The 225,011-nt window shown below is 59.9% G+C and carries 230 protein-coding genes, 2 tRNA genes, 1 pseudogene and 1 riboswitch (1 of these 234 cut by a window edge); of the genes and pseudogenes, 112 read left to right on the forward strand and 121 right to left on the reverse strand.

Annotated elements, in window-relative coordinates:
- From BLO49_RS02675 to coxB, 6 genes are all read right to left on the reverse strand, one after another.
- Positions 1–829, reverse strand: the 5' portion of a protein-coding gene (locus tag BLO49_RS02675) for a cytochrome c oxidase subunit 3 (protein WP_090643850.1). The gene continues 68 nt to the left of window position 1, outside the view; the window shows 829 of its 897 coding nt (coding positions 1–829); it begins with the start codon at positions 827–829; its stop codon lies beyond the left edge, outside the window.
- Positions 830–1,045: 216 nt separating this feature from the next.
- Positions 1,046–1,606, reverse strand: a complete 561-nt coding sequence (locus tag BLO49_RS02680; protein WP_090643853.1) for a cytochrome c oxidase assembly protein — start codon at positions 1,604–1,606, stop codon at positions 1,046–1,048.
- A 2-nt stretch (positions 1,607–1,608) separates the two neighbouring features.
- Positions 1,609–1,827 (reverse strand): hypothetical protein, encoded by a 219-nt coding sequence (locus BLO49_RS02685; protein WP_090643855.1) that lies wholly within the window; start codon positions 1,825–1,827, stop codon positions 1,609–1,611.
- Positions 1,824–2,801 (reverse strand): heme o synthase, encoded by a 978-nt coding sequence (locus BLO49_RS02690; protein ID WP_090646016.1) that lies wholly within the window; start codon positions 2,799–2,801, stop codon positions 1,824–1,826. The genes BLO49_RS02685 and BLO49_RS02690 overlap by 4 nt, the downstream gene beginning before the upstream one ends.
- Positions 2,802–3,050: 249 nt before the next feature.
- Positions 3,051–4,766 (reverse strand): cytochrome c oxidase subunit I, encoded by a 1,716-nt coding sequence (gene ctaD, locus BLO49_RS02695; RefSeq protein ID WP_090643858.1) that lies wholly within the window; start codon positions 4,764–4,766, stop codon positions 3,051–3,053.
- A 24-nt stretch (positions 4,767–4,790) separates the two neighbouring features.
- Complete coding sequence (gene coxB, locus BLO49_RS02700) at positions 4,791–5,738, reverse strand: cytochrome c oxidase subunit II (RefSeq protein ID WP_090646018.1); 948 nt, start codon at positions 5,736–5,738, stop codon at positions 4,791–4,793.
- A 457-nt stretch (positions 5,739–6,195) separates the two neighbouring features.
- Here coxB and tldD point away from each other — a divergent pair, with 457 nt between their 5' ends.
- Positions 6,196–7,638, forward strand: a complete 1,443-nt coding sequence (tldD, locus tag BLO49_RS02705; RefSeq protein WP_090643860.1) for a metalloprotease TldD — start codon at positions 6,196–6,198, stop codon at positions 7,636–7,638.
- 279 nt (positions 7,639–7,917) lie between these two features.
- Positions 7,918–9,948, forward strand: coding sequence for a TonB-dependent receptor (locus BLO49_RS02710; RefSeq protein WP_090643862.1), 2,031 nt, complete (start codon positions 7,918–7,920; stop codon positions 9,946–9,948).
- 128 nt (positions 9,949–10,076) lie between these two features.
- Here BLO49_RS02710 and BLO49_RS02715 read toward each other — a convergent pair whose 3' ends face one another.
- The 4 genes from BLO49_RS02715 to BLO49_RS02730 all read right to left on the reverse strand — a co-directional run bounded on the left by BLO49_RS02715 (position 10,077) and on the right by BLO49_RS02730 (position 15,250).
- Positions 10,077–11,963 (reverse strand): peptide MFS transporter, encoded by a 1,887-nt coding sequence (locus tag BLO49_RS02715; protein ID WP_090643865.1) that lies wholly within the window; start codon positions 11,961–11,963, stop codon positions 10,077–10,079.
- A gap of 147 nt (positions 11,964–12,110) precedes the next feature.
- The gene (locus tag BLO49_RS02720) at positions 12,111–13,445 is read right to left on the reverse strand and encodes a glutamate--cysteine ligase (protein WP_090643867.1); all 1,335 of its coding nucleotides are present in this window, start codon (positions 13,443–13,445) and stop codon (positions 12,111–12,113) included.
- Between the two features lie 113 nt (positions 13,446–13,558).
- Positions 13,559–14,305, reverse strand: coding sequence for a 16S rRNA (uracil(1498)-N(3))-methyltransferase (locus BLO49_RS02725; RefSeq protein ID WP_090643870.1), 747 nt, complete (start codon positions 14,303–14,305; stop codon positions 13,559–13,561).
- A 24-nt stretch (positions 14,306–14,329) separates the two neighbouring features.
- A complete protein-coding gene (locus BLO49_RS02730; protein WP_090646020.1) occupies positions 14,330–15,250 on the reverse strand; it encodes an alpha/beta hydrolase in 921 nt (306 codons plus the stop codon).
- Between the two features lie 159 nt (positions 15,251–15,409).
- On the opposite strand from BLO49_RS02730, the gene BLO49_RS02735 reads away from it, so the two are divergent.
- Positions 15,410–16,375 carry a calcium/sodium antiporter gene (locus BLO49_RS02735; RefSeq protein WP_090643872.1) on the forward strand — a complete coding sequence of 322 codons (966 nt, stop codon included), beginning with the start codon at positions 15,410–15,412 and terminating at the stop codon, positions 16,373–16,375.
- A gap of 89 nt (positions 16,376–16,464) precedes the next feature.
- Here the strand turns inward: BLO49_RS02735 and BLO49_RS02740 are convergent, their stop codons facing one another.
- The 5 genes from BLO49_RS02740 to BLO49_RS02760 form a co-directional block, all read right to left on the reverse strand.
- The gene (locus BLO49_RS02740) at positions 16,465–18,411 is read right to left on the reverse strand and encodes a M61 family metallopeptidase (RefSeq protein ID WP_090643876.1); all 1,947 of its coding nucleotides are present in this window, start codon (positions 18,409–18,411) and stop codon (positions 16,465–16,467) included.
- A 106-nt stretch (positions 18,412–18,517) separates the two neighbouring features.
- Positions 18,518–19,408, reverse strand: a complete 891-nt coding sequence (locus tag BLO49_RS02745; RefSeq protein ID WP_090643878.1) for a pirin family protein — start codon at positions 19,406–19,408, stop codon at positions 18,518–18,520.
- A complete protein-coding gene (locus tag BLO49_RS02750; protein ID WP_090643881.1) occupies positions 19,405–20,502 on the reverse strand; it encodes a glycosyltransferase family 4 protein in 1,098 nt (365 codons plus the stop codon). Before BLO49_RS02750 ends, BLO49_RS02745 begins: the two co-directional genes overlap by 4 nt.
- Positions 20,499–21,152: a hypothetical protein gene (locus tag BLO49_RS02755; protein ID WP_139159606.1), complete on the reverse strand. Its 654-nt coding sequence runs from the start codon at positions 21,150–21,152 to the stop codon at positions 20,499–20,501. The genes BLO49_RS02750 and BLO49_RS02755 overlap by 4 nt, the downstream gene beginning before the upstream one ends.
- Positions 21,153–21,307: 155 nt before the next feature.
- The gene (locus BLO49_RS02760; protein WP_090643886.1) at positions 21,308–22,687 is read right to left on the reverse strand and encodes a cation:proton antiporter; all 1,380 of its coding nucleotides are present in this window, start codon (positions 22,685–22,687) and stop codon (positions 21,308–21,310) included.
- Between the two features lie 269 nt (positions 22,688–22,956).
- On the opposite strand from BLO49_RS02760, the gene BLO49_RS02765 reads away from it, so the two are divergent.
- The 4 genes from BLO49_RS02765 (at position 22,957) to BLO49_RS02775 (ending at position 25,705) form a co-directional block, all read left to right on the forward strand.
- The gene (locus tag BLO49_RS02765; protein ID WP_090643888.1) at positions 22,957–23,211 is read left to right on the forward strand and encodes a type II toxin-antitoxin system Phd/YefM family antitoxin; all 255 of its coding nucleotides are present in this window, start codon (positions 22,957–22,959) and stop codon (positions 23,209–23,211) included.
- 3 nt (positions 23,212–23,214) lie between these two features.
- Positions 23,215–23,721, forward strand: coding sequence for a type II toxin-antitoxin system VapC family toxin (locus tag BLO49_RS02770; protein WP_090643890.1), 507 nt, complete (start codon positions 23,215–23,217; stop codon positions 23,719–23,721).
- Complete coding sequence (locus tag BLO49_RS18115; RefSeq protein WP_181444850.1) at positions 23,694–23,888, forward strand: hypothetical protein; 195 nt, start codon at positions 23,694–23,696, stop codon at positions 23,886–23,888. Before BLO49_RS02770 ends, BLO49_RS18115 begins: the two co-directional genes overlap by 28 nt.
- A 248-nt stretch (positions 23,889–24,136) precedes the next feature.
- Complete coding sequence (locus BLO49_RS02775; RefSeq protein WP_090643893.1) at positions 24,137–25,705, forward strand: inorganic phosphate transporter; 1,569 nt, start codon at positions 24,137–24,139, stop codon at positions 25,703–25,705.
- Positions 25,706–25,960: 255 nt separating this feature from the next.
- Here BLO49_RS02775 and BLO49_RS02780 read toward each other — a convergent pair whose 3' ends face one another.
- From BLO49_RS02780 to cyoA, 7 genes are all read right to left on the reverse strand, one after another.
- Entirely contained in the window at positions 25,961–27,334 is a 1,374-nt protein-coding gene (locus BLO49_RS02780) for an efflux transporter outer membrane subunit (RefSeq protein WP_090643895.1), read from the reverse strand.
- The gene (locus BLO49_RS02785) at positions 27,331–28,440 is read right to left on the reverse strand and encodes an HlyD family secretion protein (protein ID WP_090643898.1); all 1,110 of its coding nucleotides are present in this window, start codon (positions 28,438–28,440) and stop codon (positions 27,331–27,333) included. The genes BLO49_RS02780 and BLO49_RS02785 overlap by 4 nt, the downstream gene beginning before the upstream one ends.
- Positions 28,437–30,056 carry an MFS transporter gene (locus tag BLO49_RS02790; RefSeq protein ID WP_181444851.1) on the reverse strand — a complete coding sequence of 540 codons (1,620 nt, stop codon included), beginning with the start codon at positions 30,054–30,056 and terminating at the stop codon, positions 28,437–28,439. Before BLO49_RS02790 ends, BLO49_RS02785 begins: the two co-directional genes overlap by 4 nt.
- A gap of 171 nt (positions 30,057–30,227) precedes the next feature.
- Positions 30,228–30,659: a cytochrome o ubiquinol oxidase subunit IV gene (gene cyoD, locus BLO49_RS02795; RefSeq protein WP_220083689.1), complete on the reverse strand. Its 432-nt coding sequence runs from the start codon at positions 30,657–30,659 to the stop codon at positions 30,228–30,230.
- Positions 30,659–31,315: a cytochrome o ubiquinol oxidase subunit III gene (gene cyoC / locus BLO49_RS02800; RefSeq protein ID WP_090643900.1), complete on the reverse strand. Its 657-nt coding sequence runs from the start codon at positions 31,313–31,315 to the stop codon at positions 30,659–30,661. Before cyoC ends, cyoD begins: the two co-directional genes overlap by 1 nt.
- A 2-nt stretch (positions 31,316–31,317) precedes the next feature.
- The gene (gene cyoB, locus BLO49_RS02805; RefSeq protein ID WP_220083690.1) at positions 31,318–33,366 is read right to left on the reverse strand and encodes a cytochrome o ubiquinol oxidase subunit I; all 2,049 of its coding nucleotides are present in this window, start codon (positions 33,364–33,366) and stop codon (positions 31,318–31,320) included.
- A 6-nt stretch (positions 33,367–33,372) separates the two neighbouring features.
- Positions 33,373–34,416, reverse strand: a complete 1,044-nt coding sequence (gene cyoA / locus BLO49_RS02810) for a ubiquinol oxidase subunit II (protein WP_425388793.1) — start codon at positions 34,414–34,416, stop codon at positions 33,373–33,375.
- 409 nt (positions 34,417–34,825) lie between these two features.
- On the opposite strand from cyoA, the gene BLO49_RS02815 reads away from it, so the two are divergent.
- On the forward strand, positions 34,826–35,290 hold the full coding sequence (locus BLO49_RS02815; RefSeq protein WP_090643906.1) for a hypothetical protein: 465 nt from the start codon (positions 34,826–34,828) through the stop codon (positions 35,288–35,290).
- 57 nt (positions 35,291–35,347) lie between these two features.
- Here the strand turns inward: BLO49_RS02815 and BLO49_RS02820 are convergent, their stop codons facing one another.
- On the reverse strand, positions 35,348–36,079 hold the full coding sequence (locus BLO49_RS02820; RefSeq protein ID WP_220083691.1) for an SURF1 family protein: 732 nt from the start codon (positions 36,077–36,079) through the stop codon (positions 35,348–35,350).
- Between the two features lie 96 nt (positions 36,080–36,175).
- Here BLO49_RS02820 and BLO49_RS02825 point away from each other — a divergent pair, with 96 nt between their 5' ends.
- The 4 genes from BLO49_RS02825 (at position 36,176) to BLO49_RS02840 (ending at position 38,706) form a co-directional block, all read left to right on the forward strand.
- Complete coding sequence (locus BLO49_RS02825; protein WP_090643911.1) at positions 36,176–36,892, forward strand: 2OG-Fe dioxygenase family protein; 717 nt, start codon at positions 36,176–36,178, stop codon at positions 36,890–36,892.
- A gap of 50 nt (positions 36,893–36,942) precedes the next feature.
- The gene (locus BLO49_RS02830) at positions 36,943–38,157 is read left to right on the forward strand and encodes a DUF5009 domain-containing protein (RefSeq protein ID WP_090643913.1); all 1,215 of its coding nucleotides are present in this window, start codon (positions 36,943–36,945) and stop codon (positions 38,155–38,157) included.
- A gap of 127 nt (positions 38,158–38,284) precedes the next feature.
- Positions 38,285–38,515 (forward strand): hypothetical protein, encoded by a 231-nt coding sequence (locus BLO49_RS02835; protein ID WP_090643915.1) that lies wholly within the window; start codon positions 38,285–38,287, stop codon positions 38,513–38,515.
- Positions 38,512–38,706 (forward strand): hypothetical protein, encoded by a 195-nt coding sequence (locus BLO49_RS02840; RefSeq protein WP_090643918.1) that lies wholly within the window; start codon positions 38,512–38,514, stop codon positions 38,704–38,706. Before BLO49_RS02835 ends, BLO49_RS02840 begins: the two co-directional genes overlap by 4 nt.
- On the opposite strand, the gene BLO49_RS02845 is transcribed toward BLO49_RS02840, so the two are convergent.
- Positions 38,703–39,167 (reverse strand): Lrp/AsnC family transcriptional regulator, encoded by a 465-nt coding sequence (locus tag BLO49_RS02845; protein WP_090643921.1) that lies wholly within the window; start codon positions 39,165–39,167, stop codon positions 38,703–38,705. The genes BLO49_RS02840 and BLO49_RS02845 overlap by 4 nt on opposite strands.
- A gap of 127 nt (positions 39,168–39,294) precedes the next feature.
- Between BLO49_RS02845 and BLO49_RS02850 the strand changes: the two genes are divergently transcribed.
- Both BLO49_RS02850 and BLO49_RS02855 read left to right on the forward strand, forming a co-directional pair.
- Positions 39,295–40,032 carry an aspartate/glutamate racemase family protein gene (locus BLO49_RS02850; RefSeq protein WP_090643923.1) on the forward strand — a complete coding sequence of 246 codons (738 nt, stop codon included), beginning with the start codon at positions 39,295–39,297 and terminating at the stop codon, positions 40,030–40,032.
- Between the two features lie 60 nt (positions 40,033–40,092).
- Positions 40,093–40,725: a 2OG-Fe(II) oxygenase gene (locus tag BLO49_RS02855; RefSeq protein WP_090643925.1), complete on the forward strand. Its 633-nt coding sequence runs from the start codon at positions 40,093–40,095 to the stop codon at positions 40,723–40,725.
- A 35-nt stretch (positions 40,726–40,760) separates the two neighbouring features.
- Here BLO49_RS02855 and BLO49_RS02860 read toward each other — a convergent pair whose 3' ends face one another.
- A complete protein-coding gene (locus BLO49_RS02860; RefSeq protein ID WP_139159607.1) occupies positions 40,761–41,600 on the reverse strand; it encodes a hypothetical protein in 840 nt (279 codons plus the stop codon).
- Between the two features lie 55 nt (positions 41,601–41,655).
- Here BLO49_RS02860 and BLO49_RS02865 point away from each other — a divergent pair, with 55 nt between their 5' ends.
- The gene (locus tag BLO49_RS02865; protein WP_090646029.1) at positions 41,656–42,255 is read left to right on the forward strand and encodes an LOG family protein; all 600 of its coding nucleotides are present in this window, start codon (positions 41,656–41,658) and stop codon (positions 42,253–42,255) included.
- Positions 42,256–42,957, forward strand: coding sequence for a VIT1/CCC1 transporter family protein (locus tag BLO49_RS02870; protein WP_090643931.1), 702 nt, complete (start codon positions 42,256–42,258; stop codon positions 42,955–42,957). It begins immediately after the preceding gene.
- On the opposite strand, the gene gltX is transcribed toward BLO49_RS02870, so the two are convergent.
- Complete coding sequence (gltX, locus tag BLO49_RS02875) at positions 42,954–44,294, reverse strand: glutamate--tRNA ligase (protein WP_090643933.1); 1,341 nt, start codon at positions 44,292–44,294, stop codon at positions 42,954–42,956. The genes BLO49_RS02870 and gltX overlap by 4 nt on opposite strands.
- Positions 44,295–44,515: 221 nt before the next feature.
- Between gltX and BLO49_RS02880 the strand changes: the two genes are divergently transcribed.
- Complete coding sequence (locus tag BLO49_RS02880; RefSeq protein WP_090643936.1) at positions 44,516–46,654, forward strand: putative bifunctional diguanylate cyclase/phosphodiesterase; 2,139 nt, start codon at positions 44,516–44,518, stop codon at positions 46,652–46,654.
- 36 nt (positions 46,655–46,690) lie between these two features.
- Here BLO49_RS02880 and dksA read toward each other — a convergent pair whose 3' ends face one another.
- From dksA to BLO49_RS02895, 3 genes are all read right to left on the reverse strand, one after another.
- Positions 46,691–47,110 (reverse strand): RNA polymerase-binding protein DksA, encoded by a 420-nt coding sequence (dksA, locus tag BLO49_RS02885; protein ID WP_090643939.1) that lies wholly within the window; start codon positions 47,108–47,110, stop codon positions 46,691–46,693.
- A 199-nt stretch (positions 47,111–47,309) separates the two neighbouring features.
- Positions 47,310–47,891, reverse strand: coding sequence for a 5'-methylthioadenosine/S-adenosylhomocysteine nucleosidase family protein (locus tag BLO49_RS02890; RefSeq protein WP_090643942.1), 582 nt, complete (start codon positions 47,889–47,891; stop codon positions 47,310–47,312).
- 10 nt (positions 47,892–47,901) lie between these two features.
- Positions 47,902–48,327 (reverse strand): flagellar assembly protein FliX, encoded by a 426-nt coding sequence (locus BLO49_RS02895; RefSeq protein WP_090643944.1) that lies wholly within the window; start codon positions 48,325–48,327, stop codon positions 47,902–47,904.
- Between the two features lie 341 nt (positions 48,328–48,668).
- Between BLO49_RS02895 and BLO49_RS02900 the strand changes: the two genes are divergently transcribed.
- Genes BLO49_RS02900 through BLO49_RS02910 form a run of 3 tightly spaced genes read left to right on the forward strand, consistent with a single transcriptional unit; the run spans position 48,669 to position 50,521 of the window.
- On the forward strand, positions 48,669–49,730 hold the full coding sequence (locus tag BLO49_RS02900; RefSeq protein ID WP_415500092.1) for a flagellar basal body P-ring protein FlgI: 1,062 nt from the start codon (positions 48,669–48,671) through the stop codon (positions 49,728–49,730).
- Positions 49,731–49,745: 15 nt separating this feature from the next.
- Positions 49,746–50,081 carry a rod-binding protein gene (locus BLO49_RS02905; protein ID WP_090643950.1) on the forward strand — a complete coding sequence of 112 codons (336 nt, stop codon included), beginning with the start codon at positions 49,746–49,748 and terminating at the stop codon, positions 50,079–50,081.
- On the forward strand, positions 50,081–50,521 hold the full coding sequence (locus BLO49_RS02910; RefSeq protein ID WP_090643952.1) for a flagellar basal-body protein FlbY: 441 nt from the start codon (positions 50,081–50,083) through the stop codon (positions 50,519–50,521). The genes BLO49_RS02905 and BLO49_RS02910 overlap by 1 nt, the downstream gene beginning before the upstream one ends.
- On the opposite strand, the gene BLO49_RS02915 is transcribed toward BLO49_RS02910, so the two are convergent.
- A complete protein-coding gene (locus tag BLO49_RS02915; RefSeq protein ID WP_090643955.1) occupies positions 50,522–51,580 on the reverse strand; it encodes a hypothetical protein in 1,059 nt (352 codons plus the stop codon).
- A gap of 243 nt (positions 51,581–51,823) precedes the next feature.
- Between BLO49_RS02915 and uvrA the strand changes: the two genes are divergently transcribed.
- Both uvrA and BLO49_RS02925 read left to right on the forward strand, forming a co-directional pair.
- Complete coding sequence (uvrA, locus tag BLO49_RS02920; RefSeq protein ID WP_090643958.1) at positions 51,824–54,733, forward strand: excinuclease ABC subunit UvrA; 2,910 nt, start codon at positions 51,824–51,826, stop codon at positions 54,731–54,733.
- A 58-nt stretch (positions 54,734–54,791) separates the two neighbouring features.
- A complete protein-coding gene (locus BLO49_RS02925) occupies positions 54,792–55,613 on the forward strand; it encodes a carbonic anhydrase (RefSeq protein ID WP_090643960.1) in 822 nt (273 codons plus the stop codon).
- Here BLO49_RS02925 and BLO49_RS02930 read toward each other — a convergent pair.
- Positions 55,610–56,527 carry a hypothetical protein gene (locus BLO49_RS02930; RefSeq protein ID WP_090643963.1) on the reverse strand — a complete coding sequence of 306 codons (918 nt, stop codon included), beginning with the start codon at positions 56,525–56,527 and terminating at the stop codon, positions 55,610–55,612. The two genes, BLO49_RS02925 and BLO49_RS02930, sit on opposite strands and share 4 nt — an antisense overlap.
- A gap of 36 nt (positions 56,528–56,563) precedes the next feature.
- Positions 56,564–57,370, reverse strand: a complete 807-nt coding sequence (locus BLO49_RS02935) for a hypothetical protein (protein WP_090643966.1) — start codon at positions 57,368–57,370, stop codon at positions 56,564–56,566.
- Between the two features lie 129 nt (positions 57,371–57,499).
- Here BLO49_RS02935 and trmFO point away from each other — a divergent pair, with 129 nt between their 5' ends.
- The gene (trmFO, locus tag BLO49_RS02940; RefSeq protein ID WP_090643968.1) at positions 57,500–58,900 is read left to right on the forward strand and encodes a methylenetetrahydrofolate--tRNA-(uracil(54)-C(5))-methyltransferase (FADH(2)-oxidizing) TrmFO; all 1,401 of its coding nucleotides are present in this window, start codon (positions 57,500–57,502) and stop codon (positions 58,898–58,900) included.
- Positions 58,901–58,951: 51 nt separating this feature from the next.
- Positions 58,952–59,692 (forward strand): DUF1353 domain-containing protein, encoded by a 741-nt coding sequence (locus tag BLO49_RS02945; protein ID WP_342670326.1) that lies wholly within the window; start codon positions 58,952–58,954, stop codon positions 59,690–59,692.
- Between the two features lie 85 nt (positions 59,693–59,777).
- Here the strand turns inward: BLO49_RS02945 and BLO49_RS02950 are convergent, their stop codons facing one another.
- The 6 genes from BLO49_RS02950 to BLO49_RS02970 all read right to left on the reverse strand — a co-directional run bounded on the left by BLO49_RS02950 (position 59,778) and on the right by BLO49_RS02970 (position 65,479).
- Complete coding sequence (locus BLO49_RS02950) at positions 59,778–60,446, reverse strand: squalene/phytoene synthase family protein (RefSeq protein WP_090643971.1); 669 nt, start codon at positions 60,444–60,446, stop codon at positions 59,778–59,780.
- Positions 60,447–60,450: 4 nt separating this feature from the next.
- The gene (locus BLO49_RS02955; RefSeq protein ID WP_090643973.1) at positions 60,451–61,092 is read right to left on the reverse strand and encodes a hypothetical protein; all 642 of its coding nucleotides are present in this window, start codon (positions 61,090–61,092) and stop codon (positions 60,451–60,453) included.
- A 93-nt stretch (positions 61,093–61,185) separates the two neighbouring features.
- The gene (gene secF, locus BLO49_RS18335; RefSeq protein ID WP_170828178.1) at positions 61,186–62,163 is read right to left on the reverse strand and encodes a protein translocase subunit SecF; all 978 of its coding nucleotides are present in this window, start codon (positions 62,161–62,163) and stop codon (positions 61,186–61,188) included.
- A gap of 12 nt (positions 62,164–62,175) precedes the next feature.
- Positions 62,176–63,768 carry a protein translocase subunit SecD gene (secD, locus tag BLO49_RS18340; protein WP_170828179.1) on the reverse strand — a complete coding sequence of 531 codons (1,593 nt, stop codon included), beginning with the start codon at positions 63,766–63,768 and terminating at the stop codon, positions 62,176–62,178.
- 33 nt (positions 63,769–63,801) lie between these two features.
- Positions 63,802–64,149, reverse strand: a complete 348-nt coding sequence (gene yajC / locus BLO49_RS02965; protein WP_090643976.1) for a preprotein translocase subunit YajC — start codon at positions 64,147–64,149, stop codon at positions 63,802–63,804.
- 157 nt (positions 64,150–64,306) lie between these two features.
- Positions 64,307–65,479 (reverse strand): peptidoglycan DD-metalloendopeptidase family protein, encoded by a 1,173-nt coding sequence (locus tag BLO49_RS02970; RefSeq protein WP_090643979.1) that lies wholly within the window; start codon positions 65,477–65,479, stop codon positions 64,307–64,309.
- Positions 65,480–65,850: 371 nt separating this feature from the next.
- Between BLO49_RS02970 and BLO49_RS02975 the strand changes: the two genes are divergently transcribed.
- From BLO49_RS02975 to BLO49_RS02990, 4 genes are read left to right on the forward strand one after another with little or no spacing between them, the layout of a single operon-like run.
- A complete protein-coding gene (locus BLO49_RS02975) occupies positions 65,851–66,033 on the forward strand; it encodes a hypothetical protein (protein WP_245678834.1) in 183 nt (60 codons plus the stop codon).
- A gap of 19 nt (positions 66,034–66,052) precedes the next feature.
- On the forward strand, positions 66,053–66,457 hold the full coding sequence (locus BLO49_RS02980) for a hypothetical protein (RefSeq protein ID WP_090643984.1): 405 nt from the start codon (positions 66,053–66,055) through the stop codon (positions 66,455–66,457).
- A gap of 2 nt (positions 66,458–66,459) precedes the next feature.
- On the forward strand, positions 66,460–66,981 hold the full coding sequence (locus BLO49_RS02985; RefSeq protein WP_090643986.1) for an RNA polymerase sigma factor: 522 nt from the start codon (positions 66,460–66,462) through the stop codon (positions 66,979–66,981).
- A 19-nt stretch (positions 66,982–67,000) separates the two neighbouring features.
- Entirely contained in the window at positions 67,001–67,279 is a 279-nt protein-coding gene (locus BLO49_RS02990; RefSeq protein WP_139159608.1) for a hypothetical protein, read from the forward strand.
- 196 nt (positions 67,280–67,475) lie between these two features.
- On the opposite strand, the gene BLO49_RS02995 is transcribed toward BLO49_RS02990, so the two are convergent.
- The 10 genes from BLO49_RS02995 to BLO49_RS03040 form a co-directional block, all read right to left on the reverse strand.
- Positions 67,476–68,117, reverse strand: coding sequence for a protein-L-isoaspartate(D-aspartate) O-methyltransferase (locus BLO49_RS02995; RefSeq protein ID WP_090643992.1), 642 nt, complete (start codon positions 68,115–68,117; stop codon positions 67,476–67,478).
- Positions 68,114–68,917, reverse strand: coding sequence for a 5'/3'-nucleotidase SurE (surE, locus tag BLO49_RS03000; protein WP_090643994.1), 804 nt, complete (start codon positions 68,915–68,917; stop codon positions 68,114–68,116). Before surE ends, BLO49_RS02995 begins: the two co-directional genes overlap by 4 nt.
- A 114-nt stretch (positions 68,918–69,031) precedes the next feature.
- Positions 69,032–70,429, reverse strand: coding sequence for a serine--tRNA ligase (gene serS, locus BLO49_RS03005; protein WP_090643997.1), 1,398 nt, complete (start codon positions 70,427–70,429; stop codon positions 69,032–69,034).
- 193 nt (positions 70,430–70,622) lie between these two features.
- Positions 70,623–71,552, reverse strand: coding sequence for a twin-arginine translocase subunit TatC (gene tatC, locus BLO49_RS03010; protein ID WP_090643999.1), 930 nt, complete (start codon positions 71,550–71,552; stop codon positions 70,623–70,625).
- Positions 71,549–72,043, reverse strand: a complete 495-nt coding sequence (gene tatB, locus BLO49_RS03015) for a Sec-independent protein translocase protein TatB (RefSeq protein WP_090644002.1) — start codon at positions 72,041–72,043, stop codon at positions 71,549–71,551. The genes tatC and tatB overlap by 4 nt, the downstream gene beginning before the upstream one ends.
- A 37-nt stretch (positions 72,044–72,080) precedes the next feature.
- Positions 72,081–72,263: a twin-arginine translocase TatA/TatE family subunit gene (locus tag BLO49_RS03020; RefSeq protein ID WP_090644005.1), complete on the reverse strand. Its 183-nt coding sequence runs from the start codon at positions 72,261–72,263 to the stop codon at positions 72,081–72,083.
- A 131-nt stretch (positions 72,264–72,394) separates the two neighbouring features.
- Positions 72,395–73,036 (reverse strand): SMC-Scp complex subunit ScpB, encoded by a 642-nt coding sequence (scpB, locus tag BLO49_RS03025; protein ID WP_090644007.1) that lies wholly within the window; start codon positions 73,034–73,036, stop codon positions 72,395–72,397.
- Positions 73,033–73,893 (reverse strand): segregation and condensation protein A, encoded by an 861-nt coding sequence (locus BLO49_RS03030; protein WP_090644009.1) that lies wholly within the window; start codon positions 73,891–73,893, stop codon positions 73,033–73,035. Before BLO49_RS03030 ends, scpB begins: the two co-directional genes overlap by 4 nt.
- Positions 73,890–74,963, reverse strand: a complete 1,074-nt coding sequence (gene nagZ / locus BLO49_RS03035) for a beta-N-acetylhexosaminidase (protein ID WP_245678835.1) — start codon at positions 74,961–74,963, stop codon at positions 73,890–73,892. Before nagZ ends, BLO49_RS03030 begins: the two co-directional genes overlap by 4 nt.
- Before the next feature lie 4 nt (positions 74,964–74,967).
- The gene (locus BLO49_RS03040; RefSeq protein WP_090646040.1) at positions 74,968–75,792 is read right to left on the reverse strand and encodes an SPOR domain-containing protein; all 825 of its coding nucleotides are present in this window, start codon (positions 75,790–75,792) and stop codon (positions 74,968–74,970) included.
- 235 nt (positions 75,793–76,027) lie between these two features.
- On the opposite strand from BLO49_RS03040, the gene BLO49_RS03045 reads away from it, so the two are divergent.
- Positions 76,028–76,288, forward strand: coding sequence for a GNAT family N-acetyltransferase (locus tag BLO49_RS03045; RefSeq protein ID WP_090644012.1), 261 nt, complete (start codon positions 76,028–76,030; stop codon positions 76,286–76,288).
- On the opposite strand, the gene BLO49_RS03050 is transcribed toward BLO49_RS03045, so the two are convergent.
- Together BLO49_RS03050 and BLO49_RS03055 are read right to left on the reverse strand one after the other, a co-directional pair.
- Entirely contained in the window at positions 76,285–77,478 is a 1,194-nt protein-coding gene (locus BLO49_RS03050) for a GAF domain-containing sensor histidine kinase (protein ID WP_090644014.1), read from the reverse strand. The two genes, BLO49_RS03045 and BLO49_RS03050, sit on opposite strands and share 4 nt — an antisense overlap.
- A 91-nt stretch (positions 77,479–77,569) precedes the next feature.
- The gene (locus BLO49_RS03055; protein ID WP_170828180.1) at positions 77,570–78,133 is read right to left on the reverse strand and encodes a TetR/AcrR family transcriptional regulator; all 564 of its coding nucleotides are present in this window, start codon (positions 78,131–78,133) and stop codon (positions 77,570–77,572) included.
- A 67-nt stretch (positions 78,134–78,200) separates the two neighbouring features.
- Between BLO49_RS03055 and BLO49_RS03060 the strand changes: the two genes are divergently transcribed.
- Positions 78,201–79,469 (forward strand): MFS transporter, encoded by a 1,269-nt coding sequence (locus BLO49_RS03060; protein ID WP_090644020.1) that lies wholly within the window; start codon positions 78,201–78,203, stop codon positions 79,467–79,469.
- Here BLO49_RS03060 and BLO49_RS03065 read toward each other — a convergent pair.
- Together BLO49_RS03065 and BLO49_RS03070 are read right to left on the reverse strand one after the other, a co-directional pair.
- Entirely contained in the window at positions 79,466–81,127 is a 1,662-nt protein-coding gene (locus BLO49_RS03065) for a pilus assembly protein TadG-related protein (protein WP_090644022.1), read from the reverse strand. The genes BLO49_RS03060 and BLO49_RS03065 overlap by 4 nt on opposite strands.
- Before the next feature lie 15 nt (positions 81,128–81,142).
- Complete coding sequence (locus BLO49_RS03070) at positions 81,143–81,568, reverse strand: TadE/TadG family type IV pilus assembly protein (protein WP_090644024.1); 426 nt, start codon at positions 81,566–81,568, stop codon at positions 81,143–81,145.
- Between the two features lie 204 nt (positions 81,569–81,772).
- Here BLO49_RS03070 and BLO49_RS18560 point away from each other — a divergent pair, with 204 nt between their 5' ends.
- Positions 81,773–82,033: a hypothetical protein gene (locus tag BLO49_RS18560; protein WP_090644028.1), complete on the forward strand. Its 261-nt coding sequence runs from the start codon at positions 81,773–81,775 to the stop codon at positions 82,031–82,033.
- Positions 82,034–82,089: 56 nt separating this feature from the next.
- Here the strand turns inward: BLO49_RS18560 and BLO49_RS03080 are convergent.
- Positions 82,090–82,165: transfer RNA gene (locus tag BLO49_RS03080), tRNA-Ile, on the reverse strand.
- Between the two features lie 165 nt (positions 82,166–82,330).
- Between BLO49_RS03080 and BLO49_RS03085 the strand changes: the two genes are divergently transcribed.
- From BLO49_RS03085 to BLO49_RS03095, 3 genes are all read left to right on the forward strand, one after another.
- Positions 82,331–83,086, forward strand: a complete 756-nt coding sequence (locus BLO49_RS03085; protein WP_220083692.1) for an SIMPL domain-containing protein — start codon at positions 82,331–82,333, stop codon at positions 83,084–83,086.
- A 306-nt stretch (positions 83,087–83,392) separates the two neighbouring features.
- Complete coding sequence (locus tag BLO49_RS03090; RefSeq protein ID WP_090644033.1) at positions 83,393–84,025, forward strand: TIGR02466 family protein; 633 nt, start codon at positions 83,393–83,395, stop codon at positions 84,023–84,025.
- Positions 84,018–85,049, forward strand: coding sequence for an oxidoreductase (locus tag BLO49_RS03095; protein WP_090644036.1), 1,032 nt, complete (start codon positions 84,018–84,020; stop codon positions 85,047–85,049). The genes BLO49_RS03090 and BLO49_RS03095 overlap by 8 nt, the downstream gene beginning before the upstream one ends.
- Here BLO49_RS03095 and BLO49_RS03100 read toward each other — a convergent pair.
- Complete coding sequence (locus tag BLO49_RS03100) at positions 85,046–85,669, reverse strand: DUF1134 domain-containing protein (RefSeq protein ID WP_090644039.1); 624 nt, start codon at positions 85,667–85,669, stop codon at positions 85,046–85,048. The genes BLO49_RS03095 and BLO49_RS03100 overlap by 4 nt on opposite strands.
- Before the next feature lie 227 nt (positions 85,670–85,896).
- On the opposite strand from BLO49_RS03100, the gene BLO49_RS03105 reads away from it, so the two are divergent.
- A complete protein-coding gene (locus BLO49_RS03105) occupies positions 85,897–86,247 on the forward strand; it encodes a hypothetical protein (protein ID WP_090644041.1) in 351 nt (116 codons plus the stop codon).
- Between the two features lie 13 nt (positions 86,248–86,260).
- Here BLO49_RS03105 and BLO49_RS03110 read toward each other — a convergent pair whose 3' ends face one another.
- On the reverse strand, positions 86,261–87,892 hold the full coding sequence (locus tag BLO49_RS03110) for a M28 family metallopeptidase (protein ID WP_090644044.1): 1,632 nt from the start codon (positions 87,890–87,892) through the stop codon (positions 86,261–86,263).
- A gap of 162 nt (positions 87,893–88,054) precedes the next feature.
- Between BLO49_RS03110 and BLO49_RS03115 the strand changes: the two genes are divergently transcribed.
- Complete coding sequence (locus tag BLO49_RS03115; protein ID WP_090644047.1) at positions 88,055–89,308, forward strand: SGNH/GDSL hydrolase family protein; 1,254 nt, start codon at positions 88,055–88,057, stop codon at positions 89,306–89,308.
- On the opposite strand, the gene BLO49_RS03120 is transcribed toward BLO49_RS03115, so the two are convergent.
- From BLO49_RS03120 to BLO49_RS18655, 3 genes and pseudogenes are all read right to left on the reverse strand, one after another.
- Positions 89,305–89,751, reverse strand: coding sequence for an energy transducer TonB (locus BLO49_RS03120; RefSeq protein WP_090644050.1), 447 nt, complete (start codon positions 89,749–89,751; stop codon positions 89,305–89,307). The two genes, BLO49_RS03115 and BLO49_RS03120, sit on opposite strands and share 4 nt — an antisense overlap.
- A gap of 96 nt (positions 89,752–89,847) precedes the next feature.
- On the reverse strand, positions 89,848–90,213 hold the full coding sequence (locus BLO49_RS18650) for a ribonuclease E inhibitor RraB (protein ID WP_281187216.1): 366 nt from the start codon (positions 90,211–90,213) through the stop codon (positions 89,848–89,850).
- Positions 90,187–90,537: pseudogene (locus tag BLO49_RS18655) on the reverse strand (DUF695 domain-containing protein); the annotation flags it as partial. The pseudogene BLO49_RS18655 and the gene BLO49_RS18650, both read right to left, overlap by 27 nt.
- Positions 90,538–90,736: 199 nt before the next feature.
- Between BLO49_RS18655 and lepA the strand changes: the two are divergent.
- On the forward strand, positions 90,737–92,542 hold the full coding sequence (gene lepA / locus BLO49_RS03130; protein WP_090646043.1) for a translation elongation factor 4: 1,806 nt from the start codon (positions 90,737–90,739) through the stop codon (positions 92,540–92,542).
- A 78-nt stretch (positions 92,543–92,620) separates the two neighbouring features.
- Here the strand turns inward: lepA and BLO49_RS03135 are convergent, their stop codons facing one another.
- The 8 genes from BLO49_RS03135 to BLO49_RS03170 all read right to left on the reverse strand — a co-directional run bounded on the left by BLO49_RS03135 (position 92,621) and on the right by BLO49_RS03170 (position 98,943).
- Positions 92,621–93,028 carry a DUF6491 family protein gene (locus BLO49_RS03135; protein WP_090644055.1) on the reverse strand — a complete coding sequence of 136 codons (408 nt, stop codon included), beginning with the start codon at positions 93,026–93,028 and terminating at the stop codon, positions 92,621–92,623.
- Between the two features lies 1 nt (position 93,029).
- Complete coding sequence (locus BLO49_RS03140; protein WP_090644057.1) at positions 93,030–93,455, reverse strand: DUF6491 family protein; 426 nt, start codon at positions 93,453–93,455, stop codon at positions 93,030–93,032.
- A gap of 21 nt (positions 93,456–93,476) precedes the next feature.
- Positions 93,477–93,920 carry a DUF6491 family protein gene (locus BLO49_RS03145; protein ID WP_090644059.1) on the reverse strand — a complete coding sequence of 148 codons (444 nt, stop codon included), beginning with the start codon at positions 93,918–93,920 and terminating at the stop codon, positions 93,477–93,479.
- A gap of 61 nt (positions 93,921–93,981) precedes the next feature.
- Positions 93,982–95,787, reverse strand: a complete 1,806-nt coding sequence (mnmC1, locus tag BLO49_RS03150) for an FAD-dependent 5-carboxymethylaminomethyl-2-thiouridine(34) oxidoreductase MnmC1 (RefSeq protein WP_090644061.1) — start codon at positions 95,785–95,787, stop codon at positions 93,982–93,984.
- A 78-nt stretch (positions 95,788–95,865) separates the two neighbouring features.
- A complete protein-coding gene (locus tag BLO49_RS03155) occupies positions 95,866–96,051 on the reverse strand; it encodes a hypothetical protein (protein ID WP_090644063.1) in 186 nt (61 codons plus the stop codon).
- Positions 96,052–96,139: 88 nt separating this feature from the next.
- Entirely contained in the window at positions 96,140–96,355 is a 216-nt protein-coding gene (locus BLO49_RS03160) for a hypothetical protein (RefSeq protein WP_090644065.1), read from the reverse strand.
- A 277-nt stretch (positions 96,356–96,632) separates the two neighbouring features.
- Positions 96,633–97,511, reverse strand: coding sequence for a flagellar motor stator protein MotA (gene motA, locus BLO49_RS03165; RefSeq protein WP_090644067.1), 879 nt, complete (start codon positions 97,509–97,511; stop codon positions 96,633–96,635).
- Between the two features lie 103 nt (positions 97,512–97,614).
- Positions 97,615–98,943 carry a lytic murein transglycosylase gene (locus BLO49_RS03170; protein ID WP_090644070.1) on the reverse strand — a complete coding sequence of 443 codons (1,329 nt, stop codon included), beginning with the start codon at positions 98,941–98,943 and terminating at the stop codon, positions 97,615–97,617.
- 251 nt (positions 98,944–99,194) lie between these two features.
- Between BLO49_RS03170 and ykgO the strand changes: the two genes are divergently transcribed.
- The 6 genes from ykgO (at position 99,195) to BLO49_RS03200 (ending at position 104,986) form a co-directional block, all read left to right on the forward strand.
- Positions 99,195–99,320 carry a type B 50S ribosomal protein L36 gene (gene ykgO, locus BLO49_RS03175; RefSeq protein WP_090644072.1) on the forward strand — a complete coding sequence of 42 codons (126 nt, stop codon included), beginning with the start codon at positions 99,195–99,197 and terminating at the stop codon, positions 99,318–99,320.
- Between the two features lie 177 nt (positions 99,321–99,497).
- Positions 99,498–99,776: a nucleoid-associated protein GapR gene (gene gapR / locus BLO49_RS03180; RefSeq protein ID WP_090644074.1), complete on the forward strand. Its 279-nt coding sequence runs from the start codon at positions 99,498–99,500 to the stop codon at positions 99,774–99,776.
- Positions 99,777–99,850: 74 nt separating this feature from the next.
- Positions 99,851–100,219 (forward strand): hypothetical protein, encoded by a 369-nt coding sequence (locus BLO49_RS03185; protein ID WP_090646045.1) that lies wholly within the window; start codon positions 99,851–99,853, stop codon positions 100,217–100,219.
- Positions 100,220–100,224: 5 nt separating this feature from the next.
- Positions 100,225–101,238 carry a glycoside hydrolase family 71/99 protein gene (locus BLO49_RS03190; RefSeq protein WP_090644077.1) on the forward strand — a complete coding sequence of 338 codons (1,014 nt, stop codon included), beginning with the start codon at positions 100,225–100,227 and terminating at the stop codon, positions 101,236–101,238.
- 53 nt (positions 101,239–101,291) lie between these two features.
- A complete protein-coding gene (locus BLO49_RS03195; protein WP_090644079.1) occupies positions 101,292–102,653 on the forward strand; it encodes an MFS transporter in 1,362 nt (453 codons plus the stop codon).
- Positions 102,650–104,986: a GH36-type glycosyl hydrolase domain-containing protein gene (locus tag BLO49_RS03200; protein WP_090644081.1), complete on the forward strand. Its 2,337-nt coding sequence runs from the start codon at positions 102,650–102,652 to the stop codon at positions 104,984–104,986. Before BLO49_RS03195 ends, BLO49_RS03200 begins: the two co-directional genes overlap by 4 nt.
- Here the strand turns inward: BLO49_RS03200 and BLO49_RS03205 are convergent.
- A complete protein-coding gene (locus BLO49_RS03205; protein WP_090644083.1) occupies positions 104,983–106,095 on the reverse strand; it encodes a lactonase family protein in 1,113 nt (370 codons plus the stop codon). The two genes, BLO49_RS03200 and BLO49_RS03205, sit on opposite strands and share 4 nt — an antisense overlap.
- Before the next feature lie 177 nt (positions 106,096–106,272).
- On the opposite strand from BLO49_RS03205, the gene BLO49_RS03210 reads away from it, so the two are divergent.
- Positions 106,273–107,664 carry an MFS transporter gene (locus BLO49_RS03210; RefSeq protein WP_090644086.1) on the forward strand — a complete coding sequence of 464 codons (1,392 nt, stop codon included), beginning with the start codon at positions 106,273–106,275 and terminating at the stop codon, positions 107,662–107,664.
- On the opposite strand, the gene BLO49_RS03215 is transcribed toward BLO49_RS03210, so the two are convergent.
- Positions 107,648–109,099: a sigma-54-dependent transcriptional regulator gene (locus tag BLO49_RS03215; RefSeq protein ID WP_090646048.1), complete on the reverse strand. Its 1,452-nt coding sequence runs from the start codon at positions 109,097–109,099 to the stop codon at positions 107,648–107,650. The genes BLO49_RS03210 and BLO49_RS03215 overlap by 17 nt on opposite strands.
- A 216-nt stretch (positions 109,100–109,315) precedes the next feature.
- On the opposite strand from BLO49_RS03215, the gene BLO49_RS03220 reads away from it, so the two are divergent.
- The 8 genes from BLO49_RS03220 to BLO49_RS03255 all read left to right on the forward strand — a co-directional run bounded on the left by BLO49_RS03220 (position 109,316) and on the right by BLO49_RS03255 (position 116,393).
- Positions 109,316–111,112 (forward strand): M3 family oligoendopeptidase, encoded by a 1,797-nt coding sequence (locus BLO49_RS03220; RefSeq protein ID WP_245678836.1) that lies wholly within the window; start codon positions 109,316–109,318, stop codon positions 111,110–111,112.
- 176 nt (positions 111,113–111,288) lie between these two features.
- Complete coding sequence (locus BLO49_RS03225) at positions 111,289–111,534, forward strand: aa3-type cytochrome c oxidase subunit IV (protein ID WP_090644093.1); 246 nt, start codon at positions 111,289–111,291, stop codon at positions 111,532–111,534.
- Between the two features lie 14 nt (positions 111,535–111,548).
- Complete coding sequence (locus BLO49_RS03230; RefSeq protein WP_090644097.1) at positions 111,549–112,112, forward strand: DUF5655 domain-containing protein; 564 nt, start codon at positions 111,549–111,551, stop codon at positions 112,110–112,112.
- A 158-nt stretch (positions 112,113–112,270) separates the two neighbouring features.
- Complete coding sequence (locus BLO49_RS03235) at positions 112,271–113,407, forward strand: Re/Si-specific NAD(P)(+) transhydrogenase subunit alpha (protein ID WP_090644100.1); 1,137 nt, start codon at positions 112,271–112,273, stop codon at positions 113,405–113,407.
- Positions 113,407–113,793, forward strand: a complete 387-nt coding sequence (locus tag BLO49_RS03240) for a nuclear transport factor 2 family protein (RefSeq protein WP_170828181.1) — start codon at positions 113,407–113,409, stop codon at positions 113,791–113,793. Before BLO49_RS03235 ends, BLO49_RS03240 begins: the two co-directional genes overlap by 1 nt.
- Positions 113,780–114,109, forward strand: a complete 330-nt coding sequence (locus tag BLO49_RS03245) for an NAD(P) transhydrogenase subunit alpha part 2 (protein ID WP_090644105.1) — start codon at positions 113,780–113,782, stop codon at positions 114,107–114,109. Before BLO49_RS03240 ends, BLO49_RS03245 begins: the two co-directional genes overlap by 14 nt.
- Positions 114,110–115,528, forward strand: a complete 1,419-nt coding sequence (locus BLO49_RS03250; protein ID WP_090644107.1) for an NAD(P)(+) transhydrogenase (Re/Si-specific) subunit beta — start codon at positions 114,110–114,112, stop codon at positions 115,526–115,528.
- Positions 115,529–115,670: 142 nt separating this feature from the next.
- Positions 115,671–116,393, forward strand: coding sequence for a hypothetical protein (locus BLO49_RS03255; RefSeq protein ID WP_245678837.1), 723 nt, complete (start codon positions 115,671–115,673; stop codon positions 116,391–116,393).
- A gap of 35 nt (positions 116,394–116,428) precedes the next feature.
- Here BLO49_RS03255 and BLO49_RS03260 read toward each other — a convergent pair whose 3' ends face one another.
- From BLO49_RS03260 to rpsU, 3 genes are all read right to left on the reverse strand, one after another.
- Positions 116,429–116,935: a hypothetical protein gene (locus tag BLO49_RS03260; RefSeq protein WP_090644112.1), complete on the reverse strand. Its 507-nt coding sequence runs from the start codon at positions 116,933–116,935 to the stop codon at positions 116,429–116,431.
- Between the two features lie 115 nt (positions 116,936–117,050).
- On the reverse strand, positions 117,051–117,455 hold the full coding sequence (locus BLO49_RS03265; protein WP_170828182.1) for an acyl-CoA thioesterase: 405 nt from the start codon (positions 117,453–117,455) through the stop codon (positions 117,051–117,053).
- A gap of 105 nt (positions 117,456–117,560) precedes the next feature.
- Complete coding sequence (gene rpsU, locus BLO49_RS03270) at positions 117,561–117,797, reverse strand: 30S ribosomal protein S21 (RefSeq protein WP_090644115.1); 237 nt, start codon at positions 117,795–117,797, stop codon at positions 117,561–117,563.
- A 314-nt stretch (positions 117,798–118,111) separates the two neighbouring features.
- Here rpsU and BLO49_RS03275 point away from each other — a divergent pair, with 314 nt between their 5' ends.
- Genes BLO49_RS03275 through BLO49_RS03285 form a run of 3 tightly spaced genes read left to right on the forward strand, consistent with a single transcriptional unit; the run spans position 118,112 to position 120,505 of the window.
- Positions 118,112–118,786 (forward strand): COQ9 family protein, encoded by a 675-nt coding sequence (locus tag BLO49_RS03275; RefSeq protein ID WP_090644118.1) that lies wholly within the window; start codon positions 118,112–118,114, stop codon positions 118,784–118,786.
- Entirely contained in the window at positions 118,783–119,112 is a 330-nt protein-coding gene (locus BLO49_RS03280; RefSeq protein ID WP_090644120.1) for a hypothetical protein, read from the forward strand. Before BLO49_RS03275 ends, BLO49_RS03280 begins: the two co-directional genes overlap by 4 nt.
- Before the next feature lie 43 nt (positions 119,113–119,155).
- Entirely contained in the window at positions 119,156–120,505 is a 1,350-nt protein-coding gene (locus BLO49_RS03285; RefSeq protein WP_090644123.1) for a hypothetical protein, read from the forward strand.
- Between the two features lie 40 nt (positions 120,506–120,545).
- Here the strand turns inward: BLO49_RS03285 and BLO49_RS03290 are convergent, their stop codons facing one another.
- The 4 genes from BLO49_RS03290 to purE form a co-directional block, all read right to left on the reverse strand.
- Positions 120,546–121,781: a tetratricopeptide repeat protein gene (locus BLO49_RS03290; protein WP_139159609.1), complete on the reverse strand. Its 1,236-nt coding sequence runs from the start codon at positions 121,779–121,781 to the stop codon at positions 120,546–120,548.
- Positions 121,782–121,897: 116 nt separating this feature from the next.
- Positions 121,898–122,200, reverse strand: coding sequence for a YciI family protein (locus BLO49_RS03295; RefSeq protein ID WP_090644128.1), 303 nt, complete (start codon positions 122,198–122,200; stop codon positions 121,898–121,900).
- Between the two features lie 96 nt (positions 122,201–122,296).
- A complete protein-coding gene (locus BLO49_RS03300; protein WP_090644129.1) occupies positions 122,297–123,373 on the reverse strand; it encodes a 5-(carboxyamino)imidazole ribonucleotide synthase in 1,077 nt (358 codons plus the stop codon).
- A gap of 1 nt (position 123,374) precedes the next feature.
- On the reverse strand, positions 123,375–123,866 hold the full coding sequence (gene purE / locus BLO49_RS03305) for a 5-(carboxyamino)imidazole ribonucleotide mutase (RefSeq protein ID WP_090644132.1): 492 nt from the start codon (positions 123,864–123,866) through the stop codon (positions 123,375–123,377).
- A 312-nt stretch (positions 123,867–124,178) separates the two neighbouring features.
- On the opposite strand from purE, the gene BLO49_RS03310 reads away from it, so the two are divergent.
- Positions 124,179–124,979 (forward strand): GGDEF domain-containing protein, encoded by an 801-nt coding sequence (locus BLO49_RS03310; protein ID WP_245678838.1) that lies wholly within the window; start codon positions 124,179–124,181, stop codon positions 124,977–124,979.
- Between the two features lie 58 nt (positions 124,980–125,037).
- Here the strand turns inward: BLO49_RS03310 and BLO49_RS03315 are convergent, their stop codons facing one another.
- The gene (locus BLO49_RS03315; protein WP_090644135.1) at positions 125,038–126,201 is read right to left on the reverse strand and encodes a deoxyguanosinetriphosphate triphosphohydrolase; all 1,164 of its coding nucleotides are present in this window, start codon (positions 126,199–126,201) and stop codon (positions 125,038–125,040) included.
- A 63-nt stretch (positions 126,202–126,264) separates the two neighbouring features.
- Here BLO49_RS03315 and BLO49_RS03320 point away from each other — a divergent pair, with 63 nt between their 5' ends.
- The 6 genes from BLO49_RS03320 to BLO49_RS18345 all read left to right on the forward strand — a co-directional run bounded on the left by BLO49_RS03320 (position 126,265) and on the right by BLO49_RS18345 (position 130,339).
- Positions 126,265–126,642 (forward strand): HesB/IscA family protein, encoded by a 378-nt coding sequence (locus tag BLO49_RS03320; protein ID WP_245678839.1) that lies wholly within the window; start codon positions 126,265–126,267, stop codon positions 126,640–126,642.
- Positions 126,643–126,844: 202 nt separating this feature from the next.
- Positions 126,845–127,663 (forward strand): exodeoxyribonuclease III, encoded by an 819-nt coding sequence (gene xth, locus BLO49_RS03325; protein ID WP_090644137.1) that lies wholly within the window; start codon positions 126,845–126,847, stop codon positions 127,661–127,663.
- A 58-nt stretch (positions 127,664–127,721) separates the two neighbouring features.
- A complete protein-coding gene (locus tag BLO49_RS03330) occupies positions 127,722–128,426 on the forward strand; it encodes a hypothetical protein (protein WP_090646058.1) in 705 nt (234 codons plus the stop codon).
- Between the two features lie 86 nt (positions 128,427–128,512).
- The gene (locus BLO49_RS03335) at positions 128,513–129,250 is read left to right on the forward strand and encodes a hypothetical protein (RefSeq protein WP_090644140.1); all 738 of its coding nucleotides are present in this window, start codon (positions 128,513–128,515) and stop codon (positions 129,248–129,250) included.
- 101 nt (positions 129,251–129,351) lie between these two features.
- Complete coding sequence (locus BLO49_RS03340; RefSeq protein WP_090644143.1) at positions 129,352–130,038, forward strand: NnrU family protein; 687 nt, start codon at positions 129,352–129,354, stop codon at positions 130,036–130,038.
- Positions 130,039–130,162: 124 nt separating this feature from the next.
- Positions 130,163–130,339 carry a hypothetical protein gene (locus BLO49_RS18345; RefSeq protein WP_170828183.1) on the forward strand — a complete coding sequence of 59 codons (177 nt, stop codon included), beginning with the start codon at positions 130,163–130,165 and terminating at the stop codon, positions 130,337–130,339.
- Here BLO49_RS18345 and BLO49_RS03350 read toward each other — a convergent pair.
- Positions 130,333–131,295 carry a Gfo/Idh/MocA family protein gene (locus tag BLO49_RS03350; protein WP_090644148.1) on the reverse strand — a complete coding sequence of 321 codons (963 nt, stop codon included), beginning with the start codon at positions 131,293–131,295 and terminating at the stop codon, positions 130,333–130,335. The genes BLO49_RS18345 and BLO49_RS03350 overlap by 7 nt on opposite strands.
- Positions 131,296–131,500: 205 nt before the next feature.
- On the opposite strand from BLO49_RS03350, the gene BLO49_RS03355 reads away from it, so the two are divergent.
- From BLO49_RS03355 to BLO49_RS03365, 3 genes are read left to right on the forward strand one after another with little or no spacing between them, the layout of a single operon-like run.
- On the forward strand, positions 131,501–132,409 hold the full coding sequence (locus BLO49_RS03355; protein WP_090646061.1) for a cobalamin biosynthesis protein CbiG: 909 nt from the start codon (positions 131,501–131,503) through the stop codon (positions 132,407–132,409).
- Positions 132,402–132,731, forward strand: a complete 330-nt coding sequence (locus tag BLO49_RS03360; RefSeq protein ID WP_090644151.1) for a YnfA family protein — start codon at positions 132,402–132,404, stop codon at positions 132,729–132,731. Before BLO49_RS03355 ends, BLO49_RS03360 begins: the two co-directional genes overlap by 8 nt.
- A gap of 11 nt (positions 132,732–132,742) precedes the next feature.
- A complete protein-coding gene (locus tag BLO49_RS03365) occupies positions 132,743–133,042 on the forward strand; it encodes a DUF1330 domain-containing protein (protein WP_090644155.1) in 300 nt (99 codons plus the stop codon).
- On the opposite strand, the gene BLO49_RS03370 is transcribed toward BLO49_RS03365, so the two are convergent.
- From BLO49_RS03370 to glmU, 6 genes are all read right to left on the reverse strand, one after another.
- On the reverse strand, positions 133,026–134,402 hold the full coding sequence (locus tag BLO49_RS03370; RefSeq protein ID WP_090644157.1) for an MATE family efflux transporter: 1,377 nt from the start codon (positions 134,400–134,402) through the stop codon (positions 133,026–133,028). The two genes, BLO49_RS03365 and BLO49_RS03370, sit on opposite strands and share 17 nt — an antisense overlap.
- Before the next feature lie 97 nt (positions 134,403–134,499).
- Positions 134,500–135,873: a class II 3-deoxy-7-phosphoheptulonate synthase gene (locus BLO49_RS03375; RefSeq protein ID WP_090644160.1), complete on the reverse strand. Its 1,374-nt coding sequence runs from the start codon at positions 135,871–135,873 to the stop codon at positions 134,500–134,502.
- Positions 135,874–135,970: 97 nt separating this feature from the next.
- Entirely contained in the window at positions 135,971–137,350 is a 1,380-nt protein-coding gene (locus BLO49_RS03380) for an O-antigen ligase family protein (RefSeq protein WP_170828184.1), read from the reverse strand.
- Positions 137,347–138,735: a glutathione-disulfide reductase gene (gene gorA, locus BLO49_RS03385; RefSeq protein ID WP_090644165.1), complete on the reverse strand. Its 1,389-nt coding sequence runs from the start codon at positions 138,733–138,735 to the stop codon at positions 137,347–137,349. Before gorA ends, BLO49_RS03380 begins: the two co-directional genes overlap by 4 nt.
- 33 nt (positions 138,736–138,768) lie before the next feature.
- A complete protein-coding gene (rpiA, locus tag BLO49_RS03390; protein WP_090644168.1) occupies positions 138,769–139,461 on the reverse strand; it encodes a ribose-5-phosphate isomerase RpiA in 693 nt (230 codons plus the stop codon).
- Positions 139,461–140,813: a bifunctional UDP-N-acetylglucosamine diphosphorylase/glucosamine-1-phosphate N-acetyltransferase GlmU gene (gene glmU / locus BLO49_RS03395; protein WP_090644170.1), complete on the reverse strand. Its 1,353-nt coding sequence runs from the start codon at positions 140,811–140,813 to the stop codon at positions 139,461–139,463. The genes rpiA and glmU overlap by 1 nt, the downstream gene beginning before the upstream one ends.
- An 82-nt stretch (positions 140,814–140,895) precedes the next feature.
- On the opposite strand from glmU, the gene gph reads away from it, so the two are divergent.
- From gph to BLO49_RS03425, 6 genes are all read left to right on the forward strand, one after another.
- Positions 140,896–141,579 (forward strand): phosphoglycolate phosphatase, encoded by a 684-nt coding sequence (gene gph, locus BLO49_RS03400; protein WP_090644173.1) that lies wholly within the window; start codon positions 140,896–140,898, stop codon positions 141,577–141,579.
- A gap of 62 nt (positions 141,580–141,641) precedes the next feature.
- Positions 141,642–141,716 (forward strand) — tRNA-Val (locus BLO49_RS03405).
- Between the two features lie 94 nt (positions 141,717–141,810).
- Complete coding sequence (locus BLO49_RS18705; protein WP_090644176.1) at positions 141,811–142,053, forward strand: GIY-YIG nuclease family protein; 243 nt, start codon at positions 141,811–141,813, stop codon at positions 142,051–142,053.
- A 186-nt stretch (positions 142,054–142,239) separates the two neighbouring features.
- Positions 142,240–143,673, forward strand: a complete 1,434-nt coding sequence (locus BLO49_RS03415) for a sensor histidine kinase (RefSeq protein WP_170828185.1) — start codon at positions 142,240–142,242, stop codon at positions 143,671–143,673.
- The gene (locus BLO49_RS03420) at positions 143,564–143,878 is read left to right on the forward strand and encodes a sensor histidine kinase (RefSeq protein WP_170828186.1); all 315 of its coding nucleotides are present in this window, start codon (positions 143,564–143,566) and stop codon (positions 143,876–143,878) included. The genes BLO49_RS03415 and BLO49_RS03420 overlap by 110 nt, the downstream gene beginning before the upstream one ends.
- A 3-nt stretch (positions 143,879–143,881) precedes the next feature.
- Positions 143,882–144,310, forward strand: coding sequence for a response regulator (locus tag BLO49_RS03425; RefSeq protein WP_090644184.1), 429 nt, complete (start codon positions 143,882–143,884; stop codon positions 144,308–144,310).
- A gap of 12 nt (positions 144,311–144,322) precedes the next feature.
- Here BLO49_RS03425 and BLO49_RS03430 read toward each other — a convergent pair whose 3' ends face one another.
- Together BLO49_RS03430 and BLO49_RS03435 are read right to left on the reverse strand one after the other, a co-directional pair.
- Positions 144,323–144,505: a hypothetical protein gene (locus BLO49_RS03430; RefSeq protein ID WP_090644187.1), complete on the reverse strand. Its 183-nt coding sequence runs from the start codon at positions 144,503–144,505 to the stop codon at positions 144,323–144,325.
- 94 nt (positions 144,506–144,599) lie between these two features.
- On the reverse strand, positions 144,600–145,637 hold the full coding sequence (locus BLO49_RS03435; protein ID WP_090644189.1) for a glycoside hydrolase family 43 protein: 1,038 nt from the start codon (positions 145,635–145,637) through the stop codon (positions 144,600–144,602).
- 139 nt (positions 145,638–145,776) lie between these two features.
- Here BLO49_RS03435 and BLO49_RS03440 point away from each other — a divergent pair, with 139 nt between their 5' ends.
- The gene (locus BLO49_RS03440) at positions 145,777–146,427 is read left to right on the forward strand and encodes a response regulator (RefSeq protein ID WP_170828187.1); all 651 of its coding nucleotides are present in this window, start codon (positions 145,777–145,779) and stop codon (positions 146,425–146,427) included.
- Between the two features lie 138 nt (positions 146,428–146,565).
- Here BLO49_RS03440 and BLO49_RS03445 read toward each other — a convergent pair whose 3' ends face one another.
- The gene (locus BLO49_RS03445; protein WP_090644196.1) at positions 146,566–148,380 is read right to left on the reverse strand and encodes a monovalent cation:proton antiporter-2 (CPA2) family protein; all 1,815 of its coding nucleotides are present in this window, start codon (positions 148,378–148,380) and stop codon (positions 146,566–146,568) included.
- A gap of 169 nt (positions 148,381–148,549) precedes the next feature.
- On the opposite strand from BLO49_RS03445, the gene BLO49_RS03450 reads away from it, so the two are divergent.
- From BLO49_RS03450 to BLO49_RS03475, 6 genes are all read left to right on the forward strand, one after another.
- Positions 148,550–149,974 (forward strand): GH1 family beta-glucosidase, encoded by a 1,425-nt coding sequence (locus BLO49_RS03450; protein WP_090644199.1) that lies wholly within the window; start codon positions 148,550–148,552, stop codon positions 149,972–149,974.
- A 100-nt stretch (positions 149,975–150,074) separates the two neighbouring features.
- Entirely contained in the window at positions 150,075–150,887 is an 813-nt protein-coding gene (gene hutG, locus BLO49_RS03455) for an N-formylglutamate deformylase (protein WP_090644202.1), read from the forward strand.
- 15 nt (positions 150,888–150,902) lie between these two features.
- Positions 150,903–151,826: a bifunctional 5,10-methylenetetrahydrofolate dehydrogenase/5,10-methenyltetrahydrofolate cyclohydrolase gene (locus BLO49_RS03460; protein WP_090644204.1), complete on the forward strand. Its 924-nt coding sequence runs from the start codon at positions 150,903–150,905 to the stop codon at positions 151,824–151,826.
- Between the two features lie 168 nt (positions 151,827–151,994).
- The gene (locus BLO49_RS03465) at positions 151,995–153,215 is read left to right on the forward strand and encodes an NAD(P)/FAD-dependent oxidoreductase (protein WP_090644207.1); all 1,221 of its coding nucleotides are present in this window, start codon (positions 151,995–151,997) and stop codon (positions 153,213–153,215) included.
- A gap of 87 nt (positions 153,216–153,302) precedes the next feature.
- Positions 153,303–154,016: a CoA transferase subunit A gene (locus BLO49_RS03470; RefSeq protein ID WP_090644210.1), complete on the forward strand. Its 714-nt coding sequence runs from the start codon at positions 153,303–153,305 to the stop codon at positions 154,014–154,016.
- Positions 154,016–154,657 (forward strand): 3-oxoacid CoA-transferase subunit B, encoded by a 642-nt coding sequence (locus BLO49_RS03475; protein WP_090644212.1) that lies wholly within the window; start codon positions 154,016–154,018, stop codon positions 154,655–154,657. Before BLO49_RS03470 ends, BLO49_RS03475 begins: the two co-directional genes overlap by 1 nt.
- 163 nt (positions 154,658–154,820) lie before the next feature.
- Here the strand turns inward: BLO49_RS03475 and BLO49_RS03480 are convergent, their stop codons facing one another.
- From BLO49_RS03480 to BLO49_RS03500, 5 genes are all read right to left on the reverse strand, one after another.
- On the reverse strand, positions 154,821–155,531 hold the full coding sequence (locus BLO49_RS03480; protein WP_090644215.1) for an ABC-type transport auxiliary lipoprotein family protein: 711 nt from the start codon (positions 155,529–155,531) through the stop codon (positions 154,821–154,823).
- Positions 155,528–156,463, reverse strand: a complete 936-nt coding sequence (locus BLO49_RS03485) for an MlaD family protein (protein ID WP_090644218.1) — start codon at positions 156,461–156,463, stop codon at positions 155,528–155,530. Before BLO49_RS03485 ends, BLO49_RS03480 begins: the two co-directional genes overlap by 4 nt.
- Positions 156,464–156,472: 9 nt before the next feature.
- Positions 156,473–157,261, reverse strand: coding sequence for an ABC transporter ATP-binding protein (locus BLO49_RS03490; RefSeq protein ID WP_090644220.1), 789 nt, complete (start codon positions 157,259–157,261; stop codon positions 156,473–156,475).
- Positions 157,261–158,430, reverse strand: a complete 1,170-nt coding sequence (locus BLO49_RS03495) for an MlaE family ABC transporter permease (protein ID WP_090644223.1) — start codon at positions 158,428–158,430, stop codon at positions 157,261–157,263. Before BLO49_RS03495 ends, BLO49_RS03490 begins: the two co-directional genes overlap by 1 nt.
- Before the next feature lie 115 nt (positions 158,431–158,545).
- A complete protein-coding gene (locus BLO49_RS03500) occupies positions 158,546–158,806 on the reverse strand; it encodes a DUF3253 domain-containing protein (protein WP_090644225.1) in 261 nt (86 codons plus the stop codon).
- A 23-nt stretch (positions 158,807–158,829) separates the two neighbouring features.
- Here BLO49_RS03500 and BLO49_RS03505 point away from each other — a divergent pair, with 23 nt between their 5' ends.
- Positions 158,830–159,288, forward strand: a complete 459-nt coding sequence (locus BLO49_RS03505; protein ID WP_090644228.1) for a PaaI family thioesterase — start codon at positions 158,830–158,832, stop codon at positions 159,286–159,288.
- A 194-nt stretch (positions 159,289–159,482) separates the two neighbouring features.
- Here the strand turns inward: BLO49_RS03505 and BLO49_RS03510 are convergent, their stop codons facing one another.
- The 3 genes from BLO49_RS03510 to BLO49_RS03520 form a co-directional block, all read right to left on the reverse strand.
- Positions 159,483–160,769 carry a NupC/NupG family nucleoside CNT transporter gene (locus BLO49_RS03510; protein WP_090644229.1) on the reverse strand — a complete coding sequence of 429 codons (1,287 nt, stop codon included), beginning with the start codon at positions 160,767–160,769 and terminating at the stop codon, positions 159,483–159,485.
- A 120-nt stretch (positions 160,770–160,889) separates the two neighbouring features.
- Entirely contained in the window at positions 160,890–163,487 is a 2,598-nt protein-coding gene (locus BLO49_RS03515; protein ID WP_090644232.1) for a TonB-dependent receptor, read from the reverse strand.
- Positions 163,488–163,700: 213 nt separating this feature from the next.
- Positions 163,701–165,326, reverse strand: coding sequence for a tetratricopeptide repeat-containing sulfotransferase family protein (locus BLO49_RS03520; RefSeq protein ID WP_170828188.1), 1,626 nt, complete (start codon positions 165,324–165,326; stop codon positions 163,701–163,703).
- Between the two features lie 164 nt (positions 165,327–165,490).
- Between BLO49_RS03520 and BLO49_RS03525 the strand changes: the two genes are divergently transcribed.
- From BLO49_RS03525 to BLO49_RS03535, 3 genes are all read left to right on the forward strand, one after another.
- Positions 165,491–166,204, forward strand: a complete 714-nt coding sequence (locus BLO49_RS03525; RefSeq protein WP_090644234.1) for a response regulator — start codon at positions 165,491–165,493, stop codon at positions 166,202–166,204.
- A gap of 81 nt (positions 166,205–166,285) precedes the next feature.
- Positions 166,286–167,581 carry an ATP-binding protein gene (locus BLO49_RS03530; protein WP_170828235.1) on the forward strand — a complete coding sequence of 432 codons (1,296 nt, stop codon included), beginning with the start codon at positions 166,286–166,288 and terminating at the stop codon, positions 167,579–167,581.
- A gap of 55 nt (positions 167,582–167,636) precedes the next feature.
- Entirely contained in the window at positions 167,637–168,017 is a 381-nt protein-coding gene (locus BLO49_RS03535) for a hypothetical protein (protein WP_139159610.1), read from the forward strand.
- A 13-nt stretch (positions 168,018–168,030) separates the two neighbouring features.
- Here the strand turns inward: BLO49_RS03535 and BLO49_RS03540 are convergent, their stop codons facing one another.
- Both BLO49_RS03540 and BLO49_RS03545 read right to left on the reverse strand, forming a co-directional pair.
- Positions 168,031–169,656, reverse strand: a complete 1,626-nt coding sequence (locus BLO49_RS03540; RefSeq protein WP_090644241.1) for an NAD(P)/FAD-dependent oxidoreductase — start codon at positions 169,654–169,656, stop codon at positions 168,031–168,033.
- A gap of 94 nt (positions 169,657–169,750) precedes the next feature.
- Positions 169,751–172,318, reverse strand: coding sequence for a TonB-dependent receptor (locus BLO49_RS03545; protein WP_090644243.1), 2,568 nt, complete (start codon positions 172,316–172,318; stop codon positions 169,751–169,753).
- A gap of 206 nt (positions 172,319–172,524) precedes the next feature.
- On the opposite strand from BLO49_RS03545, the gene BLO49_RS03550 reads away from it, so the two are divergent.
- Positions 172,525–173,523, forward strand: coding sequence for a phytase (locus tag BLO49_RS03550; protein ID WP_245678840.1), 999 nt, complete (start codon positions 172,525–172,527; stop codon positions 173,521–173,523).
- Positions 173,524–173,572: 49 nt separating this feature from the next.
- On the opposite strand, the gene proC is transcribed toward BLO49_RS03550, so the two are convergent.
- The 3 genes from proC to BLO49_RS03565 all read right to left on the reverse strand — a co-directional run bounded on the left by proC (position 173,573) and on the right by BLO49_RS03565 (position 175,310).
- Entirely contained in the window at positions 173,573–174,376 is an 804-nt protein-coding gene (gene proC / locus BLO49_RS03555; protein WP_090644247.1) for a pyrroline-5-carboxylate reductase, read from the reverse strand.
- A 105-nt stretch (positions 174,377–174,481) separates the two neighbouring features.
- Complete coding sequence (locus BLO49_RS03560) at positions 174,482–175,027, reverse strand: type III secretion system chaperone family protein (protein WP_090644250.1); 546 nt, start codon at positions 175,025–175,027, stop codon at positions 174,482–174,484.
- Between the two features lie 19 nt (positions 175,028–175,046).
- Positions 175,047–175,310 (reverse strand): accessory factor UbiK family protein, encoded by a 264-nt coding sequence (locus tag BLO49_RS03565; protein ID WP_090644252.1) that lies wholly within the window; start codon positions 175,308–175,310, stop codon positions 175,047–175,049.
- A gap of 235 nt (positions 175,311–175,545) precedes the next feature.
- On the opposite strand from BLO49_RS03565, the gene lgt reads away from it, so the two are divergent.
- The 3 genes from lgt (at position 175,546) to pgeF (ending at position 178,462) form a co-directional block, all read left to right on the forward strand.
- Positions 175,546–176,451, forward strand: coding sequence for a prolipoprotein diacylglyceryl transferase (lgt, locus tag BLO49_RS03570; protein ID WP_245678903.1), 906 nt, complete (start codon positions 175,546–175,548; stop codon positions 176,449–176,451).
- Positions 176,444–177,520, forward strand: coding sequence for a class I SAM-dependent methyltransferase (locus tag BLO49_RS03575; protein WP_090644254.1), 1,077 nt, complete (start codon positions 176,444–176,446; stop codon positions 177,518–177,520). The genes lgt and BLO49_RS03575 overlap by 8 nt, the downstream gene beginning before the upstream one ends.
- Before the next feature lie 162 nt (positions 177,521–177,682).
- A complete protein-coding gene (gene pgeF / locus BLO49_RS03580; protein WP_090644257.1) occupies positions 177,683–178,462 on the forward strand; it encodes a peptidoglycan editing factor PgeF in 780 nt (259 codons plus the stop codon).
- Here pgeF and BLO49_RS03585 read toward each other — a convergent pair whose 3' ends face one another.
- Positions 178,463–179,275: a hypothetical protein gene (locus BLO49_RS03585; protein ID WP_090644259.1), complete on the reverse strand. Its 813-nt coding sequence runs from the start codon at positions 179,273–179,275 to the stop codon at positions 178,463–178,465.
- A gap of 215 nt (positions 179,276–179,490) precedes the next feature.
- Here BLO49_RS03585 and BLO49_RS03590 point away from each other — a divergent pair, with 215 nt between their 5' ends.
- From BLO49_RS03590 to ychF, 5 genes are all read left to right on the forward strand, one after another.
- Positions 179,491–180,426, forward strand: a complete 936-nt coding sequence (locus BLO49_RS03590) for a ribose-phosphate pyrophosphokinase (RefSeq protein ID WP_090644262.1) — start codon at positions 179,491–179,493, stop codon at positions 180,424–180,426.
- 362 nt (positions 180,427–180,788) lie between these two features.
- A complete protein-coding gene (locus BLO49_RS03595) occupies positions 180,789–182,072 on the forward strand; it encodes a hypothetical protein (protein ID WP_090644264.1) in 1,284 nt (427 codons plus the stop codon).
- Between the two features lie 171 nt (positions 182,073–182,243).
- Entirely contained in the window at positions 182,244–182,852 is a 609-nt protein-coding gene (locus tag BLO49_RS03600; protein WP_090644266.1) for a 50S ribosomal protein L25/general stress protein Ctc, read from the forward strand.
- Between the two features lie 139 nt (positions 182,853–182,991).
- Positions 182,992–183,624, forward strand: a complete 633-nt coding sequence (gene pth, locus BLO49_RS03605) for an aminoacyl-tRNA hydrolase (RefSeq protein ID WP_090646068.1) — start codon at positions 182,992–182,994, stop codon at positions 183,622–183,624.
- A 67-nt stretch (positions 183,625–183,691) separates the two neighbouring features.
- Positions 183,692–184,804, forward strand: coding sequence for a redox-regulated ATPase YchF (ychF, locus tag BLO49_RS03610; protein ID WP_090644269.1), 1,113 nt, complete (start codon positions 183,692–183,694; stop codon positions 184,802–184,804).
- A gap of 267 nt (positions 184,805–185,071) precedes the next feature.
- On the opposite strand, the gene BLO49_RS03615 is transcribed toward ychF, so the two are convergent.
- Genes BLO49_RS03615 through petA form a run of 3 tightly spaced genes read right to left on the reverse strand, consistent with a single transcriptional unit; the run spans position 185,072 to position 187,782 of the window.
- Positions 185,072–185,920: a cytochrome c1 gene (locus tag BLO49_RS03615; RefSeq protein WP_245678841.1), complete on the reverse strand. Its 849-nt coding sequence runs from the start codon at positions 185,918–185,920 to the stop codon at positions 185,072–185,074.
- A gap of 17 nt (positions 185,921–185,937) precedes the next feature.
- Positions 185,938–187,248 (reverse strand): cytochrome b, encoded by a 1,311-nt coding sequence (locus tag BLO49_RS03620; protein ID WP_090644274.1) that lies wholly within the window; start codon positions 187,246–187,248, stop codon positions 185,938–185,940.
- Positions 187,249–187,782: a ubiquinol-cytochrome c reductase iron-sulfur subunit gene (gene petA / locus BLO49_RS03625; RefSeq protein ID WP_090644277.1), complete on the reverse strand. Its 534-nt coding sequence runs from the start codon at positions 187,780–187,782 to the stop codon at positions 187,249–187,251.
- A 352-nt stretch (positions 187,783–188,134) separates the two neighbouring features.
- Between petA and BLO49_RS03630 the strand changes: the two genes are divergently transcribed.
- Positions 188,135–188,614, forward strand: coding sequence for a tRNA (cytidine(34)-2'-O)-methyltransferase (locus BLO49_RS03630; RefSeq protein ID WP_090646071.1), 480 nt, complete (start codon positions 188,135–188,137; stop codon positions 188,612–188,614).
- Positions 188,615–188,686: 72 nt separating this feature from the next.
- On the opposite strand, the gene hemN is transcribed toward BLO49_RS03630, so the two are convergent.
- Positions 188,687–190,084: an oxygen-independent coproporphyrinogen III oxidase gene (hemN, locus tag BLO49_RS03635; RefSeq protein WP_090644279.1), complete on the reverse strand. Its 1,398-nt coding sequence runs from the start codon at positions 190,082–190,084 to the stop codon at positions 188,687–188,689.
- Between the two features lie 126 nt (positions 190,085–190,210).
- Here hemN and hemF point away from each other — a divergent pair, with 126 nt between their 5' ends.
- Complete coding sequence (gene hemF, locus BLO49_RS03640; RefSeq protein WP_090646073.1) at positions 190,211–191,098, forward strand: oxygen-dependent coproporphyrinogen oxidase; 888 nt, start codon at positions 190,211–190,213, stop codon at positions 191,096–191,098.
- Positions 191,099–191,247: 149 nt separating this feature from the next.
- On the opposite strand, the gene BLO49_RS03645 is transcribed toward hemF, so the two are convergent.
- The 6 genes from BLO49_RS03645 to BLO49_RS03670 all read right to left on the reverse strand — a co-directional run bounded on the left by BLO49_RS03645 (position 191,248) and on the right by BLO49_RS03670 (position 195,808).
- The gene (locus BLO49_RS03645) at positions 191,248–191,472 is read right to left on the reverse strand and encodes a YdeI/OmpD-associated family protein (protein WP_245678842.1); all 225 of its coding nucleotides are present in this window, start codon (positions 191,470–191,472) and stop codon (positions 191,248–191,250) included.
- Positions 191,473–192,189 (reverse strand): type 1 glutamine amidotransferase, encoded by a 717-nt coding sequence (locus BLO49_RS03650; protein ID WP_090644282.1) that lies wholly within the window; start codon positions 192,187–192,189, stop codon positions 191,473–191,475. It lies immediately after the preceding gene.
- 22 nt (positions 192,190–192,211) lie between these two features.
- The gene (locus BLO49_RS03655; RefSeq protein WP_170828190.1) at positions 192,212–193,441 is read right to left on the reverse strand and encodes a CCA tRNA nucleotidyltransferase; all 1,230 of its coding nucleotides are present in this window, start codon (positions 193,439–193,441) and stop codon (positions 192,212–192,214) included.
- A 30-nt stretch (positions 193,442–193,471) separates the two neighbouring features.
- Positions 193,472–193,984: a GNAT family N-acetyltransferase gene (locus BLO49_RS03660; RefSeq protein WP_245678843.1), complete on the reverse strand. Its 513-nt coding sequence runs from the start codon at positions 193,982–193,984 to the stop codon at positions 193,472–193,474.
- Positions 193,985–194,101: 117 nt separating this feature from the next.
- A complete protein-coding gene (locus BLO49_RS03665; RefSeq protein WP_090644290.1) occupies positions 194,102–194,857 on the reverse strand; it encodes an enoyl-CoA hydratase in 756 nt (251 codons plus the stop codon).
- A 60-nt stretch (positions 194,858–194,917) separates the two neighbouring features.
- Positions 194,918–195,808: a LysR family transcriptional regulator gene (locus BLO49_RS03670; RefSeq protein ID WP_090644295.1), complete on the reverse strand. Its 891-nt coding sequence runs from the start codon at positions 195,806–195,808 to the stop codon at positions 194,918–194,920.
- 112 nt (positions 195,809–195,920) lie between these two features.
- On the opposite strand from BLO49_RS03670, the gene BLO49_RS03675 reads away from it, so the two are divergent.
- The 3 genes from BLO49_RS03675 (at position 195,921) to BLO49_RS03685 (ending at position 199,860) form a co-directional block, all read left to right on the forward strand.
- Positions 195,921–197,324, forward strand: a complete 1,404-nt coding sequence (locus tag BLO49_RS03675) for an MFS transporter (RefSeq protein WP_090644298.1) — start codon at positions 195,921–195,923, stop codon at positions 197,322–197,324.
- A 120-nt stretch (positions 197,325–197,444) separates the two neighbouring features.
- Positions 197,445–198,929, forward strand: coding sequence for a hypothetical protein (locus BLO49_RS03680; protein WP_090644300.1), 1,485 nt, complete (start codon positions 197,445–197,447; stop codon positions 198,927–198,929).
- A 97-nt stretch (positions 198,930–199,026) separates the two neighbouring features.
- Positions 199,027–199,860 carry a hypothetical protein gene (locus BLO49_RS03685; RefSeq protein ID WP_139159611.1) on the forward strand — a complete coding sequence of 278 codons (834 nt, stop codon included), beginning with the start codon at positions 199,027–199,029 and terminating at the stop codon, positions 199,858–199,860.
- On the opposite strand, the gene BLO49_RS03690 is transcribed toward BLO49_RS03685, so the two are convergent.
- Both BLO49_RS03690 and BLO49_RS03695 read right to left on the reverse strand, forming a co-directional pair.
- The gene (locus BLO49_RS03690; RefSeq protein ID WP_090644306.1) at positions 199,857–201,185 is read right to left on the reverse strand and encodes a dihydroorotase; all 1,329 of its coding nucleotides are present in this window, start codon (positions 201,183–201,185) and stop codon (positions 199,857–199,859) included. The two genes, BLO49_RS03685 and BLO49_RS03690, sit on opposite strands and share 4 nt — an antisense overlap.
- A gap of 172 nt (positions 201,186–201,357) precedes the next feature.
- Positions 201,358–202,317, reverse strand: a complete 960-nt coding sequence (locus tag BLO49_RS03695) for a glycosyltransferase family 9 protein (protein ID WP_090644308.1) — start codon at positions 202,315–202,317, stop codon at positions 201,358–201,360.
- A 42-nt stretch (positions 202,318–202,359) separates the two neighbouring features.
- On the opposite strand from BLO49_RS03695, the gene ygfZ reads away from it, so the two are divergent.
- From ygfZ to BLO49_RS03725, 6 genes are all read left to right on the forward strand, one after another.
- Complete coding sequence (gene ygfZ, locus BLO49_RS03700; protein WP_090644311.1) at positions 202,360–203,208, forward strand: CAF17-like 4Fe-4S cluster assembly/insertion protein YgfZ; 849 nt, start codon at positions 202,360–202,362, stop codon at positions 203,206–203,208.
- A 14-nt stretch (positions 203,209–203,222) separates the two neighbouring features.
- Entirely contained in the window at positions 203,223–203,807 is a 585-nt protein-coding gene (locus BLO49_RS03705; RefSeq protein ID WP_090644314.1) for a DNA-3-methyladenine glycosylase I, read from the forward strand.
- 28 nt (positions 203,808–203,835) lie between these two features.
- Complete coding sequence (locus BLO49_RS03710; RefSeq protein WP_170828191.1) at positions 203,836–204,363, forward strand: DUF805 domain-containing protein; 528 nt, start codon at positions 203,836–203,838, stop codon at positions 204,361–204,363.
- A 26-nt stretch (positions 204,364–204,389) separates the two neighbouring features.
- Positions 204,390–204,983, forward strand: coding sequence for a DUF805 domain-containing protein (locus BLO49_RS03715; RefSeq protein WP_170828192.1), 594 nt, complete (start codon positions 204,390–204,392; stop codon positions 204,981–204,983).
- A gap of 46 nt (positions 204,984–205,029) precedes the next feature.
- Positions 205,030–205,635, forward strand: a complete 606-nt coding sequence (locus tag BLO49_RS03720) for a ribonuclease HII (RefSeq protein ID WP_090644321.1) — start codon at positions 205,030–205,032, stop codon at positions 205,633–205,635.
- A gap of 156 nt (positions 205,636–205,791) precedes the next feature.
- Positions 205,792–206,910: a site-specific DNA-methyltransferase gene (locus BLO49_RS03725; RefSeq protein ID WP_090644324.1), complete on the forward strand. Its 1,119-nt coding sequence runs from the start codon at positions 205,792–205,794 to the stop codon at positions 206,908–206,910.
- A gap of 55 nt (positions 206,911–206,965) precedes the next feature.
- Here BLO49_RS03725 and BLO49_RS03730 read toward each other — a convergent pair whose 3' ends face one another.
- Complete coding sequence (locus tag BLO49_RS03730; protein WP_090644326.1) at positions 206,966–208,045, reverse strand: A/G-specific adenine glycosylase; 1,080 nt, start codon at positions 208,043–208,045, stop codon at positions 206,966–206,968.
- On the opposite strand from BLO49_RS03730, the gene BLO49_RS03735 reads away from it, so the two are divergent.
- The 10 genes from BLO49_RS03735 (at position 208,044) to BLO49_RS03780 (ending at position 217,216) form a co-directional block, all read left to right on the forward strand.
- The gene (locus tag BLO49_RS03735) at positions 208,044–208,598 is read left to right on the forward strand and encodes a DUF721 domain-containing protein (protein ID WP_090644329.1); all 555 of its coding nucleotides are present in this window, start codon (positions 208,044–208,046) and stop codon (positions 208,596–208,598) included. The two genes, BLO49_RS03730 and BLO49_RS03735, sit on opposite strands and share 2 nt — an antisense overlap.
- A 225-nt stretch (positions 208,599–208,823) precedes the next feature.
- Complete coding sequence (locus BLO49_RS03740; protein WP_090644332.1) at positions 208,824–209,471, forward strand: DsbA family protein; 648 nt, start codon at positions 208,824–208,826, stop codon at positions 209,469–209,471.
- An 8-nt stretch (positions 209,472–209,479) separates the two neighbouring features.
- The gene (locus BLO49_RS03745; RefSeq protein ID WP_090644336.1) at positions 209,480–210,103 is read left to right on the forward strand and encodes a thioredoxin domain-containing protein; all 624 of its coding nucleotides are present in this window, start codon (positions 209,480–209,482) and stop codon (positions 210,101–210,103) included.
- A 3-nt stretch (positions 210,104–210,106) separates the two neighbouring features.
- Positions 210,107–210,724, forward strand: a complete 618-nt coding sequence (locus BLO49_RS03750; RefSeq protein WP_090644339.1) for a DsbA family protein — start codon at positions 210,107–210,109, stop codon at positions 210,722–210,724.
- 112 nt (positions 210,725–210,836) lie between these two features.
- Complete coding sequence (gene smc / locus BLO49_RS03755; protein ID WP_090644341.1) at positions 210,837–214,310, forward strand: chromosome segregation protein SMC; 3,474 nt, start codon at positions 210,837–210,839, stop codon at positions 214,308–214,310.
- A gap of 245 nt (positions 214,311–214,555) precedes the next feature.
- Positions 214,556–214,852: an AtpZ/AtpI family protein gene (locus tag BLO49_RS03760; RefSeq protein ID WP_245678844.1), complete on the forward strand. Its 297-nt coding sequence runs from the start codon at positions 214,556–214,558 to the stop codon at positions 214,850–214,852.
- 60 nt (positions 214,853–214,912) lie between these two features.
- Positions 214,913–215,674, forward strand: a complete 762-nt coding sequence (locus BLO49_RS03765; RefSeq protein ID WP_090644346.1) for a F0F1 ATP synthase subunit A — start codon at positions 214,913–214,915, stop codon at positions 215,672–215,674.
- 46 nt (positions 215,675–215,720) lie between these two features.
- A complete protein-coding gene (locus tag BLO49_RS03770; protein ID WP_090644350.1) occupies positions 215,721–215,978 on the forward strand; it encodes a F0F1 ATP synthase subunit C in 258 nt (85 codons plus the stop codon).
- 61 nt (positions 215,979–216,039) lie between these two features.
- On the forward strand, positions 216,040–216,720 hold the full coding sequence (locus BLO49_RS03775) for a F0F1 ATP synthase subunit B family protein (protein WP_090644353.1): 681 nt from the start codon (positions 216,040–216,042) through the stop codon (positions 216,718–216,720).
- A 4-nt stretch (positions 216,721–216,724) separates the two neighbouring features.
- The gene (locus tag BLO49_RS03780) at positions 216,725–217,216 is read left to right on the forward strand and encodes a F0F1 ATP synthase subunit B family protein (protein WP_090644355.1); all 492 of its coding nucleotides are present in this window, start codon (positions 216,725–216,727) and stop codon (positions 217,214–217,216) included.
- 61 nt (positions 217,217–217,277) lie between these two features.
- Here BLO49_RS03780 and BLO49_RS03785 read toward each other — a convergent pair whose 3' ends face one another.
- From BLO49_RS03785 to gcvT, 8 genes are all read right to left on the reverse strand, one after another.
- Positions 217,278–218,228, reverse strand: a complete 951-nt coding sequence (locus BLO49_RS03785) for a cation diffusion facilitator family transporter (protein WP_090644358.1) — start codon at positions 218,226–218,228, stop codon at positions 217,278–217,280.
- A gap of 111 nt (positions 218,229–218,339) precedes the next feature.
- Positions 218,340–218,789: a hypothetical protein gene (locus BLO49_RS03790; protein ID WP_090644359.1), complete on the reverse strand. Its 450-nt coding sequence runs from the start codon at positions 218,787–218,789 to the stop codon at positions 218,340–218,342.
- Positions 218,790–218,954: 165 nt separating this feature from the next.
- Positions 218,955–219,338 (reverse strand): hypothetical protein, encoded by a 384-nt coding sequence (locus tag BLO49_RS03795; RefSeq protein WP_245678845.1) that lies wholly within the window; start codon positions 219,336–219,338, stop codon positions 218,955–218,957.
- A 153-nt stretch (positions 219,339–219,491) separates the two neighbouring features.
- Positions 219,492–219,896, reverse strand: coding sequence for a PGPGW domain-containing protein (locus BLO49_RS03800; protein WP_090644363.1), 405 nt, complete (start codon positions 219,894–219,896; stop codon positions 219,492–219,494).
- 79 nt (positions 219,897–219,975) lie between these two features.
- Positions 219,976–221,514: an aminomethyl-transferring glycine dehydrogenase subunit GcvPB gene (gcvPB, locus tag BLO49_RS03805; protein WP_090644366.1), complete on the reverse strand. Its 1,539-nt coding sequence runs from the start codon at positions 221,512–221,514 to the stop codon at positions 219,976–219,978.
- Positions 221,511–222,851: an aminomethyl-transferring glycine dehydrogenase subunit GcvPA gene (gcvPA, locus tag BLO49_RS03810; RefSeq protein WP_090644369.1), complete on the reverse strand. Its 1,341-nt coding sequence runs from the start codon at positions 222,849–222,851 to the stop codon at positions 221,511–221,513. The genes gcvPB and gcvPA overlap by 4 nt, the downstream gene beginning before the upstream one ends.
- Before the next feature lie 153 nt (positions 222,852–223,004).
- Positions 223,005–223,382: a glycine cleavage system protein GcvH gene (gene gcvH, locus BLO49_RS03815; protein WP_090644371.1), complete on the reverse strand. Its 378-nt coding sequence runs from the start codon at positions 223,380–223,382 to the stop codon at positions 223,005–223,007.
- Between the two features lie 48 nt (positions 223,383–223,430).
- On the reverse strand, positions 223,431–224,576 hold the full coding sequence (gene gcvT / locus BLO49_RS03820) for a glycine cleavage system aminomethyltransferase GcvT (RefSeq protein ID WP_090644373.1): 1,146 nt from the start codon (positions 224,574–224,576) through the stop codon (positions 223,431–223,433).
- 107 nt (positions 224,577–224,683) lie between these two features.
- Positions 224,684–224,772: riboswitch (glycine riboswitch) on the reverse strand.
- Positions 224,773–225,011 lie beyond the last annotated feature (239 nt).

The following is a 225,011-nucleotide window of genomic DNA, read 5'->3' on the forward strand; positions in this document are numbered from 1 at the left end:
GCCAGTACCAGGCGGCAGCTTCAAAACCAAAGTGCTTCTTCGGGGTGAAGTCACCGGCAATGGCGCGCAGCAGACAGACGATCAGGAAGATAGTGCCGATCAGGACGTGGAAGCCGTGGAAACCCGTGGCCATGAAGAAGGCCGAACCATAGAGGTTGGCGGCGCCGGTGGCATCGGCCGCATCCTTGAACAGGAAGAAGTGGAAGTTGTGCTCCTTGGCGACTTCCATATATTCAAAGCCCTGGACGCAGGTGAACAGAGCGCCGAGGATAACCGTCAGCAGTAGGCCCTGGATGGCGCCCTTGCGGTCATTTTGCTGGAGCGCGTGGTGCGCCCAGGTGACCGCGGTGCCGGAGGTCAGCAGCAGCAGGGTATTGACCAGCGGCAGATGCCAGGGATCGAGCGTTTCGACGCCTGCCGGCGGCCAGGTCGACCAGGCAGTCTTCACTTCCTCGATGGCCGACATGTCGCCGGCGCGATGGCCGTGGAACAGGGCCATTTCAAAGAATATCCAGAAGAAGGAGACGAAGAACATGACTTCAGAGGCAATGAACATGATCATGCCGTAGCGCAGGCCAAGCTGCACGACCGGGGTATGATCGCCCGCCTTCGATTCCTTTATGACATCGCGCCACCAGAAGACCATGGTGAGCAGAATCAGCGCCAGGCCGACCAGCATCAGCCACCATTCGCCCTTGGCGACGCCGAACAGGCCGCGCATACCGGCCACCATGCCGAATGCCCAGACGACCGCCGATGCCGAACCCATCAGGGGCCACGGGCTGGGGTCAATGATATGGTAGTCGTGTTTAACGCCGTGATGGGCCATTTTCGTTCAACTCACCTTTTAGTACCGCTTCCTGGAGGGCGGCTGATTTTATATGTCAGGCATAACCTGAGATTCTGATTATGCCAAATTATCTTTAAACACAATGCAAAGCGCACCAAGATTCCGTCGCTTTTCCAAGTTTTGACGTCCTTTACGTCGAAACTTGGCAAGGGCAAGGCCCGCCGCCTTTGCGGCGAGCCCCGCGGCGCCTGAGCGCTACGATGCGGTTTTTGAGACGCTTGCGGGTACTTTCGATTCAAAAAACGTATAGGACAGGGTCACATCCGGCACGGTATTGGTGTCGCTGTTTTCCATCAGCTTCGGATCAAGGAAATAGACGACCGGAAAGCGCTGCGACTCACCGGGCTGAAGCGTGACATCATTGAAGCAGAAACACTGCGTCTTCATGAAGTAGGCCCCCATCGTATCCGGCAGCACATTATAGGTGGCGCGCGCCGTCACCGGATGGTCGGCATTATTCTTCACATCGAACCACACCATGGCCGATTTCCCGACACGAGTATCAAAATAAGGCTTCTCCGCTTTGAAACTCCAGGGCACGCCGTTGGTATTGGTATCGAAGCGCACGCGGACAATTTTTTTGCCCGGTGTCTGGATCGCCGCCAGGGTGGCATTGGCCTTGCGGGCCGTGCCGGCAAAACCCGTGGCGTTGCAAAAGGCGCGATAGGCCGGCACGGCGGCGGCCGTGAGCGCGCACATGACGACAAGCGCCCCCACCAGCGATAACACCACCTTGCTGTTCCGGCTGAGCGCCATGTCTAATGGCTTCCCGAAACAGAGGCGCGCGCCGTGGCGGCATTTTCAGCATCATGCCGGATGCCCTGCGACATGCGCGCCATCGAAATGAAGAAGACCAGCACGACGAACCCGGCAAGGGCCAGCCCGATATAGAGGTTGCGCTTCTTCTGCGCCTTCACATAGGCGGCCTTGCCTTCCGCCAATACGTTTTCTGGCGGGTTTTCAGGGTGCTCGGTCATGACATCAGTCCGGTAATGACGTGTTCGACCAGCAGGGTGGCGAACAGTGCCGTCAGATAAAGGATGGAAAAGGCAAAGAGGTTACGCGCAGCCAGGGCTTCCTTCTTAACATCGTAAAGGCTGGCCTCACCACCTTCCGGATGGTCGCCGGCACGCGACAAAAAGACGCGCACGGCCAGATAGATGAAAAAGGCACCGCCGAGGATGGAAACAACCGCATAGACCAGTCCGCCCATATGGAAGGCGATCGGCAGGCAGGCGACCGGCGCCATCACCAGCGAATAGAGCAGAATCTGCAACCGGGTCGATTTGGCCCCTTTGGCCACCGGCATCATGGGAATGCCGGCATTGGCGTAGTCTTCGGTGGTATAGAGGGCCAGCGCCCAGCTATGCGGCGGGGTCCACAGGAAGATGATGGCGAACAATATCCACGCCTCGATCGGCGCATGGCCGGTAGCCGCCGCCCAGCCGATCACCGGCGGAAAGGCGCCGGCCGCCCCGCCGATAACGATATTCTGCGGGGTGCGGCGCTTCAGGATCAGCGTGTAGAAAACAACATAATAGGCGATGGTCAGGGCCAGAAGGCTGGCGGCCAGGCCATCCGGAAAGGCCAGCCACATGAGGGCCACCGACAGGAAGGCCAGCACACCGCCAAAGGCATAGGCATCACTTTTGGTCACCCGCCCCGCAGCCACCGGGCGCATCCGGGTGCGGCGCATTAGGGCGTCGGTCTCGCCTTCGATGGCCATGTTGAGCGCGCCAGCCGCCCCCGCGCCGATGGCGATACAGAAGACCGCGACCGCCGCCAGCAGCGGGTTCATGTGGATGTTGGCCCAGGACTGGGAAATGATCAGGCCGGTAAAGCCGGTGAAGACGACCAGCGACATGACGCGCGGCTTCAGAAGCTGGAAATAGTCACGCGGCGATCCGCGCATGGCCTTGGAGGCATAGGCGTCGCGCAGGTTCGCTTCCATCTCCTCGCGGGTCAGGGCGGATTGCGACTTTTTCGCCTTGGTTTTCGTTTCAGAACTCAAGCTACGGGCCTTCAAGAACAAAGGGGGCGAAGACCGTTCGGACTTCACCCCCCGATTTTTCATATTTGCGGTCTAGCCCGCTGTGACGTGGCGAAAATGATTGGCTTTCGAGAAACGAAGTGGAGCGTACTCCAGTACGTGAGCATCGTATCACAGAAAGACGGTCATTTGCAGCCCGTCACAGTAGGGCTAGTGATGTGCGTCTTCGTCTTCTTTTATTACCGGCAGTTCGGAGAACTGGTGATAAGGCGGCGGCGACGACAGGGTCCATTCCAGGGTGGTGGCGCCTTCGCCCCACGGATTGGCCTCACCCTTGCGGCGGACAATGGCCGCTTCCAGGCACATGATCAGGAAGACCACGACGCCGACGGCCGTGATGGCGTAACCGATCGAGGAGATCTTGTTCCAGTAGGCGAAACCTTCGGGATAATCGACATAGCGGCGCGGCATCCCTTGCAGACCCAGGAAGTGCTGCGGGAAGAAGATCAGGTTGACGCCGACGAACATGATCCAGAAGTGTGCCGATCCCAGCCATTTGTTGTACTTCACGCCGAACATCTTCTCGAACCAGTAGTAGAAGCCGGCAAAGATCGAGAAGACGGCGCCGAGCGACAGCACATAGTGGAAGTGCGCGACAACGTAATAGGTGTCCTGCAGGCTGTAATCGACCGCAGCGTTCGAGAGGACGACGCCGGTGACGCCACCGACCGTGAACAGGAAGATAAAGCCGATGGCCCACTGCATCGGCACGGTGAACCACAGCGAGCCGCCCCACATGGTGGCGATCCACGAGAACACCTTCACGCCGGTGGGCACTGCGATGACCATGGTGGCCAGAACGAAATAGGCGCGCAGGTCGAACGACATGCCGACCGTATACATGTGGTGCGCCCACACGATGAAGCCGACGAAGCCAATGGCCATCATGGCGTAAGCCATGGCGAGGTAGCCGAAGACCGGCTTGCGCGAGAAGGTCGAGACAATGTGCGAGATGATGCCGAAGCCCGGCAGGATGAGGATGTAGACTTCCGGGTGACCGAAGAACCAGAACAGGTGCTGGAACATGATCGGATCGCCGCCACCGGTCGGATCGAAGAACGAGGTGCCGAAGTTACGGTCGGTCAGCAGCATGGTGATGGCGCCGGCCAGGACGGGCAGAGACAGCAGCAGCAGGAAAGCCGTGACCAGGATGGCCCAGGCGAACAGCGGCATCCGGTGCAGGGTCATGCCCGGCGCGCGCATGTTGAAGATGGTGGTGATGAAGTTGATCGAACCGAGGATCGACGAGGCGCCGGCCAGGTGGAACGACAGGATGACGAGATCCATGGCTGGTCCGGGCGAACCGGTATGGCTCGACATCGGCGGATACATGGTCCAGCCGCCGGCAAAGCCGTGCTCCCCCCCAGGCCCTGACGGCGTGAAAATCGAGGTGCAGAGCAGCACCCACGAAGCCACCAGCAGCCAGAACGAGATGTTGTTCAGGCGCGGGAAGGCCATGTCGGGCGAACCGATCATGATGGGCACGAACCAGTTGGCAAAACCGCCCATGGTGGCCGGCATGACCATGAAGAAGATCATGATGACGGCGTGGGCCGTGACCACCGAGTTGAAGGCGTGCTTGGCGTGATCGGGGTTGGACAGGTTGAACAGACCCATGGAATCGAGCATCGAGCCCTTCATGAAGACCTGGAGGCCCGGTTCGGCCAGTTCCCAGCGGATCAGGCCCGAAAAGGCGCCGCCGACCAGACCGGCCATGATGGCGAAGATCAGATAAAGGGTGCCGATGTCCTTGTGGTTGGTCGTGAAGACCCAGCGGGCGAAGAAGCCCGGCTTGTGTTCGTGCGCGTCATGCGCGTGGCTGTCCGCGTGGGTATCGCGTTCATGAGTGATGGCAGTTGAAGACATGATGGATATCTCTCTGAACTGAACTTAGTGCGCGGCGGCCGCACCGGAAGCGGGCGCGGCAGAGGCTGAGGCGTTAGCGGGCGTAGCGGCAGCAGAAGCCGGCGCTGCGGAGGCAGCGGCCTCGGCAGAAGCACTGGCGGCCGTAGCTGCGGAAGCGGCGGCTTCTTCAGCGGCGGCGGCAGAGGCCGCGGCTTCCGAAGCGATCATGGCGCGGGTCTTGCCGCCGTTCTTGATGATGAAGGCGTCGAAGTCGGCATCGCTGACCACCTTCACCTCGATCGGCATATAGGCATGGTCCTTACCGCAAAGCTCGGAGCACTGGCCGTAATAGGTGCCGATCTTCTCGGCCTTGAACCAGGTGTTGTTCAGGCGGCCGGGAATGGCGTCGATCTTGAAGCCGAAGGCCGGAACGGTGAACGAGTGGATGACATCGGCGCCAGTCGTCTGGACGTGGATGACCTTGTTGACCGGGACAACCAGCACATTGTCAACTTCCAGCAGATAGGGGATGCCGGCGGCCTTGGCCGTCTTGATGTCCTTCGCGTCTTCGCGCAGGCGCGATTCGATATCGGTCACGCCCAGTTCAGGATAGTCATAAGTCCAGAACCACTGGTTTCCGGTCGCCTTCACCACAACATCGGGCTTGGGCATATTGTTATAGTCGCGCAGCAGACTGAGCGAGAAAATGGCGATGACGACGAGAATCAGCACGGGGATGACCGTCCAGATGATCTCGATCAGGGTATTGTGCGAAAACTTGGCCGGGACCGGGTTAGCCTTCTTGTTGTAGCGGACCATGATCCACAGCAGCAGACCGGCAACCAGCAGACAGATGGCAACGATGATAGGGAACAAAAGGTCGTTATAGAACCATTCCGTCTGACGCTTCAGCGCCGAACCCGCCGGCTGCCAGCCCATGGCCTTGTCCGTCGGTTGTCCCAGCACGTCCTCGGCAAAGGCCGAGACCGACATGGACGCCGATAAAGCCAGCGTGACGACCGCACCGGAGGCAGCCTTAAACAGCCCCGATCCGGAAAGCCCTTTGCCGAAAAGCCTTTTACTGCCCATTCGCAAAACCCTCATTTTCACGGCGGCCCGATGCCAACGCATTCGTAGCTGCCTATCCCTGAAACTTATACGCGACCCTATTCTGGACGAATCTGACGCGCTTTCAGACCTGTAGACCGGTCTATCCAACTGGGTTCCATAATGCCTTCACGCCGAATTGCAAAGGGCAAAAAAGGGATTTGCCTTTTTTCAGCCCGAAAGAGCCATAACCGCGGAGACAGTGCGGTCTTTTGTCGCATCCAGCACCAGTGGAATGACAATTGTTCGCAGGTCTTTTTACAGATTCGCTAATTTAAGCATGGCCAATCCCCCGCCCCCTCCCTAAATAGGTCATAAGTTTCCTTTTTCATGAAGATTACCCATGGCCGACACTCTTGACGCTTCCAACTCTACTTATGGACAGGACTGGGGCGATTTTGATCTCGCCGGCGCCCATAGCGTGCTGGAAGAGGCACTCAAGGGCGCCGATGATGGCGAAATCTTTATCGAAAAGCGCGAATCCGAATCCCTGATGTTCGATGACGGCCGCCTGAAGGCATCGGCCTATGGCGCCGACCAGGGTTTTGGCTTGCGTGTCGTAGCCGGCGAGACAATCGGCTTCGCCAACAGCGCCGAACTGTCGCTGGAGGCCATCCATCGCGCCGCCGAAGCCGCTGTCCTGGCCAAGACCGGCAAGCCGATCGATGTCAGCCTTACCAGCAATCCGGTGCGCTCCAACCAGTCCTATTACCAGGCCCACGATCCCTTGGGCGAAATGGCCTTCGCCGACAAGATTGCCCTGCTGCAGGCCATGGACGCCTATGCCCGCCAAGCGCACTCAGGCGTCGTGCAGGTGTCAGCCTCGCTGGCCTGCGACAAGCGCGCCATCACCATCCTGCGCGCCGGCGGCGAACTCTATCACGATTATCGCCCCCTCGTCCGCCTCAATGTCAGTGTGTCAGTCGAGCGCAACGGCCGCCGTGAAACCGCCTCTTCGGGCGGCGGCGGGCGTATTTCGTGGTTCGATATCACCGCGCCGGAAAAGTGGCAGGCCCAGGTCGACGAGGCCATTCGCCAGGCGCTCGTCAATATTGATGCTATCGCCGCGCCGGCGGGTGAAATGGATATCGTGCTCGGCCCAGGCTGGCCGGGCGTGCTGCTGCACGAGGCGGTTGGCCACGGTCTCGAAGGCGATTTCAACCGCAAGGGCACCTCGGCCTTTTCCGGCAAGATGGGCAAGCAGGTCGCCGCTAAAGGCGTCACCATCGTCGATGACGGCACCGTGCCCGACGCGCGTGGCTCGCTCAATATTGACGACGAAGGCACGGCGACTTCCTGCACGACATTGATCGAGGACGGCACCCTGGTCGGCTACATGCACGACCGCCTCTCCGCCCGCCAGATGGACGCGAAGGCGACCGGCAATGGCCGGCGCCAGTCCTATGCCCATCAGCCCCTGCCTCGCATGACCAATACCTTCATGCGCGGAGGCAGTGACAAACTGGACGACATGATCGCCAACACGAAGAAGGGCCTCTATGCCGTTAATTTCGGCGGCGGCCAGGTCGATATCACCAACGGCAAGTTCGTCTTCCAGTGCACCGAGGCCTATCTGATCGAGGACGGCAAGGTCGGCGCGCCGGTCAAGGGCGCCACCCTGATCGGTGACGGTCCCGCCGCCATGTCCCAGGTCGACATGATCGGCGACGACTTCAAGTTCGACCCCGGCGTCGGCACCTGCGGCAAGGCCGGCCAGAGCCTGCCGGTCGGAATCGGCCAGCCGTCCTTGCGCATCCGTGGCCTGACCGTGGGTGGCACCAGCTAAGCCCGTAAATCTCCGAACGTGGCGCGTCAGCACCTACGGAGGCTTCGTTTTACATTAAATCTCTGTCACAATAGGGCGGCAAAATGGCAGAGAAGTCGCAATCGGAATTTGAATTAAATTATTGATATTATTATAGTTTATATCACACAGGCTCCGCGCCCGTAATTCGTTGCGATTGAAATTGTTACGGCCATTTAACTTGTCACAAACCTGCCCGCAGGTATGCCATGCCCCAACGGACGCCGCGCCCATTCGGCGTCCCACCGGGGAAGACAATTCATGCGCCTGCATACCACCACCGCCCTCGCCGCTATTCTACTGGCGCTCACAACCGGCACTGTCGCTCAGGCCGCCGAGGCGCCGTCCGCGCCCATAACGGTCAGTGCCGCCGGGCCGGTCCAGACCTTTCAGCCGGCTTATTTCCTCGAATTCCAGGTTTCGACTGCCTTTGACATGGTGCTGCATGTGCCGGGCTTTGTCTTCGATGGCGGCGAAAGCGCCCGCGGCTTTTCTGGCACGGCCGGCAATGTGCTGATCGATGGCCAGCGCCCGACCACCAAGGCCGATCTCGGCAATACCCTTTCCAACATCAATTCCGCCCAGGTCGACCACCTCGAACTGATCACTGGCGGCGCGCCGGGCATCGACATGCACGGCCATCGCCAGATCGTCAATGTGGTGCGCAAGACCGACGCCAAGCCGAACTTTTCGGTTCTTGGCATCTACCGCAATCTGGACGGCCGAACCAATGCCGGCGTCCTTCTCTTCACCTATAATGATAACCGCAACGGAAAAAGCACGGATATCACAGCGGATATTTTCAATTTCTTTGATAATGGCGCTCAGAACGGCCGGCGCGTGACGACCGACAGCACCGAGAATCGCATCCTCGATATCTACCAGCACGCTGGCGGCCAAGGCATCGAATCGCAGGCATCGCATTCTCGCCCGCTATGGGGCGGGAAGATCACCTTCAACGGCACCTACAATCCTTCCATCTATCGCCAGACCCTGAAGTATAATGACGAAGGCGATACGGCTTATGAAAGCTTCATGGAAAAGGACATACCGAGCGAACTGGGCAGCCAGTATGAGCGCGCACTCGGCCACGGTCTGAACCTGAACCTCAATGTACTCAGCCGACATGAACGCATCCATGACATAGATATCTATAACGACCAGACCGGCACTGCCGATTACCGCGCCCTCAGCCTGACAAACGAGCGCATTCTCAACGGCCGCCTGAGCTGGGAAAAGAACGACCGCCTGACCCTGGCCGTCGGCACGGAGAGCGTATTCAACAGCCTGGACCGCGACTCGTCCTTCGTCATGAACGCCACCAGTCCCAACGTCCCGACCGATCATGTCCGCGTGCAGGAAGACCGCACTGAGTCCTTCGTCTCGGCCAACTGGAAGGCGACCTCGAAGCTCAGTTTTGAGGGCGAACTGAAGGTGGAAGCCTCAACCATCGCCGTGCCCGCGGCCGATCGGTCCGATTCCTTCACCTATTACAAACCGCGTTTCCAGGCGGTTTATGCGTTCAGCGACAAGACCAAGCTGAGCTGGAAAACGATCCGCCAGGTCGACCAGTTAAGCTTCAATGGCTTTGCCTCCTCAGTCCAGCTCCAGACCAACCACGTCACGCTTGGCAACAGCGATCTGGTGCCGCAGAAGGACTGGATGAACACCCTTATTCTGGAGCAATCGTTCTGGGACAAGGGCGCCATCAGCGTCGCTCTGGAGCACTATAATTACCAGGACACGGCGGATTTCATCGCCGTGGTCGATCACGGTGACATCTATACGGCCAGCGGCAATATCGGCGCCGCGCAGGGAGACTTTGTTCACCTGAAGCTGGACACGCCACTTGACCGCTTCCACATTCCGCACGGCACGCTCAGCCTCGACTGGCTTTATCGCCAGTCAAAGGTAAAAGACCCGATCACTGGCAAGGATCGCCGCATTTCGGGCATGGAGCCACATATCTATTCGGCCAGCTTCAGCCAGGAATTTCCGAAATCCGGCACAAGCTGGGGGATCGATCTGGAAAGCGCCGGGAAAGATCGTAATTATCTGGCCAACGAACTGACCGATGCCTTCTTCGATCCGTGGACGCAGGTGTGGTTCCAGTACAAGACTCCAGGCAAGCTGACCTTCAAAGCTATGCTGAAGAACCCGCTGAATCTGCGCTTTACCCAGGATCGCACGGTCTATGAGGGCCTGCGCGGCCTGTCGCCGATAGCCTTTACCCAGCATACGACAACAAAGATTCCGCCGATTCTGGAACTGCGGCTAAAGAAGGATTTCTGATCATATGGGGTTTGGGCCCGTGGCCCCAAGTCTTCTCTCTTTTCAAAGAAAAACCCGGTCCAAAAGACCGGGTTTTTCTTTGAAATAAGGTAAGGATTATGGGGCCGCGGGCCCCAAACCCCATAAGTTTAGATAACCTCCGTCGTCCCCTCATCCACCGCCTTGGTGGTGTCGTTGGCGCCATAAGACCACTTCTTCAGCACGAAACTCAGCAGGAAGAAGACCACACCGATACCGACGCCGAGCCAGCCAATGAACTGGAAGGTATCCAGCGATGACATCAGGGCCGACTTGTTATCCAGCACCTTGCCGCCGACCGTCTCAGTCGAGGCAAAGGTCGAGATGATGGCGGCGACATACTGGCCAAGCGATGCCCCCAGGAACCAGATGGCCATCATGGTGGCCACAATGGTCGGAGGCGACAGCTTGGTCTGCTGTGACAGCCCCACCGGCGACAGGCTCAGTTCACCAATGGTGTGGAAGAAATAGGTCAGCAACAGGAAGAAGGCCGGCAGGCGCCAGTTGGCGTCAGCCAGCGGTGCCGCCCAGACCAGCACCAGAAAGCCCAGACCAACATTCAGCAGACCGAAGGCGAATTTCTTGACCGGATCGGGATCCATATTGCGGTTGCCGAGGAAGGTGAAGATCGCCGCGAAGACCGGCGCCAGAATGAGGATAAAGCCGGCGTTGAAGGTCTGGGTCTGCGAGGCGGTCATGCCCATATCGATCCAGATCGAACCGGCCGGCACCGTCATGGCCGCCAGTTGCTCCTGTGAGGCCAGCACGAACTTGCCGATCACCATCGGGGCCTTCATGATGTTGAGGTCGGTGTTGCGTTCGGCAAACAGCGACAGCGATGACCCCGCCTGCTCGAACAGGGCAAAGAAGATGGCCGAAGCGCCGGACAGGATCATGGCCAGCCCCAGACGGAAGCGTTCCTGCACATTGTACTTGGTGAACATCTGGATGAGGACATAGATGATGATCGCCACCATGCCGACCGTCAGGGCCGTGCCGACGATCTTGTTCTTCTGCACCAGGAAAAAGATCACCGGCACCATGGCAAAGCCAAACAGATAGATCAGGTTTTCCTTGGAAATCCCTGCCACCTTTTCCTTGAGCACTTCCGGCTTCGGCGGTTCGCCCTTCCCTTGCAGCCACGATTTGCCAAGCGTGAACATGATCAGGCCGGCCAGCATCCCCACGCCGGCAAGACCGAAGCCCGCCCACCAACCGACATTCTCACCGAGATAGCCACAGTAAGCCGCTGCCCAGAACGAACCGAGATTGATGCCGTAATAATAGAACTGGAAACCGGCATCGCGGCGCGGATCCTTGTCCGGATAGAGCTGGCCAACAATCGAGGAAATATTCGGCTTCATGAAACCCACGCCCATGATAATCAGCGACACCGACAGATAGAAGGCTTGTTCCGCCCACGGCGTCGCCACCTTCATGCCCTTGGTGAAGGAACCGGCAGGCAGGTCGGCCGGGATCGGCGCACCGGCGGGCAACCCTTCGACATGATAGCCGCCATCCGGCCGGCCCGACCAGTCATAGCGATGATCACCAACCTGAAGCCTGACGGCGCGATCCTGGCCCTTGCCTTCAACAACAAATTCATAGGTATGCCCCTGATAGGTAAGGGTATCGACATTGGCCTTGCCCTCGAAGGCCATGCCGAAGTGTCCGGCTACCAGCAGTATGGCGCCAAAAACGATAGCCTTGCGCGTGCCCAGCCAGCGATCGGCGATCAGACCGCCCAGCAGCGGCAGCAGGTAGATCAATGTTGTGTAGGAGCCATATTGCGCGTTGGCATGTTCATCCGTGAACAGGAAATGGCGGACCAGATAATAGATCAGCAGCGCGCGCATACCGTAGTAGGAAAAACGTTCCCACATCTCGGCGAAAAAGCAGACGAACAGTCCCTTCGGGTGGTTGCGCATCTGCAAAAGGACGGGGATGGCGGTCAGGATTGTTACCAGAATCCCGGCCGCAATAACGATATTAATCATACTGTTGTCACTCGCAAAGGAAGGTGGCTCAGATCCTTCGCTCAGCGAGGTCGTTGCCTTTTTTACGACAAGACCAGCAAATTAAGCCCTTGGCAAGCATAAGTATCGCTGCACATGCGAAACTGTATACGATTTTAGCGCTTAACTTTAATAAGCTTCTTCTTCATACAGCTTACGGAAATCGCCCTGCCAGACGCCATTGAACTTTTCCAGCAGGCGATCCGCCGGGGTCAGGCCGCTTTCAGCGATCTCGAACAGTTCGGCCAGATAACCCGTCTCATCGATCAGGCCGCCAGAGAGACGATTGCGGTTCTTCAGGCCCTGTTTGGCGATTTCCAGCACGTCCATTGCCCAGTTCTTCACCGGACGGCCGGCGATTTCACCCTTGAGGCCGGTTCTGGCTGCCATGCCACGCAGGGTGTTGTGGTCGTCATTGCTCCAGCCCCTGACCAGTTCCCAGGCCGCCTCCAGCGACGGCTGATCATAGAGCAGGCCCGCCCACAGAGCCGGCAGGGCGCACAGGCGGCCCCACGGACCGGCGTCGGCGCCGCGCATTTCGAGATATTTCTTGAGGCGCACTTCCGGGAACAGGGTGGTCAGGTGATCGGCCCAGTCATCCATGGTCGGCAGTTCCCCCGGTAAGACCGGCAGTTCACCTTTGAGAAACGCCTTGAAGTCCTGGCCGGAGGCATCGATATAGCCGCCGTTCGCCGCGCCCTCGCGCTTGACGAAATACATCGGCACACCAAGCGCGTACTTCGCATAGCGCTCGAAGCCGAAGCCGTCCTCGAAGACGAAGTCGAGCATACCCGTGCGGTCCGGATCAGTGTCGGTCCAGACATTGGCGCGGGCAGACAGGAAACCGCTCGGCTTGCCTTCGATAAAGGGCGAATTGGCGAACAGAGCCGTGGCGATGGGTTGTAGGGCCAGCGAGGTGCGGAACTTCAGCACCATGTCAGCTTCGTCGCCGTAATCCAGATTGGCCTGCACCGTGCAGGTGCGCAGCATCATGTCGAGGCCCAGCTTGCCTACCTTGGGCATATAGGCGCGCATGATGTTATAGCGCCCCTTGGGCATGACCGGCGTTTCCTCGCGCGTCCATAGCGGCGAAAATCCAAGACCTATAAAGCCCAGCTTCAGTTCGGAAGCGACCGTCTTGACCTCTTCCAGGTGCTGGCCGGTCTCGTTGCAGATATCGTGGATGGTTTCCAGCGGCGCGCCCGAAAGCTCGAACTGACCGCCCGGTTCCAGCGTCACCGAGGCGCCGTTCTTCAGCAGGGCAATGATATTGCCGTTTTCATAATAGGGCTTCCAGCCAAAGCGCTCAAGGCCCACCAGCATGGCCTCGATGCCATCGGGGCCTTCATAGGCCGGGCGGCGCAGGGTATCGAGATGGAAGGCGAATTTTTCGTGCTCGGCGCCGATGCGCCATTTCTCGCGCGGCTTGTTGCCGGATTCGAAATAGCTGACCAGATCGGCCATGGTGCGGACAGGTTCCGCCTTAGAAGTCTCAGCCACGCGCCCTGCCCTCTCAATATCTGCAAGCCGCGCCTATATGGGCTGCCTTTTTGCCACTGACAAGGTGACGGTTAAAATTACTTCCAGTCGCCCAGCGCCGCCTGGTAAAGCGTCAACGCCGAAATAGCGGCGGTATCCGCACGCAGGATACGCGGCCCCAGATTGACCGGATGGACGTTTTCCATGGCGCGCAGGGTCTGGCGCTCATGGTCATCAAACCCGCCTTCCGGCCCGATCAGGATGGCCGTGCGCTTGCTTGTCAATGTTGACAGAACCTCCAGCAACGGCATGGTGCGGCGCTCGTCACCTTCGTGCGTACTATCCTCATCACCGAAAACAATCACCTCCACGTCCGGCGCCGCCAGAAAGGCTTCGAGCTTTACCGGCGACAGAATTTCCGGCACATCCAGCCGCTCCGTCTGTTCGGCGGCTTCCTGAGCGATGATCTTCAGACGCTCCAGCTTGACATGATCCGACTGCGTCCGTCTCGTCATCAATAGTTGAATCCGCGACGCCCCCAGTTCCGTGGCCTTCTCGATGATATATTCCAGCGGCGACCGCTTGATCAGCGCCACAGCCAGGACCGGCCCCTGCGCTTGCGGTTGTTCCCTTGTCTGTTCCAGCAGCCGGAGTACAACCTGTTTTTTGCCAGCCTCGGCAATTTCCGCCGTCCATTCACCCTCCCGGCCGTTAAACACCGAGACCTTGTCCCCAGTGCCCTTGCGCATCACGGAGGTGAGATACCGCCCCTGGTCAATATTGAGCGGCAGCATCAGCCCCGCGCTAAAGGTGGGCGTCGGTTCGGAGATATAGAGGCGGATCATAAGCTCGGTTTAGCGCCTAACCCTTCACCTGCCAAGATGCGCGCTCATAAAGCCATCTACCTTGTCCGTATATTCGCCTGGTAGGCCAAGTTCGCTGTTGACCTCGCCATGCTTCAGGTTTTCTGGCACCACCTGGGCCGCGTGGCCGGCAGCTTTCAGGCGGGCAGCGAAGTCGCGGCTCTGCCCACAGGAATCATCCGGGCGTTTCAGGGCACAGACAAGCATCATCGGCACAGCATCCGGCGCGATATGCTGTGCCGGCGACAGACTCGCCCAATAAGCCGGGTCCGTGCCAAAAGCGTCGTCATAAAGCTGCGGGTGCTTGCGATTCATGACCGAGGCCACATCGTAGGCGGCGCTGTCCAGAACCACCGTGCCGGACCAGTCGTGGCCGCCCGCTGCGCGCACGCGTGACGGGTCGGCCGACAGCAGCGCCACCAGGTGCTCGCCGGCGGAATGGCCCATCAAGATCAGCTTGCCTCCGTCACCGCCCCATTCGCTGACGTGCTTCTGCACATAGGCGACCCCTGACGCCACATCCCGTGCCTGAACCTCAACGCCCGCTTCCGGCAACATGCGGTAATCGATACTGACAAAGACATAGCCCTTCGGCAGCCAGTGTTTGACCTTGTTTTCCACCACACCGGACATGTTCTTGTCGCCAATCCGCCAGCCGCCGCCATGCACCATGACAATAATCGGCGCGTGATCGGGGTGCGGCGGCAGATAGATTTCCATGGTCTGATCGGGGCTGGCGCCATAGCTGGCGCTGCGCTGCGTGCCCCCCGGCACCAGCTTTCCGGCATCCGGCGGCGGCGTGGCGGCGGATTTTGCCTTGATGCGTTCGATCAGGCGCTGGCGCAAGACTTGCGCCTCCGCGGGGATTACAAGGGCAGAAAACACTGAGACACAGCCCAGAAGGGCAAACAGGCGAAGACGGGACATGTAACCCTCCAGGATAAGCTGGCCGGAGGCTAAATCCTGCCACATGACTGCACGATGAACAGACTGCCTCTGGCAGCGAAATCGTATGTACTGCCTTCGGTTTTGCTTATCCCGGCCTTTCAGACATGGTAAACATATCCCGATGAACGGGAGGGTGGAATGGAGTTCATTACAGCTCATATCAACTATGTTCTGGTCGCCGGCGGTCTGCTGGGCCTGTTCCTCGGCGGCGAAGCCCTGATCCGGGGCGCCGTCGCTTTGGCCGAGGCGCTTAAGGTGCCCAAGCTGGTGATCGGCCTGACCATTATCGGCTTCGGCACCTCCATGCCCGAACTGCTGGTCGCCCTGCAATCGGTACAGCAAGGCGCGCCGGATGTGGCCGTGGGAAATGTCGTCGGGTCGAACATCGCCAATGTCCTGCTGATCCTCGGCGTGGGCGCCCTGCTGCGGCCGATTGCCACCACCGCCCGCAATGTCCGGCGCGAAGCCCTGATCATGCTCGTGGTCAGCGGCGCCCTGACCTGGCTGGCCTGGGTCGGCGTCCTGTCACAACGCGACGGCCTGATCATGGCTGGCGCGCTGGTGGCCTATCTGCTGCTGGTCTATCTGCTGGAAGGCCGCAAAAGTGAGGAAGATATCGCGCCGAAAGTCAGCCTGTCGCCTGTGGTGGCGCTTATCTGGATGATCGCCGGACTGGCGGCCCTGATCGCCGGCGCCGACGGCCTGGTGCGCGGGGCCACCGCCATAGCCCGCGATTTCGGCGTTTCAGACGCGGTTATCGGCCTGTCTCTGGTGGCGGTGGGCACCTCCCTGCCCGAACTGACCGTCACCATCCTCAGTTCGATCCGTCGCCAGAACGAGATGGCGCTCGGTAATGTGCTGGGCAGCAATATCTTCAATATACTGGGCATACTGGGCATCACATCCGCCCTCAGTCCCTTGCCGGTCGCGCCGCATTTCCTGCATGTCGATCTGCCGCTGATGCTGGCTGCGGCCACCTGCCTGTCGGTGATCATCCTGCGGCGTAAACCCATCGGACGGCTGGCGGGCCTGTTGTTCCTGCTGGCCTATGGCGGATATATGGCCTGGCTGGTGAAGGGGCCAGCACTTCTGGGGCTGCATTAAAAAAGGCGGGCTTTGCGGCCCGCCTTTCGCTTTTGCTTGACGCGCATCTTAATCCGAAAAGTGCAGCACACTTTTCGGGACGCGCTCCCTTACTTCTTCTCCGCCAGAATATCATCCAACAGGGCCGGCTTGCCCTCGATACGTTGCAGGACCGGATAGCGCAGGCCGCCGTGATAGTCGATCTTGACCGTCTTGTAATTGTCGTCCGACTTCACGATCAGTTCGATCGGATCGCTGCCAGTCTTGGCAGAGGTGATCGCCGCCTTCAGCAGGTCCATGTCAAATGCCTTGCCATTCACCGCCACAAGGGTCATGCCCGGCGTCAGGCCCGCCTTGAAAGCCGGGCTGTCCCACAGTTCGGACATGATGGAGTTGTCCTTGCTGCTGACCGAGAAACCGATCGAATAGTTCAGGTTGCTATATTTCCGCAAACCTTCCAGCGATTTCTGATAGTCGGTCGGGGTGTCCTGATAGACCAGTTTATAACCGCCGCGGGTAATGCCATCCATCGGCGCCGTGCCCTTGCCGTCGGCGCCGTAATCATAGACGCGCGCCTTCAGGAAGCTCTCCCAGTCATAGGCATAGATACTGTTCAGGGTCTTGACCACGTCGTCAAAGGTGTAGGTTGTTTCACCCCAGTCGCCATTCTTGATGCCAAAGAAGGCGTTAGCGAAATTGTCGAGCGACTTCTTGCCGCCGGTCTTTTCACGGATCAGGGTGTCGGCATCGAGCCAGATCAGTTGCCCTTCGCTGTAATAGTCTTCCGAGCGCTGCAACGAAGTCCAGTTCTGCGGAGACCGCGACGAGATGATCGGATCATTGGTCGTGTCGATCAGCGGACGCCAGGTGCGGCCCGGCAGGTTGTCGTAATTGGCGGCCATCATGGCCAGGGCCTGAAGCTGCTGATCCTTGGTATAGAGGCCGGAACGGGTCGCCAGCACATTGCCCCAGTATTGCGTCTGGCCTTCATAGACCCAGAGCAGCGAGTCGCGCATCGGCACCTGGAAATTCGGTGTCCAGAGGTCGGCGCCGCGGCGGAACTTGCCGTTCCACGAATGGGTATATTCGTGCGCCAGCAGGTCGCGGCCCACATAGGCGGTCTTCCAGTCGGTCAGGTACTTTTCCGACACACTGTTTTCGGAGGACCGGTGATGTTCCAGTCCGATGCCGCCAATCGTATCAGAGGCCGCCACGAGGAAATCGTAATGATTATAATGGTGTGCGCCGTAAAGCTTATAGGCTTGTTCAATGAGCTTCTTGTGAACGGCAATGACATCATCCGGCGCATTGAGCATGTCGGCGCTGTCTGCCATGATATTCAGGCGCACTGGCGCGTCGGTGCCCTTCGGCGTCAGATCCCAGGTCTTGAAATAGCGCCCGGCATAGACCGGCGAGTCGATCAGGGTGTCGTAGTCGGTCGTCTTGAAGGTGATGGTGTCGCCGGACTTGCTGTCGGTTTCCAGCCCGGTGGCGTAGCCGAAACCCGCCGGCACCTTCAGCGTTGCCTGCACCGGAATCTGTTTGGCGTAATAACCGGCTGGATACATCGAAGCGAAGTTCCACTGCAAATCGACCATATCGGCCGTCATGGTGATGCGGCCAGCCGCCGAAGTGACCGGCGCCAGGTACTTGAAGGCCACCTCTACCGTTTTGGCGCCTTCCGGCACGGTGATGTGGAAGGCGTTCATATCGAGCGTATCGCGCAGCCAGTTGATGCGCTGGCCATTGGCGGTGATGATGATATCGGCGACACGGCTGAGCTCTGTGCCCGGCGAATGGTGGCCCGGCAGCCATTTCGGCAGCATCAACACCATGTCGCCGCTTTTGACGACTGGCACGGTTTCATTGACCTGGAAAATCCGGTGATCGAGGTCGGTGGCGTCCACCGTGACCTGCAAGGTGCCGGGGTAAGGGATATTCTGCGGCTGCTCGACCGGCACGGCGGGCGGCGCCATATCCTGTGCAAACGCGGCCGGAGCCAGACACACAGACATCAGCGCCAGTGCGCTGACCAAACTCAAACCGTATTTTTTCATGAAACCCTGACTGACGCTGGAACACCCCGGAGGACCATCAACCAAGCGCAACTTGTATCTTTTGTAAAGGTGTCAGGCGCAACATTACTTACGTGTAATGTTTTCTTTATTCCGGCAGCGGAATAAACTCCACCTCATCCCCCGGCACCTTAGGGAAAGCGATGCCATCCTGTGCCTGCCAGTCGGCCTTGGCCTGTTCGATTCGTTCCGGCCGCGACGAAACAAAGTTCCAGTAGATATAACGCTCGGTCAGCGACTCACCGCCGATCATCACAAAATGCGCGTCATCCAGCGCCGTTATCTGCACCGCCGCACCCGGCGTCAGAACCGCCATTTCATAAGGCTCCAGCCGCTGGCCGTCGATCTCGATAGCCCCATTGCAGGCATAGACAGCGCGCTCCTCGGCGGTCAGCGGCACCTCAACACTTTTCCCCGCCTTGAGCCGGAACTCGGCATAGAAGGTCTTGGCATAGGTCTTCACCGGCGAGGTCAGGCCGAACGCTTCGCCCATCATGACACGCACGGACAGGCCGTCTTCAGTGATGCCTGGAATTTCATCGGCGTCATAGTGGTAAAAGGCCGGGTCGATTTCCTCATCGGCTTCCGGCAGGGCCAGCCACAATTGCAGGCCATCGAGATGGCGTGTCTTGGCCTGCGCCGCATCTTCCTCGCGCTCGGAATGGGTGATCCCCTTACCGGCCACCATCAGGTTGATATCGCCCGGCTTGATGACCGAACGCGTGCCTAGCGAATCGCGATGCAATATATTACCGGCGAAGAGGTAGGTGACGGTGGCCAGGTTGATATGCGGATGCGGCCGCACATTGATGCCGATGCCCGGCGCGAAATCCGCCGGCCCCATATGGTCGAAAAAGATCCACGGCCCGACCATGCGGTGTTTGGCGAAGGGCAGCACGCGCCGCACTTTGAAGCCCCCCAGATCCTTTTCCCGCGCCGGGATGATCAGGCTGACCGTATCTGGAAGGGTTTCGCTCATGTCTTGTCTCCTGTCAGGCCCAGAATGACCTCATACCGGCCCACCGCTTCGCTCCAGGCGAATTCCGCCCAGAAGCGTTTCTGCGCGGCGCTGCCCAGACGGCGCTGCAAGGCCGCGTCATCTAGCAGATGTCGCAGGGCATTGGTCAAGCTGTCAATATCCTCCCCGTCAACAATCAGCCCGGTTTCTCCGTCCAGGACCACATCGGCAACGCCCCCCGCCCTTCCGGCCACAACCGGCACGCCGCAGGCAGCCACCTCCATAAAGGCCGGGACGAACCCATCCACGCCGGATGCATCCGGCCGGTTCGGCAACACGAACACCCGTGCCTGCCGGATCAGTTCCGCTCTTGCCGTATCGGATACATAGCCGTGGAAATTCACCTGCCCGGAAACGCCCAGCGCCGCCGCCAGTTCGGAAAGACGCTGTCCGTCCTCGCCCTGACCAACCACATCCAGCGTCAGCCGTGGATATTGCGGCTTCAGCGCCGCCAACGCGCCGATCACCTGATCGATCCCTTTGCGCGGTTCAAGGCGGGCAATACACAACAAACGATCGCCCGAAACATGCGGCCTCAGGCCCAGATGCGCGCCTTGCGGCGGGGTAACGCCCGGCAGGACGATATCCACCGGTGTCTGCCCCACCATGGGGCGCGCCAGGCTGGCTGTAAAGGCTGAATTGGCCACAACCACATCGGCCCGCGCCAATACCGACCGGATGCGCCTATGCTGCGCCTTGTCGGTATATTCATTACCATGCGCCAGGCAAACGACACGGACACTTTTCAAGGCTTTCGCAGGCAGGCTCTCCAGGCTTTTCCAGCTATCGATCACCACGGTGGTAACGCCGCCGCGTGCGATCCGGCGCCGGATCGCGCCGGCCATCTTCATCCGCCGCCAAAACCGCGGCCCGCCGAAACGATGAATGGCATAACGCCGCGAGGCATCAAACGCCTTCACCGCCGCCAGGCGGCTTTCGCGGCAATAGACCTCGGCCGGGTGTCCGCGCAGGGTCAGGGCATGGACGAGCCCGGTCATCAGGGCAGGCGCAACACCGGCTTCCGGCAGGAAGGTCTGAGCAACGAACAGGATCATCTGCGCCGCCTCTTCCGGCTGTGCGTTTTTTTGGCTTTCACCGGCGCCACGGCTGGCGCTTCCACTTTTGCAGCCGAGGGCACAAGTTCGATTGTCGTCGCCAGCGGCACCTCCAGATGCGCCACCTCATCGCGCGCCACGGCCTTGATCGTGTAAATGCCCGGCTTGTCCTGCGGATCGAACGACATCAGCACCACCTTGGTGCGGTTATCGAAAACGCGACGGCCATCCCCCACCGGACCGCGCACGGCCGCCAGGTGACTGTAATCGCTGGCAGCATAGATCTGGCCGTCCGGCGTCAGCACCTTCAGATCGTAGGTCACCTCGCCCGTGCCGCTTCTGTCGGCGCTGAGGCCAGTAAAGACCAGCTTGATCGCCAGTTGCGCACCCGGCTCCGCGCGGGCCACGCGGCTGATCTGGCGCGCGCCGCCATCCGTCTTGTCGAATTCGGCCAGTTGCGACTGCGGGATCACGATCACCATGGCGGAAAAGCCGCCGTTGTGATCGGGGAAGCCCGTTTTCGGATCATATTCTATCGCGCCGGGCTTTTCCGGCATTAACGTCACACCGGCACCGGCTTGCCCTGCCCCGCCCCCAAACGCCACTCCCAGCCCTATGACCAGCGCAGCCGTTTTCCATGCCTTCTGCATTTTTCCCCCAGGGATCGGCGAGAGCGATCCGAGTTTGCAACTATCCATTTTGCGTCACACTATCGTCATTAACCAAAAAAACCCCTGTTTCCAAAGGGAAACAGGGGCAAAGGTGAATTTTTAGGGAGTTAAGACGCTTGTCAGGCGAATCCAGGTTAGCTCGCCGTGTCCGGCACGGCGCCCAGTTCGCCGCTTTCACGCGCCTTACGGCCGTAAACCCATTCAAATACCGGCGAAGCCATGACCGTTGTGATGATGGCCATCATGACCAGCATAGCGAACAGAGGCAGGCCGATAATGCCCTTCTGCAGGCCGATATTGATGATGATCAGTTCCATCAGGCCGCGCGAGTTCATCAGGGCGCCGATACCCAGCGCTGTGCGGTTATCTTCGCCGCTCAGGCGCGCCGCACCCCAGCAGGCGGCGAACTTTGCGAGTACCGACGCGATCAGAATGGCGCCGGCCACCAGCAGCATGGGAACCGAATTGACCATGTCCATGCGCGTATTCAACCCGGAGAAGGTGAAGAACATTGGCAGAAGCACGATCACCGCGAAGGGCTCGACCTTCTTCTTCAGTTCCGCACAGAGTTTGCCGCGCGGGATAGCGGTGCCAAGAATGAAACCGCCGAAGATGGCATGGATGCCGACAGCGTCCATAACGAAGGCCGCCAGGAAGAAACAGATCATGACGATGGCCAGAACGGAATGGCTCATCTCGCCTTGCTTTTCGACCATCCGTCCGAGCGGCGCCAGCAGTCTGCGGCCGACGAACACCACTAACAATGCGAAACCAATACCGCCAGCAATCGCCACGACCGCTACCCCCGGTCCGGCGCCGAAGGTGGCTAGCACAATCGCAAGCACACACCAGGAAACAGCATCATCGAAGGCACCGGCGGTCAGGGACAGGGTACCCAGTGACGAATTGCTGAGACCACGTTCATTTATGATGCGCGCCAGCATCGGGAAGGCCGTAAGCGCGATGCAGGCGCCCATGAACAGGGTGGCGTTGAAGCGCGAAATGCCCTCGGCGAAGAGGCCCGGCACAGTCATCAGCCACGGCGTCATCAAGATGGCCAGAAGGAAAGGCGCGGTGATGCCCGCCAGAGAGACGAACATGGCGCTCTTACCCTTCTGCGCGAAGTGATCGGCACGGAAGGTGGTGCCGACCATGAACATGTAAAGGCCCACACCGAACTGCGCGCCGGTATAGAGCACGTTTTTCATCTCCTTCGGGAAGATGGCGCCCTGGATTTCCGGCAGGAACAGGCCGAACAGCGATGGCCCCAGGATCACGCCGGCGATCATTTCGCCGACCACCTGGGGCTGGCCGAGGAACTTCTGGCCCAGCCAGCCGACAACCCGGCAGGTGACGATAATAACGGCCAGTTGCAGGAAGAAGTGCGTGGAAAAATCACCTGGTGCATACGCGCTGGTGACGCCATCGGCGCCAACCGCACCATGTGGCGACAGGATATTGGTTATTTCATGGATGGCGCTTTGCAGCAGGTCCGCTGGCGCCAGATCGATCATATTCACTTGGTTTCCCCGGTTGTCTATTGTGACGAGATTATGGTTCGGGCCTTGTAGGCTGCCTTAAGAGGTTACAGATTTTTGAAGTTGGTCAATTGAAAAGAATATTTTTAAGTCATTTATTTTATTAGAAAAATTACCGTTGCCATTTCACAACACTGTAGCAACATCTCTACATTTACGCTATTTTTCTTGTAGCAATGTGGATTCTCTTTGCAGATGAAAGCCGCCTGTCCTATCGTGTCAGGAACAGTGTTCGGGGAAACATAATGACCACAATCAGCAGCCGCGATTTCAATCAGGATGTCGGTAAGGCCAAGCGGCTCGCTAGACAGGGACCGGTTTTCATCACCGATCGCGGACGTCCCTCACATGTGCTGATGAGCTTCGAGGCTTTCCGTCAGATCAGTGGCCAGACGGAAAGCATCATCGATCTTCTGGCCATGCTGCCAGCGGAAACAGCCGACCTGGAACCGACCGATTCAACGCCCGCCTGGGACCGCATAGGCGGGCTGGAAGACTGATCCATGTACCTGCTCGATACGCCCGTTATCACTGAACTGCGCAAGGCACGAACCGGTGGCTGCGATACCGGCGTCGCAACCTGGGCCGCCGGTATCGCTCGTCAGAATCTCTATATGTCGGCCTTAACCCTGCTCGAACTGGAAAACAGCGTTGGGAAAGCCGAGCGACGTGACAAGCTCCAGGCGGCGCCTCTGCGCGCCTGGCTGGATGAGCAGGTGATGAGCGCCTTCGACGGCCGAATCCTGTCCATAGACGCTGGCGTGGTAAAAAAGCGCGCTGCCATGGGCTATGTCGAATCCAAAAGCGAGCGCGATGCCCTGATGGCCGCCACGGCGCAGGCGCATGGCCTCGTCCTGGTCACGCGCAACGCTGCACACTTCAAAGCCGCCCGCATCAAGTTATTCAATCCCTGGGGCTACACGCCCGACACTGATGATGCAGAAGACGCCGACTGGCAGCAGGTGGCGCGCAGTGGCTCGCAATGGTTAAAAAGCCTGTTTTTGAGATAATCCTGGTTTTAATAGCGCGGAAGGCCGACCACAGCCCGCGCCTGGAACTGAAGGGCGAAGACAGCGCACTGTTCGAGACCCAGCACCCGCACGGCACCGAAGCCGACCAGTTTACCGTCGGCGACGCCCTGAAGCTGCGGCCAGAGCGGGTCTACGCCTACGCCTGACCCGTAAAATGTATTTTTTAAAGGCCGGACACGTTCCGGCCTTTAATCCGTGTGCGTCCTAAATGTTTTCCGCAAAGCCTTGAACCGACTAAGATCAACGCCAACCGCATTTTCGGAATTCAGAAAGTCCTTTGTTTCAAGGACTTCCCCAGACCGCCACCGTCACAAATCTGTCATAAAAACAAATCGACTCTTGCCGCCGCACCTGCCAAAGAGGCGCCACCGAAACCCCGGCAGAGACAGATTTCGTGACTTCCACGCCTCATACTGCAAAAGCCTCCGGCCTTTCCGCCGGACTGCTGTTCCTTATCCCGATCATCCTTGGGCTGCTCTATGTCGGCTGGAGCGTGCATCATGACGCCCTGTCAATCGGAGAGCCAATCACGCTGGGCGCCTTCCTTTTCCTTGGACTGGCTCTGCTGATCGCGTTCGGTTTCGAGTTCGTCAACGGCTTCCACGATACCGCCAATGCGGTCGCCACCGTCATCTACACCCATTCAATGAAGCCGCTCACGGCCGTCATCTGGTCAGGCGTGTTCAACTTTCTCGGTGTCCTGGCCTCGACCGGCGCCGTGGCCTACGGCATCGTCATGCTGCTGCCGGTCGAACTGATCCTCCAGGTCGGCACCGGCGCCGGCTACGCCATGATCTTCGCCCTGCTCATATCGGCCATCATCTGGAATCTTGGCACCTGGGCGCTGGGCATTCCCAACTCGTCCTCCCATGCCCTGATCGGCTCGATCATGGGCGTCGGCGTCGCCAACCAGTTGATGACCTCGGCCATGAACGCCACCTCCGGCATCGACTGGGCGCAGGCCATCAAGGTCGGCAAGGCGCTGATCTTCTCACCACTGATCGGTTTCGTCATTGCCGGACTTCTGCTGCTGGCGATGAAGGCCCTGATCCGCAATCCGAAGCTCTATGCGGCGCCGGAAAGCGAAGCCCCTCCGCCTTTATGGATACGCGCCACCCTGATCGCCGCCTGCACCGGGGTCTCCTTTGCCCACGGCGGCAACGACGGCCAGAAAGGCATGGGCCTGATCATGATCATCCTGATTGGCGTGGCGCCCGCCACCTATGCCCTCAACCGCGGCCTGCCCGATACCGCCCAGCCAGCCTATATGACGCAGCTTGATGCCGGCGCCCAGGCCTTTGCCAGCCGTGCCAATGGCGCCACGGTGCCGACACTTGATATCGCCCGCAGCGCCGTCAATGCCGCCGTGCGCAACCGGCGCATCGATACGCCCGATCTCTATGGCGCCCTGGCCCAGATGACCAGCCATATCGAGGACGAAATCACATCTCAGGGCGCCCTGCGCAATGTCCCCTCTGCCGACATGCCACAACTGCGTAACGATATGTACCTGGTCAATGCCGCAGTCAGCATCCTGAAGAACGATAAAACAGCCCCGGCTGCCCTGTCCGGCCTGCAATCCGCCCTGAACGACATGACGCGCTATATCCCCGGCTGGGTGAAGGTGGCTACGGCCCTGGCGCTGGGCCTGGGCACCATGGTCGGCTGGAAGCGCATTGTCGTCACGGTCGGCGAAAAGATCGGCAATTCCAAGATGACCTACGCGCAAGGCGCTTCCGCCGGCATCGTCTCGGCCGTCACCATCTTCGCCGCCGAACGCCTGGGCCTGCCGGTTTCGACCACCCATATCCTTTCTGGCGCCGTAGCCGGCACCATGACCGCCAACCGCTCCGGCCTGCAAACCTCGACCCTGCGCGGCATTACCCTGGCCTGGGTGCTGACCCTGCCGGCCACCATCGTCATTTCCGGCGCGCTGTACTTTATTTTCCGGCAGTTTCTGTGATCTGAACTTTTGCAGGCTGGCTTGATCCTCGCCGTTCAAGAAAGTAAGGGAATCCACAGATTGCACAGATTAACACAGATTTTTCAGTGTCCTAACGACCACCCACAGCGTATGGAAATGCGAAAAAAGCTGCCGCTTCGCGCCATTCAATGTTCGGAACACATGCAATGCCTGATGATAATGCACTGAAAAATCTGTGTTAATCTGTGCAATCTGTGGATTCACTTCTTACTCCTGCTCCATAAGGCGAAAGTGTCAGGGATTAGAGACCACCCCACCGCCGACGGCCTGATAAAGCCCGACAATAGCATTGAGATGATCGGCCTGAGCCTGGATCAGGTTCAGTTGCGCCCCCAGCAAGGCCCGTTGGGCGTCGATCTGTTCGAGATAGGGCGAATAACCGGCCCTGTAGCGATTGCCGGCCAGCCGGTAAACCTCCGCCAGCGATGCCGTCTGATCCGTTAAAATCAATTGTTGCGCATGGATTCGGTCGACGGCCGCCAGGGAGTCCTCGACCTCGCGGAAGGCATTCAGCGCCGCCTTCTTGTAAGCAAAGGCCGCCTGATCGCGCCGTGAGGCCGCTGCCCCGGCCTGGGCTTTCAGACGCCCGCCCTGAAACAGGGGCTGGACGATATTGCCGCCAAGCGAGAAGACATCATAGCCATGCGGCAGGAGATCGGAGGTGGCGTAACCGCCGGAGGCCGTCAGGCGGATGGTCGGCATAAAGGCCGCCCGCGCCACATCGAGCGAGCGATCGGCGGCGACGATCTGCGCTTCCGCCTGCGCCACATCCGGACGCTGACGCAGCAGGTCGGCCGGCAGGGACACCGGCGCCACAGGCACAGCCAGGTCGGTCAGAGCCGCACCGCGCTCGATCACGCGCGGATTATCCCCCAGCAAGATGCTCAGTGCATCTTCCTGGCGGCGGATGGCCAGTTCGACCGCCGGAATCAACTGTTGCGCGGCACTGTATTCGGCCTGGGCCTGCTGCAATTCCAGTTTCGGACTGTAGCCGGTATCGGCGCGGTGACGGGCCGCCGCCAGGGCCTGTTCGCGCGTGGTCAGGGTTTCTTGCAAAAGGGCCAGACGCGCATCAAGCGCGCGCAGGGTGATATAACCACTAGCCGTCGCCCCGGCCACACTGAGCCGCGCCGCTTCGTGGCCATATTGAGACGCCTGCAAGGTCGCATAAGCGGCTTTGGATGTGTTGCGCAGACGACCAAAAAGATCCGCCTCATAAGACAGCGGCAAATCCGCTTCGCCCGCCGTCTGGGTCACGGGCCGCCCGGTCACCGCGGATATCGACCGGGAATAGGCGCCCGCACCGCTGGCATTCAGCGAAGGCAACAGCGCCCCTTCCGCCGCCTGATAACCGTAACGGGCCTCCGCCACGCGAGCGGCGGCGATCGCGAGGTCGCTGTTATTGGCCAGCGCCGTCTCGACCAGGCGATCAAGCACCGGATCGTTAAACGCGCGCCACCACTCCCGGTCGGTCGGCGCCGGTGTGGCGGTTACCTCCCGCCAGCTTCCCGACGGCGTCACCTGCGCATTGACCGGCGCCTCCGGACGCGGTCCGGCACAAGCGGTCAGTGCGATGCACGCCACGACCAGCAGCAGCACCGGCTTCATTGCGTCACCTTCGCATGACTGGCGACATGGGTTTCCACCGACATGCCCGGCCGCAGGCGCTCCGCCAGTGTCTGGCCGGGATCGATGCGGATACGGATACCGATGCGCTGCGGGATCTTGACGAAATTGCCCGTGCCGTTGTCGGTGCGGATCACGGAAAACTCCGATCCAGCGGCCGGCGACAGGCGCTCGACATGGCCGTTGATCTTCGCACCGCCCAGGGCATCCACCGTCATGACTACGGGCTGTCCTACCGCCATGCGCGCGGTCTGAGCCTCCTTGTAATTGGCGATGACCCAGCGGTCCGGCGGCACCAGCGACAACAGTTGCGTGCCATTGGTGACATATTGCCCGACGCGCACCCCGATCTCGCCCAGTTGTCCGGCTTCGGGCGCGCGGATCACCGTATTGCTGAGGTCGATCTCGGCCAGTTTCAGTTGTGCGCGTGCCGCCTCGACCTGCGCCGCCAATCCGCCACGCCCGACCTCGACCGTGCGGATATCCTGCTGCGATATCTCCCCCGCCGCCTTTGCCTGATTGACCTGTGCTTCCGCCGCGCGCAGCGCCGCAAGGGTCGAATCCCGCTCGCGCAGCGAGACCGAGCCGTCCCCCACCAGTTCATCCACGCGCTTCATATCGGCCTGGGCCCGCAGAAGCTGGGCCTGGGCGCCGGCCAGGGATGCCGCCTGCCCTTGCGCCGCCGCGGCCCGCGAGGCCCGCGCCTGCTCGGAATTGGCCAGGCTCGCTTCCGCCGCCGCCAGACTGGCCCGAGCCGCCGCCACGCGCTGCTGGTAGATGCGATCGTCGATACGCGCCAGCACCTGACCAGCCTGCACGGTTTCGTAGTCCTTGACCGCCACCTCGGTGACATAGCCGCTGACCTGCGGCGCGATCACGGTCGTGCGTCCGCGGACATAGGCGTTCTGCGTCACCTGATCGCCGCCTGTAAAAGGCGGCAGGTTCCAGGCCCACAGGATCAGCAACAAGGCGACCACGGCCAGCACGGCAAAGAAGGCCAGCACAATATTCGGCCGCTGCGGCGGATGCCAGTGACGCGGCGCCTCGTCCGGAGCCTGGGTTTGAGTGGGGTTCACAGCGTCGGTCATACGGCCGCCTTTGCAGTGGGGGAGGATAAAGCCAGGGCCTGTTTGCGGTCCGCCAGCCGTTTGAGGATTATCAGGTAACCAATATAAACGGCCGTCAGGATGGCGATGACCATGACCAGCCGTGCCACGTCATTGAAGGCCGCCACATTGGCCTCGCGCGAAACGACCTGCGCAAGGGAGATAATCCCTCCTTGTACGCGCGCCGCCACCGCCGGATCACCGGCCAGCAGATGACTGTACATCGACTGGCTGTGCGCCCGCGCCTGAATGACCTGATAGGTGCTGAGGAGCGCTGAACCCGCCAGACCGCCGATATTCTGCGACAGGCCGAACATGACGCTGAAACTGACGATAAAGCCCTTGCCCTGCTCCAGCACCTTGCCGAAACCGAACAGAAGCGCCGGCCCGATGAAGAAGGTCGAGCCAAAGGCCAGGATCGCCTGTGACAGGTAAAGCTGCGGTGGTCGCGTCAGACTGGAAGAAAAACTGTCAAGCCACGCGCCAAACGCGATGATCAGCGAGGCCGCGATGATCATGTAGGGAATGCGCGGCGCTTTGAGCAGCACAGCGCTGGCCAGGGTGCCGCCAATCATGGCGAACAGGATGACGGTGAAGAGGCCATGTAACTGGTCATTGTTCAGCCCGCCAACGGTCAGCAGACCGAGCGTGCCATAGGTCTGTTCGCTCAGCGCCAGCCGCACCAGCATGGCGACGATGCAAAAGCGCAGGATGTCCCGACTGCCGATCCAGCGCAGATGAAGCAGCGGATTGGTGCGCCTGTATTCAATGAAGCCGACAAGAAAGAACAGGATAACGGACACCGCCAGGGCCCAGCCAAGCCACGGCGTATCGGTCCACCACAGGCTGCGCCCCATGACGAGGGAGACCGACAGCAGAAGCATGGCCGGCAGAAACAGCGCGAAGGTCAGGGCATCAAGCGGATCGAAAGATGCCACCTTGTCGGTCGGCGGCAGACGCACCAGATTGGCGCCAGCCGAGGCTGCCAGGGCCAGCCCCAGTTCGATCATGTGTATAGTCTGCTGGCCATTGACCAGCAGTTGCTCGACCGGCAGCAGGCGGGCGATCGGCGTCGCCAATTGCGGCAGCCCCACCGCGAAGACGATGGCCAGCGGCCGGAATTTCGCCGGGAAGACCTGCATCAGGTTATAGATGACCAGGGATGACATGCCCGCCGCGAGGAACCCGCCGGCGGCGCGCGCCACGATGGCCAGACTGAAACTCGGCCACAGCAGTTCGCTGAAAACCAGCACTATATAGGGCCACAGCAGGGCCCGCATGACCGGCGGAATGCCGAACCGCATCCGCGCCTTGATCAGCAAGAGGTTGGCCGATGCATTGAAGGCCACATAAACGGCCAGCAGCCAGGTCACCTCGGTCGCCGTTACCCCCATCGCTCCGGCCAGAGGCTGCGTGTTGACGCTGACAATAGCGTTGGACAGGCTGGCCGCCATGGCCATGATGATGGCCACAATCACATAGCCCACCTTGCGCCGGATGGGATGGCTCGGGGCATAAGGCGAGCCGGGCATGGTCGGCCGCTCGTGCGGCGCGAACACGTAGTCACCATTCGTCGGTTTGCGGGCCTGTTTGCGCATGACGAAGACATCGTCCTAGAGCGTGGATGAAAGGCGGGACTTTAAGACGCGAAAATCTGGAGACTCGAATATGTTTAACGCAGCTTAACCGCCAATTTCCTAACGGCCGCTAAATAAAAAGCCCATCCGTAGCGTTACGAATGGGCTTTCAAAGGTGAGTTGTACAGGTTCTTATTCGACCGGCATCATGCCAGGCATCATGTTGGTGTTCAGGTGGTACATGACCCAAAGCGAACCGATCACCAGAATGCCGACGATCAGAACAGTGAAAATGAAGGCGGAATTGTTCCACGTCTGGCTCGACGATGTATTCATGTGCAGGAAGAAGTAGAGATGCACCAGGATCTGCACCACACCGATGGCGACGACGACCGGGATCAGGGTCGCGGCCGGCATCATGTGCGCCATGGTCAGGCCGAAGGGAATGGCCGTCAGGATCACCGACAGGATGAAGCCGATGACATAGGACTTGACCGTGCCGTGACCGGCCGTGTCGTGGTGGGCGTCATGATGCGCCACCTCGGCATGGGTCTGGTCGGTATCGACCGGCTTTGCGTGGGGGGAACGCGCCTTCCTGGGCTTTGCGTTATCGGGCGTACTCATCAGGCGGCTCCCATGAGATAGACGATCGTGAAGACACCGATCCAGATGATATCAAGGAAATGCCAGAACAGGCTCAAGGACATTAGGCGGATGCGGTTGGCGGGGGTCAGGCCGCGCTTGAACAGGTGAACGAACATGACACCCATCCAGATCAGGCCGGAGGTGACGTGCAGGCCGTGCGTGCCGACCAGGGTGAAGAAGGCCGACAGGAAGGCCGAACGGTCGGGACCGGCGCCCTCCTCGATCAGCTTGATGAATTCATGGATTTCCATACCCATGAAGCCGAGGCCGCACAGGGCGGTGACCGCCAGCCAGCCGATGACCGCCTTGAGCTTGTTGGCTTCCATGCTGATCATAGCCAGGCCGTAGGTCAGTGAGGAAATCAGCAGCAGCGCCGTTTCCACCGCCACGTAAGGCAGGTCGAAAATCTCACGGCCATTGGGGCCACCGGCGGTATTGCCTTTCAGGACGGCATAGGTGGCGAAAATCGACGCAAACAGGATGCAGTCGCTCATCAGGTAGATCCAGAAGCCAAGCGTGACTTTCGGACCTTCGTCATGATGATCGCCGGCGTGATGGGCGTCGTTCGGATTGTGGTCGTAGGCGGAATCGATCTGGTTTTCGTAACCCGCCACAGGATTGATGGTCTTGCTCATACTTATTGTTCCGCCTTCTTGAGATTGGCGAAGTGCGCGTCTTCGATCGCCTTGACCTCATCGGCCGGCACGTAATAGTCGCGGTTTTCATTGAAGGTGTGGACAATGCCCAGGCCGATCATGACCAGCAGGGCGCCGCTCGCCATCCACCAGATGTGCCAGACCAGACCGAAACCCAGGCCCGCACTGACAATGCCGATCAGGAAGCCCGTGGGCGTATTGTGCGGCATGTGGATGGGCTCGTAAGCTTTCGGCTGCACATAGGCGGTGCCGGTCTGCTTGGCGTCCCAGAAGGCGTCGTGGTTGCCGATCTTCGGCAGGACGGCGAAGTTATAGAAGGGCGGCGGCGAGGACGTGGCCCATTCCAGGGTACGGCCATCCCACGGATCGCCCGTCAGGTCGCGCAGTTCGTCGCGCTTCCAGATGGAATAGACGATCTGGACAAGCTGGGCGATGATGCCGACGAAGATCAGCAGCGCGCCGCAGAGGGCCACGATCAGGTAAACGTGCCACACGGGATTGTTGACGTAGTCCAGGCGGCGGGTCATGCCCATCAGGCCCAGCGCATAGATCGGCAGGAAGGCAATCCAGAAGCCGATCAGCCAGCACCAGAAGCTGACCTTGCCAATGCCGGCGTGCAGCTTGAAGCCGAACGCTTTCGGGAACCAGTAGTTCAGGCCGGCAAGGCAGCCGAAGACGACACCGCCGATGATGACATTGTGGAAGTGGGCGATCAGGAAGACTGAGTTGTGCAGCACGAAGTCGGCGCCCGGCACGGCCAGAAGCACACCGGTCATCCCGCCGATCACGAAGGTGATGATAAAGCCGAGAGTCCACATCATGGGCAGCTCAAGACGGATTCGGCCGCGATACATGGTGAAGAGCCAGTTGAAGATCTTCACACCCGTAGGGATCGAGATAACCATGGTCGAGATGCCGAAGAAGGCGTTGACATTGGCACCCGCGCCCATGGTGAAGAAGTGGTGCAGCCACACGAGGAATGACAGGACACCGATGGCGGCGGTGGCGTAGACCATGCCGTCATAACCGAACAGGCGCTTGCGTGAGAAGGTGGCGACCACTTCCGAGAACACGCCGAAGGCCGGCAGGATCAGGATATAGACTTCCGGGTGTCCCCAGGCCCAGATGAGGTTGACGTACATCATCGGATTGCCGCCGCCGTCATTGGTGAAGAAGTGCATCCCCAGATAACGGTCGGCGCCCAGAAGGGCCAGGGTGACGGTCAGGATCGGAAAGACCGCGACGATCAGAACGTTGGCGACCAGGGTGGTCCAGGTAAAGACCGGCATACGCATCAGGGTCATGCCCGGCGCGCGCATCTTGAAGATGGTGGTGATCAGGTTCACCCCCGAAAGCAGCGTGCCCAGGCCGGATATCTGCAGCGCCCAGATGTAGTAATCCACCCCTACCCCTGGTGAGAATTCAAGCTCCGAGAACGGCGGATAGGCCAGCCAGCCGGCGTGCGAAAATTCACCGACTACCAGCGAGACATTGATCAGGATGGCGCCCGCAGCGGTCAGCCAGAAGCTCATGCTGTTCAGGTACGGGAAGGCCACGTCACGCGCGCCGATCTGCAGCGGCATGACCACGTTCATCAGGCCGATGACGAAGGGCATGGCCATGAAAAAGATCATGATGACGCCGTGGGCCGAGAAAATCTGGTCGAAGTGGTCGGGCGGCAGGTAGCCGGCGCCGCCATTGGAGGCCAGAGCCTGCTGGCTGCGCATCATCAGGGCATCGGCAAAACCGCGCAGCAGCATGATCAGTGCCAGAATGATGTACATGGCGCCGATCTTCTTGTGGTCGACGCTCGTCAGCCATTCGGTCCAGAGGTATTTCCACTGCTTGAAATAGGTGATCAGGCCGAGGACGAGAATGGCGCCGCCCACCATGCCAGCACCGGCCACCATGATTATTGGCTCATGCCAGGGCACCGAATCGAGCCGCAACTTGCCGAACAGGAATTCGACAAGCGGCGAAGCGTCGGCCGTTGAAGCCGCGTGAGCGGCGGGTTCTGCTTGCGTTAACATATGATACTAGCTCTTGTGCGCGCCAGATGACTGGAGAAGGGTTTGGGGAGTAATGGCCGCTTGAGCGACCGCCGGCTTCACGGCTTTGACTTGCGGTGCTTCACCCGGCTTGCATTGGGCGGCGCCCGGCGCCAGATCCTTCATCATTGCCATGTTGTGGGCGTCGTCCGTGCACAGACCGCCGGTGGCGCAGTTGTTGAGGATCTTGTGGAACAGGTCCGGCTCGACCGAGGCATAATAGGCGGGCCTGAAGGCCAGATCGCGCTTGGCGATCTGCGCGTAGGCGGCGGTATCCAGCGAGGTCTGCGAGGCTTGCGCCTTCGCCACCCACGCCTTGAAGCCGGCATCATCCATGGCCAGGGCCTGGAACTTCATGCCGGCGAAGCCATGGCCGCTGTAATTGGCCGAAATGCCGTCATAGCTGCCCGGATGATCGGCGCGCAGCGAAAGCTGGGTTTCCATGCCGGTCATGGTGTAGATCTGCGAACCGAGTTGCGGGATGAAGAAGGAGTTCATCACCGTGGCCGAGGTCAGCTTGAAATGGACCGGCGTACCGACCGGCATGGCCATCTCGTTGACCGTGGCGATATTGTATTCGGGATAGATGAACAGCCATTTCCAGTCGAGCGACACGACCTCGACCTCGATCGGCTTGACGTTTGCCTTCGTCTCGTGCGGCGCCAGCGGCGCACGAGGATCCAGTTCGTGCGTTGAAACCCACGTCACGGCACCCAGGGCGAGAATGATCAGGGTCGGGATCGCCCAGACCACCGCCTCGATGCGGTTGGAATGCTCGAAATCCGGGGCGTAGGTGGCCTTCTTGTTTGACGCGCGGTAACGCCAGGCGAACCAGACCGTCATGAAAATGACCGGCACGACTGGAATCAGCATCAGCAGCGTGGCCAGGATGATCAGGTCTTTTTCCTGCATCCCGACGGGCCCCTTCGGGTCCATCACGACCATGTTACAGCCGGACAAGAAAGCCGCGCCCGCAATCAGGCTGCCCGCGAAAAAGGCGCGCGTTATTGTGCGCCGCAAAATAGAAGACAAGGAAACGCTCCGCTTGGAAAATACGGCCTGGTGAGGGCGCGTCGACTGACGATCCAAAGGGTTCACAGGATTAAACCTAAATCACACAAAGGAGTTGGCACACTCTTCGCGCTTATTGTTGCGAAGATTCCGACGCGTAAACAGGAATTTCATACCTGTCGCAAGGGGCACATTGTCGCACCGCCGCATTTATTTTTTCGCATTTGCGTTAAAAAACGAGGTTATTTAACGCCCTCAGGACTGACAAAAAAGTCAAATAACCGTGACCTCAAAACGTGATGCTCGCGTAAAACAGCAAATTTTCGTTAAGCAAAAATTTGAAAAAGGCGTTGCAATATCCCAATTATGCGATAGCGTGAGATAAATTGACGCAGGCGTTAAATTTAATTGACGTGAAGGAATTTAAAGTATGGAAGTGACTAAAGCCTATCCGCGTGTCTATCAGTTTGGACCGGTTTTCAAATCCCTTCTTCTGGCCGGTGCCCTGGCGCTTATCGTCATGGGTGTGACCGGTGCGATACAATCCTATACGCATATGCACGGCGTTGTCGCCCAGTTCGGCGGCATCCTGCTCAGCCTGATTCCGATTGCCGCGGCCCTGTTCGGCACGCCGATGGTCTGGCGCTGCAAGCTGTCGCTGTATGAAGATCGCCTGGAATATAATGGCCTGGTGATCGATGCCGTGATCCGCAAGTCGGATATCATCGACAGCCTGATGCCAGCGCCGCAATACGGCATGTTCCAGATCTTCCTGACCCTCGCGGGCCATCCGTTCAAGCGCCTGCACCTTGCCGTGCTGGGCCATATGGATGACGCGATCGAACGTTGGGTCAATGGCCTGCCCCATGCCGAACCGGTCAAGGTTCGCATCTGAACCAAGCCACAGAAAATCGAACGGCCGCCGATGATCCGGCGGCCGTTTTTATTTGGCCTAGTCGCTCTCCGGTTTGCGGAACCACAACAGCCAGACCGATACGGCGATCAGCATCGCCGCCAGGGAAAACCAGGTGATGGCGTACATGAGGTGGCTGTTGGGGAATTTCACCACAGTCAGCCCGCCCTTTGGCCAGCCACCCGGATTGGGCGTGGCGTCGGCATCGATAAAATAGGGCGCGACGGCACCGATATGGCGGCTTTGGGCAATGGCGGCGATATCGCGGCGATACCAGGCATCACGCGCCGGATCATTGGCCTGCTGGAGGAACCAGCCCTTGCTTTCCGGCATTCGCAGAAGGCCGGTTATGGTGACCTCTCCATCGGTTTGCGCTTCAGGCCGCGTCGCTGGCGCGCGCTTGTCCATGAGTACGAAACCTCGGTTGATATAGACGATACTGCCGTCATCCCGCTTCAGCGGCGTCATCACCCAGTAACCGGCGCCATAGTCTGACAAGGTATAGACCTGGGCTTCGGCCGCATTCATCAACCGGCCGCGCAGGATGACGTGGCGATATTCGTCATCGGCCCTGTTGACCCGCGGCCAGTCGGCCAACCGGGGCGCCTGGACCGCCGGCGCGGCCACGCGCGCATTGACCCGCGTGATCAGATCGGTCTTCCACGCCAGCCTCTGCACCTGCCATGCACCAAGCGCCAGGAACAGGGCGATGGCCGCCACGGTCAGACAGCCGAACAGGAGCGACGACAGGGTGATTTTACGAGTGGACATGGCACGCCTCATGACTATGGGCGCCCTCCTATCACAAACCGGCCGCGACAGGACATCACATTGCTTTTCCGATTGAAGCGGTCCAGAGAGGACGACATGACGGATAATGCCCCTGCCCTACCCGACCTGCGCCAAAAACTGACGGAAGACGGGCATATCTTCGCTCCGCGCGCTGTCACGCAATCCCTTCTGCCACCGGACTTTGCCGGATACTGGCCAGCTTTGGCGGCCTCATGGGACGATCTGGGCCCAGATCGCTTCATGGCCGATGGCGGCCGCTACCGCAAACGCCGCCACGCCGTTTTCAGCCTTTCCTTCGGCACATTCGCCCGCCAGGCGCACCAACCGCACTACCAGAGCCGCGACTACAACATGCTGAATGGCGGCGTCCAACGCTGGTTCGATCCCGTGACCGAGGCCACCGCCGCCAATCCGGCCTTCCGCGCCCTGCTCGATCTTTGCCGCGACCTCTTCAATGCGGCCGCTTCGGACTGGCGCGTTGAAATCCACCAGTTCCGCATCGAGGCGGCGCCGGATGGAACCGGCCAGCCAACACCGGAAGGGATGCACCGTGACGGCGTTGACTGGGTGGCGGTCATCCTGGTCGATCGCCTGAATGTTGGCGAAGGCGTCACCGCCATCTGCGGTCCAGGCCGACTGCCCCTCGGCACATTTACCCTGACCGATCCGCTCGACGCGGTCTTCCTCGACGACCACCGCGTCCTGCACGGCGTAACGCCGATCCACCGCCTGGATCAGGCAGCACCGGGCCACCGCGATGTTCTGGTCATTACCTTCCAGCGCCAGCCGTAGATTTGAGGCCGGGCTTGTCGAAACAGCCAGTCTCCTGTCATAGTCGCGTCATGGAGACGACTGAACCGCGCGCAGCCGCGCCCTCGGATAGTGTCACGCGTGTCGGCGCCATCGATCTGCTGCGCGCCCTGACCATGGTGCTGATGATCTTCGTCAACGACCTGTGGTCGCTGAAGGATATTCCCGCCTGGTTCGAACATGTGCCCCGCGGTGTCGATGGCATGGGGCTGGCCGATGTCGTTTTTCCAGCCTTTCTGTTTATTGTCGGCGTGTCCCTGCCCTTCGCCATCGACAGCCGCAGGGCAAAAGGTGACAGCGATCCTCAACTTGTCCGGCATGTGATCGGCCGATCAATCGCCCTGCTGGTCATGGGCGTTTTCTTCGTCAATGGCGAAACCATCAATGCCGGCGCCACCGGCATGACGACGCTCGTCTGGGACGCCGTATGCAGCGTCGCCTTTATCCTGATCTGGAATGCCTACCCCAGGACCATGCCGCAATGGGGACAGTGGGGACTTAAGACCACCGGCATCGTCATCCTGCTTGTCCTGGCCTTCATTTACCGGGGTAGCGAAGATGGGAATCTCGATCGGTTCGCGCCGCACTGGTGGGGCATACTCGGCCTGATCGGCTGGGCCTATCTGGTGGCGGCGCTGGTGACCGTATTCGCGCGCGGCCGCTTGGCCATACTTACCAGCGCCTGGGCGGCTTTCAGCCTGCTGAGCCTGGCCTGGGCTGCCGGGTTGGTTCCGGCACCTCTGCGCCTCATCCCCGAACCGATCATCGACGGCACCATGACGGCCCTCAGCCTCGGCGGCGTGGTCATCGCGCGCCTGTTCCAGATATTTCAGGGCAAAAACGAAAACCTGCGCATGACACTGGTGTTTGCCGTCATCGCCGCGCTTCTGATCACCTTGTCCATCTATACCCGGCAATTCTGGGGACTGTCCAAACTGGCCGCCACGCCGGCCTGGCTGTTCCTGTGCAGCGCCTTCACCCTGATCGCCTTCACCGGACTTTACTGGATCAGCGATATGGCTCGAAAAGCGCATTGGTTCAACCCAGTGAAGCCCGCCGGCACCGATACGCTTCTGTGCTACCTGATGCCGGCCTTTCTGTATCTGGCTATGGATATGGTTTCGCTTGACCTGCCCGAACCGTTGCTGACCGGCGGCGGCGGCCTGGTCAAATCGCTGGTGTTCGCCCTGATCTGCGTCTGGATGGCCGGCGGCCTACGCAAGGCAGGCATACGCCTAAAATTATGACCCTCTCAGATAAAGCCATAATAAGCTTATTTATCGGCAGGCTTTTTACAATCACTGACTCGCCAGCCTATATTTTCCTTACCCTGTAAACCGCATCCTGAACTCGTTGTTCACAGCGAGTCACGCCATGCCCCGTACAGCTACATTCCATACCCGTAAACTTCAGCGCGGTGACGGCCGCGAACTGGTCGTATTTGAGAGCATAGTCGCTCTGTTGGCTCTGCTTCTGATCATTTCCGGCTTCACTCTTTATGTTGGCCACGCCTTCAGCCCGCCGGAAGACATCATGCCGAGCGGCACCGTAAAGGTCAGCACGCAAATACAGGCTGAACCACCCTTGAGCCTGGTGGAAACATGACCCATTCGCGCAGTTTCACGCCCCACATACTGGCGGCTTTTTTTGTCGCTGTTTTGCTGGCACTGGTTACCGCCAGCGCCTGGTCTCACGAACAGGCAGACCGGGCCGCGCAGGCGGCTGCCTCGAAAATAGATGTGCCAACCGATGAAGAAGCGCCCGTAACGGACGCCATCATCGAGACAACAAACTAGCTTGCATAGCCTGTCGGCACGGCCTGCTCATTTTTCAGTGTTTCCATCGAAATGTAGGCCGAAACATCGAACAGGTCGATCCGGCTGACCAAACGCTTATAGATGGCGTCATAGTGGGCGATATCCGTCACCACGATCTTGATGATATAATCGAGATTTCCCGCCAGACGATGCACTTCCACGATTTCCGGGATATCTATCACGCCTGCCCGGAATCGTTCCAGCCAGTCCGCCGTATGATGCGCCGTCTTGAGCATGACAAAGACGGTTGTTGCGACATTCATGCGGGCGCGATCGAGCACCATGACATGGCGATCGATATATCCCTCTTCCCGCAGGCGCGTAATGCGGCGCGAGCAGGCGGAAGGCGACAGATTTACCCGTTCGGATAGGTCCGTCAGGGCCGAATCGGCATCGCGTTGCAACAGGTCGAGCAGTTTACGGTCACGATCATCAAGCATATCCAATATTGCATCAAAATCACCAAATGCGCAATTTATTTGCGCAAATTCAGCCTATATGTCGCCAATACGCGCGCCGTTTCCCCAACCTTCGCCATAAGATGAGAGTTCAGAAAAGGAGTTCGGAATGCGCAGGATCGGCTTGCTCGGGGGAATGAGCTGGGAAAGCACCGCCACCTATTACAAGCTTATCAATGAAGGCGTCCGCGAGGCGATGGGCGGGCTGGCCTCGGCCGATATCCTGTTGCGGTCACTCGATTTTCAGGCGGTGGTTGCTTTGCAAAAGGCCGATCGCTGGGACGAGGCCGCCCGCCTTCTGGGTGATGCCGCTCAGGGCCTGGAAGCCGCCGGCGCCGATTGCATCCTGATTTGCACCAACACCATGCATCTGGTGGCCGAACAGGTGGCCGCCAGTTGCGACATTCCCCTGATCCACATTATCGGCGAAACGGCCAGGGCGCTGAATGCCGCCGGTCATCGGCGCCCGCTCCTGCTGGCCACCCGCTACAGCATGGAACACGGTTTCTATGCCGAACATATGCGCCGCTATGGCCTGGACATCCTTATCCCTGACGCCGACGACCGAATGGCCTGCCACAACGCCATCTTTGACGAACTGTGCCAGGGCGTTGTCAGCGCTGGCGCCCGCCAGACCCTGATCGAGATGACCCGTCGCGGCGCCATGCGGGGCGCCGACAGCGTCATTCTGGGCTGCACCGAACTGGGCCTGAGTGTCGACGCTGCCTGTCTGCCCCTGCCCTGTTTCGATTCCACTCACATCCACGCCCAGGCGGCGGTCGATTTCGCCCTGGCGGCCGCGCCTGCCCTTCCGCGGCAATTCGTCATGGACGGCGCCTATATCTGAACCTTGCCGCTGCGTTTTCCGGCGTGCTATAACCCGGGCCTGCATTCTAAAGGTTTTGCCATGCTGCGTTATGACGCCATTGCCGCCACGCCGGCCTCAGACTATCCGTTCCGCAACCTGATCGGCGCCGATATCATGCCGCCTGAACTGGAACCCGATATCGCCCGCGATTTCCCGCAGATCGACAAGACTGGTTTCATGCGGCCGGAAGATTTTCCGATGGGGCCGTCATTTAAAATGCTGCTGGCAGAAGTCCGTGGCCCTGTATTCGCCAAGGCAATTGGTGAAAAGCTGGGCGTCAATCTGGTCGGCAAGCCCACCTGGGTAACCGTGCGCAAATGGTCAGCGCTGAAGGATGGCCGCCCGCATACAGATGGCGCCGACAAGCTCGCCTCGGCCCTCATCTATCTCAATCCCGAAGGCAGCAGCGGCGGCAATCTGCGTTTTCTCGAAGGCCCGGACCAAGCCGGTCCCGGCACCAAGGAAGTGAACCCCGGTTACGGCCATTTCATCGCCTTCCCGCGCCTCGATAATAGCTGGCACGGCCATACGCCTTTCGAGGGCGAGCGCCGGGTGGTGCAGATCGCGTGGCTGGTCAGTGAAGACGCGGTGGCGCGCAAGGCCAAGCGGCACGGCATTACCGAATTCCTCAAGAAGCTGTTCTCGAAGACCAAACAGGACGAGATGATGTAAGTGGGCGGACCTAACTGGTGTATTAAAGCAAAGCTTTAAAATACCAGCGTCGTCTGCATACCCCCGCCGGGCAAAACCCAGTCTACCCGCCAGCCGTCTTCAAAGCGCGCAATGCGATCGCTGTCGCCAGTGATGCGGGAATCCCTGAAATTGCGAACGTTTTCCTTCCCCCCCGCCACAACAGAGAGGGTATTTGCTGTTTCGCTTTCCGTCGGCGGTTCTATCTGCGTCGTGGCGGTATAAAACCCCCGGTCATCGCTGGTCGTCCGCGCCCGTATCTCGCCATTCAACACAACCTCAACAGGCGTCGTCGGCGCCACACGCCCCGCGATCGCTAAAGCGCCGGCGCGGTCATAATCGATCACGGCCACCGCTGTCAGGTCATTGAAAAGGGCCAGGCTGGGCGCGCCCGGCCGTATCAGAACCGCCTTATCCGGTGCGCCGGTCGGAATAAACAGCCGACCATCGGCGTGCATCGACCGGCCGCTGTCCTCCGTCGACAAATCGAAAAGTCCACCATCGGGTCCGGACGGCAGTTCGGCACGGAACCGACCTTTGGAATCCGAAGTAACCCCGACAGCGCGGTTACCGGCATAGCTGAACCGCACCCGCGCATTGGGGATCGTCTGGCCTGTCACGACAAACATGTTGGAACCGGCCTGGTCAACACCGGTAATTTCAGGCGCGCGCCAGTAACCGGCGGCCTCAAGCGCGCTGGTCGCTTCCGTCGCCTTCGGCTTTTCCCCGCACCCGGCCACAACGGCCAGCAGGGCAAAACTCACGATATAACGGATATGGCGGGCACGGATCGGCGACATGCAGACATCATTATCCGTTTTCCCGCCTGACGAACAGAGGTCTGAATGGATTGCCATTCAGTTTTATTCGGATGACAATGCGAATCGCGCCGTTTCAAAGATTGATCTGTTTATGACCTCCTCCTCCTCCTCCGACATCCGTTCCGTCTGCGTTTATTGCGGCTCCTCCCTGGGCGCCAATCCGCTTTACCAACAGGCGGCGCGCGACCTGGGGCAAATTCTCGCCGGTGCCGGTCTGCGCCTGGTCTATGGCGGCGGCGGGGTTGGCCTGATGGGAGAAACCGCCCGCGCCGTGCATGAGTCCGGCGGCGAGGTCCTTGGCATCATGCCGAAATTCCTGCAGTCGCGCGAAAGCGTTTTCGGCGAGGTCGAAACGCGCATTGTCGATAACATGCACGAACGAAAGATGATGATGTTCGAGGAGGCCGACGCCTTCGTTGTCGTTCCCGGCGGCGTCGGCACGCTGGAAGAGGCTATCGAACTGATGTCATGGCGGCGCCTGGACCTCCACAGAAAGCCGGTCATCTTCCTGAACACCAACGGCTATTGGGAGCCGTTCTTCACCCTGATACGCCATACCGAAGCGGAAGGCTTCACCCCCTCCGCCTTCCTTGATACCTATCTCAGCGTCGATACGGTCGAAGAGGTTTTGCCGGCCATCGCCCGTGCCGGGACGCATACGGTCAATATCGATACACGCAGAGTGGTCTGAATGACACGTTCGCATAAGGCTTCAGAATTACATTTCATTTCGCGGATCGGCTGGCTGCGCGCCGCGGTTCTCGGCGCCAATGACGGCATCATCTCCACCGCCAGCCTGATCGTCGGGGTGGCCGCCAGCCCGGCCGATAAAAGCGCCATCCTGCTGACGGGTATCGCGGCCCTGGTCGCTGGCTCGCTTTCGATGGCCGCCGGCGAATATGTCTCGGTCAGTTCGCAGGCCGATACAGAAGCCGCCGATATTGCCCGCGAAACCCAGGAATTGAAGGATTTTCCCGAGGCCGAGGCCGAGGAACTGACCCAGATCTATGTCGCTCGTGGCCTGGAAGAACCGCTCGCCCGGCAGGTGGCCGAACAACTGATGAAGACGGATGCCCTGAAAGCTCATACCCGCGACGAGCTGGGCTTTTCCGAGCATACCGAGGCCAAGCCGATCCAGGCGGCCCTGACCTCGGCCGTCACCTTCGCGTCCGGTGCCATCCTGCCGCTGCTGGCCATGTGGCTGAGCCCGCGCCCGCTAATCGTATGGATCGTGGCGGCCTGTGCCATTATTTTTCTGGCCACCCTGGGCGCGCTGGGTGCCGTGGCCGGTGGATCGAACCTCGGCAAGGCCGTCTTCCGCGTCACCTTCTGGGGCGCAATTGCTCTGGGCGTCACCGCCGGCATCGGCAAGCTGTTCGGCGCGGTCGTTTAACCTTGTAGCCGCTTCGCAATCTTGTCCCGGCCGATCAGGAAGCTCAAGGCCCCCATGTCCGGACCATGATCCATGCCGGTCAGGGCCTGGCGCAGCGGCATGAAGAGCGCCTTGCCCTTGGCGCCCGTCGCTTCCTTGATTGCCCCAGACCAGACGGACCAGCTATCGCGGCCATATTCAGCCGGCAGCAGTTCCAGGGCCTTGGCGGCAAAAGCCGCATCCTCGATTTTCGGCGTGATATCGCCACCAATGATCTGCGCCCAGTCCGTCACTTCCGCGAACTTGTGCAGGTTCATCTTAACCGTGTCCCAGAACAGTTCACCCAGATCGGCATTCAGAGCTTCAAGGCGCGGCTTGGCCTCAGTGTAAGGCATGTTTTGCAGCACCTGGGCATTGAGGCGCATCAGGTCGTCGAAATCATAACGCGCCGGCGCGCGCCCCATCTTGTCGAAATCCTGGCCTTCCACCAGCGCCATCAGCGAGGGCGCGGCTTCCAATGCGTCCGAAGTGCCGATCTTCGCCAGGTGCGAGGTGATGGCCAGAGGCTCCAGGCCGTCCTCGCGCATCTGCGAGATCGACATAGAGCCAAGGCGTTTGGAAAGCCCCTCACCATCCGCGCCGACCAGCAGTGGCATATGAGCAAAGACCGGCAGCGGCGAACCGCCAAAGAAAGCGGACAGGGCCTCGAAAATTTCCAGTTGCGTACCGGTATTGGCGACGTGATCTTCCCCGCGAATGACGTGGGTAATCTTCATGTCGATATCATCCACGACCGACGGCAAGGTATAGAGGAAGGCGCCGTCCTCGCGGATCAGCACCGGATCCGACATCGAGGTCGTATCGACTTCACAGTGGCCGCGCACCAGGTCTTCCCAGACCACGCGCTTGCCATCCAGCTTGAATCGCCAGTGCGGCTTGCGCCCCTCGGCCTCAAAGGCAGCTTTTTCGGCATCGGTCAGATTGAGCGCGGCGCGGTCATAAACCGGCGGCAGGCCACGCGACAACTGCACCTTGCGGCGACGGTCCAGTTCGTCGGCGGTTTCATAGCAGGCATAGAGGCGGTCATCGGCCTTCAGGGCATCAGCGCACTTCTGGTAGATATCGAAGCGCTTCGACTGATTGTAGCGCTCGCCCCATTCCAGGCCCAGCCACTTCAGGTCGGTTTCGATCAGGTCTTCATTTTCCTTGGTCGAGCGCTCCAGGTCGGTATCATCGATCCGCAGCACGAAAACACCCTGATGCTTCTGCGCAAAAAGCCAGTTCTGGATGGCGGCGCGCACGTTTCCGGCATGGATGCGGCCGGTGGGTGAAGGGGCAAAACGAACCTTGACGGTCATAGGACAGGTCTCTTAGTCAAAAAAGGAGCCTTCCCTTACCCCTCCCCGCTCGATTTGAAAAGGCTTTGATGCAAACAGGGTAAACGGCGGTTAGGAACGATGACAGGCCCGTCAATCTTTTATGACATCAAGCGCTGGTTAAGGTCTTACCGCTAACCCGCTGCCAGGGCGCAAAAAACAGCGCCGGGTTAGGTGTCACGTTCAAGTAAGGCGCAGCTTATATGCAGAAGGCTCTGTGCATTTCCGATATTACCGATCGTATCGATCCGGTATCGCCGCAATGCTCTAATTCCACCCTTTATGAAACGTTCCGCGATGAATCCGATCTGATGGTCGTCGCCGTGGCCGATGAAGCCGGGCGCGTCCTCGGCCTGATCGAACGCCACGCCTTCAACCTGACCATGGCCGGCGAATATGGCCGCGCCCTCTATGGCAACAAGCCGGTCACCACCCTGATGGACCCGGCTCCCCTGCTGGTCGATATCGCCACGCCCCTGCGCGACTTCACCCGCACCACTCTCAGTGAACGCCCGTCGGAACTGATGCGCGGCTTCATCGCCACCTGTGGCGGCCGCTATGCCGGCGTCGGCACCTCGCTGTCGGTTCTGAAAGCGATCAGCGCCGACCTGCACCAGTCGCTTGGCCGGCAGCAGGAAATGACCAACGACCTGATCCGCCTGAGCAGCGAATCCCAGCGCCACCAGACCTTCCTCAACATGGTCATCCAGAACATCCCCGCCATGGTTCTGGTCAAGAACGCCGCCGACCAGAAGATCGTCCTGCTCAACAGCGTCGGCGAGGACATGCTCAACGTCTCCAGTAATATTGTCGTCGGTAAATCCAGCGGCGACTTCATGACCGCTGAACGCGCCGCCCTTTACAACACCTATGACCAGATCGCCCTGCAAAGCGATGAGACCATCATGCTCAAGGAAGAGCATGTCACCGACGCCCATGGCCGCCAGCGTGTCATCCAACTCAAGAAAACGGTCCTGCGGACCCTCTCCGGTGAGGCCGACTGCATACTGACCCTGGGCATAGACCTGACCGAGCAAAAGCAGGCCGAGGCCCGCATCGCCCATCTGGCGCACTATGACCCATTGACCGGACTGGCCAACCGCGCCCTGTTCACCCGTGAAATGGATGCCGCCCTGAGCCGTGTTCAGCGCCATGACCGCAAGGTGGCGCTGCTTTGCCTCGATCTTGACCGCTTCAAGGCGATCAACGATTCCTATGGCCACCTGACTGGCGACCAGTTGCTGACTGAAGTGGCCGAACGCCTGCGCGGCTGCGTGCGCAAGAGCGATATCATCGCCCGCATGGGCGGCGATGAATTCACCATTATCCAGGACATCGACACGCCTGAGGATGCGCAACACCTGGCGGGGCGGATTGTCGATGCCCTGAAACTGCCCGTTATTGTCAATGAAACGGCCCTTGAGGTCGGCGTCAGCATCGGCATTGCATTAGCGCCCGCCGACGGCATGGACGCCAACAACCTGCTGTCGCGTGCCGATCTGGCCATGTATCGCGTCAAGGCCGAGGGGCGCAACGGCTGGTGTTTTTATCGTCCGGAAATGGATGCACAATTACAAAGCCGCATCGAGATGGAGCAGGACCTGAAGGCCGCCCTCGCCGGCAACCAGTTCCAACTCTATTATCAGCCCCTGCTCAATCTCGACAGCGGTCAGGTCGTCTCGTTCGAGGCTTTGTTGCGCTGGCACCACCCAACACGCAGCATGGTCTCGCCGGCAGAATTCATTCCGCTGGCGGAGGAATGCGGCCTGATTGGGCAGCTTGGCGAATGGGTACTGAACGAAGCGACCCGAACAGCCGCCCGCTGGCCGCAAGACTGGCGCGTCGCGGTCAATATCTCGCCGCTCCAGTTCCGCCACAAGTCGCTGGTTAATCTCGTCAAAAAAGCGCTGAAGGCCTCCGGCCTGCCACCGACGCGCCTGGAGTTGGAAATCACCGAAAGCGTCATCCTCGAAGACGAAACCCACAACCTCGCCATCCTCAATGCCATTCGGGCGCTTGGCGTTCGCATCGCCATGGATGATTTCGGCACCGGCTATTCGTCACTGAGCTACCTGCGCACCTTCCCGTTCGACAAGATCAAGATCGACCAGTCATTTGTCCGCGACCTGCCGCACGACAAGAACGCTCTATCGATCGTCAGGGCCATTACCGACATGGCGCAGTCGCTTAACGTACTGATCACGGCGGAAGGCGTCGAAACCGAGGCCCAGATGGAGGCGCTCAAGGCATTGAATTGCGGTGAGGCGCAAGGTTATTTCATCGGCCGTCCGGCGCCTGTCATCGATGCCTATATTCAGCCGATGATCAGGTACGGGACATAAAACAAGCGCCGGATGACTCCGGCGCTTTTCAAATTCTCAGTCGTCCCGATGGACACGCTCGGAACGCTCGTGGCGTTCCTGGGCTTCGATCGAAAGCGTCGCCGTCGGGCGGGCTTCGAGGCGGCCCAGGCCGATCGGCTCGCCGGTCTCTTCGCAAAATCCGTAGGAGCCGTCATCGATGCGCGACAGGGCTTCGTCAATCTTGCTGATCAGCTTGCGCTGGCGGTCACGGGTGCGCAGTTCCAGCGCGCGATCAGATTCCGAAGAGGCACGGTCCACCAGATCGGGGTGATTCTCCGTCTCTTTCTGCATGACATTGACGGTTTCCTTGGCGCCTTTCAGGATCTCGTCTTTCCAGTTCAGCAGTTTGGCCCGGAAATAGGCCAACTGGCGGGTATTCATATATTCTTCGTCTTCTGTCGGACGGTATTGTTCCGAAACTTGTACGGCAGACATGTTGCTTTGACACCCCTATTGATCGACGCCCAATTGACGACGCATGGTCCCGGTGTCTTAAGGCCGGACACCGCAAACCCTAAACAGCAAAAACGATACCAGTCGCAGCCACCTTACCCGCCGGTCACGGCAGCGCGATTTCGCGGCTTATAAAGGGGTATCATTAACCTGTGAAGCGATTTTACGCGGACCGGCCGATTTATACCGTGAAGCGGCTGTGAACAAATCCGGCGAAGGCCTCGGCGGCATGGCGCAGCCGTTCCGGCCAGTGTTCCGCAGCCTCCGCATCGGCGCCGTCGGTAATATATTTGACGGCGGCAAAAGGCACGGCTTCCAGATGGCAGACCTTGGCCAGGGCATAGGCTTCCATATCCAGAACCTGGCAATCCATGGCCAGGTCTCCGGTGACGAAACTGTCGCCGCTGCAGCAGATGCCGCTTTTCAAATCCGCAAACAGGACAGGCACATCAAGCATCGACGGAATGCTTTCGTATGGCGTTTCGCCGTGCGCAAATCCCAGCGGCGTCACATCCATGTCGCGCTGGATGAACTGATGACAGGCGATCAGGTCTCCTGTGCGGAAACAACGGCTGCCCGCCGTGCCGAGATTGACCACCCGCGCCGGCAGACGGCCTTCATATCGGCGTAGTGTCAGTTCGCGCGTCAAGGCATGGGCCGCGTTGACCTTGCCAATGCCAGTATAGAGCACATCGGCGCCTAGCGGCTCCAGCAATCCCATGGCCTCCTGTTTCAGGGCCATGACGAAAAGCGTGTCTTTCATACTTCGGGCATTACATCAGCCGGCGCTTGGCCAGTTCGACACAGGCGCGGGTCTCGATCTCATTGAGTACGCCCTGCAAACGGTCGTCCTCGATCTCTTCCTTCTGGAGCGCGATCATCGATTGCAGGCGGATCAGGGCCTCATCGTCGATATCGCCGGAAAGCACGCTGATCTTGAGATCATCCAGAGCGTCGAGAATATCACGGGAGCGCTTAATCTGGCGGCGGCGGCGGCCGGTCAGCACATCTTCCTCGCCCTGAAGCGCCATCAGGGCATCTATCCCCATCATGCCAAAGGCAGCCGAAGTCTGTGCCGTGGCCGCCGATTTTCCCGCGCCATCCTTGCCCGAGAGCGAAAATCCACTGCCCGTCTTTTTCACGCCGCTGGACGAGCCGCTGATCGGCGCGCCGGTAACCGAATTGATCCTGAATGTCATGATCTGACCTGTCTGCGAACCCACACACTATATATTAAGACGCCGTGTAGTTTCTTCTGTTTTGCCCGGATGACAAAGCATAGGGGCAAAAACCGGCTTTTGCCAGTGTACGACACGGTCATTATTGCCGGCTCAGGGTAAGCGAAGCCTTAACGCCCCGGCACAAATTTCCCGTTGACGCACACCTTCAAAAGTCGTCACGCCAAGCCATTGATTGTAATAACGAAAATTCCCATCGATTCGTGGCACGGATTTCGCAATCCGACTACTAATTATGGTTAACGGGTAAATTCATGCTGTCGAAACTGAAAATCGCCTTCTGCGCCACCGCTCTTGCCGGGATGATGCTCTACAGCCCCGCCATGGCCGGCTCACGCATCAAGGACATTGTCGATGTCGAAGGCGTGCGCACCAACCAGTTGATCGGCTACGGCATCGTCGTGGGCCTGAGCGGCACTGGCGATACGGTCCGTAACTCGCCCATGCTCAAGCAGAGCCTCGAATCGATGATGGAGCGCATGGGCGTCAATGTCCGTGACGCCAACCTGAACACCAAGAACGCCGCCGCCGTCATGGTCACCGGCGAACTGACGCCTTTCGGAGCTTCGGGCTCGCGCATCGATGTCACCGTCTCGGCCATGGGCGACGCCAAGAGCCTGCTCGGTGGCACCCTGCTGGTCACGCCCCTGCTCGGCGCCGATGGTGAAGCCTATGCGGTGGCGCAAGGCACGGTCCAGACCGGTTCGGTCTCAGCCGGCGGCGCCTCGGGTTCCTCGGTCACCAAGGGCGTGCCGACCGCCGGCCGCATCGCTTCCGGCGGCACGATCGAGCGCGAAACGGCGTTCAATTTCAATTCCATGCCCTTCCTGCGCCTGACCCTGCACAATCCGGATTTCGCCACCGCGCGACGCATTGCCGACGCCATCACCCGCCAGTATCCGGGCACTGCTATTGCCGAAAACCCCTCCATTGTCGCCATCAAGCCCCCCGCCGGCATGACCATGATGGATTTCATGACCCTGGTTGAGCCGATGAATGTCGATGTCGACACCCCAGCCAAGGTGGTGATCGATGAGGTCAATGGCGTCATCGTGATGGGTGAAAACGTCCGTATCTCGCGCGTCGCCATCGCCCAGGGCAATCTGACGATCCGCGTCGATGAACAGCCGGGCGTCAGCCAGCCCCTGCCCTTCTCGCAGGGCCAGACGACGGTTGTGCCCTCCAGCAATGTTTCGGTGGATGAAGAAAAAGGCAAACAACTGATCCAGTTGGGCGGCGGATCGTCACTTTCGGACCTGGTGGCCGGCCTCAATGCCCTGGGCGTAACGCCGCGCGACATGATCGCCATCCTGCAATCGATCAAGGCCGCCGGCGCGCTGCAAGCCGACATTGAAGTGATGTAATTGGGAGGTCATGTAATGGATAGCGCCGCCCTGCTCACCCTTCAATCCGCCCAGGCACAGGCCGCGACCGCCCAGCAGACTCAGGCGACGGCGGCCCTGACCGGCAAGACAGGCAAAAGTAACGCCAAGCTCGGCCTCGATTTCGAGACCATGTGCCTGACCAATCTGCTGTCGCCCATGTTTGAAGGATTATCCACCGATGGGCCTTTCGGTGGCGGTCACGCCGAAGAAACGATGCGCTCCTTCTATGTCGGCGCCATGGCGAAGGAAATGGCCCAGCGCGGCGGCATCGGCATTTCCGACATGATGCAAAGCCAGTTGCTCAAACTCCAGGAAAAGGGAGCCGCCTGATGGCCCTCGCCGCCGCCAACGCCACCGAACGCGCCCGGCAACTGATCGCCCTGACCACCCGTCTGGGCGAGCGTCTGGTCTCGGAAACCGCCAGCCTCCAGGCCCGCCGCCCGCAGGATATTCTGGAAGGTATTGAAGAAACGCGCAACCTGTCGAACCTGTATCGCCACGAATCCATGCGCATCAAGACCGATCCCAGCCTGCTGGAGGGGCTGAATCCGGCCGACAAAAAGGCCCTGCGCGAAGCCACGGAACTGTTCCAGGACCGTCTGCATCAGTACGAACTGGCGGTGAACGCGGCCAAGACCATCACCGAAGGCATCATCAGCGCGGTGGCCGATGATCTCAACAGCCGCCGCAAGCAGACCTCGCCCTATGGCGCCAGAGGCCGCACGATCGACACCGGCCCGCAATCGCTGAATTTCGGCAAGAAAGCCTGATTACTTTTTGGGGTCCGCCGTGCCGCCACCATTGCCCATATTGCGCTGATCCTTTGCGCTGGAATAGGCGCCCGGTTGCGGCGCCTGATCGCGCTGGTCGGCGGCCGTCGGCACATGGGTGACGCGGTTCCAGTAGGCGTCATTACCGGCTGAGGTCTTGTAACGCAGGGTCTGGTCCTTTTTCGCCACGGCCGCCTGCAAACCGGCATCGGGTTTAGGCCCGAGGTTCTTCTGGCTGGCCAGGTCGGTCATCTGGCAATCCGCCGGTAATGGCTTGCCCGCCTTTTGGGTCGAAACGCACCAGTCGTGATTTTGCAGGGCCTGCGTTACCTGTCCGCGCCCACCTTTCAACGCCCCTACGCCGCTCGGCAGTCCGGCGGGCGGCTGCATGGCGCCCAACCGGCCACCACTACTATCCGCCGGCGCCAGCCCCGAAGGCGCGACCTTCTGCAGGGCCGGAATATTGATATCCGGCGTCTCATGCAGGTTCAGGTCGCTGACCTGGCCCACCGTTTCCTGGGCCTTGGCATCCAGTTCTTCCTGCGCCTTCTTTTTGGCGCGGGCACTCATGGAGGGACTTGGCGGTGCATCGGCCACCGTGGCCGGCGCGGTGATATCCAGCGGCTTTTCCTTGGGTATAGTGACGGTAATCGGCTTGACCGGCTGCGGCTGGACCACAGGTTGCGGTACGACAGCCGGCGGCGCCTGCTCCATCTGGCGCGGCGCTTCATCGACCGGCTGGGGCGTATCGGGCCGCTGAACCTCGCGCGGCACGATGACCGGCACAGGCTCCGGCTTTACCTCCGGTTCTGGTTTCGGCGGCGGCACGTCCCAGATTTCGGCAGGCAGAAAGGGCTCTTCGACGAACTGGCTGTCGAGATTCCAGATTTCCGGATGGGTCGCCACCAGCATCCAGAACAGAAGGCCATGCAGGATAAGGGCCAAAACAATGGCTCCCGCCAGCCGCGAGCGGCGGCTGGTACGCGCCGTAACCCCCGCCAGCCACAGCTCCATGCTGTCACCGACGCGGTCCCTCATCCGTATGATGCCAGCCTGCATAGGGTTTGATCCTCTTCGTCCCAACCCTGACGATAGATTCAGGCCGTACTTTGTCCTGTTTGTAGTCAGGTGTCAAAAAGACCCTGCTGACAGATATCGTCAGCCTGATCCCATAGCGTCAAAATCCGATAGGTAATGCCACGCCGAAATATTAATGTTGCCAAATTGTTCCAGCAACCCTCTGGCAAATCGCGGCAAAGCCTCTATATACTCCCCTGTTCCATTTTTTGAGGATATGCGCGTATGGCCAAGCCTTCCGATCAGGATTTCATCAGGGTTCGCGGCGCCAGGGAGCATAATCTCAAGGGCGTGGATGTCGATATCCCACGCGGCGAACTGGTGGTTCTGACCGGCCTTTCAGGCTCGGGCAAATCGTCCCTGGCCTTCGACACCATCTATGCCGAAGGTCAGCGCCGTTACGTCGAATCGCTGTCGGCCTATGCTCGCCAGTTCCTGGAGTTGATGTCCAAGCCCGATGTCGACCTGATCGAGGGACTTTCCCCCGCTATTTCCATCGAACAGAAGACAACCTCGAAAAACCCGCGTTCGACCGTCGGCACCGTCACCGAAATCCACGACTATATGCGCCTGTTGTGGGCGCGCGTCGGCATTCCCTATTCACCCGCCACGGGCCTGCCGATCGAGAGCCAGACCATTTCACAGATGGTCGACAAGATCATGGCCCTGCCGGAAGGCACGCGCCTGCTGCTGCTGGCCCCCTTCGTGCGTGGCCGTAAAGGCGAGTATAAAAAGGAAATCGCCGATCTCCAGCGCCAGGGCTTCCAGAGGCTGAAGATTAACGGTGAGTACTATCCCATTGAAGAGGCACCGAAACTCGACAAGAAATTCAAGCATGACATCGACGTGGTGATCGACCGTGTGGTGGTCAAATCCGGCATCATGGCGCGCCTGGCCGATTCGCTGGAAACCGCGCTCAGGCTGGCCGATGGCCTGGCCATTGCCGAACATGCCGACATTGAAGACGGCGAGACCGAGCCGAAGCGCATCATCTTCTCTGAGAAGTTCGCCTGCCCGGTCTCCGGTTTTACGATTACCGAAATCGAACCGCGCCTGTTCTCGTTCAATAATCCCTACGGTGCCTGCCCGACCTGCGATGGCCTGGGCGTCAAGCTGGCCTTCGACAAGGAGATGATTGTCGCCGATCCGAAGCTGTCGCTGACTGGCGGCGCCATCGCGCCGTGGTCGAAAGGGCCCTCGCCGCTCTATGCCCAGACCCTCCAGGCCCTGAGTGTTCACTACGGCTTCAAGATGGATACGCCGTGGGAAAAGCTCGGCGATGACGTCCAGAATGTCATCCTGCATGGGTCCGGCGGCCAGAAGATCAAGTTTGTTTATGAGGATGGCAGCCGGCGCTATGATGTCACCAAGGTTTTCGAGGGCGTCATTCCCAATATGGATCGCCGGTGGCGCGAGACCGATTCCTCGTGGGTGCGCGAAGACCTGGCGCGCTATCAATCGGAAACGCCGTGCGAGGCCTGTGGCGGCAAACGCCTGAAGCCGGAAGCCCTGGCCGTCAAGATTGATGCCAAAGACATCGCCGAAATTTCCGGGCTGTCGATCAAGAACGCACACGCGTGGTTCAATGCCATAGAAGGCAAGCTGACCGAAAAGCAGATGGAAATCGCCCGGCGAATCCTCAAGGAAATCAAGGACCGACTGCGCTTTCTGAATGATGTGGGTCTGGATTATCTCAACCTGTCGCGCAATTCCGGCACCCTCTCCGGCGGGGAATCACAGCGCATCCGCCTGGCCTCGCAGATCGGTTCCGGCCTGACCGGCGTCCTCTACGTGCTCGACGAGCCTTCCATTGGCCTGCATCAGCGCGACAATGACCGACTGCTGGTCAGCCTGAAAGGGCTGCGCGATCTTGGCAATTCCGTGCTTGTGGTCGAGCACGATGAGGATGCCATCCTGCAGGCCGACTATGTCATCGACATGGGACCGGCCGCCGGCGTGCATGGCGGTGAGATCATTGCTCAAGGCAAACCGGCCGATATCAAGGCCAATCCAAAATCCCTAACCGGCCAGTACCTGACCGGCAAGAAAGAGATTCCGCTCTTCTACGGCGAAGGCCACAACGACCAGCGCCGGCCGGTCAACAAGAAGAAGATGCTGAAGGTGATCGGCGCCCGCGGTAACAACCTCAAGAACGTCACCGGCGAAATCCCGGTCGGCGTGATGACCTGCATCACCGGCGTGTCCGGTGGCGGCAAGTCGACCTTCACCCTGGAGACGTTGTACAAGGCCGCCGCCCGGCGCCTCAACAATGCTTCGGCCCATCCGGCGGCGCACGACAAGATCGAGGGGCTTGAGCATTTCGACAAGATCGTCGAGATCGACCAATCGCCGATCGGTCGCACACCGCGCTCCAATCCGGCCACCTATACCGGGGCGTTTGGCCCCATTCGTGACTGGTATGCCGGCCTGCCGGAATCGAAGGCGCGCGGCTATGGCCCCGGCCGTTTCTCATTCAACGTCAAGGGCGGTCGCTGCGAAGCCTGTCAGGGCGACGGCGTTATCAAGATCGAGATGCACTTCCTGCCGGATGTCTACGTCACCTGCGATGTCTGCAAGGGCAAGCGCTACAACCGCGAGACCCTGGATATCGTCTTCCGCGGCCATTCGATCGCCGATGTGCTCGACATGACCGTGGAGGAAGGCGCCGACCTGTTCAAGGCCGTGCCGTCGATCCGCGACAAGCTGAAAACCCTGGAACGGGTGGGCCTGGGCTATATCAAGATCGGCCAACAGGCTACTACCCTCTCCGGCGGCGAGGCGCAGCGCGTCAAGCTCAGCAAGGAACTGTCCAAGCGCGCCACCGGCAAGACGCTCTATATTCTTGATGAGCCGACCACCGGCCTGCACTTCGAGGATACGCGCAAGCTGCTGGAAGTGCTGCATGAACTGACCGACAACGGCAATACGGTCGTGGTCATCGAGCACAATCTCGATGTTATAAAGACGGCGGACTGGCTGCTCGATTTCGGTCCCGAAGGCGGCGATGGCGGCGGCGAAATCGTGGCCTTCGGCACCCCCGAACAGGTAGCGGCCAATGACAAGAGCTGGACCGGGAAGTACCTCAAGGACATGCTGGCCAGGCACCGGAAGCGTCACCTCGAACCGGCGGAATAGTTCGCCTGAAAAGTGAGACGCTTAATCTCCGTTAACCCTTTTTCGGCACAGTGCGGGCATGAAAAGTCCGAGTCGCGCCTCCGCCGTTTTTATGGTCAGCCTGCTGGCCCTGTCTTTGGTCGCCTGTTCCGGCAAGAAGGAAGCCCACGCACCGGAAGCTGAACACGCGACCGAAGGACATGTTGGCCCGCCGGTGTCCAAATGGACCTATGATGGCGACACCGGGCCGGAACACTGGGCCCAGCTTGGCGGCGCCTCGGCAATCTGCGGCGACGGCCAGCGCCAATCACCGGTTGACATCACTGGCCAGCCGAAGATGCAGTTTTCGCACATCGGCCTGAACTATAATTCGGTGAGTGCCACCATCCAGAATACCGGCAAGACAGTGCGCGTGGTGCCGGCCAATGGCGGCGATCTCGAAATCGACGGCGCCAAATACGCCCTGAAGTCGATCGAGTTCCACAGCCCCAGCGAGCACGCCATCAATGGCCACCACTCGACCCTGGAAAGCCAGTTCGTTCATGTCGATGACAAGGGGCACACGCTGATCGTGTCGGTGCTCTATGATATCGGCGTGGCCGATCCGATGCTGGGGTCGCTGTGGACCTACCTGCCCTCCGATCCGGGCCAGCCCGTGCCCCTCGCCGATTTGCTGATCAATGCCCAGGATCTGATGCCGGGCACCGAGGACTTCTATGTCTATTCCGGCTCCCTGACCACGCCGCCCTGCACGGAAGAAGTCACTTGGATGGTCTATACCATGCCGCTCACCATCAGCGCCGAGCAGGCCGATGCCTTCCAGCGTCTTATTGGCCCCAATGCCCGCCCTCTACAGGCGCGTCATGAGCGTGATTTCTTTCGCATGGCCGGAACGAATTAACCGGCAGCCTTTTCCTCGATTTCACGCGGCTTGATCTTGCCGCGCAGGGTGCGATAGGCTGCCGCCGGCGCCGCCAGTTCGATACTGATACCAAGCGGCATGACGAAGGCGAAGGTCAGGACCGTGGCAATCACCGAGGCCGGAGTCAGGAAACTGTCAACACTCGTCATATCCGGCATCCGGATTTCGCCGGTCACATTCAGGCCGAGCGTCAGCACCTGAATGGCTTCAATGATCTTATCACACAGGAAGGCCACCACCTGGGCCAGGGCAAAGGCCGTGGCATAGCCGGTGAAAAGCGACCAGAATCGATCCCGTGTCATGGCAAAACTACCAAATAAATCAAATCGTTTCAGGTCAAAACTCTGAACGCCGTTTAACGACAGTCGAATACCCAGCCACAGGGCAATACCGATGGCGGCGATAAGGCCCAGGGTTTGAATGCCCGCCGCCACCTGTGTATTTCCGCCGCTGATCAGCAGGCCCAACAGGCCCGTCAGCGCGGAAATACCTGCCAGAACACCGAACAGGATGATAAGCGACACCGCACGCACCGCCATGATGCGAATCTCCTGCCAGCCAAAGGCCAGAAAACCCAGGCGATCATCCGTTTCGCCAAACACGACCCGGCAGACGGCACAGACCAGCACCGACGACATCAGGATATAGACAGGCGCACACAAAAGGACCGCTGGCGCGATTTGCTGATTGAGCGAATTAAGCGTTGCGGGATCAAGCTTGCCGGACTGGAACATCGCAAACGCCTGCGCCACGGCCGGCCCCGCCATATGGACCATGATCAGGCTCATGACGCCATAACCGAACAGGGTAATCGCGCCCCAGAAGGCGATCAGCTTCGGCCGTTCGCGGATGATACGAAAGCCCTCGAAGGCAAAATCGAACGTCAGGTTCATGCACAGGTCTCAGCCGTCCGCACGTTTGCGAACAGCCTATTTAGACCTGATCGCCATGATCTGCCTATAGGCGGAGGCCAAAAATCCGACAATGAGCGGGAAAAGTCCGAAAATAGTCAAGACAAGCAAGGCACTATGCAGCCACATAAAAGCGTTGCCATGGCCAAACTGACGGACGGCCAGCCCGCAGACAAGGGCAAAAGGCAGGACGATCACCATCAATCCAATGAACAGCCGGCCGACATTGCCGCTGCTCAACCCCAGGGCATTGAGCGCCACCAGTTTGCGACCGCCGATATTGGCGGCGGGCATAAGGACGAATTTCAGCGCCACGAAAATCAGAAAGAGGATGGCCGCAAGGATATAGACAATGAACACATAGTCGACGCCTGAATGACGCCGCCAGATGGCGCAGACCGCCGCCAATGAACTTTCATAGCCCGAAGCCAGTCCCGACAGACTGAGTGAGATGGCGAATACCAGGAAAATCGCCCCGGCAATCAGCATCACAAAGGCGCCAGCGATCAGCGAAGCCAGCAGAAGACGCAGTTCCGGACGCGCGATCTGCAAACCGCCAAAGCCCAACCCCTCTGCCACGGCGTCCTTGCCGAACAACGCGATACGATAGAGCGCCCCGTGCGAAACAAGCTTCAGCAGCAATATGCAGAAAATCAGAAGGAGCGGCGCGAAATTCAGTGGCAATTGCTGTCCGACCAGAAGCCAGGGCCCGCCGGCCAGTGCCGCAAACATCAGGATCAGAACCAGCCACGCGCCCGCCCACGCCTGCGGCACGAACACCACAGCCGCCTTCAGGGCCTTCATCACTGAAAAATCCGCACGCATCTTACCCCCGCCATGGCCTTCCGCCTCATTTCAGGCCATTCGTGATTTAGAAACAAATCCATTCGCTTTAAAAGCTTATTTCGTTAATACCGTCGCATTTCCCGTTCGCCCTTGCTATAGCGCCACACCATGACAACTCTTCCCTCTCCTGTTCACGTTATCGGTGGCGGTCTCGCCGGTTCCGAAGCCTGCTGGCAACTCGTTTCTGCCGGTGTCCCGGTCATCCTGCATGAAATGCGCGGCGGTAAGCGCAACGGTGAGTCGATCACCACCAATGCCCACCAGACCGATGGCCTGGCCGAACTGGTCTGCTCCAACTCGTTTAGGTCTGACGACTGGCAGTTCAATGCCGTGGGCCTGCTGCACGAGGAAATGCGCCGCGCCGGTTCGCTGATTCTCGCCAGCGCCGATAAGCATCAGGTGCCGGCCGGCGGGGCGCTGGCCATGGACCGCGATAATTTCAGCGCGGCTGTCACCGAAGCGCTCAGCAATCACCCGCTGGTGACGATTGTGCGCGAGGAAGTCACCACGCTTGCCGATAAGGACTGGGAAAACATTGTGGTCGCCACCGGCCCCCTCACCTCAGAATCCCTGTCGCAATATGTGCTGGATGTTTCCGGCGAAGGGCAATTGAGCTTTTTCGACGCCATCGCGCCGATCATCCATTACGAGTCCATCGACATGTCGAAGGCGTGGAAGCAGTCACGCTACGACAAGGAAGGCCCCGGCGGCGACGCGGCGGCCTATATCAACTGCCCGATGGACAAGGATCAGTACGAAGCCTTTATCGATGCCCTTCTGGCAGGCCCGAAGGCCGAATTCAAAGACTGGGAGCATGTGCCCTATTTCGATGGGTGCCTGCCGATCGAGGTGATGGCGGAGCGTGGCCGCGAGACCCTGCGCTATGGCCCGATGAAGCCCGTGGGGCTTACCAATCCGCATAACCCGACCGTCAAGGCTCATGCAATTATTCAACTGAGGCAGGATAACGCCTTGGGAACATTGTACAATATGGTCGGCTTCCAGACCAAGCTGAAGCATGGCGCGCAAGCCGATGTCTTCCGTATGATCCCCGGCCTGGAAAATGCCCAGTTCGCGCGGCTGGGCGGTCTGCATCGCAATACCTTTATTCAGTCACCGAAGATTCTCGACCGCGAACTGCGCCTGAAGTCGCATCCGGCCGCCCGTTTTGCCGGCCAGATCACGGGCGTGGAAGGCTATGTAGAAAGCGCCGCCATCGGCTTGCTGGCCGGCCGTTTCGCCGCTGCGCAGGCTCTGGGCAAAACCTTGCCTGCACCGCCGGAGACGACGGCGCTAGGCGCCCTGCTCAACCATATCACTATCGGTCACCTCGAGGGCGGCTCTTTCCAGCCTATGAACATCAACTATGGCCTGCTGCCCCAACTGGAAGCGCCAAAGGTTGATGAGAATGGCCAAAAAATCCCCTTGAAGGAACGTGGCCGCGCCAAAAAACGCCTGATGTCCCTGCGCGCCTTGCAGGATTTGCAGGACTGGCTAAATATCGCCTGAATTTCCAGCTAATTGCCGGAAATCTTGGGGAAATCAATTCAGGTCATTATTGTGCGTTTGTTGAAGGTCTTGTCGAAGTTCGCGTGTGGCGCTGCCCTGCTGATCGCTGCCGGTTGCGCCACCGAAAAGACGACGGAAACCGTCTATGTGCCGGTCGTGGCGCCGGTCATGCCCAGTTCGCTGACGCCGCTGCCGATCATGCTGTTCAACCAGACCAAGCAGGGCCGCAAACTCTTCACGCTCAATGCCGAGTTCCCCTATTGCGACCCCGGCACCGGCATGGTGATCGTGGTGCCCAAATGGTATGTCACCGACTTCGCCTCCGTGCCGTGGTATGGCCAGAGCGTGATCGATCCGCAGGGGCCCACTGCCCGCGCCGCCATCATCCATGACTGGCTCTATACCATCGGTGAGCCCGGCAAGCGCGATGTCGCCGATGGCATCTTCTACCGCGCCATGATCAAGTACGGCGTGCCGGAATACCAGGCGCGCATAGCCTATAACGCCGTCCATATCGGCGGCCAGGCGGGCTACGGGCTGGCCGGGGACTGGCAGTTCACCGATCCGTCGCACCAGGATGTGAAACAGCTTCCGCCCTTCCCCAAGCCGCGCACCGGTGCCGTGCGGGTCATGCCGAAATGCCAGGGCTTCAACGAACTGATCCAGTCCGGTTGGCGCGCCTATCCGGAAAAGCCGGTCAGTATTGCCGTGCCGCCACCGGTGGTCGTGACCGAAAAGCCGCTGGATGATGTGCTGAAAAACCTGCCCTGGGGCAAGAAGAAGACAGATTAGCGTTTTTGTTTGGAAACCACGAATGAACACGAAACGAAGTTCGGCGAAGCCAATGCTCACGAATTATTCGTGTCTATTCGTGGTTTTAAATTGTTCCCGTGACATACGACCATAACAAGCGCACCCGTTTGGAAAGCGGCCCCGGCATTTGCCCATGCCAATAGCCGGTCGCCAGAGATGCCGGCAGAGCCAGAGGCATTAGCGCGGTTGGAAGACCTTTGGCGGCTTTGACCGCCTCTCGCTTCAGATGCGCCAGTTCCATATCGCCGGCATCGCTTAAGTCCCGCGTTGCCTTGATCTGCGCCAGGCCGTAGAGCCGCGCGATATCGGTGAGGTCGGCGGTTTCTCCCAGCACCTGCGCGGACAGGCGCAGAAGGTTACCCTCGCCGCGATCGACCACACCCAGCGCCTCCTTGATGGTCAGCGGTCCTTTGTCGAGAAGAGGCATCTGGCCTTCGATCAGGTCGTGAAAGGTTTCGGTCGGCAGGCCGTAATGCTCAACCATGGTCTTGAGGGCTTCGGTCAGTGGGTGATAGCGGACCGGCCGGCCCTCGGCGATTTCATCGATCGCCTCATACCACCAGCGCAGACGGATTTCGCCCATTAACGGGTCAGTCGTTCGCTCCGGGATGTCGCGCAGGGTTTCGAGAAAGGCGAACAGACTCAAAACCTCAACGCGCTTTTCAGCATCCGGGATAAAGGCACAGGCGAGACGAACGTCCTCGGATTTCGGCAGCAATTCAGAGGACGTCATTTACTCAGCCGAAAATGGTCTGGTACATGGCCATGCTCGCCAGCATGGGCAGGGACAGCAGCGTATTGATGCGGCTGAAGATCATGGCCTTTTTCGCAGCAGCAGCCTTCTGCTCCGGCGTAAAGCCTTCGCGGATGCCCAGCGCGATCTTCTGCGCGGGCCAGATCATATGCCAGACATTGAAGAACATGATCAGGCCCAGCCACATGCCGACACCGATGAAAATGAATTGCGCATTTGCCTTGTCGAAACCTAACGCATAACCCGCCGGCCCCAGGCTAGCGAAACCAAAGCTCATGGCCTGAACGATATAGCCGCGCAGCCAGGCGAGCGCCAGGCCGAACACCACGGTGAACAGGGCGGCATAACGGAACCAGAACAGGGCTTCCGGCGCGATATACTTGCTCACAGCCGGTTTCAGGTCAGCCGGTATATCCGGCATGACGCGGATCTGCACAAAGTTGAAATAGTAAAGCAGGCCGATCCACAAGACGCCGCTCAGCACATGCGCCCAGCGCAAGCTTGCCGTCAGGAAAATCACATCGAACCCGCCCGGCGAATGAATGCCGAAGCCGACCATGACCACAATGGCCAACAACAGGCTGACGATCATTACATTGCGAAGATTACTTAAGAAACCAGCCATGACGCGCCCCTGCTCATGAGTGAATGGATTCGCAGCATAGGCGAACTTGGCTCGTAAAGCAAAACGGCCTCCGATCCGGAGGCCGTCAGCCGTTTAAGGCATTTGCCGTGGTGGCTTTTTGCCGTCCTTAAAGCCGCCAAGATCGACGACTTCCGCGTCCGGATCATTGCGGTTCACGCCCCAGATCAGGATGATCGGCAGGGCGACATAGATCGATGAATAGGTGCCGATCAGGATGCCGAAGACCATGGCGAAAACCAGCGGGAACAGGGCCGGACCGCCGAGGAACAACATACCAGCCAGGGCAAGCACGGCGGTAGAGCCAGTGATGATGGTCCGTGACAGACGCTCGTTTTCAGAGAGGTTGATAATATCGGCCAGCGGGGTCTTTTTGAACTTGCGCAGGTTTTCACGCAGCCGGTCGAAGGTAATGACCTTTTCGTTCATCGAATAGCCGATGACAGTCAGCAGAGCCGCGATCGAAGTCATGGTGAATTCGATTTGCAGAAAGGCCATCATACCGACCGTCAGGGCCACGTCGTGCAGCACGGCGATGACAGCGCCAGAACCGAATTGCAGGCCGGAAGGGAAGCGGATCCAGATATAGACCAGCATCAGCAGGAGGGCGGCACCCAGGGCCAGGAAGCCGGAACGCAGCAGTTCGGACGACACCTTGGGGCCGACCACTTCGGTGCGCTTGAAGGTGATACCCGGCACGGCGGCGGCGAGCTTGGATTTCACCGCCTCGACGCCGTCATTATTCTGCTGCTGCTCGCTCAGCTTGAACTTGATGATGACGTCACGGGGGCTGCCGAACGCCTGGACGGAGGCATCTTCCGCGCCGAAAGTGGTCATGCGCGCCCGCAGGTCGCCCAGATTGGCGGCGGCCGGCGTCTCGACTTCCAGCACGTTGCCGCCGGCGAAATCAGTGCCGAGGTTAAGCCCCTGGGTGAACAGGACGACGACCGTCGCAATGATGGCGAGACCGGAGATGATGGCGGCGACCGGCGCATACTTCGTGAAGCGGAAGTGGAACTCGGTCGGCAGGTTTTTGATAAGTGGCCAATGCATGACGCGGATACCTTAAATCGGGAGCTTTTTCGGCTTGGTGGCGCGATACCACCAGCCGAGCAGGACCTGGCTGACCAGGATGGCCGAGAAGACGGAGGTGAAGACACCGATCATCAGCGTCCAGGCGAAGCCACGCACCGGACCGGCGCCGAAGACGAACATGATCAGGGCCGAGATCAGCGAGGTGATGTTGGCGTCGAGGATCGACACCAGGGCGCGCGAGAAGCCAACATCGAGCGCGGCGATCGGCTTGTGGCCGCTGCGCTCTTCGTCACGGATGCGCTCATAGATCAGCACGTTGGCGTCAACCGCCACCGCGAGCGATAGGATCAGGCCGGCGACGCCTGGCAGGGTCAGGGTAGCCTGGAAGACCGTCATCGAGGCGATGATCAGCACCAGATTGACCAGCAGGGCGGCGATGGAGACGCCACCGAAGACGAAACCATAGGCCAGGAACATGAAGACGACGATGGTAATGAAGGCGATGATGGTCGAGACCATGCCGGCATGAACGGCATCCGCGCCCAGTTCGGCGCCGACGGTGCGCTGGCTCTCGAAGTTCAGCTTGGCCGGCAGGGCGCCGCTTTTGAGGATATTGACGATTTCCGAGGCTTCCTCATGGCTGAAACCACCGGTAATCTGGCCGGTGCCGCCTGTGATGGCGCCCTGGATAGTCGGTGCGGAAACGATATGGCCGTCGAGAATGATGGCGAAACGCTTGCCGATATTGCGTGAGGTGGCGTCGCCAAAAGCCTTGGCACCCTCGCCATTGAAGGCGAAATCGATGGCCGGGCGCTGATACTGATCAACGCCAACATTGGCGCGCGTCAGGCTGCCGCCGGTAACCAGAATAGCCTTGCGCACGACAAGCGGACGACCGGTCTGGTCCTCAGGCAGGGCCTCAGACCCCGGCGGGATACGGCCGGCGGCCAGGTCGGCCGGGCTTACGGTTTCATCAACCATCTGGAAGGTCAGCTTGGCGGTGCGTCCGATAACGCGCTTCAACTGCTCAGGATCGCTTTCGCCCGGCGCTTCGATGACGATACGGTTGATGCCCTGGCGGCTGATCGAAGGTTCCTTGGTGCCGAGGCTGTCGATCCGCTTGCGGATGACTTCGATAGAGGTTTCCACCGCGCCGGCCGAGGTCGAGCGAATGCCTTCCTGGGTCAGGGTCAGGGCAATGGTCTGGTCATTGCCGCGCTGGACATTGATATCCTTGACGGAGGCGTTGTTCGGCAGCGGTGTGGCCAGGCGAATGAGGGTCGAATAGGCGTCATTCAGCGCCGCCGGATCGGTGATGCGGACGCTGACCGTCGTGCCCGAGGCCACCAGGTTCGTAAAGGCGATCGACTTTTCATTCAGGCGCGCCCTCACCTCTTCGGTGACGCTGCTGATCTTGGTCTTCACCAGATCGTCCGTATCGACTTCCATCAGCAGGTAGGAGCCGCCCTGCAGATCGAGCCCCAGATTAAGGATCTGGGTCGGCATGAAGCCCTTCACCTGATCCCGCACACTGGCCGGGAGAAAATTGGGCAAGGAAAACAGAATGCCCAGAAGGGTGGCGGCTATTACCAGCCCTACCTTCCAGCGTGATAGATTGATCATGATCGGGATGCTCGGTCTTTAAACTGTAACGGCTTAGTTCTTGGCGTCGTTGGCGGGGGCCGGTTCGCCCTTGACGCGGACCTCAGTGATCATCGCCTTGACCACGCGCACATTCACGCCGGTGGCGATTTCAACCATGACCTCGGCATCCTCAATGCGCGTCACCTTGCCGATCATGCCGGAAGACATGACGACCGTGTCATTGCGCTTCAGGGCGGCAAGCATGGCCTTGTGCTTCTTGGCCTGCTGGCTTTGCGGGCGGATCATGAAGAAGTACATCGCTCCGAAGAGGATGAGCATCATCGGCAGCATGGTGATCAGGTCACCGCCAGGGGTGGCGGCGGCGCCGGCAGCCTGGGCAAAGGCGGGTGTTGCGAACACGAACGTCTCCTAATATTGATTTTTTACACGCGCGCTACAAGCGGGGCAAAAATGGGTTCGCCATACATAGGCACAACCCGAAAAAGGTCAATGACATATTTGCCACGACGCCTCTGAGTGCGGAAAAGCTTTGAAACTCTGCCTTTGGAAGCGGCGCTTACGGCAATACCAGCGCCGGGTCGATCGGACGGGCGATATCGGTCGAAGGCGTATAGCGGATTTCGAAGTGCAGTTGCGGCTTGTCGATGGTGCCGGTCTGGCCGACCGTGCCAATCACCTGCCCCTTGCTGACCCGTTCGTTATTCTTCACCTTCATGGTCTGGAGGTGGGAATAGCCGGTGTACCAGCCATTATCGTGCTTGATATAGATGGTGTTGCCCAGTTCCTTGACCTGGTCGCCTTCATAGACCACCACGCCATCCGCCGCCGCCTTCACTTCGGTGCCTGAACTGGCGCCGATATTGATGCCGTCATTGCGGATATTCGGCGCCAGTTGACCGAAGGGCACCAGCACATGGCCCTTCACTGGCCAGATAAACTTGCCCTTGCCCATCTGGGCAATCTGCGCATTGGCCGGGAACCCGGCGACCGGCGGCACCGGTTTGGCCACCACGGGTTTGGTGGCCGCCATGGTCGGGGCCGCCACAGTGGGCTTGGTCACGACCGTTGTCGTGGTCGTGGTAGTCGTCGTTTTGGCGGGTTCTGAAACCACGGGTTTCGCCGGCGGCGGTGTCGTCACGACCGGCTTGGCCGGCGCAGCCGCCGCCAGAACGGTCTTGACCTTGGTTATGGTCGGGCCATTGGCATGGTCTTCCACGCCCTTATCGACTGCGGAGGCCGGCAACAGGATTTTCTGACCGACGCGCAGGGCGGAATCGACCGTCAGGCCGTTCAGCGCATACAGGCTCTTTATCGGCACGGCGAAACGGCGCGAAATGCCGAACAGGGTGTCCTTCGGCTGCATCACATAGATATAGGCGGCGCCCGAAGGCTGGCTTGCCGCCACGGTGGCGGGCGTCGCCGGCTTGGTCATTTCCACAGGCGGTGGGGGCGGCGGTGGCGGAGGCGGTGTCAGAGGCGCCAGTTCGCTCGCCTGCACGCTGCCGGAGGGTGACGGCGTTGTCACAGCTGGTGGCGTTTCTTCCACCGGCGCCGTCGGGATCGTCGCGGTCGGCTCGGCCGGCCGGTCCTGCATATAGATCGGATATTTCGGCTGCGGCATCCCGGCGCTCGTACACCCCTGCAAGACCAGGCCAGCCAGAACGACCAGGGACAGGCTGACCACTGCGCGGCGCAGACGCCCTTCTGAATTCAGGTTTTTCAGGATCATGACGGGCTCCAGGGTCGACGAAGAAATAGATTTTGGCCAAACCTACTCTATGCAAACTTATGGCTAACGATTGGTTAACCCATTTTTGAAAAATCCCTTAACAAATCAATGTGAATGGCCTGCCGTACAACTTGGTTAAATTGCCCCGGTAGGGTGTATCGCTTTGCAATTCAAAGCCGCCGCGTTTAACCTCGATCCTGGCCTGTTGGCGGAGAGTTTACGCCACGGATTGCAACTCCGTGCAGCCCCGTTCAATTCGGGGACAGGCCTCCACTCCCCTTCTTTTTCAAAAATATTTTCCGCGCCCGCATCCAGTCGGGCCTGTGGCGGACATCAAGTCTCAGATGACGTTCCTATCGGGAGGCACAAAGATGTTCGTAACCCTTTTCAATCACTACTGGTGGCTGCTGTTTCCGCTGTCCTTCGCCATATTCAGCGTGATGCGCGCGGTCCTGAGAGACGATGAAAGCCGCCGTATCCTGTCGCTGATCCGCAGCTATACCGATCAGGGCAAGGAACCACCCGCCGAACTGCTGGCGCTGCTGAAGCGCTGATTACAAGGGAAACGAACCCATGACCGCAACAGACCTTTTCAACAGCTACTGGTGGCTGATCTTTCCGCTTTTCGGCATGGGCATGGGCCTTGTCGCCATGCTGGGCCATTTCCGTCATCGCAGCGAAACCCTCAAGCTCATCAAGACCTACGCCGACCAGGGCAAGGAACCACCGGCCGCCCTGCTGGAAGCCCTGCGCTCCGATGAGGACCGCGTCTATAACTGCCGCGGCCGCCGCCGCAGCCACTGGACACAGATCGCGGTTTTCGGCTCGCTGGCCGTCGCCTTCGGATATTTCGGCTATTATGGCGAAGGCGGGTCGGTCTTCATTGCTTTGGCGCTTGGTTTCGGCATGGGTTCCGCCATCCTGCTGCTCATCTCCATTATACGGGCGCTCACCGGCTCATCCCTGCCGAAAGAATAAGTATGGAAGACCCGCTGATCCGGCGGGCCAGGGAAGGCTCAAGCGATGCCTTCTCACGGCTGGTGGCAGACCATCAACAGGCGGTGCGCGCCTTCGTGCGTCGCCTGTGCGCCCAACCGGACGACGCCGACGATCTGGCGCAGGAAGCCTTTGTTACCGCCTGGGCCATCCTGCATAAACTGCGCGATGATGTGTCCTTCCGCACCTTTGTCTGCGGTATTGCCTATCGCAAGGCGCTGAATGATCGTCGACGTCTCAACCGCTCCGGCGCCCGCGATACCGAGTGGTTCGGCCTGCAGGAGCAGTCGCGCCCGTCAACCATTGATGCCAAGCTGAGCGTGCAGGCGGCGCTGGCCAGCCTGCCGCTCGACCAGCGCGCCGCCATATCGCTCTGCGTTGCCGCCGATTACAGCCATGCCGAGGCTGCCGAGATTTTGGGGCTTCCGCTCGGCACGATTAAGTCGCATATTCTCAAGGGAAGGGCCAAACTCAATGCCCTTCTGGGTGTACCGGATGACAAATGATCCTTTAAAAGCAATGTTGATGGCTGACGAAGCACCCGCCCCGCCGGCGCGCGATCTCAGCTTTGTCATCGCCGTCATGAAGCGCGTCGAACAGCGCCGCCTCTACCGCAACCTGGCCTGGCTGGTGCTCGGCACGGCCGCCATCACCGCGCTCCTGTTCCTGATCATGCCGTACCTGACGCCGGCCCTCACAGCCGTCAGCCAATCCATCTGGCCGCTCATCATTATTACGACGGTCGCCGGCTTTTCGCTGGTCGGTTTTGAATCCACGCGCCGGGCCTTGGGCCTGCGCTTCTAGAGCCTGATGACGTAAGATTGAATCCTTTTCTCTCTTAATCCTCCCCTCTTGGAGGGGAGGTGGCGAGCAAGCGCAGCCATCAGGCGAAGCGCGTCGAGGCGGAGGGGTAAAATCACGAACCCCAATGCCTATTATTGCCCGCCCACCGCTACGCGGTCCCCCCTCCCCATGAATGGGGAGGGCGAAAGGCAAAGCGCTAGCTTTCTCTGGCCACGCCGGCGATCAGCGGTACAAAGCGCACCTCACCGAGATCCTCGGTCTCGTAGCCATCCACCGTCTTGGTGTAGCGCAGCAGGCGTTGGGTCGAGCCCCGCCCCTGCGGCCCAACCATAATGCCCTTCGGCTTCAGTTGCGACAGCAGCAGGGTCGGTTCTTCCGGCAGGGCGGCGGTGACGAGGATACGGTCGAACGGCGCCTGTTCCGGCCAGCCTTCCCAGCCGTCGCCGAAACGATAGATGATATTTTCCAGCATCAGGCGCTTGTGACGGATTTCCGCCTCGACCATCAGGGAGCGATAGCGTTCGATGGTATAGACGTAGCGTGCCAGGCGGCTGAGCACGGCGGTCTGGTAACCGCTGCCGGTGCCGATTTCGAGCACGCGATGGCGCCCCTCAATCTTCAGCGCCTGGGTCATCAGGGCCACGATATAGGGCTGGGAAATCGTCTGTCCACAGTTGATCGGAATGGCGCTGTCTTCCCACGAGCGATCGAGGAACAGTTCCGGCACGAACAGGTCGCGCGGCGTATATTCCATGGCGTGCAGGACTTTTTTATCCGTAATGCCCTGATCCTTCAGGGTATTGAGCAGGCGCTCCAGGCGGGTGGGTTCCTCGCTCATTGTGCGCTCCCCATTATTGGCTCCACCTTTTTAGGCGCCACGCCGCCGAGCGTCTTTTTCAGGCGGTGCAGGGTCTCGTTGTGCGTCAGGTCAAGATGCAGGGGCGTGACCGAAATGCGCTTTTCGGCGATGGCCTTGAGATCGGTGCCGTCAATCAATGATTGCTCGTAATTATGAAAATCGATCCAGTAATAGTCCCGACCACGCGGATCGGTGCGGCGGACGGCGTGCATCTCATGGAGGTTACGGATGCCCTGGCGGGTGACCTCGACGCCGGTGACATCATCCGCGGCGCAATCCGGGAAGTTGATGTTCATGATGACATCGGCCGGCCAGCCCTGCCCGATCAGGTTACTGACCACTGGCGCGCCATAGACTTGCGCCGCCTGCCACTGGGCTTCGATATCGAGGTCGAAATCGAGGCACTGGGACAAAGCGATCGAGGGAATGCCGAGCGACATGCCCTGCAAGGCCCCAGCAACCGTGCCGGAAAGGGTGACGTCCTGCGCCAGATTGAAGCCGCGATTGACGCCGGAAAGCACCAGATCAGGGGGAGAGTCCATCAGGTCGCTGACGGCGATCTGCACGCAATCGGTCGGCGTGCCGCCGGCGGCGAAGCGGCGCTCGCCCAGGCGACGAACCCGCACCGGATCGTGCAGGGAAACGCCCCTGCCCTTGCCGGACTGCTCCAGCACCGGCGCGCACACCCAGACATCATCGCTGAGCGCCGAGGCGATATCGTAAAGCACCTTCAGCCCGAAGGCATCGATACCATCATCATTGGTGAGCAGGATACGCATGGGGCGTTTGTACGGCGATTTCAGAGGCCGGGGCAAGCGGTACGACGGCTTTTTTTGAAGGGTTTTGCCCCCTCCGTCGCGGACTACGCCGCGACGGAGGGGGCTTCTGCCTATCTACCCGATATGCGTCAAGCCGCCCATATAGGGCTGGAGGACAGCCGGAATGGCGATGCGGCCGCCCTCGTCCTGATAGTTTTCCATGATAGCCACCAAGGTGCGGCCGACCGCCAGACCAGAGCCATTCAGCGTATGGACAAAGCGCGTGCCCTTTTCGCCGGCCTTGCGGGTGCGGGCATCCATACGGCGCGCCTGGAAATCCCCGCAGTTCGAACAGGAGGAGATTTCGCGGTAGGTGTTCTGCGACGGCAGCCACACTTCGAGGTCATAGGTCTTCTTCGCGCCAAAGCCCATATCACCGGTGCAGAGCAGCATGGTGCGGAACGACAAATCGAGCATTTTCAGGATGGTTTCGGCGCAGTTGGTCATGCGCTCGTGTTCGGCGGCGGATTGCTCCGGCGTGGTGATCGAGACCAACTCGACCTTCTGGAACTGGTGCTGGCGGATCATGCCCTTGGTGTCGCGGCCCGCCGAACCGGCCTCGGCGCGGAAGCAGTTGGTCAGGGCGGTCAGGCGCAGCGGCAATTCTTCCTCAGCGGTGATGACTTCACGGACGAGGTTGGTCAGGGTGACTTCAGCGGTCGGGATGAGGTAATAATCTTTCTTCGGCTTTGGCATGGCCGCAATAATTGCCTCGACGAACTCTTCAGAGGATTTAAAATCCCCGTAAGCCGAAAAGCCTTCCATGCCATAGTCGTTTGAAGCCGTTCCAAACAAATCTTCTTCAAATTTCGGTAATTGTCCCGTGCCAAACAAGGCATGTTCGCGCACCAGAACCGGCGGATTCACTTCGGTATAACCGTGCTCAGTCGTTTGAACATCGAGCATAAACTGGCCGATGGCGCGCTCCAGACGCGCCAGTTGCCCCTTTAGGACGACAAAGCGCGAACCGGACATCTTTGCCGCCGCTTCAAAGTCCATAAGTGGGCCAGTTGGCCCTTTCAGGGCTTCACCGAGATCGGCGTGATCCTTGGCCGGGAAGCTCAGGATATTCGGCGCACCAACCTTGCGCACCTCAACATTGCCATGTTCGTCAGCGCCTTCCGGCACATCCTCGAACGGGATATTTGGTAGCGATGCCAGCAGGTTGCGCAGTTCCTCACCCTTGAGGCGTTCGGTTTCCTGCGTCGTCTCGATGTTGGTCTTCAGTTCGGCCACCTCGGCCATCAGGGCTTGTGCCTTTGCCTCATCCTTATGGGCCTTGGCCATGCCGATCTGCTTTGAAGCCTCATTGCGGCGGCTTTGGGCGGCCTGGAAAGCGGTCTGGGCGGCGCGCAAGTCGGCATCCAGCGCCAGCAGCTTTTCGACGACTTCTGATGGCTTATCATAGTTACGCTTCGACCACCCATCAACAAAGCTCTGAGGATTTTCGCGGATCGCCTTGATATCGTGCATGTTATGAGCCTTGGCTGAGCATAAGTGAACGCCCCCTCCGTCAGCGACACCGGCCCTTCGGGCCTCGCGCTGACACCTCCCCCGCTTCGCCAAGAGGCTCGCAAGGGAGGAGAAGTGAGCATGTGTGTCTATACAATGGTTTGTGCCTCAGGCAAGCCCAGAGACGCTGCCTCGCACTCTGCCGAGTTGCGGGTCAAGGGGCATTATGCCCCTTGCCTTTTCTTAACTCGATGACCTTCACGCACAGGATCGAGATTTCGTAGAGCAGCACGATCGGGATGGCCAGCATACATTGGGAGATCGGATCGGGCGGGGTCACCACCGCGGCAACCACCACAATGGCCAGGATGGCATAGCGGCGCAAGCTTCCCAGCATTTTAGAGGTCACCAGCCCGGTCAGGCCCAGCAGGGTCAGCACCACCGGCAACTGGAAACAGAGACCGAAGGCGATCATCAGGGTTTCGATCAGTTGCAGATATTCCGAGACCTTCGGCATGAACTGAACGACCACGCCGCCGGCGCCGGTAACCTGCTGGTTCAGCGAGAACCACAGCACCATCGGCAGCATGAGGAAATAGACCATGGCCATGCCGAGGATGAACAGCACGGGCGCAGCCACCAGGAACGGCAGGAAGGCCATGCGTTCGCGGCGATAAAGGCCGGGCGCGACGAAGCGATAGACCTGAAATGCCAGGACCGGAAAGCTGACAATGACGCCGCCAAACATGGCCAGGCGCAGATTGGTGAAGAAGACCTCCATCGGCGCCGTGGCGATCAGCGGGATTTCCTTGACATTGCCGATGGCTTTCAGGCCCAGAAGCACGGAAATCAGGTCAAACGGCCCACCGTGACCATGCAGCTTCTGTTCTTCATAGAGCGCCGAGGCGACGGCCAGCGGATGGGTCAGCAGAGACAGGATGGTGTTGTGGAAGGCATAGCAGGCAATCACGCAGACCAGAAACGCCACGACCATGATGATGATGCGCTGGCGCAGTTCGATCAGGTGATCCATCAGCGGCGCGCGCGACGCCTCGATATCCAGTTCGTCCTGGTCGGCGGTAATGATATTGCGCTTGGATTTGTCTTCCACCTCAGCCGGCAGGTTTATATTTTCACTGCTCATACGGCGCTCTTCTTCGTGCGGGTGCGCTTGACGGGCGTGACGGTGGGTTCGGGCTCCGCAGCGGCTTTGGGCTTGCGGACACGCTTGGGCTTGGCTGGCGTTTCCGGCTTTTCCGCGGGCGGCAATCCGTCTAGTTGCGGATTCACCGGCTCAACCGCCGCCTCCGGCGCATGGCTGGCGGGCTTATATTCCGGCGTCGGCGCCGTCAGGCTGGAACTGATGTCGCTTTCGAGCGCCTTCATCTGGTGGCCGACATCCTCAAGCCCCAGCTTGCCCGCTCTGAGCGCATCGACCTCCTTGCGCAGGTCGTCAAGTTCGCTTTGACGCGCCATGTCCTCGAATGAGGTACGGAACTCATCCGCCATCCGCCGCATCTTGCCGACAAAACGGCCAAGCTGGCGCAGCAGTTTCGGCAGGTCTTTCGGACCGACGACAACCAGCGCCACGACAGCAATAAGAATGAGCTCACCGCCCCCGATACCGGGCACCATGTGAAAGACTTTCTGTTAGGATTTCAGATAGATGCGATCAGGCTTTCGGCTCGTCGTCCTTCTTGGCCTTCACATCGTCTTCATCGTCCTTCAGGCCGTTCTTGAACGCCTTGATGCCCTTGGCGGCATCGCCCATCAGGCCCGACAGCTTGCCGCCGCCGAACAGGACCAGGACCACCAGACCAATGATCAACCAGTGCCAGATGCTGAAACTACCCATACTCTAATCTCCTTTGCGAGCCCGCCCACCTCTCAGATGGGAGGCCGCCCCTTTAAATGTCAGTCCGTCCGGACCAATTTACGCTCTTATAGGCGCGTTTTAACCTGTCTTGGAAGTGTTTTTGCGCAAAATCACTCTTTCTCGAAGAAGTCTTGCGCAAACTCGGTTTCTTCCATCTCCTCCAGAAGCAACGGATCTTCGGCGGTCTGTCCGCTGGAAGGATCGGGCACCATAAAGTCCGCCGGTACATTGATGTCAAGCAGGCCGGCCGCCCGCATTTCGGCCGCACCCGGCAGGTCGGCCAGAGACGGCAGGGAAAACTGCTCCAGGAAGTAGTCGGTCGTGCCGTAGGTGACCGGGCGACCGGGGGTCCGCCTGCGCCCACGCAGTTTGATCAGATTCATTTCGTGCAGTACATCGAGCGTGCCGCGCGACAGGCCAACCCCGCGCACCGCTTCGATCTCGGCCCGCGTCACCGGCTGGTGGTAGGCAATGATGGCCAGCGTTTCAAGCGCGGCCTTGGAGAGCCGGCGCGGCTCCTCGCGCTCCTCGACCATCAGGTAACCGAGGTCGGCGGCGGTGCGGAACTGCCAGCGGTCATTGATGATCTCCAGCGACACCCCGCGTCCGGCGTAGCGCGCGCGCAAGGAAGCCAGCGCCTTGCCGACATCGGCGCCTTCCGGCAGGCGATAGGCGATTTCCGAGGCCGACAACGGGCCATCGGCGGCGAACAAAAGCGCTTCGATGGCGCGCTCGACGGTTTCCGGGGTCATGATTTGTCTCCCATCAGCGCCTGCCTTTTACGCATGTAAAGCGTCTCGAACGTTGCCAGTTGCTGGAGCTGCAAATGACCTTCCTTGGCCAGTTCCAATGAGGCTGAAAGGGTTGACGCCACATAGGAGACCCGGCGTGGCCCATCGCTGCGCACCGGCTGCGGTGCCACCTCGTCCAGCGCCGTCCAGTTGCTCAGCCTGGGCAACTGCGCCCGCAGATTATCGCGGGCGTCTTCCAGCGAATAGGCTTCTATGCGGCGGGTCGGATCGTAATGGCGGTCCAGTTCGCGGCGGCGCTGGGTGACATAGGCGCTCATCAGGTCGAAGACATTGGCCTCGATGCGTGAGGACGGAATGATTAGCCGCGCCTCCGGATCGCCTCGGGCAAAGACATCGCGTTTTAATTGCGGCCGCGAGGTCAGGGCCTCCACGGCCTTGCGGATCGCTTCCAGTTTTTGCAGACGATAGGCGAGCGAAAGAGCCAGTTCTTCCGGCGCCGGTTCATTGGTCTGCTTGCGTTCGGCCTGTGGCAGCAGCAGACGCGATTTCAGATAGGCCAGCCACGACGCCATAACGAGGTAATCCGCCGCCAAGGCAAAGCGCAGGCGCCGGGCTTCCTGGATAAAGGCGAGATACTGTTCAGCCAGGCGAGTGATCGAAATCTTGAGCAGATCGACCTTTTGCTGGCGGGCCAGGGCCAGCAGAACATGCAGCGGCCCTTCATAGCCGTCCAGTTCAAGAATCAGCGCCTCGTCATTGGCGATTTCTTCCGCGACATCCGGCGCCGGACCTTCAAAGTCGAGACGCCTTTGCAGGACATCGTGCTCCAGACCTTTCGGCGTGGTGTCGCGGCTCATGACGGCGTGACCTCGGTCGGATCAGATTTGGCGCCGGCATCCTGGCCCCGCGCCATCACCACATCGAAACGGGCACGCGCGTCGATCACATCGAGTGGTTCAGGCGTTTTCAGCAGGCGTGTTATGGCGGCTTTCGCTCGGCGCAGACCCTCGCCCTTCAGCTTCGGCGTGACATGCGCGACCTGCCTCATCTCGGCCATCTGACCACTGCAATGCAGGATCACGTCAACGCCAGCACGCAAGGCGGCCTTTGCGCGCTTTTCCAGAGTGCCGGAAAGGGCATTCATGGACAGGTCATCAGTGATCAAAAGACCATCGAAACCAATAACATCGCGGACAATCTTCAGACATTTCCTTGAAGTCGTCGCCGGATTGCGCTTGTCGATGGCGCGATAAAGCACATGGGCCGTCATGGCGATCGGCATGTCGGCATTGACCTGGAAGGGATAGAAATCGACCTTGAGCAATTCATCGAGTTTCGCATCGACGCGCGGCAGGTCGGTATGCGAATCAGCCCCTGCCCGTCCGTGGCCGGGAACGTGCTTGATCACCGGCAAAACCCCACCGGCCAGGAAACCTTCGCAAGCCGCGCGGCCCATCACCGCGACGGCCTGCGGCGCCATCCCGTAAGCGCGATCACCGACAATTTCATGAGCGCCCGGCTGCGGCACATCGAGCACCGGCGCGCAATCGACATTGATGCCCAGTTCCGCCAGGTCATGCGCCATAAGCCGCGCGCCCAGGCGAACCATTTCGCGTTCTTCGGAAGGATCATTGGTCACTTCGGCAAAACGCGAAGCCGGCGGATAGTCCGGCCAGTGCGGCGGCCGCAGACGGCGCACCCGTCCGCCCTCCTGGTCGATCAAGATCAGGGCGTCATGCGCCACCAGCCCTTTGAGCGAAGCCACCAGCGCCTTTACCTGCGCTGGCGTTTCGATATTGCGGCGAAACAGGATGAAGCCGAGCGGCTGAAGATCGCTGAAAAAGCGATGCTCCTCAGGCGTCAGTTCGGTGCCGGCCAGGCCCAGAATACATGCCCTCGTATCTTTGGCGGCGATCCCCTTGCCCACGGTCCTACTTTACGATGCAGTCGTGGCCCGACGCCTTGAGCGCCGAACAGAAGGATTTCGCCTTGTCCGCGCTCAGGCCGGTAAAGGCCGTGCGATAGAAGGTGCCGTTGGGCGTGGTGACCTTTTCAATCCGCTTGCTGGCGCCGCCGACAAACAGACCGTAGGACGACGCCACCTTGGCATATTCGGCATTGGCTATGTCGGTCGAGGTATAGGCGCCGATCTGCACCGAAGCCGAACCACTTACCGCTGGTTTGGCGGCGGCAACGGGCGCCGTCACAGGCTTGGCCGCGACTGATGCGACCGGCTTGGCGGCAGCCGGCTGAGACGCGGACGCACTGGCGCCAGGCACCGGCGTGGCGTCAATACGGGCGGGGGCCGCGCTGCTGCTTATGGCGCTGGCGGTTGCTTGCGACGGCAGCGGCCCTTCGATCGGCGCTGCCGGCAAGGGGGCGATATCGACCGTCGAAGCGCTTGCCGCCGGGCGGGCGCCGGGCACTTCAGCACCGGGCGCGAAGGTGGCAATACCGGATTCGCTCAGGTCCTGGTCGCTCAGCGGCTTGGCATCCTGAACCTGGCCTTCCTTGATATCCCCAAGAGAATCACCGACTTCCGGGGCGATATTTCCATGCTTGTTGAGCGTGCCGGAATTATAGAGGATGACCACCACAAGCAGCAGAACGACCAGGCAGATGCCACTGATAATCAGCGTGATCGGCGCCTTGTCACGCGAAGCCGGCGTCCGGCGCGATTCGTAGCTCAGATTGTCCTCGGTGGGGGGCGAATAGGTGCCGCGATCCCCGAAATCTCCGCGATCCTTATCTGACATGGTGAAAATCCCCATAGGCCCGGCGGTTTCACACCGGAAAACACAATAATAGGTCCGATTCCGCACGGGAGTCGTGTGGAATCGGGCGCGAAGATACAGACTAGACATCAATTTTGACAGCCCTGTGGCCAAAAATGTCCGGTCCGCCTTCGGAGGATCCCTCGCAGGCAAAACGATCGCCATATTGCGTCCTTACCGGCACGCGCCTATCTCTTTACAAACAAGGAGACTGATCATGGACCAGGCCGTCACCGACAATACCGGCGAAAGCCGCTTCGAACTGAATATCGACGGCCAGATTGCCCGTGCCGATTACCGGATATCGGGCGACACGCTCTATATCGATTATGTCGAGGCCCCGCCGGCCCTGCGCGGGACCGGCGCCGCCGGCCGGCTGATGGAGGGCATCATGACAGCCGCGGCCGAAAAAGGCTATGCGGTCGAGCCTGTTTGCGGCTACGCCGCCGCCTGGATGCGCCGGAATCGCAAGCTTTAGGCGGGTATTTGCAGAACGAAGCGTGTTTCTTCCGGTGTAGAGGTCGCTGTCAGTTCGCCGCCGTGGGCACGGGCAATTTCAGACGCAATGTAGAGGCCGAGCCCCAGGCCCTGCTGTGTCAATTGACCGTGCCCGCGCACGAAAGGCTGGAACAGGCGCGTCATGATATCTGCCGGTATCTGCTGCCCGCCATTGGCGACCTGGAGTTCGAGCTTCCTCTCTCTGCTTCTGGCACTGACGCGCACCGGTTCATCCGGCGCGCCATAGGTCAGGGCATTTCCTAACAGATTGGAAAAGAGCTGCGCGATACGGCTGCCATCGCAATCGACCGGCGAACGCAAATCGTAAGCCACGGAGATCACCCGTTCGGGCCAGCTTGTGCGCAACTCGCTGATGACCTGCTCAAGAACGGGCTCAAGCCGTATATCCTGACGAATATCGAGTACAATTCCAGCCCCCATGCGGCCGCGGGCAAAATCGAGCACATTCTCGATCAATTCGGTCATACGCGCGGTACAGGTCTGCATCATGGCTACAAGACGGGTGCCACGTTCATCGAGGGGTATTTTCTCAAGCAAGGTCACCCCGGACATGATGGCGCCAAGAGGATTGCGCAGGTCATGCCCAAGCACGGCGATGAACTGCTCGCGTAACTCGGCGGTCTTCTGCGCTTCTGCCAGCTCGGATTGCGCGGCCATCATATGGTAATGCGTGTCAAGGTGATGGGCGATCAGTTCGGCATACAGCTCAAACATACCGATAATTTCCGGCGTATTGACCCTGGTCGGCCGGCTGTCGATAGCACAGAGCGTGCCGAAGAAACGGCCACCCGGCAATATGATCGGCACGGAGATATAGCTTTTCAGCCCATATATTGCCGGCGTATGATGCGTGGCATAATGCGGATCTTTGGCAACGTCATCAAAAACAATCGCTTTTAGGCTCTGGCGAATTTCGTGGCAGAGCGTGGTTTCGACCTTCAGTTCCCCACCTGGTTTCAGGCCGAAACCGATATTGTCCTTCACCCCGCAGGCCACCCAGCGTTCCGGCGTGATACGGGCAATGGCGGCAAACCCCATGCCGGTTGTGCGACAGATCAGATCGAGTATTCGGGGCACGGCCGCAATGCCGGCAACGGCGTCGATGTCCGTCTGAAAATCGCCGTTTCTTGTGATATCCAGTGTGTCCATTAGCGAAATTGGTCACACCTGACACGACAAGGCAAACATAGATTTCGCCTGATACGGGTGACTATCCAATAAACGCGGTCTGGAAAAAATTTTAGCCGGAATGCGCAGAAATTGTCGTTCTGACAGTGGTCAGTATTTCATCCGAAAGCGTCTCATCATTGACCGCCCGCGCGAGGACCATGGCGCCGACCAGCGTCGATAACAGGGTGATCGCCTTTTGCCGCCCCTCGCCGGTGTCGGTCAAAACCGCCAGGGCGTCGAGATAATCCGCCACCCCTTCGCTGAAGACCTGCCGCACGGGTTCAGCCTGCCGGGCCACATCGGCGGCCAGAGACGGAAACAGACAGGCCTGGCCCGGCTCATCGCGGTTTTTCGTCGACAGATAGCGCGTCACATAGGCATCCAGTTCCGTCTGCCGATCCCCTTTCGCCGCCTTCAGACGCCCCGCCTGGCGCTCAAGGGAGGTCGCGCAGGTCTGTGCCACCAGATCTTCCTTGGAGTCGAAATAGGTGTAGAAGCCGCCATGCGACAAGCCGGCCGCCTGCATGACATCGGCCACCTTGACGCCGTCGAAGCCATGCCGCCGAAACCCTTCGGAAGCCGCCGCCAGCAGTTTCTCCCGATTGGCCTCGACATTTGCTTTGGATGTTTTCATGTCTTGACTATACATGACCATTATCATAAATGCAATCATGACAATTATCATGTAAAATGAGTCCGCCATGATTTCGACCGTCCTCGCCGACCGCCTGAAGCGCCACAATATTCACTACGGATGGGTGATGGCCGGCGTTGCCTTCCTGGTCATGCTCACCACCGCCTGCGCACTGGGTGCGCCGGGTGTGCTGATGCCGCCACTGGAGAAGGAATTCGGCTGGAACACGGCACAAATCTCGGGAGCGCTTGCTTTACGGCTGATACTGTTCGGCGCCATCGCCCCCTTCGCGGCCGCCTTGATGCTGAGGTTCGGCCTGAAAAAGGTGGTGTCGCTGGCGCTTGCCCTGATCGTCAGCGGGCTTGGCCTCTCCATGCTGATGACTGAGATGTGGCAACTGGCCCTCTTTTGGGGCATTTTTGTTGGCGTCGGTTCCGGCATGACGGCCATTGTTTTGGGCGCCACCGTCGCCACGCGCTGGTTCACGCACCGGCGCGGTCTGGTGATTGGCCTCCTGACTGCCAGTTCAGCTACCGGCCAACTGGCCTTCCTGCCGCTGGTCGCCAAAATGTCGGAAAGTCATGGCTGGCGCGCAGCGCTGCTACTGGTGGTCGGCCTTCTTGCCGTGGCGTTGGTCGCTGTGCTCTGCCTGCTGCGTGACCGGCCGACCGATCTGGGCCTACTGCCCTGTGGCGAGACCGAGGCCGTACCGCCCGCGCCCGCGACACAGCTTTCCCCAATCGCCATGCTGACAGAAGCCGCTCGGACCCGCACCTTCTGGATTCTGTTCGCCAGCTTCTTTGTCTGCGGCGCCTCGACCAATGGCCTGATCCAGACGCACTTCGTTTCCCTGTGCGGCGACTACGGCATGGCGGCGGTGACGGCGGCCAGTGTGCTGGCCATGATGGGCATATTCGACTTCATCGGCACCATCGGTTCCGGCTGGCTGTCCGATCGCTTCGATTCGCGCTGGCTGCTCTTCTGGTATTACGGCCTGCGCGGGCTTTCGCTGCTCTACCTGCCCCATACCGATTTTACCTTCGGCGGCCTGTCGCTGTTTGCCGTCTTCTACGGGCTCGACTGGATCGCCACCGTGCCGCCGACCCTGAAACTGACGGCTGAAAAGTTCGGCCGCGAAAAGGCCGGCGTGGTGTTTGGCTGGATATTTGCCGGCCACCAACTGGGCGCGGCGGCCATCGCCTTCACCGCCGGCTATATCCGCACCACCTATGCCACCTATATCCCGGCCTTCCTGATCGCCGGCAGCCTGTGCCTGTTCGCCGCCTTTTTCGTGCTGCTGATCACGCGACCTAAGACGGTGCCAGTCGCCGCCTAGATCACCAGGGCCGCCCCGGAACAGCGCAGGCCATTGACCTGGGCATCGACCTCGCCCAGCCCGACGCCCAGTTGATCGAGCAAGGCATTGATCACCGGATCAAGCACGGGGCCCAGTCCGGCAATCAGGTTACCAAGGCTCTTTGTCACAAGATCCAGGCCGATGCCCAGCCCCAACACATTAGCCGTCAACTGGGCCTGACCAGCCAGGGACGAGCCGATGCTGGTCACGGCGTCGTTGGTCCGTACGGTCTTCACGGTCTGGTTGCTGATATCGGCGGCGCTGAAGGTGGCGGTCTGCCAGGTCGTTCCGCCCACCTTAATCTGCGATTGAGCCGTAACGCCCCCGACCAGCGGGATTGTCACCAGTTGCGCCGGTGATACGGCCAGCGTTTTCTTGAAGTCGTTCAGATCTGTCGCATTGACCGTGCCGATAGCGGCCTGACCGATGCCGGGGCTTAAGGCCAGCGTGACACTGTTCAGCGTCTTGTTGGCATTGCAGGAGATACTCGACAATTTGCCCTGGGCCGAAGCGAGTTCAATAAAGAGCGGTACATGAACCAGACTGACGCCTGACAATCCGGGCACCACCTGGGCATCGATATAAAGCCTAGCCTGCGCCGTGCGGATGATCGGCTCGCCGGTGCGGGTGACGGTCAGCCATGCGGAATGATTGGGCCGCTCGCCGATCGCCATCCAGACCTTCAGGCCCGCCAGCCCCGGCGCTTGCGCCCCCAGATCGAGCTGTACCTGCCGGTCCTGGTTGGCAAGGGACAGAATGGCCCTGGCCATTGTCAGGCTGTCGACCGTGATCGCCGCGTCGGCGCCGCCGACAATCCGATCCTGTTCGCCATAGGCGCCGATATCGACCAGATCGCTCATTTTGATCTTCGTCGATTTGACCGGACTATTGGCGAGCACCTTCAGCGTTGTCCTGGCATTCGCGTCCGTCTCATCAGCCAGCAGGGTCAGGGCATCGCCGACCGTGATGTCATTGGCGAGGGATTGATCGAAAGTGGCGGCGGTCAGATTGGCGCGGGTATGCAGGGCCTGGACATAGTTCAGCAGATCGACCTTCGCGCCGGCCAGATTGTTGTAATCCATGACGGTGAGATTGACAGTGCTGCCGGTCAGGCCGCTCAGGAGCGCATTGGCCACGCCGCCATTGACCGAGGCCAGCCGCGTACCGATGCTGAAAGCCGCCAGCCTGACCGACGAGGCCGTGGCCGTGCGCGTGATGTGCGCTGTATTCTGGCCCAGCATCCGGCCGAAAAACAGATCGGCATCCGCGCTCAGGGTCACCTGCGCCGCATTGGCATCGGTCACCGGCGTGGCCTTAAAACGCGCTGACGGTGTCTTGCTGACACTGGCATCGTAAAAGCCGATCTGCGTCATCGCCGTGATAATGTCTCCCTTTGCATTCGCCAGCACCACCGCCTGGGCCGCACTCTGGGCCGTGGTCAGATTCGCCGCCGCCGACATCGCCGCCAGATCGGCCGTGCCCTGCAATTCCCGGCTTTTGACGTAGACATAGCCCATATCGACGGCAAAAGCCGCCAGCGCCACTGTAATAATCATCAGTCCCGCTCCCATGATCAGGACGGACCCGCGCTTGTCGCGGTGGAAGCGGGCCAGGAAATGAACATGAAAAGATCTCATGGCACCCTCCAAAGTTTAATAGCCGCCGCGCACGATGGACGCTGAGCGGATAATGGTGTCCGGCATTCCTGGCGGCAGGGGAAAAAGCTCGAATGTGCCGCCATCTGGCTTGTAGGTCAGGGTCACGGTCAGAACCTGCGTGCCCTCCGTAATGGAGAGGGACGCCGTGCCTTTCGACAGGAAGGCGTATTTGTCAGTCTCGCTGTCCATAACGCCCTGCGCCAGTTCCAGCCGTTCGGCGGCTGTGCTGCCGGCTATGGCCGTGCGCGCGGCGTCGTTGACCATCTGCTGTACACCGTGCGCGGTCGAGAAATAGCTGCCATAATCCACGATCCCGGCCAGCATCAGAATGAACAGCGGGCTGATCAGGGCAAACTCAACCGCTGATGCGCCCGATTTATCCGAGCACCCGGCATGAAACGAAAAGGCCCTGTGAAACATGTGCTGCGCCACCCAAGGATGAGATAACTACGATAGCAACTTAAAATTGCATATTTAAGTTTCTCAATTCCTAATTGCCAAGAAGAATGTACCTGGGGCGGCAATATCACCCTGACGACGCCTTTATGAACCAGAGGAGACATCCCTACAGTCTCCTTGCAACCGGATGGACTAGCCTCTCTGTAACAAGCAATGGAGATACCTATGGCCACCCCTTCCCAGTCTTCAGGCAATAACGGCCTGGTCGTCATTATCGCCGTCGCAGTCATTGCCATTCTGGCGGTCGGCGCCATATTTCTGATGCAGGATCATCGTTCCGGCAGCGAACGGGTCGGTGACGCCATCGAGGCCGCGCCGCACGGGCTTGACAAGGCGGCCGACAAACTGGGCGATCAGGCGCCGGCGGATAATGTCGAGCGCAACCTCGATAAGGCTGGTGACAAGGTGGAAAAGGCCGTCAACTGATCGATGCGAAAGTGGCCGTGCGATTATTCGCCGGCCATTTTTTCATGTTTGGGTATTGGTAGGCCCGGAGGGACTCGAACCCCCAACCAGACCGTTATGAGCGGTCGGCTCTAACCATTGAGCTACAGGCCCCCAAATATGAAGGGAGGCCGTGCTAACATGCACGCCGTCAGATTTAAAGGCTATTTTTGAACTGTCCGGCCTGTTCAGCCCACATTCATGCGCGATCGATCATCATGGACTTACCGCAAAGCCGATATCAAGGCTTGCGGCACTCAAACAAGAAAGACCATCCACATGCCCGCCATCAAATCCGCCCTGCTGAAATCCTTCGCTTTAGGTGCCCTGAGCGCCGGCCTGGTCGCCGCCCCCCTGATGGCCCCTGGCGCAGCCCTGGCCCAGACCACGCAACCCGTTCTGGTCATGCCGGCACAAAGCACCTTGTCCCTCAGCGCCAATGGCGAGGTCAGCGCCACGCCCGATATGGCCACCATCAATTTCGCCGTGGTGACGCAAGGCAATACCGCCTCCGACGCCATGAAGGCCAACAATGTCCGTATGAACGCGGTCTTGGCGTCTCTGAAGAGCGCCGGCATCGCCGCCAAGGATATCCAGACGTCGAGCCTTAACCTCAATCCGCAATATGACTATACCGATGGCCAGGCGCCGAAGCTGACCGGTTATCAGGCGCAGAACCAGATCACCGTTCGTGTCAACGACCTGAACCAGACCGGTCCGGTGATCGATGCCGTGATCAAGGCCGGCATCAATCAGGTCAATGCCATCAATTTTGGCCTGAAAAACGACGAAGCCCTGACCGACCAGGCGCGTCAGGCAGCGGTCGCCACCCTGCTCAAGCGCGCCAATCTCTATGCCGCCGCCACCGGCATGAAGGTCAAGCGCATCATCTCGATCGAGGAAGGCGGCCCGGTCTATAACCAGCCGCAGCCGATGATGTTCCGCGCCAACAAGATGGCCGATGCCTCGACGCCGGTGTCTTCCGGCGAACTGCAACTGAGCGTCAACGTCTCGGCGACTTTTGAGCTCGAATAACCCTTCCTCCCCCGCCATAAAGCCTGTCACGCCAAAAGCGCGACAGGCTTTTTTTGTGCATGAAATTCAATCATTGCGATAAAGGAGATGACGCGAAATTAAGACTTTATTAACCTGATAGCATGTTTGGAAAACGTGCCGCATCATACGCAATAGCAAAAACCGCCCCGGCCCTTCCGGCCTGGCTCGCCATTGACAGTGCGTTCAACCCGGTGAATGTCGGTATATTCCTGGCGGCCCTGCTTTTCGGAATGAACGCCTGAATAACTGGCTTGCCCTGTCCGCCTTGCGGGATTAGGACAGGCCATGACCAAAACAGCACCCGCAACCGTTTCGCCCCTGTTCGTGACCGAGCTTTACCGCGCCGATCTGGCGACGCAGCCGGGCTTTGAGGACTTCCTCGCCGAACTGGACGATACCTGCCGCGCCATCGCCGACGAGGATGAAGCCGGCCAGACCTGGTCGCAGACAAAGGGCTATCTCGGCTACACCTCCTATGCATCGCTCAATGACCTGCCGGCGCGGGCAAGTGTCTTCGCCGACCTGAAGGCCATGCTCGATACCCATGTCGCCGCCTTTGCGGAAAAGCTCGATTTCGACCTTCACGGCCAGAAGCTCAAGCTGAACTCCCTGTGGATCAACATACTGGAGCCGATGGGGCACCATTCCAGCCATATCCACCCGCACAGCGTCGTTTCCGGCACTTTTTATGTCTCTATCCCGGAAGGCGCCAGCGCCCTGCGCCTGGAAGACCCGCGTCTCGGCTTCATGATGAACGCCCCCCTGCGCAAGGCCAATGGCAGGTCGGAACACCAGACCTTCGTCAATGTCACCCCGCAGGCCGGCACTGTGCTGCTGTGGGAAAGCTGGCTGCGTCACGAAGTCCCCATCAATCTCAGCGACGATGTGCGCATTTCGGTGAGTTTCAACTATGGCTAATGTGAAAACCGCCCTGGCTGGTTACGGTTATGCCGGTAAAACCATCCATGCCCCGCTGATCCGCGCCGCCAAGGGGCTGGAACTGACTACTGTCGTGTCCTCGCGGCCCGCTGATGTTCTGGCCGACCTGCCCGGCATGACTGTGGCGCCGGACCTCACCACCGCCCTCGCCGATCCGGCGATTGAACTGGTCGTCATCGCCACGCCGAATGAAATTCATGCCTCCATGGCGCATGAAGCGCTGGATGCAGGCAAGCATGTGGTCATCGACAAGCCGTTTGCCTTGAGCGTCGCCGAGGGCGAATCCGTGCTGGCCCACGCCGAACGCGTCGGCAAAAAAGTCTCCGTTTTTCATTGCCGCCGCTGGGACAGCAATTACCTGACCCTGCAAACCCTGCGGCCGCACCTGGGTGATCTCTATCAGGTCGTCCTGCGTTACGACCGCCTGCGCCCCGTGGTGCGCAATCGCTGGCGTGAACGCGCCGGTCCCGGTTCCGGCATCTGGTTCGATCTCGGCTCGCATCTGGTCGATCAGGCGATAAGCCTGTTCGGCTGGCCGGAATGGATATCGGCCGATATCGCCGGGCAACGCCCCGGCGCCCAGACCGATGACTATTTTCATGCCTTGCTCGGTTACGGCCCCCTACGCGTCATTCTGCATTCGTCGATGATGACCACGATCCCCGGTCCGGCGCTAGAGGTCCAGGGCGCGAATGGTGCCTTCGTCAAGTTCGGCATGGATACGCAGGAAGAGATGCTGAAAACCGGCCGCACCCCCGGTGACGCAGGCTGGGGTATTGATCCGGTCATGGGTATTTTCACGCCGGTAGCCGGTGAAATCGCCGGACAATCACAGGAAGTCACCGCCGCTCCTGGCAATTACCTTGCCTATTACGAGGCCATTGCAAAGACCATACGCGAAAACGCGCCCAATCCGGTGACCGGAGAGGACGCGCTCAAGGTGATGAAAGTGCTCGAACTGGGCTTTGTCAGTTCGCGCGAAGGCCGCAAGGTCTTCATTTAAAGCGGCAGCACACGGCGCTTCTTGGAGAAGCTCATATAGCCGACATTGGCCCCAAGACGGAAGCCGACACCGGCGCGGATCGGCGCCAGCACAATGCCTTCGGCGCGCTGGTAGGTGATGCCGAGACCGCCGATGAAATAGGCCGAGCCTTCGACGCCGGGGAAGCGGCGATACATGAAGATCGGCTCACGCAGGTTATAGACCAGGGTAAAGACGCGTGAAGCATTGGCTCCGGTATCGAACCCGATTGACGGGCCCTGCCAGTACATGTGAGTCGGCTCAGCCACATCCTTCATGAACAGGTTGCCCTTGCCGTATCGCACACCGATACCGACCGCGCCCGAAGCTTCGGTGCCGGCGATATAGGCCGTCGGATGATCGCCGTAATCGGCAAAAATCTTTTCGAGCGCGCCACCCAGGGCCTCGACTGTCACCCCCAGGAAATCCGAACCCGCGGTCAGGATCTCATCGCGGGTATAGTAGCGATATTCCTTTTCCTCAGCGGGCTGGTTCTTTTCGGTCGGATAGGTTTGCGCCAGGCTCAGGCGCGGGGCCAGACCGGCGATCACGGGCGTGGCGGCGGCGGCCACGCCGGCCAGAAGAAACGAACGACGCTCCATGGGCGAAAACTCCTCAAACTTTGATCGATGGGCTCTATAGCCGACAAGGTTAACAGATGATTTACTAACATCCCCTTACGCGTGCATTCCCCGGTTACGTGCAGGGTGCCTGTGCCATGTGTCCTGAATAGGGCTTAAGTTGCCGCCACTTCGCCGCATTTCTTAATGCAAATCCTCATCATATGGTATAATCTCAGCTCATCAGAAGTTTGCCATATGGGGTTCCGGTGACATCAGTCGGCGCTTTTTTCACGTACCGTCAGGGCGTCAATATTGCGATACTGGCCAACTATATTCTGCTCGCCATTCTGATCGCTATAAATGCCGTCGCCGTGCCTTGTGAACCCACGGCGGCACGTCTGATCGTCATCCTGCTTTGGATTTTGGTACTTCTGGTGATTGCCTATGTGTGGGCAACATGCCGCAACCGGCTATGGTGGATGCTGCCACAAATACTGGCCCTGATCGTTGCCATCATATCCACGGCAACGATGACCATTTACCAGTCCCAGGGCAGCGGTGATATCTGCCTCTACGATCCCAATCCCATAAAATTCGACCTGATTGAAGAAAAATGAAGTGGGATGACTCCTACCTTCTTTCAGCCGCGCTCTTATCGCGCGCGCCCTTGAATTCAGACGTATCGCGCCAGACCGGCCACTGGTGTGAATTAGCCAGGCTCTCGCCGATTTGATAGTAAAGCGTGGCGTCTTCGACCAGCCCGCTTAAATCCCAGCCTGCCGACCATTCATCACCCGGCTGGTGATAGCGGTGATCGGTATAGTCCTTTGACATCGCCTCCCCCGCCATCTTGCCTCCCTTAACCATGTCATCGCCCGAATAGGCGACCAGCATAGGCACGCCACGCTTGACCAGCGGGAAGTGATCCGAGCGAAAGAAACCGCCGGCTTCCGGACGCGGATCGGGCGTGATGGTGCGGTTCTGCTGGCCACCGTAAAGCGCGACCATGTCATCCAGCGACGACTGACCAACGCCCTCGACCACGATATCCCTGGTCGCACCATTAACATTCAGAGCATCCATATTGATGCCGGCCACCGTTTTGGTCAGCGGATAGACCGGATTGCTGGCATAATATTCCGACCCGAGAAGCCCGCTTTCCTCGGCGGTGAAGGCGATCATAACGATCGAGCGTTCCGGCTTTTCGGCTTTTCCAAAAGCCCGCGCTAGTTCCAGGAGAGTGGCGCTGCCCGTGCCGTTATCGACGGCGCCATTGCATATCTTGTCAGCCGCCTGCGGCGCGCAGATACCGAGATGGTCCCAGTGACCGGTGAAGAGCACGGTCTCATCGGGATATTTCGTGCCCGGCAGGCGGGCGATGATGTTGTGCGTGGTGATCTCGCTGGCCGCCACCTTGTAACCACCGCTCAAGGTCACATTCAGCGGCACCGGCTGGAAGTTCTTTGATCGAGCCTTCCCGTGCAGGTCGGCCAGGTCAAGCCCCGCCGCCTTGAAAAGCGCCTCGGCCGTGTCATGGCTGATCCACGATTCCAGCTTTGGGCTGGCGGTCGACGGATCGGGCCGGACAATATCGAACTGCGGGCCGGACCAGGAATTGCGCACCGTATCCCAGCCATAGGAGGCCGCGTCGGCATCATGGATGATGATGACACCGGCCGCGCCACGGCGGGCAGCTTCTTCATACTTGTAGGTCCAGCGGCCGTAATAGGTCATGGCCTTGCCGCCGAAGGTCATCAGTTGCGGTTCGACAAAGTCCGGATCGTTGATCAGTTCGACCAGGATCTTGCCTTTGACATCAATACCTTTGAAATCGTCCCATCCGCGTTCCGGCGCGGTGACACCATAACCGACAAAGACCAGGGGCGCCTTGTCGAAGCTGACATCGCCCAGTGCCCCTCGCGTAGAGGCGGTGATGTCTTCGCCCTGCTTCAAATCCAGGCTGTGACCATCAGCAAAATTAAACGCCAGTTTCGGATCGCTGACCACAAACTGGCGCAGATGAACCGCATGCGTCCATCCGCCATTTTCTCCGCCCGGCTGAAAGCCGGCGGCGGCAAAGCCTTTCGACATGTAATCGATCACCTTCTGCTCGGCCGGCGTGGTGATGCCGCGCCCCTCGAACGCATCGGAAGACAACACCTTGATGTCATCGGAAATGCGCGCCGCGCTTATGGCCTGCGCCTGGGCGGTACCCGCCAGTGAGAACAGCGCCACAGAGGCCAGCAGGATGGATTTCAACATGACGCATCTCCCGGATTGGTTTCTATTGATGCTAGTTTGCCGTGAACAGGAGTCAAGGCTGTGAAGACCTTGCCATGCGTTTATGCGCTTGCCCCCTACGGCAAAGCCGGTCATAAAAGTCATTGATAGCGCTAACAATTATAATATCATTGGGAGATTGAAATGGCCCCGTTCGGATTGACGCGTCGCTGCCTGTTTGCCGCGGCTATGGCCCTGACGCTGCCCTTAGCCCTCGTCGGTCCGGTCCATGCCAAGACATCTCAGTCACAGTGGGTGACGGTCTGGTCCACCGCACAAATGACACCCGGCGCCGACAGCGCCCTCTCCCCGGCCGATGCGACTGACGCCACCCTGCGCCAGACGATCCGGGTCGCCAAGGGCGGCGATATGATCCGCCTGCGCCTCTCCAATGCCACGGGCACCGAACCGCTATCCCTGCGCAATGTTCATATCGCGCGAGCGACGATAACCGGTGGCTCGGCTATCGATCCGGCGAGCGACCGCCCCGTCACCTTCGGCGGCCTGAACGATATCGTCATTCCCGCCGGCGCCGATTATATTTCCGATCCGATTTCAATAACCGTGGCCGATCAGTCTGTCCTCGCTATCAGTTTTCATATGCCGACAGGACTGCCGCAACCACAGACCGGCCATCCCGGTTCACGCACCACCTCCTGGCTGGTGCCCGGCGACCACGTCAGCGATGCCGACCTCCCTGAAGCGAAAAAGTTCGATCACTGGTTCACTATAGCCGGCCTGGATATTGAAAGCGGATCGGCGAAAGCCGCCGTTGTGGCCTTCGGCGATTCGATTACCGACGGCTACGGCATAAAGCCCAACAGCGACACGCGCTGGCCGGATTTCCTCGGCCGCCGCCTGAAGGACAGGCCGGTTTCCGTGCTCAATGCCGGCATCGGCGGCAATCGCCTCCTGTTAGATGGCCTGGGGCCGAATGCCCAGGCGCGCTTCGACCGCGATGTGCTGAGTCAGAGCGGCGTGAAATATGTCATTGTGCTGGAAAGCGTAAACGATCTCGGCGTGTTAACGCGCGATGCCCCCGTGACGCAAGCCGCGCATGATGACCTTGTGGCCCGCCTCAAGGTGGCCTATTTGCAAATGGTCACCAAGGCTCACAGCCACGGCCTGAAAATCTACGGCGGCACGATCACACCCTTCATTGGGATGGACTATTATCACCCCGACGCTCTGAACGAGGCCGACCGTCAGGCGATCAATAGCTGGATAAGAACCTCGGGCGCCTTCGATGCCGTGATCGATTTCGATGCCGCCCTGCGCGACCCTGTGCAACCCGACCGCCTGTCATCAGCCTATGACAGCGGCGACCACCTGCATCCGTCCTCCGCCGGCTATCAGGCCATGGCGGAAGCCGTGGATTTGAAATTGTTTGAAAATTAACGGCTGCCGGCCAGTTGCTGGGCGGCCTGCCCGCCCGGCAGTTTCCAGTTGGTGGTAAAGCGTAGCCAGTCACCGGCATGATGTCCCGGCTGGCTGGTGTCGGTCTGTGCCCATTTCAGGACTGTGACCGCCAGCCCTTCGCCCAAACCGTAGCCGGGACGACTTTCGGCGGCGACCACGCATTGTGTCAGACCGCCATCGTCGCCGATCTGGCAATCGACCTGGGCCTGACCTTCAATGGCGCTGATTTTAGCCACCTGCGGATATTCGCCGGCCTGGCTGAGATCGCCATCACGCGTATAAAGACGGGTTCCATCGGGAATAACCGGCGCGGCTGTCGGCGCGCAGTGAACACCACCACCGGTCGCCGTGGCATCCTGCGCCAGACTTTGCGTGGCGACCAGGCCGCACAGGACGGATAAGCAAAAAACACTCGTTTTCATAAGCCCACACTCACAAGGATTTCCGTCAGTAAGCCACTGGACGACATAAGGGGACAATTAGGGGATTCCCGCAATCCCTAAATTTGAAATAGGTGGTTAAGCGGTAATAACTTCCGTTCCCCAGCCATCATAGGTTCCGCCGAAAGTCTCAGCTAGGTCTTCAAGTTCGTTTGTCAATTCATCAATGTTTTGCAGAAGGTCAGTTCTGAAAAAATCGACAGTCACACCATCTCCATTGTCTTCATGGCCTTCGAGTTGAAACCCCAAAGTCAGGATTTGATCGATAAAAGGACGCGCTTGCCCCTCTGCCATCAAATACACACGATGATCCAATTTGTGCGGGACGACTGCGTTGTCTCCATGTGCATTCAGGGATTCCAAAACGCGGCGATCGAGAATCGTTCGATAGGCCTTGGCGTCCGGATACAAAAATTCTCTATAGATTGACCAATCGGCATCCAACCTGTCGCCTGTTTCATAGTCATATCCTGTAAAGCCCCCCATAAAACCCTTTACTGTCCTGGTGAAAACGTTTGGTTCTTTCACATAGAAATAGAAATCTCGGACACCATCATGTGTAATACGACCGACGTACAACATTCCGGCTTTGGCGGTTAGGCTCACTTCCAGTCGATCTTCAAAATCACAAAGCGCTTGATATTCTTCACTGCTCGACAAGCCGTCTTTCCTCGGTTGCTTCATATAGAGCCTGAGATAGGCCATATACTCATACCCCTTGGAAGGAATGGTATTCCTACGCCCCAGGTCTACGAAAACAGACGCAGGCTTGTTATCAACCTACAAAAATAGAAATCCCATTCTTTAGACGGCTCAATAATCTTGTCCGCTTTTTTCAAGAACCAGGACATTCGCTCCTCCCCATCAGTTTAAAACAAATATGACGTTCTAAACCTAAACACAATTGGCTCAGGAGTGCCTGCAGCTTGGCTTTCTTTTCGCGGCGCATCATGCTATCGGCACCCGCATGAGCACAGACCTTTCCAAGATCCGCAATTTTTCCATCGTCGCCCATATCGACCACGGCAAATCCACTCTCTCCGACCGCCTGATTCAATATACCGGCGGCCTCACCGCGCGCGAGATGAAGGAACAGGTGCTCGACAATATGGAGATCGAGCGCGAACGCGGCATCACCATCAAGGCCCAGACCGTCCGCCTCAATTACAAGGCCCATGACGGCGAAACCTATGTGCTGAACCTGATGGACACGCCGGGGCACGTCGACTTTGCCTATGAAGTCTCGCGCTCACTGGCCGCCTGTGAAGGCTCGATCCTGGTGGTGGATGCCTCGCAGGGCGTCGAAGCCCAGACCCTGGCCAATGTCTACCAGGCCATAGACAACAATCACGAGATCGTCCCGGTCCTCAACAAGATCGACCTGCCGGCTGCCGAGCCGGAGCGTATCCGCGCCCAGATCGAGGATGTGATCGGCATCGACGCCTCGGATGCCGTCCTGTGCTCGGCCAAGTCCGGTCTCGGCATCGAGGATGTGCTGGAAGCCGTGGTCACCCGCCTGCCCGCGCCCAAGGGTGACGAAAACGAGCCGCTGAAGGCCCTGCTGGTCGATGCCTGGTACGATCCCTATCTCGGCGTTGTAGTTCTCGTGCGTGTCTTCAATGGCCGCATGAAGCCGGGCCAGATGGTCAAGCTGATGAACGCCGGCGCCACTTACAAGATCGATAAGCTCGGCGTCTTCATGCCGAAGGCCACCGATGTCGAGAGCCTCGGTCCGGGCGAGATCGGCTTCTTCACCGGCCAGATCAAGGAAGTCTCCGATGCTGCCGTCGGCGACACCATCACTGACGAGCGCAAGCCGACCGCCGCCGCTATGACGGGCTTCAAGGAAGTCCAGCCGGTCGTATTCTGCGGTATCTTCCCGGTTGACGCCGCCGATTTCGAAGACCTGCGCTCGGCCATGGGCAAACTGCGCCTCAATGACGCCAGCTTCTCCTACGAGATGGAAACCTCGGCCGCCCTGGGCTTCGGCTTCCGCTGCGGCTTCCTGGGGCTGCTCCATCTGGAAATCATCCAGGAACGCCTGAGCCGCGAGTTCAATCTCGACCTGATCGCCACCGCGCCTTCGGTCGTCTACAAGATCTACATGAACGACGGCGAGGTCATCGACCTGCACAATCCCGCCGACATGCCCGATCCGGTCAAGACCGACCATATCGAGGAACCGTGGATCAAGGCCACCATCTTCTGCCCGGACGATTATCTCGGCGCCATCATCAAGCTCTGCCAGGATCGCCGCGGCGAGCAGGTCGATCTCTCCTACGTCGGCACCCGCGCCATGGTGGTCTATAACCTGCCGCTCAACGAAGTCGTCTTCGACTTCTACGACCGCCTGAAATCAGTCTCCAAGGGCTACGCCTCGTTCGACTACAATATCGAGGGCTATCGCGAGGGCGATCTCGTCAAGATGTCGATCCTCGTCAATTCCGAACCGGTTGATGCGCTTTCCATGCTGGTTCACCGCGATCGCGCCGAAATGCGCGGCCGCGGCATGTGCGAGAAGATGCGCGAACTGATCCCGCAACACCTGTTCGTCATCCCCATACAGGCGGCCATCGGCGGCCGCATCATCGCCCGTGAAACCGTCCGCGCCCTGCGCAAGGACGTGACGGCCAAGTGCTACGGCGGCGACGCCACGCGTAAAAAGAAGCTTCTGGAAAAGCAGAAGGAAGGCAAGAAGAAGATGCGGCAGTTCGGCAAGGTCGAAATCCCGCAGGAAGCTTTCATAGCCGCCCTCAAGATGGACAACGACTGACCAGGGGCACGGCCCCTGGCCCCGGAACATTATCTTTTCTGTTACCAAAAGCCGGAAACGATCTGCTTCCGGCTTTTTTTAATGTGCCTTCTGATAGGCCAGTGTCTCTTCCTTGGTCAGCGGCTCGATCGTATCGACCATGCAGTGCATGGGTATGGCGGTTGTTATGTCGCCGGTGATATCGACATCGAGCGGTCCGCAGACGCGAGTACTGCCGCGATATTCCAGCTTGATCGCTTCGTTCTTCGTCATGCATGGACCGGTCATGTGCATGACCAGCGAATTGCCGCTGCGATCGACCAGAAGCAGGGTCTGGCGATCGATCACCGTGGAGGTTTCCAGCGGTGATGAGACGCACTGGTTCGCCGCTACCGAACGGACACCGGGGTTGGGCGTCCGTTCAACCTGAGACGTGGCCGCGCAGCCGACGATGACGACGGCCAGAACCGCCGCCCCGCCCGCCAATATCAGTCTTGGATTGCGCACCTTAGTTGTCCTTGTCCAGAAGCTTGGCGTCTTCACGGGTGATCGGTTCAACGCTGTTGATCAGGCATTTCACCGGACGCTCGCCATTTTCCGACCGCAGGATCATGGCGTCATGCGGCTGGCAAATCTGATTGGTGCCGTTGAATTCAAAACCGATCTGCGAGAAATCGGTCATCGATTTGCAGGGACCGCCGATGTCCATTTTGTATGGATTGCCCCAGGTATCGTAAACCAGCAGCGTATGATCATCGACCACATGCTTGCGACCGATATTACGGGCGTCCAGGCACTTCGGCGTAACCTTCGCCTGGGCCGATACCTGATCACCACCCGCTGGAGGCGTGCCGGCACAGGCCGTCACGATCAGACCGCCGGCCATCAGGCCCGCGACTGCAAACGCCGCCATATAGATTTTCTTCGCCATCATCCAATTCCCTCTGTTCTGTGATTATTTGGGCTTTTCGGCCTTGGGCTTGATGCCATAGGCCGCCGCCTCTTCCGGCGTCAGGTGACGCACGGCCTGTATCGGACAGGTTTTGAGCGGCCGGTCGCCCATGTCGCTGTAAACAATCTCACCATCGAACGGGCCGCAGATATCGTTCAGGCCGCTGCCACGCGACTTGATACCGATGCGGAAACTGGAATCGAGGCCAATGCAGGCCGGCGTCATGGTCAATTCATAAGCTTCGTTCCAGTTGGAAATAATGATGATCTTGTCATCCTTTTCCGTCTGGAAACTGCGTACCTGTGAGGAATCGAAGCAAGCCCTCGGGTCACGGGCGGGCCTGTTATCCGGCGCCGGCCGGCCAGCCGAGGCCAGCGCCACACCGCCCACGGCTATGACACCGAGCCCGGCGGCGAAAAGGGCGGCGAAACAGGTCGACTTCTTCATGACAACACCTCTTATGACAAGGGATAGGCTCTCGAAGCTGAACGCAGAATGAACATAATATTTATACGTCGCCCCGCGGCAAAAGGCGTCGCGGATCGAGCAAATTTTTTACCGCGCGCGGCAGGGCGGACGGTACGCCGATAATCTGATTTAGCAAGGCCCTGGCCAGCAAAGGCGCCAGGCAGAACCCACGCGCACCCAGACCGGTCAACAGATAAACGCCTTCATCGACCGCGCCAACAACCGGCAGATAGTCGCGCGTCATGACCCGAATGGAGGCGCGGGAGTGGAACGGACCGGCGGCGACACGGGCAGCGCGCTCAGGCATGGCCCTGGCGAGGCTGTCAAGATTACGCGCACGATCGGCTTCCCGCACATCGACTCCTCGGTCTTCGCGTTCGTGGGTGGCACCGAAGAGGAAGCCATCCGCCAGCGGAATGGCATAGCCGCCCCAACTCGTGGCGCTTTGCAGGGGCACTGTGTCAGATACAATTTCGACCTGCCCGCGTACCGGCCGCAGATCATAGCGGGCCCGGTAATCCGCCAGATCAAAAATGCCATCTCCGCAAGCGAAAATGATCGCATCATACCCGGCATGAACCGAACCCGATGAGGTTTCAACTTGCCATCCCGCCTCTGTCAGTTTGTGGCCGGTGATACATGCCTGTATGCTGTTTTTCGATCCCCGAAGCACCGACAGGATATCAACAGGCCTGACCCACAAGGCCGTGTTGAGACCTATGCCCGAAGCCTGCGGTATATCCGCCACCTCTCCCGCAGCAAACAGGCTCAGGTCGCCTTCGGCGAAACCGGATTGCCGGACAATCCGTTCAAAGCGCGAGACGTCCTTCGGCGTGGCTTCGCATTGCCATACGCCCTCCCCCAAAATGGCCTGCGGGCACAATTGCCGGTAAAGCGCCGTGGCGTAGGCGAAAGCATCGGCGAAAAGCGCCGATATGTCATTGTCACCGGCATCGAGGCGCGGCGTGACAAGCGCGGCAGCATTACCGGAAGCGCCAGCGCCAACGCTCTCGACCTCGAAAAGATCGACCTCCAGCCCCAGATGCCGCGCTTCATGAACCAGGGCGCATCCGGCAATACCGGCGCCGACAACCGCCAGCTTTTTCGGACGCGAGGCCGCAGGTGATGTTTTGCCGGCGCGCACCACCTCCAGGCGTTCCCGCTTGCGTCCGAAACCAGGACGCTTCTCAACGGTGAAACCGGCTGCCTGAAGCCCGCGCCGCACTAAGCCCGCCACGGTAAAGGTGGCCAGGCGCGCACCGCCCTTTGTGCGGTCGGCGACCAACGCGAAGACATCGTCCGCCCACATGTCGGGATTGAGCGCCGGCGAAAAGCCATCGAGAAAGACCGCATCGGCCCTGCCCTCCCAGGCCGTCAGGGCGGCGCGGACATCCATCAGCCCAAGCGTCAGGCTGACGCCCCACTCGGGAAAATCCATATAGTGAAAGCCGCGCCGGGCCCTTTTTTCACTTTTTTGGGGCCATTGCGCCAGCAGGGCATCCGCAAAAGGCGTCAGTTCGGGCCACGCCGCCAGGGCCTTGCCGGCATTGGTGGCGCTCACCAAGAAGCCCTCGATGGAAAAGATGTGCAGATGGCTGCCGGTTGGCCGCGTTTCGGCCCATAGCGCCATGACGGCGGCGATATTCAACCCTGTACCGAAGCCCAGTTCGAGCAGGGTAAAGTCACTTCGACCGGCCCAGACATCCGGCATATGACAGCCCGCCAGAAAAACGGCGCGGGATTCACTCAGGCCATCCTGGAGCGAATAATAGATGTCACCGAAACGGCCAGACCGCGGCGCGCCGTCCTCGGCGAAATAGAGTTCGGGATCGTTAGAGGCAGTCATGCCCACTTCTAGCGCAGGCAATAAAAAAGGGCCACCCAAAGGCGACCCTTTTCACATCAAATGCCCGAAGGCGAATGATTAGGAAGAAACGGCTTCCGAAGCGGCTTCCGAAGCCGGAGCCATTTCCGAAACGGCAGCGTCCGAAACGGCGGCTTCCGAAGAAGCGGCTTCTTCGGTCGGGGCCTTCGGGGTGCAGGCGGCGACGGACAGAGCAGCGCCGGCAACGGCAGCGATCAGAGCGATACGAACGATCTTGGAGGTCATGGATCAATTCCCTTTGATAGTTTGAAGGTGCAGGACCATTCCTGAACCTATTGCCGGGAGTGTTGCGCACTCCTGGCAAATCTTGTGATTAGTGCGAAGCCGAAGCTTCGGCAGCGGCGGGCGAAGCGGCGACGGCGGCATCAACGGCAGCCGACGAATCGGTGGCGTCGGCCGGAGCGGCTTCAGGCGCCATTTCCGAGGCGGGGATTTCTTCAGTAGCGGCGGGCTTCTGGCAGGCGGCAACCGACAGGGCGGCGACGGCAGCAGCGGCAACCAGGGCGGTACGAACGATCTTGGAGGTCATGCGATCAGATCCTATTTCCTAAAATAGAGCGCCAGGAGCTGACACCCAGGCCCGAGCCTTTTCATACCTATTTTGACCGAGTCCCGCAAGAGTTTATTTCACAAAACTGTGATCACCTCTGCAACTAAATGCATCTTTTTCATCGAAAATGAGGTATTTTTGGCGAAAAACGACCACGTTAATCAGTATTAACGGAGAAACTGGCCAAAAAACGTGATCATAATGCGGCGAATCATACGGATCGAACAATATCCGCATTGCCTGTTGATGAAGTTGGTCAGGCAGCCGCCCCTTCTGCCGGGATATTGTTGAGTGCCTCTTCCATTTCCAGGAAGCTTGGCTGCAGCGGAGACGGAATACTGCCGCGGCCGATTTCCACCGATATCTGCGCCGCATTGCCATGCAGGTGCGCCACCAGGACGGACTGGATAATCTTGTAGAAAGCTGAATCTTCCTCAATCACGCCGCTCATGCGGGCGGCGAACGGTCCGACCAGGCCATAAGACAAAAGGATGCCGAGGAAGGTTCCGACCAGCGCGCCGCCGATCATGGAGCCGAGAATTTCCGGCGGCTCGGTGATCGAGCCCATGGTCTTGACCACCCCCAGAACGGCCGCGACGATACCCAGCGCCGGCAAGGCGTCAGACAGGGACTGCATGGCGTGGGCCGGATGCAGGGCCTCGTGATGGTGCTTTTCAAGCTGCTTTTCCATGGCGTCCTCGACCTGATGCGGGTCTTCAAGGTTCATGGTCATCATACGCAACGTATCGCAGATGAAATCCGTAGCGAAGTGATCCTTAACGATCTTGGGAAAGCGGTTGAAAATCGTCGAGTCATGCGGCTTTTCGATATGGCTTTCCAGCGCGATGACGCCTTTCGACTTCATGGTCTTGGTCAGCAGGAACAGCAGGGACAACAGATCGCGGTAGTCGCTGGCCTTCCATTTCGTGCCGCCGAACACCTTTCCCATGCCGCCGCCCATGCCCTTCAGGGTGGTGACACTGTTGGAAATCAGCGTGGCGCCGATGGCGGCGCCGCCAATGGCCATCAGTTCGTGCGGCAGGGCGTGGAGAATCGGCGCCATATTGCCGCCGGAAATGATGTAGCTGCCGAACACCATGGCGAACAGGCAGACAATACCGATAATCTGAAACATTTAGAGGAACACCCAGCGACTCGTTTATAAGCCTGACTATGGTGACCAATTCTTAAAGGGGCGTTAGCCATTAACCGCGTTTTTTAACTTTTCGCGTGCCAGGTTACCGGGTTTCAGCCACGCCACCGGTCATGACGACGAACTGGTTGGCCAGGTCGAAGCTGAGATAGCCGTCCGCCGTCAGGTGGTTGGCCCTTTGCCACTCCCGAATGGCGCTGCGGGTGCCGACACCGATCACGCCGTCGATCACGCCCGGATCGAAGCCGGCGGCCTTGAGCGCTTCCTGCGATTTGAGGCGCTGGTTGAGGCTGAGTGGCTGTTCGACCGGCCACGGCGTCACCGGTCCAGGCTTGCCGGCAATGCCATCGGCCAGGAAACCGACCGCCAGGGCATAGGCGGTTGAATTATTGTATTTGCGGATAACATAATGGTTGGGCAGCGCCAGGTAGGCCGGCCCCTTCGCCCCCGAAGGCAGGAGAATGGTCGAGCTTTCGTTCATTTCGGCCGGTTTCCAGTAGCCCCCATCAGCACGCTTGACACCAAGCGCCGCCCATTCGGTCGGTGTCTTTTTCGCCGTTTCGGCCAGATAGTAGTCAAACCCGACCGGCAGCATGACCTCGACGGCCCATTCTTCGTCAGGTTTCCAGCCGGCCTTGGCCAGCAGGTTTGCCGATGAGGCCAAGGCGTCGGAATCCGACCCCCAGATATCGACCTTGCCGTCATGATCACCGTCAACGCCCAGGGTCAGATAATTGTCCGGCAGGAACTGGGTTTGTCCCATCGCGCCGGCCCAAGAACCTTTCAGCGTGTCACGGCTGATGCCGGAATCGCGCAGGATTTTCAGGCAGGCGATCAGTTCGCTTTCCGCCCAGTCGCGGCGGCGGCCGTTATAGGCCAGCGTCGCCAGCGCCGAGACCACATCTATATTGCCTTGTACGCGGCCGAGATCGCTTTCCATGGTCCAGATGCCGCCCAGCACTTCAGCCGGCACGCCGGACGTGCGCACGATTTCCGGCACGTTGGGGTTGGCATCCAGCCGCGCACGGGCGGCGGCGAAGCGGGAATCTGTCACGGCCTGGCGGATATAGGAACTGGCCGGCTTGGAAAACTCAGGCTGCTGCGAATCGGACGAGGTCACGCTGGCCTGGGGCGTGACATTGCTCAGAACCTGCGCCGTGAACAGAGGATCGAACCCCTGTCCGGCCGCCTTGGTTATGAAACTCTGCTTCCAGTCATCAAAAGTCGCATTGGCCGGCAGGGGCGCTGTCGGGGCGGGCACAGGTGCGGGCGTGGCTGCCTCACTGGCGGAGGGAGACGATGAGGCACTGGAGGCTGCCAGCGGTGGCGGCGTAACGGGCGTCGGCTCGGGTTGCGGCGTGGCTGTGCTGCACGCGGTCAGAATGGCGAACAGGCTGATGTAACGTAACCGCATAGCATTTCCTCAACTTCCTGGATGGCCAGCTAACCTCATTGCGTCCGGCTTTCCAAGCCCTTAAAAACCTCACTTTGTTGTCAGAATGATGTGAGGGACCGGAAATTACCCGATTTCGGCAAATCACCGTTGACAATTCCGGGCCTCTCCCCTAGATACCCGCCCTCTAACGAAGTTGGCCAAGCGCGCGACCCGGTTGTGCTGCCCTGTTCCCGCTTCTTCGCAGCTATTTTAAGATCAGGTGAAAACCAATGAAAGTCCGCAGCTCGCTCAAGTCGCTCAAGGGTCGTCACCGCGATTGCAAGATCGTGCGCCGCAAGGGCATTGTCTATGTCATCAACAAGACCGATCCGCGCTTCAAGGCCAAGCAAGGCTAACCACGCCTCTGCCCAGACGCATATGAATAACGCTTAAGGCGCAGGCTTTAAGCGTTTTTTCGTGTCTGGCACTTGCCTTTAATCCACAGGTCATCGGGACTTATCCTCAAGGCGACCGTTGAGAAGCTGATTCGCAACCGCTATGGTTAAACGAACCGCTTTTACAGGATATCCGCCATGGCCGACGACGCCCCCCTCTCCTTCTCCTCCGACGACGTCATTTCCGGCGCCGCCCAAACCCGTCTGCGCACCATCATTGAGCGCATCGAACGCCTTGAAGAAGACAAGGCTGGCATCATGGGCGACATCAAGGAAGTCTATGACGAAGCCAAGGGCGAAGGCTTCGATGTCAAGATCCTGCGCAAGGTCGTTTCCCTGCGCAAGAAGGACAAGGTGAAGCGCGATGAGGAGGAAACCATCCTCGACCTGTACCTGACCGCTATCGGCGACCGCTAAAACAGTTGACCTGATCTTAGGCCGTCCTCATGTTCAGCGCATGAGGACGGCTTTTTCATGCGCGGAGGGGAATGATGGCGTTTAAAACGCCCGCCAAAGGCATGAGCCGCTCCAAGGGGCTGCAAACGAAAAAGCCCCTTCAGGCCAAACCGCAATCCCCTGCCGACCAGATCAAGGCACAGAAGAAAGCCGTGCAGGCCGCCACACTCCGCGCGCTCGAAAAAGCCCGCCGTGTGGCCGCCGAACAGGGTGTCGAACTCTCCGAGTGGGAAAACGACTTCATCGACGGCGTCACCGAACGCGTCAAAACCTATGGTCGGGCCTTCGCCGACCCCGATAAAGGCGCCATGAACGGTACGCTCTCTCTGCGCCAGGGCGTGAAACTCAGGGAAATCCGCAAAAAAGCCCAAAAGGGCAAACAGGCTGCCCCGGAAGAGGATTAAAACGAATGATGCCCAACCGCCGCCATCTGCTTTCCGGTTTGACCGCCGCCGCCCTGTTGCCATTCCGCGCACTTGCGCAGGCCCGCCCGCGTAAGGAGCTGCTGGTCTTCTATTATGGCTGGTACGGTACCAAAGCGCATTCCGGCCAGGATCTTCACTGGCTCAATCCCGATACAGCGCATGAACGCATTGCCGATGCGCCCAACTATCCGGTCGGCGGTCCCTATGACAGCCTCGATCCGGATGTGATTGCCCACCAGATGGCACAAATCAAGGCCGCCGGCATCACCGGCCTGATCGTCTCGTGGTGGGGCCAGACCGACCGCACCAATGACCAGTTACGACGGGTGCTCGATGCCGCCGGCGCGCAGGGGCTGAAGGTCACCGCCTATGTCGAACAGGTCGCCAGCGCCGAAGGCGTGGCCGAGGATACGCTTTATCTCTATCGCACCTATGGGCGTCACCCCGCCTGGCTGCGCCTGGATAACAAACCGGTCATCATGTATTTCGACCGCCTGATGCAAGATATCGGCCTTGAGGGCTGGCAAAAGGCCCGCGCCCTGATCGAGAAACAGGTGCCCAATGCCATCAGTTACATCGCCACCGCCAATACACTGAAGGAAATCAAGGCGCGCAAGGGTGCTTTCGACGGGCTGCATATCTATTCTCAACAGTTCGAAGGCGCGGAGTCTCGCCTGATCCCGGCGCTATGGCGCGCCAAATACTACAGTGACTGGGTCCGGGCGCAGAAAGGCGCGAAGGTCACCACCGCCACCATCCTGCCCGGCTTCGACGACCGCCTGCAACTGGATCGCAAGGGCAAACGTCCGGTCATCAAGCGTGAGGACGGCAAGCCCTTCCGCGACCTGTGGAACGCCGCCATCGCCGCGAAACCCGACTGGATACTGATCGTGTCGTTCAACGAATGGCACGAGGCCAGCCAGATCGAGCCCTCCACTGCCTTCGGTACGCGCGAACTGGAGACCTGTCGGCAGATGAGCGCCAAATTCCTGAGGTGACAGGGTCGTCACCTGTGCTAAACAAACCCAACAAATAATAAAAGTTGGGAACGATGACACAGGACGCGAAAGCCGCCGCCCCGCCGGGCTGGTTGGAAAAGATCAGTTACGGCTCAGGTGATTTCGGCTTCAATCTCTACTGGACCACCATCAGCGCCTTTCTGCTGATCTTCTATACCGACAGTTTCGGCCTCAACGCCGCCGCCGCCGGCACCATGCTGCTGACCACAAAACTGGTCGATGCCTTCGCCGATCCGATCATGGGCGCTGTGGCCGATCGCACCCGCACGAAATGGGGGCGTTTTCGCCCGTGGCTTTTGTGGGCCGCGGTGCCGCTGGCGGCCTCCGGCGTGCTGACCTTCACCACACCCGATCTCGACTCCACCGCCAAGCTGATCTACGCCTATGCCACCTTCGCCCTCATGATGGTCATCTATTCGGTGATCAATATTCCTTATGGCGCCTTGTCCGGCGTGCTGACGAGCGAGCCGCAGGCACGTACCCAGCTCAACAGTTTCCGCTTCGTCGGCGGCTTCCTGGGTGGCACCTTCGTCACCTATATGACACCCAAGCTGGTCAAGGCGCTTGGCGGCGCCAATGAGGTGCTGGGCTGGCAACTGACCATGACCATCTACGGCGTCATCGCCTGCGTCCTGTTCGTTACCCTCTTCCTGACCGCGCGCGAACGCGTCGAACCGGTTGCTGAGCAAAAGGTCAGTCCATGGAAGGATATCGGCGACCTGCTGCAAAACCGGCCCTGGCTGATCATGTTCGTCCTAGCCCTGGTGGTCATGGTCACGATCAGCACGCGCATGGGCGCCAGCGCCTACTACATCAAATACTATGTTGGCCGCCCCGATCAAACGGGCTTATTCCTGACCGTATATGGCGGGGCCCTGGCCGCCGGTTCGCTAATCACGCCCCTGCTCACCCGCTTTATCGACAAGCGCCGGCTGCTGATCATACTGATGGTGCTGGTCGGCGTTCTCTCCTCGGTGTTCGTCTTCATCCCGAAGGACCAGATCGGCCTGATGTACGCATTGCAGATCGCCATCGGCCTGTGCCTGGGGCCCAAATCCCCCCTCACCTTTTCGATGTATGCCGATTGCGCCGACTATAATGAATGGAAGACCGGCCGCCGCGCCACGGCCATGACCTTCGCCGCCGCCACCTTTTCGCAGAAACTGGGCGGCGCCCTGGCCTCATTTGTCATCGCCAGCGTCCTGGCCAGCCTCGGTTATGTCGCCAACCAGGCTCAGAGCGGCGCTTCACAGACCGGCATTGTCTGGCTGGTGAGTGTCGTGCCCGGCGCCATGGCCCTGCTGGCCGCCGTCATCATGTGTTTCTATAACCTGACCGATAAACGCTTGGCCGATATCCAGGCCGCCCTTGCCGAACGGAAAGCCCAAACGTGAGCCTTGTAGACTTCTCCGCCGACCGCTGTACGCTTACCAGTCCGACCGCCCTGCCGCTGGCCGCCGGCTTCCTATGGAACCCGCATATGATGATCCACATGACGGCGCGCGGTTACACCACGGCGCAGTTCATGCAGCCGGAGCCCAGCAAGTACGCCCGCGCTCAGATCATGGAGGCCAAACACTTCATGCTGCCGGAACAAGGCACCTATGCTCACCATCCCGGCCGTTTCTTCTACGTCAAGGACCGCGAAACCGGCAGCCTGTTTTCCGCGCCCTATGAACCCGTGCGCGCACCGGTCGATTGCTTTGCATTCGAGGTGACACCAGCCGACATTCGCTGGACGATCGATCGTCCCGGCCTGCGCATCGAACTGACCCTGACCCTGCCGGTCGACGACGCCTGCGAACTGTGGGAAGTGCGCCTGACCAATACCGGCAAACGCGATCGTCAGGTCAGCTTTTATCCCGCCTTCCCGCTTGGCCTGATGAGCTGGATGAACCAGTCGGCCACCCATGATCCGGCGCTCGGTGGCATCGTCGCCGATTGCGTGACACCCTATCAGAAAATCGAAGATTACTTTAAAAACAAGACTCTGAAGGACAAGGTTATCCTGCTGAGTGAACAGGCACCGCTGGCCTTCGAGACCCGGCAGGCCCGTTTTGAAGGCGAAGGCGGGCTGCACAAGCCCGACGCCATCATGGCCGTGCAGATGTCGGACGGCGTGGCGCTTTATGAAAATCCGATCGCCGCTATGCAGTTCGATCACAATCTGGCGAAAGACGAAAGCGTCACCCACCGCTTTCTGTTCGGACCGGCTTTCGATGAGGCCGAGATCAGCCGCCTGAAATCGCTTTATCTCTCCGAAGTCGGATTTGCCAAAGCCCGCGAAGCATATGCCGCCTATATCGCGGCCGGCACGAAAGCGATCGATATGGATACGCCCGATCCGCATCTCGATGCCTTCGTCAATAGCTGGCTGCCGCGCCAGGTCTATTATCACGGCGACACCAACCGCCTGAGCACCGATCCGCAGACGCGCAACTTCCTGCAGGATGCCATCGGCAGCGTGTACGTCAAGCCGGAAACGGCCCGCAAGACCCTGCTGAAGGCCCTCTCCCAGCAGCACGCCAATGGCTCCATGCCAGACGGCATCCGCATGTATGAAGGGGCCGAGCTGAAATACATCAATACGGTGCCGCATACGGACCACAGCGTCTGGCTGGCTCTGCTCATGGAAGCCTATCTCGACGAGACCGATGATTATGCGGTGCTTGATGAGCTGGTCTCCGACACCGAGACCGGCGAGGCTCGCACGGTGCGCGACCGTATTTCCGCCGCCAATCAATGGTTGATGCAAGCGGTCGATCAGCGCGGTCTGAACTTTATCGATCAGGGCGACTGGAACGACCCAATGAATATGGTTGGCTGGAAGGGCAAGGGCGTATCCGGCTGGCTGTCTTTGGCCACCGCCCATAGCTTACGTTTATGGTCGCAGATCCTGGAGCGCGACGGCCGGGACGGCAGCGCCTTCGCCTCGGCCGCAAAAGCCTTTAACGAAGCCATGAACACCCATCTGTGGGATGGCGACTGGTACGGACGCGGCATCACCGATGACGATGTGAAATTCGGCGTCAAGGCCGATATCGAAGGCCGCATCTATCTTAATCCGCAGAGCTTCGCCCTGATGAGCGGCGCGGCCGATGCCGGCAAGCAGCAGCGCATGGTCGACGCCATCGCAGACCAGATGGAAACGCCCTATGGCGTCGAAATGATCGCGCCGGCCTATACGCACATGCGCGAGGACGTGGGGCGGCTGACACAGAAATTCCCCGGCGTGGCGGAAAATGGCTCGGTTTATAATCACGCGGCCATCTTCTATATCTACTCGCTATACCAGGTGAACGAGCCGGAAAAAGCGTTTGAATTATTGCGCAAAATGCTGACCGGACCGAACGATGAGGATTACCTGCGGCGCGGGCAACTGCCGGTCTTCGTACCCAACTATTACCGCGGCGCGCATCGCCAGCATCCGGAAGCCTCCGGCCGCTCATCGCACCTGTTCAACACCGGTACAGCATCCTGGCTTTATCGCAGCGTTATCGAAGGGCTGTTCGGCCTGAAAGGCTGCCGCGAGGGGCTGCGCATTCGCCCGCAACTGCCAGCCACTTGGCCATCGGCACAGGTCACGCGGCACTTCCGAGGCGCGACATTCGAGGTCGAGATCACGCGCGGCAGGCCCGGTCTTACAGTCGATGGACAGACGATGGCTGGAGACACGATTACCGATATCGTCGCCGGGAAAACCTATCATGTACAGGTCGGCGTCTAGGCCACCGCGCCGATAAATACCGGGATTGACACGTCGATTTTCTGGTCCTTTGGCGTCAGAGTGCCATCGTCATTGACCGCGAAGACCACGAGATCATTGCTCTTCTGGTGCGCCACCACCAGGCGCTTTTGCGCTTCGTAAAGCGCGAAGAACCGCGGCCAGTTGCCGAGCGTCGGCGATATCTGGCGCAGGCTCAGGTGCGCGTCTGCGGCCACATCGAAAACGGCAATACTGTTATGGCCGCGATTGGAGACATAAAGCCGGTCAGCCGCTGCATTAAGCGTGATATGCGCGCAGAAGCTCTCGCCTGTGAAACCCGCCGGCAAAGGGCTGATCGTCTGGATGGCCTCGAACCGACCATTTGCAGTCTTTTTCAGGACAATGACGACGCTGCTCAGCTCCGTCACCAGAAACGCATGAACGCCATCCGGATGGAAGGTCAGATGCCGTGGTCCGGCGCCGCCTGGCGCATGGTATGCCTCGAATGCCTCCCCGACCTGGCCGCTGGCCGCATCGAAGCTGTAACCCAGCACCCGGTCGGTGCCGAGATCGACGCTGTAGATATGATCGCCGTGAAACTGCACCCAGTGCGCGTGCGGTCCCTCCTGACGGTCCTTGTTCGGCCCCATCCCTTTGTTCTGGCGGTTGACGGGCGGCTGTTCCAAACCGCCCTCCGCACCGATTTTAAAGACAACAATATTTCCCGATGAATAGTTGGCGACCGCCAGATACCCGCCCGTGGGATCGACCGATGCATAGCAGGGCGCGGCCCCCTGGCTGGAGACCTCATAGCTTTGTGTCCATGATTGATCATAGACACCAATGCGGCCGTCATCCTTTTCATTCAGCAGATAATAATGTTTCGAGACGGGGCTGTAGGCACCAAACGATACGTTTTCGATGGCCGGCACGGCGCTTCCCAGCGACCAGCTATCTGTCGCTGCGGTATAGGTCAGCGGATAGATGCCCTTCGCGCTATCCGAACTGTAGGTGCCGACAAACAGGTTCAAATCCACCGCCTCTGCAAGAGCGAAGGCCGGCACGAACAGGGTGGCCGCCGTTCCGGCCAGGAACATCCGCCGGTCGGGCGTAAAGGATATGCGGCTCATGTCGTCCTCCTGAATTATGTATATGCACCCTAGTCGAGACTCTCCGCTTTACGCCAGCCCTTTTCGCGCCCGCACAACTCGCCTGATGCGCGAAAACACCTTACCGTCTTTCCACTTCATTAAGGGATAGGCGTAACAATGACCGGCATTAAGTATGCCCCTGTGCCCTGAGTATCCATGCCACCCATTTCCAGCGACAAGGCGGCCCTGCACGCCTACGAACCGATACGTATCAGAGAGATCGCCAGCTACAGCCTGGGCGACACGGGTTTCAACCTGTATTGGGCGCCGCTGTCCGCCTTCCTGATGGTCTATCTGAGCGATGTGGTGGGCCTTAGCCTTGTCAGCATCTCAACCCTGCTGATCACCATGCGCCTGATCAGTGCATTCGCCGATCCGGTATTTGGCGCCATCGCCGACCGCACCCGAACGGCTCACGGCCGCTATCGCCCCTGGTTCCTGTGGCTCTGCCTGCCGCTGGCGGCTTCCGCCATCATGTTCTTTTCCATCACCAATGCCCCCCCGGATGCGCGCCTGATTGGCGCCTATGTCGGCCTGATCCTGATGAACCTGATCTATACGGCAGCCAATACCGCCTATAACGCTCTCTCCGGTGTCATTACCCCCGATTCCGTCCAGCGCGAACTGATCATGAGTTCGCGCTTCGGCGCCGCCTTCCTCAGCGCCGTCTTCATTACCTGGATCACGCCAAGGTTCATCGACTGGGCCGGCCGTGGCAATGCAGCACTGGGCTGGCAATTCGTCATGACTATTTACGGCGTCATCGCTGTCGTCATCCTGGTCAACCTGTTCCTGCAAACGCACGAACGCTTTGCCTCCAACGCGCCTCCCAATGCCAACCCGCTGCTTGATGTCGCCGAACTGTTCAGGAACCGTCCCTGGGTGATCCTGTTCGGCCTTGCCGGCGTGGTGATGGCCGCTTCCATGCTGCGCACATCGATATCGCCCTATTTCATGAAAGCCTATGCCGGCCGGCCCGACCTGGTCGTCAGTTTCCTGATGACCTTTACTCTGGGCCTCGCGGCGGGTTCGGTCAGCGTAGCCTTCGTGACTCGCGTAATGTCACGCCCCGCATCGATTGCCCTTATGCTGGGTATTGTTGCCCTGTCGGGGCTTGGCCTCTATCTCAGCGGACCGCACCAGATTCTCCTGATGTTTGCCCTACAGGCAGTCAGTGGCGCCGCCTTCGGTTTCATCGGCACCCTGACCTTCGCCATGTATGCCGATACGGCCGATTTCAATGCCTGGAAAACCGGTCATCGCGCCACAGCCATGACCTATTCGATGATCATGTTCTCGAAAAAAGTCGGCGCCGCAGGTGCAGCCGCCTTTATCGGCTGGGCACTGGCGGGCTATGCCGCCAACCTCCCGGTGTCGCCGCTGATCCTGGACAATATCCGCCTGCTCATGGGCTTGGCTCCCGCCATACTGGCCCTGGTCGGTATCGGTATCATTGCCCTGTATGACCTGACGCCGGAAAAGGTCGTCAAGCTTCAGGCGCAATTGCTGGGCGGCCTTGGCCGGTCAGAATCTAGCCAGCTTCCTTGACCAGACCTTCGAGGCCGCAGTCGCGCACCTTGCGATAAAGCGTCGAACGGCCAATGCCCAGACGACGGGCCACTTCCGACATATGGCCGGCATAGACGCCGATGGCGTGCTCGATCAGGTCGCGTTCAATATCTTCCAGCTTGCGCAGGTGGCCGGCCTCATCAAGGATACGCACCGGCGCATCATGCAGGGCATCCTGATCGTCAGGCATATGCGCGACCGTGGACAGCGTCATTGGCTCCATGACCGGCATGGGCGCCACCTGACCGCTGATGGCCGGGAAATCGAACGCCTGCAAATGCGGGCTGTCGGCCAGGACGATGGCGCGATAGACGGTATTTTCAAGCTGGCGGACATTGCCCGGCCAGTCATAGGCGCACAGAAGCTGCATGGCCTCGGCCGATACGCCGCTGATGCGCTTGCCTTCTTCCACGTTAAAGCGGCGGATGAAGTGGTCGATCAACGCCGGAATATCGTCACGGCGTTCACGTAATGATGGCGCTTCGATCGGGAAAACATTGAGACGATAGAACAAATCCTCGCGGAAGGCGCCGGCCTTCACCTGATCCGCCAGGTTGCGGTTAGTCGCCGAAATAATACGGACATCGACCTTGACCGGGCGCTTGGAACCGACCGGATCGATCTCACCTTCCTGCAAGGCGCGCAGCAGCTTGACCTGCATGTCGAGCGGCAGTTCGCCCACCTCATCGAGGAACAGGGTGCCGCCATTGGCTTCCTGGAACTTGCCCAGGTGCTTGTCGGAGGCGCCGGTGAAAGACCCTTTTTCGTGGCCGAACAGAATGGATTCGACCAGATTTTCCGGCAGGGCGCCGCAGTTGACCGCTACGAAAGGCTTGCCGGCGCGCTCAGAGGAGCCCTGGATGGCGCGGGCAATCAGTTCCTTTCCGACGCCGCTTTCGCCGAGGATCAGCACTGGAATGGACGATTTGGCGGCGCGTTCGCCCAGACGGCGCACGAGCGCCATCGGGCCGGACGTGCCGATCAGGTCATCGAAGGAAATACGGTTGCCGGTGTGTTTCTTCAGGCGCGCCACCTCGGCGACCATATCACCCATCTGCAGGGCATTCCGCACGCTGACCAGAATGCGTTCCGGTGAGGCTGGCTTGATGAAGAAGTCCTGGGCGCCTGCCTGCATGGCCTTGACCACGGTATCGATGCCGCCGGAAGCGGTCAGCACCACCACGGGGGTGCGGATACCGGCGGCGCGGATTTCCTTCAGCGTGTCGATGCCAGACTGGCCCGGCATGACGAGATCGAGGATGACCGCGTCGATGCCCGAATTCTGCGACAGGCGCTCATAGGCTTGCGCGCCATTTTCCGCGTGAAGCACCGAGAAGCCTTCGCGTTCCAGCACCGCCTGAATCAGGCGGCGCTGCGTCGGATCATCGTCACAGATCAGGATCGTTTTCGCCATATCAATATCCACCATCGTTCTGATTGGGCCATGCCGATATTTCCGGACACGGCTTATTTTGGGACAAACCTACCCCTGTGAGGTGAAAATCAGGTGTAGACCTATAGTTAATGTCCCGTTTTCGCACCGACCAATTCCCGCCTTTGCGTAACGGCCGTAGAAAATGCGCGCCCCCCCCCCTCGATTTTTCATGGCTTTATCGCTATGTCCCATCCCATGAACACACATGCCCCCCTCGCCGCTGATGACCTCCCGATCTGGGACCTGTCCGACCTTTATTCCGGGCCGGAAGACCCTAAAATCGCTGAAGATTTCGTGCGAGGGGAGAAAAGTGTCAAGGAACTGGCGAAGCTTCAGGGACAGTTCGTTTCGGCGCGTGCCAATCCGGAACGCCTCGGACTGCTGATCGATCAGGCCGCCGGGCTTTATGAGAAGGCGATGGACGATATGGGCGGCGCGCTGGCCTATGCAACGCTTGCGTCCACCATTGACCGCGAGAACGCTCGCATTTCCAAGATGCAGTCCGATCTCGGCACCCAGGCGGCGATGATTTCGGCCGACAGTCTGTTTCTGTCGCTCGAACTGAACCAGCTCGAAGACTGGGAAATCGAGAACGCGCTGAAAGTGACTCCCAAAGCCCAGAAGTGGCGCCCCTGGCTGCGCCGCATCCGTGCCAGCCGTCCGCACGAACTGACGCCCGATCTCGAACGCCTGATGCTGGAACGCATGCCGGCCGTCGGCCAATGGACGCGCCTGTTCGACGAGACCCTGACCCGCCTGCGCGCCAAGGTTGGGAAAGAGTCGCTAACACTCAACGAAGCTCTTACACGCCTTTCTGCTCCGCAAGCCAGTGTCCGAAAGGCAGCCGCTCAAGGGTTGAGCGTAGCGCTGAAAGAAAACGCGCCCGTGCTGGCCCTGGCGCTCAATACCCTGGCCTTTGAAAAGCAGGTCGAAGACCGCTGGCGCAAGTACGAAGACCCGGCCGCTTCGCGGCACCTGGCCAATGAGGTCGACAAGGATGCGGTTGACGCCATGGCAGAGGCCGTGAGCGAATCTTACGCCAACCTGTCGCACCGCTATTACAAGGTCAAGGCGAAGGTGCTCGGCAAGAAGCAGCTCGACTACTGGGACCGCAACGCCCCCCTGACTCAGGACGTGCAGAAACTCTACACCTGGGCTGAAGCGAAAAAGATCGTGCTCGACAGCTTCGCCCAGATGGGACCGGAATTCGCCGAACGCGCCGAACGTTTCTTTGACCAACCATGGATCGATGCCGCCCCGCGGCCCGGCAAGTCCTCCGGTGCCTACGCCCATCCGGTGACCGCCAACCGCCATCCCTATGTCATGCTCAACTTCACCGGCGACCGCCGCGAAGTCCTGACGCTAGCACACGAACTGGGGCACGCCGTCCACCAGACCCTGTGCCAGCCGCTCGGTTCCATACTGGCCGACACGCCGCTCACCCTGGCTGAAACGGCCTCGATCTTCGCCGAGGGGCTGGTATTCGAGCATCTCGTCGCCACCGCCTCGCTGGAAGAAAAGAAGGCTCTGCTGGCCGGCAAGATCGAGGACGGTCTCAACTCAGTCATCCGCCAGATCGCCTTCCATCGCTTCGAGGAAAAGTTCCACGCCGCCCGTCTCGAAGGCGAGGTCGCGCTCGACCAGATCAATGCCCTGTGGCTGGAGGTTATGGGCGAAAGCTTAGGTCCGGCGATCAAGCTGAATGATGGCTATGATGTTTACTGGGCCTATGTCAGCCACTTCGTTCACTCGCCGTTTTATGTCTATGCCTATGCCTTCGGTGACCTGCTCGTCTCGGCCCTGATGGAGAAGCGCCGCGAAAATCCGGAAGCTTTCACGCCGCTTTACCGCGAACTTCTGGCCGGGGGCGGCACGAAGACCTATGTCGAGGCGCTGGCGCCTTTCGGCATGAACCCGCGCGACAAGGCGTTCTGGAAGATGGGCTGCGCCCGTCTGGAAGGGCTGATCGAAGCGTTTGAAGCACTGGTTTGAAGACGGTAAGCCTTACAGACAAATGAAAAAATGTCTGGGAGGGCTGATCGAGGCGTTTGAGGCGCTGGTTTGAAGCGTCATTTCGCCCCATTGACCAAACGGGCGGGCTTTTGTAAGACCGGTACAGGAAACACTGTTTGCAGGGACACATCACCTGCCCGTTAAAGGATATGAGCATGGCCGACCATCACGACGATTCCGACTACGTACACGGCCACATGGATGTCCATCAGCAGCAGCATTCCTACGAACTGTTCGCCAGCCTGACCAAATGGGTCAGCCTGCACCTCGCCGTCGTGCTGGTTTTCCTCGTCATTCTCACCTGCACCCAGATGGGCTGGCTGACCGCTCTGATCGCCGCTATCGTTGTGGCTGCTCTTGGCTGGTTCATGCTGAAAAAGAAACCTGACGCGGCCCATTAGGGTGCGAGGGTGTCATGATCAACCTGACACCCAAGCAGGAAGCTTACTTTAAGGCCCTTACCGTCAGCCTTGAACACGACACGGGGAAATCCCTTGCGTCTTGGATAGATCTCGTCCGCGACGAATGCCCCGAAACCACCCGTCAAGGCCGCGCCGCCTGGCTTAAAGCGCATCACGGCCTGAGTCAGACGCGCATCCGTCAGATCCTCAATGAATTTCTGCCTCCCGACGCCGGCTGGACCAATCCCGAAGCCCTGCGCACCGCCCTGTGGAAAACGCCGGCCTCAGTCGCCCTATTGACCGCCTTTGAATCACTGATCACACATTTGCCGGATGTCGTGCCGACCCAGAGAAAGGGATACAGCGCCTTCAGCCGCGATTATCAGTTCGCTGCCCTTAAGCCCATAAAAGGCGGGGTCCGCATCGGTCTGGCCCTGCCGGTGGAGAGCGATTCGCGCTTGATGCCAGCGCACCGGGAAAAGTGGTCCGAACGTTTGCAGTCAAGCCTTATCGTGACATCAACCGCCGCCATTTTACAGCTCAAGCCACTTGTGGACCGCGCGCACAAGAATTCATGACACCGGTGGCAATTTAGTGTAGGTAACGATTAGCACGATCATAAATCGCGCAACAAGACTTTGACTCGCAGTCCGTTTGACCTTTACAAACAGAGTAACGCAGTTACGACTTCAGGTCGCAGCAAATACAAATACGCAGCCGTTCAGAGGGAAACACAGTGGGCCTAACCCTTGCCGTCACCACGGAACAAACCGCCGGGGAAACGCGCGTCGCCGCGACCCCGGATACCGTAAAAAAATGGACCACCGCCGGTCTCACCGTCAATATCCAGTCTGGCGCAGGTCTTGGCGCCTCGGTCCCTGACGACGCCTTTACAGCGGCCGGCGCCACGATCGTCAAGACGGCGAAAGAGGCGCTCAAGGCAGCCGATATCGTACTCAAGGTGCGCGGCCCGGCGAAGGACGAAATCGCGGCGCTGAAAGACGGCGCCATCGTCATTGCCACGCTCGATCCTTACCGCGAGAAAGACACACTGAACGCCCTGGCGGCCAAAGGCGCTTCGGCCTACGCCATGGAATTCGTGCCGCGCATCACTCGCGCCCAAGTCATGGATGTGCTGTCCTCCCAGGCCAATCTCGCCGGCTATCGCGCCGTCATCGAAGCCGCCAGCGCCTATGGCAAGGCCTTCCCGATGATGATGACCGCCGCCGGCACGGTGGCGCCCGCCAAGGCATTCATCATGGGTGTCGGCGTTGCCGGTTTGCAGGCCATCGCCACCGCCAGGCGCTTAGGCGCGGTCGTCACCGCCACCGATGTCCGCCCGGCCACCAAGGAACAGGTGGAATCCCTGGGCGCCAAGTTCCTGGCTGTCGAGGACGAGGAATTCAAAAACGCGCAGACCGCCGGCGGCTATGCAAAGGAGATGTCGGCGGAATATAAGGCCAAGCAGGCGGCGCTGACCGCCTCGCATATCGCCAAGCAGGATATCGTCATCACCACGGCCCTGATCCCCGGTCGGCAGGCACCGATCCTGGTCACAAAGGAAATGGTGGCCAGCATGAAGCCCGGTTCGGTGCTGATCGATCTCGCAGCACCTCAGGGCGGCAATGTCGAGGGCTGCGTCGCCGACAAGGTGGTGGACGTGGGTGGTGTCAAGATCATTGGCTTCTCCAATATAGTGGCCGCCATCGCCGCCGACGCGTCGGCGCTCTACGCCAAGAACCTGCAAGCTTTTGTCGGTCTGCTGATCGATAAGGACGGCAATCTGGCGCCGGACGCGGAAGACGAAATCCTCAAGGCTGCACTGGTCACCGCCGGTGGCGCTGTCGTGCATCCCAATCTGAAAGGCGCCTGATGGCCATTAATTATGAACAGCAGGCCGCCGACTGGTACGAGGCGTGGAATTCGCGCGACGCGCAGAATATCTGCGATCTCTACGCCGATGATCTGGTCTTCACCTCGCCTTTCATTCGCAAGCTTGGCCTGTCCGAAGACGGCGCCCTGACCGATATTCAAGCATTTTACGCCTATGTTTCCAATATGTTGCCGCGTATCCCTAATCTGAGATTTGAACCTGTTGCCAATTGCATCGGCGTACAGGGGCACACCCTCGTCTACCGCAACCAGTCAAGCCATATCGTGACCGAAACCTTTGAATATAACGACCTGGGACTGATCCGCCTGGCAAATGCCGCCTTTTCGACGGCGCCGATCAAGAGGAAAAACTATGGAAGCCGTTGACCCCACCATCTTCCGTCTGGCCATTTTCGTGCTGGCCATTTTTGTTGGCTACTACGTGGTGTGGAGCGTCACACCGGCCCTGCACACACCATTGATGGCGGTCACCAACGCCATTTCCTCGGTCATCATCGTCGGCGCCCTGATCGCCGCCGCGGCCCATGCCGATGGCGCGGGAATCGGTGTCTGGGTGTCGAAAGGCGCGGGCGGCATCGCCTCTGCGCTGGCCGCGGTCAATATCTTCGGCGGCTTCATGGTCACGCGCCGGATGCTGGCCATGTACAAGAAGAAAGAAAAGCCTGCTGGGGAGAAGAAGTAAATGGATTTCGCCAATATCTCCGCCCTCGCCTATCTCGTTTCGGGCGTCCTGTTCATTCTGGCCTTGCGCGGGCTGTCTTCGCCGGAAACCAGCCGCAAGGGCAATCTCTACGGTATGGTCGGCATGGCCATCGCTATCGGCGTCACCCTGTTGTCGCTCCTTGGCAAGGGTGATCTCGATCCGGTCACCATCGTCATCATCCTGTGCGGCATCGCGGTCGGCGGCATTATCGGCATGACCATCGCGCAGAAGGTCTCCATGACCTCCATGCCGCAGCTCGTGGCCGCCTTCCACTCGCTGGTGGGTATGGCCGCGTGCATGGTCGCCATCGGTGCCCTCTATGCGCCTCAGGCTTTCGGCATCGATGACGGCGCTGGCGGTATAAAAGCGCAATCATTGATCGAACTGTCGCTCGGCGTGGCCATCGGCGCCATCACCTTCACCGGCTCAGTCATCGCCTTCGCCAAACTCAATGGCAACATGTCCGGTGCGCCGATCATCCTGCCGGCCCGCCATCTGATCAACATTGCTTTGGGCGTTGCGGTCGTGGTGCTGATTGTCACCCTGATCATCACCCACGGCCTGGCCACCTGGGCTTTCTGGGGTATCTTCATCCTGGCTCTGGTGCTCGGCATCACCCTGATCATCCCCATCGGCGGCGCCGATATGCCGGTGGTCGTCTCCATGCTCAACTCCTATTCGGGCTGGGCGGCGGCGGCGCTAGGCTTCACGCTGGAAAACATCGCCCTGATCATTACCGGCGCCCTGGTTGGCTCCTCCGGCGCCATCCTCAGCTACATCATGTGCAAGGGCATGAACCGTAATTTCTTCAGCGTCATCATGGGCGGTTTCGGCGGGGATACCGCCGCGGCCGGCGGCGGCGCGGTCGAGACGCGCCCGGTCAAGCAGGGCTCGGCCGACGATGCCGCCTTCATCATGAAGAACGCCTCCAAGGTCATCATCGTGCCCGGCTACGGCATGGCGGTGGCCCAGGCCCAGCACGCCCTGCGCGAAATGGCCGACAAGCTCAAGGAAGAAGGCGTGGAAGTGAAGTACGCCATCCACCCGGTCGCCGGACGGATGCCGGGCCACATGAACGTGCTGCTGGCCGAGGCCAATGTACCTTACGATGAGGTGTTCGAACTGGAGGACATCAATTCTGAGTTCGCCACGGCGGATGTCGCCTTCGTCATCGGCGCCAATGACGTCACCAACCCGGCGGCCAAGACCGATCCGTCCTCGGCCATCTTCGGAATGCCGATTCTGGAAGTGGAAAAGGCCCGCACCATACTCTTCATCAAGCGCGGCATGTCGGCAGGCTATGCCGGCGTGGAAAACGAACTGTTCTTCAAGGACAACACCATGATGCTCTTCGGTGACGCCAAGAAGATGGTCGAAGGGATAGTGAAGGGGCTTTAAAGGTACGCTCCCGCCCCGAAATTATCAACGCCTCTTCGTTATCCGACGGAGAGGCGTTTCCATTCAGATACGGTTCAGCCTTAATTTTTTACAATGGCGGACGTTATGATAGGTTCATAACAAAACTGTAGTGATGGTGACTATGTTGAAGCTGATGAAATCCGTGTCGAAATCTTCTGCCGCGTTGCTGGCCCTGGGCCTCCTGAGTGCGCCCCTGGCCTCGCCAGCCCTGGCGCAAACCACCAATAACGGCATCACCACCCAGGAAGCGTCCGCTTCGGACGCTTTTCCGGGCCTCAAGGGTTTCCTCAACCTGCCGGCGGCCGATCGCAGCCAGATCAATGTCTATTACGCCGTGCGCATCAAACACGCCGATCCTGCAGCGGTGAAAATCATCATGACGCATAATGGCCAGAGCCAGCCGCTGCGCGTCGGGCCTGACGGCCGCATCACGCCATTGCCGACCCGCGATCAGTTGAACAGCGGCGCCAGGATCAGGATCAGCGGCCCTGCCAGCGGCAGCTATGCCATGAAACTGCATGTCTTCTCGACCCAGCCGAACGGGAAAACCTATGATGCCACCGGCCTCGCCACCGGTGTCAGGCAGGCCAATTCGGCCATGAGCAGGATCGCCGGTCCCTTGGCCCTGATGCTGCCAAAGCTCGATCGCGTTTATTTTGTCGGCGGTGGCAATGGCGAGGCGGAATTCGCCAACGGCCAGAAGAAGCCCCTGCCGAAGACAACCTCAGCCGGCGAATATCCGGCCGGCACGCCCTATTTCGTGCCGTCCCAGATGAACGGCGCCACCCGCCTGACCTTCAGCAATACGGTCAGCCTGGCGCATTACGACAATCCGCCAAAATAAGATTGGCCGCCAAAGTAAGATTGTTCGCCGAAGTGTTAAACCTCGGCCTGCTGGGATTTGACCGCCTTCTGCGCCGTCATGTACATGCCCAGCCAGCCACTGGCAAAGGCGCAGATCCCGACGATCACCGGACACAGGATGAACAGGGTTGTCGTGTTCGGCAGGTGCAGCAGGTCGATCCAGAAATAGGTCGTCAGCAGGATTCCCGTCAGCCAGGCGGGAAACTGCCCGACCTTGCCCAGCAGTGTGGCGAAATAACCGCCGACCAGCGTGCCAACCGCCCAGGTCATCGGAATAATGATAAAGACCTGCCCCGCCACAGTCTTCATCAGTTCGGCCTTCTGCTCGGCATCCACCATGTAAATGCCAGGCGGAAAAGGGAAGAGTTGATCGAGCACATATTTGGCAATCGTATAGACCAGCATACCCAGCAGCAGACCGGACAGCACGACCAGGACGACCATGAGCGTCTGGCGCGTCTTCCCGTCATCCCACTCGCTGATCCAGTCCTGAAAGCGGCCGACAAACGACGATTTGGCCATATGGATACCCCTCATCCCTGTTACATGACGCATTGATGTCCCGATCAGGCCATCCGGTCAATGCCTTATTATTAACACAATCCGGCCGGGCCTGACAAATGCCGGTTTAGAGACCTCAGCCGCCGGCCACCGGGCGTGGTTTTCCATTGTCATCTATGGCTACGAAGGTAAAGATCGCTTCGGTCACGCGCACCTTGTCCTCACCTTCCCGCGGACGGCGATAGGCGTCGACCTTCATTTTCATTGAGGTGCGCCCGACAGATATGACCTTGGCGTAGACCGTCACCTCGTCCCCCACCTGCACCGGTGTCAGAAAGACCATGCCATCAACCGCGATGGTGGCCACACGCCCTTTTGACAGGCGCGCCGCGATATTGCCGGCCGCGAGGTCCATCTGCGACATCAGCCAGCCGCCGAAGATATCGCCCGAAGGGTTGGTATCGGCCGGCATGGCGGTAGTCAGTATGCCGAGGTCTGCCGGGTCCGGCAATTCGGAATGGTCGTGCGGGCTGTTGGCCATGAAAATATCTCCTGCGGCACAGGCAGCAAAAAGCGCTGAAAGCCGGGCTTTCAGCGCTTTAAAACATTATGCCTGTCCGTTCAAATCTCTAAACGGACAAATAAACTAGGCGCGAACCGGACGCGGCGTGGCGGGGGCGCCACCTTCACGTTGCAGGCGCTTGCGGGCCAGCTTGCGGGCGCGGCGAACGGCTTCAGCCTGCTGGCGGGCGCGCTTTTCGGAGGGCTTTTCGTAATGTACGTGACGCTTCATTTCGCGGAAGGAACCTTCGCGCTGCATCTTCTTCTTCAGGGCCTTCAGAGCCTGGTCGACATTGTTGTCACGGACGAAAATCTGTACCAAAAGGTATCTCTCCATTCAGAGTTCGAGGACCAGGGAGGACATGCGCCAGATATACCGGCAGCGGCCCCTCGGCCAATTGTGAAAAAGAAACTTACGCCCGCAAACCAAAGGCGTGCAGGAAGATCGGCCTTGCCCATACATGAGGCGAACTGCCTTGTCCAGACAAAGCCTGCTTCAAAAGGGATTTTTGATCGCTTTTTGCCGATTTTCTGAATGACTGCGACCTTTGCAGCATTCGCAGATGCGACATTTTGTTGCCGTAACGACTGACTTCTCCCCTTGGCGGAAAGCCCGGCAGCGCCTATTGTAACCATATGACCCTGTCCGCGCCCCTTTCCGGTCTTAAGGCCGCCGAATCCCGCCTGGCGAAGGCCGTGGCCGCCTTTGTGCCCGAACTCGGCCTGAACCGGCAGAGCGTGGAAGCCGGGGCGCGCAGCTTGGGGCTAAGCGAAGGCGAGCGCGACCTGATCGCGCCGCATGGCGCCGCCGATATCGCCGCCATCCTGTGGCGCGAGCACGATGAGAACTTGCTTCGCCCGGAAACAGCCGAATCGCTGGCTGGCATGAAGATCCGCGAAAAAATCGCCTTCCTCCTCAATACCCGGCTCGACGCCGCCGCTCATGACGAAAAGCTGGCCCGGCGCCTGATGGGCTATTTCGCCCTGCCCCACCATGCCGCGCTCTACCATCGCCTGCTCTGGCAAACCGCCGACATCATCTGGCGGCTGGCCGGTGACACGGCGCTGGACGAAAATCACTACTCCAAGCGCATGATCGTTTCCGGCATCATCACCACCGCGATGATGACCCGCCTGTCGCTTGGTGGTTCTTTGGGCAGGGAAGCTCAGCTTGAACAGATCGACCGCAATATCGAACAGGTCATGCAGTTCGAGAAATTCAAGGCGAAGCTGCCGGTCAAGCCGGAAGAGATCGCGCTCAATCTCGCGCGCACCCTGGGGCGCCTGAGATTCGGACAAAACGCCGCATGACGGCCGTGCGCGCCCTGCTCGCCTGCGTCTGGCTGCTGTTCTCAATGACGGCGACCATGGCAGCGCCGGCAGTGGCCAGCGACATGTCCTGCCATATGGATCATATGGAAATGACCGGCAAGCCGGCGCCGCACCACAAACCGGATACGCCTGCGACGCCCCAGACGGTCATGCCCTGTTGCAGCCAGCCGGTGCTGGCGGCCGGTACTGAGCCGGTGCCGCTTCTGTCTCGCCCCTATCAAAGGGCCCGCTTGCTTCCCGCACGGTCTATGCCCTTGTCCGATCTGCCCGCCCGCCTGGAGCCGCGTCCGCCGAAAATCACTTGATGGAATAAACTCTTTTTCATCAAATATTTTCAGGAGACAGCTTATGTCTTATCTAAAGTCGACAACCGCCCTGGCGGTGCTTTTTGCGTTGTCCGCCGCGTCGGCCTTCGCCCAAAACATGCCCAATATGGATATGCCGGCACAAACCGCCGCGCCTGATCATGGGGCAGACCACACACAGGATCAGAAGCCGCCTGCCACCTCGTCCCAAACCGTGGATCATGACATGTCCGGCATGGATATGTCCAATATGGACATGTCGCACATGGATCATATGAACATGAGCCATATGGGGGACGCCTCGAAATCCGGCTGGCAGGTCATGTCACATGCCGTGCTGAACTTTGTGGCGGATAATCAGGAAGGCCCGCGCGGCGGTTCGAAAAACTTCGTCGAAGGCATGGCCATGATCATGGCGTCGCGCGAGCTGGACAATCGCAATACGCTCGACCTCAACCTGATGCTGTCGCCTGACGCCTTCATGGGCAAGGGTGGCTATCCCCTGCTGCTGCAAACCGGCGAAACGGCGGATGGCGTGCATCATCTGGTCGATGCCCAGCATCCGCACGACCTTTTCATGGGTGCTACCGCCAAACTGACGCACCGTTTCGATGGTAACGCCAAAGCCTTCGTCCTCATCGGCTGGCCGGGTGAATTCGGCTTCGGCCCGACCGCCTTCATGCACCGGGCGTCCGGCGAAAACTTTCCGACCGCACCGATCACCCATCACTGGCTCGATTCCGGCCATATCACCATGGGCGTAGTCACCGCCGGTGTCGCCAAGGGGCCATTACAGCTTGAGGTGACGCAGTTCACCGGCCGCGAACCGGATCAATACCGCTTCAACCTCGATACGCCGAAGCTGGATTCCACGGCGGTTCGCCTCACCTGGCAGGTCAGCGATCGCCTGACAGCGCAAGCTTCGTGGGCGCACCAGGTCAGCCCCGAACAACTCGCGCCGGATGAAGACCTCCAACGGCGATCGGTGAGCTTCGATTACAATCGCGCCTTCAGGGCCGGGACGCTCTATTCAACCCTGGCCTGGGGGCGGAAAGAGATTGAGCATAGTAGCGAAAAGCCTTCCGACGGATACCTGTTCGAGAATACCTTCAAATTCAACGAAAAATGGATGGCGTTGGGCCGTCATGAGCGCGTCTATAATGACGAACTGGTCCATGACGGCGCTTACTGGGTGAGCAAGACCGAGATCGGCGCCATCCGCACGTTCGATCTGGGACATGACATGACGCTCGGCCTTGGGCTGGTGCGCCAGTTCAATGAAGTGCCCGATGTCCTGAAGCCGGTTTATAGCGATCACCCCAACGGCACGGTCGGCTTTTTACAGCTCAAGATCCACCCGATGTCTGGCTCAATGACTGGCATGAAGATGTAACAAAAAATCTCCGTCGAAGGTGATAACTTCGGCGGGGATTTCATTGTGTCTTGGCTACGACCTCATAATCATGAGCAATCCAACTACAAGCTTCCTCCTGATAAGGTTCAAGCTTGTCGCCTCGCAAATAATGTAGTCGGCACTCAGCCTCTGATCCATCACCACCTGACGCATTATTCTTTTTGTAATTAGCGATGACGCGGTCGTACAAACTCATGGCCGCCGGCAGGTTTTGAGCGACAATGTCGCCGCGCTCATATTGCTTCGCCAATAACATCATAGCCTCCGGCACATCATCTTCTGACGCCTTAAGCAGAAAAGATATTGCACCTGTCGGATCCACTGCTTGTCCCAGCAAGCGCATCATGTCAGACTGAAGAAGTGCCGCTCCCCATAAATATTGCGCCCAATTATTTCCATCCTCCGCAGCTTGCCTGATAACAAGAAGTGCCTGACGCTTGTCTTCATCTGAACAAGGAAGTGTTTTGATTTGCGCGCATATCAGTACCTGTTCCGCAGCATTTATACGACCATACAAACGCGCTTCAGCTAGCCCTTCAGGTGTAAGCTCTTGAAAGCGGACTATATCCTGCGGCAAGCCCCATCCGGCTTCGATTGCTTTCTTCATCCATGCAACAGCTTCATCGATTGTGGCCTGAGGTGAGAGATCAAGCGCCACCTTATCTGACGATACTAATAACTGCGCGATAGCGTACATTGATGTCGCATCGCCTTGAGCGGCTGCTCTTTTATACCATGCAAAAGCCTGAACATCATTTTGTTCAAAACCCTCCAAGCCCTGTTCATAATTTTGCGCTACGTTTTTTTGCGCTTCCAAGTCTCCCGACTGTGCTTGTGCCAGAAGTTCGCGGGTTTGATCTTCTGCTACCTGCCGAAGGTGCTCATCGACAAATGCGTATTTTTCAGGATGCAGCATAGTATCCACAACATATTTGTCGGCTTCTTCAGCATAGTGCTTTCCCTTTTCCGGGTCTTTTTTGACGCCATCTCCACTCAGATACATTTCCGACAACAGGCCAGCCGCCCAGGGCAACCCACCGTCCACGGACTTTTCAAACCATTCAGCGGCTTTTCCCTTATCTATCGGAACGCCCTGCCCATAATAGTAGTTTAGCCCCGTCTGATATTGCGCGAAAACGTCACCTTTTTCAGCAGTACTCAGACTCTCCTGGAAAGATTGCGCGAAGCTTGTACCTCCCAGTAGAAGTAGCAAGGCACTTGAAATCAAGATACAAATATACCGAGCTATACGCATGATCCCCCCAAAATTTGAGGTATAGCATATCCTGGCAGCGGCAGTTTGGACAGAATATAACAAAAAAGCCCCGCCGGAGATGCTCCGGCGGGGCTTGATTAGAACTCACAGGCAGCTTAAGCGGCCAGTTCTGCCTTCGCCTTGAGCCCTTCCAGGCCCGGCGCGGTCGAGGTGATATTGACTTCGGAAATGACATATTCCGAGACGCCGTTGATATGGAACGGATCGCGGCGCAGCATGGCTTCGACCGTCTCGCGGTTACCTTCGGCGAAGATCATCCCGCCGGTGCGCGGTACGCGACGGCCAGCCGCCAGGAACAGGCCGCTGGCATAGCCTTCCTTGAGCCACGCCATGTGGGCTTCGAGGTGACGATCGACTTCGTCATTGGGGACCGTATAGGTCAGGGTGACAATAAACATGGGTAATTCCTTTAGCTGGGGAGAGCCTTGCAAAGAGAGTGGCCGGCCGGACGATCAAAAGTCAATTCGCAACTGCAAAAAGCGTGCCTTGCGTGACTAAGCCTTGATGCGGTTGATATGTCCCATTTTGCGACCGGGACGCGGCTCATCCTTGCCATAGACATAGAGGCGCGACTGCGCCTCAGCGGCCAGGGTGGGCCATTCGAGGATATCCGGTCCCAGAAGGTTGGTCATTTCGACCGTGCAGCGGGCCGATGTATCGCCCAGCGGCCAGCCTGTCACAGCGCGGATATGCTGCTCGAACTGGTCGCACAGGCAGCCATCCTGCGTCCAGTGACCGGAATTATGCACACGCGGGGCAATCTCGTTCAGGAGCAGTTCGTCACCCGGCAAAACGAACAGTTCGACCGCCAGGACACCTACATAGTCCAGCCCTTCCAGCACCTTGCGCGCGATTTCATGCGCCGCCGCCGTCACCGCTTCCGAGACCTGGGCCGGCGCCAGGGTGGTCGAGAGGATACCCCCGACATGATGGTTTTCACCGATCGGGAAGGTCTTGACCTCGCCGTTCCAGCCGCGCGCCGCCACCACCGAGATTTCACGGGTAAAGCTGGCCTTTGCTTCCAGGATAGACGGACGGCCATTCAGGCTGTCATAGGCGGCCAGTGCCTCTTCCAGGCTTTTGATCCATACCTGCCCCTTGCCGTCATAACCTTCGCGGCGCGTCTTCAGAAGAGCCGGCAGGCCGGAACTTTTCAGCACGCCCTGCAAATCCGACAGGCTGTTGATCTCATAGAAATCGACCGTGCCGATACCGGCCTCACGCGCAAAACTCTTTTCCAGAACACGATCCTGGGTGATGCGCAGGGCCTTGGAGGACGGCGCCACCACGGCGCCCCTGCCGGTCAGGAAATCGAGGCTGGCGGCGGGAACGTTCTCGAACTCGAAGGTAATGACATCGCAGCTTTCAGCCAGGCGGGCCAGCACGGCCTCGTCGGTATAGGCCGCCACTTTCGAGGCCAGAGACACCTGTGCGGCGGGCGAACCGGCATCCGGTCCGAAGGTCACGACCTTGAAGCCAAGCCGCGAAGCGGCCTGAGACAGCATCCGTCCCAACTGGCCATCACCGAGAATACCGATCGTGCTGCCCAGCGGCAGGGGTTCTTTCAACATCTTAATCTTCTACTGTATCGGGAACGCTGTCGGTCTGGGCCTGGCGCAGGGCTTCGATGCGTTCGGCCAGAGCCGGATCGTTCAGCGCCAGAATTTGCGCCGCCAGAAGGCCGGCATTCTTCGCCCCCGCCTCGCCGACCGCCAGCGTGCCGACCGGCACGCCCCCCGGCATCTGGACGATGGAGAGCAGCGAATCAATCCCCTTCAGGCCATCACGCACCGGCACCGGCACACCCAGTACCGGCAGGGTGGTCATGGAAGCAGTCATGCCCGGCAGGTGTGCTGCGCCGCCGGCGCCGGCGATGATGACCTTGTAACCCGCCGCCCTGGCCCCCGTGGCGAATTCATAAAGCCTTTGCGGTGTACGGTGCGCCGAGACGACACGCGACATATAGCTGACGCCCAGTTGGTCGAGCGCGGTGGCGGCGGCCTTCATCACGCTCCAGTCGGAACGGGAGCCCATGATGATGGCAACCTGCGGCGTGTCAGCCATGTGAAAGTCCTTGAAAAACGGGCCCTTTGAGAAAGGCGCGGAGTATAGTCAGAAGCGTTCGCACTGCAACCCCCTTCCTGCTGATCTCAAATTGTTGGTTTTAGCGCACGGTTGTTCCCTGGCAGCCCATGGCAGCCCATGGAAAATGCTGTGTGAATATGTGCTCCCTTGCATTGCGCATAGCCCGCTTCCATGCTTTCATATGTCACTCAAATGACCAGCGCCACCATCATAAAACTCTCGGAAAGAATGGGCCTAGATTCGCATCATCAAGAGATGACGCCCTCTCCCGCACAGACGCCGGAGAGCCCCGTGGAAAAGCCGGCGCGCGCCACCACCGCCTCGATGCAGAGCCTGCTTGCCCATTATTTTGAGAGCAATGCCCCGGATGCATCGGCGATTTCCGCCCCCGATGCCGGTTCAGTTGCCGGGGCTCCCCGCGCTCTGAGCACGCCGCATAGCGAAACCCGCGCGAAAAGTCCGGAAACGGCTGTCCCGCTCACCGCCTCACCGTCTTCTCTGGTCGCCCAGCCCGACTGGCCGCCAGCGGCGCGGGCGCTGATCGATTCGCTGATGCGGGAAAACGAGTCCCTGCGCGAACAGCTCCAGCAGCAGGCCCTGCACCTGCAAAGCGCCCAGGGCCAGGCTGACAGCGATGTCCTGACCCCTACCCTCAATCGCCGTGCCTTCCTGCGCGAGGTACATCGCGCCATGGCCGATTGCCGACGCTATGGCGAAGACGCCTGCCTGCTCTATCTCGACATGGACGGCTTCAAGGGCATTAATGACGCCTACGGCCATTCAGCCGGTGATGCGGCCCTGATCTATGTTGCCGAAACGCTCAATGCCAGCGTCCGCGAAGGCGACAGTGTCGGCCGTATCGGCGGAGATGAATTCGCCATTCTGCTGCGCCATGCCGACCTAAAATCATCCCGCATCAAGGCCATGCGGCTTGAGGCCGAACTGATGATGGGCACATTTGAATATGGCGGCCTGTATCTCAAGACCGGCGGGTCTTTTGGCGTCCGCGCCTATGCCGCCCAAGCCTCGGCCGAAGCCTGGCTGAGTGAAGCGGACGCCGCCATGTTCCTGGTCAAAAAATCCTCACGCTGATCTTCATATTGAAAGCCATGCTTGGTGGCTACCCGCCGGATTTCATAAAGGCCGAGTATTAGCCATCGAAGGAAAAAAGCCGGCGCTGCTCGTCGATGGCGAAGGCATCGGTCATGCCGGCGATGTAGTCGCAGATCACCCGCGCACGCGCCGCTTCGGTATCCTTGGCGCACACCCGCTGGAACCACTCGGTCGGCAGGGTGTCGGGTTCGATCATGAACAGGTCGAACATTTCTTTCAGTGTCCGTTTGGCATGGCTGCGCGTGCGGTTGAGTTTGTAGTGCTTGTACATGCGCTCGAACAGGAAGCCGCGCAGGCGGGAAAGATCGTCATAGACCGGCTTTGAGAAGGCCACCATCTGCCGGCGCGCCGTGCGAACATCCTCACCGGTCTCCACACCGTCTGCCTTCAGGCGGCGCGCGGTCTCGCCCAGCACATCGGCCATCATCGTGCCGATCATCCGCCGCACGCCTTCCAGGCGCAGAAGGCGGCTGTCGATCGATGGCCAGTCCTTCTGGACCGAAGCCAGGGCGGGGCCGATCAGCGGCACAGTCATCAGGTCTTCGATGGTGAAAAGCTCGGCGCGAAGGCCGTCATCGACATCGTGATTGTTGTAGGCGATATCATCGGCAAGCGCCGCGCACTGGGCTTCCATCGAGGCAAAAGTATCGGTACGCAAGTCCCATTGATTATTGAAATCAACGATGGATTTCCATGACGGCGCCTGCATGTGATGGCTCACGGGACCATTGTGCTTGATGATACCTTCAAGCGTCTCCCAGGTCAGGTTCAGGCCGTCGAACGCCGGATAGCGTACTTCCAGCCGGGTGATGACCCGAAAGGTCTGGACATTGTGATCGAAGCCGCCCCACGGTTTCATGCACTCGTGCAACTGGTCCTCGCCAGCATGGCCGAAAGGCGGATGCCCCAGATCGTGCGACAGGGCGATGGTCTCGGCCAGGTCTTCGTTCAGACCCAGGGAATGGGCCAGAGACCTGGCGATCTGCGCCACCTCCAGGCTATGGGTCAGGCGGGTGCGGAAATAGTCCCCCTCATTGGCGACGAACACCTGCGTCTTGCCCTTCAGGCGGCGGAACGCGGTCGAATGAATGATGCGGTCACGGTCGCGCGCGAAGGCGGTGCGCGTCGGGCTTTCCGCCTCGGGATAGAGGCGGCCGAGGCTCTTTTCGACGTCAGACGCAAAGGGGGCCAGGGGCTTCATGATCTCTCCGCAAGCTAGTTTCCCTGTCGCTATACTGATTTTCCTAAAAAATCTTTGGGAAATATGGCGCGAGGGGCTGATTTTGCCGGCGAATGCGCCCATATTGCCGCCATGAGCCACAATATCACCCTCACCGCCTCCGCCGCGAAACATCTCAATGCCCTGAGCAATGAAGCCGGCCATCCGGTCATGCTGCGCGTCATGGTCGAGGGCGGCGGCTGTTCGGGCTTCCAGTACGTGCTTGATTTGACCGACACGGCCAATCCGGACGAGAGCCGTATCGAATATGAGGGCGCCACGGCCCTGGTCGATGAAGTCTCCGCCCCCCTGATGGCGGGTTCAATGATTGACTATGTCGAGGAACTGGTCGGTTCCCAGTTCAAGATCCTGAACCCACTGGCCGTGGCCTCCTGCGGCTGCGGCACCAGTTTCTCTCTTTAAGCAAGTAAGAAACCCCACCACCAACGCGCAAGCGCGTCGGTCCCCCTCCCCGGTAAACCGGGGAGATACAAGATGTTTGCCTCACAATTGTACCTCCCCAACTTGTTGGGGAGGGGGACCGCGCCTCACTTGAGGCGTGGTGGTGGGGGTTCTTGCTTTCTTTCTCTTGCCCTCACCTGCGACGCTGGCTAAACCTTTGCACATGAAACTCGCCACCTGGAACGTCAACTCCGTCAATGCCCGCCTGCCCCTCCTGCTGGAATGGTTCCGCGAGGCGCAGCCCGATGTCTGCGGCCTGCAGGAAATCAAGTGCATCGACGAGAAGTTTCCCATCGAAGCGTTTGAATCACTTGGCTATAATTGCGCCGTCCACGGCCAGAAAACCTACAACGGCGTGGCCATCCTTTCGAAATTTCCGATGAGCGACATCCGGCGCGGGCTGCCGAAAGCGGACGACGATCAGGACGATCATTCGCGCTATATCGAGGCCGTGATCGAGGCGCCGGAGCCGGTGCGTTTTGGCTGCCTCTACCTGCCCAACGGCAATCCGGTTCATACCGACAAATATGCCTACAAGCTGCGCTGGCTGGAGCGCCTGCACAGCCATGCCGAAGCGCTGCTGAAACTTGAAGAAATGACCGTTTTAGCGGGTGATTTCAACATTATACCGACAAAAGCCGACCTGTGGAAGGAAGGGCCATGGCTTGATGACGCCCTCTATCAGCCGGCGGTGCGCCGCGCCTATCAGGGCCTGAAAAACCTCGGCTATACCGATGCCTTCGAGGCCCACTCCACCTTTTCCGGATCGCCTGAAGACAACCGCTACACCTTCTGGGATTATCAGGCCGGCGCCTGGCCGAAAAACGAGGGCATCCGCATCGATCATCACCTGCTCTCCCCGCAGGCCGCCGACCGCCTGGCAGATGTGGTCATCCACAAGGACACGCGCGGCCGCACGCATGACGAGGCCAAGCCTTCGGACCATGTGCCCGTTGTCGTTGAATTGACAACAAAATCTTAACCCACCCGCGACACAATAAGGGTTTGTTACCCATAACCCTTTTGGCGTGATCTGTCCGATGGCCCATGCCGCGCGTATACTGTTATATTTCCTGTTCGCCGGCATCGGACTGACCCTGATCGCGTCGGGCCTGATGTGGTGGTTTGAAGCGTCGCGCCGCCTCGCCCGCGCCCTCAATACAGCCCTCGGGAAAACCGCCGACGCCGTGGTCTACGATCTCGGCGGCCAGAAGGCGGCGGGGCTGGACTTCACCGCCGGCGACCTCGCCATCATGTGGAAGACGGGTGCGCAAGGGCTGGTTTTCGCTTTTGACGAGATTGAAGGCGCCGAACTGATCGTCGATGAACGCGTGGTCGCCCGTGCGCAGAAAGGCGAAAGCCGCCGTGTGCTGAATGAAACCCACGCCCAGGCATCGAAAGTCACCCTGCGCCTGATGTTCAATGACGTGGAGACGCCGGAATTCGAGGTGAACCTGTTCGGCGATGTCAGCCACAACCCGGTTCATGCCCAGACCGCGGCCGAGGCCGTGCGTATCGGTCGAAAGTGGCTGTCGCATATAGATGCCGTCATCAAGCGTATGCCGGTCGATGATCGCGCGCCCTACCCTGAAGACGCGGGAAAAACCGCCGAGCCCGTGCGAAAGCCTGCCCCGCAGGTGAACGCCAGACCGTCTTTCAATGACCTGCCGCCCTGGGAAGACACGACAGAGAATATGGCGGAAGACGATGACACAAACGACACTTATAATGATGAAAAGCGGTAGTCCCCGCGGTTAAAGACTTAACGCGCCACGAAAATCGTGGTTAACTTCCTGTAGATAAATCAATAGCCGCTACAGGTAACCTCGCCTTGCCGACCTATTTGCCCACAATTATCATTCTGTCAGCGGCCGTGCTGGCCATTCTGGTCGTGCTGTACCGCGTCTATGACTCGCGCGTCGAGCAGCCCAGGAAATTGGAAGACGAACTGCGTGACGGGCTGGAGACCTATAAGGCCGATGTCATGGTGCTGGAACCGGTCCGCAAGGCGGCGGCCGCCAGTTCCTTCGCCGGCGACCGCCTGATCATTGTCGAAGATTTCGGCAAGAAGCCGCACCGCCCTTACAAGATGTCGCAGCTCATGGGCATGGAGGTCATTGTCGACGACAAGGTGATCGGTCGGGTGATGCGCAGCGGCCCGCATATGATGCTGGACGACATCGCTCCCACCGTACATCGCGTCACCATGCGGCTGGTGCTGGATGATCCCGCCTTCCCCAGTTTCGAACTGGTTGTCTGGGATCCGAACGACACACTGACGGCCCGCGCCGAAGGGCCGCGCGCCGCCATCAACAATGTCCGCAAATGGTTCTACCATGTCGAGGCGGTCCTGCGCCGCACGATCAGCGCCCCCCAGCCGGTCATCGGCGCACCGGCGGCCGCGGCGCCTGTGCGGATACCCGACTTCGTGCCGGCGCCATCGCTTACCCCGCCGCCGGCACCGCCACCCATGGCGACGGCGGCAAGCCCGGCCCTGCCGCCGGCCTCCGCGCCGCCGGCCAGACCGGAAGGTGATGTGCTGAACGCGCCGCTTATCCCCTATATCTGATCAACCCGTTTTCCACCGCCTTGCGCGCTTGAGCATGGCCTTCCCCGTATCGCCATGTTAGGCGTAATGAATATTGAGACCGGTCGGAGACTTTAGACCTCATGTGGACCCTGGCACTGGCGTGCGCCTTCTTCCTCTGCATCCATCTGATGATCAGCGGCACGACGATGAAAGACCAGATCATCGCCAGGATCGGCGGGGTCGCCTATTATGTGCTTTTCTCCCTGTTATCGACCGGCGGCCTGGCCTGGATGATCATCGCCTTCGGCATCGCCCTGAGCGACCCGATGAATGTGGTGCTATGGAAATCGGAAACCTTCCTGCGTGTCATCGGCCTGTTCGGTAATTTTCTGGCCTTCCTGCTCGTGGTGGTCGGCATTGTCACGCCTTCGCCCACCAACCTGATGGCCCTGCGCCAACTGCCGGACAAGACCGTCTATGGCATCGTACGGATTTCGCGTCACCCGATCCTGGCCGGCATCGGCATCTGGGCCCTCACCCACATCATCTGCAATGGTAATCTCGCGGCGTGGATTTTCTTCGGCTCCATGCTGGCCCTGTGCGCCCTGGGCGCCAATAATATCGACCGCAAGCGCATGGCACTCATGGGAGACACCTATGCCTCGATCAAGCGCCGGACCTCGATCATCCCCTTCGTTGCCATCATCGAAGGCCGCACAGCTTTTGCGCCGGAAGAACTTGGTGTGGCCCGTATGCTGCTGGCCGTTTCGATGTTTTCGGCTGTGACGGTACTGCACGAACTGCTTTTCACCGCCAAGGCGATCTGAGCGTCAAGATTATTGCGGCAGCGCACCCAACTTGGGTTAATTTGCCATTGATCTTATCACAATTGTTTGAACAAATAGGCGTATAGCGATCTGAATAAATCAGATGGGTGGGTTCGCGTCGGTTATGAAGCTCTCGGCTTTTACCTTGTTGCTGTTTTTCATCGCCGTGGCGCTGGTCATGGCCAGCCTGATCGGCCATTTCCGCCCCGTACCCCATATAAGCGAATATGCCTACTGGCTGATGACCGCCGCCTTCGGCGTCCTCACCTTCGGCATTATATTCAAAGGCCGAACTCAGTAGACGCTGTACTCGCTGGGCTCCGGCGCCACTTCCTCATCAATCGAAAGCGCCAGTATCAGGGCCTTCAGGGCATCCTTGCCAGTGCACAGCGGCGTTGCGCGCACGCCCCTGACCGTATCCAGAAAACGGAACACGCTGGTGCCCAGCGGGTCTTTGGCAATATCCGCCTCGGCGAAATCGGCATTCAGGCGAAACGGCGTATTGTTCTCGAACTTGCGGTTCAAGAGGTCGATATTGACCTCACCGCTGGGATAGACGATCCGCATGGTGCGTTCGCGGGCCTCGGCCATGCGGGAAGCCCGGAAATGCGCCATCATGCCGTTCTCGAATTCCACCTCGGCTGTAACCTCATCCGCACCGACTGCCTTGTAGCCTTCATCCGTGCGATAGCGGGCGGTCGCCCGCATTCCGCCCGGTCCGGCGCCGGCCAGGCTCTGGGCCAGGTCGAGATCGTGGATCATCAGGTCGAGCACGACGGACACATCGAGATTGCGCGTCGAGGCCGTGCCATTGCGCACCGCCTCCAGGCGCAGGGGTATTTCCGGCACATCATAAAGACCCATGGCCTCGAAAACCGCGCGCTCCTGGTGCCCGCAGGCCAGGACCAGCCCCTTTTCCGCCGCCAGATCGACCATGGCGTGACCATCCGCAATAGTAATCGCCAGCGGCTTTTCGCTATAGACATGAACCCCGGCTTCCAGCGCCTTGAGCGCGACAGCGGCATGGGCAAAGGCAGGCGTGGCGATGGTGACGGCATCGATCAGAGACAGGAATTCGGCCAGTTCATCGCCGCCGAATGCCCGGACGCCATGCTGTGCCGCCAGGGCCTCGGCCCGCGACTTGTCGAGATCATAAATACCGACAAACTCCACGGCCTCAGCCTGCTTGTATTTATTGGCATGATAGCCGCCAAAAACACCGGCGCCCACGACGCCCACTCGCAAAACTTCAGCCATGACAATCTCTTCTGTCGTTAATGGGTATCTGCTTAAACCGCTTCGCGGCAAAAATGGAATACAATTTACGCTACATAAATTGTGCAAAGCCACATAAACCGCTTTTTCGCCACGCTTATCGGGTCTAAACAGGGCGAACTTTTTACCGCTCGCACTTGCCGGATGTCGGTGAACCGACCTCTGGATGGACTGGGAGATTTTGCCTGTGACACGTTTGTTTGGCGCCTATGTAATTGTTGACTACAGCGCCGCCGAAGGCAAGAAGACCGGCGAATCCTCGGTATGGATTGGCGTGATGAAGCGCGATATCCGCTTCCGTCTTTCCTATGAAGCTCATAATCCGGCCACCCGCGCCGAAGCCATCACCCTGCTGAAGACAATCCTGGGCGATCTCCACAAGCGCGGCGATCGCGTCTTCCTGGGCCTCGATTTCGCACTCGGCTTCCCGCGCGGCACGGCGTCACGCCTTCAGGTGAAGGACGGAGACTGGCAAGGCATGTGGGCGTTCCTGGCCAAAAACATTGTCGACAAGCCCGACAACAAGAATAATCGCTTCCAGGTGGCGGCCAAGATGAACCGCCTGATGACCGATGAAGCCTGGCCCTTCTGGGGCTGCCCGAAGAGCGACGCACAGAAGTGGCTTTCCACGCTCAAGCCGGAGAGCCTTGGCGATTTCCCCGAATTTCGCCTGACCGAAGAGGCCGCCCGCAAGGCGCACAAGAAGGCCCAGGCCACCAAGAGCCTGTGGCAGATGCACGGCGCCGGCGTGGTGGCCGGCCAGACCATGCTGGGCATCCCCGCCTTCAAGGCGCTGGCGGAAGGTTTGGGCGACAGTGCGAAAATCTGGCCCTTCCAGACGGGTTTCGGTGCGCTCGACGAGGCCGCGCTGGACGGGCTTTCCACCCTGATCGCCGAGGTCTATCCGGCGGTGTTCGAGGGCGAGGCCGAACCCGGCGAAGTCAAGGACGCCACCGGCGTGCGTGTGGCGGCGCAGGCCCTGGCCGAGGCCGACGACAAGGGGCAACTGGGTGCCCTGTTCGCCGCGCCGAAAGGCTTGAGCGAAAGCGATCTGGCCACCGCCGCCACCGAGGAAGGCTGGATTCTGGGTGCTTAAGCCCCTCGTCGTCTATATCCTCGCCGCCATCGCCGAAATCGCCGGCTGTTACAGCCTGTGGGCCGTGCTCAAGCTGGGGAAATCGCCATTGTGGCTGGTCCCCGGCGCGCTGTCCCTTTGTGCTTTCGCCTGGCTCCTGACGCTCATCGATACACCGGCCGCCGGGCGCGCCTATGCGGCCTATGGCGCCATCTATATCGCTGCCTCGATCGGCTGGCTGTGGTGGGTGGAAAAACAGCGCCCGGACCTGTGGGACCTTGCCGGTCTTATGCTTTGCCTGGCCGGTTCGGCGGTCATATTATTCGCTCCACGCCCTACATAAAAGGACACTACATGACCGCTTATGTCATCATGATCCGCGACCGCATCACTGATCCGGCCGAAATGGCGATCTACGCCGAACTGGCCCGCAAGGCCCGCGGCGACAATCCACCCCGGCAACTGGCTTTTTATGGCGCCCATGAAGCCCTGGAAGGGCCGGGAGCCGACGGCATCGTCATTCTCGAATTCGACGACATGGACCACGCCCGCGCCTGGCATGGATCACCGGCCTATCAGGAAGCCATGAAACACCGGCAGCTTGGCGCCGATTATCGCGTGCTGCTGGTTGATGGCGTCAAGCCGCAGGCATAACGGCCGCGCGCCGGTCAAGCCACAGGAAGCGGGCTGTCTGGAAGGTGCCGGAAATCAGCGAGGCCGCCACCACGGCCCAGACGAGCCCGGCAACGCCCCAGCCAAAGACGATGCTGAACACGAAGCCCAGCGGCAGCATGATCGCCCCGTAGGAGACATAGTGGATGACCGTCGGCGCCAGTATGTCCCTGCGCGCGCGCAGGGCCTGGGCCGCCACCACCTGCAGGCCATCGGGGATAAAGAAGAAGCACGACAGCAACAGGCCCATCTTCACATTGGGCAGCAAATGCGGATCATGGCTGTAGAAGCGCGATATCGTGCCAGCAAATAGCGCGGTAAAAATCACCACGGCCGTCGTGAAGGCGCCGGCTGAAATAAAGCTGACCCGTCCCATGCGCGCCAGGGCGGCAAAATCACCGGCGCCAAACGCCTTGCCGACCAGAACTGAACAGCCGGCGGAAAGCCCCATCGGCACCATGAAGACGACGCTGGCATAGTTGAGCACTATGGTCCAGCTCGCCACTTCGATCTCGCCAATATGGCCAGCAAACATCGTCATACCGGCAAAAGCGCCAACCTCGATGAAATAGGCCGCGCCCGTGGCATAGCCGACATGGCGTTGCTCGGCGGCGCCATGATGATCCTTTTCCTGGCGTCCCAGAAGGTCGAACGGCTTTGTTTCCTTCAGGCGCAGGATATGGATCAGCAGACCCGCGGATTGCAGGCCACGTGCGATCAGGGTGGCGGTCGCCGCTCCCATGGCCCCCTCGAAATGGATGCCGAACAGGGTAACATGTCCCGGCACCAGCAGCAAAAGCAGAGCGACATTCAGTGCATTGGCAATCAATGTGGCTATCAGGGTATCGCGTGTGCGGCCGAGGGCTTCGAGAAATAGCGAACCGACCTGCCCCGGCAGGAAGACCGGGATCGAACAGGCGAACAGGATCAGCGGCAAGTGCGCGCCCGCCACCATGTCGGGCTTCACGACCAGCCCCAGGAAATGCGTGCCACCCAGAAGCAGGAGCGCCATGAAGCCGATACCGAGCATCAGGGCATAGCCGATGCCGCGCTGGAAGACTGCCCCCACGCGGTGCAGGTCGCCGGCGCCGATAAAATGCGAGGTCTTGACTTGTACGCCCATCAACAACCCCATCGAGGTCAGGGCCGGCACCCAGTGCAGCGCCTGGGCCAGGGTCAGGTAACCGAGTTGCGCCGAGCTATGCTGGCCGACGATGATGGTATCCATCAGCGCCATCAGCATGACGCCGACTCGCGAGGCAATCACCGGCCACGACAGTCGAAAAAGGGCGGCAAACGCCGCCCTCGTTTGAGGCTCAATCCGGGAGATCAGGGTTGTCATGCCCGGCTCTGTAGCCGATTTTGTGATCACGGTCCACGCACCGCCAATAAAAAACCCGGACCGGGGGCCGGGTTTGATATTCGGGCCAGGCGGCGGATCAGGCCGCCTTGCTGGCCGCCGATTTCAGGCTGTGCAGGCGCTCGGCCACCAGGAAGCTGAGTTCCAGCGCCTGATCGGCATTGAGGCGCGGATCGCAATGCGTATGATAGCGGTCCTGCAGGTCTTCCTCGCTGAGCGCAAAGGCGCCGCCGGTGCATTCCGTCACGTTCTGACCGGTCATTTCCAGGTGCATACCGCCGGGGTGAACGCCTTCCGATGCCGCAATATCGACGAAGGACCGCACTTCCGCAAGGATGCGGTCGAACGGGCGCGTCTTGTAGCCGTTATTGGCCTTGACGACATTGCCGTGCATCGGATCGATCGACCAGATGACCGGCGAGCCATGCTTCTTGGTGGCCGCCATCAGACGCGGCAGGCGTTCGCCCACCTTGTCGGAACCAAAGCGGCCGATCACAGTCAGGCGGCCCGGAATGCCCTCCGGATTGAGCGTATCGATCAGCCGCAACAGGTCATCGGGCTCGATGGTCGGGCCGGCCTTGACGCCGATCGGGTTCTTGATGCCCTTCATGTAGTTGACGTGGGCGCCATCGAGCTGACGAGTACGCTCGCCGATCCACAGCATGTGGGCCGAGGTGTCGTACCAGTCACCCGAAGTGGAATCGACGCGGGTCATGGCCTGCTCGTAATTGAGCAGCAGGGCTTCATGCGAGGTGAAGAAATCGACCTGACGGATTTCCGGTTGGCGGTCCGGCGTGATGCCGATGGCCGACATGAAGCTCAGGGTCTCGGAAATCTTGTCGGCCAGGGCGCGATACCGCTCACCCTGCGGCGAACCGGCAACAAACCCAAGCGTCCACTTATGAATATTATACAGGTCGGCATAGCCGCCTTGCGCGAAGGCGCGCAGCAGGTTCAGCGTGGCCGAGGACTGATGATATGCCTTGATCAGACGCGACGGATCGGGAATGCGCGCCTCAGGCGTGAATTCCATGCCATTGATATTGTCGCCGCGATAGGATGGCAGGGTGATGCCATCAATCGTCTCGATGGCCGAAGAGCGCGGCTTGCCAAACTGACCGGCGATGCGGCCAACCTTGACCACCGGCTTGCCGCCGGCAAAGGTCAGGATAACCGCCATCTGCAGGATCAGCCGGAAGGTATCGCGGATATTGTCGGCGGAAAATTCCTTGAAGGATTCAGCGCAGTCCCCGCCTTGCAGCAGGAAGCCATTGCCTTCGGCCACCTTGCCGAGCGCCGAGGTCAGGCGACGGGCTTCACCGGCAAAAACCAGCGGCGGCAGGTGCGACAGCTCGCTTTCAACAGCTTTGAGAGCCTGAGCATCCGGATAATCATCCGGAATATGCAGGGCTGGCAGGGAACGCCAGTCTTGGGGGGACCATGTCTTTTTCATTGTTCTATTTAAACTCTAAACCGGCCAAACTCAACACTGAAACCGGACGAGATACATATAGGGCTGAAATTTTGTCTGTAAAGTCCGGCACTTGTAGTTAAATTCGTAACTTTATGCTTTGCCGCGCTGCCTTTACCGCCAGGATTGCCGCCATGACGGCGAAAGCGCCCAGGCAATAGAACCACGCCCGCCACAACCCGTAACTGATGGTGCCGATAACCAGGAAGCACGTCGCCTGAGCCATCAGGTAAGGCCGGAAGCGCAGGGCGAGATTGCCCTCGGCGGGAGCATGGCTCTTGTGATCCAAGGCTCGCAATCCGTCGGCCCGCGCTTCTTCCTCAACCACTTCCCCCCGCACATCCATGCTCCAGAACAGCCAGAACCAGAAGGCAGCCAGCAGAACCAACCCCGGAAGCCCCAGTTCCAGCCAGGCTTGTAGGGCCATGTCATGCGGGTGGTTGGGGATCATCGGGTCGAAGCGGCGCGAGGTCTCGTATCCCCAGCCCCAGATCGGCTTTTCCAGCGCGCGGGAGACAGCAAAGGTCCAGATATCGATACGCGCCGCCCACGATGGCAGCAGGTCGGTCTTGATCTTCTGCGCCAGGCCGCTCTGCATCAGGCCATATATAATAGCCGGAAACAGCAGCATGGGGATCAGGCTCAAGACGGCCATCACCCGCTCCGGCGCAAGGCCCTTCAAAGCCCTTGGCCAGTATTTCACGGCGAAGAATACCGCCGCCGAGGCCGCCAGGGCCAGCAGTTGCGCGTTCGTGTCACTGGCAAAGCCCGCGGCGATCAGGGCCACAGCCGTCACAGCGACTGTTACGGGCTTGCCGCGTGCCATCTGGATCATGACCAGCGGCCAGAACATCATCAAAAGCGCACAATTGGTATTGGCGAAGCCGACGATCAGCATATTGTCGCGGCTTTTCGACACATTGGCGCTCAACATCTGGCGCAGTCCGAAATGGCTCACCGCCTCCATGAACTGAACCACGGCCAGGGCCGTCAGAACATAGGCGAACCACTTGAAAAGTGCGTAGGCACGGGCATCACTCAGCGACCGGGCGCCAAAAATGCTTGCCCAGGCAATCACCCACAGCACCATGGGCACGGTGATGGTGACATCGCCGGTAATGACCAGTTGTGAGCCCTTATATGCCTCAGCCAAAGGCACACCCCGCATAACCGCCTCGGCAAAATCCGAACGCAGCAGGCCCAGCAGGAGCAATAAGGCGGTCAGCGCGATAAAGGGCGCGAAGGTTCTCCACGAGCCGTGCGACCGGAACAGATGTCCCAGGCTCAGCAGACCGATCAGCAAAAGCAGCGCCGGAAGGCCAGTTGTCGAAACATAGGCCCACAGGCCGAAGATCGTCAGGCCGCCATAAAGCACCCATGACATATAGCCTTCACGGGTCCGCCGCCAGAGGCTCTTGTTCCGATCGGCGCTCAACAGCCCCAGCTTGTCCTGCGTCATGCCCTTTTGTCTTTCAGCGTCACCAGTTCCTCGGCCGCTGTCGGGTGAACGGCACAGGTGGCGTCCCATTGCGCCTTGGTCAGCCTGGCTTTCACGGCGATACCGGCCAACTGGATAATTTCACCCGCCTCGCCGCCAACAATATGGACACCCAAAACGATATCGCTTTTCTGTTCGACGATCAGTTTCATGAAGACCCGGCTTTCGCCCTGCACAAAGGCTGTTTTCATCGGCCGGAAGCGAGTCTGGAAGACATCGTATTTGAGCCCCTGCTCGATCGCTTCTGCCTCGGTCAGGCCCACCGTGCCGATCTGCGGCTGCGAGAAAACGGCCGTCGGGATATTTTCGTAATCGAACGCCGTCGGATTGTCCTTGAACGCCGTCTCGACAAAGGCGATGGCCTCGCGGATGGCTACCGGGGTCAGGTTGGCGCGGTTGGTGACATCGCCGATGGCATAGATATGCTTGTGGCTGGTGCGTGAATATTTATCGACCGGCACGGCGCCATGCACGTCCGGCGTGATACCGATGGCGTCGAGGTTCAGGCCCTCGGTCTTCGGTTTGCGGCCAGACGCATAGAGCACCTGGTCGGCCAGCATGGTCGTGCCGTCATTCAGGCTGATTTCCATTTGGCTTTTTGGGCCAGAATCGATCTTTTTCAGCGCCACCGGATCAAGCTGGGTGCGGATCTTGATGCCGCGCAGGGCCATTTCGCTGGCCAGGTGATCGCGCACATCGTCATCGAAGCCGCGCAGGATTTTCTGGCCGCGATAAAGGAGCGTCACGTCGACGCCCAGGCCGTGCATGATGCCGGCAAATTCAACCGCGATGTAGCCGCCGCCGACAATAGCCAGCGACTTCGGCAATTCCGGCAGGTTGAACATGTCGTTGGAAGTCAGGCCGTGTTCGGCCACGCCGGGGCAGTGCTGCGGCAGGAACGGCCAGCCGCCAACGGCGATCAAAATATTCCTTGCCGAAACAACACGTTCCCCGCCCTGCTTGGTGGTCAGGATGAGGTGATGCTCGTCCCTGAAGGCCGCATGGGCCGCGATCACTTCGACCCCGGCCTTGACGAGGTTGGCGGTATAGATCTGCGACAGACGCGTCAGCTCGGCATTGTTGGTGTCCTTGAATTTCTGCCAGTCGAAAGCGCCGATCGACGCATCGTTCCAGCCGAAGCCCTTGGCATAATGGACCTGTTCGGAAAACTCCGAGGCATAGACCATGAACTTTTTCGGCACGCAGCCGCGCAGCACGCAGGTGCCACCGGGGCGATCCTCCTCGGCCACGGCCACCTTCAGCCCAAGTTGCGCCGCCAGACGCGCCGCGCGCACCCCGCCTGAACCGGCGCCGATAACAAACAGATCGTAGTCGTACTTTGTCATATCGATACTTTCGGCGGAGCACCCGCGATAATGTTACGGATGCAGGACCGTTACGCCGTCCTCGCCGCCGATCAGGGCAATATCCGCCAGATCGAGGAACAGGCCGTGATCCACAACCCCGGTCAGCGATTTCAGTTCATGCGCCAGCCCGGCCGGCTCATGGATTGCCCCACAAGCCACGTCAAAGATAAGGTTACCACCGTCCGTAATCCAGTGGCTCTCTCCTTTCATACGCACCTTCGGCATCATATTGATGTCGAAATCGACCAGCACATCGGAAATCCGGTTGACCGTGCCCTTCCAGGCGAACGGTTCGACCTCGATCGGCAAGGGAAACTTGCCCAGCAACGGCACATTCTTGGCGGCGTCGGCGATGACGATACAGGACTTCGCCTGCTCCCAGATCAGCTTCTCGCGCAGCAGGGCCGCACCGCCGCCCTTGATCAGGGCCAGGCCAGGCCCGACTTCATCCGCACCATCAACACAGAGGTCCAACACCCCGACATCATTGATATCCTTGATCACCAACCCCAGGCTTTCGGCCAGTTGCGTCGTCTGGATCGAGGTTGAAACCAGGGTCAGTTTCATGCCGGCCTTGACCTTCTCGGCCAGCGCCTTGACGAACCAGGCGGCCGTCGAACCGGTGCCGAGGCCGACCTTCATGCCGTCTTTCACATACTCGGCGGCAGCATCACCAACCTGTTTCTTCTGTTCGTCTGCTGTCATCACTTCTTACCTTTTGCCGCCTTTTCAGCGGCCTTGCGTTCACGGAAGGCCGTCGACCAGCCTGCCTTTTCAATTTGTTGCGCCCGTTCAAACGCCAAAGCGCCCGGCGCGACATCGGCGGTGATCACAGAGCCGGAACCGGTCATGGCGCCGTCGCCGATGGTCACCGGCGCCACCAGCGAAGTATTGGAACCGATAAAGGCGCGTTCACCGATGTTCGTCTTGTATTTGAAATAGCCATCATAGTTGCAGAAGATGGTGCCCGCACCGATGTTCGAGCCCGCACCAACGCTGCCATCGCCCAGATAGCTCAAATGATTGGCCTTGGCGCCGTCGCCAATCGTCACGTTCTTGACCTCGACAAAATTGCCGATATGGACGTGCCTGCCGATATCGGCGCCAGGCCGCAGACGGGCATAGGGGCCGATCAAAGCCCCCTCGCCCACCTTGGCGCCTTCGAGATGCGAGAAGGCCCGGATCACCGCCCCGGTCTCGACCGTCACGCCCTCGGCAAAGACGACATTGGGCTCTATGGTCACGCCCGCTGCAATCTCGGTGTCATACGAAAAGAAGACCGTTTCCGGCGCCGGCATATGGACACCATTATCCATAAACGCCTTGCGGACCCCGTCCTGCCAGACCTTTTCGATCACCGCCAGTTCGGCCTGACTGTTGGCGCCCAGCACCTCGTTTTCCTCGGCGAAGGTCACACGCGGCTGCAAGCCCCGCGCCCGCGCCAGACCCACAATATCGGTCAGGTAATATTCGCCCTTGGAGTTTTCGTTTTTCACCTCGGCCAGCAGCGAGAACAGCAGTTCGCGGTCACAGGCGATGACGCCAGAATTGCAGGCCCTGATCTTCAGTTGCTCCGGCGTGCATTCGCGCATCTCGACAATGGCGTTCAATTTATCGCCATCGAGCACCAGACGGCCATAGGCCGCCGGATCAACCGCTTCAAAGCCCAGGACCGCCATGTCGGCCTCAAGCGCAAAAACCGGTTCCAGCACCCTGGCCGCCATCAGAGGAGAGTCCGCATAGGTGACGATCACCTTGCCGTCGAATCCGGCCAGGGCTTCACGCGCCACATTGACCGCGTGTGCAGTCCCCATCGGCGGGTCCTGCGTGACGATATTGTCCGCGCCCACGCGCCTTGTCGCCGTTTCGCGCACCGCCGGGCTGTGATTGCCGACGACCACTATGACCTTTTCGCACCCGACCTCATAGGCCGCATCAATAGCCCGATCGAGCATGGTCCGGCCGCCGATCTTATGCAGCACCTTGGGGAGCGGACTCTTCATCCGTGTGCCCTGCCCCGCCGCCAGAATGACCGCCGCGCGCCTTGTAACACTCATTTGACGACTCTTTTCGTTTGCCACTCAGGCCGATTTAGCCCAAAGCGAACCCGAACGAAACGACAAAACGGCTTTGGATAAAATGAATCTCGACGGTTACATTCTGGCTTTCGATCTCGACGGCACGCTGGTGGACAGCGCGCCCGATATCATCAATGCCCTGAACGTCGTTTTGCAGGAACAAGGCGTGAAGCCCTACCATCTCGACGAGGCCCGCCCGCTGATCGGCCGCGGCGCCATGGAGCTTCTGCGCCGCGGGTTCGCGCTGGCCGGCGCCCCCCTGGCCGCCGAGCAGGAAAAGCCCCTGCTGAACCGCCTTCTGGAGCATTACGAGCAGCATATCAATGACCACAGCGTCATCTATGACGGTTTGGTCGAGGCCCTGGATACGCTGGAAACCGCCGGTGCGCGCTTCGCCGTCTGCACCAACAAGCCCAACTATCTGGCGGTTAAGCTGATCGAAACCATCGGCCTGTCGCATCGTTTCGGCTCGATCAAGGGCGCCGATGTCGTCCCCAACAAAAAGCCCGCCGCCGGTCACCTGCGCGCCTGCATCGATGAGATGCGCGGCGATATGGCGCGCGCCATTATGATTGGCGACTCGGAAACCGACTTCCTGACGGCGAAAGCCGCAGATGTGCCCAGCATCCTCTTTACCCACGGCTATAGCGAACGTCCCCTTACCGAACTGAACGCCGATGCCCTGCTCGATCATTACCGCGACCTGCCGGCGGCGGTGCAGGCTTGTCTCAAATCACGGGCATAAAATAGAAAAGCGCTTGCGCCGGGCGTTGACGCAGGCTAAGACGCCGCTCCCTGCATTGGTTCGGACGCGTAGCTCAGCGGGAGAGCATTCGCTTCACACGCGAAGGGTCACAGGTTCAATCCCTGTCGCGTCCACCACCCTTCGCCAAGGCTTCGGGTGGCAAGCCACCCAGAAGGCTTCCTTCGGCGAAGGCGTGTCGCCCGAAGCTTTAGCGAAGGGGGACATTTTAAAATGCACTATGTCTACCTGATCAGAAGCCTGTCATCGTCAGGTCAGACGTATGTTGGCCTTACCGATGATTTGAAGCAACGCCTTGCCAAGCATAATAGTGGCGGGTCAACACATACGTCGAAATATGTCCCTTGGGAAATTGTGAGTTATCATGCCTTCGCGGACAAACAACGCGCTGTCGATTTCGAGAAATATTTGAAATCTGGTTCCGGCCAGGCATTTTCCAGAAAAAGATTCTGGTAACTTTCGCATCTGTCTTGCCACACGGCATCAGATAAGTTGCATCGAGCCCTCTCTTTCACGAACAAGGAATAAGATAACACCTCTTCCTCCCGCATGGCTTTTGCCCGTGTCCCGGCCTTAGAATCAGTTCACAAAACAGATGCACATTCTAAGCGAGTGCGGCGGCATCGGGGTGCATCAGGGGTCATGGTCGCGTTCAGTCGGATCAGGCAATATCGGAAACTGCCGCTGATTGTCGCTGCCCTTTGCGCTCCCCTGCTCCTGCTGGCGGTCCTGTTCGCCAACCAAAGCTTCAAGGCCATTCATTTCACCGACCAGGAACGCCTGGGCGTTGCCTACCTGCGCCCGGTCCGGGAGCTGCTTTCGGCGATTGACGCCGGCAAGCCGCCCGAAGGCAATACACTCGCCGCCGCCGCTGAACGGCTGAACCGAAAACTCGCCCTTCAGGCTGATTATGAAGCCTTCATGCAGGTTCTGGACGACAGGTCGGCAGGCCGCGCCCAGACCACAGCCGCCGGCCGCGCCTTCCTGACGCAGATCGCTGATGCCTCCAACCTGACCCTCGACCCGCATATCGACAGCTATTACCTTATGAATACGGCGGTGAACCTGCTGCCGGACACGGACGTTCACAGCGCGGCCGTCATGGACCTGCTGGCGAAGACCGCAACCGGGGGGCTCACTGAAAACGCCGCCAGCCTCAATAGCGAAATCGCCCTGCTTGACCTGGCAGCCAGTAACAGCCGCAGTTCGATTGCCTCAGCCATCCGCGGCAATCCGGATGGCAAGGTATCGGCGGCAGTCACACCTGATCTGACCCGGTTCAATGCGGCGGAGAATGCTTTCCACGATCAGGCTGAGAGAATGGCCAGCCAAATTGCCGCTGGCAATCGGCCCACGGCCGCCGACCTCGGCAAGCTCAAAGCCACTCATGCCGCGCTCATGTCTTCGACGGACGCCCTGTGGCACGCCACGACGGATGAACTGGAGCGACTGCTGAAAGCCAGGAGCCATGCCGACCTGGCACGCCTGTGGCTGCTGCTCGGACTGTCCGCCATCATCGCCTTGGCGGCCATCGGCCTGACCTTCTATTTCGACCTCTATATCCAGCATGACGAGGTTCTGAAGCTCAACGCCACTCTCAGGCAGTCCAATGAGGAACTGGAGCGTTTCGCCTTCATCTGCTCGCACGACCTCCAGGAACCGGTCCGCATGATGAACCTCTATGCCAGTTTTCTGGCCGAGGCCGAAAGCGTGCTGTCTGACAACGAAGCCATGCGTTATGTCGGCAAGATCCGCGACAGCGCGGAACACATGCGCCGGATGATCAGCGATATCCTGACATTTTCACAGATCGGCCGTGAGCCGGTCGAGACGGAGGCTGTCGACTGCAATGCCGTGCTGCAATCGGTCCTGGCGGAATTTGCCGATACCATCATCCGCACCTCCGCCACCGTAAACACCGGCCCACTGCCGGTCCTCATCACCAGCCCTACCCTCGTTCAGTCTGTTGCAGAACCTTATCGGCAATGCGCTGAAATTCCAGGACGGCCATCGGCCGCCCAAGGTCGATATTTCGGCGATACGCGACGGCCAGATGTGGCGGTTTCTCATCCGTGACAATGGTATCGGCATGGATGAAGCCCATACCGAACAGGTCTTTACCCTGTTCCGGCGCCTCAACCGCAAGGAAAACTATCCCGGCACCGGCATCGGCCTGGCCATCTGCCGGAAATTTGTCCGGATGGCTGGCGGCGATATAGGCTTTACGTCGCGGCCCGGAGAAGGCACCCTCTTCTTCTTTACACTTCCGGTGAGAGAGTAACCCATGCGCGACACACTCGAAATTCTCCTGGTCGAAGACAATGAGGGCGATATCGAGATGACCCGCCGCGCCCTGAAAAACGTCAGTCCCGCCTGTCATCTGTCTATTGCCCACAACGGCGATCAGGCGCTGGAATTTCTGCAGGGCCAAGTTCAGACGGATGGCAAGTCGCCGACACAACTCATCCTGCTCGATATCAATATGCCACGCATGGACGGCAAGCAGTTCCTCAGCCGCGTCAAGGCCGAAGCCGCCCTGAAAGCCATTCCCGTCGTCATGTTCACCTCATCCCAGTCACCGGCCGATATCCGGGACTGCTATGAGCGTCACGCCAACAATTATGTGGTCAAGCCGTTCGATATGCGTGAATACGCCGCCGCCCTGCAGCAACTTGTCGGCTTCTGGGGAGACCTCAGCGAATTGCCAGGCTGATCCGGCACGACATTACAGGGTCAGGCTGCGCCAGATTGTATGTGGTTTCATGGGATGGATAGCATTATCCGCATGGCTGCGCATCATCAGACCGATCTCCAGAACCAGCAGGACCAGGCAGACCATGATGAAGCCGCTGAGGGCGGCAATGGCGGGAGAGACCTCCGGCAGGTCTTCGGCGATGGCGGTGCGCATGGGATACTCCTGTTACTGAACCACCATATATCATAGCGACATTGCCGCCTTTTTAAGACAGACGGTTAACAGGCGGGTAACGCCACAAGCCGGATTAAGGCAGGGCCCGCGGTGATACGCCTTCATTGGTCATCACCACCGGCCGGATATGGCCATCGGACTCGAAAACCATCCGGTCAATGGCCAGTTCGCGGTGATTGCCGTCGGTCTCTCCCAGAGGCCGGCGGTGATAGACGATATACCAGTCGTCGGTGCCGGGAATGTTGACCACCGAATGATGCCCGGCGCCGCGCGCGATCCGCATATCCTGCTGGAGAATCTTGCCTTCGCTTTTGAAAGGACCAAACGGCGTATCGCTCATCGCATAGGCCACGCTGTAATCCGGTCCGGTCCACTCGCCTTCCGACCACATCAGGTAATAGACGCCCTTGCGCTTGATCATGAACGAACCCTCGACATAGTCCGGATCGGGCGTGATTTCCTTGTAGGTCTCGCCATCGGGAAACGGCACGATGCCTTTCAGGTCAGGCGCCAGCTTCACCACATTGCAATGCTTCCAGCCGCCGTAATACATGTAGTACTGGCCGTCATCGTCGCGGAAGACCATTTGATCGATCGGCTGGGCGCCATTATGGATATCGCCGATCAGCGGGTGGCCCAGCGCATCCCGGAATGGTCCTTCCGGACGATCAGAAACCGCCACGCCGATGCCGCCCAGTTCACCGGCATGGACGTCATTGGCGCCGAAGAAGAGATAATACCTGCCGTCCTTTTCAATCGCCGAAGGCGCCCACAGCGCATAGGCCGCCCAACTGACATCCTTCACGTCCAGCACACGGGCGTGCTTCTGCCAGTGAACCAGATCACCCGAGGAAAAGGCGTCCATGAAGGTCTGTTTGAGGAAAGGCGCCCAGACATTCGGATTGGTCCGCAGTTTTTTCTGTACATCGCTCAGATCGGCGGGCGCGACAGGCGTGGTCTCGGCCGAAAACGTTGGGTAAATCCAGTATTGGTGATCGAAAATACGGATTTCCGGATCGGCATACCAGCCCGGCACGATCGGATTGCCGGCCTGCGCCGAAAAAGCCGCCAATACTGAGAATGCCAGCGCCATTATTGCCGTTTTGTACATCCATATTCTCCCTGTTCCAAAGACAATAGGCAGGGCCACTCCTGTTGACAAGTCACCGACAATGCAGGGCTTTATCCTCATTGATCCCTTATCCGCCCTGACGCACCCTTGTTATATCGACTCGCACAAGGTTCGGATGATGTCTGACAGACAACCGCTGCAAGATACCACCATTGATCCTGGCCTTGCCCACGATATCCGGTCGCCGATGAATGCCGTGCTGGGACTTTGCGACCTGCTGGCCAAAAGCGAGCCCCTGACGGACAGGCAAAGGGAATTCATTAGGGCGCTGCAGACCTCGACCGGCGCACTGATGGACCAGGTCAACCGGTTGCTGGAAAGCCATGGCTATATCCCAGCCGACATGTCTCGGCCGGAACCGGAACTGCCGCACGCGCCACCACCAGACGACACCAGACCCAAGGTTCTGCTGGTCGATGATTACGCTCCCAATGCGCTGGTGGTCGCCACCTATCTCGAAAAATTCGGCTACGATTATGATGTCGCCGACAATGGCGTCGAGGCCGTCACCCTGGCACGGCGCAATCGCTATATCGCCTGCCTGATGGACGTGCAGATGCACGACATGGACGGCATAGAGGCCACCATGGCCATCCGCGATTTCGAGCGTCAGGAACGGCGCCCGCATCTGCCGATAATCGGCGTCACGGCCCATGCACTTTCCGGCGACCGCGAACGGTGCCTCGATGCCGGCATGGACGAATATGTTGCCAAGCCTTTCAACCCCACTGAGTTGGAAAACCGGCTGGCTGCCATCGCCTCTGCTTAAAGGCTGATTGAAAATGCGTCAGGCTGAGGCGAAGCGGGCTGATTTCGAGTACCGGAGCACAGCGTACTCATGTACGTGAGCACCGGAAGCGCAGAAGGCAGCCCGTTGCAGCCCAGCATCACGCATTTGCAACAGTCTCTAGGCGTCCTGCTGATCCTCGCGCAGGATACCTTCCAGTTCCTCGCGTGACAGCCGGGCGAAGTTGATCATGTCCGGCTCGCTCTCGAAAAAGGCGAAGGACCGCCTGAGCGTTTCGATGTCGTGATTGCGGAACTTCTTCGCCCGGCGTTCTATATCGGCCTTGGGATAACCCAGAGCGATCATGGCGTCGCGTGCCATGGTGAGCGATGAATCCAGCAGTTCGCGGTGATAATAATCGGCGCCGGCCCGATCGAGATCGAAGGCATGACGGCGATTGCGCGCCCTGGCGAAAACCTTGAGATGCGGAAAGTTCTGTCTGGCCAGCTTGACGATTTCCACCGCGCTGTCGGCGTCATCGACCGCCACCACCAGCAGACGTGCCTCCTCGGCGCCGGCCGACCGCAGCAGGTCCAGCCGCGTGGCATCGCCGAAATAGGCTTTCGAGCCGAACTTGCGGAGCAATTCCACCTGTTCCGGACTCTTCTCCAGAACGGTAATCTCGACGCCCTGGCTGACCATGAAACGGCCGACAATCTGGCCGAAGCGGCCGAAGCCGGCAATGATCACACCATTATGCTCGTCGATTTCATCATAATGCGCCGGCAGTGTACTCATGAACATCGGCTGGATGAACCGGCCATAGATGGCGACCAGGATCGGCGTCAGGGCAATCGACAGCGCCACCAGCAGGACCAGGAACTTCTGGATTTCGGGATTGATCAGTTTCAACCCGCCGATCATCTGAAGCAGGACAAAGGCGAACTCCCCGCCCTGGCAGAGACCGAAGGCCAGCCCCAGGGCCGGGGCCGTATCCAGCCGGAACAGCCGCCCCAGTCCGAACAGCAGAAGCCCCTTCACCACCATGACACAGATTACGGCGGCGATCAGCCCGACCGGATGCGCCATCAGGACGGTGAAATCCATGCCCATGCCGACACTGATGAAGAACAGGCCGAGCAGCAACCCCTTGAAGGGCTCGATATCGGTCTCGATGGTTCGGCGGTATTCCGAATTGGCCAGAACCACCCCGGCAATAAAGGCCCCCAGTGCCGGGGAAACGCCGACCAGTTCCATCAGGATGGTGACGCCGATGACCAGGGCCAGAGACGCGGCGGTAAAGACCTCGCGCAGGTTGGCACGGGCAATAGCGCCGAAGATATAGCGCGACAGATATTTACCGCTAAAGATGACACCCGCGATGACTGCCACCACCGCGACCGGCTGCAGCCAGGCCGGCCAGTGGGCGATCAGGCTGGTACTGTGCTCGCCGGCCGATGGCAGAACACTGAGATGCAGGCTTGATGCCAGCAGGGGGATGATGATCAGGATCGGGATGACAGCGATATCCTGGAACAGCAGGATGGCGAAGGAGGTTTCCCCCACCTGCGTATGGGTCAGGTTCTTTTCCCGCAGCATCTGCATGACAAGAGCTGTGGAGGAAAGCGAAAGCGCCATGCCGACAGCGAGCGACGCCTGCCATGAATGGCCCAGCAGCACGCCGGTCACCATCAGGGCCAGGGCAGTCACGACAACCTGAAGCCCGCCCAGACCGACAATCTGTTTGCGTAACCGCCAGAGAATGGCCGGTTCCAGTTCCATGCCGATCAGGAACATCATCATGATGACGCCGAATTCGGCGAAGTGCATGACCTTTTCCGCCTCGCCGATCAGGCCGAGGGCGAAGGGGCCAATGATGATGCCGGCGATCAGATAACCGAGCACCGATCCGAGCCGGAAACGCTGCGCCAGCGGCACGACCACACAGCCCGCCAGCAGGAAGACGAACACGTTGAGTAAAAGATGTATGTCCATGCCACGCCCTCAGAATCTGCAAGGGCTACTATCTAGGAAGCCGCCCGGATATGGCAAGCTCTTCCTGTCCTGCGTCACGCCTCTCTGCGCGGCTATATCCGGCACTTGCGGATATCTCTGAAACATCGGAGAGTGGCCGGACCATAAAAATAAAATTTGAGAGGATACCATGACCAATATCAACAGGCGTCAACTGGGATACGGGCTTGCTACGGGCTTGGCGGGCGCGGGGCTGATCGGCTCCGCGAAAGCCGCCCCCATTGACCTGAGCTTCCCGAAAGATTTCCGCTGGGGCGTCGCCACCGCTGCCTATCAGATCGAAGGCGCCGTGCATGAAGACGGCCGCGGCCAGACCAACTGGGACGTGTTCAGCCACACGCCCGGCAAGGTCGCCAATGGCGACAATGGAGATGTGGCCTGCGACAGCTATCATCGCTATGCCGATGATATTCAGTTGATGAAGAACCTCGGCGTCGGCACCTACCGCATGTCACTCGCCTGGTCGCGCATCTTCCCGGAAGGCCGCGGCAAGCCCAATCAAAAAGGCATCGACTACTATAATCGTGTGGTAGATACGCTGCTCGCGGCCGGGATCGAGCCCTACGTCACCCTCTTCCACTGGGATTTGCCGCAGGCCCTGCCGGGCGGCTGGCAGAACCGCGACACAGCCTTGGCTTTCGCCGACTATGCCGGTTTCATGGCGGGCAAGCTTTCGGACCGCGTACACAATTTCATGACGGTCAACGAACTGCGCTGTTTTACCGACCTCGGCCACCAGGTCGGCATCCATGCGCCAGGCCTGAAACTGGACGCCGCCGGCGTCAATCAGGTGCGCCACCACGGGACGCTGGCGCATGGCCTCGGCGTGCAGGCCATCCGCGCCCAGGCGAAACCAGGCACCCAGGTGGGACTGGCCGACAACACTGTCTTCTACTGCCCGGTTATGGAAACACCGGAACATATCGCCGCCGCCAAGAAGGCGACACGCGAGAAGAACGCCATGTTCCTGACCGCCATCATGGAAGGCCGCTATATCGACGAATACCTGACCGAACAGGGCGCCGCCGCACCGAAGGTCCAGGCCGGCGATATGGCCGCCATCTCCAGCCCGCTCGATTTCGTGGCGCTCAATATCTACACGCCCGAATGGGTGCGCGCCGATGATGGCCCCGCGGGCTACGTCACCATCCCGCATATCGCTTCATCACCGCGCATGGCCTCGCCCTGGCTGGTGGTCGGCCCCGAAGTCGCCTACTGGGGACCGCGCATGGTCAGCGAACTGTGGGGCCCGAAGACGCTCTATATTTCCGAAAATGGCGCCTCTGCCGACGATCCGGTCATCAACGGCCATATCGACGATGTCGACCGGGTCATGTACCTGCGCAACTATTTCGGCAATTTCCGTCGCCTGGTCGCTGAGGGCTATCCGCTCAAGGGCTATTTCCTGTGGAGCCTGATGGACAATTTTGAATGGGCCGATGGCTATGGCAAGCGCTTCGGCATCCACTATGTCGATTTCGCCACTCAAGTGCGCACCCCCAAGCTCAGCGCGCTGTGGTATCGGGAAGTCATTCGCCAGGGCCGCATCGTCTAGGCCGCATCATCTGATTTAATGGCCGGGTCAGGGCAATGTCGCTGGTCCAGCCTTTCCCCCGCTCTTGACAGCCCCGGCTGGCATAGGTTCAACTGAAACCATGCCAGCCGCCCCTCAGACAACGAACCACCCCGTCTTCGCTTTCCATGAAGGCACCTCGCCGCTCGTCATCGCCGCGCCGCATGTCGGCACCCATATCCCCCCCGATATCGCCGCCAAGCTGAACGACACCGGACGGGCGGTGCGTGAGACGGATTTCCATGTTCACAGGCTGTTTGATTTCGCCCGTGAACTGGGCGCCACGACGCTTTTCGCCACCCATTCGCGCTATGTCGTCGATCTCAACCGCGATCCCGCCGGCGCCAACCTCTATCCCGGCCAGTTCGAGACCGGCCTGTGCCCGGTCAGCGATTTCGACCAGAACCCGATCTATCCGGAGGCCCATAACCCGTGCGCCGCCGAGATCGAATTCCGGCGCGAGACCTACTGGCAGCCCTATCATGACCAGCTCAAGGCCGCGCTCGATGCCGCCGTGGCGCGCCATGGCAAGGCGCTGCTGATCGACGCCCATTCGATTCGCGGCGTGATCCCCAGCCTGTTTGAGGGCCGCCTGCCCGACCTCAATTTCGGCACCAACAGCGGCCAGACCCTGCGCGGCGGTACGCTCAAGGCATTACAGGATTGGCGAGTAAAAACAGACACCTACAGCCATGTGCTCGATGGTCGCTTCAAGGGCGGCTACACCACGCGCCATTACGGGGCCTTGGCGGAAGAGATTCAGGCCCTCCAGATTGAAATTGTTCAGGATACTTACCTAGACTCCAAGACGCCGCACCTGTATGACGCAGGCATCGCCGCCCCGTTGAGTCAGACCCTGCGCCCGCTGATCGAGGCGCTTGTGGCGGCCCTCTAGTTCACAGGTGCGCCCATGACCGCTTTCCACCAGATCACCGCCCCGCGTGGCAATATCATCGACGGCGCCGGTTACGCCAAGGCCCTGCGCGACCGCCTGGCCGCCCACGTCGCCAATCTGAAAAACGCCCACGGCCTGACGCCCTGTCTCGTTGTCGTTATCGTCGGCGAAGACCCGGCCAGCCAGGTCTATGTCAAGTCGAAGGGCGAGATGACCCAGGCGATCGGCATGGAATCGCGCACCATCCGCCTGCCCGACACCACCTCCGAAGACGAGCTGCTGAAGCTGATCGACGACCTGAACCGCGATCCCGTGGTCAATGGCATACTGGTGCAGTTGCCGCTGCCAAAGCAGATGTCGTCGCTGAAGGTGATCGACGCCATCAATCCGGATAAGGATGTTGATGGCTTCCACGTCTCCAATGCCGGCAAGCTGGCCGTCGGCCTCGATGGTATCGTGCCTTGCACGCCGCTGGGTTCTCTGATGCTGCTGAAAGACGCCGCTGCCGCCCATGGCGATACTCTGGCCGGCAAAAATGCCGTCATCGTTGGCCGCTCCAACATCGTCGGCAAGCCGATGGCGCAATTGCTGCTCAATCAGGATTGCACCGTCACCATTGCGCATTCGAAGACGAAGAACCTGGCCGAGGTCTGCCGCGGCGCCGATATCCTGGTGGCTGCCGTCGGCCGCCCGAAGTTCATTGCTGGTGACTGGGTCAAGGACGGCGCCTATTTGATCGATGTCGGCATCAACCGCATTGAGATAGACGGTAAAGGCAAGCTGGTCGGCGATGTCGATTTCGACGGCGCCAAGGATCGCGCTCTGGCTATCACGCCGGTGCCGAAGGGCGTCGGCCCCATGACCATCGCCTGTCTGCTCAATAACACGATCAAGGCGTTCTGCCTGCAAAACCTCTTCCCGGTGCCGGAAGGCGTGTAATTTAAGTAAGATACCCAACCACCACGCCCTCCGGGCGCGGTCCCCCTCCCCGGCATAGCCGGGGAGGTACAAGTAAAGCAAAATTGTACCTCCCCACCTCTGGTGGGGAGGGGGACCATGAGCGAAGCGAATGGTGGTGGGGTTTCTTACTTTCTCCTGAGAGATCATATGTCTGGAATTGTCATCATAGGGGCCGGACATGCCGGTGGATCGGCGGCGGGTTTCCTGCGCCAGTATGGCTACACAGGACATATCACCCTAATCGGCGCCGAACCTTACCTGCCTTATCAGCGCCCGCCACTTTCAAAGGCGTGGCTGAAAGGCGAAGCCTCACTCGATGACCTCTATCTGCGTGGCGACACCTTCTACACCGACCAGAACATCGATGCCCACGTCAACACGCAGGCGGTTTCGATCGACCGCATCGGTAAGACCGTTACCTTGCTGGGCGGCATCACCCTGCCCTATGACCATCTGATCCTCGCCACCGGCTCCAAGGCGCGCCCTTTCCCCGCCCCCGGCGCCGATCGCGTGCCGCACCACCTCCTGCGCACGCTCGATGACGCCGAAGCGCTCAAAAATGCGCTCCATCCAGGGCACCGCATCGGCCTGATCGGCGCCGGCTATGTCGGGCTGGAAGTCGCCGCTTCGGCGCGTCATCTCGGCTGCGAAGTGACGGTCTTCGAGCGCGAAAGCCGTATCCTGGCGCGCGTCGCCTCTCCTGCCCTGTCGAATTTCTTCACCGAAATGCACATGGGGCGCGGCGTCGGCATCTTTACCGAAGCGGCGATTACCGAGCTTTCACTCGGCCAGGGCGATAAAAAAGTGGTCCATCTTGCCGATGGCCGCACGCATGAATTCGATCTGCTGCTGGTCGGCATCGGCGCCCTGGCAAATGACGATCTGGCGCAGGCGGCAGGGCTCGAATGCGCAAATGGCATTGTGGTTGATGCCGAGGCCCGCGCCAGCGATGAACACATCTTTGCCATCGGCGATGTGACCTCGCGCACCCTGCCCGTCTATGAGGGCCGCTTCCGTCTGGAAAGCGTGCCCAATGCGCTCGAACAGGCGAAACAGGCCGCCGCCGCCATTACCGGCTACAAGGCACCGATGGTGGAAACGCCCTGGTTCTGGTCGGATCAGTACGAATTCAAGCTCCAGATCGCCGGGCTTTTACGTCCCGATTGTCGCACCATTGTTCGTGGCGATCCAGCCGGGGGTGCCTTCAGCGTCTTCCATCTGGACGGCCAAAACCGCCTGATGACCGCCGAATGCATCAGCAAGCCTGCCGACTTCATGGCTGCCAAGCTGCTAATCGCCAAGGGGGTAGCGCTTGATGACGCTATCGCCGATCCGGAGGTTTCACTGAAACCTTACTTGCAAAAGTAACCATCTGGCAGCGCACAATTTGAAGTGACATTTGCTGGCATTTGCGCTTAGGTCACGGCACAAACACACCTCACCAAAGAGGATTCGATGTCCAGTTCCCCCAAAGTTTTCCCCGACGCCAAAAGTGCGCTTGAAGGCTTTACCTTCGACGGCATGACCGTCATGTCCGGCGGTTTCGGCCTGTGCGGCATCCCTGAAAACCTGATCGCGGCCCTGCGTGATTCCAGCGTCAAGGGGATCACCGTCATCTCCAACAATGCCGGCGTCGATGGCTTCGGTCTTGGCCAGTTGCTCGAAACGCGCCAGATCAAAAAGATGATCAGTTCCTATGTCGGCGAGAACAAGGAATTCGAGCGGCAGTATCTGGCCGGCGAACTGGAACTGGAGTTCAATCCGCAAGGCACCCTGGCCGAGCGCATCCGTGCTGGCGGGGCGGGCATCCCCGGCTTCTACACCGCTACCGGCGTCGGCACCATTGTGGCCGATGGCAAGGAGATCAAGCGCTTCGGTGACCGTGACTATGTGCTGGAAACCGGCTTGGTCGCCGACCTCTCCATCATCAAAGCGTGGAAGGGCGACGCCCGTGGCAACCTGATCTTCCGCAAGACCGCGCGCAACTTCAACCCGATGATGGCAACGGCCGGCAAGGTGTGCATCGCCGAGGTCGAGGAAATCGTGCCGGTCGGTGCGCTCGATCCGGACAACATCCACACGCCCGGCATCTATGTCGATCGCATCGTGCAGGGCACATTTGAAAAGCGCATAGAACAGCGCACCGTGCGCGTAAGGGAGGCTGTGTAATGCCCTGGAACAGAGATGATCTCGCCAAGCGCGCCGCCAGGGAATTGCAGGACGGCTTCTACGTCAATCTCGGTATCGGCATCCCGACCCTGGTGGCCAACCATATCCCCGAAGGCATGACGGTTACCCTGCAATCGGAAAACGGTATGTTGGGCATGGGCCCGTTCCCCTATGAGGACGAGATCGACGCCGATCTGATCAATGCCGGTAAGCAGACCATCACCGAACTGGACGAGACCTCTTACTTCTCGTCATCGGATAGCTTCGCCATGATCCGCGGCGGCCATATCAACCTGACCATCCTGGGCGCCATGGAAGTGGCCGAAAACGGAGACATCGCCAACTGGATGATCCCCGGCAAGCTGGTCAAGGGCATGGGCGGGGCGATGGACCTGGTGGCCGGCGTCAAGCGCGTGGTCGTGGTCATGGACCATGCCAACAAGCACGGCGAGTCGAAGGTGCTGAAGGCCTGTACCCTGCCATTGACCGGCACCCGCGTAGTCAATCTGATCATCACCAATCTCGGCGTGTTCGAGGTCAAGCCGGATGGCTCGGGCCTGAAGCTGATCGAACTGGCGCCGGACGTGACGCTGGAAGAGATCGCCGAAAAGACTGAAGCCGCTTATGAAGTGGCGATTTAAGCGAGAAACCCCACCACCACATCTCACCGCTTCGCGGTTCGTGCGGTCCCCCTCCCCGGCATAGCCGGGGAGGTACAAGATACGGAGCTTATACCTCCCCAACTCATTGGGGAGGGGGACCGCGCCCATTCTTCATGGGCGTGGTGGTGGGGTATCTGACTTCCTACAGCCCCTCAACCTTCTGCGTCGCCGACGGTTTCGCCATCTCCTGCGGCGTCGCTGTCTGGGCATAGTTGGCCAGCGCGTCCTCGCTGAAATCGATCAGACTGGTCACCACCTGCGTGGTGGCCTGGTTATAGCCGTCCGCCATCAGAGACATATCACTCTTGCGAACGGGAATATCGGCGCTGATGAACTTCTGCCCGACAACCACACGGTCCGACAGGCGGATCAGCCGGGCATCGAGCGCCACCGATACCGTCGGACGATTGCGTTTATAATCCGTCTCGAACTTGCGCACGCTGATATCCAGACGGAAATTCGCCGCCGTCGGGCCACGCGGCTCCAGCGTTACCGTCTGGCTACCACGGGCGAAACCGGTCGAGATCGCGTCCTTGAACAGGCCGGAGGCCGCCGAGGTCCAGCGCGCTTCGGCCACATAGGCGACCTCACTGCCCTCTACCGTGACGATGCGGTCACCGGCGCTGTCCTGCGGGAAGGTGACTGTTCCGAACACAATGCCCGTAGGCGCCATGCCGACCGCACGCCCGGCGGTGCCCGCGGCCTCGGCCTTCTGTTCCACCAGTTCCGGCGTATAGCCGAAGCGGTAAAGCTGGGCCGGCTTGGTCTTGGGCAGCAGGGTCACGCAGCCGCTCAAGGCCAGGGCGGCGCTCGCAAGGGCAGCGACCTTCACGGTCTTCATAAGCGCACTCATTGGCTCACCTTTCTTTCCTTGGCGACGGGCTTGTTGATCAGTCCCTGAGGGCTGGCCTGCACGGAATCGACGAGATCTTTCACCGATTCCGAGGCGTCATTGAGATTGCGCAGGCTTTCCTGCAATTCCGGCAGGGTGGTCGAATTCAACTGATCAGCCGGCGCCTTCATGGCGTCCGCCAGGGTCGCCACATGATCGGCGGCATCGGCCAGCTTTTTGGTGGCGGCGTTAATCTGGTCGAGCGTCTGCGGCAGCTTGTCCGAAGCCACGCCATTGGTCGAATTGGCCAGGCGCGTCACGGCATCGGCCGCCTCGCCGGCACTAACGATGGCCGCATGGGCGTCATCGATCATCTGCTCGCGGCCCTTCAGTTCGGCGGTGATGGCTTCCAGATTGTTCAGGCTGTCCGAGAAGGTCTTGATATTCTGGTCCGACAGCAGGCGGTTGACGCGGTTCAGGCTCTCATAGGTATTTTCAATCACCGAACCGGAGCCAGACAGCAGCTTTGAGAGCGCGCTTTCCTGGCTGTGGATCAGCGGCGGCGGCGCGCCGGGCTTGTGTTTCAGCAGCGGCGCATTGGCCGAACCCGGCGAAATCTGCATATAAAACAGGCCGGTAATGCCCTGTGGCTCCAATGAGGCGACGGAATCGACGCGCACCGGCGTACCCTCATCGAGTTGCACCGTGGCAATGACCTGGTGGGTATTGGCATTGCCCAGGCGCAGGCCAGTCACTTCGCCGACCTTGATGCCGTTGAAGTGGACTTCCGCCCCCTTTGTCAGGCCGTCGACCGGCGTATTGAACTCGACCTCATACGTCCCGAAGCTCTTGTTGAAGTCGAACTGGATGAACCAGAAGGCAAAGACGGTCAGCACAAGTGCGAGGGCAAATGTGGCGAGACCGACCAGAGCATAATGGGCTTGACGTTCCATATCGTGTTCCTACTTCTTCACCCGTCCGCGTGGGCCGTGGAAATATTGGTGTATCCACGGATGCGAAGATTTTTCCAGTTGCGAGACAGGCCCCTTCTCCACCACATGCCGATCCGCCAGCACGGCGATTTCGTCACAGATGGCGTAGAGACTATCAAGATCGTGCGTAATCATAAAGACCGTCAGGTCGAGACTGCCCGCCAGTTCGCGGATCAGCGTATCGAAGGCGGCCGCCCCGATCGGGTCCAGGCCCGCGGTCGGTTCATCGAGAAACAGTAGCTGGGCATCGAGCGCGAGCGCCCGCGCCAGGGCTGTGCGCTTGATCATGCCGCCGGAAAGCTCGGAAGGCGCCAGGTCGGCGGCAGTCAGCGGCAGCCCCGCCATGGACATTTTCAACAGCGCTACGGCGCGCGCCTCACGCCGGCTCAGGCGGGTAAACTCCATCATCGGCGCCATGATATTTTCCGCCACGGTGAGCGTTGAAAACAGCGCGCCGCTCTGGAACAGCACACCGGTCTTGGCCTGGATCTGGCGGGTCTTTTCGTCACTGCCTTCATAGAGGCGATGACCAAACAGATGAATGTCGCCGGAGGTCGGCTTTTGCAGGCCGAGGATTGACCGCAGCAACACCGTCTTGCCGGAGCCGGAGCCACCGACAATGCCCAGAATCTCGCCGCGTTTTACGGTCAGGTCGAGGTTTTCATGGACGACATTACTGCCAAAGCTGTTGTTCAGGCCCGTGATAACGATCGGGTCTTCGCATTCTTCTTTCAGCGGGGGAACGACCTGTCTTTTCATCAGAATGTAAACCCGTTGAAAAGCATGGCAAAAATGGCATCGATCATGAAGATCAGGAAGATGGATTGCACCACGGCCTTGGTCACCTGGCGGCCCAGGCTGATCACATCATCCTTCACCGACATGCCGAGACGGCAGCCAACCACGGCGATGGTGACGGCGAAAACCGGCGTGCGGATCATGCCGACGAACAGGTTGACGGTCGGCACATAATCATAAAGGCGCTGGACGAAATATTGCGGACCGAGACCCAGCGAGCCCCAGATGGCGAGAGACCCGCCCAGCATACCGGCCAGGGCGCCGATAAAGGTCACCAGCGGAGTCATGATAACGAGCGCCACGACGCGCGGCAGAACCAGGGCTTCGTAGGGGTCAATGCCCATGACCCGCATGGCGTCGATTTCCTGGTTCATTTTCATGGACCCGATCTCGGCGGCAAAGCCAGAGGCCGAGCGCCCGGCGATCAGCACGGCGGCGATCACCGGCGCAAATTCACGCATGACACCTATGGAAACGAAATCGATGGAAAAGACCGCCCCGCCATAGGCTTTCAGCGACAGCACCATCAGGAAGGCCAGCACGGCGCCGACAAACAGATTGGTAACCGCCACGATCGGCAGGGCCTCAAGCCCGGCGCGCTGCATGATGTTGAACAACGGCGCCCAACGCACGCGCGACGGTCTGGCGATCGACAGCATGATCAGGGTCATGACATGACCCATGAATACCGACTGGGCGATGAAGCCGCGCCAGAAACCCGACATTAACTGACCGAGATGGACCAGACCGTAATAGATCGGGTGCAGCCAGAACTTTCTGACCTCCGGGTTTTCCCGGTTGTAGGTATCCATGGTCGGACGATTTGCCCCTACCAGGGCATAGAGCCGGGCGTAGTTTTCGTTGTCAGAGAATATCTCGCCGTCAAGCTTGTCGGTCAGGGCGTAATGCAGGGCAAAAGCCCCGGCACTGTCCAGCGCCTCCAGGCCGTCGGTTGTAACATGCACCCGATCATATTTTTTGAGCGCCGACTGCATACGCGCGACTATGCCTTCAAGGCGCGTAATGATCCACTGGCCGCTCAGATTGAGCACAGCCACACTGTCGCCACCCTTGGCGGGCGCCGTGATGGTAAACTCAGCCTTGATCGGTTTGGAGGTCGCCCTGGACATAGGTATGGATGGCGGTCTTTTCGTTCTGATCGCGCGTAAATGCCCGATCATACATGCCGCATATTGATAAAATGGCAATAGTGAAGGCGAAAAAACCGTACAGCACTGTTCACTTTTATACAGACTGTGTTTCGTTCTGAGCTAGCCGCACCCGATAAACACCTTTGAAACCTTCAGGTTCGATCGGCTTACCCTTGCGCAAAACGTCCAGCCGGCCCTGACGCGCCAGGCCGATGATCACCGCACGCACCTTCGGCAATTCACGCCGCCAGTTGACGGCATCTATTGCCTTGGCCACCTCATTGGGGCTAATGGAGTCACCTGTTCGCACCTGCGATAAAAGATCGAACAGGGTCTCTTCGACCAGTTGGGACATGAGTCATTCTCCGGAGTAAAATAATGAGCGCCGACGCCAGTCAGTACGAAAAAATAACCGAAGGCGAATTTGCCGGCTGGCTGCGGGCGCCCGAAAGCGACACCTTCAATGGCCTGGTCGGGCCCTATTACTACCAGTCGGACGATCCCGCCAACGTCAAAGTGGCTTTCAAGGCGGAAAAGCGACATCTCAATGGCGGCGGCACGGTGCATGGCGGCTGTTTGCTGACCCTGGCTGATACTTCGCTGTTCGTCTTCGCCCTGCCCCACCTGGCCGATGGCGGCGCGGTCACCCTGCAACTCGACTCGCAGTTCCTGAGCCCCGGTCGTGAAGGCGATATCATCGTGGCGACGGGTGAAATAACCCGCGTCGGCAAGTCGGTCATTTTCGGCCGCGGACAACTGACCTGCGGCGATCGTATCCTGCTGAGCTATTCCGGCATCATGTCGCGCCTGGCCGCCAAGCCTTCCGGAGATGCCTGAGTTGGCCTGAGTTCGTGTTATCTGTCGTAAGGTTTATCCACAGATTGCACAGATTACGCAGATTTCAGAGCCTTGACGTCGAAGTCTATCCACGGGCCTTCCTGAAAGCCGCGCAGCGGCTAATCTGCGTAATCTGTGTAATCTGTGGATTCCCTTAAAGCGGCTCGACATATACACTAACACCTCAGCTAAACTTACAGCCCATACACCGCGTTCGGCAAGGCGCCGACAATGGCGGCTGACAGGCAGGTGGCCAGGAAAGCCGCGGCCAGCCCCTTCCAGATCAGGCTGATGATTTCCTGACGGCGATCCGGCATCAGCGCACCGAAACCGGCTACCGTGATGCCTACCGAACCGATATTGGCAAAGCCGCAGGTGGCGTAGGTCAGGAGGATGCGTGTGCGCGGAGTCATGTCTGCCAGCGGTATGGCCGCGAGCTTCAGGAAGGCGACAAATTCGGTCAGCACCATCTTGATGCCAAGAATTTCCCCGCCCTTGGCCGCCTCATTCCACGGCACGCCGATCAGCCAGGCCAGGGGCGTGAAGATCAGGCCCAGTATGCGTTCGACCGTCACAGGCTGGCCATCGATCGGCGGAATGACCGTCAGGATCGCATTGGCCAATGCCGCCAAGGCCACCATGACCACAAGAATGGCGGCGATATTCATGGCCACCGTCATGCCGTCCACCGTTCCCTTGGAAACGGCATCGATGGCGGAGTCGTATTTCAGTTCGCTGCCGTAATCGAGTTTCTCGACCTTGTGGTTGATCAGGTCCGGCACGATAATCCGCGCCAGCAGGACACCCGCCGGCGCCGAGACTACGGCCGCCGCCAGAATATGGCCCGCCGCATCGGGAAGGACATTTTGCAGGATCAGCACATAGGCCACCATGGTCGAGCCGGAGACATTGGCCATGCCGATGACCACCAGAACGAACAGTTCCGAGCGGGTCAGCTTGTCGAGATAGCCCTTGATGATGATCATGCTCTCGACATTGCCGACGAAAATCCCCGACGCCACCCCCAGCGAGGTGGCGCCGCCCAGGCCGATCGTCTTTTCAAAGATATAGCCCAGGCCGCGAATGATGATTTTGAGCAAACCAATATGCCACAGCAGCGCTGACAGGGCGGAAATGACCAGGATCAGCGGCAAGACCTTGAGAGCGAAGACGAACAGCGCCCCGGAATTGGTCACCGGATAGGGCTGATCACCGCCGCCCATATAGCCGAAGACGAACTGCATCCCCTGATCGGTGGCATCAGACAAGGCGCTCATGCCATTGGCGACGCCACCCAGCAGAACATGAGACTGCGGAACAGCGAACAGCGCCAGGATCAGCACCACCTGAATGGCGATGGCGCCGATCGTCAGGCGGATCGGGAATTTACGGCGGTTCTCCGACAGCCCCCAGCATAACAGAATGATGACCACAATGCCTGCCAGGCTTTGCAGGTTTTCCAGACCGTAATGAAAGGGCAAGGCGTTCTTCCTTCAGAAGGATAAAGCTCTCGAATACAATCTGATCTTACAGGTTTTGTGACAATGGAAACAAAAAAAGCGGACGCTTTTGACGCCCGCTCTTTTTGCCATCTATAAAAACTAGAACTTGGATCCCAGCCTCAATCCAATCGTGCGCGGCGTATTGGTGACAATATAGGGCCGTTGGTAACAGGAGCCGCATTCCTGATAACGCGAAAGCTGATCGCGTTCGTCGGTCAGGTTGCGGATATAGAATTCCGCCGTCCAGGTATCCCATTGGGTGCCCAGGGCCAGATCGATATTGGTGAAGCCTTTGAGCTCGCCGGTCAGCGCCGCCGGATTGACATGGTCACCGGTGCCGGTTTCTATCACGTTGGTCCGCAGGTCGGACGAAGCCTTGCTCTGGCTGGTAACGGCGACCTGCCAGTACGGTGCATACTTGCCCATTTCCCAGTGATAGCGCACCGAACCGGCGAACTTGAATTTCGGCGTGATCGGCAGGCGTGTGCCCTTCGGCGCCGAGATAAAGTCCTGATTGTCGGTGCCGACCAGTTCGGGCGTCTGAGTCGGATTGTCGTAGTGGGTCTCATAGGTCGTGACAATGCCCGAACAGTCAGGCGTCGTATCACCGTCAAAGGCGCAGAGATTGTTCTGCGTGGTGGCATCCGTATAGGCGCCATTGGCCGAAATGATGAGATGATCCGTCGGCGTCCAGCTTATATCCGCCTCTATCCCCTTGATGGTGGCATCAGGGCCATTGTGAATTTCGGTAAAGCTGTTCGGTCCCAGAAAAGCGAACTGGAAGCTTTCCCATTTCTGGTCGTAAATGGCGCCGTTGAAATGCATTTTCCTGTCGAGCAGGCTGGCCTTCCAGCCCAGTTCGATATTGGTCAGGTAATCCGGTGCATAATCGCCGACAGACCCCCGGCGATTGATACCGCCCGGACGGAAGCCCTTGGACCAGGTGCCGTAAACCATCAGATCAGGTGTGGCCTTCCAGGAGAGGTTCAGCTTCGGCGAGAAGCCGCTGCCTTCGGCGCGCTTGGGTGAAATGCTGCCGTCGGCATTCTGAACGCCCAGATCAGTACAGGGGCTGCCCGCCACCGATGCCGGAAGCTTGGTGCCTGGCGGATCCTTGGGATTGATGGCGCCGAGCGTAGCGGTTGTCAGGCAGCGGCGTTCGCCCGAACTGGCGCCGGCGCCATTGGCCGGTTCCGTGCCGGCGTCATAGCCGGGGCTTTCACCAAAGCCGAAGAAGCCGATCAGGCTGTTGTCATAAGTGAAGGAACGCCCGCCGGCCGTAACCGTCAGGGTCGGGGTGATATCGAAGCTGATTTCCCCGAAGATGGCGGCATCACGGTCGATCCGGCTTTGCTGGGTCAGCCACAGCGTACCCGGATGGCCGGTGACGGACAGGTCGGTCGCCAGACCCGCCACCTGGTAATCCTGATGTATGAAGTGAGTCTGGCGCTGCTCGAACACGCCGGCGACGAAACGCAGCCGATCTGTCGAAGGCGACGCGATACGCAGTTCGTGGCTTTGCTTGGTGAAGTGGTCCGCCCCTATGATCAATTGCTGCGAGGAGATCGGATCGCCGGCATCATTGGAGAAGTAGAAATAGCCGGCCACACCGCCGGAACCGGCATAAAGCTGGTCATAGGCTTCGGCGTAATCGGTATAGTCGGCCGCCGTATCCAGCTTGCGGTCCATATAGGCGCCGGCATAGGTGATGTCGAAATTGCCGATTTTACCCTGAACCGTGAGCGATGCCTGGGCAAAACGGTCATGGCCATGTTCGGGCAGGAAATGCTGGACCTCCAGGTCTCCGACCTGTGGATCATAACCGCCACTGCCATTGCTTCTCTGGTCCTGGGCAATGATGCCGGCATCCACGGTCCAGTTGTCGTCAAGATCGATCTTCAGCGCCGCGCGGCCGCCGTAGATATCGATGTCGTTGTAATTCTTCTTGACGAAGTCGTTGTTGTTGACCGTCAGGCCGCCGATAAAACTGCGCGTGCCCGGCACATTGTCGATAAAGCCGGCCTGATGATCCGTCCAGCCAACGAAGCGCGCCGCCACGCGGTCACTGATCGGCACATTGAGCATCCCCTCAAGCTTGCCACCCGTGCCGCCATTGCTGACCAGATTGACGTCGGCATCGAAGCGTCCATAGAAGCCCGAATGGTCAGGCTTGTTGGTGATCAGGCGGATCGTGCCGGCTTCCGATGAGGCGCCATAAAGCGTGCCTTGCGGACCCGCAAGGGATTCAATGCGCGCCATGTCATATATATGGACGTCAAGCGGCCCGCCAATCGTGGTGACCGCCTGTTCATCGAGATAGACGCCGGCGCTGGGCTGCGGCCCGGAGTGGTTGCCATCCCCGCCCGAAGCCACGCCGCGGAAATAGACGCTGCTGCCTTGATAGGGGCTGTTCTGGAAGGATACGCTGGGCAATTGCGCCGCATAGTCGCTGAAGCTTGAAATATTAAGCTGATCGAGTTTTTTGGTGCCGAGCACCTGGATGCTAACAGGCACGTCCTGGAGCTTCTGGCTTCGCTTCTGGGCAGTGACGATGACTTCGATGCCCTTGTCATCCGTGCCGGTGGCGACGGTCGTGGGCGCTTCCTGCGCCTGGACCTGCTGTGTCAGGACAAGAGCGGGAAAGGTGGCGAGCATGGTGCTCGTCAGCAAGGTGGTGGTTAAGCGACGCGCATTCATTCTGTTAGCCCCCGTTGTCGGTTACGACAGTGAGACTGTGCCTGACTTGAAATATCGTCAACGGACATTTATTGCGTTGCAAAATTGCGATCACAAATGTGTCGCAATTATCACGTTTGTAAGTCACCCTCAGAAACAAATGTTCAGGCGGCATTGTTTTATAAGAAGATTTTACAGCCTCTCAAAAACGGCTACGGCCAGGCTTACCTAAGGTTACCAGCCGGCGGGCGCATCCGGATAAGCGTTCAAGACCGGTCCGAGCGCCTGTTTTAGGGGGGCAAGCCAGGAATCGTATCCTTGCCAGCCTTCCGTCCCCTCGCGGAAGATTGGCCGGCGCACCTGTTCGCTGGAAGCTGTGCGCACGGCCCGTTCGGTTTCATGAAAACGCAGACAGGCATCTTCAAATTCGAGCCTGCAGGCGGCCAGCAGCGCCCTGACCTCGGTTTCGGTGTCATCAACCATGCGTTCATAAAGGACGCGATGGACACGTCCCGGCAGGACGGTATCGACATGGTGCATCAACCGGACATAGTCGGCGTAGTAGCGGCCCATGTCATCGAGACTGTAGGTAAATGCCTGCCCCTTGGCGAAATGCTGCTTGAAGTTCGAGACACAACAGCCGAGCGGATGCCGGCGCGCATCGATGATGATGGCGTTCGGCAGGATCAGATGGATAAAGGGCACATGCGCCCAGTTATTCGGCAGCTTATCGATAAACAGTGGCCGTTCCGTCCGCCGCTGAACCCGCGTCCGCGACAGATAGCTTTCACCAAGCGCGCGCAGGCGTTCCGCAGATAGCCCGGCGATGCGTGCCGGATAATCGCCGCCGTCACGCGCCAGGGCCGGAATATCCGGCAGTTCCGATGTGCCTTCGACCTGGCTGTGGCTGGAGAGAATTTGCTCAACCAGTGTGGAGCCGGCGCGCGGCATCCCCAGGATAAAGATCGGGTCGCGCGCGTCACATCCCTGCCCGGCCCGTTCGGCAAAGAATTCAGGCGTAAACAGGGCCAGGCTGCGATCGACAAAAGCGCTGGTTTCGTCTGCATCATAGTCTATGGCCTGACGACGCAGGGCATTTCCGGCGGCATAATGGGCAAAGGCGGTTTCATATGCCTTCTGGTCTTCGCGCGCCTTGCCCAGCGCGAAATCGAGGTGAAAACGGTCTTCATCACGCAGGCCCGGCTGCACCAGCGCCGCTTCCATGACGGTCATATCGCTTTCGCTAAAACGCACTGTCTTGAGATTGGCCAGGCTCCACCACACCTCGCCAAGCGTTGGCGTCAGCGCCAAGGCTTCACGATAGGCAGCAATACCCTCGTCCTGCCGTCCCACGGTCTTGAGCATATGTCCCAGGCTCATCCACACCTTCGGCTGGTTCGGCGCCTTTTCCAGCACGCTTTGATAGAGGCCGATGGCTTCGTCGAAACCGCCGATCTTGCTGAGCGCCGCCGCCTTGAGATTGTTCAGCCCCAGGTTTTCGCTGCCTGCATCGATCAGCAGGTCCAGTTCGGCAATGGCCTCCGGCGCCCGATGCTGCTTGTAAAGAACGCTGGCCAGATTGGCGCGCGCAGCCCCGAAGCCCGGCGCCAGTTCCAGCGCACGGCGCAGCAGCGTCTCGGAATCGCGGTAACGACCGATCCGCGCGGCGACCTCAGCCAGCATACGGATGGCCGCCACATCGAAAGGATCCTGCTTGAGGTGACGGCGTAACAGAGGTTCGGCGACTTCCAGCCGGTTATCATAAAGCGCCAGGGCCGCGTTCATCACATCGGCATTTTGCAATCCCTGCCGGATAGATATCTGTTCAGGGCTTGTGGAATTTTCAGGACTGGGGCTCATTCAGGGATTTGTTCAATACAAAAAGCGGCTTGTAAACCGAAATATAGGCGCCACCGAGGGATTCAACTTATAGCCATCTTTACAAACTTCAACGAATAGTGATCAGCTAAACGTGACGCATCTGTTTAAAGTCCGCTTACAGATAAACAGAAAGACATGATGATATGAGCCTGGCCGCAGGGCAATCCACACCCCAGAACGACGCGACCACCCGTCACCTGCTGGTGGTCGATGACGATGACCGCATCCGTACCCTGTTGAAGGAATTCCTGAGCCGGCAGGGTTTCCGCGTCACCGCCGCCGCCCATGCCGACGCCGCAAAGCGGATGCTGCAACTGCTCGATTTCGACCTGCTGATCCTCGATGTCATGATGCCCGGCGAAGATGGCTTCTCACTGTCGAAATGGGTGCGCGCCAATTCCAACGTGCCGATCCTCATCCTGACCGCGCGCGGCCTGCCCGATGACCGCATCATGGGACTTTCGATCGGCGCCGACGATTATCTGTCCAAACCGTTCGAGCCACAGGAACTGCTGCTGCGCATCGAAGCCATCCTGCGCCGCACCGGCGTCAAGCCCGCCCTGCCGAAATCGATCAATATGGGCCCGTTCAGCTTCGACCTGGAGCGCTCGGAACTGAGCAAGAACGGCACGCTGGTTCGTCTGACCGAAGCTGAATCGCAACTGCTGAAATACCTGGCCGAGCGCGCCAATGTGCCGGTCGACCGCATGGACCTGGCCAAGGACAGCGTCGACACCACCGGCCGCGCCGTTGATGTCCAGGTCACCCGCCTGCGCCGCAAGATCGAGCAGGATCCCAAGAACCCCCGCTATCTGCAAACCGTGCGCGGCAAGGGGTATATGCTGGCCCCGGACTAGACCTTGGCCTCCCCCAAGCGCAAATTGCCGAAGATCAAGTTCTGGCCCACCGTCCTGAAGCGCAATTTCCCGCGCACCCTGATGGCGCGCGTCCTGCTGATCATCGTCCTGCCGATTGCCATCATGCAGATCGCCATCACCTGGGTGTTTTTCGACAAGCACTGGGAAACGGTCACGGCCAAACTTTCGGAGGGCCTGGCCGGCGACATCGCCTGGGCCGTGCGCGCCTATGAGGCCAACCCCACCGAAGCCAATCTCGAGCAGATCAACGACCAGGCTGAGAAAAGCATGCAGTTGTCGATCAGCCTGCGCAAGGGCGACAAGCTGCCGCTCAACCGCCGGGAATCGATCTTCATCGCCCTCAACCGCACCATAGACAAGGCGCTGGGCGATCAACTCGAAGAGGTCTACTGGTTCGATACCACGCGTTATCCCGGCTATGTTGATATCCGTGTGCAAGTCAAGGCAGGCGTGCTGCGCTTTATCGTTCCCAAGGACCGCGCCTTCGCCACCACCGGCTATATTTTCATCTTCTGGATGCTGGGCGCCACCATCATCCTGACCACCATCGCCATGCTGTTCATCCGCAACCAGGTGCGCGCCATCGAGCGTCTGAGCCAGGCCGCCGAACGCTTCGGCCGCGGCGAGGAAGATGTCGGCTTCAAGCCCTATGGCGCCACCGAGGTGCGCGCCGCCGCCGAAGCCTTCCTCAAGATGAAGGCGCGCATCCAGCGCCAGATCGAGCAACGCACCACCCTGCTGGCCTCGGTCAGCCACGACCTGCGCACCCCCCTGACCCGCCTCAAGCTGGAATTGGCCATGGGTGAACAGGACGAGGCCAATACGCGGATGAAACAGGATGTCTCCGAGATGGCCTATATGATCGACGAATACCTGGCCTTTGCCCGCGGGGAAATGGCCGAGAATACCGATAGCGTGTCGGTCCGCGCCCTTATGGATGCCGTCACCGACAGCGTGGCCCGCGCCGGCCACAGGCTGCAAACCGAACGCCTGGCCGAGGATCTGCGCGTCAATATCCGCGAAATGGCGGTGCAACGCGCCCTGACCAACCTGGTGATGAACGGTTTCCATTACGGCAAGCATGTCCGTTTCCATGCCGAGGTTACGCCTGGCGAAAAGCTGTTTCTGATTATCGATGACGACGGCCCCGGCATCGCGCCGGAAAAGCGCGAGGAAGCCTTCAAGCCGTTCTCAAGGCTGGATGAGTCGCGCAACCAGAACATCAAAGGCGTGGGCCTGGGCCTAGCTATTGCGCGGGATATCGTGCGCAGCCATGGCGGCGAACTGACGCTCGACACAAGTCCGCAAGGCGGTCTGCGCGCGGTGATCAGTCTGCCGGTATCTCAACTCTCCTGATGTCATAACACGGTCACCTTCCGTGTTTAGACCAGCCGTTAGGGGGGGGATGAAAATGAAGAAACGCCTGATCTGGTGGCTGCCCTGTGTCACCCTCGTTCTGTCAGTGTTCTATCTCATGACGGCAAGGGTCTATCTTGAGGGCTCGCTCGGTGAAAGTTACATCATGCTTAAGCCATTCCCCTCCATCGAAACCGACATTGGTGGTGGAGAAGACGGGGCCTGGGCACGGGCGCACCCTGGTCAGCCGACGCCTTGGTGGCAAAAGGAAGACTCAGTCAAACTCTTATGGTGCGGAGACTGGGAAATGCCTAAATTCTGGCCGTTGATATACAGTTACGGCGCTTTCCTGCCACCGGTGCTGTGGTTGGCATTCGCTATCGTCCTGCTGAAACATTTGATCAGAAAGCCGCTCAGCCTTAATCCGGCCCCTTGAAGCACTCAGATATTCAGGCCACTTCCACCAGTTCGCGCGCCACGGCTTCGGCGATCTTGATACCGTCGATAGCGGCCGACAGGATGCCGCCGGCATAGCCTGCGCCCTCCCCCGCCGGATAAAGCCCTTGCGTATTCAGGCTTTGCAGATCCTTACCACGCGTGATGCGGATGGGCGACGAGGTGCGCGTCTCCACGCCGGTCAGCATGGCGTCTGGGTGGTCATAGCGCTTGATCTGCCGTCCGAAGACCGGCAGGGCCTCGCGCATCGCTTCGATAACGAACGCCGGCAGGCACTGATCGAGGTTGGTCAGGTGGACGCCCGGCTTGTAGGACGGCAGCACCTCGCCAAATTCGGTGGACGCGCGACCGGCGAGGAAATCGCCAACCTTTTGCCCCGGCGCCTGATAGGTCGAGCCACCCGCCATAAAGGCCTGCGCTTCAAGCTTGCGCTGCAATTCAATCCCCGCCAGCGGATGGCCGGGATAGTCGCGCTCCGGATCGATACCGACGACAAAGCCAGCATTGGCGTTGAATTCCTTGCGGGAATACTGGCTCATGCCGTTGGTGACCACGCGGCCGGGTTCGGACGCCGCCGCCACCACGCGCCCGCCGGGGCACATGCAGAAGCTGTAAACCGTGCGGTCGTTCTTGCAGTGGTGCGACAGGCTATAGGCCGCCGCGCCCAAGTCCGGATGGCCGGCGCAATCGCCGAAGCGCGCCATGTCGATCCACGATTGCGGGTGCTCGATACGCACGCCGATGGAAAACGGCTTGGCCTCGATAAAGACGCCGCGATCGTACAGCATCTCGAAGGTATCGCGGGCGCTGTGACCGACCGCCAGCACCACCTGATCGGCTTCGAGATAACCGCCATCATGCAGGTGCAAGCCGCGCACCTGACGCGTGCCGTCCGGTGCCGTCTCGATATCGATATCGGTTACGCGGGTCTGCCAGCGATATTCACCGCCCAGGTCTTCAATGGTCTGGCGCATGTGCTCGACCATCGAGACCAGCCGGAAGGTGCCGATATGCGGATGGGCCTCAGTCAGGATTTCCGGCGGCGCCCCGGCCTTGACGAACTCGGTCAGTACCTTGCGGCCGAGATGGCGCGGATCCTTGACCTGGCTGTAGAGCTTGCCGTCCGAGAACGTCCCCGCCCCGCCTTCACCGAACTGGACATTGGACTCCGGGTTCAGTTCGCTCCGGCGCCACAGCCCCCAGGTGTCTTTCGTGCGTTCGCGCACCACCTTGCCGCGCTCCAGGATGATGGGTTTCAACCCCATCTGGGCCAGGATCAGCGCCGCGAATAAGCCGCACGGTCCGGCACCAATCACCACCGGGCGGCGCTTTTGGCTAACCGCCGGCGCGTGGCCAATAAAACGGTATTCGGTATCCGGCGTCGGCCTGACAGACGGATCACCGGCCAGCCTTTCCAGAACGGCGGCTTCATCCTTCAGCACCATGTCCACCGAATAGATCAGCAGGATAGCCGACTTCTTACGCGCGTCATTGGCCCTTCGCGCGATCTCGAACGACACCAGTTCATCAGGCGTAATGCCCAGGCGTTCGCAGATAGCCGCAGGCAGGGCCTCGGGCGCATGATCGAGCGGCAGTTTCAATTCGGTGATACGAAGCATGGCCGTGCTTTACCGGCAATGCCTCCGCCACGCAACCGCGGACAAAAAAAGCCCCGCGCATGGCGGGGCTTCAGTTGAGCACAGGTTTAATACTTTAGAACTTCGCGGCGACCCCGACAGCCCAGGTCTTGCCGTAAACTTCGTTTTCGACCAGTTGGTTTGACGAGCCGATATAACGGCGCCAGGCGGCATCGTTCAGGTTCTTGCCCTGGACGAAGACCTGCCAGTTCTTGTTGAGCGCGTAACCGACCTTGACGTCGATGCGACCACGCCCGGCGGTGTAGATGTCGGTGGCTGTATCTTCACCCAGGGTATCGAGGAACTTGGAACGATACGAATAGGCGATACGAGCCGTCCAGTTATACTTCTCGTAAGTCAGTTCAGCGGTGCCGGTCAGGTCGGACGTATAGATCAGGCTGACCTTGTCGCTGCGGCCCGGCGCACCGTCCGCCTGAGACTTCTGCGAGGTGACATTGAACGAGGTGCCCAGACCGTCAAACGGCGACGGCAGCATGTCATACTGCATGACGTAGTTGAATTCGACACCCGAAACGGTCGCCTTTTTCAGGTTCTTTGGCTGGCTGACGCTGATGTTGGCATAGGTCACGCCGCCCACAGTCAGGTCGCCCGTGTATCCGGTCGTGAAGATCGGATCGTCGATGCTCTTATAGAAGGCCGAGACCGAGATCACACCGTGCTTGCCAAAATAGTACTCGTAGCCGGCATCGAGATTAACCGACCGGAGCGGATTCAGGTCCGGATTGCCAAGCTCGGCTTCTTCATCGCCCTTGCTGATATTGGCGTGCGGCGCCAGGTCGACATAGTTCGGACGGCCGATCGAGGTCGTGGCGGCAAAGCGCACCAGCGAGTTCGAATTGAAATCGTAACGACCGACCACCGACGGGAACAGGTCGGTATAGTCTTTCTTGCCGAAGCTGTTGAAGTCCATGTCGATCGACGAATCCTCGTCGAACGCCTTGGCTTTGGAGCTATTCTGGGTGTGCTCAATGCGCAGGCCCGGTGTGACGGTCAGGTTGCCAGCCTTGATAGTGGCTTGCGCATAGCCGGCGCTGACCGTTTCGCTGACGTCATAATCGTCCGCCAGTTCTCCGACCAGTGTATCGGGCTGAACCAGATTGGCGTCCGTTAATACGCCGTTTGCCTCGGCATAATCCAGGGAAGACAGGAAGTCGACGGTTGGTCCGAAGTTATACTTGCCATCATAAAGTGTAGCGCCTGTGTAGGACTGGAAGTTGTTCAGAGTCATACCCGCGCCCGACACGTCGTACAGACGGTAATTGACGTCGGAACGCTTGTGACGCTTGGCATATTTCGCCCCGAACTTGAAGGTGGTGTCACCACCAAACAGGCTTGTGGGCAAGGTGTAGTTAACCGATGCCTGGTTCAGGATTTCACGATAATGATCGGCTTCCAGTTCAGCCTCATCAGCCTTAAAATTCGAGGCGTCGTAAACCTTGGCGCCCGGATCGACCGTGAAGAGTTCATCGGACAGATCATAGGTGCCGCTGGCGTCTTTTTTGCCGGACACATAGGCAAAGTTGTAGCGCGGATCGTCATCCTTGATAGCGGTCGAATTGGTGATGTCAGCATCCAGCTTGCCCTGGCCCAACGTAAACTCACCGCCGAAGCTGACCGTCGAGATATGCTCATCTTCGAAACGGTACTTGGCATCGCGCTTGGCGGCCTTGGTGCTGGCAAAGGTGCCGGTGTCGTCGCCCGTTGCGGTCTGGCCCGCCAGCTTGACGCCAAACTGCTGGCGCTGCTCCATGTCAGTGAAGTGCGAGAACAGGGTATGCGCATAGAGATGCACATCGTCATTCGGCCTGTAGTCGAAATTGACGGCGGCCCCTTGCCGATTGCGGATCACATAATAATCTCGCAGTTTCCAGTCGGACGGCACGATTTGCGTGCCCGACTTGTCGTCGCCCCAGCTTTCCGAGCCCTGGAGGTTGTCGGACGCCTGCGGACGACGCGAGGCGTTGAGCGCGACCACGACGCCGAACTGCTTGTTATCGCCGAAACGCGTACCGGCCGAAATGTCCGTGTCGTAAGAGGTCTTGTCATTCAGGTCGATGTGGCCGGCGGTATAGCGGGCGGTCAGGAAGGGCTTCCTGCGATCGAAGGCGGTCAGGGTCTTGACGTTCACGGCACCGGCGATAGCGTTGGCATCGTACTCGGCCGTCTGGTTCTTGATCACTTCGACCGAACCAATCAGGCCGGTCGGAATGGTGTCGACCTTCACTTCGCGCGTGTCGGTTTCTGGGGCGGCAGCGTCCTGACCGTTGATGCGAACGGCAGCCAGGGCCGGATCGAGACCACGGATAATGACATACCGCCCCTCGCCCTGATCGTCATCGACCGTAACGCCCGGCATACGTTGGACCGCTTCACCAACGTTCTGATCCGGCAGCTTACCGGCGTCATTGGCGGTGACGACTTCCTTCTTGATCTGCGAATTGTGTTGCTGCTCCAGCGCCTCGCGCTCGGCGGCGCGGTGGCCGAAGACCACAACCTCGATCGGCGCCTCAGCGGCTGCCGCAGCCGTTGTCACGGTTTCCTGCGCCTGCGTCTGGCCGGCGGAAAGGGTGAATGCCAGAGGCGCCACGGCGGCGCCGGCAAGCAAATATTTCATTTTCGACATTAATAGCCCCACAATTTTAAAAATTTACAGTTTAATTTCTGCAAATTTTGGTATTACCCGGATGTGATCGCTATTAAGGACAGCAGATGATGAATTTCAGAACGTTTTACAACAGATTTATGACAACAAACTTAGCATTTATAAGTGTTGCTTGTTTATCATCATGCGCGCCTTTACATAGTGAATTGATTTCAGATTCTAAACTGATGCCACACGGGACTGGCACCCCGGTCATGGCGGCCGCCGAAACACAGGCAGTGGCCACAAAAGCGCTCGACAGCGCCGACGATCCCGAAGTCTGGGTCGATGCCAGGGATTCCCGCCGCGCCCTGATCTATGCCACCGACAAGAAGGCCGGGCTTTATGTCTATGACCTGGCTGGCAAACAGGTGCAGTTCCTGCCCGTAGGCCCCATGAACAATGTCGACCTGCGCAGCGGCCTGGCGATTGATGGTCTGCCGGAAACGGTGATTGCCGCCTCTGATCGTGTAAAGGGCGGCGCGGCCCTGTTCAGGCTTGATCTGGCAACCTTGCAAACGACTTTCTGGGGTTTCGTGCCCATGCCAACCAGCGAGGCTTACGGCTTCTGCATGGGCGTCACCAGGGACAACCAGCTTACCTTTGTCATGGTCGGCAAGGATGGCGACGTGACGCAATCGGTCATCACCACTGAGAACGGCCAGCCCCAGGCCCGTATCGTCAGGCGATTCGCCGTCGGCACTCAGTCGGAAGGCTGCGTGGTCGATGACGCCACAGGCCGCCTCTATATCGCCGAGGAAAACGTCGCCCTGTGGCAATATGGGCTTGATCCGGCGAGCGGCACGGCGCGCACGGCCGTGGAAACCCTGCCCTCGCAAAAGCTGGTGGCCGATATCGAGGGCCTGACCCTGCTGCGCGAGGGCGCGCACACCTTCCTGATCGCCTCTTCACAAGGCGATTCCGCCTTTGCGGTCTGGCGCGTCGAAGGCGAAACGCCAGCCTATCAGGGGCGCTTCTCGGTCTATGCCGGCAATGGCATAGACGCCGTCACCGGCACGGACGGTGTGGCGGCGCTGGGGGGGCAGGTCGGCCCCTACGGCAAGGGCGTCGTGGTTATGCAGGACGATTCCGACACCGATGGCGAAACGCCGGCCACCGCCCGCCAGCGCCAGAACTTCAAGATCGTTGACTGGAACGAGATCGTGAAGGCCCTGAAAATGCAATAAGAAGAAATACAATCGAAAAAGGCGGCTGCGTCATGCTGCCGCCTTTTTCCTATCCCAACTCCCTGGAGCGTTTGTGGGCCGCATCGACCGACGCCAGGATCAGTTCGTCCAGTCCCTCACCCGGCTTGCACAAAATATTGAGGGCCGCTTCCGTCGTCCCGCCTGGAGAGGCCACTTTTTTGATCAGGGCTTCCGGGTCTTCGCCGGTTTCATCGAGCAGGCGCGCTGCCGAAATCAGCGTGCCGCGCGCCAGATCGCGGGCGTGGCTGTATGACAGGCCATTGGCCCGGCCCGCCTTTTCCAGCGCCCGCACGAAGGCATAGACATAGGCCGGCCCCGAACCGGAAACGGCGGTCGCCGAATTGATCTGGTCCTCGTCGGCCAGTTCGACCGTCTGGGCCATGGGGGCGAACAGGCCGCGCGCCGCGTCCATGCCCGCCACCGTGTCGGCATAGAGGCTGGCCACGCCCTTGCCGGTGGCCACGCCGGTGGTCGGCATGACGCGCGCCGTCGGATGGCCGGCAAACGCCTGCTTGAGCTGGGTAGTCGTCACCCCGGCCATGACCGAGACAATGACGGCAGCCTTGTCGATATTGCCATTGAGGATCTGCGCCACGGCGTGCCAGCCCTGCGGCTTGACGGCCAGGATGATGGTTTTAGCGGAGTGCCAGATTTCGGGCAGTGGATTTAGCTTCGCGCCATCAGCGGCATAGGCTTGCGCTTCTTCACCCGGCTTCAGATCGAGGATCATCACATCGGACGGCGTAACATGGCCCTGAACGCGAAAGCCCTTGAGGATCGAGGAGCCGAGCGCCCCGGCGCCCACAAGAAGGATCGGTTTAGCGAGACTCATTTTTTGGATATCCTCAGACTGATGCGTCCGTTTTTAATAGGTTTGACGGCTCACTGGCGCAAGTGCCCGCCGGGCCGCTAAGTGATGAATTCAGGCCTCGCGCCTCTAAGCTTCACCCTTGGTCTCGAACAGGCAGGCAGCAAAGGCATCTGAGGCTGTGCTGACGCCCTTGAACCAGAAATCGAAAGCCGGGAAGAAACGGTCCACCGCTTCGGCGGCGCTGTTGATCATATGGGCGCTGGCCATGACCGAAGCGCGTTCCAGCGGATTGAGGGCCACTGTATGACGGAAGATGACATCATAAACGCCCTGACCGTCCGCGGCTTCCGTATCGCGGAACACCTCGAAGTGACCGAACCAGACGTGCGAATTGACCAGGCACAGCAGTTCATAAAGCCCGCCCAGGCGATTTTCCGCCAGGGGCACGCCCACACCGCTCTCGACATCGAGCGAGCAGCACAGTTGCAGGCATTCGCCTTCCGGCCGCCACGAAAACCACATTTCGTAGGTTCGCCAGTCACCGGCGAGCGCGAAACCAAGATCGCCTTCCGGCGTGCGCTCGAATTCCAGCCCTTCCTCGGTCAGGATGGACTCCACCATATCGAGTGGATCGAACGGGGCATCGCTGTCGAGGGTTTGGGGGGTATTCATGTAAACTCGTCTGTAAAAATTAGTCTTGCGGCACTTCGGTGTCCGGCTTCACGCCCTTGCCCTTCGGCTTGACCGACAAGGCCGCGACCGCCGCGCGCAGCTCAGCCACTTCGGCCCGCAGCGCATCCAGCTCATCGCGGCGCACCAGGTCCATGTCGGCAACGAAGCGATCGCCCTGGGCACGGAAGGCCGCCTTGGCCTCCTCACCGGCGGCCTGGGCCAGCGACATGGCGCCCGTGGTCATCTTGGCCAGTTCGTCGAGGAAGGGATTTTGGCTTTGCATCGCGGGCACTCCGAAGAAATAAGACGCTGTCTATATAGGCGCTTATCTCATTTCCGACAAACTTTTCATGATTCTGGCGATACCGCTTCTCTTTTGTGGCGACGAGTCACAGCAGAGTTGTTAATAGGCAATCATTATGCGCTCAGAGGCCGCGCAGGCTCCTCGCATATGCTCGGACGGGCACCTGCCCTTGCCGAAGTCGATGACTTCGGAAACATTTGGAGATGACATGCCCTTGAACATGCCGAATATCGATCCGGTTCTTCTCCATCTGGGGCCGCTGGAAATTCGCTGGTATGCCCTCGCCTATATTGCCGGCATTGTCTGCGGCTGGCTCTATATCGCGGCGCTGATAAAGAAGGAAAGTCTCTGGGCGCCGCGCCGCGCGCCGGTCAGCAGTACGCAGCTTGATGACCTGATCCTGTGGATCACCCTCGGCATCATCATTGGCGGCCGCGTCGGCTATATCCTCTTCTATGATGCCTCGATCATCTGGAAACAGCCGCTGGAAGTCTTCATGATCCAGCATGGCGGCATGTCGTTCCACGGCGGCTTCACCGGTGTGGCGGTGGCCACCATACTCTATTGCCGCGCCCAGAAATTTTCCCTGCCGCGAATGCTCAACCTCGGCGACCTGCTGGCCTGCGCCGCGCCGATCGGCCTGTTCTTCGGCCGTCTCGCCAACTTCATCAATGGCGAACTGTGGGGCCGCGTTACCCATGTGCCGTGGGGCATGGTTTTCTGCAACCAGTATATCGAGAAGCAGTATAACGACATCTGCCCGGCCGGTCTGGAACCCCGCCATCCCAGCCAGCTTTATGAAGCGCTCGGCGAAGGTTTGCTGCTGTTCATCCTGTTGTGGGTTCTGGCGAGCGTCTATCGCAAGTTCAACCGTCCCGGCCTGATCATGGGCACCTTCATTGCTGGTTACGGCCTTATCCGCATCCTGCTGGAAAATGTCCGCGAACCTGACGCGCAGATGCTGCCCTTCTTCAAGAACATCATCACAATGGGACAATCGCTTTCCCTGGTCATGGTGGCGGTCGGCGGCTTCCTGATCTGGCGCGCCCTCAAAACGCCCGTGCCTGAGCCCGAAGCCGAGCCTGAAGCGCCTGTCGAGACCACCGATCTTGATGGCTAGTTCACTGAAAGACCGGTTGATCGAGCAGATCACGCTTGAGGGCCCGATGCCGGTGGATGCCTATATGGCCCGCTGTCTGCTCGATCCGATCGACGGCTACTACACAAAACACGCCACCCTCGGTGCGGACGGCGATTTCATCACCGCGCCGCTGGTATCGCAGATGTTCGGTGAGATGCTCGGCGTCTGGGTGGCACAGACCTGGCTGTCGATGGGATCGCCCTCGCCTTTCCGGCTCGTCGAGATCGGCGGGGGCGACGGCACCCTGATGAGCGATATCCTGCGCGTCGCCGAACGTGTGCCCGGCCTGCGCGAAGCCGTTCGAGTCACGATGGTCGAAATTTCCCCACACCTGCGCGCCCTGCAAGGCCAAAAAGTGCCGGACGCCGCCTTCTTGTCCTCTCTGGATGGTGTGGCCGAAGACCTGCCGGTCATTGTGATCGCCAACGAATTGCTCGACTGTTTGCCGGCGCGGCAATTCATCCGTACCGAGACCGGTTGGTTCGAGCGCTGCGTCGGCCTGCAGGACGGTGCGCTCGCCTTTGGGCTTGTCCCGGCAGGTCAGGACTTTGTCCCGCCCTTCGATGCTGCCATCGGCGATCTGGTGGAAATATCGCTCGCTCAGACCCGGCTGGCCGAAAACCTGGCCCTGCTGATCAAAAAGACCAGCGGCGCTGCACTGCTGATCGATTACGGACGTGATCGCCCTGGACCTGGGGATACATTGCAGGCGCTTTACCGGCACCAAAAGCACGACCAGCTTGAAGCGCCCGGTGCGCATGACCTGACAGTCTGGGCCGATTTCCCGGCGGTCGCGGGGACGGCAGCGAGGACTGGCGTCACCGTCAGCTCCATCGTTACCCAGCGCGATTTTCTGGCACGCCTCGGCATCGACGCCCGTCACGCGGCGCTCCGTGAACGCAATCGTGATCAGGCCGAAAGACTCCAGCGCCAGTACGACCGGCTCATGGCGCCGGACCAGATGGGCACGCTATTCAAGGTGCTTGGCCTGGCATTCCCGGACAGCGTTAACCTCTTCGCGCTTGAAGCGAACGAGACCGCCCTGTAGGATAAAAACAGGCGCAAAAAGAGCCTTTTAAATCGCCGGCGGACACAAAACCGCCGCAGCCGTCCGCCTTGATGACGGCGCCAAACACAGACATTCCCAAGCTTAAGTCGCGGCCCTAAGGCTTTGCGATTATGGCTCTTTTTACAGTAACAGGTTTTTCTTATGTCCTTGCTGCCTTCGCGTATCCTGCACCCGCTTCTCGATCTCGCCCAGATTCAACACGGCTTCTTCACCCGTCATGGCGGCGTATCGCAGGACCTCTATGGCAGCCTCAATCTCGGCCTCGGCTCAAAGGACGATCAGGACGCCGTGATGGAAAACCGTCGGCGCGTGGCTTCGTCGTTCGGCCGTCCGGAAAACTATCTGCTCAGCCTTTATCAGGTCCATTCCGCTATCGCGCTCAAGGTCAATGAACCCTTCACCGGCGAACGCCCCGAAGCCGATGGCCTGGTGACCGCCCGCGCCGGCATTGTTCTTTCCGCACTCTCCGCCGATTGCGCGCCGATCCTGTTCTGCGATCCGCAAAGCCGCGTGGTCGGATCGTGTCATGCCGGCTGGAAGGGCGCGCTCGGCGGCGTTATCGAGGCCACGCTCAAGGCCATGGCCCAGCAGGGCGCCAAGACGGACCGCATCCGCGCCGTTATCGGCCCGTGCATCCAGCAGGCGTCCTATGAGGTCAGCGCCGATTACGAAGCGACCTTCGTGAAGGAAGACCCGGAATCGAAAGCCTTCTTCATTCAGGCCAATGACCTCGACAAGCGGATGTTCGATCTGCCCGGCTACTGCCTGATGCGCCTGAAGCGCGCCGGCTGCGCAGAAACAGCCTCCACCGGCCACGACACCTGCGCCGACGCGGCCCAGTTCTATTCCAACCGCCGCGCCGTCAAGACCGGCGAGCCGGATTACGGCCGTCTGATCTCGTGCATCATGATCCGGGCCTGATCAGCGCTTGACGGTGCAACTGGTGCGCTGCGGATCGACGATGTGGACATCGCGCGCATCCCGGTTCTCGTCGCGCTCGAAATAGACCGCCGGCTGGCCCGATTTGTCGGGCTGGAGGTGACCGATTGCGCCGGCGAACTGGCCGCTGGTCAGGCGGATCGTGTCGCCTGGGCCGCGCACCCATTTGCCGGATGTATTCGCGGTCGTATAAGTGCCCTGCGGACTGAGTTGCAGAAAGCCCATGTTGGAGTAACGCAGTTCGTAGTGGTAGTCCTGTCCGGCCACGACGCCGCCCATGCGCTCCATCCAGGCACAGGTCAGCCGGCCTTTCGGCACAATGCCAGCCTTCGGCACGGCGCCCGGCGCCTTGAAGGCCAGTGCGCCAGAGACATAGCCGCTAACCGAATAGACTTCACCGGTCGGGATGAAGGCATTGAGATAACCGCCGATGCCGTTTGATGTACATGGCCCCGACAGTTCAACATGGGTCCGGTCCTGCTCCGAATAAAAAACGCATCGGCTGTTTTCGAGGTAAGACCGGTTGGCGATCAGGGGCAGGCTTACCGTCTGTCCCTGGATCACGACCGTCGAACTGCCGGTGAACCGACCGGCCTTGAGAACCGCCGTGACCGACCAGGTGCCCAGCGGACGACCGTCACGATCCGTCAGGACACCATTGCCGGTGACCGCACCCATATTGGCGGTAACCGGCATGCCCGGTGACGGTTGCGGCACAGCGGCCATAGCCGGCAAGGCGGCAAGACAGATGGCGCCCCAGAAGGCGGCCGAGGTATAAAGGTATGATTTGCGCATGGAATCCTCCCCCTTGATTATCCGATATCTAATCCACAAACCGCCCCCCGCAACAAGTCCAGAACCCGCAATCCGCCTCCCTCTCAGTGAGGCCCTTCGCAGAGACCCGCAATTTTTAACTATTTACGACGTTTAGGTCTTGAACCGCCGCTTTCACCTGCTAAAAGCCGCGTCATATGACCAATCCCCACAAAGCAGCTACGGGAAAGCCCACCATGAAATTGCTCTCCGCCAATTCCAACCGGACTCTGGCCCAGAATATCGGTGATTATCTCGACATGCCGCTGTGCAAGGCGCGCGTTCAGCGCTTTGCCGACAACGAAATATTCGTCACCATCGATGAGAACGTCCGCGGCGAGGACGTCTTCGTCATCCAGTCGACCAGTTTCCCGGCCAATGACAACCTGATGGAACTGCTGATCTGCATTGACGCCCTGACCCGCGCCTCGGCCAAGCGCATCACTGCCGTGATCCCCTATTTCGGCTATGCTCGCCAGGACCGCAAGACCGGCGGTCGTACGCCTATCTCGGCCAAGCTGGTCGCCAACCTGATCACCCGCGCCGGCGCCCACCGCGTGCTGACCATGGACCTGCACGCCGGCCAGATTCAGGGGTTCTTCGATATCCCGACCGACAACCTGGTCGCCATCCCCTTCATGGCCAAGGATATCCAGGCCAATTACAAGAATTCGGCCGACCTGATGATCGTATCGCCCGATGTCGGCGGCGTGGTCCGCGCCCGCGCCCTGGCTGATCGCCTCGGCGGCGACCTGGCAATTGTCGACAAGCGCCGCCCGCGCGCCGGCGAGTCCGAAGTCATGAACATCATCGGTGACGTCACCGGCCGCGACTGCATCCTGTTCGATGATATTGTCGATTCTGGCGGCACCCTGGTCAATGCGGCCAAGGCGATCCTGGAACGCGGCGCCACCTCGGTTTCCGCCTATATCAGCCACGGCGTGCTTTCGGGCGAGGCCATCAACCGCGTCGACAAGTCCGTCCTTAAGGAATTAGTGATCACCGACTCGATCGAGGCCCCGGAAGCCATCCGCAATCATCCGAAGGTCCGCATTGTCGGCGTGGCCCCGCTGATCGGCGAAGCGATCCGGCGCATCGCCAACGAAGAATCCGTATCGAAACTGTTCGACTGATGCGTCGGATCGTTTGTTAGGCTTCTTGGCCGCCGCATCGCCAACGAAGAATCCGTCTCCAAGCTGTTCGACTAGGCCAGCGGCTCACGAAAACTTTTCGTGACAAGTCAAGTCTGAAATACCGCACAATTAACCTGACAGGCCATTGTTTTTATTAAATAATGCCGCATTTCCCTTGCGCCATCATTAACCCTTTAAGTTGCGCCACGTCATAATTTCGGCGTTTTTGCTGTTGAACACTGCGCCATACGCGCTAAGCCTTTCTGAGGGGGCTTTGGCGCCTTCGTCACACAATTTATATCCTTCGTCGCAGACCGGCATTTTCGGCTGCGAATACCTTGGACTCAAAGGGGAATGTACGTATGAAGCTGGCACTCACCAAGGGCTTTGGCACCAGCCTGATCGCCCTTAGCTTTGCCATAACCCTGGCCGGTACTCTGGCCGGCTGCGCAACTGATGCGCCACCGCCGGCACCGCCGCCACCGCCGCCGGCACCGGCTGGCCCGCCGGTCGCGCTCGCCAGCGAAATCTCCGATGCCGCCGCCGTCTACAAGGATTACATCGAGAAGGTCTCGGTCATGAGGGGCCAGTATGCCGACGGCGCCGCCATCCAGGCCCAGCTTGCCTCGGCTGAATCCTTCGAACCCAACCAACTGGCACACGGCGCTGTGGCCTATGCCGCCATTGTGGCCATGCAGGAACCCGCTTTCCGCTCCATAATGCGCACCTATGCCGCCAATGACACGACCCGCGCCGATATCAGGGCCAAGCTGATCGCCGATCCGGCTTATGCCGCGGTCATTCCCGGCGCCGATGCGGCCGCGCGCCGCGTCATCCTCGCGCTCAGCAGTGACGGCCAGTCCGTCTACAAGGCCGGGGCCGGCGTCAAACAGGCGGCCTATGACATTCAGCATGAAAAGTGGTCGAAGGAATTCGTGGCCGACCGCGATGGCCGCCTGGCCCTCGCCAAGGCCAATTCCGTGACCCTCGCCAGCGTGCAGTCAGACGACAGCGCCCGGTTACTGGCGGCCGCCCTTTCCGGCCAGGGCCTCGTCACCAGCGCCGATACAGGCCAATCCACCGGCCAGAGCACGGTTCAGGTCGGCCTGCCGGTTCAGGCTACGCAAGCCACCCCGATAAACGGCGGTAACCCGGCCATGATCCCCGATGCGGGCACCGCCCCTGTGCCCGCCGAAGCCAGCGCGACTTCGGCCGCGACCAGCGTCTTCGATCGCCCCGACCTGTTCAACCAGCCCTATACCCAGGCGGTGAACCGCGCCCTGACGATCGCCGCCCTGGCCCTGCTTGGCGAAGGCGGCGAAACCAACCTGCCGACCCTTACCAGCCTGCTTGATGACGGCGATGGCCAGCGCTGCCTGCAGATGAGCAAGCTCAACCTCTATCAGTGCCTGGCCGTGGCCAAGCCGCATTATGAGGATGTGTTCTGTGTCGGCCAGCACGTCCTGATGGATACCGGCCAGTGCCTGGGCAAGATGTCGAGCAATGCGCTCAGCTTCGCGCCGGTCACCCGCGTCGGGTTCAAGGCGGACGGCACCTCGGCCTATGCCGATCCGAAGCCCTACCTCAAGCCGGCGCCGGTGAAGAAGGCAGCAAAGAAGAAGGTGGCGACCAAGAAGAAAAAGTAGTTTTTGGCGCTTGATTAAAGGTCGAAGGCGGCATGTCCCGGATGGGCGTGCCGCCTTTTTTCCTTGCGACGGTTGCGTCCGGCGGCTTTGTCGTGTATCGGGATCGCCTCCAGAAATTCGGACTGCCGGGCCAATTGTGGTACCGGCATATTTCTATTGAGGTTTATGGCTATGGCCGACATTATTCTTGACGTTGAAGTACGTGAGCGCACCGGCAGCGGTGGCGCGCGTGAAATCCGCAATGCCGGCAAGTTGCCAGGCATTCTTTATGGTGGTGACAAGGCGCCCGTGCCGATCGCGGTCAACCTGAACGCCTTCCGCAAGGCGCTGGCCACCGGCAAGCTCAACGGTCACCTAGTGACCCTGAAGTACGGCAAGGAAACCCAGAAGGTCATCGCCAAGTCGATCGACTTTCACCCGGTCACCGATGTGCCGATCCACTTCGACCTGTACCGGGTCGATGAACATGCCGAAATCAAGATTTCGGTGCCGGTTCACTTCAAGAACCACGAACTGTCGCCCGGCCTGAAGAAGGGCGCTGCCCTGAACATCGCCATCCACGAACTGGAAATCCTGGTTCCGGCCGACCACATCCCGGAAGACATCATCGTTGACCTCACCGGCCTTGAAATCGGCCAGAGCGTCCACGTCTCCGACCTGAAGCTGCCTTCGGACGTCAAGGCGCATGTCGCCGCCGGCGAAGTTGTCGCCTCGATCACCGCTTCGGGCGCGTCGAAGAGCGAAGACGCGGCGGAAGCCGCTGCCGCCTCGGAAGGCTAATGGGGTTTGGGGGCTGTGCCCCCAAAATCTTCTTCTATTCAATAAAAAAGCCTCGCCCTTTTCGGGCGGGGCTTTTTTATTGACAAGGGAAAGGCTTGGGGGCACAGCCCCCAAACCCCATTAGTTTTCGGAGATGCCCGTGTATCTGATCGTTGGCCTTGGCAATCCCGGTGCACAATACGCGAAGAACCGCCACAATATCGGCTTCATGATGATCGACGAACTGATCCGCAGTCCCGCTTTCGGTCCGGAAAAGAAAAATTTTGACGGCATCACCTCCGACGGCCAGATCGAGACGGCAAAGGGCATGGAAAAAGTGCTGGCCCTTAAGCCGCAGACCTTCATGAACCTCTCCGGCCAGAGCGTGCAGAAGGCTATGCAGTTCTACAAGATCAAGCTGGAACGCGTGATCGTTTTCCACGATGAACTGGATCTCGCGCCCGGCCGCCTGCGCATGAAACTCGGCGGCGGCCATGCCGGCCATAATGGCTTGCGCTCGATCATGGCCAATATCGGCCCCAACTTCATGCGCGGTCGCATGGGCATCGGCCATCCCGGCGCCAAGGAAGATGTGCTGCATTGGGTGCTGGGTGATTTCGGCAAGTCGGACCAGGCATGGGTCAATGCCATGAACGACGCCTGCGTCCGCGCCCTGCCCGTGCTGCTCTCCGGTCTGCCCGACGCCGCCGAGCGCTACACCACCGAGGTGATGCGCCTGGCCCCGGCGCCCAAACTGGATACGCGGCAGTTGAATGCACAAAAGGACGGCTAGGACTGGTGCCATTACGAAAAATGCTTTAGGGAACAGCGCAATTTCCGTTTTCTGAAAAGCTTTTTCCATGGCCCTTAAAGTCGCTATCGTTGGTCTGCCCAATGTCGGCAAGTCCACCCTGTTCAACGCCCTGACCCAGACGGCTTCGGCCCAGGCCGCCAACTACCCGTTCTGCACCATCGAGCCCAACACCGGCGATGTGGCCGTCCCGGAACCGCGCCTTGAGGTGCTGGCGAAGATTGTCGGCTCGAAGGAAATCATCCCCGCGCGCATGAACTTCGTCGATATCGCCGGCCTCGTGCGTGGCGCCTCCAAAGGCGAAGGCCTCGGCAACCAATTCCTGGCCAATATCCGTGACTGTGACGCGGTCGCCTTCGTGGCCCGCTGCTTCGTCAACACCGACATCACCCACGTCGAGGGCCGCATCGATCCGATCAGCGACCTGGAAATCATCGAAACCGAGTTGATGCTGGCCGATCTGGAATCGCTGGAAAAGCGCCTGCCGAATCTGGAAAAGCGCGCCAAATCCGGCGGCGACAAGGAAGCCGCCCTCACCGTCTCGCTGATCAATGCCGCGCTGGAAGAACTGCGCAACGGCCGTCCGGCCCGCGTAGCCTTTGAGAAGGGCAAGATCAGCAAGGAAGACACCAAGGCCTGGGAGATGCTGCAACTCTTAACTTCCAAGCCCGCCCTCTACGTCTGCAATGTCGAGGAAGACGCCGCCGCCACCGGCAACGAACTCTCCACGAAAGTGGCCGAACGAGCCAAGGCCGACCATGCCAACAGCGTTGTCATCTCGGCGCAGATCGAGTCGGAAATCGCTCTTCTGGATGCCGACGAGCGCAAGGAGTTTCTGGAGACGCTCGGCCTGGAAGAACCCGGCCTGAACCGCCTGATCCGCGAAGCCTACAAGCTGCTGGGCCTGCAATCCTATTTCACGGTCGGCCCAAAGGAAGCCCGCGCCTGGACCATTCATGTCGGCGACACCGCCCCGCAGGCCGCCGGCGTCATCCATACGGATTTCGAGAAGGGCTTCATCCGCGCTGAAACCATCGCCTATGATGATTACGTCAAGTTCAACGGCGAAGCCGGCGCCAAGGAAGCCGGCAAGTTCCGTCAGGAAGGCAAGGAATACCTGGTCAAGGACGGCGATGTCCTGAACTTCCGGTTTAATGTGTAGGGGCTAAGCCCCCTCCGTCAGCGACACCGGCTCTTCGAGCCTCGCGCTGCCACCTCCCCCGTACGCTACGCTACAGGGGAGGAAAAAATGAAAAAGCCCGCCGGATGATCTCCGACGGGCTTTTATTTTGCTTCGTAACTCAGTCGGGATAACCCGCTGTGAGGCGGCGAAAAATGTTAGCTCGGGAGCACCGGAGCGGAGTGTACTTCAGTACATGAGCACCGGAGCGCAGCGAGATGACGTTTTGCAGCCCCTCACAGCGGGTTATCAGTGTTTGCCCCGCCAGACTTGCCGGTAAGCCGCATAGGTCACACCGGCCATCAGCAGCAGGAACAGGATGACCGACACGCCCATCTGCTTGCGCTCGGTGGCGTGCGGATCGCTGGCCCATTCGAGGAAGGCTGCCACATCCTGGGCTTCCTGTTTCAGGGTCGCCTTGGTGCCGTCGTCATAGGCCACCTTGTCATCCGCCAAGGGGGGCGGCATGGCTAGGACGCCGCCCAGCGGCACCTTGTGCGGGTCGCCCTTCCAGGAAGTCGCCAGCGCGCCGTGGACATAAGGGTTATAATGCTGGGTTGCCGCCACTTCCAGACCGGCCGGGGCCGGCTGGAATCCCGCCAGCATGGAGGCGACATAGTTGGCGCCGCCTTCCCGCGCCTTGGTAATCACCGAAAGATCGGGCGGAATAGCGCCGCTGTTGGAGGCCTTGGCCGCCTCTTCGTTCTTGAAAGGCGACGGGAAGCGATCCGAGGTCGTGGCCTTGCGGGTGATTTCGTCACCGGTATCCGGATCGATATCAGCGACATCGAATTCCGAAGCGATCTGCTTCACCACCGGGTTGTCGTTCGGGTTCTTGTACTTCGGATCGTAGAAGGGACCGCCCTTCTGGCCAAGATTACGGAACGACATCAGGTGCATCGAGTGACAGGCCGAGCAGACCTCACGATAGACCTTGTAGCCGCGCTGCAACTGCGCCTGGTCGAAGGTGCCAAACGGCCCCTCGAAGGTGAAGTGATGGTCCTCCGGCTCCTTGAAGCCTTCGCTGGCCATGGCGGCACCGGCGGTCAGGGAAACCACCAGGGCCAGACCGGCCGCAACCTTCAGGGTTTTCGTCATAAAGCTATTCATGTGACTTAACCCTTTTTCTTGGCGTGGGCGGCCAGGACAGCTTCGGAGATCGAGGCCGGCACGGGCAGCGGGTCTTCCTTCAGGCCGATCCACGGCATGATGATCAGGAAGAAGGCGAAATAATAGACGGCCAGAAGCTGCGACAGCCAGACGACCTTGAGGCCAAGCGGATTGCCATGCGCATCCGTGGTGATCGAGAACACCAGGTTATCCGGCAGTTGCCCGCCACACCAGCCAAGACCGATACAGGCCAGGACGAACAGGACGAAGAACCAGCGCATGACCGGACGGTAACGCATCGACTTGACCTTCGAGGTATCCAGCCACGGCAGGGCGAAGATCAGGGCGATGGCACCGAACATGGCGGTGACGCCCAGGAGCTTCGCTGGTATCGGCCCGATATCGAAGGTGATGGCGCGCAGGATGGCGTAGAAGGGCAGCATGTACCATTCGGGCACAATGTGCGACGGCGTCTGCAGCGGGTTGGCCTTCACATAGTTGTCGGCATGGCCCATGGCGTCCGGCGCAAAGAAGACGAACACAGCGAACACGATCAGGAAGAAGATCATGGCCAGGCCGTCTTTCACCGTGGCGTAGGGTGTGAACGGCAGGGTGTCTTCCTTGGACTTGATCTCGACGCCGGTCGGGTTGTTTTGGCCCACCACATGCAGCGCCCAGATATGCAGGACGACGACGCCGGCGATGACGAACGGCAGCAGGTAGTGCAGCGAGAAGAAGCGGTTCAGCGTCGGGTTATCGACCGCGAACCCGCCCTGCAGCCAGGTCAGGATCGACGGGCCGACCACCGGGATGGCGCCGATCAGGTTGGTGATGACGACCGCGCCGTAATAGGACATCTGGCCCCAAGGCAGAACGTAGCCCATGAAGGCGGTGGCAATCATCAGGAAGTAAATGATACAACCGAGCAGCCATAGGACTTCGCGCGGTGCCTTGTAGGAACCGTAATAGAGGCCGCGGAACATGTGGATATAGACGGCGAAGAAGAACATCGACGCGCCGTTGGCGTGAACATAGCGGATCAGCCAGCCATAGTTGACATCGCGCATGATGCGCTCGACGGAATCGAACGCCAGGTCGGCATTGGCCGTATAGTGCATGGCCAGGATGATGCCGGTCAGGATCTGCACGCCCAGGCAGAGCGACAGGATGCCACCGAAGGTCCACCAGTAGTTCAGGTTCTTCGGGGTCGGGTAATCAACAAAGCTGTCATAGGCCAGGCGGACGATCGGCAGGCGCGAATCCAGCCACTTTTCAATGCCGGATTTCGGCTCATAGGTCGAGGGATGATCGCTCATTTAGCCCACCTTGATCTTGGTGTCGGACAGGAAGGTGTACTCAGGCACTTCAAGATTCTTCGGCGCCGGTCCCTGACGGATGCGGCCCGACGTGTCGTATTCCGAACCGTGGCAGGGGCAGAACCAGCCGCCGTAATCACCGGTACCGAAATTGGGCACGCAGCCGAGGTGCGTACAGACGCCGATCAGCACGAGATACTGTTCATGGCCGGCCTTCACGCGTTCGGCATCGGTCTGCGGATCACGCAGGGTCTTGATATCGACCGCCTTGGCTTCGGCGATTTCCTTCTTGGTGCGATAACGAACAAAGAGCGGCTTGCCGCGCCATTTGACGACCGCCTGCATCCCTTCTTCCACCTTGGAGAGGTCGTATTCGATCGAAGCGAGCGCCAGGGTATCGGCCGCCGGATTCATCTGGCCGATCAGCGGCACCGCCACCATGGCCGCGGCGCCGACAGCCCCCGCGCCGGCTGCAATGTAGATAAAGTCACGACGATTCGGATCTTGCCCGACGTCCGTCACAGGTTCGCTCACCTTGCCACCTCTTCGTTTCTCAAGCCGGACCAGGATTTTACGCCCCGTGCCCGACACCCTCAAAAATTCTTAATCACTCATGACTGATTCCGTTAACAAAGACACGCTCTGCAACAGGCACACGCCAAGAATCCGGCACGTATATTCATACCAACTGCGTCTATAACCACAATTCCGTGACGGATACAAACCGCCAAAACACTTTTCTTGTCTAATTTTCGCCGCACTCAGGATGCTTTTCCGACAAATCGCTGCGAATGGCTTGCAGCATGGCGTTTTGCGCTGGACATTTGCCCGCCGGGGCGGTGAAAACGCCGGCACCACGCTTCCTCATCCGCAAGAGCAGACCGCAATGCGCCTGGCGCTATACCAGCCGGATATCCCGCAAAACCTTGGCGCCGCCATTCGCCTGAGCGCCGCTTTCGAGATTGATCTCGATGTCATCGAGCCGTGCGGCTTTCCGCTCGGCGACAAAGCCATCAAGCGCGCGGCCATGGATTATGGCCGCTGCGCCAAAGTGTCGCACCATGTGTCATGGTCTGCCTATCTTGATTTCCTATGGGCGGACATGCCGGCCGCGCGGCTGGTGCTATTCACCACCAAATCGGCCGAACCGGCCTATGACTTCACTTTTCGGCCTGACGATATCCTGCTGATGGGCCGCGAAAGCGCCGGTGTGCCGGATGAGGTCCATGCCCGCGCCGACGCCCGGCTGTTTATCCCGATCAGCGCCGAGGCGCGTTCGATCAATGTCATCAACGCGGCCAGCATGGCGCTGGGCGAAGCATTGCGGCAGACAAACGGCTTCCCGGTGCGCAAACACCTACCTTAAGCAAGAGATCCCACCACCCCGCCGCAAGGGCGGCGCGGTCCCCCTCCCCGACAAGCGGGGAGGTACAAGGGATCAGGCCACCCTGGAATAGCGTGCCTGGCCATCCGGCTGTTCCATATAGCGATCGAAGACCGCGCAGACATTGCGAATCAGCATCTTCAGCGGTGATTTCAGGCGCACGACCCGGCACTGGCATTCGACCACACCGAGTGCCTCCAAGGGCTTCAGGCGTTCCAGTTCGGCATCGAGCGCATTGAACGCCCTGCCGGGGCGCACGAGGATGTCGCCGATATCGGCCTCGAAATAACACATCAGCTCCGCGATCACCGCCTTGCGCACGCGGTCATCCTCCCGATAGGCCCAGCCGCGCGCCGTGGCCAGGCCGCCTTCGCGGATCAACCGTTGATAGGTGGCGCTCTGGCTAGCATTCTGCGCCAGACCTTCATCGAATTCGCTGATGGCGGAAGCGCCGAAAGCCAGCAGGCGGTCATTGGGCTGGTCGGTATAGCCCATGAAATTGCGGCGCAGGCGACGATGCTTCAACGCCACCGCCAGTCCATCCTCGGCGCAGGCGAAATGATCAATCCCGATAGGCGTATAACCGGCCGTGGTAAGGGTTTCCGTCATGCGCTCAAACAGGATCAGCTTGTGCGCGGCATCCGGCAGGGCCGTAGCGTCGATCAACCGTTGATGCTTGCGCACCCACGGCACATGGGCATAGGAAAAGCCGCTCAGCCGATCGGGATGCAGGCTTAAGGCATCGGCCAGGGTGGCGCCAAAGGCGGCTTCGTCCTGGAACGGCAGACCATAGATCAGGTCGAGCCCCAGGCCCTTGATGCCGGCCTCGCGCAGGGCATCGACGCTGGCGCGCACCACCGGCATGGGCTGAATGCGGTTGATGGCCTTCTGCACCTGCGGATCAGTATCCTGCAACCCCAGACTAACGCGATTAAACCCAAGCCCGGCATAGAGGCGCGCCATGTCCGGCGTCACCCGGCGCGGGTCCAGTTCAATCGAAATTTCGGCGTCGGCCAGGAAGACAAACCGGTCGCGCAGCACATCGAACAGCAGTTCCATGTCCTTTGCCTGGAGCAGGCCCGGCGAGCCGCCGCCGAAATGCAGGCTGTGAACGTAAGGTCGCATGGCGATCTGGCGGCTGACATGGGCGATTTCGGCAACCAGTTGATCGACATAGGCGGCGATCGCGTCATAGCGGCGCGTTATCTGGGTGTTGCAGCCGCAGAACCAGCACATCTGCTCGCAATAGGGGACGTGAATATAGAGGCCGATACTGCCGCCGGAAGAGAGACCGCGCAGCCAGTCGGCATGAATATCCGACGATAAAGGTTTGAAATGATGGGCCGAAGGATAGCTGGTGTAGCGTGGCGCCTCACGATCGAGCAGGTGACGCGGATCATGTTCCTGCCAGTTTCTCGGTGAATTGCGGGGTGAGTCAATAATAGCGGCCATGTGAATCGGCTCCCGTCCAGTGAGCCTCGGTTATACCCGACAATTTCCATGATAATTATGTGGCCTTTAGCCGCACGTCATGAAAAAGAAGTGGCCACGCGCAACACCCAGCGCTATCACGACACCATGACCCATACCGCTGCCCTCCCCGCCGAAATGCCGACTGACCGCCAGACCCAGGCCGCCGCCTGGTTTCGATCCCTGCGCGATTCGATCTGTACCGCCTTCGAGCAACTGGAGGACGAGGCCCCGGCCGCGCTTTATGGCGAGACCGCTGGCCGTTTCGAGCGCACACCGTGGAACCGCGAAGCCGGTGGTGGCGGCGAGATGTCGATCATGAAGGGCCGGCTGTTTGAGAAGGTCGGAGTGCATATTTCGACCGTCCATGGCAGTTTCTCGCCGGAATTCGCCAAGTCGATCCCCGGCGCCGATGTCGATCCGCGCTTCCATGCCACCGGCATTTCGCTGATCGCCCACATGACCAATCCGCATGTGCCGGCCGTGCATATGAATACGCGCTTCATAACCACCACGCAAAGCTGGTTTGGCGGCGGAGCCGACCTGACGCCGCTGATGGCTGCTGATCGCCATGCCGAAGCGCCTGATGCCATCGCCTTCCACAAGGCATTCAGGGAGGTGTGCGATATCGCCGATCCGGCCTATTACGAGAAGTTCAAGGCATGGTGCGAGGAATACTTCTACCTGCCCCACCGCCATGAGCCGCGCGGTGTCGGTGGCATCTTCTATGATCACCTGAACAGTGGCGACCATGCCGCTGATTTCGCCTTCACCCAGGATGTCGGCCGGGCCTTCCTCGCGGTTTATCCTGAAATCGTGCGCGGCCGCTTCAATCAATCATGGACAGAAGACGACCGAGAGGCGCAACTGATCCAGCGTGGCCGCTATGTCGAGTTCAACCTGTTGTACGACCGTGGCACGATTTTCGGCCTGAAAACAGGTGGTTACGTGTCGTCCATCATGTCGTCCATGCCGCCTGTGGTGAAGTGGCCTTAATAAATCTCCTCCCCTCAGGAAGGGGAGGTGTCGTGGCGAAGTCCATGACGCAGGGGTAAAAACCGGCGTAAGCCTTACCCTTCCGTCTCGACACGCTTCGCCTAGCAGCTTCGCTTGCTCGACACCTCCCCTGCAACAGGGGAGGAGATTTATCCTGCCCAGCGCATCTTCATATAGAGTCCGCCGGCTTTTAGCTCATCCAGCATCTGGTTGATGCGTCTGTCCCGCGTGTCGGTACGTTTGGCTTGCCCGATCCAGCCGATATAGTCGTTCTGCTGATAGGGCGGACGCGCCTGATAAGCCTCCCACAGACCATGATCATGCAGCAACTGACGAATATCGTCGGGAATTGGATGAATGTCGCGTGTCAGCAATCAAGCGCCCAAAAATTTTGAGATCGCGCCCAGCAGGTCGTGGCGTTGGCTGGGCTTTTTCAGCGTCGTCAATGCCTGATCGACCAGGGTCGGATCGATGCGAATGCCGCGGCGGCTCATCAGCAGGTCGCTAGCGAAATCCTCGCAGAATTCCGGGTGGCACTGAAAGGACAGCCCCTTGCGCTGGGTGTAGTACAGCGCGCCGTGCGGCGTGAATTCCGAACCGGCCAGCACGATGGCGTTTTCCGGCTTTTTGACCACCTGATCCTGGTGAGTGACCGCGCAGGCAATCCGCGTGGCGCCGGCGCCAGCCAGTTCCTGCCACAGGTCGTGGGCCTGAACCTCATATTCATGCAAACCAATGCCCCAGCCCTTGTGCGATTTCTCGACATGGCCGCCCCAGGCCTGCGCCATCACCTGATGGCCGAAGCAGATGCCGACGACGGGGGTTTCTGTGTTGAGTGCGCGCAACCAGTCCATCAGGGCGGCAATCCACGGATCGTCCTCATAGACACCCGCCGGCGAACCGGTAATGACCACGCCTTTCAGATTTTCATCCTGTTCAGGAAGTTCGCCTGACAGTGTCTTGAAAACCTTGAAGGAACGCCCCTCACTCGCCAAAAGCTGTGCGAACATGTCGGCATAGGTGCCGTAGGTGGCATCGAGCCCCGCGGGCGGGACGCCGGTTTCCAGAATGGCGATGTAATCGTTACGCATACTCATGATCCCCGAATGTGAATCAAGATTTGGCTTCTTTCGCAAATGCGTCAAGAGCCGCCTCAATCACGCTTTGTGAGAAATCATGATTAAGCCATTCGGTTTCCAATTGCTTAAGCGCCGCCCCCACCGCCGGCCCGGCGGATAAGCCCCGTGCGATCAGATCGGCGCCCTTTACCGGAAAAACAGGAACTTCAAGACCCGCCAGCATCTGCATGACATAGGCGACGGCGGTCGGTTCCTTGCCCTGGTGTGCGGCGGCCAGATAGACCGCATCTTCCGTGGCTTGACGACCGTGCAGGTACATCAGACGGGCAAACGGCGCGTTTTCAGCCAGGCCATCCAGCGCCCGGCCGGCATCGCGCATGCGATTATAGAGGCGCTGCGACCATTTTAGCCGCGTCTGACAGGCATGAAGCGCGGGAGCGGAAAGGCCTACACCGCTATCGATCAGGGCCATCAGGCGGATTTCCGGATCATCCGTCAGGCCGGTCACTGCCGCCAGTTCCGGCAAGGCCTCGCCGGTCGCGTGCCAGCCCGGCACCACACGCGGCATCAGCCCGTGCGCCTGCATGGCATTGAAAGCCATCAGCGGCTGCGGCAGGGCCAGGGTCTTCAGCAATTCCTGCTGTATGCGTTCGCCGGAAAGGCCGTCGATGCCCGCTTTCAGCGCCACGCAGGCCGCCAGGGAGCCCGGATCGATCTCGCGCGCATAGCCGGCGCTGAAACGAAAGAAGCGCAAAATACGCAGATAATCCTCACGGATGCGCTGTTCCGCCTCGCCGATGAAACGCACCCGGCCCGCTTCGGCGTCGGCCAGCCCCTCACCTGTCGGATCATAAACAGTGCCGTCGATATCGGCATAAAGGGCATTGAGGTAGAAATCCCGGCGCAAGGCATCCTTCGCCCAGTCGGTGGTATATTTCACCACCGCCCTGCGGCCGTCGGTCTCGACATCTTCACGTAAGCTGGTGATTTCGTAAGGTGCTCCGTCGACCACCGCCGTGATGGTGCCGAAAGCCTTGCCGGTCGGCACGCTGCGGATACCCGCAGCTTCCAGCGCGGCTTCCGTCTCATCCGGCGTCAGTTGGGTGGACAGATCGAGATCGCTGACCGGTTTTCCCATGATGAGATTACGCACACAGCCACCGACAAAGCGGACGCACGCCGCACCGCCTTTGGCTTCAAGGGCGGAAAAAACGGCGCGTGTGGCCGGGGACTTCATGTCTGGGATAAGCGGAATCGTTGTCATGACATAACCTAGACCGTCAGGCAGTTGGGATCAAATGGCCTTGCTGACGCGGCCGGTAAAGGCCAGGTCCGGCTGGCTGTAGCGGATCATCAGGCGGTTCGGGTCGACCGGCCCTGGCAGGGCGATGCCTTTTGCCTTCTCAAAACCGAAGGGCTGAAAATAGCCCGGTGTCCCGACTAGCAAAACCGCCCGCAGGCCCTTGGCCAACGCGGCTTCCACACAGGCATGGATCAGTGCCTTGCCGATGCCCTGGCCGCGGCAGGCATCATCCACGACGATGGGGCCGAGAAAAGCGATGCGCTCACACGCCTCACCTTCCCGCACATCAATCGGCCACATGCGCACACTACCCAGCAATTGCCCGCTGCGCAGGGCTACGAAACTCATATCCGGCAGAATGCGCGAACCTTCGCGCAGGCGTTCGGCCGTCTTGACATAGCGGCCCGGCCCAAAGGCGCGGTCCGTCAGTTCCAGGATGGGCTGATCCAGATCCGGCGTCTCAAGACTAATCGAAAAATCCAAGGCCAGTGCGTCCAGAGCCAACTACCCGATCCTGCTTTACAATAGATGCGGCACAATACTGGCGGCCCAATAAGACCACAGCATGACAAGGTCAATCACACACACCGCAATTATTACATCGGTTTATTTCGCCAGGGTTCATTTTGATAGAAAAGCCATGAAAGCCGCCTGCGCTTCGGGGCTCGTCAGTTGCCGGCGAAAAACCGCCCCCTCGGCCCGGATCACCTGCCACAGTTTTTCCGGATTGCGCATGAAAGCCTTGGTGTGGCGCAGGCTGGAAGGCGATAGCTTTACCAGCTTTTGCGCCATGGCCTGGGCGGCTTCACCCAGTGTGTCACGCGATACAATGCTGTTGACCAAACCCAGCTTGTGGGCGTCTTCGGCGCCGATCACCTCCCCCAGCGCCATCCAGGCGAAAGCACGTACGTGGCCGATGCGCTCGGGCAACAGCACGGTCGAGCCGGCTTCGGGAACCAGTCCCAGCTTGAGAAAAGGCAGGCTCAAGCGCACATCCTCCGCCGCCACCACCAGGTCGCAATGCAGCAGGAGAGTGACGCCCACCCCGACCGCCTGTCCCTTCACGGCAGCGATCAGTGGTTTATCGAAAAAGGTGAGCGCCTTCAGAAAGCGGAAGACCGGCAGGTTGTCATGATCGGCCGTCTCATCCTGATAGACTGGCAAATCCTGGGCGAAGTCGAGGATATCGTTGCCAGCACAGAAATCATTGCCCCCCGCTCCGATCACCACAACGCGCACCGTCTCATCGGCGGAGGCCCGCGCCAGTCCTTCCGTCAGGGCGCTATACATGGCCTTGGTCAGGGCATTCTTCTTGTGCGGCCGGTTCAGGGTGAGCTTCAGCACACCGTTATCGTGATGGCTCAGAATATCGCTCATGATCGGGTTCCCTCTTTTGGTCACCCTAGCCAAAGTTGACGCGAACGGCAACATGAAATCTTAGCTGGCGCAGACCGCGCGGATGCAGTCCCGCAGCCAGCGATGCGCCGGATCGGCGTCCATGCGCGGGTGCCACAGCAATGACACCCGAATTTCCGGCACGGATACCGGCAGGGAGAAACTGTGCATCCCCGCGCGCAGATGCAGCGTATAGCATTCGGGTACGCAGGCGATCATATCCGAGGCGCGAGCCAGGGCCAGGGCCTCTGAAAAACTGCCGACCATCACGGCGATGTCTCGCTTGAGACCGAGCGGTTCAAGAGCGTTATCGACCGGTCCCCGGTCCGCGCCCCGGCGCGAAATCAGGATATGCCGCCCGGCCGCATAGCGCGCGGCGGTTATGTCTTTCGCGTTCAGGGGATGATCGAGGCGCACCACACCGATAAAGCGGTCATGAAACAGCGCCTGCGCGCGCAACTCCGGCCCCGTATCCCCGCCGATGACGCCGGTTTCCAAGTCGACGCGGCCATCGCGCAGGGCCGAACTGTCCTTGTCCGGCTTCGGCAGAAAATGCAGCCGCACGCCCGGCGCTTCCGCATTCACCCGCGCCAGGATGGCAGCGCCAAAGGTCTCAACAAACCCTTCCCGGTTCCGCAACGTGAAGGTCCGTTCCAGGCGTTTCAGGTCCAACCCCTCGGCCGGACGCAGGACGGCTTCAACCGCTTCCACCAGTCGTCCGGTGTGTTCGCGCAGTTCCAGCGCCCGCGGCGTCGGCACCAGTCCACGCCCCGCGCGAACCAGCAACGGATCACCGGTCGTTTCCCGCAACCGGGCCAGGGCGCGGCTCATGGCGGAGGGACTCAGGCGCAGCCGTTTGGCGGCGCGCGCCACGCTGCCTTCGGTCAGCAGCACATCGAGGGTGACCAGCAGGTTGAGATCGGGGTGAGACATGCCGCACCTGTAACATAGCGCTAAACGCACGAATAGACTGCATATGATGCGCCTTCCGCCATAACAAGCCAAGAGATATCCTGCCGGCATTTAGACCTAGAAGGAAATCGCCATGTCAGCCAATCCGCAGACCCTGCCGGCCGCCGCGCGCTGGGGACTCGCCAGCCTGTCCCTGTCCATGCTGATGCCCTCCCTCGATACCAGCATCGCCAATGTCGGCCTGCCCACCCTGGCCGAGGCGTTCGGCGCCACCTTTCAAGAGGTGCGCTGGGTCGTGATCGCCTATCTGATCGCCATCACCGCACTCATTGTCAGCGCCGGACGGCTGGGCGACCTGTTCGGCCGGCGGCGCCTGCTCCTGGCCGGCATTGCCCTGTTCACCCTGACCTCACTGCTGTGCGGCACCGCCCCTGCGCTCTCATGGCTCATCGCCATGCGCGCCGCGCAAGGTCTGGGCGCGGCGATTATGATGGCGCTGACCATCGCCATGGTCAGCGAAACCGTGCCGCCGACGAGGACCGGCAGCGCCATGGGGATGCTGGGCACCATGTCCGCCATAGGCACATCGCTTGGGCCATCGCTGGGCGGCGCCCTGATCACGGCGCTGGGCTGGGAAGCCATCTTCCTGATCAATGTGCCATTGGGGGTATTGAACCTCTGGCTGGCCTGGCGTTACCTGCCCGCCGACAATATCTCCGCGAAAGCGGCATCCCAGGGCCTCGACATCAGCGGCACGCTGCTGCTCGTCATTACCCTGGCGGCCTACGCCCTGGCCCTGACGACAGCCCGTCCCGGTCTGGCCAGTGTCAGCCTGCTGAGCATTGCCGTCCTGGCCGCCGGTGGCTTTATCTATGCCGAAACCCGCGCGTCCTTTCCCCTGGTTCGGCTGACGATGTTCTGCGATCCGGCCCTGAGCGTCAGCCTCACGGTCAGCACATTGATCGCCAGCGTCATGATGGCGACCCTGGTCATCGGGCCGTTTTACCTGTCCCGGAAGCTGGGCCTTGATCCCATCAATGTCGGACTTGTGATGTCGGTAGGGCCGGTCCTGTCGGCCCTTAGCGGCGTCGTGGCCGGCCGACTGGTGGATCGTTTCGGCGCATCACACATGGTCGCCGCCGGATTGTTTGCCATGACGTTCGGCGCCGCGGGTCTGGCCGTCCTGCCTCCCCTGTTCGGCATTGCCGGTTATATCGCCGCCATCGGCCTGCTCACCCCCGGTTATCAGCTCACCCAGGCCGCCAATAATACCGCCCTGATGACGGGTGTACCGGCCGATCAGAAGGGCGTGGTTTCGGGGATGCTCAGCCTGTCGCGCAATCTGGGCCTTATCACCGGCACCGCCCTGATGGGCGCCGTTTTCGCCCTGGCATCCGGAACGGAAATCACCATCGCACAGCCGGAAGCGGTGGCCGGCGGCATGAAGGTCACCTTTTTGATGGCAGCCATCCTGATGTGCATGCCCCTGGCCATGGCGGTGCGGACCTCAAGGCTTGCCCGCAAGCAACCGGCATGACGTTGTCCATAATGCCTTGTATTCGCCACAAGCCGGCAATAAACCTATTGAAAATTAATTCGTGGCGGGGCAAACCGCGACGGTAATTTCACAGGTCGGACCAGCGGAGAGACGCCACCAATGAAAATATCTTTCGATTTCAAAAAGATGGTACAAAGGGCGCAAACCCTGGCCATCGCCCTCGGCTTGGCCATTGTCGCCAGTGCCGGCTCACATCCCGCATATGCCGAGCAAAAAAAGATCGAGTTCTCCAAGGCGGGAAAGTTCAAGGTTGACGGCGTAAAAGTCGACACAAGCGCCGCGTTCAAGATCGATCCAGCCGTCCAGGCCAAGAGCATGGCCGATATTCCAGCCATTATCGCCCTGGCCAAAATCGATTGTGATCCGGTCGACGCCTACCTGATGGGCCCTACTGAATTTGCCAAGGATGACGGCACCAAGGTCAAGGGCCAACTCTACGAAGTGGCCTGCAAGACCGGCCCTGGCTTCATCATCACCAGCATTTCCCCCACCGAAGTGGGGCAGGCCTTCACCTGTTCGCTGGCCGCCAAGCTGCAGGCCACGCGTCCCGACTCCATCCTGTGCGTCCTTCCGGAAAACAAGCCGCACTACGCATGGCTCACTGCAATCGTCCAGCCGTACCTGCCCGGCTGCCAGATCAGCGATGCCCGCGTGATCGGCTCGACCTCGACCGAACCGCTGATCGATCGCTATGAAGTCGGCTGCGGCGCGCAAGCCGGCGGCATCATCGACTACGCCCAGCTCGGCGCCAAGGCGCCGACAGAATTCAAGAGCTGTCTCGTGGTCGATGGCACCAGTTCCGCCTGTCAGTTCACGACAAAGGAACAGACAATGGCCGTGCTTAAGCCCGTCGCTACTACGGCTGACAAGGACTGCCAAGTCAACAATGTCCGCTTCGTCGGGGTCAACAAAGAAAACGATGGTATGTTCTATGAATTCGGCTGCACCAACAAGCCCGGCTTCATAGCCCTGACCAAGCTCGACAACACCTTTGAACGTAGTATTACCTGCGCCAGCGCGGCCGGTCTGGGCGGCTGCAAATTCACGGACGCCGGCGTGGCGGCGGCTGATGCCAACGGCACCTATTCGGCGCTTCTGGGCAAGGCCGGCTTCCCCTGCACGGTCACGGACTACAATGTCGTCGGCACACAGGAACAGACCAAGCGCGACTATGTCGAGTTCAAGTGCAAGGAACAGCCCTGGGGCCTGATCGGCTTCGTACCGCAGCCGGGCAGCACCGCCGGAGTGCGCGTCAATGACTGCTTCATCGACCAAACCAGCCGCAAAAACTGCACCTTCGTTACCGAAACGCAGTTGCGCGCACAGATCGACAAGCTGATCAAGGTTGCCCAACCGGGCAAGGACTGCGATGTCAGCGACGTTCGTTACATTGGTGAATCCGATGGCATCGAAGGCGCCGTCATCGTCGAAATCGCGTGCAGCAACAAGCGCGGTTATATTGCTATCATCGCTCCCAACCGCAACAGTATTGCCGATTCGACGCCGTGCAAAATCGCCAAGTCGCACAACGATCCGGTTCAATGCACGATCGCCGGCAACGGCACCTATTCTTCGGCAGACTAACCGTCTAAGAAACTGAACAGGCCCGCGGGGTTACGGCCTCGCGGGCCTTTTTCATGCCGATTTGTTGCGGTAATGGCTGGAGGCGATGGAGACGATGATGAGACTATGGATGGTAGTGGCCGCGTTTCCCCTGATCCTACTGGGCGGCTGCGATCTCTTCACAAAGCCGGAGGCAGGCCCCACCTATGCCCTCCCCGCCCCTGCGGCTAAAGGCGAGGTCCAGCTTTATCCAGCCGCAGATCCGAAGGCGACGCGGCCCTCGGTCCAGGTCCGCGCCGGCGATTGCGACAAGGAGACGTGCGAAATCCTGGAGGGGAAAAAATGGCACCCCTTACAGCGGGCGGATGCCATGGGGCTTCCCTATCTCTCGGTCATTATGCCCACCGGCTCGGTCTACAGTCCCGACCTCTGGCGGCCGGTCGGCACCGGCGGGCGTTATGTTCTGGTCAGCCCCGCCGGTTTCGATGGCATCCAGCGTGGCCTGTTCGATGGCCTGCGTATCGGTGTACAGGCGGCAAGCCTTGCCACCTATTTCACCGCCTATTCGGTTGAAAATGCCGCCACGCTCAAGGCGTTGGGCCTGTGTACCCGTGACATGGCGGTCGATTCCGGCGATCCGCTCAAGGCCAATTGCGCCCAGAAGGTCGGCAGCGACCGCTATGTCCTGCCGGTCAATGGCGAGGTCGCCATCGCCGGCGACAAGGCCTGGCTGTTGCAGCGCCGCCCCGATCGTTCGGCCAATCTCGTCGACCTGTTCGCCCTGCCGCGCGGCGCACCTGTCTGTCTGCCGGGCCTGATCATAGATACCGAAGGCACATGGATGGGCACACCCGACCAAGCATTGTCACCCGATCTGTTCGTCTCCCGCGCCCGTCCCTCGCCGGAATACGAGGCACATAAGGTGAAGCTCTTAAAGGCGTGCGCCGTTTAAAGCGACTCCATAAAACGACAGGACTCGCCCAGTGACGGCCTGACGATCTCGTCATCACGCATGACCACCTTGCCGCGGATAATGGTCGCTTTCGGCCAGCCGGTGACCTCCAGCCCATCAAACGGCGTCCAGCCGGAGCGCGTGCGCATGTCGGCATGGCGCAGCACACGCTTGTGGTTCAGGTCAACCAGGGTGACATCGCCGTCATAGCCTTCGGCCATGCGCCCCTTGCCCGCCACGCCGAAGACGCGCTGAGCGCCCGCCGAGGTCAGGTCCACCAGCCGTTCCAGCGACATCCGCCCGTGGGCCACATGGTCCAGCATCACCGGCAGCAGTGTCTGGACGCCAGGCATCCCCGACGGTGAGGCCGGATAGGGCTTGGCCTTTTCTTCCAGGGTGTGCGGTGCGTGATCGGACCCCAAAACGTCGGCGATACCGCCATTGATGCCATGCCACAAGCCATCGACATGATACTGGTCGCGGATCGGCGGATTCATCTGGGCCAGCCCCTTCAGGCGCTCATAGGCTTCCGGCGCCACCAGGGTGAGGTGCTGCGGCGTGATCTCGACCGTAGCGATGTCCTTGTTTTCCGACAGGAAATCGATCTCTTCCTTCGTTGTCACATGAAGAACGTGAATGCGCTTGCCGGCCTCGCGCGCCAGACGGACCAGACGGTGCGTCGACTGGATGGCCGACTGGGCGTCGCGGACGAAATCATGGCTCGTCCAGTCGCCTTCGCGCGCCAGCGGGCGGCGTTCGGCCAGGCGGTATTCATCCTCGGAATGGAAAGTGGCGCGACGATTGACATTGGCCAGCACCTTGGCCACGCCCTCGTCATCGGCAATCAGCAGCGTGCCTGTGGAGGCCCCCATGAACACCTTGACGCCGCAACACCCCTTGAGGCGCTCCAGTTCCCCCAGTTCATGAACGTTTTCATGCGTGCCGCCGACATAGAAGGCATAATCGCAGTGCATCCGGTGATGGGCGCGCTTCAGCTTGTCGGCGAAGGCTTCGGCATTGGTGGTGGTCGGGTTGGTATTCGGCATCTCGAACACCGCCACGACCCCGCCCATGACGGCAGCCTGGGCACCGGTCTCTAAGTCTTCCTTCCATTCGAGGCCGGGCTCGCGGAAGTGGACCTGTGTATCGATCACGCCCGGCATGGCCAGCAGGCCGGTGGCGTCGAAAATCTCACCCGCCGACGCCTGCGACAGGTCGCCAAAGGCGGCAAACTTGCCAGCCGTGATGCCGATATCGCCCTTGCCCCGCCCGGCATGATTGATGATATCGGCATTACGAATGATCAGGTCAAAATTACGGGGCATGGCGGCGATCCTTTAGAGCGCAATCCGATAAAGTGGAAACCACTTTTCGGATAAATTGCGCGACAAAACAAAAGACTAGAGCGGGCGTTTTGCTTTCATCAAAACGCATCCCGCTCTACTCAAATCAGTGGGCGGACAGTAGACCTCGGATACCATCAAGTGAAGCGAAACTTCACCCTGCGATCTCTCTTTCGATGACGGCCGCCACATGATCGATCGTCAGGTCGAGCATGTGACAGACATTCTGTTTGAGCTTTGGGTCAACCATCTGGATATCCGCCAGAGTGCGCGGTCCGCGAATGGCCAAGACATGGCCGCCGATCGGGGCCTCGGCTTCATCCGACGGCCCGAACAGGCCAAAGGCGGGAATGCCGGCGGCGGCGGCCAGATGCAGCCACATCTCGTCATTACCGACAAACAGGACAGCCTGACGCATGGCGGCATAGGCATTGAGTTCGGCGATTTCCCCGCCGACCTCCATAACCTGGGCGCGCGGCGTCGCCATGCGCAGGGCCTGCAGGGTGTCGCGCTCGGCCTCGGAACCGACAATCAGCAGGCGATGGCTGGCGAAGGCCCCCTCTTCCCGCATCAACCGCGTCGCCAGGACGGCAAACCGCTCCGTCGGCCAGCGCCTTCCCAGCCACCCGGCGCCCGGCGCCATGACGATCATCGGCCCGGTTTCGCGGCCACTATCGATCAGGCTGCGCGTCTGCGCTTCGCGTCGCGGCGATACGCGCAAAGACGGCATGATTTCCAGCGGATCGAGTTTCAGCTTGGCGGCGATCTGTTCCAACACACCGGCGCTGTCATTCGGATTGAGCGTAAAGCGCGTTTTCGCCTTCATCATGCGCGAAATCAGGGTCGGACCGATATCGACACACAGCCCCCATCTACGCCGGCTGAGTTCACTCAGACCATGCAGCGACTTCAGCTTAAATAAGGCGCCGTCAAAGGCTTGTAACTCGTCGATCAAGTCGTCATCTTGGAACAGCACGGCCGAGGCTTGCGTTGTCGCCAGCGTGATCCGGGCATGGGGAATTTCCGCTTTCAGGCGGGCGATGAGACCACTTAAGCCCAGGGCCTTGGACGGTTCGCACAGGGCCAGCAAAAGAATCGGAAATTCACCTGTCATGCGCCATACTTAATTCCTGAGACGATCATAACAAGACCCATCATGACCACAGCTTCCGTTACCGCCCTGCCCCACCGCGCCCTGATCGCCGTTTCCGGCCCGGACTGGGCAAGGTTTCTCAAAGGGCTCTGCACCGCCCATATCGACAATATCGTCGAGCAAACGGCCAGGGGCGAATTTCATAGGCTGCATTACGGGGCTTTTTTGCGGCCCCAGGGCAAGATGATCTGTGACGTGCTGCTCCATGCGGTCTCTGCTGACGAAATCTGGCTGGACGTGCCGCTATCCGAACGCGATGACCTGCTGGCCAAACTCAACATGTACAGGCTGCGCGCCCAGGTGACGATCACGGCGCTCGATCATCCGGTCTGCGTGGCTTTCGGCGGCGACCTTCCTGAAGGCTTCATGATCGATCCACGCGGATCAATCATTGATGCGCCGTTTGGGTTCGCCTATGCGTCGCAAACCGCGACCGCCCTGCCTGACGACTGGCGCACCTTCCGCTATGCCCACAGTCTGGCCGAAGCCGGCACGGATTTCGGCCCGGACGATCTCTACGCCATCGATGCCAATCTCGACCTGCTGGCCGCCATTGACTTCCACAAGGGCTGCTATGTCGGGCAGGAGCTGACTTCGCGCATGAAGCGTCGCGGCCAGATCAAGAATCGCATATTGGGCTTCGACTATATCGGCGAAGCCCCTGCAGCGGGCACCGAAATTCTCAATATTGATAAACGCGCCGGCGAGGTGCTGGCCACCGCGCAAGGTCATGGTTTGGCCCTGATGCGGATTGACCGCCGCGAGGGCGCCCTTACTGCCGAAGGCAGGCCGGTTTCTCTGAATATCCCGGCCTGGATTGCGCCAGCCCTGCCCGAAATCACCACCGAATAAAGAGGACCGCCTTCATGTGCGACAAGGCACGCTGCCCCTGGCCCAAGACCGATCCGCTCTACTGCGCCTATCATGACGAGGAGTGGGGCGTGCCGGAATACGACCCGCGCGCCCTGTGGGAAAAACTGGTGCTCGATGGCTTCCAGGCCGGCCTGTCGTGGATCACCATCCTGCGCAAGCGCGATGCCTTCCGCGCAGCCTTCGCCGGCTTCGATCCGGAAAAGGTGGCCCGCTTCGGCGACGCCGATATCGAGCGCCTGATGAACGATCCCGGCATTGTCCGTTCGCGCGCCAAGATCGTTTCGGCCGTTGAGAGCGCCCGCATCACGCTCGACCTGCGTGAAAAAGGCACGAATTTCACCGACTTTATCTGGGCTATCCAGGGCCACAAACCGATCACCAACCACTATGACTGGGGCGAAATCCCCACCGAAACCAAAACCTCACAGGAAATGGCCAAGCTTTTGAAAAGCAAAGGTTATAAGTTCTGCGGCCCGGTCATTGTTTATGCCTTCATGCAGGCGGTCGGCATGGTCAACGACCATACGACGGCATGTTTCCGTCACGCCGAGATTGCGGATATGGCGAAAACGCGATAGCTTCCGTTCAAATTATCCGGGGGACGCCATGGAACTGATGTTTCAACCACTAAAGCGCTATGTCGATTTTAACGGCCGCTCCCGCCGTACCGAATTCTGGCTGTGGTTTTTGTTCCAGATGATCGCCAGCCTGGTGTTCAGCATCCTCAAATCGGTAATAGGCAACACAGCCGAATTGCTGAATTTCCTTTTTTCGCTGGCCATCCTTCTTCCGACCCTGGCTGTTGGCGTGCGCCGCTTTCATGACATCAACCGTACCGGCTGGTGGATCGTCTTCCCGCTGGCCGTCCTGATCGTCGCTCTGATTGTCTTCTTTTCAGTCAGCGGCGGGGCCTTCATCAACAACTTGAAGTCCTTTTCGGATATTGGTCCTAACCCCACACCGGACCAGGCCATGGCTATCATGACAGCTCTAACGCCCATGTGGTGGGTCTTTTTAGCCTGGTTCGCAGCTTCGCTCGTTACATTCGTTTTCAATGTAATGGACGGCACGCCCGGCCCGAACCGTTTTGGCCCCGATCCAAAAGGCCGGGGCGGCGATACGAGTGTGTTCTGATCAATTGATAAATGGGGGTTTTTTCGATGTCCAATGTGCCTTTGATTTTCCAGCCGCTTGTTAAATATGTCGATTTCCAGGGTCGTGCCCGGCGATCGGAATTCTGGCTGTGGGTGCTTTTCCGCATTGCCGTCGGCATGGTGATGGGCACGGTAATGACCAGTGTCATGTTCACAGGCATGAACTTTCAGAATCCCGATCCCTCCCAGTTCATGGGGCGCTATTTCTCGGTCATGCCGCTGATGCAGATTGTGAACCTGGGTCTGTTGCTGCCCAGCATCGCGGTGGCCGTGCGGCGCCTGCACGACATAAATCGTACCGGCTGGTGGTACATCATGCCGATCGTCGTTGCTTTTGTCGGCATGATCCTGTTTTTCATCTTTTTTGGCACACAGATATTCAACCTGATAGGCAACAACGGCAATATGACCGACCAGCAATCCATGCAGTTTGTTTTCAGCATGTTCGGGTCGATGTTCCTTTGCCTGTTTCTGCCCATCCTGATCGCCGAAATCGTCATGTTCGTCTTCTACGTCACCGACGGCACCCCGACGACCAACCGCTTCGGTCCCGACCCAAAGGGCCGCGGCGTTCAGGCCACCCCTGAAAGCGTATTTTGATTGAAGCCCGCGAGACAACGGCCACAAATCGCGGTATGAGCGATTCATGGCCGATCTCAGCTTTGAATCCACCCTTGCCGGGCTAATCTGCGGCGTCGACGAAGCCGGGCGCGGTCCGTGCGCCGGTCCGTTGTGCGTGGCCGCCGTCATTCTCGATCCGGCGCGAATTCCTGAAGGCATAGACGATTCCAAGGCCCTGACAGAAAAGCGCCGTTTCGAACTGGAGCCTCTGATCAAGGAATCCGCTATCTGCTGGTCGGTGATCACCATGACGGTGGAAGAGATCGACTGCATGAATATCCTGGCCGCCACCATGGAAGGCATGAAGCGCGCGGTCGAGGCACTGACCCCTTGCGCCGAGCACGCCCTGATCGATGGCAACCGCTGCCCGAAACTGACCATCCCCTCCACGCCGCTTGTCGGCGGCGACGCCCGTTCGCTTTCCATTGCTGCCGCCTCGATCCTGGCCAAGACGGCGCGCGATCGCATCATGATCGAGATGGATATCGTCTATCCCGTCTATGGGTTCAAAAAGCACAAGGGCTATCAGGCCGAAGCGCACCTGGAGGCTTTGCGGCTACACGGCCCCTCACCGATCCACCGTACAAGCTGGGCCACGATCCGCGAGCTGAGCTGGGGCGAAAGCGCCTGATCCGCGCAAAAAGTGAGTCTTTTCGGACTCATTCCCAAAAAAGCGAATCGGCCGATTCGACAGTATGGTTAATTTAACACCTTGTTAAACACAAACCGATTCTAGTCATTGGATTCAGGGACTTAACCTCCCTCCAGTGTCAGAAGGATCTTCGTCTTGCGCAAATCGACCGCCATCAAACTCCCGTCCGTTCCGCAGGCGCCCCTCAAGCTCGACACTATCCATCTGGGCGAGTGCATCGAGGTGCTGAAGACCCTGCCCGACGCCTCGGTCGATCTCGTCTTCGCCGATCCGCCCTATAATCTCCAGCTCGGCGGCGACCTGCTGCGCCCGGACAATTCCAAGGTCGATGCGGTCGATGACGAGTGGGACCAGTTCGCCAGCTTCGAAGCCTATGACAAGTTCACGCGCGAATGGATGCGCGAATGCCGCCGCGTGTTGAAAGACGACGGCGCCATCTGGGTCATCGGCTCCTATCACAACATCTTCCGCCTGGGTGTCGCCATGCAGGACATGGGCTTCTGGGTGATGAACGACGTCATCTGGCGCAAGGCCAACCCGATGCCGAACTTCAAGGGAACGCGCTTCACCAATGCCCACGAAACCCTGATCTGGGCCACCAAGGCCAAGGGCCAGAAGCGCTACACTTTCAATTACGACGCGCTGAAGGCGTTCAACGAAGATACCCAGATGCGTTCCGACTGGTCGATCCCGCTCTGCACCGGTGATGAGCGCCTGAAGGATGAGAACGGCAACAAGGCCCACCCGACGCAAAAGCCAGAAGCCCTGCTCTACCGCGTCCTGCTGGCCTGCACCAAGCCCGGCCACGTCGTGCTTGATCCCTTCTTCGGCACCGGCACAACCGGCGCGGCCGCCAAGCGCCTGGGCCGCCACTTTATCGGCATCGAGCGCGAGGAAGCCTATCGCAAGGTGGCCAGCGAACGCATTGCCCGCGTCATCCCCGCCACCGCCGAAGACCTGGCCGTCATGGGCTCCAAGAAGGCCGAGCCGCGCGTGCCCTTTGGCGCCGTCGTCGAGGCCGGCCTGCTCCAGCCGGGCGATATTCTTTACACACCCAAGGGCGACAAGACCGCGCGCGTCCGCGCCGATGGCTCGCTGGTTCACGGTGAATTAAGCGGCTCGATCCACAAGATGGGCGCCATGATGGAACAGGCTCCGGCCTGCAATGGCTGGACCTACTGGCGCTTCAAGACCGACGCCGGCCTCAAGCCGATCGATGACCTGCGCTCACGCATCCGCGCCGACATGAACTAGGGGCAAGCCCCTAGAACCATAAGTTTAACAGCGCGGACGGCAAAGTCCGCGCTTTTTAGTCGAACAATCCGGGTGCGACAGGCTTCATCTTCAACGCCTTGGCGAAGACCGTCGGCAGGACTTTTTCGCTGACAGGCAGAAGCTGGAAGCTGTTGTTCCTGCGCAGGAAATCGCACACTGACTCATCTGAAACCTGCGCGCGCCAAACCTCCTGTGTTAGGGCAAAATGGGTGAAGACGTGCTCATAGCTGCCAATGACCTCAAATGGCGCTGAAAGCGGCGGCGTGATTTCCTCCGTGCGGTAAGGCTCCGATCGCCACTCCGTGTGCGGCAGGCCCAGCATACCACCAAGCAATCCTTTGTCGGCACGGCGTTCCACCAGTACGTCATCACCCGACTGAATGACAAATACCACACCATAACGGCGCGGCTTGGGCGCCTTGGCCAGCTTGACCGGAAAGCGTTCCTGTTCGCCGCGCGCCCTGGCCACGCAGGCTTCCGCAAGTGGGCAGCCACCACAAACCGGTGATTTCGGGCGGCAGATCAAAGTCGCCATATCCATCAGGGCCTGCGGCCAGTCACCGGCGCGATCGTCATTTACCCATTGCGCGGCCGCCTCTCGTACCTGCGGCTTGGCGGCCGGCATCGGCGTTTCGATGGCATAGAGCCGCGTCATGACGCGTTCGATATTGCCATCCACCACATTGGCCGCGTGCCCGAAGGCGATGGCCGCCACCGCCGCCGAGGTATAGGGGCCAAAGCCCGGCAGCTTCAGCAACTCAGTCTCATCCGCCGGGAAAACGCCGCCGTGACCGCGCACCACGGTCCGGGCGCATTCCAGCAGCTTGCGGGCGCGGGCGTAATAGCCAAGCCCTGCCCATTCGGCCATGACGCGGCCATCCTCGGCGGCGGCGAGATCGCGCAGCGTCGGCCAAAGCCTGAGAAACTTCTCATAATAGGGTGCGGCGTGCGGCACGGTCGTCTGCTGGAGCATGACCTCGGACAGCCAGACGCGGTAAGGATCGCGTTCGCCCTGTCTCCACGGCAGCTTGCGGCCATGCGTGTCGTACCAGACCAGCAGACCGGCTCTTAAGGAGGCGACAAGTGCCTTGTCCTTCAGTATAATCCCGCTCATGAAACGTCCGCTGCCATCCCTTGAAGACTCGCTCCGCATCCTGCGCACGACTCACACCCGGCGTATGCCTAAGCCACCGCCGCCGGTAAAGAAGCAGGTTCAGCCGCTGCTGAAAAGCCTGCAGGCGCGCTTTGAGCAGATGGACGACGGGTCCGGCAAGCTGAAAAACCGCTGGACCGAGATCGCCGGCGAGGCTCTGGCCAAATTGTGCGAACCCGTCCGCATCATCAAGGGCCGCGCGCATGGGGCCGGCGCCCTGGAAATCCGCGTCATGGGAGCCTACGCGCCGCTGGTCCAGCATCAGTCCACCACCCTGATTGACCGGATCAATCTTTTCCTCGGCGCGAAGACCATCGATAAGCTGCGGATCATCCAGGGGCCGCTGACCCAGGCGCCGAAAAAGCCGCAATATGCCCGTCCTAAGCCCCTTTCCGCTCAGGAAGAACTGGCACTCCAGCAATCCTTGAGCGATGTGGCGGATGAGAAGCTGAAAAAGTCCCTGCTTCAGCTTGGCCGGTCTGTTCTGAAACGCGAGAACATGAAGTCATCCTAGAGCTCAATCGCCGCCAATCTACTTTAAAGAACGGCTTTTCCTCGCACCAGCTCGGGCGGCCGTTGGCCTTGCCGAAATTCAAAAAGAATTTCGGAACAGCGCAATAATTCGCAAAACACAAATGCCATATTTACAGCGCAATCGAACGCTTTAAAAAGGCACAGACTCTAAGGGTGCGAGTCCTTTCGGGACTGCCACCTTTCCAAACCATTTTCGGGGCTGAATATGCAAATTTCTGTCGGCAAAACCCTTCGTGTGAGCGGTGCAGTGGCCTTCATGGGCCTGGCGCTTCTGGCTTCCGGCTGCAGCAAGGGCGGCTCTGCCGGCGCGGTCGCTGCCGATGAAATGTCGATGGGCCCGGCCGACGCCAAGGTGACCGTCATCGAATACGCCTCGGTCGCCTGCCCGATCTGCGGCCATGTCAATGAAACCGTCATGCCTGAGTTCAAAGCCAAATATATCGACAGCGGCAAGGTACGTTATGTCTACCGTCCGATGATGACCGGCAATCCGGCCGTGGCCGCCGCCGGGCACATGCTGGCCGAATGCGCCGGCAAGGACAAGTACTTCACAGTCATAGACCAGGTCATGCGCTCCCAGGAAGCCATGGGCGGCGAGGAAACCGGCTACGCCAATGCCCGTCCGGTCCTGTTCAGCATCGGCCAGTCCCTCGGCATGTCGGAAGACGCCTTCAACAAGTGCATCACCGATGAAAAGGGCCTGAAGCGCCTGAATGACCTGAACCAGCAATATATGACCAAGGACGGCGTCAACGGTACGCCTACCTTTGTTATCAACGGCAAGAAGCTGGACCGCATTCCGCTGAATATCGGTGATTTCGACGCCGCTCTTAAGCCCGCGCTCAGCAAGTAAGGACCGACATGATTTCCTCCAGACGGACTCTCCTGGCCCTGACCACCACAGCCCTGCTTCTGGCTGGCTGCGGCAAAACGATCAAGCCGGTCGAAGGCGATATGAGCCTGGGCGCTGGCGAAAATGCCAAGGTGACTCTGATCGAATATGCCTCGGTCACCTGCGCCCACTGCGCCGAGTTCAACAAGGACGTCATGCCCGAACTGATGGCCAAGTACATCACGCCGGGCAAGATCCGCTATGTCTACCGCGAATTCCTGACCGAGCCGCGCGATGTCTCGGCGGCCGGCATCCTGCTGGCCCGCTGCTCGGGCAAGGAAAACTATTTCAAGGTCGTCGATGAAATCATGAAGGCCCAGGGCGAGATGTTCGGCGACGGCACCACCACCAATGCCCTGCCCGTTCTCAAGCGTATCGGCGCCTCGGTGGGCATCAAGGACGACGCCTTCAACAAATGCATCACCGATGAAAAGGGCCTGGCGCGCATTCAGGATAATGTCGATAAATACCTGAAGGAAGACGACATCACCGGCACGCCCACCTTCTTCATCAATGGCAAGCGGTTCGAGCGCAAGACCGGCACCATCGCGGACTTCGATGAGGCTTTCGCGCCCCTGCTGGCGGGCAAGTAACCCATGATCCGGCGTTTTGCGGCGGCGGTCCTGGCTGCTTTTCTTTTTGCCCCCCTGGCTCAGGCGGCGGATCTTTCCCCGGCGCTGGTCAAGGTCACGCCCACGGATCATGTCCTGGGCAGCGCCAAGGCGCCGGTCACGATCATCGAATATGGCTCGGTGGCCTGCCCGGCCTGCGCCAGCTTTAATGAAACCGTCTTCCCGCAGCTTAAGGCCAAATATATCGACACCGGCAAGGTGCGGTATGTTTTTCGCCCCATGCTGACCGGCGTGCCAGTGATCGCCGTGGCCGGTACGCGCATGGCGGAATGTGCCGGCCCCGGCAAATATTTCGACGTGGTCGATGCCGTCATGCGCGGCCAGAGCGAATACTATGCCTGGGGAGAAAGCAATATCATCGCCCAGCCGATCCTGGTAAAGATCGCTGCATCTTTTGGTCTGTCGGAAACGGCCTTCAACGCTTGCGCCGGCGACGCCGCGGGCCTCGCCCGCCTGCAGGCGGCGCATAAGTCCGCCATCGAGTCGGGTATACGCAGCACGCCCAGCCTGTTCGTCAATGGCAAGGAAATGGAACGCCACGACCTCGACAGCCTGGAAGCTGCTATCAAGGCCACGAAGTAGCTCATCCACAGGAATTAACCCTGTCTTGCGCAAAGTTTCTTGACGCTCACCGTTCTGCTATGAAGGTGTTAGAATCATTGTGGCGCGCCAAAAAGGCGAATTGGGTTCATCCTTGCACTTTCAGAAGATCAAGCTTTCAGGGTTCAAGTCCTTCGTCGATGCGACCGAGTTCCGCATCGATCCGGGCCTGACCGGCATTGTCGGGCCGAACGGCTGCGGCAAGTCGAACCTGCTTGAAGCCCTGCGCTGGGTCATGGGCGCCACCTCCGCCAAGGCCATGCGCGGTTCCGGCATGGACGATGTCATTTTCGCCGGCTCGGACAAGCGCCCGTCGCGCAACTGGGCGGAAGTGACCCTGACCATCGACAATTCCGAACGCCTGGCGCCGCAGCCTTTTACGGATCAGCCTGTCCTCGATGTCGCCCGTCGTATCGATCGCGGCGCCGGCTCCTCTTACAAGATCAACGGCAAGGAGGTGCGCGCCCGTGACGTGCAGCTTCTCTTCGCCGATGCCTCTACCGGCGCCAATTCACCGGCGCTCGTCCGTCAGGGGCAGATATCGGAACTGATTGCCGCCAAGCCGCAAAACCGTCGCCGCGTGCTCGAAGAAGCCGGCGGTGTTTCCGGCCTGCACACCCGACGCCATGAGGCCGAACTGCGCCTTTCGGCGGCCGAATCGAATCTGTCGCGCCTCGATGATATCGCCCGCGAACTCGACAGCGCTCTCTCCCGCCTCAAGCGCGAAGCCCGCCAGGCCGACAAGTACAAGAAGATTTCCGCCGAAATCCGCGCCCTGCAAAAGGCGATCCTGCACGCCAAGTGGCTGGAGGTGCGCGCCCTGCTCGAAGGCGCTGTCAGCGACATGCAGGCGCAGAGCCAGCGGGTCGAGACCACGGCCCGCGCCGCTGCGGTCGCGCAAACCGCCGCCCTGAAAGCCGCCGAGGCCATTGCGCCCTTGCGAGAGGAAGAGGCCGTGGCCGCCACCGTCAACCACCGGCTCAACATTGAAAAGGAACGCCTCGACCTGGAAGAAAAGCAGGTCGCCAGCGAGATCGAGCGCCTGAAGGGCGATATCGCCCGCCTGAAAGGCGACTTCCAGCGTGAAGTCGATCTGTCATCCGATGGTTCATTGCAGGTCGAGCGCCTGCAATCGGGCCTGGCGCGCGTGCAGGAAGAAATCGCCAGCGCCCCCTCGCGTGAGCCGGAACTGAAACGCGCGGTCGAGGCCGCCGAAGCTGAGCGCGTCAAGGCCGATCAGGCGATCGAGGCCATAGCCGCCGAGCAGGCCGCGCAGGTCGAGCGCCAGCGCCTGGAAGCGTCACGTCTGGGAGAAGCGAAATCACGTTTTGACCGCCTGAGCCAGCAATTACAGACGGCACAAAATGACCGCAAGGCCCTGGGCACCTTCGATTACAGCGCGCTGGACGGCCTGAAGGCGCAGGCCGCGACGGCACAAACCGATTTAGAGACCGCCCGCAAGGCCGCCGAGGAACTGGAAACGGCCCGTCCGGTTCTGGCCAATGCCGAGGCGCAAAGCCGCAAGGCGATGCGTGACATAGAGGATCAATTGGGCCGCCTGACCGCCGAGGCGCGCGGTCTGTCGCAGATCCTGACTACCGTACGCAAAGAAGGGGCCCCTGTTCTGGATGCGGTGCGCCCCGACAAGGGCTATGAACTGGCTCTGGCAGCGGCCTTAGGCGATGATCTCAATCTCAGCCTGTCGAAGAAGGCGGTGCAGACCGCACTCGCTTTCTGGAGCGAGGATTTCGAAAGCCAGGCGAAAGCCATCGATATGGCTGCGCTCGGCGTGACGCCGCTCAGCGTCAATGTAAAAGCGCCGGCCGCCATGTCCCTGCGCCTTTCTACTATCGGCGTAGTCGCACAGGCCGATGGCGACCGCCTGCAAAGCCAGCTTCCCATCGGCGCGCGCCTTGTTTCCAAGGAAGGCGACCTGTGGCGCTGGGATGGCCTGATCGTTCGCGCCAAGGCGCCCAAACCCGCCGCCGTCCGTCTGGCCCAGCGCACGCGCCACGATGAACTGGAAACCGAGATCGACGGACTGAAACCGAAGCTGGAAGAGGCGAAAAAAGCGCAAGCCGCGGCCGCAGAAGCCCAGCGCGGACATGAAGACAGCCTGCGTAACGCCCGCAATCGCCTGCCCGACTTGGAGCGGACCTTACGCACCCGCCAGAACGATCTGGAAAACCGTCTGCGTGCCCAGACGCAATACGAGGCCCGGCTGGAATCACTGGAGGCCACCCTCGCCCGCCTGACCTCCGAACACGCCGAAGCGAAGACGGCCTACGACGCCCTGCTGGCCAGCCAGTCGGCCGCGCTCGACACCGATACCATGAAGGCACGACTGAACGATGCCCGGGCGCTTGCCGACAGCCACCGTCAGGCGGTGATGCGTGCCCGCGCCGATCTCGATCAGGATGCCCGTGACCGTCAGGCCCGCGAAGCCCGTGAACGCACCCTGACCCGCGAACTGACCGACTGGAGCCGGCGTACCAGCGAATCCGCCGCCCGCCTGCTCAAGCTGGAAAAAGACCAGGCGGCGGCGCAAGCCGCGCTGGAGGCCGCTCAATCGGCGCCGCGTGAGTTTGAAAGCAAGCGGATATCATTGGTCGATTCGCTGCAAACTGCCGAAAAGCGCCTCAGTGAAGCCCGCGACAAGCTCAACGCCGCCGAGGCCGAGCGCCGTGACGCCGATATCGATGTCCGCGCCCGCGAACAGGAAGCCTCGGCCGCCCGCGAAGAACGCGCCGGCGCCACCGCCCGTCTTGAAGCTATCCAAGGCAAGGCCGCCGAGATTGAAGCCGTCATCCTCGACCAGACGGGCGGCACACCTGACGATCTGGGCAAACGCCTGAAAGAAGAAGCCATCGCCACGCCGGCCGACGCCTCCGGCGCCGAATCGCTTCTGTCAGGTCTGGAACGCGAGCGCGACCAGTTGGGCGCGGTCAACCTGCGCGCCGAGGAAGAAGCCACCGAATATGAAGGCCGGCTTGACACCCTTTCCAAGGAACGCGCCGACCTGACCACCGCCATCGCCAAACTGCGCGACGGCATCGACGAGTTGAACGCCGAAGGCCGCGAACGCCTGTTGGCGGCCTTCGAGATCATCAACGAGCACTTCAAAACCCTGTTCGTCACCCTGTTCGATGGCGGCTCAGCCGAATTGCGCCTGGTCGAATCGGATGATCCGCTCGAAGCCGGCCTCGAAATCTACGCCTGCCCGCCGGGTAAGCGCCTCTCGACCATGAGCCTGATGTCCGGCGGCGAGCAGGCTTTGACCGCCACGGCCCTGATCTTTGGCGTCTTCCTGGCCAATCCGGCGCCCGTCTGCGTGCTGGACGAAGTCGATGCCCCGCTCGACGACGCCAATGTCGACCGCTATTGCCGTCTGCTGGCCGAGATGCGCGAACGCACCAAGACGCGCTTCATCGCCATTACCCACAATCCGGTCACCATGTCACGCATGGATCGCCTGTTCGGCGTCACCATGTCAGAGCGCGGCGTGTCGCAACTGGTCAGCGTCGATCTGTCGCAAGCGGAAGCCTTGGTGGCTGAACACGTCGCGTAGCGCGCTTATAAACGATAAGTTCGACGGTATAAGCTGCTCGGCTATATTATAAACGGCCTTCTAACCTTTTCGCGTCGCAAAAAATGATCTTGGAAAACCGCTGACAGCGTTGTTTTCTATTTTATTTCAAACAACTCCACTTTGTGCCGCGCAATTGCTTGACCTTTGAGTGGCACTTGAGTAGGTTCCGCGCCGTTCTTAGCCGGAATAACGATCCCTGTTATTCCGCCTGCCAGGTGCCAAACGTGACAGATGAACCACCCGATAAGTCCTCGGATCAAGACGAACTCAACGATCTTGACAGGCGGCTGAAGGCGATTGAAGCGCGCAAGCGCAAGACGCACGATGTCAGCGGCGAGGTCGGCGCTAATCAGGGCTATCAGGCCCTGGGGGAGCTGCTGGGGGGGATTCTAGGCGGTCTGGGACTTGGCTGGCTTAGCGACCAGTATCTTCACACCCGTCCGTTTGGGGTGATCATCGGCGCTATTCTGGGCATGATTGTGGCGGTCTATGCGATCGTCCGGTCAGGTCAAAAGAAATAGGCTAGTCGTCAAATTCGCCCGCAAGGGCACATGAAATTGTCTAAAGAGGTTTTGGGGCTTATGGCCGATCCGTTACACCAGTTTAAGATTGAGAAGATCGTCGAGCTCCCCACCTTTCATATCGGCGGTGTGCCGGTGGACCTGTCGATCACCAATTCGGTCATGGCCATGCTTATCGCCGTTGGCCTGACCTGCCTGTTCTTCCTCCTGACCACTGCCCGCGCCAGCATCATTCCTGGCCGCGGCCAGGTCATGGCGGAAGGCGTTTTCGGCCTGATTGACGACATGGCGGATTCGATCATCGGCCACGACGGCAAGCAGTTCCTGCCCTACGTCCTGACCCTGTTCCTCTTCATCCTGAGCTGTAACCTGCTCGGCATGTTCACCTATTTCACCGCCACCTCGCAGATCGCCGTCACCCTGACGCTCGCCGCCATGACCATTTTGCTGGTACTGGCCGTCGGCTTCATCCGCAATGGCCTGGGTTTCTTCAAGCTGTTCGTGCCGTCGGGCGTGCCCTGGTACATCCTGATCGTGCTGGTGCCGATCGAAGTCATCGCCTTCATCATGCGCCCCGTGACGCTGACGCTCCGGTTGTTCGGCAACATGCTCGGCGGTCACATCGTCATGAAGGTCTTCGCCGGCTTCATTGTCACCGGGCTGACCCTGGGCGGCCTCGGCGCCGTAATCGGCCTCGCCTCGATGGGCACCATCGTGGCGCTCACCACCCTCGAATTCCTGGTCGCCTACCTGCAAGCCTTCGTGTTCGCGGTTCTGACCTGCGTTTATCTCAGTGATGTGGTCAATATCGGCCACCACTAGGTTCTTCTTTCAATCTGTCCCTTTCCAAACTCGGAGTTAACACCCCATGGACGTTCAATCTGCAACCCTCATCGCCGGCGGCCTCAAGTACATCGGCGCCGGTCTGGCGACCCTCGGCATGATCGGTGCCGGTATCGGCCTCGGCATCCTGTTCGGCAACTACTATGTCGGCGCCCTGCGCAACCCTTCGGCTGCCAAGACCCAGCAGACCAACCTCTTCATCGGCATGGCGCTGACCGAAGCCCTCGGCATCTTCGCCTTCGTTATCGCGCTGCTGATCCTCTTCAACGCACCGTCGCTGTAAGTTGAAAACTGGCTACCGGCGCGGGCTCATCTGCGCCGGTCACAGGTTTCAGGAATAAGATATGACAACCGCTACCTCACCAGAGGCCACCTTATCTGCTGACGACGCCACCGGCGCTTCGTTCTCGGCCACGCCGAGCGTGACCACGGTTGCCACCCTGGTCCCGGGTCAGGCTGTTGCCGAAAGCCAGCTTCCCGCCCATGACGCCCACGCGACGACCGAAACGGTCGGTGCCGAAGGCCAGCATGAGGCCAAGGAAGGCGGCCTGCCACAGTTGAATACCGACCATTGGGCCGGCCAGATGATCTGGCTCGTGGTGATCTTCCTCGTCTTCCTGACGCTGATGGCGAAGGTCTTCGTGCCGCGCCTGCGCACGGTCATCGACACGCGCGGCGCCACCATCGCTGAAGACCTGGCCAATGCCCGCGCCAACCGCGACGAGGCCGAGGCCCAGGCCAAGCAGGCAGCCGCCGAAACCGCTGAAGCCCACGCTGCGGCCCGCAAGCTGGCGGCCGAGGCCCTGGCCCGTTCCAATGCCGAAGTGGCTGCCGCCACCGCCGCCGAGGACGAAAAGCTGGGCAAGCGTCTGGCGGAAGCCGAAGCCCGTATCCGCACGCAACGTGACGAGGCCATGAGCCATGTCAGCGATATCGCGCAGGAAACAGCCTCGCTTCTGGTTCAAAAACTGACCGGCAAGGCGGCCACGGCCGCCGCGCTCAAGTCCGCGCTCGGAAAGGTGTAAGGCTATGGAAATGCTTACCGAAGCCGAATTCTGGGTCCGCGCCGCCCTGGTCCTCTTCTTCCTCATCCTGTTCGTCGCCAAGGTGCCGGGCAAGCTGTGGACGTCGCTGGGCGATACCGGCAAGGCCGTTCGCGCCGAGCTGGACGAGGCTGTCCGCATCCGCCAGGAAGCGACCGACCTGCTGAACAGCATCAAGGCGCAGCGTCTGGCTTCCGAAGCCAAGGCCCGCGAACTGATCGCCTTTGCCGAGGAAGAAGCCGCCCGCATGGCCGCCGAAGCCCGCGTCAAGCTGGAAGAGACCATCAGGCGCCGCGAGGCCCTGGCCGAACGCAAGATTGCCCAGACCGAGGCCAATGCCACGGCAGACGTCAAGTCCACCGCCGCCGATCTGGCCGCGCAACTGGCCGAGCAGATCCTGCTCGATCAGGTCGCCAAGGCCAAGACCGATACGCAGGTCGACAAGGCGATCGGCCAGCTCGAAGGCCGCTTTAACTAGGGTGCGAAGCCCCCTAGACCCGCAACTCGACAGCGTTTGCTGAAAGATTACAGGCTCGGAATTACGGTTCCGGGCCTTTTTCTATGCGCGCAACGGCAGCCTCGTAAATCTGCGGCGTCTGGGGTTTGACGAACAAGGAAGCGACTTCGGGATAGGCTTTACGGATAGCGGCTTCCATATCCGCCACAATGCGCTCTACCTGGGTGATCGTCAGCCCATCCTCGAACTCCAGACTGAGCGCCGCGACCACCTCCGTGGGCGCCATGTGAGTGGTCAGAAGGCCATTGACGCGCAGGACGCCGTCCATACCTTCGACAAGGCGGATAATCCCCGTCTGCATGACAGGATCGGCACGTTCACCGATCAGCAAATCCTTACTTTCCTTCGCGAGGAAAATGGCCACAGCCGCCAGCACCAGGCCAATGAGCAGAGAGCCTATTCCGTCGAAACGCGGTTCATGGAAGGTCACCGAAGCCCAGGTGGCAGCGAGCGCAATCAGGATGCCCAGAAGGGCCGCGCTGTCTTCCAACAGGACCATGAATTTCGGTGGGTCCTTGCTGTCGATAATGGCCTTGAGATAGCTCTGGCCGCCCTTCTCCGCCCGCACCGACCGGACAGCCACCCACCACGACCCGCTTTCAAACAAAAGCGACAGCCCCAGCACGATATAGTTGATGAGCGGCCGTTCCATCGGTTCCGGATTTTGCAGGTGGACGATGCCTTCATAAACGGACACCCCTGCCCCGACCGCGAAGATCAGCAGAGCGACGACAAAGCTCCAGAAGTACAATTCCCGGCCGTAGCCCAGCGGATGGGCCTCGTCCGGCTTACGCCGTGAGCGATGCATCCCATAGAGCAGAAGCATCTCATTGCCAGTATCCACGAAGCTGTGAATCGCCTCCGAGAGCATGGCGGACGAACCGGTCATGGCCGCTGCCACCGCCTTGGTGACGGCCACCAGAATATTGCCGATCAAGGCGGCGAACACGACCTTGTTTGATTCGGATGCCATGCCGTCTCCATGAATGGAACTTTCGGCGTAAAGCGCCTGGTGTAAGGATTCAATGAGACAGCAAAAAGCCCTCCGGTTGGACCGAAGGGCTTTCAAACTTATTTGCTGTTTTTAGACCGTCCGCGGCTTGCGGAGAAATCGTCGGCGGATGCCAACCAACTGGCCGCGTCCCCTCAGGATCAATCGCTCGAACTTGAGCACCTGCTGCCAGAAGATCGAGACGACCTGCGGATTGCGGCGCAGCAGCTTGCGCAGCGGCATGACCCAATTGGGATGACGGCGCTTGAGATGGATGAACTGACGGCGTGCCCAGAACGCGTTGCGCAGGATCATGATCAGGCCGACGAGGATCAGGAAATAGTGACCGGGAATGATGATCAGCAGGAAGCCCGCCGCAAGGAAAACAAAGCCGAGCGCAATCATGATCCAGCCCAGCGCCTTCTTCGAGAAGCGCTTGGCGGCCCGCTTCACCGAGCGCGCCTTCGCCTTCCAGTCACGCGGACCGGACTTGGCGGGAACCAATGATTTATGGGGCGCGGGCGCGCCATTTTCACTCGACATTTTGCTTATCTGGACGCCTTGTCACGCCCCACCAACTCTAAATTTTTTGCGACGCAACATAACGTCCTTGGCCTCATATGGAGAGGCAATACGGCAATGTAAAGGCTCGTCCTGAATATCCGGTGAATGTGGAGAAAATTTAATTTCCCCTGCGTTATCCGGGCATCAGGCCGCGTCCTCCGAAGCGCGTGAAGACCGCTTCCTGAAAAGAGATTTCACGCCCTGCTTTACGCCCTGACGCGAACTCTGCATGAAACGGAAGCGACGGGGCATCAGTCCGCGCTCAACGCGCAGCCCCTGTAGCCAGACCAGAGAAATCACCTGGGCGCCGGGCCGCAGCATGGCGCGCACCGGACCAAGCCAGCGTGGATGCGCCCTGACCTGGCGCATGAACTGACGCTTGATCCACGTCGAACTGCGCAGCAGCAGGATCAGTCCCAACAGCACGAACGGCACACCGAGCGGCCCCGGCAGGGGCGCCAGGACAACCCCGAAAGCCATCAGCACCATGCCGGCCAGGCTCATGAGCAATTTCAGCAGTATCGCCATTTTCTCGTCCAGACGCTTTTCGGAATGAAATGCGCCCGCCTTTGTTTGTGCCACATATTATTGACCGCCTCGGGCGACCTTGGCATCTATATAGGTAGACAGAGATCAAGAAACGATGCGGCACCCTGCCACAGATCGTCATTTGGCCATCACTTAATATGACAGCAGTTTGCGCGGTTTGTGAGCCGTCAAGGCCGCGGGCTTCGGACGCGGGCGGCGATTGCGCAGGATCGCCTTCAGGTCGTGACGGAAACGATAGAGAAAACGCCGCTCCTTGGGCAGGACACGGCGCTCCAGGCGCAGGGCCTGAAGCCACAGCATGGCGACCACCTTGGCGCCCGGCCGCAGCATGGCGCGCAATGGCCCCAGCAGTTTTGGGTGGGCGTGAACCAGCTTGACGAACAGCCGCTTCACCCACATCGAGCTTCTCAGCAGGATGATCAGGCCCAGCAGGATAATGGGCACGCCAAACGGCCCCGGCAGCGGCGTGATTACCACCCCGACCGCCATCAGCACCACACCCAGCGCCGTCATCAGCAATTTGAAGAACACTGTCATGATATGAAGATGGGATGGACCTCGCCGGAAGTCCATCCCATCTTCGCCTTTCGCGCGATAAAAAGTGGTTAGCCGGCCGTTAAGTGTAGCTCAGGCGCGGCGCACGTGCGGCGCGGGTCTCGTCCAGGCGCTTGGCGGGGGCCAGATAAGGCGCGCCCTTGAAGCGGGAAACGTCACCGGCTTTAGCGGCCTCGGCCAGGGCGCGCAGCACGGCGATAAAGCCGTCCAGCTCGTCCTTGGATTCGGTCTCGGTCGGCTCGATCAGCATGGCGCCATGAACAACCAGCGGGAAGTACATGGTCATCGGGTGGAAGCCCTCGTCGATCATAGCCTTGGCGAAGTCGAGCGTGGTCACGCCGGTGCCTTCCAGCCAGGCGTCATCGAACAGAGCCTCGTGCATGCACGGCCCTTCCGGGAACGGCACGCTCATCAGGTCCTGCAAGCTGGCCTTGATATAGTTGGCATTCAGCACGGCATCCTCGGCGACCTGCTTGAGGCCATCCGAGCCGTGGCTCAGCATGTAGGTGAGTGCGCGGATGAACATGCCCATCTGGCCATGGAAGGCGCACATGCGGCCAAAGTTTTGCGCCGATACACCTTCATCGTGCTCGACCAGATCGAAACCCGAGCCATTGGAAACCACCCAGGGCTTGGGCGCGAACGCTGCCAGCGCTTCGGACAGCACCACCGGCCCCGCGCCCGGACCGCCACCGCCGTGGGGCGTCGAGAAGGTCTTATGCAGGTTAATGTGCATGGCGTCGACGCCAAGGTCGCCCGGACGGACGCGGCCGACGATGGCGTTGAAGTTGGCGCCGTCGCAGTAGAAATAGGCGCCGGCTTCGTGGGTGACGCGAGCGATCTCGACGATATCGCGCTCGAACAGGCCGCAGGTATTGGGGTTGGTCACCATGATGGCGGCGACATCCGGGCCGAGCTTCGACGCCAGGTCAGCGACATCGACGCGGCCGTCCGCGGTCTGCGCCACTTCCCTCACGGTGTAGCCGACAAAAGCCGCGGTGGCGGGGTTGGTGCCGTGGGCCGAGGTCGGCACCAGCACGGTGCGGCGATGGCCTTCGCCCTTGGCCTCGTGAGCGGCCTTGATGGCCAGCAGGCCACAGAGTTCGCCGTGTGCACCGGCTTTCGGCGTGAGGGCGACGGCTGGCATACCGGTCAGGGTTTTCAACCAATGAGCCAGCGTATCCATCAGGGCCAGAGCGCCCTGCACCGTCGAAACCGGCTGGAGCGGATGAATATCGCCAAGACCCGCCACGCGCGCCATCTTCTCATTGAGGCGCGGATTGTGCTTCATCGTGCAGGAACCGAGCGGGTAGAGCGCCAGGTCGATGGCGTGGTTCTTCTGCGACAAGCGCACATAGTGACGCATGGCTTCCGGCTCGGTCAGGCCCGGCAGGGAGAGATCGTTGCGCAGCAGTCCATCGAGATCGGAGGCATCAATCGCGACATCAGCGAAATCAACGCCGGTGCGGCCATAGTCGTCCTTCTCGAAGATCAGCTTCTCGGATTGCAACAGACCTTTGCCACCGAGCAGGGTCTTGAACGAGGTGGTTTCAACCGTGATTTCAGGGGCGCTGGGGCGGCCAACATTATTCATGCTCATTGGGCGACCTCCTTAAGCGTGGCGACAAGGGTAGCGATATCGGCATCCGAAACGGTTTCGGTCACAGCTACGATCAAATGGTTCTCAAAGCCGGGTTCATTTTGCAGACGGGCGAAAGGTACGCCGCCAAGTACGTTCTTCGCCGCCAAGGCTTCCACCACTGCAATGGCAGGTTTCGCCAATTTGACGGTGAATTCATTGAAGAAACGCGGGGTGACGATGTCAAAGCCGGCGGTTACCAGTTGATCCTTCAGAGCGTGGGCCTTGGCGTAGTTGATCTTGGCCACGCGCTTCAGGCCGGTCTCACCCAGCAGGCTCATGTGGATACTGAAGGCCAGCGCACAAAGCCCTGAATTGGTACAGATATTTGAGGTCGCCTTGTCACGGCGGATATGCTGCTCGCGGGTGGAAAGCGTCAGCACGAAACCGCGCTCGCCATCGGCGTCGACGGTCTCGCCGCACAGGCGGCCGGGCAACTGGCGCAGGTACTTTTCCTTGGCGGCAAACAGACCGACATAGGGGCCGCCGTAGGAGAGCGGCACGCCAATTGACTGGCCTTCGACGGCCACGACATCGGCGCCCATTTCGCCGGGCGATTTCAGCAGGCCGAGGGACATGGCTTCGGTGACGACCACGATCAGCAGGGCGCCGGCAGCCTGGGCGGCCTCAGCGATCTTTGTAACGTCCGTGGCGGTGCCGAAGACGTTCGGGGTCTGGACGACAACGCAGGCGGTGTTGGCGTCGATATGCTGCAACACATCGGCTTCATTATCGACGGCCACGGCGCAGGCTTCGGTCTCGATACCGACGGCGTGGGCCAGGGTCTCGACCGTTTCGCGGTAATGCGGGTGCAGGCCACCGGAGAGCACGGCCTTGTTGCGCTTCGTCACGCGGGTCGCCATCAGCACGCCTTCGGCGGCCGCGGTCGAGCCGTCATATAGCGAGGCATTGGCCACCGGCATACCGGTCAGGCGGGCAACCTGGGACTGGAACTCGAACAGGACCTGCAGCGTGCCCTGCGCGATTTCCGGCTGGTAGGGCGTGTAGCTGGTCAGGAATTCCGAACGCTGGATGATATGATCCACGGTCGCCGGGATATGGTGGCGATAGGCGCCGGCGCCGACAAAGAACGGCACCTTGGCGGGCGATACGTTCTGGGCGGCGAAGGCGTTCAGTTGCGCCTCGACTTCCAGTTCGCCGGCGAACTTCGGCAGGTCGACCGTGCCTGAGCGGCGCGCCGGTTCCGGCACATCGACAAACAGGGCATCGATCGAATCGACGCCGATCTTTTCCAGCATGGCGGCGCGGTCATTCGCGCTCAGGGGGAGATATCTCATTATAAATCCTGCACTTAAGTCCCCTCTCCCCTCCTGAGGGGAGAGGGTTAGGGTGAGGGGCGATTCCACTGGCGTTCGGCCCCTCACCCGGCTTGCAAGCAAGCCACCCTCTCCCCGCAAGCAGGGAGAGGGGCAAAGGGCAGCCCGTTAAATTTAAAGCGTCGCCAGATAGGCTTCGTAGGCGGCGCGGTCCATCAGACCGTCCAGTTCCGAAGCGTCGGCCAGCTTGATCTTGGCGATCCAGCCGCCGGCTTCCGGCACGGCATTGATAGTTTCCGGCGCCGACGACAGCAGGTCATTGGCTTCGATCACTTCGCCCGACACCGGGGCATAGACGTCAGAGGCGGCCTTGACGCTTTCGACGACTGCGAAGCTGTCGCCCTTTTTCAGAACCTTGCCGACTTCCGGCACTTCGACGAAAACAACGTCGCCGAGGGCTTCAGCAGCGTAGGCGGTGATGCCGACAAAGGCTTCATTGCCCCCAGATTCGGGAGTGACATTGACCCATTCGTGGTCTTTGGTGAACTTCATGATCTTACCCTTTTTAAGTTGCGCTACCGCTTCGCTGCTTGAGCGCGGTTAAGCTTTAGGTTTGCGGTGATAGCCGTTGGCAACGAACGGCAGAGAGACGATTTCTGCGGCATATTGGCGGCCGCGGGTTTCCAGTTTCAGCCTGGTGCCGATGGCCGAAGCGGCGGGCGGCACATAGCCCATGGCGATCGAATAGCCGAGCGACGGCGACGGCACGCCGGAAGTGACGACGCCCAGTTCGGCGCCATTTTCACTGACGATCCTGGCGCCTTCACGGGCGGGCGGACCTTCGAGCACGCGGATGGCGACGCGGACACGATCAAGCTTGCCGTCGAGCTGGGCGCGCAGGCGATCGATGCCCCTGATGTCGCCACGCGTCAGACGCGATTTGTTCATTGCAAAGCCAAGATTGGATTCGACCAGCGTGTAGCCGGCATCCATTTCATGGCCATAGAGCGGCATACCGGCTTCAAGGCGCAGGCTGTCGCGCGCACCCAGGCCGATCGGCTTGACGATGGGATTGGACAGCAGTTCGTCCCACAGGTCGGCGACGCGCGCAGCCGGGAAGCTGATCTCGAAACCGTCCTCGCCGGTATAGCCGGAGCGCGAGATATAGGCGACTTCGCCCAACAGCTCAAAAGTGCCGCATTCCATGAAGTACATCTCAGTCGCTGCCGGGCAGAGTTCGGTCATGACGTCCTTGGCCCTGGGGCCTTGCAAGGCCAGCAGGGCGCGGTCGGTCAGGACTTCGAACTCGACATCAGCGCCGGTTTCGTCATTGGCGATAAAGTCGGCGATGATATCGAAATCCTGATCCTTGCAGGCGGCATTGACCACCAGCATGAAACCTTCGGCAAAGGGGCGCGAAACCATCCAGTCATCGAGAATGCCGCCCTCTTCGTTGAGCAGCAGCGAGTATTTCTGCTTGCCCTGGGGCAGGATGGCGAAATCGGTCGGGGTCAGGGCTTCGAGCACAGCGATGGCGCCCTCGCCGCTCAGGCGCGCCTGGCCCATGTGGGAGACGTCGAACAGCCCAGCCTCGACGCGGGTCCACTTGTGCTCGGCCAGCACGCCCTCATATTTGACCGGCATGTTGTAGCCGGCAAAGGGCACCATCTGGCCGCCCAGCGCGACATGCTGGTCAAATAAAGGAGTATTCTTGAGGGAATCGCTGTGGCTTTGGTTTTCTGGCATGGGGGCTCGCAGACGGTTTGAATACGTTCTGCCCCCGCTGTCCCTTTTAGCCTGAGAGATTTGCTCCTTCGGCGAGAACCTCCAGGGTTCTACTTTCCAGCGTTTTAATGTGTCTTGCGGTCCGTTTGCCTGAGCGTTTCCGGGGCGGTTGCGCCTTCGGCGGTGTGAGCGTCACACTCTCTCCCGCGAGTCTTTTCGCTTGTGCGATAGGCGGCGTTAAGAGTCAAGGCGATCACATCGAAATTGTATTGCCGAGCAGTACAATCCAAAACGCTGTCTATCACGCGGCTGCCCTTCTATCAGTTGTCACAAGCTTTGTGACAACCAAGGCAGATGGCGCAAAAAATTTTAATTGGCATGAATGAATCGGCGGAATTCGCATTTCGGTTAATTTAATCAGCCACTAACCGCAGAACACTTTTAAGAATGATCGTC

Origin of the sequence: Asticcacaulis taihuensis (assembly GCF_900100255.1) — a bacterium.
Taxonomy (GTDB): domain Bacteria; phylum Pseudomonadota; class Alphaproteobacteria; order Caulobacterales; family Caulobacteraceae; genus Asticcacaulis; species Asticcacaulis taihuensis.

Bases quoted from the DNA above. Each gene is read 5' to 3' on its own strand.
- BLO49_RS02860 (WP_139159607.1), bottom strand. From the start codon at position 41,600: ATGGCAATCCATTCAGACCTCTGTTCGTCAGGCGGGAAAACGGATAAT.
- gcvPB (WP_090644366.1), bottom strand. From the start codon at position 221,514: ATGAGCATGAATAATGTTGGCCGCCCCAGCGCCCCTGAAATCACGGTT.
- BLO49_RS03230 (WP_090644097.1), top strand. From the start codon at position 111,549: ATGATCAACCTGACACCCAAGCAGGAAGCTTACTTTAAGGCCCTTACC.
- gapR (WP_090644074.1), top strand. From the start codon at position 99,498: ATGGCCGACGACGCCCCCCTCTCCTTCTCCTCCGACGACGTCATTTCC.
- BLO49_RS03480 (WP_090644215.1), bottom strand. From the start codon at position 155,531: ATGAGTGCGCTTATGAAGACCGTGAAGGTCGCTGCCCTTGCGAGCGCC.
- BLO49_RS02950 (WP_090643971.1), bottom strand. From the start codon at position 60,446: ATGACGTCCTCTGAATTGCTGCCGAAATCCGAGGACGTTCGTCTCGCC.
- ygfZ (WP_090644311.1), top strand. From the start codon at position 202,360: ATGACCACAGCTTCCGTTACCGCCCTGCCCCACCGCGCCCTGATCGCC.
- BLO49_RS02865 (WP_090646029.1), top strand. From the start codon at position 41,656: ATGACCTCCTCCTCCTCCTCCGACATCCGTTCCGTCTGCGTTTATTGC.
- BLO49_RS03800 (WP_090644363.1), bottom strand. From the start codon at position 219,896: ATGACAGTGTTCTTCAAATTGCTGATGACGGCGCTGGGTGTGGTGCTG.
- BLO49_RS02745 (WP_090643878.1), bottom strand. From the start codon at position 19,408: ATGAGCGAAACCCTTCCAGATACGGTCAGCCTGATCATCCCGGCGCGG.
- BLO49_RS03120 (WP_090644050.1), bottom strand. From the start codon at position 89,751: ATGAAAACGAGTGTTTTTTGCTTATCCGTCCTGTGCGGCCTGGTCGCC.
- BLO49_RS03775 (WP_090644353.1), top strand. From the start codon at position 216,040: ATGACAACCGCTACCTCACCAGAGGCCACCTTATCTGCTGACGACGCC.
- BLO49_RS03590 (WP_090644262.1), top strand. From the start codon at position 179,491: ATGAAATTGCTCTCCGCCAATTCCAACCGGACTCTGGCCCAGAATATC.
- BLO49_RS03030 (WP_090644009.1), bottom strand. From the start codon at position 73,893: ATGAGCCGCGACACCACGCCGAAAGGTCTGGAGCACGATGTCCTGCAA.
- cyoB (WP_220083690.1), bottom strand. From the start codon at position 33,366: ATGTTAACGCAAGCAGAACCCGCCGCTCACGCGGCTTCAACGGCCGAC.
- BLO49_RS02765 (WP_090643888.1), top strand. From the start codon at position 22,957: ATGACCACAATCAGCAGCCGCGATTTCAATCAGGATGTCGGTAAGGCC.
- BLO49_RS03785 (WP_090644358.1), bottom strand. From the start codon at position 218,228: ATGGCATCCGAATCAAACAAGGTCGTGTTCGCCGCCTTGATCGGCAAT.
- BLO49_RS02905 (WP_090643950.1), top strand. From the start codon at position 49,746: ATGGATAGCGCCGCCCTGCTCACCCTTCAATCCGCCCAGGCACAGGCC.
- secD (WP_170828179.1), bottom strand. From the start codon at position 63,768: ATGATCAATCTATCACGCTGGAAGGTAGGGCTGGTAATAGCCGCCACC.
- BLO49_RS03665 (WP_090644290.1), bottom strand. From the start codon at position 194,857: ATGAGCGATATTCTGAGCCATCACGATAACGGTGTGCTGAAGCTCACC.
- BLO49_RS03250 (WP_090644107.1), top strand. From the start codon at position 114,110: ATGGATTTCGCCAATATCTCCGCCCTCGCCTATCTCGTTTCGGGCGTC.
- BLO49_RS03710 (WP_170828191.1), top strand. From the start codon at position 203,836: ATGGAACTGATGTTTCAACCACTAAAGCGCTATGTCGATTTTAACGGC.
- BLO49_RS03715 (WP_170828192.1), top strand. From the start codon at position 204,390: ATGTCCAATGTGCCTTTGATTTTCCAGCCGCTTGTTAAATATGTCGAT.
- gcvPA (WP_090644369.1), bottom strand. From the start codon at position 222,851: ATGAGATATCTCCCCCTGAGCGCGAATGACCGCGCCGCCATGCTGGAA.
- BLO49_RS02870 (WP_090643931.1), top strand. From the start codon at position 42,256: ATGACACGTTCGCATAAGGCTTCAGAATTACATTTCATTTCGCGGATC.
- BLO49_RS02835 (WP_090643915.1), top strand. From the start codon at position 38,285: ATGCCCCGTACAGCTACATTCCATACCCGTAAACTTCAGCGCGGTGAC.
- BLO49_RS03630 (WP_090646071.1), top strand. From the start codon at position 188,135: ATGCGCCTGGCGCTATACCAGCCGGATATCCCGCAAAACCTTGGCGCC.
- rpiA (WP_090644168.1), bottom strand. From the start codon at position 139,461: ATGACAGCAGACGAACAGAAGAAACAGGTTGGTGATGCTGCCGCCGAG.
- BLO49_RS02850 (WP_090643923.1), top strand. From the start codon at position 39,295: ATGCGCAGGATCGGCTTGCTCGGGGGAATGAGCTGGGAAAGCACCGCC.
- purE (WP_090644132.1), bottom strand. From the start codon at position 123,866: ATGGCTGACACGCCGCAGGTTGCCATCATCATGGGCTCCCGTTCCGAC.
- tldD (WP_090643860.1), top strand. From the start codon at position 6,196: ATGGCCGACACTCTTGACGCTTCCAACTCTACTTATGGACAGGACTGG.
- BLO49_RS18560 (WP_090644028.1), top strand. From the start codon at position 81,773: ATGGCCACCCCTTCCCAGTCTTCAGGCAATAACGGCCTGGTCGTCATT.
- BLO49_RS03505 (WP_090644228.1), top strand. From the start codon at position 158,830: ATGAGCGCCGACGCCAGTCAGTACGAAAAAATAACCGAAGGCGAATTT.
- BLO49_RS02910 (WP_090643952.1), top strand. From the start codon at position 50,081: ATGGCCCTCGCCGCCGCCAACGCCACCGAACGCGCCCGGCAACTGATC.
- BLO49_RS03185 (WP_090646045.1), top strand. From the start codon at position 99,851: ATGGCGTTTAAAACGCCCGCCAAAGGCATGAGCCGCTCCAAGGGGCTG.
- BLO49_RS03490 (WP_090644220.1), bottom strand. From the start codon at position 157,261: ATGAAAAGACAGGTCGTTCCCCCGCTGAAAGAAGAATGCGAAGACCCG.
- BLO49_RS02790 (WP_181444851.1), bottom strand. From the start codon at position 30,056: ATGCGCAAACAGGCCCGCAAACCGACGAATGGTGACTACGTGTTCGCG.
- BLO49_RS03745 (WP_090644336.1), top strand. From the start codon at position 209,480: ATGATTTCCTCCAGACGGACTCTCCTGGCCCTGACCACCACAGCCCTG.
- BLO49_RS02685 (WP_090643855.1), bottom strand. From the start codon at position 1,827: ATGACCGAGCACCCTGAAAACCCGCCAGAAAACGTATTGGCGGAAGGC.
- BLO49_RS03560 (WP_090644250.1), bottom strand. From the start codon at position 175,027: ATGAATACCCCCCAAACCCTCGACAGCGATGCCCCGTTCGATCCACTC.
- BLO49_RS03060 (WP_090644020.1), top strand. From the start codon at position 78,201: ATGATTTCGACCGTCCTCGCCGACCGCCTGAAGCGCCACAATATTCAC.
- BLO49_RS03575 (WP_090644254.1), top strand. From the start codon at position 176,444: ATGGCTAGTTCACTGAAAGACCGGTTGATCGAGCAGATCACGCTTGAG.
- BLO49_RS02785 (WP_090643898.1), bottom strand. From the start codon at position 28,440: ATGACCGACGCTGTGAACCCCACTCAAACCCAGGCTCCGGACGAGGCG.
- BLO49_RS02750 (WP_090643881.1), bottom strand. From the start codon at position 20,502: ATGATCCTGTTCGTTGCTCAGACCTTCCTGCCGGAAGCCGGTGTTGCG.
- serS (WP_090643997.1), bottom strand. From the start codon at position 70,429: ATGCACGATATCAAGGCGATCCGCGAAAATCCTCAGAGCTTTGTTGAT.
- BLO49_RS03485 (WP_090644218.1), bottom strand. From the start codon at position 156,463: ATGGAACGTCAAGCCCATTATGCTCTGGTCGGTCTCGCCACATTTGCC.
- BLO49_RS03730 (WP_090644326.1), bottom strand. From the start codon at position 208,045: ATGAGCGGGATTATACTGAAGGACAAGGCACTTGTCGCCTCCTTAAGA.
- dksA (WP_090643939.1), bottom strand. From the start codon at position 47,110: ATGTCTGCCGTACAAGTTTCGGAACAATACCGTCCGACAGAAGACGAA.
- BLO49_RS02970 (WP_090643979.1), bottom strand. From the start codon at position 65,479: ATGATCCTGAAAAACCTGAATTCAGAAGGGCGTCTGCGCCGCGCAGTG.
- BLO49_RS03670 (WP_090644295.1), bottom strand. From the start codon at position 195,808: ATGTCTCACCCCGATCTCAACCTGCTGGTCACCCTCGATGTGCTGCTG.
- BLO49_RS03600 (WP_090644266.1), top strand. From the start codon at position 182,244: ATGGCCGACATTATTCTTGACGTTGAAGTACGTGAGCGCACCGGCAGC.
- BLO49_RS03210 (WP_090644086.1), top strand. From the start codon at position 106,273: ATGCCACCCATTTCCAGCGACAAGGCGGCCCTGCACGCCTACGAACCG.
- BLO49_RS03240 (WP_170828181.1), top strand. From the start codon at position 113,407: ATGGCCATTAATTATGAACAGCAGGCCGCCGACTGGTACGAGGCGTGG.
- BLO49_RS03720 (WP_090644321.1), top strand. From the start codon at position 205,030: ATGGCCGATCTCAGCTTTGAATCCACCCTTGCCGGGCTAATCTGCGGC.
- cyoC (WP_090643900.1), bottom strand. From the start codon at position 31,315: ATGAGCAAGACCATCAATCCTGTGGCGGGTTACGAAAACCAGATCGAT.
- BLO49_RS03450 (WP_090644199.1), top strand. From the start codon at position 148,550: ATGACCAATATCAACAGGCGTCAACTGGGATACGGGCTTGCTACGGGC.
- BLO49_RS03085 (WP_220083692.1), top strand. From the start codon at position 82,331: ATGCCCGCCATCAAATCCGCCCTGCTGAAATCCTTCGCTTTAGGTGCC.
- BLO49_RS03620 (WP_090644274.1), bottom strand. From the start codon at position 187,248: ATGAGCGATCATCCCTCGACCTATGAGCCGAAATCCGGCATTGAAAAG.
- BLO49_RS03220 (WP_245678836.1), top strand. From the start codon at position 109,316: ATGAACACACATGCCCCCCTCGCCGCTGATGACCTCCCGATCTGGGAC.
- BLO49_RS03280 (WP_090644120.1), top strand. From the start codon at position 118,783: ATGACGGCCGTGCGCGCCCTGCTCGCCTGCGTCTGGCTGCTGTTCTCA.
- BLO49_RS03685 (WP_139159611.1), top strand. From the start codon at position 199,027: ATGAGACTATGGATGGTAGTGGCCGCGTTTCCCCTGATCCTACTGGGC.
- BLO49_RS03115 (WP_090644047.1), top strand. From the start codon at position 88,055: ATGGCCCCGTTCGGATTGACGCGTCGCTGCCTGTTTGCCGCGGCTATG.
- tatB (WP_090644002.1), bottom strand. From the start codon at position 72,043: ATGGTGCCCGGTATCGGGGGCGGTGAGCTCATTCTTATTGCTGTCGTG.
- BLO49_RS03050 (WP_090644014.1), bottom strand. From the start codon at position 77,478: ATGGACACACTGGATATCACAAGAAACGGCGATTTTCAGACGGACATC.
- BLO49_RS03340 (WP_090644143.1), top strand. From the start codon at position 129,352: ATGTGGACCCTGGCACTGGCGTGCGCCTTCTTCCTCTGCATCCATCTG.
- gph (WP_090644173.1), top strand. From the start codon at position 140,896: ATGAATCTCGACGGTTACATTCTGGCTTTCGATCTCGACGGCACGCTG.
- BLO49_RS02935 (WP_090643966.1), bottom strand. From the start codon at position 57,370: ATGCGTGCGGATTTTTCAGTGATGAAGGCCCTGAAGGCGGCTGTGGTG.
- BLO49_RS03040 (WP_090646040.1), bottom strand. From the start codon at position 75,792: ATGTCAGATAAGGATCGCGGAGATTTCGGGGATCGCGGCACCTATTCG.
- pgeF (WP_090644257.1), top strand. From the start codon at position 177,683: ATGTCCTTGCTGCCTTCGCGTATCCTGCACCCGCTTCTCGATCTCGCC.
- BLO49_RS03065 (WP_090644022.1), bottom strand. From the start codon at position 81,127: ATGAGATCTTTTCATGTTCATTTCCTGGCCCGCTTCCACCGCGACAAG.
- cyoD (WP_220083689.1), bottom strand. From the start codon at position 30,659: ATGAGTACGCCCGATAACGCAAAGCCCAGGAAGGCGCGTTCCCCCCAC.
- BLO49_RS02925 (WP_090643960.1), top strand. From the start codon at position 54,792: ATGAAAAGTCCGAGTCGCGCCTCCGCCGTTTTTATGGTCAGCCTGCTG.
- BLO49_RS02725 (WP_090643870.1), bottom strand. From the start codon at position 14,305: ATGATCCGCCTCTATATCTCCGAACCGACGCCCACCTTTAGCGCGGGG.
- BLO49_RS03215 (WP_090646048.1), bottom strand. From the start codon at position 109,099: ATGGCGAAAACGATCCTGATCTGTGACGATGATCCGACGCAGCGCCGC.
- BLO49_RS03525 (WP_090644234.1), top strand. From the start codon at position 165,491: ATGAGCCTGGCCGCAGGGCAATCCACACCCCAGAACGACGCGACCACC.
- BLO49_RS03675 (WP_090644298.1), top strand. From the start codon at position 195,921: ATGTCAGCCAATCCGCAGACCCTGCCGGCCGCCGCGCGCTGGGGACTC.
- BLO49_RS03615 (WP_245678841.1), bottom strand. From the start codon at position 185,920: ATGACGAAAACCCTGAAGGTTGCGGCCGGTCTGGCCCTGGTGGTTTCC.
- BLO49_RS03440 (WP_170828187.1), top strand. From the start codon at position 145,777: ATGTCTGACAGACAACCGCTGCAAGATACCACCATTGATCCTGGCCTT.
- BLO49_RS03095 (WP_090644036.1), top strand. From the start codon at position 84,018: ATGGCTAATGTGAAAACCGCCCTGGCTGGTTACGGTTATGCCGGTAAA.
- BLO49_RS02990 (WP_139159608.1), top strand. From the start codon at position 67,001: ATGGCTGACGAAGCACCCGCCCCGCCGGCGCGCGATCTCAGCTTTGTC.
- BLO49_RS03070 (WP_090644024.1), bottom strand. From the start codon at position 81,568: ATGTTTCACAGGGCCTTTTCGTTTCATGCCGGGTGCTCGGATAAATCG.
- BLO49_RS02980 (WP_090643984.1), top strand. From the start codon at position 66,053: ATGACCGCAACAGACCTTTTCAACAGCTACTGGTGGCTGATCTTTCCG.
- BLO49_RS03690 (WP_090644306.1), bottom strand. From the start codon at position 201,185: ATGCCCCGTAATTTTGACCTGATCATTCGTAATGCCGATATCATCAAT.
- BLO49_RS03300 (WP_090644129.1), bottom strand. From the start codon at position 123,373: ATGTTGAAAGAACCCCTGCCGCTGGGCAGCACGATCGGTATTCTCGGT.
- BLO49_RS02735 (WP_090643872.1), top strand. From the start codon at position 15,410: ATGGAGTTCATTACAGCTCATATCAACTATGTTCTGGTCGCCGGCGGT.
- BLO49_RS02690 (WP_090646016.1), bottom strand. From the start codon at position 2,801: ATGGAAGCGAACCTGCGCGACGCCTATGCCTCCAAGGCCATGCGCGGA.
- BLO49_RS02830 (WP_090643913.1), top strand. From the start codon at position 36,943: ATGGAGACGACTGAACCGCGCGCAGCCGCGCCCTCGGATAGTGTCACG.
- lepA (WP_090646043.1), top strand. From the start codon at position 90,737: ATGAGCACAGACCTTTCCAAGATCCGCAATTTTTCCATCGTCGCCCAT.
- BLO49_RS03190 (WP_090644077.1), top strand. From the start codon at position 100,225: ATGATGCCCAACCGCCGCCATCTGCTTTCCGGTTTGACCGCCGCCGCC.
- BLO49_RS03650 (WP_090644282.1), bottom strand. From the start codon at position 192,189: ATGCGTAACGATTACATCGCCATTCTGGAAACCGGCGTCCCGCCCGCG.
- BLO49_RS03425 (WP_090644184.1), top strand. From the start codon at position 143,882: ATGCGCGACACACTCGAAATTCTCCTGGTCGAAGACAATGAGGGCGAT.
- BLO49_RS03430 (WP_090644187.1), bottom strand. From the start codon at position 144,505: ATGCGCACCGCCATCGCCGAAGACCTGCCGGAGGTCTCTCCCGCCATT.
- BLO49_RS03595 (WP_090644264.1), top strand. From the start codon at position 180,789: ATGAAGCTGGCACTCACCAAGGGCTTTGGCACCAGCCTGATCGCCCTT.
- hemN (WP_090644279.1), bottom strand. From the start codon at position 190,084: ATGGCCGCTATTATTGACTCACCCCGCAATTCACCGAGAAACTGGCAG.
- gorA (WP_090644165.1), bottom strand. From the start codon at position 138,735: ATGACAAAGTACGACTACGATCTGTTTGTTATCGGCGCCGGTTCAGGC.
- BLO49_RS03465 (WP_090644207.1), top strand. From the start codon at position 151,995: ATGTCTGGAATTGTCATCATAGGGGCCGGACATGCCGGTGGATCGGCG.
- BLO49_RS03585 (WP_090644259.1), bottom strand. From the start codon at position 179,275: ATGCGCAAATCATACCTTTATACCTCGGCCGCCTTCTGGGGCGCCATC.
- motA (WP_090644067.1), bottom strand. From the start codon at position 97,511: ATGTTTCAGATTATCGGTATTGTCTGCCTGTTCGCCATGGTGTTCGGC.
- mnmC1 (WP_090644061.1), bottom strand. From the start codon at position 95,787: ATGACTGCCTCTAACGATCCCGAACTCTATTTCGCCGAGGACGGCGCG.
- BLO49_RS02930 (WP_090643963.1), bottom strand. From the start codon at position 56,527: ATGAACCTGACGTTCGATTTTGCCTTCGAGGGCTTTCGTATCATCCGC.
- BLO49_RS03795 (WP_245678845.1), bottom strand. From the start codon at position 219,338: ATGGCGATACTGCTGAAATTGCTCATGAGCCTGGCCGGCATGGTGCTG.
- BLO49_RS03680 (WP_090644300.1), top strand. From the start codon at position 197,445: ATGAAAATATCTTTCGATTTCAAAAAGATGGTACAAAGGGCGCAAACC.
- BLO49_RS03550 (WP_245678840.1), top strand. From the start codon at position 172,525: ATGCCACACGGGACTGGCACCCCGGTCATGGCGGCCGCCGAAACACAG.
- gltX (WP_090643933.1), bottom strand. From the start codon at position 44,294: ATGACCGTCAAGGTTCGTTTTGCCCCTTCACCCACCGGCCGCATCCAT.
- BLO49_RS03160 (WP_090644065.1), bottom strand. From the start codon at position 96,355: ATGACCTCCAAGATCGTTCGTACCGCCCTGGTTGCCGCTGCTGCCGTC.
- BLO49_RS02815 (WP_090643906.1), top strand. From the start codon at position 34,826: ATGGAAGTGACTAAAGCCTATCCGCGTGTCTATCAGTTTGGACCGGTT.
- BLO49_RS02755 (WP_139159606.1), bottom strand. From the start codon at position 21,152: ATGCAGAAGGCATGGAAAACGGCTGCGCTGGTCATAGGGCTGGGAGTG.
- BLO49_RS18345 (WP_170828183.1), top strand. From the start codon at position 130,163: ATGAAGCTCTCGGCTTTTACCTTGTTGCTGTTTTTCATCGCCGTGGCG.
- BLO49_RS03530 (WP_170828235.1), top strand. From the start codon at position 166,286: ATGGCGCGCGTCCTGCTGATCATCGTCCTGCCGATTGCCATCATGCAG.
- BLO49_RS03170 (WP_090644070.1), bottom strand. From the start codon at position 98,943: ATGCGGTTACGTTACATCAGCCTGTTCGCCATTCTGACCGCGTGCAGC.
- BLO49_RS03565 (WP_090644252.1), bottom strand. From the start codon at position 175,310: ATGCAAAGCCAAAATCCCTTCCTCGACGAACTGGCCAAGATGACCACG.
- BLO49_RS02955 (WP_090643973.1), bottom strand. From the start codon at position 61,092: ATGGCTGGTTTCTTAAGTAATCTTCGCAATGTAATGATCGTCAGCCTG.
- BLO49_RS02840 (WP_090643918.1), top strand. From the start codon at position 38,512: ATGACCCATTCGCGCAGTTTCACGCCCCACATACTGGCGGCTTTTTTT.
- BLO49_RS02740 (WP_090643876.1), bottom strand. From the start codon at position 18,411: ATGAAAAAATACGGTTTGAGTTTGGTCAGCGCACTGGCGCTGATGTCT.
- BLO49_RS02820 (WP_220083691.1), bottom strand. From the start codon at position 36,079: ATGTCCACTCGTAAAATCACCCTGTCGTCGCTCCTGTTCGGCTGTCTG.
- BLO49_RS03315 (WP_090644135.1), bottom strand. From the start codon at position 126,201: ATGAAGCCCCTGGCCCCCTTTGCGTCTGACGTCGAAAAGAGCCTCGGC.
- BLO49_RS02720 (WP_090643867.1), bottom strand. From the start codon at position 13,445: ATGGCCGATCTGGTCAGCTATTTCGAATCCGGCAACAAGCCGCGCGAG.
- BLO49_RS02780 (WP_090643895.1), bottom strand. From the start codon at position 27,334: ATGAAGCCGGTGCTGCTGCTGGTCGTGGCGTGCATCGCACTGACCGCT.
- coxB (WP_090646018.1), bottom strand. From the start codon at position 5,738: ATGTCGGTCTCGGCCTTTGCCGAGGACGTGCTGGGACAACCGACGGAC.
- BLO49_RS02845 (WP_090643921.1), bottom strand. From the start codon at position 39,167: ATGCTTGATGATCGTGACCGTAAACTGCTCGACCTGTTGCAACGCGAT.
- glmU (WP_090644170.1), bottom strand. From the start codon at position 140,813: ATGAGTGTTACAAGGCGCGCGGCGGTCATTCTGGCGGCGGGGCAGGGC.
- BLO49_RS03445 (WP_090644196.1), bottom strand. From the start codon at position 148,380: ATGGACATACATCTTTTACTCAACGTGTTCGTCTTCCTGCTGGCGGGC.
- ykgO (WP_090644072.1), top strand. From the start codon at position 99,195: ATGAAAGTCCGCAGCTCGCTCAAGTCGCTCAAGGGTCGTCACCGCGAT.
- BLO49_RS03350 (WP_090644148.1), bottom strand. From the start codon at position 131,295: ATGGCTGAAGTTTTGCGAGTGGGCGTCGTGGGCGCCGGTGTTTTTGGC.
- BLO49_RS03540 (WP_090644241.1), bottom strand. From the start codon at position 169,656: ATGCTTCGTATCACCGAATTGAAACTGCCGCTCGATCATGCGCCCGAG.
- BLO49_RS03370 (WP_090644157.1), bottom strand. From the start codon at position 134,402: ATGACAACCCTGATCTCCCGGATTGAGCCTCAAACGAGGGCGGCGTTT.
- BLO49_RS03110 (WP_090644044.1), bottom strand. From the start codon at position 87,892: ATGTTGAAATCCATCCTGCTGGCCTCTGTGGCGCTGTTCTCACTGGCG.
- BLO49_RS02710 (WP_090643862.1), top strand. From the start codon at position 7,918: ATGCGCCTGCATACCACCACCGCCCTCGCCGCTATTCTACTGGCGCTC.
- BLO49_RS02855 (WP_090643925.1), top strand. From the start codon at position 40,093: ATGCTGCGTTATGACGCCATTGCCGCCACGCCGGCCTCAGACTATCCG.
- BLO49_RS03765 (WP_090644346.1), top strand. From the start codon at position 214,913: ATGGCCGATCCGTTACACCAGTTTAAGATTGAGAAGATCGTCGAGCTC.
- BLO49_RS03265 (WP_170828182.1), bottom strand. From the start codon at position 117,455: ATGGCCAACAGCCCGCACGACCATTCCGAATTGCCGGACCCGGCAGAC.
- BLO49_RS03225 (WP_090644093.1), top strand. From the start codon at position 111,289: ATGGCCGACCATCACGACGATTCCGACTACGTACACGGCCACATGGAT.
- BLO49_RS03520 (WP_170828188.1), bottom strand. From the start codon at position 165,326: ATGAGCCCCAGTCCTGAAAATTCCACAAGCCCTGAACAGATATCTATC.
- BLO49_RS03290 (WP_139159609.1), bottom strand. From the start codon at position 121,781: ATGCGTATAGCTCGGTATATTTGTATCTTGATTTCAAGTGCCTTGCTA.
- BLO49_RS03545 (WP_090644243.1), bottom strand. From the start codon at position 172,318: ATGTCGAAAATGAAATATTTGCTTGCCGGCGCCGCCGTGGCGCCTCTG.
- secF (WP_170828178.1), bottom strand. From the start codon at position 62,163: ATGCATTGGCCACTTATCAAAAACCTGCCGACCGAGTTCCACTTCCGC.
- BLO49_RS03500 (WP_090644225.1), bottom strand. From the start codon at position 158,806: ATGTCCCAACTGGTCGAAGAGACCCTGTTCGATCTTTTATCGCAGGTG.
- BLO49_RS03695 (WP_090644308.1), bottom strand. From the start codon at position 202,317: ATGACAGGTGAATTTCCGATTCTTTTGCTGGCCCTGTGCGAACCGTCC.
- BLO49_RS02890 (WP_090643942.1), bottom strand. From the start codon at position 47,891: ATGAAAGACACGCTTTTCGTCATGGCCCTGAAACAGGAGGCCATGGGA.
- BLO49_RS03470 (WP_090644210.1), top strand. From the start codon at position 153,303: ATGTCCAGTTCCCCCAAAGTTTTCCCCGACGCCAAAAGTGCGCTTGAA.
- BLO49_RS03320 (WP_245678839.1), top strand. From the start codon at position 126,265: ATGGCGCGAGGGGCTGATTTTGCCGGCGAATGCGCCCATATTGCCGCC.
- ctaD (WP_090643858.1), bottom strand. From the start codon at position 4,766: ATGTCTTCAACTGCCATCACTCATGAACGCGATACCCACGCGGACAGC.
- BLO49_RS03255 (WP_245678837.1), top strand. From the start codon at position 115,671: ATGTTGAAGCTGATGAAATCCGTGTCGAAATCTTCTGCCGCGTTGCTG.
- hutG (WP_090644202.1), top strand. From the start codon at position 150,075: ATGCCAGCCGCCCCTCAGACAACGAACCACCCCGTCTTCGCTTTCCAT.
- gcvT (WP_090644373.1), bottom strand. From the start codon at position 224,576: ATGCCAGAAAACCAAAGCCACAGCGATTCCCTCAAGAATACTCCTTTA.
- BLO49_RS03535 (WP_139159610.1), top strand. From the start codon at position 167,637: ATGAAGAAACGCCTGATCTGGTGGCTGCCCTGTGTCACCCTCGTTCTG.
- trmFO (WP_090643968.1), top strand. From the start codon at position 57,500: ATGACAACTCTTCCCTCTCCTGTTCACGTTATCGGTGGCGGTCTCGCC.
- BLO49_RS03330 (WP_090646058.1), top strand. From the start codon at position 127,722: ATGGCCCATGCCGCGCGTATACTGTTATATTTCCTGTTCGCCGGCATC.
- BLO49_RS03705 (WP_090644314.1), top strand. From the start codon at position 203,223: ATGTGCGACAAGGCACGCTGCCCCTGGCCCAAGACCGATCCGCTCTAC.
- BLO49_RS03365 (WP_090644155.1), top strand. From the start codon at position 132,743: ATGACCGCTTATGTCATCATGATCCGCGACCGCATCACTGATCCGGCC.
- BLO49_RS02975 (WP_245678834.1), top strand. From the start codon at position 65,851: ATGTTCGTAACCCTTTTCAATCACTACTGGTGGCTGCTGTTTCCGCTG.
- BLO49_RS03195 (WP_090644079.1), top strand. From the start codon at position 101,292: ATGACACAGGACGCGAAAGCCGCCGCCCCGCCGGGCTGGTTGGAAAAG.
- BLO49_RS02680 (WP_090643853.1), bottom strand. From the start codon at position 1,606: ATGGCGCTCAGCCGGAACAGCAAGGTGGTGTTATCGCTGGTGGGGGCG.
- gcvH (WP_090644371.1), bottom strand. From the start codon at position 223,382: ATGAAGTTCACCAAAGACCACGAATGGGTCAATGTCACTCCCGAATCT.
- BLO49_RS03475 (WP_090644212.1), top strand. From the start codon at position 154,016: ATGCCCTGGAACAGAGATGATCTCGCCAAGCGCGCCGCCAGGGAATTG.
- BLO49_RS02915 (WP_090643955.1), bottom strand. From the start codon at position 51,580: ATGCAGGCTGGCATCATACGGATGAGGGACCGCGTCGGTGACAGCATG.
- BLO49_RS03770 (WP_090644350.1), top strand. From the start codon at position 215,721: ATGGACGTTCAATCTGCAACCCTCATCGCCGGCGGCCTCAAGTACATC.
- BLO49_RS03655 (WP_170828190.1), bottom strand. From the start codon at position 193,441: ATGACAACGATTCCGCTTATCCCAGACATGAAGTCCCCGGCCACACGC.
- BLO49_RS03515 (WP_090644232.1), bottom strand. From the start codon at position 163,487: ATGAATGCGCGTCGCTTAACCACCACCTTGCTGACGAGCACCATGCTC.
- BLO49_RS03435 (WP_090644189.1), bottom strand. From the start codon at position 145,637: ATGTACAAAACGGCAATAATGGCGCTGGCATTCTCAGTATTGGCGGCT.
- BLO49_RS03090 (WP_090644033.1), top strand. From the start codon at position 83,393: ATGACCAAAACAGCACCCGCAACCGTTTCGCCCCTGTTCGTGACCGAG.
- BLO49_RS03145 (WP_090644059.1), bottom strand. From the start codon at position 93,920: ATGAAGAAGTCGACCTGTTTCGCCGCCCTTTTCGCCGCCGGGCTCGGT.
- BLO49_RS02825 (WP_090643911.1), top strand. From the start codon at position 36,176: ATGACGGATAATGCCCCTGCCCTACCCGACCTGCGCCAAAAACTGACG.
- tatC (WP_090643999.1), bottom strand. From the start codon at position 71,552: ATGAGCAGTGAAAATATAAACCTGCCGGCTGAGGTGGAAGACAAATCC.
- BLO49_RS02995 (WP_090643992.1), bottom strand. From the start codon at position 68,117: ATGAGCGAGGAACCCACCCGCCTGGAGCGCCTGCTCAATACCCTGAAG.
- BLO49_RS03790 (WP_090644359.1), bottom strand. From the start codon at position 218,789: ATGTCGAGTGAAAATGGCGCGCCCGCGCCCCATAAATCATTGGTTCCC.
- BLO49_RS03295 (WP_090644128.1), bottom strand. From the start codon at position 122,200: ATGTTTATTGTCACCCTGACCTATACGGTCCCCAATGACGAAGTCGAT.
- BLO49_RS03780 (WP_090644355.1), top strand. From the start codon at position 216,725: ATGGAAATGCTTACCGAAGCCGAATTCTGGGTCCGCGCCGCCCTGGTC.
- BLO49_RS03495 (WP_090644223.1), bottom strand. From the start codon at position 158,430: ATGTCCAGGGCGACCTCCAAACCGATCAAGGCTGAGTTTACCATCACG.
- BLO49_RS02715 (WP_090643865.1), bottom strand. From the start codon at position 11,963: ATGATTAATATCGTTATTGCGGCCGGGATTCTGGTAACAATCCTGACC.
- xth (WP_090644137.1), top strand. From the start codon at position 126,845: ATGAAACTCGCCACCTGGAACGTCAACTCCGTCAATGCCCGCCTGCCC.
- BLO49_RS02900 (WP_415500092.1), top strand. From the start codon at position 48,669: ATGATGCTCTACAGCCCCGCCATGGCCGGCTCACGCATCAAGGACATT.
- hemF (WP_090646073.1), top strand. From the start codon at position 190,211: ATGACCCATACCGCTGCCCTCCCCGCCGAAATGCCGACTGACCGCCAG.
- BLO49_RS03245 (WP_090644105.1), top strand. From the start codon at position 113,780: ATGGAAGCCGTTGACCCCACCATCTTCCGTCTGGCCATTTTCGTGCTG.
- uvrA (WP_090643958.1), top strand. From the start codon at position 51,824: ATGGCCAAGCCTTCCGATCAGGATTTCATCAGGGTTCGCGGCGCCAGG.
- BLO49_RS18705 (WP_090644176.1), top strand. From the start codon at position 141,811: ATGCACTATGTCTACCTGATCAGAAGCCTGTCATCGTCAGGTCAGACG.
- BLO49_RS03380 (WP_170828184.1), bottom strand. From the start codon at position 137,350: ATGACGCAGGACAAGCTGGGGCTGTTGAGCGCCGATCGGAACAAGAGC.
- BLO49_RS03375 (WP_090644160.1), bottom strand. From the start codon at position 135,873: ATGAAAAAGACATGGTCCCCCCAAGACTGGCGTTCCCTGCCAGCCCTG.
- BLO49_RS03460 (WP_090644204.1), top strand. From the start codon at position 150,903: ATGACCGCTTTCCACCAGATCACCGCCCCGCGTGGCAATATCATCGAC.
- ychF (WP_090644269.1), top strand. From the start codon at position 183,692: ATGGCCCTTAAAGTCGCTATCGTTGGTCTGCCCAATGTCGGCAAGTCC.
- BLO49_RS03205 (WP_090644083.1), bottom strand. From the start codon at position 106,095: ATGAGCCGCATATCCTTTACGCCCGACCGGCGGATGTTCCTGGCCGGA.
- BLO49_RS03020 (WP_090644005.1), bottom strand. From the start codon at position 72,263: ATGGGTAGTTTCAGCATCTGGCACTGGTTGATCATTGGTCTGGTGGTC.
- BLO49_RS03055 (WP_170828180.1), bottom strand. From the start codon at position 78,133: ATGAAAACATCCAAAGCAAATGTCGAGGCCAATCGGGAGAAACTGCTG.
- BLO49_RS02895 (WP_090643944.1), bottom strand. From the start codon at position 48,327: ATGACATTCAGGATCAATTCGGTTACCGGCGCGCCGATCAGCGGCTCG.
- BLO49_RS02880 (WP_090643936.1), top strand. From the start codon at position 44,516: ATGCAGAAGGCTCTGTGCATTTCCGATATTACCGATCGTATCGATCCG.
- BLO49_RS03735 (WP_090644329.1), top strand. From the start codon at position 208,044: ATGAAACGTCCGCTGCCATCCCTTGAAGACTCGCTCCGCATCCTGCGC.
- BLO49_RS03140 (WP_090644057.1), bottom strand. From the start codon at position 93,455: ATGATGGCGAAGAAAATCTATATGGCGGCGTTTGCAGTCGCGGGCCTG.
- BLO49_RS03740 (WP_090644332.1), top strand. From the start codon at position 208,824: ATGCAAATTTCTGTCGGCAAAACCCTTCGTGTGAGCGGTGCAGTGGCC.
- BLO49_RS03285 (WP_090644123.1), top strand. From the start codon at position 119,156: ATGTCTTATCTAAAGTCGACAACCGCCCTGGCGGTGCTTTTTGCGTTG.
- BLO49_RS03275 (WP_090644118.1), top strand. From the start codon at position 118,112: ATGACCCTGTCCGCGCCCCTTTCCGGTCTTAAGGCCGCCGAATCCCGC.
- BLO49_RS02985 (WP_090643986.1), top strand. From the start codon at position 66,460: ATGGAAGACCCGCTGATCCGGCGGGCCAGGGAAGGCTCAAGCGATGCC.
- BLO49_RS02760 (WP_090643886.1), bottom strand. From the start codon at position 22,687: ATGATCGATCTGGCGCCAGCGGACCTGCTGCAAAGCGCCATCCATGAA.
- BLO49_RS03100 (WP_090644039.1), bottom strand. From the start codon at position 85,669: ATGGAGCGTCGTTCGTTTCTTCTGGCCGGCGTGGCCGCCGCCGCCACG.
- scpB (WP_090644007.1), bottom strand. From the start codon at position 73,036: ATGACCCCGGAAACCGTCGAGCGCGCCATCGAAGCGCTTTTGTTCGCC.
- BLO49_RS03260 (WP_090644112.1), bottom strand. From the start codon at position 116,935: ATGGCCAAATCGTCGTTTGTCGGCCGCTTTCAGGACTGGATCAGCGAG.
- BLO49_RS03415 (WP_170828185.1), top strand. From the start codon at position 142,240: ATGGTCGCGTTCAGTCGGATCAGGCAATATCGGAAACTGCCGCTGATT.
- BLO49_RS02730 (WP_090646020.1), bottom strand. From the start codon at position 15,250: ATGTCCCGTCTTCGCCTGTTTGCCCTTCTGGGCTGTGTCTCAGTGTTT.
- BLO49_RS03155 (WP_090644063.1), bottom strand. From the start codon at position 96,051: ATGACCTCCAAGATCGTTCGTATCGCTCTGATCGCTGCCGTTGCCGGC.
- BLO49_RS03045 (WP_090644012.1), top strand. From the start codon at position 76,028: ATGGACCAGGCCGTCACCGACAATACCGGCGAAAGCCGCTTCGAACTG.
- BLO49_RS03750 (WP_090644339.1), top strand. From the start codon at position 210,107: ATGATCCGGCGTTTTGCGGCGGCGGTCCTGGCTGCTTTTCTTTTTGCC.
- BLO49_RS02770 (WP_090643890.1), top strand. From the start codon at position 23,215: ATGTACCTGCTCGATACGCCCGTTATCACTGAACTGCGCAAGGCACGA.
- proC (WP_090644247.1), bottom strand. From the start codon at position 174,376: ATGAGTCTCGCTAAACCGATCCTTCTTGTGGGCGCCGGGGCGCTCGGC.
- surE (WP_090643994.1), bottom strand. From the start codon at position 68,917: ATGCGTATCCTGCTCACCAATGATGATGGTATCGATGCCTTCGGGCTG.
- BLO49_RS18115 (WP_181444850.1), top strand. From the start codon at position 23,694: ATGGTTAAAAAGCCTGTTTTTGAGATAATCCTGGTTTTAATAGCGCGG.